General features: G+C 37.3%; 161 protein-coding genes, 2 tRNA genes and 4 pseudogenes. 109 read left to right on the forward strand and 58 right to left on the reverse strand.

The genetic code is table 11. The features are described from left to right. Window positions 1-44 precede the first annotated feature (44 nt). Entirely contained in the window at window positions 45-1,403 is a 1,359-nt protein-coding gene (gene hemN / locus ACJ5H0_RS20345) for an oxygen-independent coproporphyrinogen III oxidase (protein ID WP_411251829.1), read from the forward strand. A gap of 373 nt (window positions 1,404-1,776) precedes the next feature. After that, window positions 1,777-2,613: a hypothetical protein gene (locus ACJ5H0_RS20350; protein ID WP_411251830.1), complete on the forward strand. Its 837-nt coding sequence runs from the start codon at window positions 1,777-1,779 to the stop codon at window positions 2,611-2,613. A gap of 23 nt (window positions 2,614-2,636) precedes the next feature. Here ACJ5H0_RS20350 and ACJ5H0_RS20355 read toward each other — a convergent pair whose 3' ends face one another. Beyond that, window positions 2,637-4,001, reverse strand: coding sequence for a PQQ-dependent sugar dehydrogenase (locus ACJ5H0_RS20355; RefSeq protein WP_411251831.1), 1,365 nt, complete (start codon window positions 3,999-4,001; stop codon window positions 2,637-2,639). 217 nt (window positions 4,002-4,218) lie between these two features. Here ACJ5H0_RS20355 and secD point away from each other — a divergent pair, with 217 nt between their 5' ends. Both secD and ACJ5H0_RS20365 read left to right on the forward strand, forming a co-directional pair. Further along, the gene (secD, locus tag ACJ5H0_RS20360; protein ID WP_172277837.1) at window positions 4,219-7,113 is read left to right on the forward strand and encodes a protein translocase subunit SecD; all 2,895 of its coding nucleotides are present in this window, start codon (window positions 4,219-4,221) and stop codon (window positions 7,111-7,113) included. 209 nt (window positions 7,114-7,322) lie between these two features. Next, entirely contained in the window at window positions 7,323-8,549 is a 1,227-nt protein-coding gene (locus ACJ5H0_RS20365; RefSeq protein ID WP_172277839.1) for a TCR/Tet family MFS transporter, read from the forward strand. A gap of 65 nt (window positions 8,550-8,614) precedes the next feature. Here ACJ5H0_RS20365 and ACJ5H0_RS20370 read toward each other — a convergent pair whose 3' ends face one another. Next, complete coding sequence (locus ACJ5H0_RS20370; RefSeq protein WP_411251832.1) at window positions 8,615-9,556, reverse strand: hypothetical protein; 942 nt, start codon at window positions 9,554-9,556, stop codon at window positions 8,615-8,617. A 223-nt stretch (window positions 9,557-9,779) separates the two neighbouring features. Here ACJ5H0_RS20370 and ACJ5H0_RS20375 point away from each other — a divergent pair, with 223 nt between their 5' ends. The 3 genes from ACJ5H0_RS20375 to ACJ5H0_RS20385 are packed head-to-tail and all read left to right on the forward strand — an operon-like array spanning window position 9,780 to window position 11,491. After that, complete coding sequence (locus ACJ5H0_RS20375; RefSeq protein WP_172277843.1) at window positions 9,780-10,109, forward strand: Sec-independent protein translocase subunit TatA/TatB; 330 nt, start codon at window positions 9,780-9,782, stop codon at window positions 10,107-10,109. 3 nt (window positions 10,110-10,112) lie between these two features. Then, a complete protein-coding gene (locus tag ACJ5H0_RS20380; protein WP_172277845.1) occupies window positions 10,113-10,679 on the forward strand; it encodes a phosphatase PAP2 family protein in 567 nt (188 codons plus the stop codon). Continuing rightward, window positions 10,676-11,491, forward strand: a complete 816-nt coding sequence (locus tag ACJ5H0_RS20385) for a tetratricopeptide repeat protein (protein ID WP_273647548.1) — start codon at window positions 10,676-10,678, stop codon at window positions 11,489-11,491. The genes ACJ5H0_RS20380 and ACJ5H0_RS20385 overlap by 4 nt, the downstream gene beginning before the upstream one ends. A gap of 2 nt (window positions 11,492-11,493) precedes the next feature. Here the strand turns inward: ACJ5H0_RS20385 and ACJ5H0_RS20390 are convergent, their stop codons facing one another. Then, window positions 11,494-11,967 carry a 23S rRNA (pseudouridine(1915)-N(3))-methyltransferase RlmH gene (locus tag ACJ5H0_RS20390; protein ID WP_411251833.1) on the reverse strand — a complete coding sequence of 158 codons (474 nt, stop codon included), beginning with the start codon at window positions 11,965-11,967 and terminating at the stop codon, window positions 11,494-11,496. Between the two features lie 159 nt (window positions 11,968-12,126). On the opposite strand from ACJ5H0_RS20390, the gene ACJ5H0_RS20395 reads away from it, so the two are divergent. The 3 genes from ACJ5H0_RS20395 to ACJ5H0_RS20405 all read left to right on the forward strand — a co-directional run bounded on the left by ACJ5H0_RS20395 (window position 12,127) and on the right by ACJ5H0_RS20405 (window position 14,459). Further along, complete coding sequence (locus ACJ5H0_RS20395; protein ID WP_273647549.1) at window positions 12,127-13,149, forward strand: DUF4421 family protein; 1,023 nt, start codon at window positions 12,127-12,129, stop codon at window positions 13,147-13,149. A gap of 2 nt (window positions 13,150-13,151) precedes the next feature. Next, complete coding sequence (locus tag ACJ5H0_RS20400) at window positions 13,152-14,111, forward strand: YihY/virulence factor BrkB family protein (RefSeq protein ID WP_172277853.1); 960 nt, start codon at window positions 13,152-13,154, stop codon at window positions 14,109-14,111. 159 nt (window positions 14,112-14,270) lie between these two features. Then, the gene (locus ACJ5H0_RS20405; protein ID WP_411251834.1) at window positions 14,271-14,459 is read left to right on the forward strand and encodes a bacteriocin-like protein; all 189 of its coding nucleotides are present in this window, start codon (window positions 14,271-14,273) and stop codon (window positions 14,457-14,459) included. 7 nt (window positions 14,460-14,466) lie between these two features. On the opposite strand, the gene nhaA is transcribed toward ACJ5H0_RS20405, so the two are convergent. From nhaA to ACJ5H0_RS20420, 3 genes are all read right to left on the reverse strand, one after another. After that, on the reverse strand, window positions 14,467-15,654 hold the full coding sequence (gene nhaA, locus ACJ5H0_RS20410; RefSeq protein WP_306611571.1) for a Na+/H+ antiporter NhaA: 1,188 nt from the start codon (window positions 15,652-15,654) through the stop codon (window positions 14,467-14,469). A gap of 2 nt (window positions 15,655-15,656) precedes the next feature. Further along, the gene (locus tag ACJ5H0_RS20415; protein WP_172277859.1) at window positions 15,657-17,867 is read right to left on the reverse strand and encodes a RelA/SpoT family protein; all 2,211 of its coding nucleotides are present in this window, start codon (window positions 17,865-17,867) and stop codon (window positions 15,657-15,659) included. A 111-nt stretch (window positions 17,868-17,978) separates the two neighbouring features. Beyond that, entirely contained in the window at window positions 17,979-18,341 is a 363-nt protein-coding gene (locus ACJ5H0_RS20420) for a hypothetical protein (protein ID WP_172277860.1), read from the reverse strand. Window positions 18,342-18,588: 247 nt separating this feature from the next. On the opposite strand from ACJ5H0_RS20420, the gene ACJ5H0_RS20425 reads away from it, so the two are divergent. Then, window positions 18,589-19,851 (forward strand): photosystem II stability/assembly factor-like protein, encoded by a 1,263-nt coding sequence (locus tag ACJ5H0_RS20425; protein ID WP_411251835.1) that lies wholly within the window; start codon window positions 18,589-18,591, stop codon window positions 19,849-19,851. Window positions 19,852-19,912: 61 nt separating this feature from the next. Here the strand turns inward: ACJ5H0_RS20425 and acs are convergent, their stop codons facing one another. The 10 genes and pseudogenes from acs to ACJ5H0_RS23180 all read right to left on the reverse strand — a co-directional run bounded on the left by acs (window position 19,913) and on the right by ACJ5H0_RS23180 (window position 31,096). Next, window positions 19,913-21,823: an acetate--CoA ligase gene (gene acs, locus ACJ5H0_RS20430; RefSeq protein WP_172277864.1), complete on the reverse strand. Its 1,911-nt coding sequence runs from the start codon at window positions 21,821-21,823 to the stop codon at window positions 19,913-19,915. A 48-nt stretch (window positions 21,824-21,871) separates the two neighbouring features. After that, window positions 21,872-23,771 (reverse strand): annotated as a pseudogene (locus tag ACJ5H0_RS20435) (AMP-binding protein). Window positions 23,772-23,850: 79 nt separating this feature from the next. Next, window positions 23,851-24,217, reverse strand: a pseudogene (locus tag ACJ5H0_RS20440) (response regulator transcription factor). 9 nt (window positions 24,218-24,226) lie between these two features. Continuing rightward, complete coding sequence (locus ACJ5H0_RS20445) at window positions 24,227-26,920, reverse strand: ATP-binding protein (RefSeq protein ID WP_411251933.1); 2,694 nt, start codon at window positions 26,918-26,920, stop codon at window positions 24,227-24,229. Beyond that, window positions 26,913-27,107, reverse strand: a complete 195-nt coding sequence (locus ACJ5H0_RS20450; RefSeq protein ID WP_306611580.1) for a hypothetical protein — start codon at window positions 27,105-27,107, stop codon at window positions 26,913-26,915. The genes ACJ5H0_RS20445 and ACJ5H0_RS20450 overlap by 8 nt, the downstream gene beginning before the upstream one ends. Before the next feature lie 79 nt (window positions 27,108-27,186). Then, the gene (locus ACJ5H0_RS20455; protein WP_172277871.1) at window positions 27,187-27,414 is read right to left on the reverse strand and encodes a DUF6814 family protein; all 228 of its coding nucleotides are present in this window, start codon (window positions 27,412-27,414) and stop codon (window positions 27,187-27,189) included. 43 nt (window positions 27,415-27,457) lie between these two features. Next, entirely contained in the window at window positions 27,458-29,038 is a 1,581-nt protein-coding gene (locus ACJ5H0_RS20460; protein WP_345989416.1) for an MFS transporter, read from the reverse strand. 56 nt (window positions 29,039-29,094) lie between these two features. Beyond that, window positions 29,095-30,474 (reverse strand): porin, encoded by a 1,380-nt coding sequence (locus ACJ5H0_RS20465; RefSeq protein WP_411251836.1) that lies wholly within the window; start codon window positions 30,472-30,474, stop codon window positions 29,095-29,097. A 204-nt stretch (window positions 30,475-30,678) separates the two neighbouring features. Further along, window positions 30,679-30,981 (reverse strand): terminase gpP N-terminus-related DNA-binding protein, encoded by a 303-nt coding sequence (locus tag ACJ5H0_RS20470; RefSeq protein ID WP_411251934.1) that lies wholly within the window; start codon window positions 30,979-30,981, stop codon window positions 30,679-30,681. Next, entirely contained in the window at window positions 30,962-31,096 is a 135-nt protein-coding gene (locus tag ACJ5H0_RS23180) for an IS1/IS1595 family N-terminal zinc-binding domain-containing protein (RefSeq protein WP_458796247.1), read from the reverse strand. The genes ACJ5H0_RS20470 and ACJ5H0_RS23180 overlap by 20 nt, the downstream gene beginning before the upstream one ends. A gap of 158 nt (window positions 31,097-31,254) precedes the next feature. On the opposite strand from ACJ5H0_RS23180, the gene ACJ5H0_RS20475 reads away from it, so the two are divergent. The 8 genes from ACJ5H0_RS20475 to argH all read left to right on the forward strand — a co-directional run bounded on the left by ACJ5H0_RS20475 (window position 31,255) and on the right by argH (window position 39,839). Beyond that, a complete protein-coding gene (locus ACJ5H0_RS20475) occupies window positions 31,255-31,944 on the forward strand; it encodes a GNAT family N-acetyltransferase (protein ID WP_411251837.1) in 690 nt (229 codons plus the stop codon). Beyond that, complete coding sequence (gene argG / locus ACJ5H0_RS20480) at window positions 31,916-33,112, forward strand: argininosuccinate synthase (RefSeq protein WP_411251838.1); 1,197 nt, start codon at window positions 31,916-31,918, stop codon at window positions 33,110-33,112. Before ACJ5H0_RS20475 ends, argG begins: the two co-directional genes overlap by 29 nt. Continuing rightward, window positions 33,109-34,071 carry an N-acetyl-gamma-glutamyl-phosphate reductase gene (argC, locus tag ACJ5H0_RS20485; protein WP_411251839.1) on the forward strand — a complete coding sequence of 321 codons (963 nt, stop codon included), beginning with the start codon at window positions 33,109-33,111 and terminating at the stop codon, window positions 34,069-34,071. The genes argG and argC overlap by 4 nt, the downstream gene beginning before the upstream one ends. A 95-nt stretch (window positions 34,072-34,166) precedes the next feature. After that, window positions 34,167-35,306, forward strand: coding sequence for an aspartate aminotransferase family protein (locus tag ACJ5H0_RS20490; RefSeq protein WP_411251840.1), 1,140 nt, complete (start codon window positions 34,167-34,169; stop codon window positions 35,304-35,306). A 161-nt stretch (window positions 35,307-35,467) separates the two neighbouring features. Next, complete coding sequence (locus ACJ5H0_RS20495) at window positions 35,468-36,430, forward strand: N-acetylornithine carbamoyltransferase (protein ID WP_411251841.1); 963 nt, start codon at window positions 35,468-35,470, stop codon at window positions 36,428-36,430. 9 nt (window positions 36,431-36,439) lie between these two features. Beyond that, entirely contained in the window at window positions 36,440-37,231 is a 792-nt protein-coding gene (gene argB / locus ACJ5H0_RS20500; protein WP_411251842.1) for an acetylglutamate kinase, read from the forward strand. Beyond that, window positions 37,206-38,288: a M20 family metallo-hydrolase gene (locus ACJ5H0_RS20505; protein ID WP_411251843.1), complete on the forward strand. Its 1,083-nt coding sequence runs from the start codon at window positions 37,206-37,208 to the stop codon at window positions 38,286-38,288. Before argB ends, ACJ5H0_RS20505 begins: the two co-directional genes overlap by 26 nt. Before the next feature lie 246 nt (window positions 38,289-38,534). After that, window positions 38,535-39,839 carry an argininosuccinate lyase gene (gene argH, locus ACJ5H0_RS20510; protein WP_411251844.1) on the forward strand — a complete coding sequence of 435 codons (1,305 nt, stop codon included), beginning with the start codon at window positions 38,535-38,537 and terminating at the stop codon, window positions 39,837-39,839. A gap of 92 nt (window positions 39,840-39,931) precedes the next feature. On the opposite strand, the gene ACJ5H0_RS20515 is transcribed toward argH, so the two are convergent. Continuing rightward, window positions 39,932-40,393 (reverse strand): Lrp/AsnC family transcriptional regulator, encoded by a 462-nt coding sequence (locus tag ACJ5H0_RS20515; protein WP_172277890.1) that lies wholly within the window; start codon window positions 40,391-40,393, stop codon window positions 39,932-39,934. Window positions 40,394-40,636: 243 nt separating this feature from the next. Here ACJ5H0_RS20515 and ACJ5H0_RS20520 point away from each other — a divergent pair, with 243 nt between their 5' ends. The 7 genes from ACJ5H0_RS20520 to ACJ5H0_RS20550 all read left to right on the forward strand — a co-directional run bounded on the left by ACJ5H0_RS20520 (window position 40,637) and on the right by ACJ5H0_RS20550 (window position 48,482). Further along, window positions 40,637-41,527 carry an aspartate carbamoyltransferase catalytic subunit gene (locus ACJ5H0_RS20520; protein ID WP_172277892.1) on the forward strand — a complete coding sequence of 297 codons (891 nt, stop codon included), beginning with the start codon at window positions 40,637-40,639 and terminating at the stop codon, window positions 41,525-41,527. 86 nt (window positions 41,528-41,613) lie between these two features. Next, a complete protein-coding gene (locus ACJ5H0_RS20525) occupies window positions 41,614-42,687 on the forward strand; it encodes a carbamoyl phosphate synthase small subunit (RefSeq protein WP_345989393.1) in 1,074 nt (357 codons plus the stop codon). Window positions 42,688-42,740: 53 nt separating this feature from the next. After that, window positions 42,741-43,094 carry a four helix bundle protein gene (locus ACJ5H0_RS20530; protein WP_172277896.1) on the forward strand — a complete coding sequence of 118 codons (354 nt, stop codon included), beginning with the start codon at window positions 42,741-42,743 and terminating at the stop codon, window positions 43,092-43,094. A 59-nt stretch (window positions 43,095-43,153) separates the two neighbouring features. After that, on the forward strand, window positions 43,154-46,336 hold the full coding sequence (carB, locus tag ACJ5H0_RS20535; protein ID WP_345989389.1) for a carbamoyl-phosphate synthase large subunit: 3,183 nt from the start codon (window positions 43,154-43,156) through the stop codon (window positions 46,334-46,336). Between the two features lie 501 nt (window positions 46,337-46,837). Continuing rightward, the gene (locus tag ACJ5H0_RS20540; protein ID WP_411251845.1) at window positions 46,838-46,966 is read left to right on the forward strand and encodes a hypothetical protein; all 129 of its coding nucleotides are present in this window, start codon (window positions 46,838-46,840) and stop codon (window positions 46,964-46,966) included. A gap of 247 nt (window positions 46,967-47,213) precedes the next feature. Beyond that, window positions 47,214-47,798 (forward strand): hypothetical protein, encoded by a 585-nt coding sequence (locus ACJ5H0_RS20545; RefSeq protein ID WP_411251846.1) that lies wholly within the window; start codon window positions 47,214-47,216, stop codon window positions 47,796-47,798. Window positions 47,799-47,978: 180 nt separating this feature from the next. Beyond that, entirely contained in the window at window positions 47,979-48,482 is a 504-nt protein-coding gene (locus ACJ5H0_RS20550; RefSeq protein ID WP_273647567.1) for a hypothetical protein, read from the forward strand. A 35-nt stretch (window positions 48,483-48,517) separates the two neighbouring features. On the opposite strand, the gene ACJ5H0_RS20555 is transcribed toward ACJ5H0_RS20550, so the two are convergent. Then, window positions 48,518-49,369, reverse strand: coding sequence for a pepsin/retropepsin-like aspartic protease family protein (locus ACJ5H0_RS20555; protein WP_411251847.1), 852 nt, complete (start codon window positions 49,367-49,369; stop codon window positions 48,518-48,520). A gap of 124 nt (window positions 49,370-49,493) precedes the next feature. On the opposite strand from ACJ5H0_RS20555, the gene ACJ5H0_RS20560 reads away from it, so the two are divergent. The 7 genes from ACJ5H0_RS20560 to ACJ5H0_RS20590 all read left to right on the forward strand — a co-directional run bounded on the left by ACJ5H0_RS20560 (window position 49,494) and on the right by ACJ5H0_RS20590 (window position 54,080). Then, the gene (locus ACJ5H0_RS20560; RefSeq protein ID WP_411251848.1) at window positions 49,494-50,270 is read left to right on the forward strand and encodes an isocitrate lyase/PEP mutase family protein; all 777 of its coding nucleotides are present in this window, start codon (window positions 49,494-49,496) and stop codon (window positions 50,268-50,270) included. After that, window positions 50,270-51,313: a bifunctional transcriptional activator/DNA repair enzyme AdaA gene (locus ACJ5H0_RS20565; RefSeq protein ID WP_172277909.1), complete on the forward strand. Its 1,044-nt coding sequence runs from the start codon at window positions 50,270-50,272 to the stop codon at window positions 51,311-51,313. The genes ACJ5H0_RS20560 and ACJ5H0_RS20565 overlap by 1 nt, the downstream gene beginning before the upstream one ends. A gap of 48 nt (window positions 51,314-51,361) precedes the next feature. Beyond that, a complete protein-coding gene (locus tag ACJ5H0_RS20570; protein WP_411251849.1) occupies window positions 51,362-51,895 on the forward strand; it encodes a Crp/Fnr family transcriptional regulator in 534 nt (177 codons plus the stop codon). A gap of 54 nt (window positions 51,896-51,949) precedes the next feature. Further along, window positions 51,950-52,504, forward strand: coding sequence for a DinB family protein (locus tag ACJ5H0_RS20575; protein ID WP_411251850.1), 555 nt, complete (start codon window positions 51,950-51,952; stop codon window positions 52,502-52,504). A 78-nt stretch (window positions 52,505-52,582) separates the two neighbouring features. Further along, complete coding sequence (locus tag ACJ5H0_RS20580; RefSeq protein ID WP_172277915.1) at window positions 52,583-53,188, forward strand: DUF2911 domain-containing protein; 606 nt, start codon at window positions 52,583-52,585, stop codon at window positions 53,186-53,188. A 5-nt stretch (window positions 53,189-53,193) separates the two neighbouring features. Further along, window positions 53,194-53,724, forward strand: coding sequence for a GNAT family N-acetyltransferase (locus ACJ5H0_RS20585; RefSeq protein ID WP_172277917.1), 531 nt, complete (start codon window positions 53,194-53,196; stop codon window positions 53,722-53,724). After that, window positions 53,721-54,080 carry a cupin domain-containing protein gene (locus ACJ5H0_RS20590; protein WP_172277919.1) on the forward strand — a complete coding sequence of 120 codons (360 nt, stop codon included), beginning with the start codon at window positions 53,721-53,723 and terminating at the stop codon, window positions 54,078-54,080. The genes ACJ5H0_RS20585 and ACJ5H0_RS20590 overlap by 4 nt, the downstream gene beginning before the upstream one ends. An 84-nt stretch (window positions 54,081-54,164) precedes the next feature. On the opposite strand, the gene ACJ5H0_RS20595 is transcribed toward ACJ5H0_RS20590, so the two are convergent. The 3 genes from ACJ5H0_RS20595 to ACJ5H0_RS20605 all read right to left on the reverse strand — a co-directional run bounded on the left by ACJ5H0_RS20595 (window position 54,165) and on the right by ACJ5H0_RS20605 (window position 56,380). After that, the gene (locus ACJ5H0_RS20595) at window positions 54,165-54,908 is read right to left on the reverse strand and encodes a dienelactone hydrolase family protein (RefSeq protein ID WP_411251851.1); all 744 of its coding nucleotides are present in this window, start codon (window positions 54,906-54,908) and stop codon (window positions 54,165-54,167) included. 193 nt (window positions 54,909-55,101) lie between these two features. Continuing rightward, the gene (locus ACJ5H0_RS20600) at window positions 55,102-55,743 is read right to left on the reverse strand and encodes an HAD family hydrolase (protein ID WP_411251852.1); all 642 of its coding nucleotides are present in this window, start codon (window positions 55,741-55,743) and stop codon (window positions 55,102-55,104) included. Between the two features lie 202 nt (window positions 55,744-55,945). Beyond that, complete coding sequence (locus tag ACJ5H0_RS20605) at window positions 55,946-56,380, reverse strand: type I restriction enzyme HsdR N-terminal domain-containing protein (protein ID WP_172277923.1); 435 nt, start codon at window positions 56,378-56,380, stop codon at window positions 55,946-55,948. Window positions 56,381-56,386: 6 nt separating this feature from the next. Between ACJ5H0_RS20605 and holA the strand changes: the two genes are divergently transcribed. The 11 genes and pseudogenes from holA to ACJ5H0_RS20660 all read left to right on the forward strand — a co-directional run bounded on the left by holA (window position 56,387) and on the right by ACJ5H0_RS20660 (window position 65,358). Continuing rightward, window positions 56,387-57,424 carry a DNA polymerase III subunit delta gene (gene holA, locus ACJ5H0_RS20610; protein ID WP_411251853.1) on the forward strand — a complete coding sequence of 346 codons (1,038 nt, stop codon included), beginning with the start codon at window positions 56,387-56,389 and terminating at the stop codon, window positions 57,422-57,424. 267 nt (window positions 57,425-57,691) lie between these two features. Continuing rightward, the gene (gene trxB, locus ACJ5H0_RS20615; protein WP_172277927.1) at window positions 57,692-58,633 is read left to right on the forward strand and encodes a thioredoxin-disulfide reductase; all 942 of its coding nucleotides are present in this window, start codon (window positions 57,692-57,694) and stop codon (window positions 58,631-58,633) included. A 226-nt stretch (window positions 58,634-58,859) separates the two neighbouring features. Then, window positions 58,860-58,944, forward strand: a tRNA-Ser gene (locus ACJ5H0_RS20620). Between the two features lie 350 nt (window positions 58,945-59,294). After that, window positions 59,295-59,807 (forward strand): annotated as a pseudogene (locus tag ACJ5H0_RS20625) (recombinase family protein); the annotation flags it as partial. 53 nt (window positions 59,808-59,860) lie between these two features. Beyond that, on the forward strand, window positions 59,861-60,562 hold the full coding sequence (locus tag ACJ5H0_RS20630) for an SIR2 family protein (RefSeq protein ID WP_411251854.1): 702 nt from the start codon (window positions 59,861-59,863) through the stop codon (window positions 60,560-60,562). Window positions 60,563-60,851: 289 nt separating this feature from the next. Then, on the forward strand, window positions 60,852-61,757 hold the full coding sequence (locus ACJ5H0_RS20635) for a hypothetical protein (RefSeq protein ID WP_411251855.1): 906 nt from the start codon (window positions 60,852-60,854) through the stop codon (window positions 61,755-61,757). 185 nt (window positions 61,758-61,942) lie between these two features. Continuing rightward, window positions 61,943-62,962 (forward strand): annotated as a pseudogene (locus ACJ5H0_RS20640) (hypothetical protein); the annotation flags it as partial. Between the two features lie 256 nt (window positions 62,963-63,218). Next, window positions 63,219-63,782, forward strand: a complete 564-nt coding sequence (locus ACJ5H0_RS20645; protein WP_411251856.1) for a hypothetical protein — start codon at window positions 63,219-63,221, stop codon at window positions 63,780-63,782. A 67-nt stretch (window positions 63,783-63,849) separates the two neighbouring features. Further along, complete coding sequence (locus ACJ5H0_RS20650) at window positions 63,850-64,251, forward strand: hypothetical protein (protein WP_411251857.1); 402 nt, start codon at window positions 63,850-63,852, stop codon at window positions 64,249-64,251. A 16-nt stretch (window positions 64,252-64,267) separates the two neighbouring features. Next, entirely contained in the window at window positions 64,268-64,507 is a 240-nt protein-coding gene (locus ACJ5H0_RS20655; RefSeq protein WP_411251858.1) for a hypothetical protein, read from the forward strand. 296 nt (window positions 64,508-64,803) lie between these two features. Further along, window positions 64,804-65,358, forward strand: a complete 555-nt coding sequence (locus ACJ5H0_RS20660) for an SMI1/KNR4 family protein (protein ID WP_411251859.1) — start codon at window positions 64,804-64,806, stop codon at window positions 65,356-65,358. Window positions 65,359-65,872: 514 nt separating this feature from the next. Here ACJ5H0_RS20660 and ACJ5H0_RS20665 read toward each other — a convergent pair. Beyond that, on the reverse strand, window positions 65,873-67,369 hold the full coding sequence (locus ACJ5H0_RS20665; RefSeq protein ID WP_411251860.1) for a BspA family leucine-rich repeat surface protein: 1,497 nt from the start codon (window positions 67,367-67,369) through the stop codon (window positions 65,873-65,875). A gap of 441 nt (window positions 67,370-67,810) precedes the next feature. Between ACJ5H0_RS20665 and ACJ5H0_RS20670 the strand changes: the two genes are divergently transcribed. The 3 genes from ACJ5H0_RS20670 (at window position 67,811) to ACJ5H0_RS20680 (ending at window position 71,141) form a co-directional block, all read left to right on the forward strand. Beyond that, window positions 67,811-68,416 carry a DUF6134 family protein gene (locus tag ACJ5H0_RS20670; RefSeq protein WP_411251861.1) on the forward strand — a complete coding sequence of 202 codons (606 nt, stop codon included), beginning with the start codon at window positions 67,811-67,813 and terminating at the stop codon, window positions 68,414-68,416. Window positions 68,417-68,581: 165 nt separating this feature from the next. After that, entirely contained in the window at window positions 68,582-69,046 is a 465-nt protein-coding gene (locus tag ACJ5H0_RS20675) for a hypothetical protein (protein ID WP_411251862.1), read from the forward strand. 295 nt (window positions 69,047-69,341) lie between these two features. Further along, window positions 69,342-71,141, forward strand: a complete 1,800-nt coding sequence (locus ACJ5H0_RS20680; RefSeq protein WP_172277950.1) for a BamA/TamA family outer membrane protein — start codon at window positions 69,342-69,344, stop codon at window positions 71,139-71,141. Window positions 71,142-71,226: 85 nt separating this feature from the next. Here the strand turns inward: ACJ5H0_RS20680 and ACJ5H0_RS20685 are convergent, their stop codons facing one another. The 5 genes from ACJ5H0_RS20685 to ACJ5H0_RS20705 form a co-directional block, all read right to left on the reverse strand. Beyond that, a complete protein-coding gene (locus ACJ5H0_RS20685; RefSeq protein WP_411251863.1) occupies window positions 71,227-71,604 on the reverse strand; it encodes a hypothetical protein in 378 nt (125 codons plus the stop codon). Window positions 71,605-71,679: 75 nt separating this feature from the next. After that, window positions 71,680-72,210: a Crp/Fnr family transcriptional regulator gene (locus tag ACJ5H0_RS20690; RefSeq protein ID WP_411251864.1), complete on the reverse strand. Its 531-nt coding sequence runs from the start codon at window positions 72,208-72,210 to the stop codon at window positions 71,680-71,682. 58 nt (window positions 72,211-72,268) lie between these two features. After that, window positions 72,269-72,727, reverse strand: coding sequence for a MaoC family dehydratase (locus ACJ5H0_RS20695; protein ID WP_411251865.1), 459 nt, complete (start codon window positions 72,725-72,727; stop codon window positions 72,269-72,271). Between the two features lie 285 nt (window positions 72,728-73,012). Continuing rightward, window positions 73,013-73,408 carry a DUF3574 domain-containing protein gene (locus tag ACJ5H0_RS20700; protein ID WP_273647612.1) on the reverse strand — a complete coding sequence of 132 codons (396 nt, stop codon included), beginning with the start codon at window positions 73,406-73,408 and terminating at the stop codon, window positions 73,013-73,015. 226 nt (window positions 73,409-73,634) lie between these two features. Beyond that, on the reverse strand, window positions 73,635-74,663 hold the full coding sequence (locus ACJ5H0_RS20705; protein ID WP_172277960.1) for a rod shape-determining protein: 1,029 nt from the start codon (window positions 74,661-74,663) through the stop codon (window positions 73,635-73,637). A 253-nt stretch (window positions 74,664-74,916) separates the two neighbouring features. On the opposite strand from ACJ5H0_RS20705, the gene ACJ5H0_RS20710 reads away from it, so the two are divergent. Continuing rightward, on the forward strand, window positions 74,917-75,516 hold the full coding sequence (locus ACJ5H0_RS20710; RefSeq protein ID WP_411251866.1) for a DUF6624 domain-containing protein: 600 nt from the start codon (window positions 74,917-74,919) through the stop codon (window positions 75,514-75,516). Window positions 75,517-75,527: 11 nt separating this feature from the next. Here ACJ5H0_RS20710 and ACJ5H0_RS20715 read toward each other — a convergent pair whose 3' ends face one another. The 3 genes from ACJ5H0_RS20715 to ACJ5H0_RS20725 form a co-directional block, all read right to left on the reverse strand. After that, the gene (locus tag ACJ5H0_RS20715; RefSeq protein ID WP_273647614.1) at window positions 75,528-76,226 is read right to left on the reverse strand and encodes a LytR/AlgR family response regulator transcription factor; all 699 of its coding nucleotides are present in this window, start codon (window positions 76,224-76,226) and stop codon (window positions 75,528-75,530) included. Further along, window positions 76,223-77,890, reverse strand: a complete 1,668-nt coding sequence (locus tag ACJ5H0_RS20720; protein ID WP_273647615.1) for a histidine kinase — start codon at window positions 77,888-77,890, stop codon at window positions 76,223-76,225. Before ACJ5H0_RS20720 ends, ACJ5H0_RS20715 begins: the two co-directional genes overlap by 4 nt. A 113-nt stretch (window positions 77,891-78,003) precedes the next feature. Next, the gene (locus ACJ5H0_RS20725) at window positions 78,004-78,462 is read right to left on the reverse strand and encodes a MarR family winged helix-turn-helix transcriptional regulator (protein ID WP_172277968.1); all 459 of its coding nucleotides are present in this window, start codon (window positions 78,460-78,462) and stop codon (window positions 78,004-78,006) included. A 101-nt stretch (window positions 78,463-78,563) separates the two neighbouring features. On the opposite strand from ACJ5H0_RS20725, the gene ACJ5H0_RS20730 reads away from it, so the two are divergent. From ACJ5H0_RS20730 to ACJ5H0_RS20765, 8 genes are all read left to right on the forward strand, one after another. Continuing rightward, window positions 78,564-79,754 (forward strand): FAD-dependent oxidoreductase, encoded by a 1,191-nt coding sequence (locus tag ACJ5H0_RS20730; RefSeq protein ID WP_411251867.1) that lies wholly within the window; start codon window positions 78,564-78,566, stop codon window positions 79,752-79,754. 121 nt (window positions 79,755-79,875) lie between these two features. Then, window positions 79,876-82,005 (forward strand): TonB-dependent receptor domain-containing protein, encoded by a 2,130-nt coding sequence (locus tag ACJ5H0_RS20735; RefSeq protein WP_411251868.1) that lies wholly within the window; start codon window positions 79,876-79,878, stop codon window positions 82,003-82,005. Window positions 82,006-82,018: 13 nt separating this feature from the next. Continuing rightward, window positions 82,019-82,249, forward strand: coding sequence for an outer membrane beta-barrel protein (locus tag ACJ5H0_RS20740; protein WP_411251936.1), 231 nt, complete (start codon window positions 82,019-82,021; stop codon window positions 82,247-82,249). 86 nt (window positions 82,250-82,335) lie between these two features. After that, window positions 82,336-82,761: an HIT family protein gene (locus ACJ5H0_RS20745; RefSeq protein ID WP_172277974.1), complete on the forward strand. Its 426-nt coding sequence runs from the start codon at window positions 82,336-82,338 to the stop codon at window positions 82,759-82,761. 308 nt (window positions 82,762-83,069) lie between these two features. After that, complete coding sequence (locus tag ACJ5H0_RS20750) at window positions 83,070-83,780, forward strand: DUF2071 domain-containing protein (protein WP_411251869.1); 711 nt, start codon at window positions 83,070-83,072, stop codon at window positions 83,778-83,780. A gap of 114 nt (window positions 83,781-83,894) precedes the next feature. Further along, window positions 83,895-84,158: a TfoX/Sxy family protein gene (locus ACJ5H0_RS20755; RefSeq protein WP_411251870.1), complete on the forward strand. Its 264-nt coding sequence runs from the start codon at window positions 83,895-83,897 to the stop codon at window positions 84,156-84,158. A gap of 181 nt (window positions 84,159-84,339) precedes the next feature. Beyond that, a complete protein-coding gene (locus tag ACJ5H0_RS20760; RefSeq protein ID WP_411251871.1) occupies window positions 84,340-86,145 on the forward strand; it encodes a serine hydrolase in 1,806 nt (601 codons plus the stop codon). Between the two features lie 183 nt (window positions 86,146-86,328). After that, window positions 86,329-86,736: an ACT domain-containing protein gene (locus tag ACJ5H0_RS20765; RefSeq protein WP_306611640.1), complete on the forward strand. Its 408-nt coding sequence runs from the start codon at window positions 86,329-86,331 to the stop codon at window positions 86,734-86,736. A gap of 88 nt (window positions 86,737-86,824) precedes the next feature. Here ACJ5H0_RS20765 and ACJ5H0_RS20770 read toward each other — a convergent pair whose 3' ends face one another. From ACJ5H0_RS20770 to ACJ5H0_RS20785, 4 genes are all read right to left on the reverse strand, one after another. Continuing rightward, window positions 86,825-87,739 (reverse strand): helix-turn-helix domain-containing protein, encoded by a 915-nt coding sequence (locus ACJ5H0_RS20770; RefSeq protein ID WP_411251872.1) that lies wholly within the window; start codon window positions 87,737-87,739, stop codon window positions 86,825-86,827. An 82-nt stretch (window positions 87,740-87,821) separates the two neighbouring features. Then, entirely contained in the window at window positions 87,822-88,721 is a 900-nt protein-coding gene (locus ACJ5H0_RS20775; RefSeq protein WP_411251873.1) for an SDR family oxidoreductase, read from the reverse strand. A 1,054-nt stretch (window positions 88,722-89,775) separates the two neighbouring features. Next, window positions 89,776-90,684: a helix-turn-helix domain-containing protein gene (locus ACJ5H0_RS20780; RefSeq protein ID WP_172277988.1), complete on the reverse strand. Its 909-nt coding sequence runs from the start codon at window positions 90,682-90,684 to the stop codon at window positions 89,776-89,778. A gap of 82 nt (window positions 90,685-90,766) precedes the next feature. After that, window positions 90,767-91,750 carry an aldo/keto reductase gene (locus ACJ5H0_RS20785; protein WP_411251874.1) on the reverse strand — a complete coding sequence of 328 codons (984 nt, stop codon included), beginning with the start codon at window positions 91,748-91,750 and terminating at the stop codon, window positions 90,767-90,769. A gap of 260 nt (window positions 91,751-92,010) precedes the next feature. Here ACJ5H0_RS20785 and ACJ5H0_RS20790 point away from each other — a divergent pair, with 260 nt between their 5' ends. Beyond that, window positions 92,011-92,955, forward strand: coding sequence for an alpha/beta fold hydrolase (locus ACJ5H0_RS20790; protein WP_306611647.1), 945 nt, complete (start codon window positions 92,011-92,013; stop codon window positions 92,953-92,955). Window positions 92,956-92,997: 42 nt separating this feature from the next. On the opposite strand, the gene ACJ5H0_RS20795 is transcribed toward ACJ5H0_RS20790, so the two are convergent. The 3 genes from ACJ5H0_RS20795 to ACJ5H0_RS20805 form a co-directional block, all read right to left on the reverse strand. Next, window positions 92,998-93,291, reverse strand: a complete 294-nt coding sequence (locus ACJ5H0_RS20795) for a hypothetical protein (protein ID WP_411251875.1) — start codon at window positions 93,289-93,291, stop codon at window positions 92,998-93,000. Further along, window positions 93,257-94,513, reverse strand: coding sequence for a hypothetical protein (locus ACJ5H0_RS20800; RefSeq protein ID WP_411251876.1), 1,257 nt, complete (start codon window positions 94,511-94,513; stop codon window positions 93,257-93,259). Before ACJ5H0_RS20800 ends, ACJ5H0_RS20795 begins: the two co-directional genes overlap by 35 nt. A 686-nt stretch (window positions 94,514-95,199) precedes the next feature. Beyond that, entirely contained in the window at window positions 95,200-95,832 is a 633-nt protein-coding gene (locus ACJ5H0_RS20805; protein ID WP_411251877.1) for an NAD(P)H-dependent oxidoreductase, read from the reverse strand. Between the two features lie 179 nt (window positions 95,833-96,011). On the opposite strand from ACJ5H0_RS20805, the gene ACJ5H0_RS20810 reads away from it, so the two are divergent. The 7 genes from ACJ5H0_RS20810 (at window position 96,012) to ACJ5H0_RS20840 (ending at window position 99,268) form a co-directional block, all read left to right on the forward strand. Then, window positions 96,012-96,398, forward strand: coding sequence for a winged helix-turn-helix transcriptional regulator (locus ACJ5H0_RS20810; RefSeq protein ID WP_411251878.1), 387 nt, complete (start codon window positions 96,012-96,014; stop codon window positions 96,396-96,398). 130 nt (window positions 96,399-96,528) lie between these two features. Beyond that, window positions 96,529-96,657, forward strand: a complete 129-nt coding sequence (locus tag ACJ5H0_RS20815; protein ID WP_411251879.1) for a hypothetical protein — start codon at window positions 96,529-96,531, stop codon at window positions 96,655-96,657. Window positions 96,658-96,762: 105 nt separating this feature from the next. Next, window positions 96,763-97,437: a hypothetical protein gene (locus ACJ5H0_RS20820; protein WP_411251880.1), complete on the forward strand. Its 675-nt coding sequence runs from the start codon at window positions 96,763-96,765 to the stop codon at window positions 97,435-97,437. 292 nt (window positions 97,438-97,729) lie between these two features. After that, a complete protein-coding gene (locus tag ACJ5H0_RS20825; RefSeq protein WP_411251881.1) occupies window positions 97,730-97,972 on the forward strand; it encodes a hypothetical protein in 243 nt (80 codons plus the stop codon). Further along, entirely contained in the window at window positions 97,938-98,534 is a 597-nt protein-coding gene (locus tag ACJ5H0_RS20830; protein ID WP_411251882.1) for a trypsin-like peptidase domain-containing protein, read from the forward strand. The genes ACJ5H0_RS20825 and ACJ5H0_RS20830 overlap by 35 nt, the downstream gene beginning before the upstream one ends. 51 nt (window positions 98,535-98,585) lie before the next feature. Continuing rightward, a complete protein-coding gene (locus ACJ5H0_RS20835) occupies window positions 98,586-98,948 on the forward strand; it encodes a hypothetical protein (RefSeq protein WP_411251883.1) in 363 nt (120 codons plus the stop codon). 56 nt (window positions 98,949-99,004) lie between these two features. After that, the gene (locus tag ACJ5H0_RS20840; protein ID WP_411251884.1) at window positions 99,005-99,268 is read left to right on the forward strand and encodes a hypothetical protein; all 264 of its coding nucleotides are present in this window, start codon (window positions 99,005-99,007) and stop codon (window positions 99,266-99,268) included. 30 nt (window positions 99,269-99,298) lie between these two features. Here the strand turns inward: ACJ5H0_RS20840 and ACJ5H0_RS20845 are convergent, their stop codons facing one another. Then, complete coding sequence (locus ACJ5H0_RS20845) at window positions 99,299-99,526, reverse strand: hypothetical protein (RefSeq protein WP_411251885.1); 228 nt, start codon at window positions 99,524-99,526, stop codon at window positions 99,299-99,301. Window positions 99,527-100,222: 696 nt separating this feature from the next. Between ACJ5H0_RS20845 and ACJ5H0_RS20850 the strand changes: the two genes are divergently transcribed. Continuing rightward, the gene (locus ACJ5H0_RS20850; protein WP_411251886.1) at window positions 100,223-100,591 is read left to right on the forward strand and encodes a helix-turn-helix domain-containing protein; all 369 of its coding nucleotides are present in this window, start codon (window positions 100,223-100,225) and stop codon (window positions 100,589-100,591) included. Window positions 100,592-100,689: 98 nt separating this feature from the next. Here the strand turns inward: ACJ5H0_RS20850 and ACJ5H0_RS20855 are convergent, their stop codons facing one another. Next, on the reverse strand, window positions 100,690-101,130 hold the full coding sequence (locus tag ACJ5H0_RS20855; protein WP_411251887.1) for a hypothetical protein: 441 nt from the start codon (window positions 101,128-101,130) through the stop codon (window positions 100,690-100,692). 253 nt (window positions 101,131-101,383) lie between these two features. On the opposite strand from ACJ5H0_RS20855, the gene ACJ5H0_RS20860 reads away from it, so the two are divergent. Genes ACJ5H0_RS20860 through ACJ5H0_RS20870 form a run of 3 tightly spaced genes read left to right on the forward strand, consistent with a single transcriptional unit; the run spans window position 101,384 to window position 107,083 of the window. Next, window positions 101,384-102,640, forward strand: a complete 1,257-nt coding sequence (locus ACJ5H0_RS20860) for an alkaline phosphatase family protein (RefSeq protein WP_411251888.1) — start codon at window positions 101,384-101,386, stop codon at window positions 102,638-102,640. Window positions 102,641-102,651: 11 nt separating this feature from the next. Continuing rightward, window positions 102,652-105,609 carry a SusC/RagA family TonB-linked outer membrane protein gene (locus ACJ5H0_RS20865; protein ID WP_411251889.1) on the forward strand — a complete coding sequence of 986 codons (2,958 nt, stop codon included), beginning with the start codon at window positions 102,652-102,654 and terminating at the stop codon, window positions 105,607-105,609. Between the two features lie 19 nt (window positions 105,610-105,628). Further along, entirely contained in the window at window positions 105,629-107,083 is a 1,455-nt protein-coding gene (locus tag ACJ5H0_RS20870; RefSeq protein ID WP_411251890.1) for a SusD/RagB family nutrient-binding outer membrane lipoprotein, read from the forward strand. Window positions 107,084-107,189: 106 nt separating this feature from the next. Here the strand turns inward: ACJ5H0_RS20870 and ACJ5H0_RS20875 are convergent, their stop codons facing one another. The 3 genes from ACJ5H0_RS20875 to ACJ5H0_RS20885 all read right to left on the reverse strand — a co-directional run bounded on the left by ACJ5H0_RS20875 (window position 107,190) and on the right by ACJ5H0_RS20885 (window position 109,508). Next, window positions 107,190-107,585, reverse strand: coding sequence for a VOC family protein (locus ACJ5H0_RS20875; protein WP_172278012.1), 396 nt, complete (start codon window positions 107,583-107,585; stop codon window positions 107,190-107,192). 72 nt (window positions 107,586-107,657) lie between these two features. Next, a complete protein-coding gene (locus tag ACJ5H0_RS20880) occupies window positions 107,658-108,509 on the reverse strand; it encodes a helix-turn-helix domain-containing protein (protein ID WP_411251891.1) in 852 nt (283 codons plus the stop codon). An 18-nt stretch (window positions 108,510-108,527) separates the two neighbouring features. Beyond that, complete coding sequence (locus tag ACJ5H0_RS20885; RefSeq protein ID WP_411251892.1) at window positions 108,528-109,508, reverse strand: amidohydrolase family protein; 981 nt, start codon at window positions 109,506-109,508, stop codon at window positions 108,528-108,530. Between the two features lie 212 nt (window positions 109,509-109,720). On the opposite strand from ACJ5H0_RS20885, the gene ACJ5H0_RS20890 reads away from it, so the two are divergent. Both ACJ5H0_RS20890 and ACJ5H0_RS20895 read left to right on the forward strand, forming a co-directional pair. Next, window positions 109,721-110,296, forward strand: coding sequence for a Crp/Fnr family transcriptional regulator (locus ACJ5H0_RS20890; protein ID WP_411251893.1), 576 nt, complete (start codon window positions 109,721-109,723; stop codon window positions 110,294-110,296). Window positions 110,297-110,368: 72 nt separating this feature from the next. After that, a complete protein-coding gene (locus ACJ5H0_RS20895; RefSeq protein ID WP_411251894.1) occupies window positions 110,369-110,995 on the forward strand; it encodes an FMN-dependent NADH-azoreductase in 627 nt (208 codons plus the stop codon). 41 nt (window positions 110,996-111,036) lie between these two features. Here ACJ5H0_RS20895 and ACJ5H0_RS20900 read toward each other — a convergent pair whose 3' ends face one another. Next, window positions 111,037-112,233, reverse strand: coding sequence for a sensor histidine kinase (locus ACJ5H0_RS20900; protein WP_411251895.1), 1,197 nt, complete (start codon window positions 112,231-112,233; stop codon window positions 111,037-111,039). A gap of 200 nt (window positions 112,234-112,433) precedes the next feature. Continuing rightward, window positions 112,434-113,777 carry a sigma-54-dependent transcriptional regulator gene (locus ACJ5H0_RS20905; protein ID WP_411251896.1) on the reverse strand — a complete coding sequence of 448 codons (1,344 nt, stop codon included), beginning with the start codon at window positions 113,775-113,777 and terminating at the stop codon, window positions 112,434-112,436. 197 nt (window positions 113,778-113,974) lie between these two features. Between ACJ5H0_RS20905 and ACJ5H0_RS20910 the strand changes: the two genes are divergently transcribed. The 4 genes from ACJ5H0_RS20910 to ACJ5H0_RS20925 all read left to right on the forward strand — a co-directional run bounded on the left by ACJ5H0_RS20910 (window position 113,975) and on the right by ACJ5H0_RS20925 (window position 119,912). Continuing rightward, window positions 113,975-115,216: an efflux RND transporter periplasmic adaptor subunit gene (locus tag ACJ5H0_RS20910; protein WP_273647647.1), complete on the forward strand. Its 1,242-nt coding sequence runs from the start codon at window positions 113,975-113,977 to the stop codon at window positions 115,214-115,216. Between the two features lie 132 nt (window positions 115,217-115,348). Beyond that, on the forward strand, window positions 115,349-116,071 hold the full coding sequence (locus ACJ5H0_RS20915; protein WP_273647648.1) for an ABC transporter ATP-binding protein: 723 nt from the start codon (window positions 115,349-115,351) through the stop codon (window positions 116,069-116,071). A 96-nt stretch (window positions 116,072-116,167) separates the two neighbouring features. Further along, window positions 116,168-118,564, forward strand: coding sequence for an ABC transporter permease (locus tag ACJ5H0_RS20920; protein ID WP_411251897.1), 2,397 nt, complete (start codon window positions 116,168-116,170; stop codon window positions 118,562-118,564). 49 nt (window positions 118,565-118,613) lie between these two features. Continuing rightward, entirely contained in the window at window positions 118,614-119,912 is a 1,299-nt protein-coding gene (locus ACJ5H0_RS20925) for a TolC family protein (RefSeq protein WP_172278031.1), read from the forward strand. Between the two features lie 100 nt (window positions 119,913-120,012). On the opposite strand, the gene ACJ5H0_RS20930 is transcribed toward ACJ5H0_RS20925, so the two are convergent. Genes ACJ5H0_RS20930 through ACJ5H0_RS20940 form a run of 3 tightly spaced genes read right to left on the reverse strand, consistent with a single transcriptional unit; the run spans window position 120,013 to window position 123,040 of the window. Next, window positions 120,013-120,822, reverse strand: coding sequence for a DUF4249 domain-containing protein (locus ACJ5H0_RS20930; RefSeq protein WP_411251898.1), 810 nt, complete (start codon window positions 120,820-120,822; stop codon window positions 120,013-120,015). A gap of 3 nt (window positions 120,823-120,825) precedes the next feature. Further along, the gene (locus ACJ5H0_RS20935) at window positions 120,826-122,766 is read right to left on the reverse strand and encodes a TonB-dependent receptor plug domain-containing protein (protein ID WP_411251899.1); all 1,941 of its coding nucleotides are present in this window, start codon (window positions 122,764-122,766) and stop codon (window positions 120,826-120,828) included. Window positions 122,767-122,785: 19 nt separating this feature from the next. Continuing rightward, window positions 122,786-123,040 (reverse strand): carboxypeptidase-like regulatory domain-containing protein, encoded by a 255-nt coding sequence (locus tag ACJ5H0_RS20940; protein WP_411251900.1) that lies wholly within the window; start codon window positions 123,038-123,040, stop codon window positions 122,786-122,788. Window positions 123,041-123,726: 686 nt separating this feature from the next. On the opposite strand from ACJ5H0_RS20940, the gene ACJ5H0_RS20945 reads away from it, so the two are divergent. The 3 genes from ACJ5H0_RS20945 to putP all read left to right on the forward strand — a co-directional run bounded on the left by ACJ5H0_RS20945 (window position 123,727) and on the right by putP (window position 128,350). Further along, window positions 123,727-124,071, forward strand: a complete 345-nt coding sequence (locus ACJ5H0_RS20945) for a YciI family protein (protein ID WP_411251901.1) — start codon at window positions 123,727-123,729, stop codon at window positions 124,069-124,071. Window positions 124,072-124,195: 124 nt separating this feature from the next. Then, entirely contained in the window at window positions 124,196-126,760 is a 2,565-nt protein-coding gene (locus ACJ5H0_RS20950) for a M1 family metallopeptidase (RefSeq protein ID WP_411251902.1), read from the forward strand. Between the two features lie 93 nt (window positions 126,761-126,853). Continuing rightward, window positions 126,854-128,350: a sodium/proline symporter PutP gene (gene putP / locus ACJ5H0_RS20955; RefSeq protein WP_411251903.1), complete on the forward strand. Its 1,497-nt coding sequence runs from the start codon at window positions 126,854-126,856 to the stop codon at window positions 128,348-128,350. A gap of 119 nt (window positions 128,351-128,469) precedes the next feature. Here putP and ACJ5H0_RS20960 read toward each other — a convergent pair whose 3' ends face one another. From ACJ5H0_RS20960 to ACJ5H0_RS20975, 4 genes are all read right to left on the reverse strand, one after another. After that, window positions 128,470-128,817 carry a 4Fe-4S dicluster domain-containing protein gene (locus ACJ5H0_RS20960; protein WP_172278050.1) on the reverse strand — a complete coding sequence of 116 codons (348 nt, stop codon included), beginning with the start codon at window positions 128,815-128,817 and terminating at the stop codon, window positions 128,470-128,472. A 66-nt stretch (window positions 128,818-128,883) separates the two neighbouring features. Next, window positions 128,884-129,447, reverse strand: a complete 564-nt coding sequence (locus ACJ5H0_RS20965; RefSeq protein WP_172278052.1) for an NADPH-dependent FMN reductase — start codon at window positions 129,445-129,447, stop codon at window positions 128,884-128,886. A 5-nt stretch (window positions 129,448-129,452) separates the two neighbouring features. Beyond that, window positions 129,453-129,953, reverse strand: coding sequence for a DUF2480 family protein (locus ACJ5H0_RS20970; protein ID WP_345989259.1), 501 nt, complete (start codon window positions 129,951-129,953; stop codon window positions 129,453-129,455). Window positions 129,954-129,983: 30 nt separating this feature from the next. Next, window positions 129,984-130,610 carry a superoxide dismutase gene (locus ACJ5H0_RS20975; RefSeq protein ID WP_411251904.1) on the reverse strand — a complete coding sequence of 209 codons (627 nt, stop codon included), beginning with the start codon at window positions 130,608-130,610 and terminating at the stop codon, window positions 129,984-129,986. A 191-nt stretch (window positions 130,611-130,801) separates the two neighbouring features. On the opposite strand from ACJ5H0_RS20975, the gene ACJ5H0_RS20980 reads away from it, so the two are divergent. Beyond that, window positions 130,802-131,422 carry a helix-turn-helix transcriptional regulator gene (locus tag ACJ5H0_RS20980; protein WP_172278058.1) on the forward strand — a complete coding sequence of 207 codons (621 nt, stop codon included), beginning with the start codon at window positions 130,802-130,804 and terminating at the stop codon, window positions 131,420-131,422. Window positions 131,423-131,474: 52 nt separating this feature from the next. Here the strand turns inward: ACJ5H0_RS20980 and ACJ5H0_RS20985 are convergent, their stop codons facing one another. Continuing rightward, entirely contained in the window at window positions 131,475-131,981 is a 507-nt protein-coding gene (locus tag ACJ5H0_RS20985) for a DinB family protein (protein ID WP_172278060.1), read from the reverse strand. 538 nt (window positions 131,982-132,519) lie between these two features. Here ACJ5H0_RS20985 and ACJ5H0_RS20990 point away from each other — a divergent pair. From ACJ5H0_RS20990 to ACJ5H0_RS21000, 3 genes are all read left to right on the forward strand, one after another. After that, window positions 132,520-134,655: a S8 family peptidase gene (locus ACJ5H0_RS20990; RefSeq protein WP_411251905.1), complete on the forward strand. Its 2,136-nt coding sequence runs from the start codon at window positions 132,520-132,522 to the stop codon at window positions 134,653-134,655. A 131-nt stretch (window positions 134,656-134,786) separates the two neighbouring features. Next, complete coding sequence (locus ACJ5H0_RS20995) at window positions 134,787-135,329, forward strand: serine hydrolase domain-containing protein (protein WP_411251906.1); 543 nt, start codon at window positions 134,787-134,789, stop codon at window positions 135,327-135,329. Beyond that, on the forward strand, window positions 135,260-136,252 hold the full coding sequence (locus ACJ5H0_RS21000; RefSeq protein WP_411251907.1) for a serine hydrolase: 993 nt from the start codon (window positions 135,260-135,262) through the stop codon (window positions 136,250-136,252). Before ACJ5H0_RS20995 ends, ACJ5H0_RS21000 begins: the two co-directional genes overlap by 70 nt. Window positions 136,253-136,384: 132 nt before the next feature. Here ACJ5H0_RS21000 and ACJ5H0_RS21005 read toward each other — a convergent pair whose 3' ends face one another. Next, a complete protein-coding gene (locus tag ACJ5H0_RS21005; protein WP_172278067.1) occupies window positions 136,385-137,011 on the reverse strand; it encodes an RNA polymerase sigma factor in 627 nt (208 codons plus the stop codon). A gap of 270 nt (window positions 137,012-137,281) precedes the next feature. Between ACJ5H0_RS21005 and ACJ5H0_RS21010 the strand changes: the two genes are divergently transcribed. The 22 genes from ACJ5H0_RS21010 to ACJ5H0_RS21115 all read left to right on the forward strand — a co-directional run bounded on the left by ACJ5H0_RS21010 (window position 137,282) and on the right by ACJ5H0_RS21115 (window position 157,920). Next, entirely contained in the window at window positions 137,282-138,127 is an 846-nt protein-coding gene (locus ACJ5H0_RS21010; RefSeq protein WP_411251908.1) for a FecR family protein, read from the forward strand. A gap of 175 nt (window positions 138,128-138,302) precedes the next feature. Then, window positions 138,303-141,605 carry a TonB-dependent receptor gene (locus tag ACJ5H0_RS21015; RefSeq protein ID WP_172278070.1) on the forward strand — a complete coding sequence of 1,101 codons (3,303 nt, stop codon included), beginning with the start codon at window positions 138,303-138,305 and terminating at the stop codon, window positions 141,603-141,605. 315 nt (window positions 141,606-141,920) lie between these two features. Beyond that, window positions 141,921-143,237, forward strand: a complete 1,317-nt coding sequence (locus ACJ5H0_RS21020; RefSeq protein ID WP_411251909.1) for a hypothetical protein — start codon at window positions 141,921-141,923, stop codon at window positions 143,235-143,237. 64 nt (window positions 143,238-143,301) lie between these two features. After that, window positions 143,302-144,051 carry a choice-of-anchor J domain-containing protein gene (locus tag ACJ5H0_RS21025; protein WP_411251910.1) on the forward strand — a complete coding sequence of 250 codons (750 nt, stop codon included), beginning with the start codon at window positions 143,302-143,304 and terminating at the stop codon, window positions 144,049-144,051. Further along, complete coding sequence (locus tag ACJ5H0_RS21030) at window positions 144,038-144,226, forward strand: T9SS type A sorting domain-containing protein (RefSeq protein WP_411251911.1); 189 nt, start codon at window positions 144,038-144,040, stop codon at window positions 144,224-144,226. Before ACJ5H0_RS21025 ends, ACJ5H0_RS21030 begins: the two co-directional genes overlap by 14 nt. 180 nt (window positions 144,227-144,406) lie before the next feature. Further along, on the forward strand, window positions 144,407-145,144 hold the full coding sequence (locus ACJ5H0_RS21035; RefSeq protein ID WP_345989237.1) for a hypothetical protein: 738 nt from the start codon (window positions 144,407-144,409) through the stop codon (window positions 145,142-145,144). Window positions 145,145-145,169: 25 nt separating this feature from the next. After that, on the forward strand, window positions 145,170-146,069 hold the full coding sequence (locus ACJ5H0_RS21040; protein WP_411251912.1) for a S41 family peptidase: 900 nt from the start codon (window positions 145,170-145,172) through the stop codon (window positions 146,067-146,069). Between the two features lie 83 nt (window positions 146,070-146,152). Then, window positions 146,153-146,524 (forward strand): S41 family peptidase, encoded by a 372-nt coding sequence (locus tag ACJ5H0_RS21045; protein WP_411251937.1) that lies wholly within the window; start codon window positions 146,153-146,155, stop codon window positions 146,522-146,524. Window positions 146,525-146,579: 55 nt separating this feature from the next. Then, entirely contained in the window at window positions 146,580-146,855 is a 276-nt protein-coding gene (locus ACJ5H0_RS21050; RefSeq protein WP_172278081.1) for a hypothetical protein, read from the forward strand. Window positions 146,856-147,184: 329 nt separating this feature from the next. After that, the gene (locus ACJ5H0_RS21055; protein ID WP_273647665.1) at window positions 147,185-148,654 is read left to right on the forward strand and encodes a hybrid sensor histidine kinase/response regulator; all 1,470 of its coding nucleotides are present in this window, start codon (window positions 147,185-147,187) and stop codon (window positions 148,652-148,654) included. 6 nt (window positions 148,655-148,660) lie between these two features. Beyond that, window positions 148,661-151,444 carry an ATP-binding protein gene (locus ACJ5H0_RS21060; RefSeq protein WP_411251913.1) on the forward strand — a complete coding sequence of 928 codons (2,784 nt, stop codon included), beginning with the start codon at window positions 148,661-148,663 and terminating at the stop codon, window positions 151,442-151,444. Continuing rightward, window positions 151,425-152,267, forward strand: coding sequence for a response regulator (locus tag ACJ5H0_RS21065; RefSeq protein ID WP_411251914.1), 843 nt, complete (start codon window positions 151,425-151,427; stop codon window positions 152,265-152,267). The genes ACJ5H0_RS21060 and ACJ5H0_RS21065 overlap by 20 nt, the downstream gene beginning before the upstream one ends. Before the next feature lie 37 nt (window positions 152,268-152,304). Beyond that, window positions 152,305-152,649 carry a response regulator gene (locus ACJ5H0_RS21070; RefSeq protein WP_411251915.1) on the forward strand — a complete coding sequence of 115 codons (345 nt, stop codon included), beginning with the start codon at window positions 152,305-152,307 and terminating at the stop codon, window positions 152,647-152,649. Then, window positions 152,650-153,480, forward strand: a complete 831-nt coding sequence (locus ACJ5H0_RS21075; protein WP_172278089.1) for a CheR family methyltransferase — start codon at window positions 152,650-152,652, stop codon at window positions 153,478-153,480. Between the two features lie 8 nt (window positions 153,481-153,488). Then, window positions 153,489-154,070, forward strand: coding sequence for a chemotaxis protein CheB (locus ACJ5H0_RS21080; RefSeq protein ID WP_411251916.1), 582 nt, complete (start codon window positions 153,489-153,491; stop codon window positions 154,068-154,070). A 16-nt stretch (window positions 154,071-154,086) separates the two neighbouring features. After that, the gene (locus ACJ5H0_RS21085; RefSeq protein ID WP_172278092.1) at window positions 154,087-154,452 is read left to right on the forward strand and encodes a response regulator; all 366 of its coding nucleotides are present in this window, start codon (window positions 154,087-154,089) and stop codon (window positions 154,450-154,452) included. A 160-nt stretch (window positions 154,453-154,612) separates the two neighbouring features. Continuing rightward, the gene (locus tag ACJ5H0_RS21090) at window positions 154,613-154,900 is read left to right on the forward strand and encodes a hypothetical protein (RefSeq protein ID WP_411251917.1); all 288 of its coding nucleotides are present in this window, start codon (window positions 154,613-154,615) and stop codon (window positions 154,898-154,900) included. Then, window positions 154,863-155,117 carry a hypothetical protein gene (locus ACJ5H0_RS21095; protein WP_411251918.1) on the forward strand — a complete coding sequence of 85 codons (255 nt, stop codon included), beginning with the start codon at window positions 154,863-154,865 and terminating at the stop codon, window positions 155,115-155,117. Before ACJ5H0_RS21090 ends, ACJ5H0_RS21095 begins: the two co-directional genes overlap by 38 nt. Before the next feature lie 6 nt (window positions 155,118-155,123). Beyond that, a complete protein-coding gene (locus ACJ5H0_RS21100; protein ID WP_411251919.1) occupies window positions 155,124-155,882 on the forward strand; it encodes a hypothetical protein in 759 nt (252 codons plus the stop codon). Between the two features lie 206 nt (window positions 155,883-156,088). Next, the gene (locus ACJ5H0_RS21105) at window positions 156,089-156,787 is read left to right on the forward strand and encodes an SDR family NAD(P)-dependent oxidoreductase (protein ID WP_411251920.1); all 699 of its coding nucleotides are present in this window, start codon (window positions 156,089-156,091) and stop codon (window positions 156,785-156,787) included. Then, window positions 156,780-157,097, forward strand: a complete 318-nt coding sequence (locus tag ACJ5H0_RS21110) for a hypothetical protein (RefSeq protein ID WP_411251921.1) — start codon at window positions 156,780-156,782, stop codon at window positions 157,095-157,097. Before ACJ5H0_RS21105 ends, ACJ5H0_RS21110 begins: the two co-directional genes overlap by 8 nt. 82 nt (window positions 157,098-157,179) lie before the next feature. Beyond that, a complete protein-coding gene (locus ACJ5H0_RS21115) occupies window positions 157,180-157,920 on the forward strand; it encodes a sterol desaturase family protein (RefSeq protein ID WP_411251922.1) in 741 nt (246 codons plus the stop codon). Between the two features lie 20 nt (window positions 157,921-157,940). On the opposite strand, the gene ACJ5H0_RS21120 is transcribed toward ACJ5H0_RS21115, so the two are convergent. From ACJ5H0_RS21120 to ACJ5H0_RS21135, 4 genes are all read right to left on the reverse strand, one after another. After that, the gene (locus ACJ5H0_RS21120; protein WP_273647672.1) at window positions 157,941-158,804 is read right to left on the reverse strand and encodes an NAD(P)-dependent oxidoreductase; all 864 of its coding nucleotides are present in this window, start codon (window positions 158,802-158,804) and stop codon (window positions 157,941-157,943) included. Window positions 158,805-158,981: 177 nt separating this feature from the next. Then, window positions 158,982-159,338 (reverse strand): nuclear transport factor 2 family protein, encoded by a 357-nt coding sequence (locus tag ACJ5H0_RS21125; protein ID WP_172278104.1) that lies wholly within the window; start codon window positions 159,336-159,338, stop codon window positions 158,982-158,984. Then, window positions 159,301-159,933 carry an FMN-dependent NADH-azoreductase gene (locus tag ACJ5H0_RS21130; protein ID WP_411251923.1) on the reverse strand — a complete coding sequence of 211 codons (633 nt, stop codon included), beginning with the start codon at window positions 159,931-159,933 and terminating at the stop codon, window positions 159,301-159,303. Before ACJ5H0_RS21130 ends, ACJ5H0_RS21125 begins: the two co-directional genes overlap by 38 nt. Window positions 159,934-159,981: 48 nt before the next feature. Further along, window positions 159,982-160,815 (reverse strand): sigma-70 family RNA polymerase sigma factor, encoded by an 834-nt coding sequence (locus tag ACJ5H0_RS21135; RefSeq protein WP_411251924.1) that lies wholly within the window; start codon window positions 160,813-160,815, stop codon window positions 159,982-159,984. A 108-nt stretch (window positions 160,816-160,923) separates the two neighbouring features. On the opposite strand from ACJ5H0_RS21135, the gene ACJ5H0_RS21140 reads away from it, so the two are divergent. Continuing rightward, the gene (locus ACJ5H0_RS21140) at window positions 160,924-161,487 is read left to right on the forward strand and encodes a Crp/Fnr family transcriptional regulator (RefSeq protein ID WP_411251938.1); all 564 of its coding nucleotides are present in this window, start codon (window positions 160,924-160,926) and stop codon (window positions 161,485-161,487) included. 99 nt (window positions 161,488-161,586) lie between these two features. After that, window positions 161,587-161,976 (forward strand): RidA family protein, encoded by a 390-nt coding sequence (locus ACJ5H0_RS21145; protein ID WP_411251925.1) that lies wholly within the window; start codon window positions 161,587-161,589, stop codon window positions 161,974-161,976. 173 nt (window positions 161,977-162,149) lie between these two features. On the opposite strand, the gene ACJ5H0_RS21150 is transcribed toward ACJ5H0_RS21145, so the two are convergent. After that, a complete protein-coding gene (locus ACJ5H0_RS21150; RefSeq protein ID WP_273647677.1) occupies window positions 162,150-163,211 on the reverse strand; it encodes an NADH:flavin oxidoreductase in 1,062 nt (353 codons plus the stop codon). Window positions 163,212-163,395: 184 nt separating this feature from the next. Here ACJ5H0_RS21150 and ACJ5H0_RS21155 point away from each other — a divergent pair, with 184 nt between their 5' ends. The 4 genes from ACJ5H0_RS21155 to ACJ5H0_RS21170 all read left to right on the forward strand — a co-directional run. Further along, entirely contained in the window at window positions 163,396-163,689 is a 294-nt protein-coding gene (locus ACJ5H0_RS21155) for a winged helix-turn-helix transcriptional regulator (protein WP_228456933.1), read from the forward strand. Window positions 163,690-163,944: 255 nt separating this feature from the next. Then, window positions 163,945-165,003 carry a 3-oxoacyl-ACP synthase III family protein gene (locus tag ACJ5H0_RS21160; protein WP_172278118.1) on the forward strand — a complete coding sequence of 353 codons (1,059 nt, stop codon included), beginning with the start codon at window positions 163,945-163,947 and terminating at the stop codon, window positions 165,001-165,003. Window positions 165,004-165,096: 93 nt separating this feature from the next. Then, window positions 165,097-165,184: transfer RNA gene (locus ACJ5H0_RS21165), tRNA-Ser, on the forward strand. 251 nt (window positions 165,185-165,435) lie between these two features. Further along, on the forward strand, window positions 165,436-165,615 hold a 180-nt coding region (locus ACJ5H0_RS21170; RefSeq protein WP_411251926.1), incomplete at its 3' end, for an Arm DNA-binding domain-containing protein.

Here is a 165,615-nt window from a genome sequence, read left to right on the forward strand (position 1 = left end):
CTTATGTGAATTTTATTCAATTTATAAAAATTTAAAATTTTTAGATGAACTCTTTAATCGATAAATATAATATTCCCGGACCACGTTACACGTCTTATCCTACTGTTCCATATTGGGACGAAAGCACCTTTTCTCCTGAAAAATGGAAGGAGAGTGTGGTAAGATCTTTCCATGAAAGTAACTCAGGTGAGGGAATTTCTATTTATATCCATTTGCCGTTTTGTGAAGCATTATGTACTTTCTGTGCATGTCACAAACGTATTACAAAGCAGCATAGTGTTGAGACACCTTATCTTGAAAGTGTTTTAAAAGAGTGGAAGCTTTATCTTGAGCTTTTTGATGAAAAACCTAAATTAAAAGAACTTCATTTAGGAGGGGGAACGCCTACTTTTTTTTCTCCTAAGAATTTAAAGACATTGCTGGAAGGAATATTTGCTACGGTAGATATTGCAGAACATCCCGAGTTTTCATTTGAAGGACATCCCAATAATACAACAAGAGAGCATCTTCAGACTTTGTATGATCTTGGCTTTCGAAGAGTAAGTTTCGGCGTGCAGGATTACGATCCGAAAGTTCAGAAAGCAATCAACAGGATACAGCCTTTTGAAAAAGTAAAGGAAGTAACCGAATTAGCCCGTGAGATAGGATATGGAGGAATAAGCCACGATTTGGTTTTTGGACTGCCTCACCAGCATTGGGATGCAATGGAATACACGATCCGTAAAACACTGGAACTGAAGCCTGACAGACTGGCTTTTTATTCCTATGCGCATGTTCCGTGGGTAAAAGGAGTAGGACAGAGAGGTTTTGATGAAAATGACCTGCCAAGCGGAGAGGAAAAAAGAAAACTCTACGAAGATGGTAAAAGCTTATTGCAGGAACTGGGATATATAGAGGTTGGGATGGATCATTTTGCCCTGGAGCATGATGACCTTTATCAGTCTTTAATTCAGAAAAAGCTGCATAGGAATTTTATGGGATATACTTCAAGCAAAACGCAATTGATGGTGGGACTTGGAATGTCTTCAATTTCAGATTCCTGGTATGCTTTCGCTCAAAATGTAAAAACGGTTGAAGAATACCAGAAAATCGTTGAAGAGGGAGAGATTCCGGTGGTAAAAGGTCATATCCTTAATCATGAAGATTTAATTGTAAGAAGACATATTTTGAACCTTATGTGTCAGCTGGAAACGACATGGGATATCCAAAACTCTTTCCCGGAACTGGAAAATGCTTTGGAGATGCTTAAGGAAATGGAAAGAGATGAACTGGTTGAAATCAGAGATCATCAGATCAGGATTACAGAAAAGGGAAGAGCGTTTACAAGAAATGTAGCCATGGTGTTTGATCTTAGAATGATGCGAAATAAACCTGAAACCAGGATTTTCTCTATGACTATTTAGTAGATGAATAGAAAAGTTCTTTTCATTATTATCTATACATATGCACTTGTTTTTAGTGTCTTAAAAACGATAAGGTTTCCCAATCAATGGTCCGTTGCTCACTGGATGCTCGATTATAGATTCGGGTTTATAAAAAGAGGATTTGCCGGAGGTTTTTTGGGATTATTTGTAGAGAAAAATGAACAGAACATATTTGTTTTATCTGTTTTTATAATATTGTTGCTATATGGATTGTTGTTGTTTATGGCTAGTAAAGAAACAATCCGGAACAAAGGGGATGTTTACACTCTCGTATTTTATCTGACCTTTTTTTTTATCTCAATATATCATATTTACGGCCCATCTTATAGGGTACCTGGATCATATCATCTTTTTGCTAACCATTTTAGTTATATGGCTTCTAAGGAAGAAAAAGATTCTGCTGGCATCATTAGTTGCTTCTATTAGCGTTCTTATACATGAGGTTTCATTTTTCCTGATGCTCCCTATCTGTTGCTTTGCTTTGGTGGTGGATGGAGTAAGTGGAGAAAGAATTTCTTTTAAAGACACTTTAAATTCCCATTTAATAAAGAGAATAAGCTTCTTTCTTATATTACCGCTTGCTGTTACTTTTGGAGTGTCAGCCTACCAGGAAATGAGTGGGTCAAACTATCATAAAATGATTTTTAATTATCTGGATCATTTAAAATTTATAAACGTAAAAGTTGCCGATTCTGTAGCATCTGCTTATACTGTAAAATTTACAGACTATATACAAGATGAGAGTCCGCATTTCTTTCAAAGGGTATTTGTTTCCAAATGCTCAATATTTTTTGGGATTCCCATTCTCTTTATGATGTATGTTGTTTACAGGAAGTTTGAAAAGGCCAACAAGTATCTTTTGCTATTGTTTGCTATTGTTATTCTAATTCCCTTAGGACTTCATGCTATTGCCTATGACACTTACAGGATATGGTCATTTCCTTTCATGATTTTGTTTCTGGGTTATTGGATTCTCAGTTCCGGGTACAATGTTACAGTCGATGTTTCTAAAAAATTATCTTTATCTGAAATTTTGCTTGCTGCTCTTGCAATTGCATTGGTATCGTTAGTTCCAAGTCAATTACTGGATGATGAAGTGGAGCGTTTTTCTTTAGTTCAGAGGCTGCTGATTTTAATTCCACTTCTAGCTTTAGGAACTGCGTGTTTTTATAAGAAAGCCCCAATGTAGTAAAATTGAGGCTTTCGTTAACATTATTGAATAATTAGCTTTTGACTATAGGATTTTAATTCTCCTGACTTTAAATTGATGTAGTATACTCCCGGGCTAAAACCTGAAATATCAATACTGTTATCATTACCAATTTTTAGCTGATTCATTAGCCTGCCTTCAGAGTTAATGATCTCTACTGAAAGTTTCTGTTCTTTAATACCGTCAATGAATACTTTTTTAGAAGCAGGATTTGGATATACCCTTATTTTGGCTAAATTATTATTTTCCTGTGTTGAGAGTGTTCCGCTTGTAATTTTGTAAATCTTTCCGCTATTAACACCGGCAACATATAGACCATTCTGATTATCTTGTCCAAAAGTTGAGAAACCATTTCCAGAGTAGGATGTCGTCCAGGTTATGGAATTATCAGAGCTCAACATTCCGATCTGGTTGGAGCAATAATCTGCGAAAAAATATTTTCCTTGTAGTGCCGGATAAAGAGTTCCACGGTAAACATATCCACCGGTTATAGAACATTTTCCACCAGAGTGGTCATATACGGCAACCGGAAAAGTCATTGTTGAAGCGGCTGCGCATCCACCGGTATTATAGGCCGTATTTCCTTCATAACATCTCCATCCATAATTAATTCCGGCCTGGGTAAGCGGATTTTTGTTGATTTCTTCAATCTGTCCCTGACCGACATCTGCAATCATGGCATTTCCTGTGGTGAGATCAAAGGAAAACTTCCAGGCGTTCCGAAGTCCATATGCCCATATTTCATCTGCTCCGTCAATACCCACAAATGGATTGTCAGGAGGTATATTATAAGCATTGGTAGAGTTAATGTCAAGACGTAGCATTTTACCCAGCAGTGAGTTTTTGTTTTGTGCATTATTGTTGGGGTCTCCACCGCTACCTCCGTCTCCGGTTACCACCCATAATTTGCCGTCAGGCGCAAAATGAATGCTTCCTCCATTATGATTATCGAAAGGCTTTGGGATATTGAGTATTATTTTTTCAGAGCTTGCATCGGCTACATTCGGATCAGTGCTGCTTACTGTATATCTGGCAACAGTAATGTTTCCGTTGGTTGCATTGTTGTAATATACAAAGAAATAACCGTTTGTTGCATACTGGGGATGGAAAGCCAATCCTAAAAGTCCTCTTTCTCCACCATACAAAACTTTACTGCTAATGTTTAAGAAGTTAGTCGCATTAATAGTCCCGGAAGGTTGAATAATTTTAATGATTCCGTTCTGTTGTACTACGAAAAGCCTGCTATCATTGGCATTTGTAATTTCGACCGGACTCGTGAGCCCGGTGGCAAATTCTACCAGATTAATTGTCTGGGAATTAAGAAATAGGGAAGAAAAAATCCCTATCACAAAAAGTAAAATTTTCATAATATTTTGATATTTAGTGTATTGTATTCATAATGAAAATTTCATACCAATTAAACTTTATAAACTTCATTAAAATAAGCTTTTAAAATTGATAAATCTTAAATGGAAGTCATATTGTCGATATATCTGAAAATAAACCATTTCTGTTATTGAAAGTTCATAAAATATAAAGAAAATCATTATATTTGCCGACTTAATTTAACGTAGTTATAACAAAATGCAAGGAAAAGGACTTATTACAATTGTTGCTATTGTACTGGGGTTGATTTGCTTAAATGAGCTTATACCAACCTGGTACGCCAGCAAAATTGAATCGCAGATTGAAGCTGCGAACGGAAACGAGAAAGAGATCAAACGAATAAAGGAAGATACTCTTAATCTTGGTTATACGAAGCTTTATTATTCTAAAGCGAAAGACAAAGAAATGAAACTTGGTCTTGACTTGAAAGGAGGGATCAACGTTCTTTTGGAGATCAACCAAAGAGATTTGGTGAGTGATTTAACGAATTACTCTTCTAATCCTGTTCTAATCGAAGCTTTAAATAAAACTGATGAGGTTCAGAAGAATTCTACTAAATCTTATGTAGATAATTTTTTCGATCAGTTTGATGCTATAAACAAAGCAAAAGGAACCAATCTTAAACTTGCAGATCCGGAAATATTCGGAAACACTAATCTTACTGAGATTAAGTATAATACTACTGATGAGCAGGTAAAAAGTATCGTTAAAAGAAGAATTGATGCTTCTGTAGGTACTGCTTTTGAGGTTATCAGAACCAGAATTGATAAAATGGGGGCTGTACAGCCGAATGTTCAGAGAGTACCGGGAACAGCGAGAATTTCTGTTGAAATGCCTGGTATGAAAGACATCGATAAAGTAAAGAAAATGCTTCAGACTTCAGCAAAACTTCAGTTTTGGGAAGTACAGCAGGTTCCTGAAATTGCACCTTATTTTCAGACTTTAACAAGTGTGGTTGCAGCAAAAGGAGATTCTATGGGAGTTGCAAAGAATGTGAACTTCATGAACCTTTTACATTTAGACAAGTTAAGAACCAACGGAGTTGCTAACATTAAATTGTCTGATACTGCAGTTGTAAATAAAATTTTAAACAGCAAAGTGGCTCAGGCATTACGTCCGGCTAACATTAAATATACCCAATTCATGTGGGGGTACAAACCAGAAGCTACAGATGCTGAGAGCCTGGTATTGTATGCCATAAGAGGAAACATCAACCAAAAAGCACCAGTAGACGGAGCTGTTGAAACCGCTAACATCAGCTATGATGAGCTGGGAAGAGTAGTAGTTGATATGCAGATGGATTCTAAAGGGGCTAAAGAATGGAAAACATTAACAGAGAAAAACGTTAATAAACCGGTTGCTGTAACTCTTGATAACAGGGTATATACTGCACCGAACGTAGTAAATGCTATTCCTAACGGTAGAACTCAGATCTCCGGTAACTTCTCTCAGGAGGAAGCTAAAGAACTGGTAGACGTTTTAGGAGCAGGTAAATTACCGGCAGGAGCTAAAGTAGTTCAGGCTACACAGGTAGGACCGTCTCTAGGACAGGAATCTATTAATGCAGGGATGATCTCATTCGCTATTGCATTTTTAATCATCATCGTTTATATCATTTTCTATTATGGTGGTGCTGGAGTATACGCTGTAATCGCAATGGTTATTAACTTATTCTACATTTTCGGAATTATGGATTCCGGAGACTTTACGCTTACTCTTCCAGGTATTGCAGGTATCGTTCTTACAATGGCAATGGCTGTGGATACGAACGTAATTATCTACGAAAGAACAAAAGAAGAACTATTTGCCGGGAAAAGTATCTTGGAGGCTTACAAAGATGGTTTCAAACATGCATTGAATGCCATTATTGATGGTCACTCGACAACATTCCTAACGGCAGTAGTGTTATTCTTCTTCGGAACGGGACCTATTAAAGGATTTGCTTTAACACTAATGATTGGTATTGCAATGACTTTATTTACTTCTGTATTGCTTTCAAGAGTAATGATCTTCAACAGACTAAATAAAGGAAAACACCTTTCTGTATGGACAGCTCCGACGAAAAATCTGTTCAGAAATACGTGGATTGATTTTATTGGGAAAAGAAAATATGCGTATATTATTTCTGCTATATTAACTGTTATCTGCATCGGATCTATTGCAACTCAAGGATTTAAGTATGGAATTGATTTCACTGGTGGTAGAAACTACGTGGTAAGGTTTGATAAAGATGTAAATGCTGAAGATATCGAACAGAATCTGGTAAAAATGTTTAAAACGGAAGATGGTAAGAACTCTTCTGTTGAGGCTAAGACCTTTGGTAACTCTAAACAATTGAAAATCTCTACAGATTACCTTATTGATGATGAATCGCTTAAGGCTGACCAGACTGTTGAGCAAAAATTATATGAAGGATTAAAAGGGAATTTACCGGCTAATATTTCACTTCACGATTTTAAATCTGCGGATAAAGACCATGCCGGAATTATCTCTTCTGAGAAAGTAGGTCCTACTGTAGCAGATGACATCAAAACCCACGGTATTCTTGCAGTTGTTGCTGCTTTAGGAGGTATCTTTATCTATATCCTTATCAGATTTAGAAAATGGCAATTCTCTCTGGGTGCTGTTGCTGCATTATTCCACGATGCGATTATCATTCTGGGAGCTTATTCATTGCTGCATAAATTCATGCCTTTCAATATGGAGATCAACCAGGATTTCATTGCTGCAATCCTTACCGTACTAGGATACTCAATCAATGACACCGTGATTATCTTCGATAGAATCAGGGAATATCTGAGAGAGAAGAAATCTTTAACATTGGCAGGTTTATTTGATGATTCAATTTCAAGTACATTGGGTAGAACATTCAATACCTCATTTACAACGATCCTTGTAATTTTAGCAATCTTTATCTTTGGTGGAGATAATCTGAGAGGATTTATGTTTGCGATGCTAATTGGTATTGGTTTCGGTACCTACTCATCCATATTTGTTGCTTCGGCTATTGCTTATGACTTCCTTAAGTCAGGGAAAGAAGAAGGAGTACATGGAAAAACGACTTCGAATAAAGAAGTCCTTGCTTCAAAATAATTATACTACAATAAATAAAAAAATAGCCTTTCATTTCGAAAGCTATTTTTTATTTATTGGTTTAAATCTAAGGAAAGAAAATTGTTTGAATAATTAAATGTTAAGCTGTAAATCCGACCTACTATTCAATCCTTGATAATCAATTATCATTATTAATCTTCATAATTTAGATTCATTATACTTCTATATTTCATTAATTTTGCACAATTATGGAAAATTCAAGGAAAAAAGCCGCCATGAGCTTTATTTTTATAACGCTCCTGATTGATATCACCGGATGGGGGATCATTATTCCCGTTGTTCCTAAATTAATTGAGGAACTGATTCATGCAGACATCAGTGAGGCCGCAAAATATGGTGGCTGGCTTGGTTTCGCTTATGCGTTTACACAGTTTATATTTTCCCCGGTAGTAGGAAATCTCAGTGATAAATACGGAAGAAGACCCATTATCCTCATTTCGCTTTTTGGATTTTCGATAGATTATGTTTTACTGGCTTTAGCTCCAAGTATCTGGTGGTTATTCCTGGGAAGAATTATAGCCGGAATCACAGGAGCGAGCGTAACCACTGCAAGTGCATACATCGCTGATATCTCTACTGACGCGGACAGGGCTAAAAACTTTGGCCTAATCGGAGCAGCGTTTGGTTTGGGATTCATTATTGGACCTGTGCTGGGAGGTGTTCTGGGGCATTATGGCTCAAGAGTTCCATTCTACGCTGCGGCCGGTTTATGCCTGCTCAATTTTCTTTACGGATATTTTATTCTTCCAGAAAGTTTAGATAAAGATAAGAGAAGAGAATTCAGCTGGAAGCGTGCCAACCCTGTGGGATCATTTAAGTTTTTAGGTAAGCATCCTGAAATTTCAGGATTGATCGTGTCTTTAATTTTGATTTATATTGCAGGTCATGCTGTACAGAGCAACTGGAGTTTTTATACGATGTATAAATTCAGCTGGACGGAAAGGATGGTTGGATTATCTCTCGGAGCAGTAGGATTATTGGTCGGACTTGTACAGGGAGGTTTGATCCGTTGGACAACTCCAAGATTAGGAGAGCAGAAAAGTATTTATTACGGATTGGCCTTGTATGCCATCGGAATGTTATTGTTTGCATTTGCTACAGAAGGGTGGATGATGTTTGCATTCCTTATTCCTTATTGTTTAGGAGGAATTTGTGGTCCTGCACTTCAATCTGTGATTACAAAAAGTGTCCCTTCTAATGAACAAGGAGAATTGCAGGGCGCTTTAACAAGCCTGATGAGTGCTACGGCAATTGTAGGCCCTCCTATGATGACAAACCTGTTTTATTACTTTACCCATGATGAGGCGCCATTTAAGTTTTCAGGAGCACCTTTCTTTTTAGCTTTCCTTCTCATGGCTGTAAGTGTGGTTATTTCATATTATGCATTCGAGAAAAATAGAGAAATTAAAAAGTAAATTATTTAAAATAATGCAGGATATCAATAATGATGTCCTGCTTTATTTTTTTAGCTATGTATTGATTAAGGATAAAGGGACTTGGTTCCGTTACTTACGATATTACTTCCCAAACCGGAAAATGATACCGTAAAGTTACTTGAATTAAAGCTTAAAGAACCTGTCGGTGTACATAATCCAAGTGCATATCTGCATTGTCCGTAAGCTCCGGTTCTCTTTAATATTTTGCTTTCGCTTTTTGCTTTTCCTAAACTGATATTGCCCCAATCACTTACATCAGTATTAGATACGGTAGATCCATTATAATAAATCGTGATCTTATATCCGATTTCTCCTCTCTTGGATCCCCATAGCCATTTTGCCGTCCACCATTCTTTATACCACTTCGAAAGTACCTTTGCCTGATTGTCATTAGAGGCTTCTACGTTACTTCCTCTATCCATCATTACCAGGCCTCCTAACACATTATCCCAGATAATTCCGTTGGTATTGTAGAAACATAATGAAGTAAATTGCTCTCCCTTATGATTCCATGTAATTTCAAGTACTTCTGTATTTGGTTTTACCTCCTGACTAATGACATCCTTCAGGCTTTGTTGGACAACTGATAGTTCATCTCCTGAATTAAAATTTGTCATTTTGCCTATTTTTACTGATGCCGGGTCTGTAATATTACCAAACGCCACATAAGTATTTTTATCTGAAATGAGGTTTTGGGAAATGGAAATTCCATTTGCATCAGACAGCTTTCCTAAAACTGAAACTCCGGTAATCTGAAGATCATTTTTAAGGTATTGTTCCAGATTTTTCTTTGAATCATTCAATTGTGTTTGAACAATATCGGGAAGTGTTTGAGAAGAGGGAGTTAATACTTTTTTCAAATCGGAAACCGATTCTTTTTTTGCGGTATTTTCCTGAAGTACTTCAGTTGTTTCATTTTGGCAGCTTGTTAAAGACAGCACCATTGCCAAGGCAAAAACCTTGAAGGGAGTTACTAATTTTTTCATAAGTATATATTTAATGTTTGTGTAGAAATAAAAATAATGAAAAATTTCATATAATTCTTTAATGAGAGAATTAATTATTGATTAATTTAAAAAGACCGGAATATTAAGATGATTAATAAGCCTGAATTGAAAATATTTAAAGCTTTGAAATGGAAAATCTTAAAATTTGTTTAAATTTTATGTTTCTACATTATATATGTATAATCTTTTGTAATTTTACCTCATGGAATTAAGCATTGGAGAAATGGCATTGATTGCAGTCGCAATCGTTGTATTATTCGGTCCGGATAAACTCCCTCAGATAGCGCGTGACTTAGGAGCAGGCGTAAGAAAGATGCGTGGAGCGGTAGAAGACATTAAAACCGAGATCATGAAAGAGACGGATAACCCTGTTTCTGAAATCAAACGTGAGATCGAAAAGGTGAAAGATGCTGCTAAAGATTTTAACCCAATGAAGAATATTGAAAAAGATATTCTTACCGAACCTTCTTCTGAGCCTGCAAAGCCAAAGCCTTCTGAAGATGAAACCTATGAAGGACCTGTAAGCAGATAACTGATGGAAGAAATCATTCAGGAAGATAAAAATGTCTTTTTATTTCTCAATAATTTGGGGAGTTCTTCGTTTGATCAGTTTTGGATGCTTATCTCCAGTACATGGATCTGGGTTCCGCTTTATATTATTTTTCTGTATTTTCTTTATAAAAATTACCAGTTAAAATCCTTAGTTTTTATTCTTTTATTTATACTTATAGGAACAACCGTGTCCGATCAGGTCGCTGGCATCTTTAAGCATGGAGTACAAAGGTTAAGACCTTGCCATGATCCTTCTCTGGAACATTATATGAGGATCGTAAAATGTGGCGGACAATTTGGATTTTATTCTGCTCATGCATCGAATACTTTCTTTTTAGCTACATATCTGAGTGTTTTATTAGGAAAAAAACTCAGATGGTTTCCTTATGCTATATTTGTATGGGCTGCAGTGGTTTCTTACAGCCGTATATATTTAGGAGTGCATTTCCCGATAGATATTTTGGTGGGGGCGTTTGTTGGACTTTTATTGGGAGTGATATTTAGTGCACTCGCGAAAAAAGTCATCAACAAACAAACGATAACCTCATGAAAAAACATTTATTACTTGTAGTATTAGCATTTACATTTGCTAATCTTTATTCCCAGGACGCAAAAACAGCGGAAGAATGCTTTAAAAAAGCAGATTATAAGTGCGCCGAAGAGCAGTACGCTAAATTAGCCGAAAAAGAACAGATTCAGAAATACCAGTCGGAGTACTACAATAATCTGGGGACTTCCCAAAGGAGGTTGGGTAAAACAAGCCTTGCTCTTAAATCGTATGAAGCAGCTCTGCGGGCAAATCCAATGTCGGCACCAGTATATGCTAATCTGGCATCGGTAAACAGCCAAAAAGGAAATAAACAGAAAGCCCTTGAATATATTGATAAAGGATTACAGATCGATGCTGAAAATGTAGATATGTATTTGACAAGGTCTAAAATTTATGACAGCCAGGGAAAGAAAGAACTGGCTATTAAAGATCTGAACCAGATTTTATCTTTTGCTCCGGAAAATATCTTTGCAAGAACGGGATTGGCTAATTTAAAGAAGAATAATGGCGATCTTGACGGAGCATTAAAAGATTATAATCAGCTCATTTCTGAAAAACCAGAGTCTTTGTTATACAACGGACGTGCGGAAGTCTATTTAAAAATGAAAAAACAGAAGGAGGCTTTGACTGATATCAATAAAGCTATTTCCATAGATCCGAAATTTGCTCAGTCCTATGTAACAAAATCTCTGATTTTGTTTGACGGTGCCAAGCCGAAAGAAGCTTGTGTCAATCTGGAGAAAGCTGTTGCTTTGGGATACGAAAAAGCAATTCTTGCAGATCATTTTGCAAAATGTCCTCCTGCCAAGTAAACTTAATCGTTATGATAAGGTTTTCCCTGTAGAATCTGATCTGCACGATATAATTGTTCAACGATAAATAACCGGATCATCTGGTGGGTAAATGTCATTTTAGATAATGACATTTTTTCGTTGGCTCTGGTATATATTTCCTCAGAAAACCCGTAGGCTCCTCCGATTAGTATGTGGATCTTTTTTACCGACAAATTCATCCATGCATCTATTTTCTGAGAGAATTCCCTGCTGGTAAACTGTTTTCCTTTTTCATCGAGAATAATAACGAGATCATTTTTATCTATATAATTCATAAAAAGCTTTGCCTCTTCTTTTTTCAGAAGATCTGAAGAGAGATTTTTGGCATTCTTAACATCAGGGATTTCTGTTATTTCAAAATTCCAATGTTTAGGAAGGCGGGGAATATAATAATTGATCAAAGAATTAATTTCTTTATCATCTGTTTTACCGATACAAAGTAAACTTATTCGCATAGGATATAATCACATTTAGGATGACAAAGATATTCATAAATTAAGGAATTTTCCCGGGTTCTTATGATACATTTTACCTGTCGTTGCCTACCGGTGTAATTTTCCGGTTCATTATCAAGTCTAAAAAAATCTGTATTTTTACGGAGCCAATATCACACGATGAAAATAAAATCTATTCCTTACTTATTTTTATATTTTCCGTTAGCTTCTTATGGTCAGGAAGTTAATGAGTATAATAAGAAGTACAGGGAAGATAATAATACAATTTCTCTCGTTGCAGGCGTAAGCTACCTTAACAATTCCTTTGGACTTCGCTATGAAAGAGAAATTTTCAGGCTAAAACCAAATGATTCTTTTTACACTGAGCTTTTTCTGAGGTACAGATGGCTGGATACCAGTATTTCATTTACACCTAAACTGATTAAAATAAATAATGATGATGATATCAAGGGGAAAACGAAATATTTCAATGTGAATTTTGCTTTTTTCCTGAATCCAAAGCTACGACAAATGATAGGTTATAATCAGATCAAAGGGTTGTATTTCCGGGATACCAGGAAGTATATAGATCTTTTGTTAAATGGTTCAGACGAAAGTATCACGGATGCATATATTCAGTTTCCGGATGCTAATTACAGGTCTTTTAAAGGGGAGACAAGTTATTTATGGGTCGGAAATAAAGAGAACTACAGAAGCTATACTAATATGACTTATAAGCCTGCTAAAAATGATTTTGTCGTTATTACAGGTCTGTTTTATCAGTATAATATATTGAAAGATTCCGATAGGGCAATATATAAGGGAGAAGTGATAGGAAGCGGGGAAGAAGGTTCTGCCACGAAAGATATAAGGCTGGCATTAAGAACAGGTGCAGGAATACAAAGAGTGATCGATAGTAATTGGTATGCGGTGGTTGAATTTTATCCTCAGCTGTATTATTCAAAGCTGATTGATGAAGACTTTCATGAATTTAATATGGGAATGAATTCCAATGTAAGGATCGGATATGATAACGGAAAATGGTTTGTTGGAGCCGGTACTCAGCTTAACTGGGTAAATAGTTCAAATTCCAATTTGTATTCATCTACACAATGGCAATTCAGGGCTGGAATTGGTCTGAGGTTTAATGCGCCACAAATAGTCAACAGAAATTTTGATAAAATAGATAATATCCTGAAATAATTATGAATATAAAAACACCTAATTTTATCCTGAAGATTCAGGAATTCTTAGATGATATCCATATCCCGCTCCTGGGAATATCACTGTGGCAAATGTTTCAGATTTATATTTCGGGTATTTTTAAGGATAAGATAGGAAGAAAGGCAGCCGCTATTTCATGGAGTTTTACCATCAGTTTATTTCCGTTTCTCCTTTTCTTGCTTTCCGTTTTACCTTATATGCCGCATTATGATAAGCTTCATTTTTATATTTTTGAAGTGCTGATTCACAATGTTTTCCCTTCCAATATGGAAACTGATGTTAGAGGCTATATTGAGAAAAGTATCATTCCCAATATGAGGGGAATCAGTAATCTAACCATTATTCTTGCCCTTGTTTTTGCTACAAACGGGACTTTTTCCCTCATTAATGGATTCAATGAAAATTCAGAAGAAAAGCTGAGTGACGTAAAAGAGTTTATTCTTTCTTTTTTTATTACCATAGGCTTTATCACTATAGTTTTTTTAGCCCTTTTCGGAGTCTATTATGTAGAAGTAGTTTTAAAACTATTTACACCTATCCATAATGTTTCCTGGCTGGTGAATAACCTTTCTAAGATTATTGGATTTGTGTCTTTTCCTCTTTTTTACTTTATTTTATTAGCGATGTTTTACTGGTTGGGAACAGTGAAGATTGCCAGGTTCAGGCAAGCGGTTCCTGGGGCTATTTTAACGACTGTTCTTTTTGTTCTCACTACTTACATATTTGCAATTTATGTAAAAGATATCGCCCGTTATAATGTTCTGTACGGGTCCATTGGAAGTATGATTCTTTTAATGGTATGGGTAAATGTGAATGTTTATCTGCTATTATTTGGTAATGAACTTAATATGGCTATCAGAAAACTCAGGATAGAAAAATTACTGGCTGATGAACTCCGAAAAGAAGTGCAGGCAGATCATTCCCCGAACGAAAAAGATTAATCTGAATTCTCTTCAATCAATATTGTATTGATTCAGCTAATATTTTATTTATGGGTCAATTAAAAAATACCGGATTATATTTTTTCGTATTCATTTTTATGGTAATTTAGTTACTAGTAAGAATTTGAAATTCTTGTACAAAGACCAAATTAATTTATTATGAAAAACATCAAAAAATTAACGAGAAACGATTTGAAAATCGTAAAAGGAGGATTAGCATGCAGAACCGGGGATGATTATTGTCCGGGAACGACCTACTGCTGTAACGGATTATGTAAGATATCCACTTACATTTGCCCGACAACAATAAAAAAGAGCACTAAAAGGTGCTCTTTTTTATTTTTATAGTTAGCAATTATTCATCACTATCGTCGTCGATAAATTTATTCTTTTTAGCACTTAGGCTTAATATAATTACGCCTAAAATAGCTGATAAAAACGATGCAATCAGGATTGCAAATTTGGCTTCATCCTGGATTTCAAATTGCTCCTTAAAGGATAGTAATGCTATAAAAATAGACATCGTAAAACCAATTCCTGCAAGAAAGCCTACCCCCAGCATATGCGACCATGTGCTATTGTGTGGAAGTGAACTTATTCTAAGTTTAATGGCAATAAATGAAAATAAATTGATCCCGATTAGTTTTCCCAGGACTAAACCACCGATGATCCCTAATCCCAAAGTACTTATCAACCCTTCTGCCATTCCGCTGTGAAAGGCAATATTGGTATTTGTAAGGGCAAATATTGGCATGATTAGAAAGCTTACAGGTATATGAAGATGATGCTCTAATTTTTCCAAAGGAGAAATTTGAACATTGGATGCATTGGTAGGAATAGACAAAGCCAGTAATACTCCTGCGATGGTAGCATGAATTCCTGAATTGTGAAGGAAATACCACAAAAATAATCCAGGGATAATATAGAAAATAAGCCTCGTCACTTTTAAAAAGTTCAAAAGAAACAAGAAAGCGACAATTCCGAAAGAGATCAACAAATACATCCATTGAATCTGATCTGTATAAAATATAGCGATAACTAAAATCGCTCCCAGATCATCAACAATGGCCAGAGCAGCTAGGAAAATTTTAATGGAATTAGGAATTTTACTTCCTAGCATGGAAATCAATGCAAGCGAGAAGGCTATGTCTGTAGCCATCGGAATTCCCCATCCATTGCTGAATTCTGTTCCTGAGTTGAATAGGGTATAGATGGTTGCGGGAACAAGCATTCCTCCGACTGCCGCAAAAATCGGAAGAGAAGCATTTTTAAAAGATGATAGCTCACCTTCCACCAGTTCTCTTTTTATTTCCAGGCCTACCAAAAGGAAAAAAATAGCCATGAGACCATCATTGATCCAGATATGGATCGGATATTTCAAGTGAAAAAGATGAGTGCCTATTTCATAGTGGAGAAAATTTTGAAATCCTTCTCCTAAGCTCGAGTTAGCAATTAATAAAGAAATCGCTACACAAAAAATAAGGATGATACCCGAAGATTGACTGCTGTTGAAAAATTTTTTAAAATAAATAGATAAATTCATGCCTATGATTGTAATCGTCTCACCCTTGAAACTCCGTTAATATTTTTAAGTTTTTTAAAGGTTTCTTCCAACTGACCTTTATTTTTAACCTCAAGAATAATGTTACCCATAAAGACGCCATTATTGGATTCTATGGAAAGACTTTTCATATCCATCCCCATAGTGCCACTGATTACGGCGGTAATGTCGTTAATCATTCCCATCCGGTCTAAACCTTCAATTTCAATTTTAACCCTGTTTTTAAAGCTTTCAGCATTAACCCATTTGGCTGGAATAACCCGGTAATCATACTGTGCCCTCAGGTTAATAGCATTCGGACAATTATCACTATGCACTTTTATACCGTCTGAAATCGTAATGAATCCAAAAATTTTATCTCCCGGAATTACGGTACAGCATTTTGCATAACTATAGTTTAACTTTTCTTCGTCTTTTCCAAAGACGATCATGTCCAGGTTTTGCTCCTTTGGTTCTTCATAATGAACGTTTTTAGAAGGAGATTTCCTGAATCTTGAAAGTAAATTATTGAATACATTTTTACTTTCGATATATTTTCTAAGACTGCTTACATCCAGTTCATTGCTCTGGAATTTTAAAAACAGTTCCTGTGATGTTTTTAAGTTGAAAAACTTCTGAAGTTTATTGACTTCCTCATCATTAAAATTAATTTTAGCGTGACGAAGTTTTCTTTGTAAAATTTCTTTTCCTTCTTCTACCAGCTGATTTTTTTGTGAATTAAGATAACTCTTAATCTTGGATTTTGCCTTGGAAGTAACTACGAATTCGAGCCAGTCCGATTTAGGCTTTTGATTCTGGGAAGAAAGGATATCTACCTGGTCTCCGTTTTGAAGAACATATGAGATTGGAACCAGTTTTCCATTGATCTTGGCTCCTAGGCATTTCATACCCAAATCAGAGTGTACAGAGAATGCGAAGTCCAGTGCCGTAGCGTTGGTTGGCAGAATTTTGATTTCTCCTTTGGGAGTAAAAACGAAAACCTCTTTAGAATATAAATTGAGTTTGATGTTATCCAGAAGTTCGGAGGTAGAAAGGTTCTGTTGCTGTTCTAAAACATCCCGGATCTCTGTTACCCATCTTTCAAAATTTCTGTCCTCACTGCTTTGCTTGTATCCTTCTTTGTATTTATAATGTGCGGCTACCCCTTTTTCAGCAATTTCGTCCATCCTTTCTGAACGGATCTGTACTTCAATCCATTTTTTATCCGGTCCAAGGACAGTAAGGTGTAAACTTTCATATCCTGTAGAACGGGGCTGTGTGATCCAGTCACGCATTCTTGAAGGGTTACTGTGGTATACATCCGTTACGATTGAATAAATTTTCCAGGCCAGGAACTTTTCATTTTTTGCATCTGATTTGTAAATGATCCTGATGGCGTAATTATCAAATACCTCCTCAAAAGAAACTCCTTGTTTGAGCATTTTCCGGTAAATGGAAGAAACTGCTTTTGCACGGCCTTTTATACTGAAGTTTAATCCTTCCTCTTTGAGCCTTTCGGAAACTTCTTTTTTGAATTCTTCAATATATTTTTCCCGGTTTTCCTTGGCTAGTTCTAACTTTTCAGTGATCTCATTGAAAACTTCCGCATTATTATACTTTAATGAAAGATCTTCAAGCTCGGATTTAATGTTGTATAATCCCAGACGGTGAGCCATGGGAGCGTAGATGTACACGGTTTCAGAAGCAATTTTCTTTTGCTTATCCGGGGCCATGCTTTCCAGTGTCCGCATATTGTGAAGGCGGTCTGCGATTTTAATCAGTATAACCCTGAAATCTTCCGATAGTGTGAGCAATAACTTTCTGTAGTTTTCAGACTGTACGGAAATGTTCTGATGATTCATGATGGATATTTTGGTTAATCCATTCACGATATTGGCTATTTTTTCCCCAAAGATCTTCTTGATATCTTCGTAGGTATAGTCGGAATCTTCAATCACATCATGCAGCAGTGCGCAGGCTATTGATGTAGCTCCAAGACCTATTTCCGTTGCAACAATTTTAGCTACGGCAATAGGATGGTAGATATAGGGTTCTCCGGATTTTCTCCTTTGATCTTTATGAGCATCTAATGCAATATCAAATGCCTTTCGGATGAGTTTATTGTTTTCTTCATCCAAAGTCCTGTAAGTATTAGAAATCAGGTCTTTATATCTTGCCAGTATTTCTTTGTTCTCCCGTTCTAAGTCGTAGCTCATTTGTGTAAATCCCGTATAATTAAACGAAAATACGAAAATTTTCCCACTTGTCAATGACAAAAAATCCGCAGAAAGATCTGCGGATTTCCGGTTATTAGATTTTAGTTTTTATTAGAATTTTACTTCTGAATCCATGCCGTTGCTTGAACCCTTGATTTTAACGTCGGGACTGTTATGGATTTCAGCTTTATTTCGTGCGTCAATATATCTTTTTATGTTATGGTAGTCTGCTTGTTCTATTCCCATATTCTCAAATAAATAGGTTTTTACCACAGCATTTTTATTAAAAACGTTCCTGGCATTGTCTGCCTGATCTGTATCTTTTACTGCAACACTTGCAAGATATTGTGAATTTTGATGGTCGTTGAGATAAACAATATAATCTGAATCTCCGAAGCCTGAGCTTTCCAGGTCCGTTTCAAGCTTCTTATAATCACTGTGAGATTGAAATAATCCGGCTAATATTTTTGTCATGATCGTGTGTTTTAAATTTGTACTTAAAGGTAATAATTAAATTTCAAATTATTTGAATAAAATTCAATAAAATTTGATTTATATTGTTTTATCTATAATTAAATGTTAAAATATTTGATGATTTCTATCAATCAAATGTTTGAACTTAAAAGTCCGTTAGTCGTTGATAGACAGTATAATGAATTATTAAGAAGTTTATTGTATACTTATCTCAAAAACCTCAAATTTGTTTTTAAAATTAATACCTATGAAAAGAATTTTATTTACTCTTATTCTATCATCATTCCTTCTGCAGGCTCAGCAATATAACTGGACCGCATTCTCTTATCCTCCCGGAAATGGGGGAGGGCGGTATGATGATGTGTTCTTTCTCAATGAAAATTTAGGATGGGCGGCCCGGGGCGGCAACGGAGCTGTTTTTAAGACAACAAATGGTGGTACCAGCTGGACACAGCAAATTGTGAGCACGACACCCAATGAATACTATAGGAATATTGAATTTTTAAATGAAAATGTAGGTTTTCTAGGGACATTGAATAACAATTTTTATAAGACAACGGACGGCGGAGCTACATGGCAAAGAGTTAATAATATTTCGCCATACCCGCAAGGGATCTGTGGTCTGGATTGTGTGGGCACATCTACTGTGTACGGTTGCGGAGCATGGTTTTATCCTGCTTATATTATCAAATCAACAGATAGCGGTACTACATGGCAGTATATGGATATGTCCGCGTATGCTACCGCCCTGGTAGAAATTACTTTTATCAATGAGAACGTTGGTTTCGCATCCGGAAGTGATGATGACGGTGCGGTTATTCTTAAGACGACTGATGGAGGAGCAAGCTGGACAAAAATATATAACAGTAATATTCCTTTTGAGTACGTCTGGAAAATGCAGCTTCTGGATAATAATAAAATATTCTGCTCTATTGAAGCAGAATCTCCTAACACAGGAAGGTTATTGAAATCTTTAAATGGCGGACTTACCTGGGAAACAAAGGATTTTCCGGATACTTTTGTTCAGGCTGTGGGCTTTACTTCACCAGACCATGGGTGGATGGGTGGTCATAATACAGGATTTTATGAAACCTTTAATGGTGGTGAAACCTGGACGGACACAGGAGTAGGCGGTACTTTGAACAGGATATTTTTTGTTAACAGTAATGTGGCATATGCTGCTGGTACCGGTATTTATAAAATGACTGTCGGTAATCTTGCAACGCAGGAAACTACCAGAGAGAATCAGGAAAGGAAACTTCAGATCGATGTAGCTCCCAACCCTGTTAAAGACAAGCTGAATCTCAGTATTCATTTTTTACATTCCGATCATATCATTATCGGGCTGTATGACACATCAGGAAAGTTCATTACAGAAATTCTGAAAGATGATATCAGTGGGAAAGGGCTGAAAAAATATTCTTTGGATTTTCATTATCCTAAAGGGAATTATCTGCTTAGTGCACATTCCAACCTCGGTAGACAAGCTATAAAAATTATCAAAGAATAGAGTTGATAAAAAAAGGCGCAGGATTTACCTGCGCCTTCTTATTTCTTATTAATGATAAAGATTAGTCTATTCTTTCATTTTTAATTTCGTCCACAATTTCCGGATTTAATAACGTAGAAATATCTCCGAAGTTGCTGAAATCTCCTTCGGCAATTTTTCTAAGGATCCTACGCATAATTTTTCCTGAACGTGTTTTTGGCAATCCTGAAACGAATTGTATTTTATCAAGTTTAGCGATCGGTCCGATCTGATCGGCAATAAGCTGGTTGATCTCTTTTTTAAGGTTTTCCCTTTGTCTGCTTTCTCCGGTTTCTTTTAAAACAACATACCCGTACAAAGCATTTCCTTTGATATCATGAGGATATCCCACAATTGCAGATTCGGCAACGGCAGGATGCTGGTTGATGCTGTCCTCAATAGGAGCCGTACCTAAATTATGTCCGGAAACAATGATTACATCATCTACCCGGCCTGTAATTCTGTAATATCCAACTTCATCTCTTAAAGCACCGTCTCCAGTGAAATATTTTCCGGGAAAAGCGGTAAAATAAGTTTCTTTGTATCTCTGGTGGTCACCCCAGATGGTTCTTGCAATTCCAGGCCATGGAAAACGGATACAAAGATTTCCCGTTACCTGGTTTCCTGTGATTTCATTCCGTTTATCATCCATCAGCACCGGTTGAACGCCAGGTAAGGGAAGCGTTGCATAGGTAGGTTTGGTAGGCGTTATAAAAGGTAGGGGAGAGATCATAATTCCTCCTGTCTCGGTCTGCCACCAGGTATCCACAATAGGACACTTCTTTTTACCCACATGGTCATTGAACCAATGCCATGCCTCATCATTAATGGGTTCTCCTACCGACCCGATCACCTTTAACGAACTAAGGTCATGTTTATCTACCCATTCGGCACTTTCCTTGGCCAGGGAGCGAATAGCGGTTGGTGCTGTGTAAAACTGGGTGATTTTATGCTTCTCAATAACCTCCCAGAATCTATCCGGTTCAGGATATGTAGGAACACCTTCAAAAATAACTGTAGTGGCTCCGTTTAGCAAAGGCCCGTAAAGGATGTACGAATGTCCCGTGATCCAGCCGATATCTGCAGTACACCAATAGATATCATTTTCCTGGTAATTGAAAATATTTTTAAAAGTATACGCGGTATAGACCATATATCCTGCACAGGTATGGAGCATTCCTTTTGGTTTTCCGGTAGAACCTGAAGTATAAAGAATGAAAAGGGGATCTTCGGCATCCATGATTACCGTAACAAAATCAGGAGAAGCTTTTTCATACAATTCAGACATCCAGTGATCTCTGCCTTCCTTCATTTTGATCTCATTGTTTGTTCTTTTAACGACCAGGACATTCTCAACCGTAGTTGTTTTTTCAAGAGCTTCATCAACGATACTTTTAAGGTCTAGCACTTTATTTCCTCTGTAGCTGCCATCGGAGGTAATTACTAATTTCGCTTCACAGTCATTGATCCTTGAAGCTACTGCATTGGCTGAAAATCCTGCAAAGATTACTGAATGTACCGCTCCTAATTTTGCACAGGCGAGCATTGTGATTGCCAGTTCAGGGATCATAGGAAGGTAAATGCATACACGATCACCTTTTTCAATGCCCATATCCCTTAGGACGTTAGCCGTTTTGTTAACTCTTACGTACAATTCACTATAAGAAATATGCTCAGCTTTTTCTTTAGGATCGTTGGGTTCCCAGATAATAGCCGTCTTATCTCCTCTTTCATTCAGGTGCCTGTCGATGCAGTTTTTGGTAATATTTAATTTTGCGTTCTTAAACCAGGTGATTTTTGCCTCGTTCATATCATACTTAACTACCTTACTCCATCTCTGATACCACACAAAATTTTGATCGGCTATTTTATCCCAGAATTTTTTAGGATTTTTAATAGATTTTTTATACTCCTCAAAATAATGTGGTAAATCTTCTATTAAGTAATTTCTCATATCCCTTTTGTTTTTGAAATTTGAATTTTATTGATATTAAATGTATGTCTAATTTGTGAATTTTGCCCTGTAATTAACGATTTTTTCTTGTATTTCCTCAATGATCTGATCGTCGTCTATCGTCGAGGGAACCTGAAATTCTTTTCCATCCAGAAGAGTCCGGATAAGTTTTCGCAGGATTTTTCCTGAGCGTGTTTTGGGTAATCGTTTTACAACCATGGCATTCTTTAAAAGTGCGACTGCTCCTATTTTCTCCCGTACCATTCGTACAATGTCTTTTTCAAGATCTTCCTCTGAAATCGTGGAACCGTTTTTTAATACTACAGTGGCAAAAGGAACTTGTCCTTTCAGCTCATTATCGATTCCTACTACGGCACATTCAGCAACTTCCGGATGGGAAGCAACAATTTCCTCCATTTCCGAAGTGGAGAGCCTGTGTCCTGCAACGTTGATAACGTCATCCACTCTTCCGGTGATGAAAAAATACCCGTCCTCATCCTGTATGGCTCCGTCTCCGGAGAAGTAATATCCTTTATATTGTGATAAGTAGCTGTTCTGAAAACGTTCTTCATCTTTCCATATTCCGGAAAGTGCACCTGGAGGCAGGGGGAGTTTGATCACCAGATAGCCTTCCTGATGAGGATCGAGTTCAAAACCATTTTCATCGAATATTTTAATGTCATACCCCGGAATAGGCTTTCCTGCTGCTGCTCTTTTAATGGTATAATGATGATCAAAAGTCATCAGTCCCAGCATTGGCCAACCCGATTCCGTCTGCCACCAGTGATCAATGGCGGGTACTCCAATGTGTTTACTGAACCAATCCAGGGTAGCCACATCACACCGTTCGCCTGCCAAAAATTGCTTTTTAAAATGCGATAGATCGTACTTTTTGACGAGCTCCCCGTCCGGATCTTCTTTTTTTTATGGCCCTGATGGCTGTAGGAGCGGTAAACATGGCTGAAACCTTATATTCTGAAATGATGCGCCAGAAAGTTCCGGCATCCGGAGTCATAATTGGTTTGCCCTCAAAAATGATGGTCGTGTTTCTGTTTATTAAAGGTCCATAGACGGAAAAACTATGTCCCACCGCCCATCCGAAATCGGAAGCAGCCCAGTAGGTTTCTCCAGGCTCAATCCCATAAATATATTTCATTGAGAACTTCAGGGCTGTTGCGTAGCCTCCCGTATCTCTTGTTATTCCTTTGGGTTTTCCTGTTGTTCCTGAAGTATAAAGAAGATAGAGTGGGTGGGTAGACTCCACCGGAACAGGAGAAACCGGGGAAGACTTCTGAGTGAGTTCTTCATAATCGATCAGACCATCAAACATTTCATCTTTATTATCGACCAGCTTACGGTTATAAACAATGATGTGATCCACTTTGTCCTGAGCCAGCTCAATTGCTTTTTCTACCAATGGCAGATAAGGAATTCTTTTGGCAATTTCTATTCCTGCAGTAGCGGTAATCAAAGCTTTAGGCTTGCAATCATCAATTCTTACCACAAGTTCATGCGGGGCAAATCCTCCGAAAACAACATTGTGAATTACTCCAATCCGGGCACAGGCCAGCATTGCAAAAAGGGTTTGTGGGATCATCGGCATATAAATTACAGCGGTATCTCCTTTTTTTAATCCTAAAGAAGCAAGTCCGCCGGCAAATTTTGAAACCTCTTCCTGCAGTTGCCTGAATGTGTATGTTTTTTTCTGGTCTGTAACAGGAGAGTCATAAATGATAGCGATCTGATCTCCAAAACCATCTTCAATATGTTGATCTATACACAGATAAGACATATTAAGCTGCCCATCCGGATACCATTCCGGATAGCGGTCTGTATCTCCCGAAAGAATTTGTTGAGGAAATGTATACCAGTTTATTTCCCGGGCTTGTTCCTTCCAGAAATTTTCTTTGTCTTCGATACTTCTTTTAAATAAATCTTCTGCATTCATATTAATAATAGTATTTCGTGTTTTTTTTTGTTTTGTGATAGTCCGCAGTCTTGTATCTGGCTTCTCCAAGCTTTTATTCTCAGTTATCCAATAATTCCTCAATCTGCTGTATCAGCTTCTTGATAGAGTAGGGTTTCGTAACATAGGCATCAGCTCCCATTTCGAGGCCTTTTTCAATGTCTTTTGGATTGTTTTTGGCACTCAGGAAAATAACTTTTGTATGTTTCAGCTGTTCCTGTTCTTTAATGGCTTCCAGGGTGCTGTATCCGTCAAGATTCGGCATCATAATATCCAGAAGGATAACATCGGGAACCATAGTTTTAAGAAAATCCAATACCTCAGTACCGTCTCTGGCGATGAATACGTCATAGCCGTTTTTTTTTGAAACTATATTCCAGAGACATCAGTATTTTATGTTCATCATCTGCAATGATTATTTTTTTCATAATGTGTTTTTAGTACTGTTCGACTTCATCTTTATATATATTTTCCGGAAGGCTTATGGTAAATATTACTCCTGAGCTTTTGTTTTCAGCGTAGATTATACCTCCGTGGGCCTCAATAATCTGCTTTGAGATGGCAAGCCCAAGCCCGCTTCCTGTTGGTTTTAAAATATTCTGATTTTTAGACTGATAAAATTTATTAAAAATCATCTCCAGATCTTCTTCAGGAATAGGTTTACCCGTATTGAAGATAGTGATATTTAAGGCATTTTCATTTTTTAAAAAACGGGTTTGTATCTCTCCCTGCTGATCTGCAAATTTCAAAGCATTTCCAAGGATATTCTGAAACAATTGGATCATTCTTGCTTCATCGTATTCAAATACGCTTTCTGTGAGAAGATTGGTTTCACTAACCTGGATATCTTTCTGCTGGATCAGGTGGAGGATAGGATTTAATGCCTTCCTGTAGGTTTCTGTGATGTCGTTTTTCTTTATCGTAAGGGCAATTTCTCCATGTTCCAGCTTATCAAGATAAAGAATGTCATTAATGATCTCACTTAAACGATCGGATTCCGTAATAATATTGTTTAAAAATTCTCTTTTGATGTCCGCAGGGATATCATCGTCATCGGCTAGAATCTCTCCCGCAGAACGGATGGCCGTGATAGGAGTTCTCAGTTCGTGTGCGACGGAATCCAGGAAATCGTCCTTTTGACGGTCTTTAATTATTAAACTTTCATTAGCTACGGTAAGTTCTTCAGAAAGTTGTTTAAGTTCTTTGGATTTTTCAGTCAGTTTTTTGTTGAGTGTAATATTCTCTTTTGATTCTTCGAGGATGTTCAGGACTTCCTTTAAAGAAATTTTATCTTCTTTCGTTACACCTTCAATGAGAATCTTCGCAGAAGCGGTTCCTATTCTTCCTGCAAGAAGGTTTTCAGAGAATTTTATAAACCTGGAATCCGCTGTTTCGGTTTGAGAATCGATGTTGTATTTTAAATTAAATATCCGCAGTGCCTGTTCTGTTTTCTTTTTTCCTAAAAATCGTTCCAGGATGTTTTTTATATCCGAAACATAAGCCGTACCCCGCCAGATAAAGGCGTTTTCATGGTTTTGAATATATTTATCAACATCCACATACAGCTCGGCAAAGTTTCGTTCCCTGTAATTTCCTTTTACGCTGACTGAAATTGTAGTAAATAGCCCGGTGTTTACTAAGATTGACCAAAAGAAAATTTCCGGGATCTTACTTAAGTAAGGAATCCTGAAAAAATCAAAAACAGTATACATATCTCTCAATACTCCTTTGAATTCCTGATTGTAAGAAAAATAATACTGTGGGATAATCAGACCGAAATAACAAATGGCCAGCCCGGCAAGAAGCCCTATTACTGCACCTTTATAGGTTCCTCTTCTCCAGAATAAAGCTCCGAAAAAGGCAGGTGCCAGTTGGGCAATAACAACAAAAGAGATCAGGCCCACTGAATCCAGGGATGTTTTAAGGATAAAATACTTGTAAAAGGCAAAAGCCATTATGATGAGGGCAAAAATACTTATCTTCCTGATATTCGTTATGCTTCTTGTGTTTTGAATTTCATTTTCAGATTTAAATTTTCCCAGTAAACCGTAAGGAATGATGAGGTTATTGGAAAGCATGATGGATAATGTGATCGCGGATATAATGATCATTGAAATACAAGAACTCAGTCCTCCAAGGAAAACAAATACTGTGATTAAAGTGTTGTCAAAATATTGAGGGATCAGGATCGAATAGAATTCAGGGTTTACATTCTGTCCGTTAAATAAAAGCCTGCCTCCCCAGGCAATTGGAAAAATGAAAATGGTAAAAATTAAAAGATAGAGAGGGAAAAACCAAATGGCGGTTTTGATGTGTTTTTCCTGCCTGTTTTCTACGATGGCTGTATGAAACTGTCTTGGAAGGATACAAATAGCTGTTGCAGAGATCATACATAAGATCATCCAGTTCAAAGCACCTTCAATACCATTGAATGTATTCTTTTGTTTGAAATCTTCGAATTTGCTTGCCTTTTCATAAATATCTGAAAATCCGTCAAAGGCAAAATAAATCACAAATAATCCAAGGATGATAATGAAAAACAGCTTTAGAAAACTTTCCAAGGCAATAGCGGATATGATTCCAAGGCGCTTTTCTGAAGCATCCACATATCTTGTTCCGTAGTAGGAGGAAAATAAAGCAATCAAAACCACTACGAAGGTTGCATTATCGGTTAAAATATTTTGAGATACCGGAGTTTTCGTAACCAAATGGAAGGTTTCTGATATGGCTTTAATCTGTAAACCTATATAAGGGACGATTGCTAAAAGGCAAACGATGGTAATAACGGCACTAAAGCTTCTGCTGTTTCCGTAGCGCAGTGAAATAAAATCGGCGAGACTGCTTATTTTATTGATTCGTGAAATTCTTACGATTCGTGTGTTGATAAATATCCATGCAGGAATAATGACAATAGGTCCTACGTAGATGGGAAGATAGTTGAGTCCGCTAGTGGCAGCAACGCCAATACTCCCGTAATAGGTCCAAGCTGTACAGTATACTGCTAAGGATAACGCATAGATGTAAGGATTGTTGATCCATAACTTGCTTTTTTTCTTTTCTGCCAGGTGGGCGACCACAAATAGAAGGGCCAGGTAAAGCAGGACAACAACAAATAAAGCAAAACTACTCATCATATTTTTTCACGATTATAAACGATATGATGATCGAAATCATCCAGACGGCGAAGATGTAGATCAAAATCACGGGATAGCCAAAAGTATCTTTTTCACTGTTGAATAACAATGAAATAGGAATGCTGAAGAGAATGACTAATCCAATGCTTAGTATGATCAGTTTTTGTTCGTGTCTTTTTTTCATACATGATGATGGATAAAAGACAATTGATGAACAGATCCTTTGTACAGATTGTTCATCAATTATCATTCATCATTAATAATTATATTTTGTCGTCAGAATATTCTCCGGTTAAGGCGTAATATCCAAAGACTGCCAGTCCTCCGGAAATAATTGGCATCAAAACAAAAAGGATGATGATGCCAAAAACAAGGTCTTCCTGCTTTCCTGAAGTGATTTTTGGAATACCCAAAACGGTGATCCCGAAATATCCTACAACCAAAGCAATTAAAATCCAGAGGATACCTAATATTTTTTTTAGTCCGTTCATTTTAGTAGTTTTAAAATTAATAAAAATTTGACTGATTCAGTGGTTAATCGTGGATATTATTGTTCTTGCTCTTAAGATAAAATAATCCGATGAGTAAACACACGGCTGCAACACCGATAGGATACCACAGTCCCTGAAGATACCATGAAGGATGTCCTGCCTCTTTTCCGGTGGTTACGAGGTAAGTGGCTACTGCAGGTAATAGTCCTCCAAATACACCATTACCAATGTGGTAAGGCAATGACATGGAAGTGTAGCGTATTCTTACCGGGAACATTTCTACCAGGAATGCTGCGATAGGACCATACACCATCGTTACGAAGATCACCTGAATGAACACCAGGAATATCAGGTACCATTTGGTATCGTCACTGAGCTTTAAGGACTGTGACACCTTAGGTTCCTCGATCTTTCCGTCTTTTATAACGGGGCCGTTTGCCGACCAGTGTATGATACTGTCTTTTTTTATTAAAGTTCCATCCGTAAAGAGGGTTTCCTTATGGAAAGTGATCAGGCTGTCGCTGGCAATATCTTTATGGATTTTTGCTGTTCTCTTTTCACTGATGCCGTTGGAAGCTATGGTTTTGCTTTCGAGATTAACACTCTTGTACATGCTGTTGTAAATCGGGCGGTAAGCTAAAATGGCAACCAGCATCCCGGTCATCATAACGGCTTTTCTGCCCAGTTTATCCGAAAGCCATCCAAAAAATACGAAGAATGGTGTGCCTAAAAATAGTGCGGTGGCCATTAATGAATCAACCTGAGCAGATTCTACATTCATTACTTTTTGCAGAAAGCTCATGGCATAAAACTGTCCTGTATACCAGATGACACCTTGTCCCATTGCGGCTCCGAACAACGCCAGCAGGACGAATTTGAAGTTGTATTTATTTCCGAAACTTTCTTTTAATGGATTTTTTGATGTTTTACCTTCACTTTTGGCTTTAGCAAAAAGCGGTGATTCCTTCATGTTTTTTCTGATGATGTAAGAGACGCCCACCATTAAAATAGAAATCCAGAAAGGAACTCTCCATCCCCAGCCGTCGAATTCCTCTGCAGAAAGTGTGTTTTTTGTTATTAAAATAACAATCAATGAGATAAAAAGTCCGGCGGTAGCAGTGGTCTGGATCCATGAAGTCCAATAGCCTCTTCTGTGGGGTTGTGCGTATTCTGCAACGTAAGTTGCTGCACCTCCATATTCTCCTCCCAGGGCCAGTCCTTGTAATAATCTCAGGATCAGAACCAGAACCGGAGCCATAAATCCAATGGTTTCATAACTGGGAATACATCCGATAAGGAAAGTGGAAAATCCCATGATCAGCAGGGTGACCAGGAAGGTGTATTTTCGTCCGATAATATCTCCTAATCTTCCGAAGAACAGGGCTCCGAAAGGTCGTACAACAAATCCTGCGGCAAAAGTGGCCAGGGTAGATAAAAATGCTGCGGTAGGGTTGTCTGCCGGAAAGAATTTTGTTGCCAGCACAACAGCTAAACTTCCGAAAATATAGAAATCGTACCATTCTATCAGTGTACCGAGTGAAGATGCAGTAATAACGCTCCATATGGTTCTGTTCTTCTGCTTATCGGTCATATTTTCATAGCTTTCATGATGGTTTTCGCTCATATCACTTGATTTTGATGTTAGTTAATTTTTTTATGTGGGTTTAAACGAGTCTGTTATTATAAATAAATCTGAAACTGAACAATGAACTCGCCTTTGGATTTTGGACGCTCGGTAGGGTTGGTATAAACAGGTCTGGTGGAGTACTGGGTTGTTATTTTAGCGTGATGTCCGTCTATAAACCAGTTGGCTCCAACGTCAAACTGTGAAGACGACTTGTCGAAGGCTTCAAAGTTTTTATGGGTATATGCTGCAAACGGCTGAATTCTGATTTTAGGCTTTTCTGCTTCGTTGGGAAGTAATAATCCGGCTTGTGCATAGATAATATTACCTGTTCCAATTGTCGGTTGTAAGTTTCCAGGTCCGGCAATTACCTTTTGTCCTACAAAGTTAGGATCAGCTGCTGCGATATTCATAGTCCCCAGGTTTCGGATATAATTGGGGCCGAACTGATAATTATAATATCCTGCGTAGGCAGAAACTGCCATTTTATGTTTGGCATTTCCCAAAGGGATATCTGCAAAAGCATCAACAGCTAGAAGAGTGATGTCGTGCTTTTCGATATTTGAGTTTACGGAAGTTCTGGTTCCGTCCGCCTGATGATAAAAGCCGGCTCCTACATTAAACACTTTCTTTGTTCCCAGATATGATCCAACTTTGAAAGGAAGGGTATTGGACTCTTCGTCCAGAAACTGATATTCTACGTATCCGGCTTTTGAAAAGCTGGGATTTCCGTTATTATCTACCGCAACAGCTTTTGAGGGATCGGTTACATTTACAGGAACCAGATCTGTGGCGAAGGGCTTGTTTAAGCTGAGGCGGTATTCAAGTTTTCCATACTTTCCTTTGGCAAACATACCCAGTTGTCTTGCGAACTGATCAGAGCTATCGATTAACGGCCACGAAAATATAGGAGAATCGAGGGTTAAAAAATTGAGGGTGGAGGCCATAGTCATTCTGGAGAGTCCCATATAATAATGCAGCCCAGCTCCTAATGTTAAAGTAAATTTTCCTGCTTCTCCCGGCATCAGGACTGCATATTCATTCCATGCATCATGGAAAAAAAGCTGTGTTTTTTTGCCATTTCCGTTTCCTCCTGTTCCTGTTGTACCCGGCGCTCCTCCATTGATGAAGGTTTGGTTATTGATACCGAAGTGAAGGAGGATCATGTATCGCTTAGTAACCTGGGCGTACGTTAAAGCACGGAGTCTGCGGTTCCCTACATTCCAGGTATTGTCTGTGGGTTCTCCTCCGACCATACTTCCCGGGTTCATTTGTGAGTTCCTTAACCAGAACTGATCCCATAAAATAAATCTGACAAATTTATCTCCTTCAGGATTAAGGTTTATTTTTAATCCGTTTCCGTAGTCGGGAGATCCCTGGGAGTATAATGTATTGCTGATTAAAGCTAATCCAATAAAAGTGAGTATTTTCTTCATAAATTATCAATTTTTTGGCGTTAATTTTGTGAAAGCCAAATTGGAATTAATAATTTATTTAGAGAAATTTAATATATATTAATGGTAAGTATATAGTTTTATTATAAGTGCCTGTTTGTTAGTTCGAGCTGAAGGCTCGGAATAGAGAGTTTCATTTCCTGATTTTGCAAATAGGTAATTTTATGATTCCTTCTTTTTGTCTGTTTAATTTTTAAACCGTTCCCACTTGATCAACATGTATTTATCTGCGAACTGTGTGATGATCAATCCTGAGTTTTTAATATTGTCTTCATTGGACATGTATTCGATCAATTCGTTTTGCTTCAGGATTTTATATACGGGATGGAATTCGGAATGCGGTGGCCGGGTGATATTGTATTTCTTGATCCATGAGCTTATGGTTACATGAGAGACACCGATAATCCTTTCTATTTCGCGGAAGCTTAATCCTTCGAGGTAAAGCTGAAGGGCTTTGGTAACGTAGTAGTCATCGATCTGCTTGCCTATTTTTTTTTACGGTGAAATAATAATTGCAGGATTTGCAATGAAATCTTTGTTTCTGATTGATCACCCCACTTTTTACAAGGTGGGTGCTATTGCATTTAGGGCATTTATTTTCCATATATAATATTTTAGCAAATATATAATAATTTAGCAAAATTATATATTTCAAATAAGATATATTATCTTGTAATAATCATTTAAACAAAAAAAATATCTTTTTAATTTGGTTATTAAAGTTATTATGCTTTAAATTTGCCAAAAAATTCAGATAAATAAATGGAAATAGAAATTTCCTCATGCGAACATTTAATGTATGTGAGTGAAATACAGCAGGAAATGTATGATTCTGCACAACGGAGAGGAACGGGGATCGCAAAACGTTCCATAGAATATTTAAGTAAGAAGATTTCAGAAGGCAATGCCGTTGTTGCTACTGAAAACGGGGAATGGGTAGGTTTCTGCTATATAGAGACCTGGTCCCACGGTCAGTTTGTGGCCAATTCGGGGCTGATCGTTTCGCCAAAATACAGGAACAGGGGTGTTGCGACCCTGATTAAAAATAAAGTTTTCCAGTTATCAAGGGGTAAATTTCCTGCGGCTAAGGTTTTTGGATTAACAACCGGGTTGGCTGTCATGAAAATCAACAGCGATTTAGGTTATAAGCCCGTTATTTATTCTGAGCTTACGCAGGATGAGGAATTTTGGAATGGTTGTAAAAACTGTGTGAATTACGAAATTTTAATGAAAAAGGAAAGAAAGAACTGCTTATGTACAGCAATGCTTTTTATTCCTTCCAACAATGATATAAAGGAGGTGAAAAATAATGAACCTCAAAATAAGGATAATGATGAAGTAAATCAGGATGGGCTTTTGTCTTCGGGGCAGATTACATCCGGTGGATTACATTATACGAACAATAATACGAAAAAGAAGATCGATGAAAAAGAAAGTAATCTTAGCGTTTAGTGGTGGTTTGGATACCTCTTACTGTGCCAAATATCTTAGTGAAAGCCTGGGATATGAGGTGTATGCAGTAACTGTGAATACAGGAGGTTTTTCAAAAGAAGAAGAAAAAGAACTTGAAAACAGAGCCCTGAAATTAGGGGTAAAGGAATACAGGTGTATTGACGCTCAGGAAGATTACTATAATTCATGTGTGAAGTATCTGATCTTCGGAAATGTATTGAAAAATAATACTTATCCGCTTTCCGTAAGCGCTGAGCGTACCATTCAGGCTCAGGAAATTGCAAAATATGCACTGGAAAAAGGGGCGGATGCTATTGCTCATGGAAGCACAGGAGCGGGAAATGACCAGGTTCGTTTTGATCTGATTTTCCAGGTAATGGCTCCCCATGTTGAGATTATCACGCCGATCCGTGATATGGCACTTTCGAGAGAAGAGGAGATTGAATTCCTGAAAAGCCACGGATATGATATGGAGTTTCAAAAGGCTCAGTATTCTGTTAATAAGGGGTTGTGGGGGACTTCTGTGGGTGGAAAGGAGACGCTGACTTCCAGAAATAACCTTCCGGAAGAGGCCTTTCCGTCGCAGATCAAAGAAACCCAGTCATCTGAACTGGAAATCGAATTTAAAAACGGTGAAATTACAGCAGTAAATGGGGAGAACTTCAGCCATCCTGTGTATGCTATCCAGAAAATAGAACAATTGGCTTCTGCTTACGGTATCGGAAGGGATATTCACGTAGGGGATACTATTGTCGGAATTAAAGGAAGAGTAGGATTCGAGGCGGCTGCTGCATCTGTGATCATCAAGTCCCATCATTTATTGGAAAAACATACTTTATCGAAATACCAGCAAATGATGAAGTCGCAATTGTCCGACTGGTATGGGAACTGGCTGCATGAGGCATTGTTTTTAGATCCTGTGATGAGAAATATAGAATCTTTCCTTACTGACTCTCAGAAAATGGTAACAGGAAAAGTTTTCATCACTCTTTATCCTTACAGATTCGTTTTGAATGGCATTGAATCTGAACATGATCTGATGTCTGATCACTTTGGAAGTTACGGAGAGGCAAACAGAGCATGGAGCGGAGACGATGTAAAAGGGTACACAAAAATTGTAAGCAATTCCCTGAATATTTACCACCAGATTAACGGCGTAAAAATATGAAAACGGTAGGAATTGTAGGAGCTAACGGATATACCGGTAGTGAATTGGTGCGCCTGTTGGCTTTTCATCCCAATATTGAATTGAGTTTTTTATATAGTCGTTCTAATTCGGGTACAAAGATTTCTGATCTGTACCCGGATTTAGCGACGGTTTGTGAAATGGATTTAACGGACAAACCTTCGGCTGTAGATATTCTTTTTTTGTGTCTTCCTCATAAGGAAAGTCAGAATTGGCTGAATCAGAATGCTCTTACAGATGAGACGTTGGTGATTGATCTGGGAAATGATTTTCGTTTGGAAGGTGCTTTCGGAAACAGAAATTTTATCTACGGGCTTCCGGAAATCAATAAAAAAAATCTTTTAGGGGTAAAAAGTATTGCCAACCCGGGATGTTTTGCAACTGCTATCCAGCTGGCTCTATTGCCATTGGCTGAAAAAGGACTTTTGCATGATGTGTATACAACAGGAATTACCGGATCGACAGGAGCCGGGCAGTCTTTACAGGCAACCACTCATTTTACCTGGAGAAATGATAATATTTCTGCATATAAAACACTTACCCATCAGCATGTAGATGAGATTTTGCAGCAAGTGAATTCTTTTAACAATAAAGACGTTAGCCTGAATTTTGTTCCCTGGAGGGGAGATTTTACAAGAGGGATTTTTACCAGCTCAACGGTTAAATCAGACCTGGAGCTTTCGGATATTGAGACATTGTATAGGAAGTTTTATGAAGATGCACCTTTTGTAAAGGTAAGTGAGAAAGCAATTGATCTCAAACAGGTTATCAATACCAATCGCAGTGTGATTCATGTTGAAAAGAATAATAATGTTGTTGTTATTCACTCAGCGATTGATAATTTGTTAAAAGGAGCTTCCGGACAGGCTGTTCAGAATATGAATATTGCCATGGGATGGGAAGAAAACCTGGGACTGGATTTGAAACCAATAGGTTTTTAAATACATTCTTATAAAAGTAAAATGGGGAAGGATGGAATTGTAAAACAATAACCCGAAACCGGTAACTAAAAATTTTCAACTTCAATTAAAAAAAAATGAACTTATTTAACGTATATCCATTATTCAATATAAATCCTGTAAAAGCAAAGGGATCATTTCTTTGGGATGATAAGGGAGAAAAGTACCTTGATTTTTATGGAGGCCATGCAGTGATCTCTATAGGTCATAATCATCCTTATTATCAGGAGAAATTAAGGGATCAGTTAGAAAAAATTTCTTTTTACTCCAATTCAGTACAAAACGAATTGCAAACTGAACTGGCATCGAAACTTGGAGAGATATCAGGATACGAAGACTATGATCTTTTCCTGTGTAATTCCGGAGCTGAAGCTAATGAAAATGCGTTAAAACTTGCTTCTTTTCATAATGGAAAAAGTAAAGTACTTTATTTTTCCGGCTCTTTTCATGGAAGAACCTCTGCGGCAGTTTCCGTAACGGATAATCCGAAAATTGTAGCACCTGTCAATTATTCCGAACGTTTCATAAAGTCGGAGTGGAATAATGTAGAGCAATTAGAGGAAGTTTTCAGAACTCAGGGAGATTCAATTTCTTCGGTGATTATTGAAGGGATTCAGGGAGTGGGTGGAATTATGATTCCAACGCCGGAGTTTTTATCTAGAATTAAAGAGCTATGCGATCAATATAATGCTATTTTGATCTTAGATGAGGTTCAGTCAGGATATGGTAGAACGGGTTATTTCTTTGCTCACCAGGAGTTCGGTATCCAGCCTGATATAATTACAACCGCAAAAGGAATGGGAAATGGCTTTCCGATTGGTGGAGTCCTGATCCATCCTAAATTTGAAGCAAGCCATGGTTTGCTGGGAACTACTTTTGGAGGTAATCACCTGGCATGTGCTGCAGCGATTGCAGTGTTAGATGTTATCAGGGATGAAAGCCTTATTGATAATGCTGAGCATATGGGAAGCTATATCGAAAAAGAAATTGAAGATTTACCACATATCATCTCTATACGAAGGAAAGGCCTGATGATAGGGATAGAGCTGGACAGGGATTGTGCAGAGGTAAGGAAAAGCCTGCTTTACGATCATCATATTTTTACCGGAAATTCTAATGATAAAACGGTGCTGAGGATCCTTCCTGCACTCAATATCAGGAAAGAGGAAACAAATCTTTTCATTGATGCATTGAGGGAAGTACTGACGAAATTGTAAGAGTGAAAATTGCGGAATTGCAAAAACGAAAATGATAGATTGCTAAGCGTAAAATTGCAGGATCGTAAAAGGGTAAAACTATAGGATAGTCATAAGACGTCTCTAATGGTTTTAAAAATATAGAAATAAGAGTCTGTTGACCATTAAATAAAATTTATACAATGAAAAACTTTACTGCTGTAAGCGATATTGAAAACTTACAGGAAATTATAAAAAAAGCCTTATATATAAAAGAAAATTCCCATTCTGAAACCGAAAAAGGAAAGGGAAAAACCATTGGATTGGTATTTCTTAACTCAAGTCTGAGAACCCGTTTAAGCAGCCAGATCGCTGCACAGAACCTGGGACTTAATATCTTAACATTAAATGCTGCACAAGAAGCCTGGAATCTTGAATTTGCTGACGGAGCTGTAATGAACGGAGATACTGTAGAACATATTAAAGATGCGATAGAAGTATTGAATCAATACTGCGATATCATTGCGGTTCGTTGCTTTGCGGGAATGAAAAGTAAAGAAGATGATGTGAATGAAAGTATTCTAAGCCAGTTTCAGCAACACGCGAAGGTCCCTGTAATTTCTTTGGAGTCGGCAACACGTCATCCTCTGCAGAGTTTAGCGGATTGTATAACCATTAGTGAAAACTGGAAAGAAGAGCGTAAGCCTAAAGTAGTCCTTACTTGGGCTCCTCATATCAAGCCGATCGCTCAGGCAGTTGCGAATTCCTTTACGGAATGGATGCAGGAAATGGATGTGGATTTTGTTATCACCAATCCTGAAGGATATGATTTGGATCCAAACTTCACAAAACAGACGAAAATCATTCATAACCAGGATGAAGCTTTAAAAGATGCGGATTTTGTCTATGTTAAAAACTGGTCATCTTTTGATGAATATGCTGCGATACCAGAAGTGAAGGAAAACTGGATGTTGACAGCTGAGAAGTTAGCGCAAACCAATAACGGAAAAGTAATGCATTGTCTTCCGGTTCGCCGGAATGTAGAATTGAGTGACGAAGTGATGGATGGTGAAAACTCTATTATTTACCAACAGGCTAAAAACCGGATTTTTTCTGCTCAGGCAGTATTCAGTGAAATCCTGGATGAAATTAACCAAAGTAAATAACAGGAGATTATGGACAAGCTTTTTGTTGTAAAAATAGGAGGTGCCTTAATTGATGACGAAGAGTTATTGGATCAGTTTTTAGATCAGTTTTCTCAAATCAAAGAAAAGAAGATTCTTGTTCATGGTGGCGGAAAGCTAGCTACTGACCTGGCTGATAAATTGGGAGTTGAGCAGAAGCTCGTCAACGGGCGCAGAATTACAGATAAGGAGACTCTGGATATTGTGGCAATGGTGTATGCAGGTGGAATTAATAAAAATATTGTCGCAAAACTTCAGCAGAAAAAATGTAAGGCAATAGGGTTTTCGGGAGCTGATGCCAATTTGATTAAAGCCAAGAAAAGAGAACATGCAGAAATTGATTTTGGATTTGTAGGAGACATTGAGAAGAAAAGCGTCAATAATAAATTGATATCCAAATTAATTAAGCTTGAGCTTGTTCCTGTATTTTCGGCTATTACGCATGATAAAAAAGGAAATCTTTTCAATACCAATGCAGATACAATAGCTTCGGTGATTGCACAGGCCTTATCGAAGAAATACGATGTGGAATTGCTCTATTGTTTTGATAAAGAAGGAGTATTGGAAAATGTGAATGATCCTGATTCTGTAATTAAAAGTGTATCGTCCGAAGATTTTTCAACCCTGAAAGAAGAAGGAAAACTGCATAAAGGCATATTGCCAAAACTTGAAAATGCACTGGGTGCGATTAAAAACAATGTAAATAAGGTATTCTTAATAAAAGAAACTCAATTAAAAAACCATATAGAAAACCATCATGGAGGCACTGAAATCTGTTTATAGTCAAGAAGAACTGTTCGATAATGCTATTGAACTGCTGAAAAAACTGATTGAAATTCCTTCATTCAGCAAGGATGAGTACAATACATCTGTAGCTATTGAAAACTTTTTTCAGAAGCATCTGATCCCGGTAAAACGTTTTAAAAATAACATCTGGGCTGTCAATAAATATTTTGACGCATCCAAACCTTCTGTGTTATTGAACACCCATCATGATACGGTGAAACCTAATAAAGCGTATACACTGGATCCATTTACGGCGATTGAAAAAGATGGAAGACTGTATGGTTTGGGAAGCAATGACGCAGGAGCATCCTTGGTTTCTTTAGCACAAACCTTTTTACATTTTTATAATAGAGACGATTTAAAATATAATTTAATTATTGCCCTGACGGCAGAGGAGGAAATTTCAGGATTTGATGGAATTGAAGCTCTTTTTCCACAATTACCTAATGTGGAGCTGGCTATTGTGGGAGAACCTACACAGATGAATCTGGCGATAGCAGAAAAAGGACTTCTTGTCATTGACGGTGAAATGAAAGGCACTGCTTCCCATGCTGCCCATCCCAATGATGATAATGCCATTGTAAAATGTATGGAGGATCTGCAGCATATCACCCATTTTAAATTCCCAAAGGTATCTGATTATCTCGGAGAGGTTAAAATTACCCTATCCGGTATCCATGCAGGAGTTCAGCACAATGTAGTTCCCGAATCCTGCCAGTTTACATTGGATGTGAGGGTGACGGATGAGTATACGAATGAAGAGGCTTTTGATATCATTCAGTCCCAAATGAAATCCAACCTTACGGCAAGGTCTTTCAGGCTGAATTCTTCAAAAATAGAACCTGACCATCCTTTTGTACAGGCAGGACTGGCTATTGGAAGGTCGACTTACGGTTCCCCGACATCTTCGGATCAGGCAATTATCCCATGTACTTCTGTTAAGATCGGTCCCGGAGACAGTAGGCGCTCTCATACGGCTGATGAATTTATAGAACTCCATGAGATAAAAGAAGGGATTGATATTTATATCCGGATTTTAGAAAGGGTTTTGTAAAAGACAGCAGATATCAGAATTATTTGAAAGTATTGAATATCTGACATCTGAAATCTAAAGAAAATGTTTTGACACCCAGCATGATCATAATGAAGAGTATCGTTTTTAATAAGATTTATGCAAAATGACAATTAAAAATAAAAGACTTTGTTGAATGTGGAAGATGTTCAGTTCAGGAAGACGGAAAGAGCATGCTGGGTAAAAAAACAACCTAAAATCAATTAATACTATTTTAAACAAACAATTATGAAAAAGATATGGCAGAAAGATGATCTTGCCACCAATATATTAGTCAATAAGTTTACTGTCGGTAAAGACCTTGATTTTGATGAACGTCTGGCGAAATATGATGTTAAAGGTTCTTTGGCGCATTGTAAGATGCTTGCAGAGGTTGGAATTATTTCCCATGACGAAGCTGAACAGATGACCTCTGTTCTGTCGATGATATTAAAAGATATAGAAAACGGAGATTTCGAAATCGATACCCAGGCAGAAGATATCCACTCACAGGTTGAAGCCATCCTGATTGAAAAATTAGGAGATACCGGTAAAAAAATTCATACGGCAAGATCCCGTAATGATCAGGTTTTACTGGATATAAAACTATACCTTCTGGATGAGATCCGTGAAATAGCAGGTCTTACGGATGGGTTTTTCCAACTGCTTATCCAGCTGGCAGACCAACATAAAAATGTGTTGCTTCCCGGGTATACCCATTTACAGATTGCAATGCCATCTTCCTTCGGACTGTGGTTCGGAGCCTATGCAGAAGCTTTGTTAGACGACCTTGAAATGTTATTTTCAGTAAAAAACATCATTAATAAAAATCCGTTAGGGTCTGCTGCGGGTTATGGTTCCTCTTTTCCTATAGATCGTGAAAGTACCACCTATAATCTGGGTTTCCAGACGATGAATTACAATGCAGTATATGCACAGATGACCCGTGGTAAATCTGAAAAAATGCTTGCAATGGCAATGGCAACAATGGCTGGGACCCTTGGGAAATTTGCGTATGATGTATGCTTGTATTTAAGTCAGAATTTTGATTTCATAAGCTTTCCTAAAGAATTTACTACCGGAAGCAGTATCATGCCCCATAAAAAGAATCCTGATATCTTCGAACTGGTACGGGCACGATGCAACAGAATTCAATCGCTACCCAATGAGCTTATCTTATTAACGAATAATCTTCCGTCGGGATATCACAGAGATGTGCAGCTCACAAAAGAAATCTTATTTCCTGCGATTGACTCTTTGAAGGAATGTCTTGAAATCCTGAACTACACTTTACCACATATTAAAGTAAAGGATGGTATTCTTGAAGACGAGAAATATAAATATCTGTTCAGTGTAGAGAAGATCAATGAAGAGATTAAAAAAGGAAGTTCTTTCCGTGATGCATATATAAAGGTAGGACAGGAAATTGAGAATAATGAGTTTGATTATGAAATTACAGACCTCCATCATTCTCACCAGGGAAGTATCGGAAACCTTTGTCTGGATAAAGTAAGCTACCAGTTCAATAAATTAAAAAATAAGATAGTAGGGTAAATCAGTACATTGGATTTCCAATCCGGCAAAAAGGTAGAATAGCTGAATTGCCCAATCGTATAATGGCCATTATGCCTTTCTGCTAAAAGAAGTTAGTCCAGGTCAATTTTAAATTTGGTGGATTTTTTAACCTCATGCAGAACGATGGAGCTGTGGTACTGACCAATATTAGGAATGTTTGAAATCACGCTTACGGCAAAATCATTATAAGAGTTGATGTCTTTAGCGATGATCTTTAACATATAATCATATTCTCCGGAGAGACTTATGATTTCCTGAACCTCGTCATATTTGCTGATGTTTTTCTCAAAAGTCTCCAATACTTTCTTGGATTGCTCTTTGAGCCGGACATTACAATACACCACAATATTAAGGCCTAGTTTTTCACGATTCAGAAGGCCTACATATTTTTCAATGACACCCTGTTTCTCCAGCTGCTTGATACGCTCATAAGTAGGAGTAAAAGTAAGACCTATCTTCTCGGAGATTTCTTTTACTGATAAGGTAGAGTCTTCCTGGATAATACTGAGAATCATTTTGTCTTTGGCGTCCATATGAGCAATTTGAATTTTAACAAAAATATTAAGAAAAAATGAGAATAAGGTGTGATTAAAGTTTTTTAATTTTTTTAGAACTTTAGTTTTGTCAATTCGGTTAATTGTTATATCTTTGCACCTAATGAATAAAAGAGTATTTATATCATTAGATTTACCGGGCGAAAGCGCCCTTTACGATATTTATTGTTATTAAGCGAAGATTTTGTCTTCGCTTTTTTTATGTAAAAAAATTAAGATATTATGTTTACGATTGCAGAACTAAGTACAGAGAAAATCAACAGTATACTAACAGAAGCGCTGGCTTTTGCTGAAGGAAAAACAGCTAAAATTGACGGTGAGGTTTTTTGCTCAAATCTGTTTTTTGAAGACAGCACCAGAACAAAGACAAGCTTCGATGTGGCTGAAAGAAAACTGGGATTGCAAGTGGTTCCTTTTGATGCTTCTCACAGTTCAGTAAATAAAGGCGAAAGTTTATATGACACTGTGAAGACGATCGAAAGTATTGGAGTAAACTTAGTCGTAATAAGAGACAAAAAAGACGGGTTCTTCGAAGAATTGAAAAATATCAACATCCCTGTGATCAACGGGGGAGACGGAACCGGAAACCATCCATCACAATGTATGCTGGATCTCATGACCATCTACCAGGAGTTTGGGAAATTCGAAGGACTGAAAATAGGAATCGTAGGAGATGTGAAACACAGCAGGGTAGCCAACTCGAATGCTGAGGCATTAAGAAGGTTAGGTGCCAAAGTATATTTTTCTGGGCCTGAGCAATGGTTTGATGAGGGAGCCTTAATCAACGGAACATACCAATCGGTAGACGAGCTGATCCATGAAGTGGATGTCCTGATGCTGTTGAGAATTCAGCACGAAAGACACGATGCTAAAATGAGCTTTTCAGCATCCGAGTACCATAGAAAATACGGATTAACAAAAGAAAGGGAGCAGGCAATGAAGAAAGGAGCTATTATTATGCATCCGGCACCGATCAACAGAGGAGTGGAGATTGACACAGATCTTGTGGAATGTGAACGTTCAAGGATCTTCAAACAAATGCAGAACGGGGTTTTTGCAAGGATGGCCATACTGAAAAATGCATTGGAAGAAAAAGGATTTAAATTTAAATAATTATTGTAAAAAGTATTAATGTAAAAGGTATTCATGAAAATCGTTAATACGTTAATACATGAATACATTATACAACAAAAATAAAAATGAAAAAGAAATTAATATTAGAATCCGGAGAGGTTTTTTACGGAGAAGGTTTCGGAGCAGAATTGGAAACTGCAGGAGAAGTGGTTTTCAATACCGGAATGACGGGATATCAAGAATTGATTTCCGACCCATCTTATTGTGGTCAGATTGTATGTATGACGTATCCGCTGATCGGAAATTACGGGATCAACCGTGATGATTATGAAAGTATTGAGCCGGCTATTAAAGGTCTTATTGTAAAAGAAATTTGCGATTTACCATCAAATTTCCGTACGCAGATTACTTTAGATGAATTATTCAAAAAGAAAAACCTTTCAGGAATTTCAGGAATTGACACAAGAAGACTGACAAGGATTCTTCGTAATTCAGGAGTTGTAAAAGGGAAAATCGTGAACGCCGATGCAGATGAAAACACAATCGTACAGGAATTAAAATCAACAACTTTCCCTACCAACCAGGTAGAAACAGTTTCTACAAAAACACCATATGCTAATCCGGGAAGAGGGTTTAAAGTGGTGCTGGTAGATTTTGGTTCCAAACTGGGAATCATCAGAGAACTTTCCCAAAGAAACTGTGATATTATTGTTGTATCACACGATACTACAGCCGAAGAAATTTTATTAATGAATCCGGATGGAATTATGCTTTCAAACGGTCCTGGTGACCCTGAAGATAATCCTAAAGCTTTGGAAATGATCCGTGGTCTTTTAGGAAAAGTTCCCATCTTTGGAATCTGTCTCGGACACCAATTGATCGGATTAGCCTGCGGAGCTAAAACATTCAAATTGAAGTTCGGACACAGAGGAGGTAACCACCCGGTGTTAGATTTAGAGAAAAACAAAGTTTCAATCACTTCTCAGAACCACGGTTATGCAGTGGATCAGGAAAGCCTTAAAGGAACCGATCTTATCGAAACACACATCGCCCTGAACGACAGAACAAATGAAGGATTAAAACACAAAATCCACCCTTGTTTCTCTGTTCAGTATCACCCGGAAGCAAGCCCAGGCCCTGAAGATGCGAACTACTTGTTTGATGAGTTTATTGATTTAATGGAGAAATTTAAGAAGTAATAATATAGACATCAGATATCAGACACTAGACTTCAGACTTTAATAAAGTAAATATGCACAACTTTGAGAAATTACTTTTCTGGCAGAAATCAATTCAACTTGCAAAAAAAGTTTACCTTGTTTGTGTTGATTTACCGAAGGATGAGAAATTTGGCTTGATTTCTCAAATTAAAAGATCCGTAGTCTCAATTCCATCTAATATTGCGGAGGGAGCAGGAAGAAATAATGATAGAGAATTTTATCATTTTCTGGGTATTGCAAATGCCTCTTCTTTTGAGCTACAGACACAGCTAATATTAACAAGAGAATTGGAATTGCTAAGTGTGGAAAAAGTCGACAGTCTAATATCACAACTGAATGAAATTCAAAGAATGATTTATACATTCAAATCTAATTTAAAAAAGTAAAACACAATGTTGGAAGTCTGAAATCTGACATCTAACATCTTGTATCTAAAAAAAAGAAAATGGCAAAACGTACAGATATAAAAACAATTTTAGTAATTGGTTCCGGGCCTATCATCATTGGACAGGCTGCCGAATTCGATTACGCAGGAACGCAGGCTTGTTTGTCTTTGAGAGAAGAAGGCTACAGGGTAATTTTGATCAACTCAAATCCTGCAACGATTATGACGGATGTGGAGATCGCTGATAAAGTATATATCGAGCCGATATCCCTTCAGTTTGTAAGTCATATCATCAGAAAAGAGCGTCCGGATGCATTGCTTCCTACTTTGGGAGGACAAACCGGATTGAATATGGCGGTAGAATTAGAGAAATCAGGGATTCTTGAAGAATGTAAAGTTGAGGTACTTGGAACTAAGCTTTCAGCGATCAACAGAGCGGAGGACAGAGATCTGTTCCGTGAGTTGATGAGAGAGCTGAACGAGCCGGTTCCGGAATCTGATATTGTAAATACAGTGGAAGGAGCACTTAATTTTGCAGAAGAAATCGGATATCCGGTAATTGTTCGTCCTGCCTTTACGATGGGAGGAACAGGAGGTGGAATCGCTTCCAATGAGACTGAATTGAAGGAGATTGCTGAATTAGGATTGAAATACAGCCCGGTTACCCAGTGTCTTATCGAAAAATCAATTGCCGGTTTCAAGGAGATTGAATATGAGGTAATGCGTGATGCGAACGACAATGCCATTGTGGTTTGTAACATGGAGAATATCGATCCGGTAGGAGTTCACACGGGGGACTCAATTGTTGTGGCACCTTCACAGACACTTTCGGACAGAGAGTATCAACTATTGAGAAATGCATCACTGAAAATCATCAGAGCATTAGGAATTGAGGGGGGATGTAACGTGCAGCTGGCCCTGGATCCTCACTCATTCAATTATTATATCATCGAGGTAAACCCTAGGGTTTCCAGATCATCAGCTTTAGCAAGTAAGGCAACAGGATATCCGATCGCTAAGATTGCGGCTAAAATTGCAGTAGGACTTACACTGGATGAAATTATGAATCCGGTTACAGGAAAAACATATGCATGTTTTGAGCCAGCACTGGATTATGTGGTAACCAAATTCCCGAGATTCCCGTTCGATAAATTTGAAACTGCTGACAGAAGACTTTCTACTCAGATGAAAGCTACCGGAGAGGTTATGGCCATCGGAAGAAATTTTGAAGAGTCTTTACAAAAAGCGATCCGCTCTCTAGAAACAGGAATCAGACATCTCGGATTAAAGAAAAAACAGGCAGAAGCGCTTACAGCAGAAGAAATCGAAAGAAGAATCAGAGTTTGTGATGATGAGAGATTATTTATCATCGGGGATGCGTTGAGAAGAGGATATGACTGGGAACAGATCGTAGAATGGAGTAAGATCGACAAATTCTTCATCTGGAAGATCAAAAAGCTTATTGATTTCGAAAAAGTTATTGCAGATAATAAATTCAATAAAGAGACTTTAATTGAAGCTAAAAAATTAGGTTTCGCAGACCTTAATATCGCCCACCTTTGGGAGACGACACAGCGTGAAGTTTTCAACTTCAGAAAAGAAAACGGGGTGATGCCGGTTTATAAAATGGTGGATACCTGCGCAGCTGAATTTGAAAGTGAAACCCCATATTTCTACGGAACCTATGAGGAGGAAAATGAAAGTGTGGTTTCAGATAAGAAAAAGGTTATTGTTTTAGGTTCGGGACCTATCAGAATCGGACAAGGGGTAGAATTTGATTATGCAACGGTACATTCAGTATGGGCGATCAAAGAAATGGGATATGAAGCAATCATCATCAATAACAACCCTGAGACTGTTTCTACAGATTTCTCAATCTCAGATAAGCTGTATTTTGAACCTCTGACGGAAGAAGATGTAATGAACATCATCGAACTGGAAAAGCCAACAGGAGTAGTTGTACAGTTCGGAGGACAAACAGCGATTAACCTTGCAGATAAATTGGCCAGCCATGGAGTAAAGATCCTGGGAACTTCATTAGAAGATCTTGACAGAGCTGAAAACAGAGATAAATTCGAGAAAGCGCTTCAGGAACTTGGAATTCCTCAACCACTGGGAAAAACTTCAACTTCGAAAGAAGAGGCAATAAAGATTGCCAATGAAATCGGATATCCGGTGTTGGTAAGACCAAGTTATGTGTTGGGAGGAAGAGCCATGGAGATTGTATATACAGAAGCAGAACTGGCACACTATATGGAATTTGCGGTAGATGCAAGCCCGGAACATCCGGTACTGGTAGACCGTTACATCACCGGAAAAGAAGTGGAAGTGGATGCCATCTGTGACGGGGAAACTGTAATTATCCCTGGAATTATGGAGCACATTGAAAGAGCAGGGGTTCACTCTGGAGACTCTATCGCAGTGTATCCACCGCAGAATGTTTCTCAAAAAGAAATTGATACATTGGTAGATTACACACAAAGGCTGGCAAAAGGCCTTAATGTGATCGGATTAATGAATATCCAATATGTTCTTTTTGAAGGAAATGTATATGTGATCGAGGTAAATCCACGTTCATCAAGAACGGTTCCTTTCCTTTCAAAAATTACGGATGTGCCGATGGCTAATCTGGCAACAAAAGCAATATTAGGTCAGAAACTAAAAGACCTTGGATATGAAAACGGACTGGTACCTAATAAAGAAGGGGTGTTTGTAAAAGTTCCTGTGTTCTCTTTCTCCAAATTAACAAAAGTTGATATCTCCCTGGGACCTGAAATGAAATCTACAGGAGAAGTTATGGGAAAAGATACAACTCTGGAAAAAGCACTTTACAAAGGTTTGATCGCTGCAGGAAGAAAAGTTCCGATGCATGGCTCTATTCTCTTCACTGTGGCTGATAAGCATAAAGAAGAGGCTGCTGATCTTGCGGCAAGATTCCATGAAGTCGGATTCAGAATCTGGGCAACCGAGGGAACGGCTAAATTCTTTGAAGAGAAAGGAATTCCTTGTAAAATAGGATACAAGATCGGAGAAGAGGATGTCAACCTTATCGACCTGATCCAGAAAGGTAAAGTACAGTATGTAGTTAATACCATGACAAAAGGGAAGCAAGTTGAAAGAGATGGTTTCCAGATCAGAAGAATGAGTGTTGAAAACGGAGTACCATGTTTAACTTCCATGGATACTGTAGAAGCAATTCTAAAAGTAATTGAAAGCATGACTTTCAAAATGGAAGCGATGTAATTCCTGAAAAAATAAATGTAAAACGCACCCTAAGTAATTAGGGTGCGTTTTTTTGTAAAGAATAAATCTTATAGAGATAATAGAGATAATAGAGATAATGAAGAAATCATTGTCTAAATTTGAATGATTCACTATTTTATTTGAATCAATGTATGAAGAAATTTTTAAAATATTTTTCGGATTTTAATTTTCTCGGATCAATATATTATATGAAAAATAAAAGAATTTTCATTGTTGGAGTGTGTATAGTAGTTTTTTTTAACTGCATTTTTTTATGCTTTATTTGAAACCCCCTATAAGACCGTAACAATCAAAGTACTCGATTGTGAATATACTTACAGAGACTATTATTTTGATGATTGGAAACTAAGGGATTCCTATATAAAACCACAACCAACCACAGCATTTGGAAAACAGTTCGCTGAAAAAGAAATTGGGATGTGTTTGTATGGTAAATATTTTCAAACATTACATTCACAATATAAAATTGAACTTTTAAAATTGTTCAAAAACAGTGAAGAGGTAGTGATTACAGAAAAGAATTTTGTAATTGATAAGGAGTTTAAAAATAAGACGGGGTTAAATAAGCCAAAAGACTCTATTGATTTCAATCAATATTATCTTGAGTAAAGTTTTGGTTCTACAATATAAGGTTTACGATATTACAAGGCTTATCATAAAATGACTTCGGACATTTTTCTTACCATAGTTCTAAACGTACTTTAATGAATAATTTAAGGTGTGTTTTTATTTTTGGCAAATATTTTATTGGGTTTATTTTAATGTACGATAAACATTGGAAAAATTAAAGAGAGTAGGTAAAAGGAAATTGATAAATATGTAAATTAGCCCGTTAAAATTTATTAAATAAAATTGAATGAAATCAAAATTTAAAATTTTTGTTTTAGGTGTTTCGTTGACGTCTTTAACGAGTTGTGCATTATCTAATTCTGTTCAGCAAATTAATTATCAATCAGGGTTAAAAATTGATAATAAATTAGCTTCCAGTAAGACTGTTCAGATCGATCCTATGAAAGATACAAGGGGATATCAGGATAATAAAGTTATTTTCTATAAGAAAAACATGTACAACCAAACCATGTCCGGTGCTTATATGGCTGAAAAACCTGTTTCAGAAATCCTTACGGACGCTATAAAAAACGGGCTTAAAGAAAAGAATGTTAACTTAGGCAGCGATAATAAAAGTTTTACGTTAAAATCAGAATTACAAAAAATGGATTACGAAGCCATTTCCGGATTCTCTACTGTTCAGCTGATTCCTCAGATCACCGTAAAGTTTCAGTTGATTGACAATGAAGGAAAAGTGGTTTGGACTGATCTGATAACAGGAAAGGCAAACACAAAAGGAGCCAAATTTGAAAAATTCCTGCCACCGGCTATCGACAATCTTGTAGAGCAGTTGGTCAACAGCCAGGATTTCCTGAATACGATAAAAGAATAATCGATATTTTGATATAAAAAAACAGATAATTTTTTGCCCCGTAAATTTTTTACGGGGTTTTTAGTTGATGTAAACATATTAGTTTTTTTTTGCCGATTTATTTATAAATTAGAGCGTTAAAATTCAGGCTGTTAAAATTGTAAAAAAACTAATAGGAATTCCATCAAATCAAAAGTAACCATGGCAGAATATAACGCAAAATCAAATAATGCTTTATCTTTTGAAGTGACAAAAGATGAGAAATTAATTGGAAAACTTTCTTATAATAGCTGGTTTAAGTTCAATGCAGTCATTGACCTGGCGGATTATTCCCATTATGTAATAGAACCTAAAGGTTTTTGGGGAACAACGATTGAACTGAAATACCATGATCGTGTTCTACTGAAGTTCAGAATGAACTGGAACGGAGAAATCGTCATTCAGACCCATTTTAATGATTGTAAAAAAAGTTATGCCTTTAAGCACAGAGGGATTTTTAAAGAATCTTTCGTGCTGGTGGATGAAGAGGGTTCTGAATATGTAGTGATGAAACCTAATTTTAAGTGGAATAACCCCGATTATGAATACCAGATCGCTACCTCCGAAGCTTTTGAGGAAATTCCTGATAAAGAAATTATATTGATCACTTCATTGCATTGTGCCAATTATTACATGTCTATGATGAGTTCAGCCTCTGTAATATAACCATAGAATGCCCAACATCAGCTAGTTTTTTATTTTTAATTGATTTTATAATAAGGATCGGAGAAATACCGGCTGGGTTTAATATAAGCTGTCTTCCGGTCTGCATCAAATATCCATATGAACCTTTTGATCAGGTCAGCTGCAAAATAACTTACTTTTTGCGTTTTAAGATCTCCGGCAAAGAATCCTGCAGAAACATTTTTTAATGTTGTATTTCCGATTTTAAACTCAGGTAAGATTCCTTGTTTTGTGATCACACTTTTTCCGCTGGAATTCTTTAATGTTTTCTCGACCGTTATTTTTAATTTTTTATCCAGCAGGTTATCTTCTGCAAACTGATTATTGTAGAGCAGTCCACCGGAATATCCCGATTGTAACAGAAAGCGGCAGGTAATCGTTTTCCCATCGATTATATTTTCTGCTTCAATAAACAACTGATCCCTTTCCGGATATAATTTTATAGACTGAAATCCCTCCAGATCGGGTAGATGATCATAAATTACAAACTGATTCTGGTCATAATCGATCTTGAAGGCCTTTCCGGAGAAAGCTCCTGTTCCGAACTTTCCGTCAGCTTCATGTCCGGTCAGTTCATTATCAAAAAAACGCACATTTTTCCAGGTGATTTTTTCCAATTGTACTCTGTTGTTATCACTGATTTCATCTTTATTAAAAATAATATGATCTGCCTTCCGGGTTCGTTGAGGGGATATTGAAGCATCCTCCATGGCAATCTGAAACATCAGATCTAGTGAATCCTTGTCATTAACCAGTGCTTTCACAATAATATTATTGTGCTTGGTTAATCTGAAAGGAATTGTTTCCTGTGCGTGAAGAGTAGTGAGGCCAATAAAGAAAAAGAGTATGAATTTTATTTTTGTCAGCATGGATAAAAGATTTCGGTATAGAAATTAACCTTTATTTTTGAAATATAAAAGAATAAAAATACTTGTTCATTTTTCGGTTGCAAAATATACCCCACAGTACTTAATTTTATAAAAAAAAAGCGAAATGACAAATATTCAAATTTTCAGAGATCTGCATCATGGTAATGAACCTTTATTGGTGGGAAATGTTTGGAATGTACAAAGCGCGAAAGTATACGAAAAGCTGGGCTATAAAGCTTTAGCCACTTCAAGCTCTGCGGTAGCGCATAGTTTGGGGTACGAGGATGGAGAAGAGATGAGTTTTGATGAGTATTTCTATATGGCTGAAAGGATACTGAAATCTGTTCATATTCCTGTATCTGTGGACCTGGAAGCGGGTTATGGAAATACAACCGATGAGATCGTTTCCAATATTTCCAAACTGTCGGCTGCCGGAGCTGTAGGGATTAATATTGAAGACAGTATCGTGGTGGACGGAAAAAGGAGATTACTATCACAGGATGAGATTTATGAAAAATTCCGACCTGTTATTTCAAAACTGAAAGACAATGCTGTTGAGATTTTCATCAATTTCCGCACAGATCCCTTTTTGATGGGAATTGAAAATCCTGTTGAAGAAACTTTGCAAAGAATCCGGATCTTTGAAGAACTGGGAGTGGATGGGATCTTTGTACCGTGTATTACCGATGAAGAGGATATCAAAACCATTGTGAACGCCACGGAGACTCCTATCAATGTTATGTGTATGCCGGAATTACCCGATTTTGAAACTTTAAAAACGCTTAATGTTAAAAGAATTTCCTCCGGTAGTTTTTTAAACGGATACATTTATGATCGTTTGGAAGATGCGGGCCGCGAGGTTGTTGCAAAACAAAGCTTTTCACCTATTTTTATATCATAATGAGGCTTACAGAAGACAGAATGTATCAGGCTTCCCTGGAAAAGGATTCCACATTTGAAGGAACGTACTGGATGGCCGTAAAAACGACCGGAATATTCTGCCGCCCCACCTGCACTGCCAGAAAGCCCAAAAGAGAAAATGTGGAGTTTTTTTTAGACACGAAAGAGGCTATCGCACATGGTTACAGAGCATGCAAAGTATGCAGGCCGCTGGAAAAACTCAATGAAACACCATCCTACATCCGGGAATTGCTGAATGAATTAATGGGTGATGAATCGGTGAAAATTAAGGACTCCGACTTGATCGCGAGAAATATAGAGCCTGTAACAGTTCGCCGTTGGTTTTTGAAAAATCACGGGATCACTTTTCATGCTTTTCAAAGGAAACTGAAGGTAAATAAGGCTTTCAAAAGGATTAAAAACGGGGAAAGCATTCTCGATGCCGCAATGGCCTCGGGTTATGAAAGCCTGAGTGGTTTTAATGAACGCTTTAAAAATATAGTAGGAGTCTCCCCAAAACATACAGGAAGGCAGAAGATTATTGACCTTAAAAGGATTGAAACACCTTTAGGAACCATGTTTGCCTGTGCTGTTGATGAAGGAATCTGTCTTCTTGAATTTACAGACCGGAAAAATATGGACCGGCAGTTTGCTTCGTTGTCAAAATTCCTCAATGCAGAAATCGTTCAGGGAGAAAACAAACATTTCCAGCAGCTCGAAAGAGAATTACAGGAATATTTTGAGGGAAGGCGAAAGTCTTTTGATGTTCCGTTATACATAACGGGTACAGAGTTTCAGGAAAAAGTATGGCAGCTGCTACGTGAAATTCCAATGGGAGAGACCAGGACCTATAAGCAGCAATCTGAGGTTTTAGGAAACCCAAAGGCTATACGTGCTGTAGGAACCGCCAATGGGATTAATAAAATAGCTATATTGGTTCCTTGTCATAGGGTGATCGGGTCTAATGGTGACCTGGTTGGCTATGCCGGTGGCATCTGGAGAAAACAAAAATTACTGGAGCTGGAAAAAGCGATCTTATTCTGATTTTTTATTTAAATTTATAGAACACATCATAACAAATATCCGGAATTTATGAGTTCTGTAAATACCATCCAAACAATGATCGATGCCGGTTTATTTCAGGCTCAGAAAACCATTCAGCGATACCAGTTTTTAAAAGTAAAAGGAGAGACTGATACTCATATTTACTTTGTGCAAGAAGGAAGTGTAAGGATTTTTATCATGGATGAGAATGAAGAACGGATCGTCAGGTTTGGATATAAGGGGAACATTATTGTTTCACTTGATTCTTTTTTATCAGAAAAACCCTCTGATTTTTACATCCAGGCTATAAAAAGGACTACTGTAAAAATAGCCACCAAGAAAAATTTTTATGAGTTGATCCGGTCGGATGACCAGCATCTGAATTGGTGGACCCATGTTCTGGAAGATCTCGTTCTACAACAGATTGAAAGGGAAAAAGATCTCCTGATCTATTCTCCCCGTGAGCGTTTTGAGAGGGTTTTGAAAAGGAGTCCGAAGCTGTTTCAGGAGATTCCCAATAAATATATTGCCAATTATCTGCGCATGAGCCCCGAAACATTATCGAGGCTAAAGAAATCTTGAGTTCAATCAAGATTTCAGAATGGATTAATCCTGAAATTTGTAGAAAAAGGATCAATGAAAATTCTTACCGCTCAATTATTATCAGAATTAAAGGAAATTACGCAAAATAACACCCGGTACGTAGAAACTCTTCTCAATAGAACGGATCAGGAACTCAATTACAGAACCTCTGAAAACTCCTGGACTGTACTGGAATGTATAGCGCACCTTAATCGGTACGGTCAATTTTATATTCCGGAAATCCACCGAAGGATATTATCCTCAGAATTTCCACCCAAAGTTACTTTTTCACCTGGAATTTTAGGGGACTACTTCGCAAAGTCTATGCTTCCAAAAGAGAAGCTTAATCCAATGAAAACATTCAAAACAATGAATCCCATTCACAGTAAATTGGATAAGAACGTGTTGAAGGATTTTATTGAACAACAGCATCAATTACTCGGAATACTTGAGAAAGCTAAAGATATTAACCTTGAAAAGACCAGAACGAACATCAGTATTTCAAAGCTTATTAAACTGAAGCTCGGAGACACTTTACGTTTTGTGATCTATCATCATTTGAGGCATATTGAGCAGGCAAAAAAAGTATTGGAAAGTCTTAAAAATTAATAGTGCGAAAGCAAAAATTATTAAGAATGGGGAGGGCTGTTTTATTTTGATTTCGTAATTTTAGGCAAAAATTTACACGTGAAGAAATTACTATTCGCAGTTTGCCTGTCTGCTTCAGCTTTAAGTTTTGCACAGGATTATTCTGTACCGGCAGCAAGTCCACGTCAGAGAGTGGAACAACAATTTTCGATGTCTAAGATTACGATCGATTATGGAAGACCCGGAGTGAAAGGCCGTAAAATTTTCGGTGAATTGGTTCCTTATGGACAGGTTTGGAGAGCAGGAGCAAACTCTTCGACAAAAATTACTTTCGGACAGTCCGTTAACTTTGGAGGGAAAACAGTTCCTGCAGGAACTTATGGACTATTCATTATTCCAACAGAAAAAGAATGGAAAGTTATTTTAAATAAAGATTTCCAGCAGTGGGGTGCTTACACCTATGATCCAAAGCAGGATGTTGTAGACGTTACCGTACCCGTAAATAAATTAGCAGATAAGCAGGAATGGTTTGAAATTACATTAAACCCTACCGATGAAAATTCCGGAAATTTGGTTATTAAGTGGGATATGGCTCAGGCAGAAGTTGCTTTGAAGCCGGCAAAATTAGATGCGGTGATCAAAATTTCTGATAAGTTGAAAGAAATCAAGAAAATAGAAACCGACGCAGCTAAAACAAAAAGCTAAGACGTATGAATTTCTCTGTTCAACCTATTTTAGAAAATGATGAACTTCAATTAATCCCCTTGGTACAAGGGGATTTTGAATCTGTATACGAGGTAGCTTCAGATCCTAAGGTCTGGGAACAACACCCGAACAAAGACCGTTACAAGAGAGACGTTTTTGAAAGCTTTTTTCAGGGAGCGATGGAAAGTAAAGGAGCTTTTAAAATTATTGATAAAGCATCGGGAGACGTATTGGGAAGCACCCGTTATTATAATTACGACGAAGATGACAGCAGCATCTTTATCGGGTATACGTTTTATGGAACAAAATCCTGGGGAAAAGGCATCAATCCTAAAGTGAAAAAGCTGATGCTTGATTACATTTTTCAGTTCGTGGATAAAGTTCATTTCCATGTAGGAAAAGAAAATCTCCGCTCCCAGATTGCTATGGAACGATTGGGAGGTGTAAAAACAGGAGAAGAAGAGGTTGCTTATTTTGCAGAACCTACCCGGACCAACTTTGTGTACGAAATTAAAAAAGAAAGCTGGCTGAAATGAAAAAATATAAAATTCAGAAATCACCTTTTATCGTTCCCACTACAGATGGGAAACTTATTGAGGAACATTGGGGAAATTCTACGAATAATTCAGATATATCAATTGCTCATATGGTAGCACCTCCCGGTTGGAGCGAACCTCACCAGACTCCTCAGTTTGATGAATTTACCATTATTGTTTCCGGAAAAAAGCAGTTTGAAATTGACGGTGAAACGGTCATCCTTGAAAAGGGGCAAAGCATTCTTGTGGAAAAGGGAGCCAGAGTACGTTACAGTAATCCTTTTACTGAGCCCTGTGAATACATTGCGATCTGTCTTCCCGCCTTTTCCATTGAACTGGTGAACAGGGAAGAGTAGCCACTAATAAGAAACCGGACAGTATATTGATCTCGCAATATAACGTTGTTGTATCGCCAGATCAATACATTGTCCGGATAAAAGCTATTTCAGAATTTCTTTCAAAAACATCAGGGTATGGTTCCATGCTCTTTTAGCCATCACTTCATTGTAATCAGGAGATTTCGGATCAGTAAACGTATGCTTTGAATGAGCATAGGTGATGATCTGCCAGTCAGCAGCCCCGTCGTTCATTTCTTTCACCAGGTTATCATAATCCTGTTGGGTAACTCCTTTATCGTCTGCCGGATTTTCAATCAGCATTTTCGTTGAGATCGGACCGTTCTTTCTTGTCTGATCTTTACCAATGCTTCCATGAATCGATACAACACCGGCTACAGGCATATTGGCCCTGGCAACTTCCAAAGCTCCGGTTCCACCAAAACAATAGCCGATCACAGCTACTTTCCCAGTGGATGCACCGCTCTTTTTAAGCTGTTCTAACGCCAATGAAATCCGTTTTTGGTATTCCGTATAATTTTGTTTGTAATGTCCCGCTGCTTTTCCGGCTGCGTCATTGTCGGCAGGAATATTCCCTTCACCATAAATATCAGCAATAAACGCAATATAACCTTGTTTTTCAAGCTCTACAGCAGCTGTTTTGGCTTCGTCATCAATTCCTTTCCAGGCGGGTAAAATCAGTACTCCCGGAAGCTTTTTTCCGGCATTGGATGTTACAAGGCCATTGAGCTTCTGTGAGCCGTCCTGATAAGAAACGGGTTTTAAGTTTTGACTGAATAATGCTCCCGATGTCATAAAAAGGGTGGTTAATAAGATGGAACGTATCATATTTTGTTATTTTAATTACACTAATTATTCTTTAATAGCTGAAGGAATATGGATGAGATACGATCTTGAAACTGCATGTAAAGAGAGGGGATTTCTCCTCAATAAAGTAACAAAAATGTATCAAAATCCTCATCTAAGTTAATAAAAATAACTTATTAGAAGAACCATTAAAACATTGTTAAGCCGTTATTTATTAGAATTTCAATCCCAAACCGATCAGTTCTTTTTCCAGATCTGTTGTAGGATATACCTGTATGGTATGAAAACCTAAAGATTCTGCCATTTCAATATTCTTTGGATTGTCATCTATAAAAACAGATTCATGAGCATGGATATCGTAACGTTCCAGTAGGAGATGCCATATTTTGGGATCCGGTTTTATCAGTTTTTCGGTTCCTGAAACCACAATTTTTCCATCAAAAAGCTGAAAGAAATCATAATTTTCAAGAGCATAAGGAAATGTTTCTTCAGACCAGTTGGTGAGTCCGTAAAGATGATAATTGGTTTTGCTGAGTTTTCTTAAAACCTCCACATTCTGCGGGATATCACTTTTCAGCATAACGTGCCAGTTGTCATAATAGGCTCTAAGCTCTCTTTCCCAATCCGGAAATTTCTGAACCTGAATGTTGGTTCCTTCCATAAGGCTTCTTCCCCGGTCCTGTTCCTCATTCCATTCCGACTGTGCGATGTGGGTAAGGAAATATTCCATTTTATCATCGTCATTGAAATAGTCTCTGAAAAAATATCTTGGGTTCCAATCCATTAAAACGCCCCCGAAATCGAATATAATATTCCTGATGTTCATAGTAATACGCTCAATATTTACTAACCGCACAATAGCTTTATCATCTGAATTTTACATTCAACTGAATCTCTTAAGTGCTTTGTTATTTAATGATTTACAATTTTTGTAGCTTAAATGTAGGGAGATTTATACTCTTATGAACTATAGACTGTGTTTAAAAATTGTGAACTATTAGTTAACGGGAAGATTCATATACAATCGATTGCTGATGTGTTGAATGGCAAATGGAATTTTAATGATCCGCTTTATAAAACTGATACTGCTCATTCTCAAAATAAGCATTGATATGCTGAAGGCCGTTGGTAAGGACAATTTCTTTAGCTCCGATGATCGAATTATATCTTGCCGTTTGTTCAAAAGTTTTTTCCGTCAGTTTAATATGGGGAGCTTTGCATTCCACCAAAACAATAGGCTTGGCTTTTTCTGTGATCAGCAGGTCAACTCTTTTTGTGAGACCGTTTAAAACGATCTTTTTTTCCGTAACCAAAGCAGATACGGAGTAGGATTTTACAGTAAGATAATAATGTATCCAATGTTGTCTTACCCATTCTTCAGGGGTAAGCAAAAGGTAAGTTTTACGAACCAAGTCATAAATAAAAAACTTATCTTTGTCTTTCTTGAATTTAAAATCAAAAGTTTCCTGAAAATTCAGTTTTGGAAGTTCCATTAAAAGATGAAAGAATTAGATTTAATCCTCAAAAATATTAAAAATAAAGAAGTTTTACCGATTTATTTTTTCCACGGAGATGAACCTTATTTTATTGATGTTGCCGTAAAGGCTCTTGAACACGACTTTCTGGAAGAGGATGAAAAAGCTTTCAACCAGACCGTGAGCTATGGGAAAGATACTACCTATCAGGAAGTTCTTTCGCTGGCAAGACAATTTCCTATGATGGGGGACAAGCAGGTGATCATTGTAAAAGAAGCGCAGGATCTCAGGCTGAATGAAGAGGAAAGCAGAATCCTGGAAGCTTATGTTGAAAACCCTGTACCTTCCACCGTTCTTGTTTTTGCCCACAAGCATAAAAAGCTGGACAGCCGGAAAAAAGTAACAAAAGCATTGGACAAGGCAAAGGCTCTTTTCCTGAGCGAATCGATCCGGGAGAATAATCTTCCTAAATGGATTGCTGATGAATGCATCAAACTGAACATTAAGACAGCACCTAATATTTCCCATCTTTTAGCGGAATATCTTGGAAATGATCTTTCACGGATCGCCAATGAGCTTGGAAAATTAAAGATCATTCTAAAGGAAGGAGAAGTTCTGGACGGAACGATCGTTGAAAACCACATCGGGATCAGTAAAGAATTCAATGTTTTTGAACTTCAGAAGGCTTTAGGAACAAAGAATTCCAATGCAGCATTTAAAATTGCCCATTTTATGGGAAAGAATCCCAAGAATAATCCTTTTGTGATGATGCTGGCCAGTTTGTACAATTACTTTTCAAATGTAATTATTTACCAGACGATGGCAGGGCAGCCACCACAGGTTATCGCCTCTCAGATGGGAATTAACCCGTATTTTATCAAAGATTATGCGGAGACAGCCAGGCTATATCCTCTGAAACATGCCACAAGGGTCATTTCTATTTTAAGGGAATTCGATATGAAAGGAAAGGGGCTTGGTGCCGTGAATATGAGCGAAGCAGAATTGATCAAGGAACTGGTATATAAGATTATTAATGTGGATAAGTTTAAGATGAAGGTGTAGGTTGGTTGAGAGTTGAGAGTTACGGGGGTAAGATTTTTATAGAGCGTTGAGAAGTCGGAGATTGCTTATGTTGACATATAAAGCGATTTCGCGATTAAGCAATTTTGAAACTCTGATGAACCCGAAACCAGCGTCTCATAATCCATACCACATCCATCGACAATCGACATATTGATTATTGACAAGTATCATTAAAATTCCTTTAATAAAACATTAAAAATTACGAAATTAGCGAACTTTAATTTTAATCTTTTTGAAAAGTAAATTATGGAGCAAAACATTTTAGATTGTGTAATAGTTGGATCAGGGCCATCTGGGTTCACAGCGGCAATTTATGCAGCAAGAGCAGATCTTAAACCTGAATTGTTCACAGGTTTGGAACCGGGCGGACAATTAACAACAACAACGGAGGTTGATAACTTTCCCGGATATCCTGCAGGTATTACAGGTCCTGAAATGATGATGGATTTGCAGAAACAGGCAGAAAGATTTGACACCAAAGTTCATTATGAAATGATCACAAAGGCTGAATTTTCTAAGGAAGTGGGTGGTGTTCATAAATTGTATGCGGGAAACAAAGAAATCCTGGCAAGAACAGTAATTATCTCTACAGGAGCTACTGCAAAATATCTGGGGCTGGATGATGAGAAAAAATATAATGGAGGAGGAGTATCTGCCTGTGCAACCTGTGATGGATTTTTCTACAGAGGAAAAGACGTAGTGGTAGTAGGAGCGGGTGATACAGCTGCTGAGGAAGCTACTTATCTGGCAAAATTGGTGAATAAAGTAACCATGTTGGTAAGAAAGGATGAGTTCAGAGCTTCAAAAGCAATGGTTCACAGAGTTCAGAATACACCGAATATTGAAGTGAAGTTTCATCATGAATTAATCGGGATCGAAGGGGAGAATAACCTGGTAGAAAGAGCTGTGGTGATCAATAACCAGACTCAGGAAAAATCTACCGTGGATGTGCACGGGATCTTTATTGCCATCGGTCACAAACCTAATACAGATATTTTTGCCGGACAAATTGATCTGGATGAAAACGGGTATATTCAAACGGAGAAAGGATCAACAAGAACCAACCTTCCTGGTGTTTTTGCAGCAGGAGATGTTCAGGATCATATCTACAGACAGGCCATTACAGCTGCGGGAAGCGGATGTATGGCAGCCATGGATGCTGAAAAGTATCTAGCTGAACTGCATTAATAACTGAGTCAATACATTATACCATAAACGCATCATGAATTGGTGCGTTTATTTTTTATTCTGTTTGTTGATCAATAAACACAGAAAGACAATCCCAGAAAATTAATCCGGTTGATTTCTAGCTGATTATTTTATTTTGTTAAAATTTATCCGGGAATTATTTTGTCAGAATTAAAAAACGTTCTATATTTGCACCACTGAAAACGAAGGCATAGCCGGAGTTCAGGGAGAGTTGGCAGAGTGGTCGATTGCGGCAGTCTTGAAAACTGTTGACTGTAACAGGTCCGGGGGTTCGAATCCCTCACTCTCCGCAAGATGCGAAAACGAAAGTTTTCAAATGGCATTAAAAAATAGGTAAATCCTGCAAATCTTAGATTTGCAGGATTTTTTGTTTTTGGAAATTGCTGTATTTTAAGTTTTTCTGCAAATTATTCTCAATATTTGAATAGGTTTCTTGATGCCTTTAAACCGTAACATTTTTGGAAATATGGTCGGTTTCCTGTACATCTGTTAATATCTCGCTAGCATATCTATTTTGTTCTGTTTTTAGTTCATTTTCGTTGTACACGAAAACAAATTACAGTATATTTGAGATAAATGAGTAAAGTGAACTTATGTTAATTGGTTATGCAAGAGTAAGCAAGTTTGACAGAATCTTGATTTACAAACTGATGCTTTAAAGAGTTTAGGAATTGAAAAAATTTTTATTGACAAGGTTAGTGGTGTTAAATCAGAAAAGGCGCAACTTAACGATTTATTAAATTTCGTACGAAAAGGGGATACATTAACCGTGTGGAGATTAGACAGGATCGGGAGGACTACAGTTGGGCTAATTCAGTTTGTGACAGAACTGAACGAAAAAGGAATCCATTTTAAATCTATTTCGGAAAACATTGATACAAGTTCAGCAAGTGGAAAATTAATTTTCCAGATTTTCTGTGTTTTAGCTAAACACGAAAGAAATGTTTTGATTGAAAGAAAAAATGCTGGATTGCAGTCTGCGAGAGCAAGAGGTAAAAACGGAGGAAGACCAAAGGGTATGACTGAAAAATATAAAAAGATTGCTCCTTTAGTAAAGAGCTCTTATGAAAGTAAGAATGTTCCAATTGAGGAAATTATGAAAGCTTTTAATATTGGAAGTAAAGCAACTTTTTATAAAATAGTTAAAAGTTAGTATAGTAAGATCAAATAATCAATAATATAATATTTAGTGCAAAATAACTACTAATGCAGAAAACACCAAATTTAGAGAGGTTATTGGAATTAATTAGCAGAGAAGATGTGATTCTTTTTGCTGGAGCAGGTTTATCAAAATATGCCGGATATCCTATGGGAGCTCAACTTCAAAGTATTTTTTACAATAGTTTATCAGCTAGTGCAAGAGAATATATTGAACCGACACGTTCATTAGCAGATTTGACTGATGATATTTTTCACTTATATCAAAGCAATAATCAAGTTATAAAAATATTGAAAGATAATTATACAAAGCTGCCAGTGTCTACTTTTGTCCACGATATAATTTCATCAATTCCTCATTTTAAGACAATTATAACAACAAATTACGACGGACTTTTTGAAGGTGCTTACAAGGAAAATGGTGAAGTCTTATATAATAATAGTCATATTAGTTTAGCTGATCCTAAAAAAACACATATATATAAAATTCATGGACACTTAGCTGACAGTAATTCAATAATCATTAGAAAAACAGATTATACGAATTTCTTTAACCCTAATAGTCAAAATTCCATTTTTTGGAATGCGGTAAAAGATAAAATGGCATCAAACTGTATCCTATTTATAGGTTACTCTTTAGAAGATGCCAATATCGATTTTATTTTTACTGATATTTTAAAACAACTTGGTGACAATAAAAAAGAGGTATTTTTTATTGCTCCTTCGTTAACACAACCTAAAAAAAAATAAGCTAAGTAGCTACGGTATAAATTTTATTGAGGGAACTGGAGAAGAATTATTTCCTTTAATTTTTGAACATATAAATGAGAATATACTTTTAGACCTAAAAAGTAATAAAGTTTCAACTGATAGTACATACAAATTTACTAAAAAGCTAGGATATAATGTAACAGTAGGCACCAATACGGCCTCGAATTTTTTTATTGAAAAAATAGAAAAAGTTGATGGTGTCTTAAAACAGAAAATACATTTTACAACTAAAAATAACAAAGACTTTATTAGTAAATTAAAAAGTTTTATGGAAGGGAATACCACAGAAAAAAGTTTCAGAATTCCTAAAACTGAATTATCTGATTTTGTCATGCATGTAGATAATTTCAAACTTCAAGATTTATCAAACATGGAATTTTTATACATTATGAAACTTCCTTCGTATGAAGGTAAAATTGATATTATTTTTGAAGATGGCATGTCTGTAATAGATTTTAATGTAAAAGTATATAAAGATATAATAGAAGAGAAAGTTGTATTGTCCTTTGAAACAGATGTAGCCAAAGGGTCTATTGCATTTATGCCAAGAGCTAAGGGAGCTAATATAAATTATGAATCTGAAATAGTTGAAGTTATTAAAAATCCAAGAGTACTTTTGGAATATTATAAAGCTTTTGCTAAAATTATTGAAGGAGTTCGCTTTTCATTTTTGGTAAACGGAAAATCTGTGTTTACAAAAAAACTCATCGCAAATAAAATCCCAGAAGATTTAAAGTTCTATATTAACTATCTTGAAAAGTTATGCAAAGTTGAAACTTTGCACATGATAAGATTTAAGGACATAAGTAGAAACGACATTAACGAAAATAACTATCACACACTTGAATCTATAATAGCGAAGGCGGAAAATACTTTTGTTGAATTGCCACTACCACCACTAAGGGCTGTTCTTGATGAAAGTTTTGATAAAGGATTTTTAAATATTAATAAAGAAGAGCATATAATGTTTTTTGGAGCAAATACTGAAGTAAAAGTAAATGTGCATGATAAAGAATTTAATTTAGGTTATATGAGATCATATGTTTTTGATCCTTTTATATCAAACATGGAAGAAATCAAAAATAAAAAAGCAAAAGAAATTTTTATTACTAATAAATCAGGTAAGAGAAAAGTGGGATTCTATGATGTTTACGAAATTCCCAGAGATAATTGAATAATATTTTAATTTATATAAGCAATCTCAAAAAAAAAATTGATAAAAAATAACCATAATGTAAATGAAAAAAAATAATAATGAGGATGTACCTCAAAAAATAGATGACAAATCAACTCAGACAGAAAGTGTAGAAAATGAAGTGGAAAAAGTTTCTGATTTTATTAACTCCCTTATATTTATAGATACAAATGTTTTTCTAGATTTTTATAGGATTAGAAATTCTGATGTTTCAATAAAATTATTAGATGAAATACTGAAACACAAAGACTCTATAATTATTACAACTCAAATAGAAATGGAGTTTAAAAAAAACAGACAAATTGTTTTTGGACAAACTTATACTGAACTAATTAAAACTAGAAATTTTTCATTGAGCTTGCCACATATCTTAACAGTTGAAGAAGAAGTTAAGGATTTTAATGAGACAAAAAAAAAAATTAAACGATTACCAATCAAAGCTGGAGGACAAATTTGCAGCAATTTTGACAAATCCTTTGGAGCATGACCAAGTTTATAAAAAACTTGAAGAGATATTTGTTCATAAATCAGAATTTAATCTTAACCGCGATAATATAGCAAATACTGTTATAGCTGAAGCTGCCAGAAAACGATTTGATTTAGGATATCCCCCAAGAAAAGATAGCGATAACTCAATCGGTGATGCTATTAATTGGGAGTGGATAATACAGTGTGCTAAGACCTCGGGAAAATCTGTAATTATTATAACAAGAGATTCTGATTATGGATATATATTCAAACAGGAGCCACATTTAAATGACTGGTTGGCACAAGAGTTCAAAGATAGAGTTAACTCAGAAAATTCAATATTTTTAACTAATAAATTAACAAAAGCTTTTGAAATAGTCAAGATTGAAGTAACAAAAGAGATGGTCGAAGAAGAACAAAAAATCATTTCAAATAATGACGAATGGCAGTATCAAAGTGTAAGAGATAGGGAGTCTTCTTGGCAAACAAGCAAAAGATTAGGTGAGGAAATATACGGTTCTCAGAACAATCTTTTCAAAACTTGGGAATCTTTGGGAACAGTTCAAAAACCAAATATGGCTCAATTCCTTTCACCATCTTGGAAGACTGTGATGGAAGCTTCTCAACCGCAATCTTACATGAGGATGCTTAATAATATTAATTCATGGAATGATCAAAGTAAAAAGTGGCCATTTAATCCTACAAATTTGGGATTGTAGTTTAAAAACAATAATAAATATTTCCATAATATAAATTTTAAAATATATAAAAAAGTCTCACAAAACGATAAATAACCTTACTTTTCAAAAACTAATATTGCTCAAATAAATGGAATTGAAACATTACTCAACAACTACACCAGAGTTACTTGAAATTTATAAATCCTTATGTCGGAAAACAATGATTTCATTTAAATCAATCAATCACAATATGTATGTTGAGAACGACTGTAGAACTCATTTCTATAATTGTATGATCTCTGAAATTGAAACCGCAGTGCTTCTAGTTGATTTATTAGTTGAAAATTATCCAAACATCCCAGTTATCCAAACACTAAATTTTCGAACTGAAGAAGAAATGAATAATTTTTTAAATAATAAATTAAGCATCATTGCTAATAACATTAGAGAGAATCTATTTCACCGTATATATTTAAGATTTGAAAGCTTTGCGAGAATTATAGCAAAAGATCAAGGAAAAGAAGAATACTCACTACTCGAAACTCTTAAAAAATTAACTACACATTTAAATATTGATTCAAAGTATCAAGACTTTGCAACATTATTGATTTACACTAGAAACACAATTCACTTCGAGGGGTACCACACAAAAGCCAGTACTAATGTAGATTATAATGGTGTAGAATATCAATTTTTACAAGGCAAACCTCTAGCGTTTTTTAATATTAACTTTGTAGTCAACCTAATTGAAGAGATAGATCGTTTTGTATTAGCAATTATTAATTCCGATATAATTAGTAAGAAAGTTTTTATCGAGCACATTTCAACAGGAATAACCAATACCTTTATGGATTAGCGAAATAACTAATCTCAAAAAAAGATGCAAAACTTATCCAAGAAGTTAGAATATAAAATAAAAAGAGATGGCAATAAGTAAGAAAAATAAGAGCAAAGTTTCTGTTGATGGTAAGGAATATTTATGGTGGGTATTTGATGAGTACGATCAGACAGAGTTTGATGGGATACAAATTAAAGCTGTTAGCTCTGACCAAACTCATTTTATAAAATATGGATTGCAACAAAGCTTAAATAATAGCAAATTGGTGCTTGCATTGAAAAATTACACCAAATTGGTGCATCTTTCACTACCTCCAAAATTTGAAAATAACGAAGGAGTAATTACTAAAACAGGAATTAACAGAATGATAAAATGGTGTAAAAAAGATGTTCATCATATTGAATATGCTTTGGATGGAAGTAGGAATGACCTGACTGAAGCAGAAAAACAATTATTGCTTAAAGAGCTACAAAAAATAATAAGGTAATCTCAAAAAAGATAAAATGATGGAGAATTTGACACTAGAAAACTTAGATAGATTTCATGATGCTGTCTACGATTCAACTAATATTAATTTACCCAAAGATAGTTTAGTCGTTGCATTTAATTTTTTGCCAACTGAAATTAAAAATATAGCCGAAGAATGGGGGTATAATGACACTGAATTTGGTAACAAAGTTTATGAATTTTTTAAAGTTCCGGAAAACAAAGAACAAATTCAAAACTTAATAGATCAATTATAATCTCAAAAAACGATTTAATGAGATAAGCGTTAATAATGTGCAAACTTTTTCTTCATATTCTGAATTTGGAACTCGCTGCGTACTGAATTAAGCTGAACTCATTACAGAATTATTAACAGGATCAAGAATCGGTATATCATCCACAAAGAAACATAAACAGTTGTTATTTGGGCAGATTTACTAATATTTCCGAAAGCTGAATCAATTACTTTAATAATAACGTAGGCTTTTTGCTTCGATTTCTTCCCTAACGCAAAGCCCAAAACATTAGCAGAAATATTAAACGCAAACTCTTCATGAAATCAAAATTAGAAAAAGTTAAACAAAATCTTCAAAAATTAATTGAACTAAACCCTAAAGGTAATTTCAAAATTGGAAGATGTTTAACTTTAAAAGAAATAGAACTTTTCGAAATCAACCATAAAATTAAGCTGCCAGAAGAATATATTGATTTTGTAACAAATGTAGGTTGTTTTGGTTTTGGGCCTAATGAAGGACTTCTTCCTTTAAATCAATATAATGATTTACGTCACCGTATTTTAGAAAATGATTTACAAAAAGAATTTCCATTTACAGAAAAAAAAGAAGATGATGAACTAAACCATTTTGAATATGATTCTTTGTTAAATGGAGTTATATTGATTTCTGATTGCGGATGTGGAGATTTTGAAATATTGATTGTTAATGGAGAAGAATATGGGAATGTTTGGGGTGATTATCGAGTATCATGTAATGGAATGATGCCGCTAACAAATATAAAAAATGAAAAATTATCTTTTTTAGATTGGTATAACCAATTTTTAGAGAAACAAATAGATTATTATAAAAAAAATGACCCAAAAAAAAATTGAAAATATACTTACTGAAAAAGAGACAAATAGAAGATTAATTAAACCAAAGCACTCTTTCAGTTTAATGAATTTCTTTTCTAAAATATTCAAATAGCACTTCTGCTATCATTGTAATGGGAAAATACAGAATTGAAGTTTTAAATCATTGGTTTTATTTCTTGATGTACATAACCCAAAAGAATAAAATAGAATTCCATCATTTGGAAATTAAGAATTTATTTGTGGGGTGATCAGAATATTAAAAATGAAATGTAAATCTCAAAAAACGATGGAATGAAGAGAATTGTGATAGATTTTCTATAATTATTTTGAACACTTTTCTGGTAGTCTCTTTAGCTGCTTTCGCTGGCGCGCGGGTCACGCTCATTGCTCATCCACATCTTACAGATTTAAATCAACTTCGAAGGTTTCCTGATCGTCATTATAGTAATTCTTCTAACTTACACAAATATAATATTTAAAATGCTCCAAAGTACAATGACTTTGGAGCTGACTCTAATTGTTAACTAACCTACTATTGTTTGATTATCTTATTTAGAATCGTATCACCTTTTAAGAAATAGTCTCCCGACGGATATTCAGTAAGATCGATCGTGTTTTTCCCCTTTCTAAAGATTATATTTTTAATAAGATTACCGTTGATATCATATAAATGAACATTTTCGTCTGATGAGGATTCCACATTAATCACTCCTGTTGTTGGATTAGGATAAGCGGAGGTTTTAGTTTTTGGTGAAACTTCTCTTGTTGATAGAAAACAACCGGCAATATAGGAATCTCCGATAATATTAAAGCCTTTATTGATCAGCTGAGCTCTGGCCAGCATAGCCTGCGGTGTAGAATAAACAAGTCCTGTTGCATCTATAGTTCCGGATGTTATTGTTGAGTTCGCCCATGTAGGATTATTATTCAGAGCAATAAGAAACTTGCTGTAATTTGTACATGATAAGCCGGCATTTTTAAATCCGAAATAGATTGCATTCCAGCTGAAGTTTTGAAGCTTGATATTCCACGAAGAAATATCCTGGTCAAAATGGGAAGCACCCGAAAACATATTAAATCCGGCAATATAATCAACCTTACTTACATCCCAATTTCCAATGGGCTGATTGAATGATACTGCATTTTCAAACATATGCTCAAAATCTTTTACTTTACCTGTATTCCAGTTATTAAGAGGCTGATTAAATGCTTTCGCATTATAGAATGTATAACGGAAATTAGTAGCATTTTCCGTATTCCATGAATTTAATGGCTGATTAAAAGAAGTAGCATCCGAAAACATAGAAGAGAAGTCAGTTCCGGACATTGTATTCCAGGAAGAAATATCTTGATTGAAAGAAGAAGCAGAAGAAAACATGCCACTAAAATTGGTTACTTTTGCTGTATCCCAGTTTCCAATATTCTGATTAAACAGAGTAGCTCCGCTGAACATACCGCTCATATCCGTAATATTGTATGGATTCCAATAAGAAAATGAAGTGTGCCCTGTCAAAGATGAACAGTTTAGAAACATTTGTGACAAATTGTTTATATGTGTAAGGTCAGGAGTATCTGCTGCCGTTACATTAAGACTGGGACAGTTGGCGAATGCACTTTCGAATTGTTGAAGCCATGTAGTATTTCCCCACTGACTTACTTCTATGAGCTCCTGATTTCCCTCAGGAGGCATAATGCCGGTATTGGCCCTGAACCCATAAAATAATCCGTTACCGCCGGATACTTTCACTTCGTAGGTAGCCTGCAAAGGATCTGTATGTAATGAAGGTCCGAAATTTATGGTTATAGGATTGTTACTGTTAGAAGTGACAGAATTCATGATTCCGTTATGCTGAGGATATCCTACTTCTTCCCAATAAATGGTATAATCGGTTCCTGTGCCGCCAAACTTTATTGAATGATCAATAATGCCATTTGCATTTGGTTTCCAGAGCGTAGTAAATTCATTCTGCGCGTAGGAAATGAAAAAAGAAAGAAAAAAAATGATTATCAGTTGTTTTTTAAACATCATGTAAAAAAGTTGTTTTTAGGTTAAAATTTGGTTTAGTAAGACAATTAATTTCCCGGGATTCTTTATCTTATCTCTAATACAAAGGTACTTTTGTACAGCGACAGAACTCGTCGTATTAAAAATTATCATTTCTTTTTTTTAGTTTTTTTGATGAAAATTATCCTGTAAAATATTGGCAATAACAGAACATTTTTAAATTGGAAAGAATGTGAAGAAATATGTATCCTAAGTCAATTGTATCACAGCAATATGAATCAGTTACTAAGCTTAGTAAAATTACCTGAAAAACAAAGTTCAAGATTATAAATCAGAACGAAGATTTATATTCAAGTATCTTGTTTTCAATTGTTTAAATTATTTAAAAATAATAAGTTCACATTTATCCTCCGGAACATTTTAAGCTTTTTCCCGGACTAATTTTGCTTCATAAATATTTTTATTATGAAAGCACTCCTGATTTTTACGGTGATGGTGTACAATTATTTTCAACCTTTCATGGCACCACCTATTAACAAAGAATTGAACTATTCCATTATCAAGGATAATAAAATGATTGGCAAGATCCATGTGGAACGTTCTTTAAAGGATGATGTCACTGAATATCTTTTTGAATCCAGGGCCAAAGTAAAGCTTCTTTACAGTATTGAAGTTTACGACAAAATGGGGGTTACCTTTAAACAGAATATCCTTCAGCAAGCCAGACTTTACCGGACAATGAACGGGAAACTAAAGGTGAACAATACCGCTACCTGGAACGGAAGTTTTTATCATCTTTCTGATAAAGATGGAGCGAATGGTTCGCTGAAACAGTCAATTTTCAGTTCGACGGCAAGTCTGTATTTTAATGAACCGAGAAATATAAAATCCGTTTTTTCGGAGAAATTCCAAAAAATGATTCCTGTCCGGAAGATTACTTCGGGAAAGTACAGAATCGATCTCCCCAACGGAAACTCCACTACTTATACCTACAGCAATGGAATTTGTACTTTGGTGGAAGCCGATACGGATTTTGCGAACTTAAAATTTGTTCTTGATCAGAACCGATAATCAGGAGTAACAAATGACCTGAACCCTTTCTCCTAAAGGCCGAAATCAATACATTTAAAAACATGGAAATATTATTGTTGACAGTGTTTTTTGTTTTGGTAATAATATCACAGGATCTTTCAAAAGAAAATACTGATTTTTGCGTTTATTTCTTAAATTTGACTCATGCGAAAGAATTTTTATTGTATCCTCCTATCATTTTCTCTTGTGAGTTGCTATACTTATCAGGTAAAAAAACAGGCCAATCCCAAAGCCGACAATAAGCAGGCATCTAAAATGAGCTCTGGTAATAATGCTCCTGCGCAAACGAAAAATCCAAACGCTGATTCCCAAAATCTGAATCTGCAACAAGTATCCGCTCCTGTGAATGTTCAGGAGAAGCTCTCACCTAATAAAAATGTGAGGATTGAAGCAGACGGCAAAACCTACAAAGTAATAGTGGACAGATGGGAAAGTGATAGTCTGGTTGCGCATCCGGTCCATAATCCTAAGAAAATTCTAAAATTTCATAAGAATCAGATTAATGCCGAAAGAATTGCTGAAAAAAGATTTTCGCAGCCCATAGCTGACATCATTACGGTAGCGGCCTATGCCGGTGCGGGGGTTCTCATCTGGTCGCTTTTGAATTAGTTTTCGACAAAAGTTTTTTGCGCTATTACGGTTCAACACCCCAGCATTTTGCTTGCTGTTTACTTTGGTTCAAAGCGCAATAAATTGCCAGTTGATCTATAACAAAGTAATGGGTTGATTTTAAATTTGTTGAGTTCAACTTCTACCAAAAGATGATTTTTTCATTTGCTATCTGCAGATGCGTTCATCTTTCCTGGAGTGAAAGATGATATGATTTCAATAGAATTTAGTACGTTTTTAATTCTTATTGGCTTGTAAATTGATATTATCAAGCTTATTGAATTTTTGATGACTAATGACTAGATCTACTATATTTTTAATTTTGCTGTTTGGTGGTTTTTTCTTTTTAAATGCACAGGAAAAAAAAGATTCTCTTTATTACAAAATAGAAGAATTTTCGGATCATCATAAAGTGACCAAATTCTTTCACCGTCTCATATTCCGTAGAGAAGCGGATTCTACTTCTGTTAAGTCCAGAACTGAAAAGCTATCGCAGGAGAAATATAACAGGAAATACATCAGAAATATCCGTATAGAAACGATAGACCCCTTTGGATATGGTTCCAAGGATACCAAAGAGCAATCTAAATGGTACGACTGGATCACCAATCACCTTCATCCTAATACCAGGACTTCTACGGTTAATAATTACCTGCTTTTTCACGAGGGGGAAGAGTATAATGCGCAGAAACTCTATGAATCCGAACGTTTGTTGAGAAAGATGGCTTTTGTCAACAGGGTTCATATCGGTGTTGAGGAAAGTAATTCCAACAATGATTCTATTGATGTGGTGGTAAGGGTTCTCGACTCATGGAGTTTAAAACCCAGGCTAAGCTACTCGGGAAGTAAAATCGGCCTTGGAGTTACGGAAGAAAATGTTCTGGGATTAGGCCATACCTTCGATTTCCTTTACCGGAACGATTCTAAAGAAAAGCAAAACTACCTTTTGGGAAGTTACACGGCCTATAACCTTTTCGGGTCCTATGTTGATGCACAGATTCTGGGGGAGAGGGATTTTTTTAAAAATGAAAGAATCAACTTCAATGTCAGGAGAGACTTTTTCTCACCGCTCACCAAATGGGCCGGTGGTGTTAGTCTGGAATATTTCATGAGGCATGTTTTACTTCCTGTAGAGAATGATACAACATATCCGGAAGTCCAGATCAAGGTATATAGCCAGGATGTATGGGGTGGATATCAGATTCCTGTTTCATCCGATCCGAATGAAAAAGTCTCCAGTAATATTGCCATAATCGGGAGGTTTCAAAATTATCAATATAAAGACAGCCCGGGAATCGACCGGTATCAGTATTTTAATTCTTACAGCAGTTTCCTGATGTCTATCGGGTTTATCCAAAGGAATTTCTCGGTTCAGAAAAATATTTTTCAATATGATTTGCCGGAAGATATTGCTTATGGTAAATCATTGAATTTGACGGCTGGGGGATTGTCTAGAAATAACGACGTAAAACCATATGTGGGAGTTGCGGCATCTTATGGTAATTTTACCAGGCTGGGGTATTTTAATTTAAAAGCTGAGTTCGGAAGGTTTTTTAATGAAGACAATCAAAATCGCGAGTCCTTCCGGTTGGATGGAACTTATTTTACCCATCTTATGGATTGGAAATTTGCCAAGGTGAGACATTTTTTCTCTCCGACCCTGGCTTTGGGAAATCCACAGCATAACTATTCGTACAAAGACAGAATTAATCTTTCGGCTTCAGATGAATTTCCGGTTTATAACTCGGATTATATCGGGACTAAGAAACTGGTTCTGAGATATCAGCTTCAGTTGTTCGTTAATAAAACATGGAAGAATTTTCACTTCAGCCCGTATTTAACCGCCGCAGTGGGCTGGCTGGGTATGCCTGATGACAAATTACTGAAAACAACAGCCAACACAAAAATAGGAATTGGTGTTCTGATCAATAATCCTTTTCTGGTTTTCAACAGGATCCAGATCTCTTTTACTTATTATCCGCGTGTTCCGTTTGATAATAATTCGGTTTTTGATTTTAACAGCAACCGAAATAATCTTTTACCAATCAATAACTTTTCGACCGATATTCCGCATTTTGTGAATTTTGGAAATTAAAGAACAGTTTTTTATATTTTCGTTTAAAGAGCCTTCCTGAGAAGGCTCTTTTTGTTTTAGATTATAGCCTGAAATAGATCAAACTTCAGAACCTAATTTTTTTTTCAGATGAATCACCTTCTAAAAGGAAAGTTAGTTCGTCACAATGGACTATTTTGTCATTTTTGAATTTGAATTCTGCAAAGACTTTGTGTTTTACTATCTCTTCATTCTGAAGAATACTGGTCACATAGTGCTTTGTAATCACGCAATCTTCATCACTCATTATATTTTCAAACACTACCTTTTGCTCAACTACTTTTTCCTTTAATTTCCGGATATGATTTTTAAAAGAATTAAAATCCAGCGTTACGCCATCTACTTCCTGAATATAATCTTCACTGAAGTATTTGTTGATCAGGGATTCGTCATAATTTTTGTTTTCTATGACTTCTTTGAATACGGCTTGTATTAATTTTTCCATTGTTGATATAATTTTCAACAAATGTAGCCTGGAAGTAAGTAACCCGTCGTTAACAATTGTAAAGAAATGAAGCGTTCATCGATTTCTGATCCTGCTTAAGCTGACCGGCGTCATACCGAGGTAAGACGCGATCAAATGCTGAGGAATACGGAGGATGATTTCCGGATATTCTTCAAGAAGCTTTTTGTAGCGCATCTCCGGCTTTTCCCGGATCTGAGAGATCAATAACTGCTGGTAATCATTTACCCGGCTTATGAGATATTTATTAAAGAGATTCACGAAGGTAATGTCTTCGGATAATGTATCGATATCCGTTTTTTCTACTGATAAAAGGCTGCATGCTTCGATCGTTTCCACTGTATAAGAGCTTGGCTGATGATAAAAGAAGCTCTCCGAACAGCAAAAAATATGATTTTCAAAAAGGAATTGAAATGTGACTTCTTTACCGTCATAATCAGTCCAGCCTCTCAAAATTCCTTTTTTTAAATAATAGAACTTTCGCGAAACCGTTCCTTCTTCGATTATTACTCTTTTAGGCCCGTATTTTTCTTCTTTCCCGGATTTGAAAAGAAGATCAGTAAGCTGATGTAATTCATGGTCTTTCATAGATGCAACTAAACATTATTCATGTTTACGGAATCAAAATAATGAATTCTTCCTGTTTTTAAGCGAAGTGGTAAAGAAAAATAACATCACCGGTGTATGCGGGTTTCTCTTCACCTTTAATGATCAGCTTAGCCTGGATCACCGCTTTAACAGTTCCTCTGAGGTTGGATATCATTTTTGCGGTGGCTTGTAGCTGTACTTCGCTGTTAACACGTACAGCCTGCCCAAATTTGAAGCTTTCTATTTCGTAATTGATTTCCATTTTTACATTACGGACATCCGCTATCTGCTTCCATAAATAGGGGATAAGAGAAAGAGTAAGATACCCGTGGGCTATGGTTGATCCAAAAGGTCCTTCTTTTTTTGCCCTTTCCGGATCGACATGTATCCATTGCCGGTCTAAAGTTGCATCAGCAAATTTATCGATCTGTTCCTGATCTATCTGATGCCAGTTGGAAACACCTATGGTTTTTCCTTCAAAGGACTTATATTCTTTAAAATTGTTGATCGTTACCATTGTATTTCCGTTTATTTTTTAACCTGATTGGCTTTATTGTTTTACTTACCAAGTTTCCTGCCAAGTTAAGGCTATTGATCCGGAATTACATATTAAAAGTCATTTCACTTTTTGGTCATTCTTTTATGTGAATGATGATGAGGGTTTTGAACAAAAGAATTTCACTTTGAGCTTACTTGTAAAAAATATAAGTAAAATCAGTTACTAATGATTTTTCTAATGGAAAGGGTATACACGGAGTTTCCTGAAGGATGAAATGTAGGAAAAGAGTAATTTACAAACAGATTATGTCTTACTGATGAATTTTACTTTGGGCTTGCTATCTATTCTCAGTACACTTTGCTGGTGAAATTGACGAATATACTTTTGTGTAATACTGTCGAGGGAAGCATTTCTTTCTTTGGTGGGTTTACCGAGAAAGGTCACCACCTTGGTATTTTCGGAAATGGTTTGTTTGGTCTGGGTGTCCATCCATTTCCCGACAGCATCTACTTCTGTATATCCCTCAGGGAAGTAGTGGGTAATAACCCCGTCACAAAATTCCTTCCACTGCCGCTGGGTTACATTGCCTCCGGTCGGGATATTGGTTCCAAAATACAGATCGGTTCGCTGCATGGTAGCGCAGGAAGTAAGAACAAGACTGAAAATAGATACAGATAAGGCTGTTTTTAAAGTTTTCATGGCTTTTTGGGTGATGATATGTTGGAACACTTTTTCCTTTTTAGTATTGCTTTTCTTATAATCCGGATGCAAATTATGTACTCAGCAAATATAAAATTTTAATTAAAACAATTCAATTTCAGGTGATAAATATATTTTAACCATTTGTAATATTGTTGTTTTTTACCCAACACAAAAAGGCCTTAAATATGTATTCAAAGCCTTTTGCTATTTATTCCGGTCAATATTAGTTACTCATCAGAAAGCTAAACTTATTGATGTTTTTAAGCGCGATACCTGTACCACGTACAACGGCTCTCAAAGGATCTTCCGCCACACATACAGGTAATCCTGTTTTTTTGTGTATTCTGTCTGCAAGTCCATGAAGAAGGGCGCCACCTCCGGCGAGATAGATTCCCGTTTTATAGATGTCTGCTGCCAGTTCAGGCGGAGTGAGGGAAAGCGTTTCCATCACCGCATCTTCAATTCTCATCAGGGATTTATCCAGGGCTTTAAAAATCTCTTTGTAATTCACCATGATCTCTTTAGGTTTCCCGGTGATCATGTCTCTTCCCTGTACCGGAATGTCTTCCAAAGGATAGTCCAGCTCTTCCAGTGCAGATCCGATTTCGATTTTTATTCTTTCAGCTGTTCTCTCTCCAACATACAGATTGTAATAGGATCTCAGGAAGTAAGCAATATCATTGGTAAAGACATCTCCGGCTATTTTAAGCGATCTGTCGCAAACGATTCCACCCAGTGCAATGACTGCAATTTCAGTTGTTCCGCCGCCTATATCTACGATCATATTTCCTTCCGGATTCTGAACGTCAATACCCGCACCAATTGCAGCGGCCATTGGCTCATAGATCAGCTTAACTTCCTTTGCATTCACTTTCAATGCAGAATCTTTTACAGCCCTTTTTTCCACTTCCGTAATCCCTGAAGGAATGCAAATGACAATTCTAAGTGCTGGCTGTATAAATCTTCCCTTAATTCCCGGTATCTGTTTAATGAATTCTTTGATCATGTGTTCGGAAGCATGAAAATCAGCAATCACACCGTCTTTCAACGGACGTACTGCTTTAATATTTTCATGGGTCTTCCCCTGCATAAGCTTCGCCTGTTCTCCGACTGCTATTGGTTTTCCCGTTGTACGGTCAATAGAGACGATCGAGGGCTGATCAATGATGATTTTGTTATTATGTATAATTAGTGTGTTAGCGGTTCCAAGATCCATTGCGATCTCTTGTGTAAACATATCAAATAGCCCCATCTTTTTCGTTGTTTTTTAGGCTGCAAAGTACGGCTTTATGTATTAAAATCACAGCCTCCGAATTTAAGTAAAGGCGTTAAAGTTGTGTTAATTATCTTTCTCCCAAATCCGCATTCCGGAGTTTTGGAAAGTTTCACGGGAATGTCATTGTTCAATTAATTAGTTTAAAATATAGAGTATATTTATAAAGGCAGATCAAGATAGGTATTAAGCGATCAAAAATACCTGTAGTAAATATTATTAAAAACTTATTATGAGCCATAACCATTTTGCAGAAAGAATTATTGAACTAAAAAATGAAGATCTCGAATTGCGTGATCAGCTTATCAAAAGAGGGGAACTCGGGGAAGGATATCACAAAGAAATGGAACAATTGCATAGCAGGAATGCGAAAAAACTGAATGATATCATGGATATTATTGGTTATCCCGGTATTGACAAAGTGGGTAAAGAAGCCAGTGAAGCTGCCTGGCTGATTATACAGCATGCTATCGGCCAGCCTGAATTGATGAGAAAATGCGTCCGGTTATTAAAAGATGCAGTAGACGAACAAAAGGCCGATCCTAAAAATCTCGCCTATCTTAGTGACCGGATTGCCGTGTTTGAAGGAAAGCCGCAGCTATACGGAACCCAATTTGACTGGAATGAGAACGGAGAAATGGTCCCGAATTTTATTGACAATATCACAAAAGTTAATGAACGAAGAAAATCTGTTGGGCTGAATACACTCGAAGAGCAAACGGCCATAATCCGTGAGCAGGTAAAAAGAGAAAATCAATCGCCACCTGAAGATTTTAGCAAAAGAAAAAATGAGCTGGAAATCTGGAAGAAGAAAGTAGGATGGATAAAATAAAACGGTAACAATCAAATGGTCTTATTTCTGAGCTCTTTGTATTTTGAACGTCCAATCGGAAGGATTTCCCCGTTTTTAAGCAATAAGCCGTAACGGGAGCCGGAGCTGATGGTGATCTTTTCGGCTTGAGACAGATTGACAAGATAGGATTTGTGAATCCGCTCAAATTCTCCCGGAAGAAGCTGTTGTAAAAGCTCTAAAGATTTATCGTGCAGCTCCTGCCGGCCATCTTTTAAGTGAAGTTCGGTATAAATTCCGGCTCCTTTTATATAAATCAAATCCGAAATATTCACCAACCGTATTTGTCCGGATCTCTTCACAGCCAGGTATTGGATATCGTCACCGGATTTGATGGAAGGGCTGCTAAAACGGTTAAGAGCCTGAAAAAGCCTGTCCTCATCAAAAGGCTTGGGAACAAAGTCCAGTACTCCGTATGCAAAGGCAGTGATTGCTTTATCGGTATTGGCTGAAACAATGATGGTGTGAAAAGAAGAGGCTACCATATGTTCCAATACTTCAAAACCATTATCACCATTGAGGTTCAGATCGAGAAGCAGCAGATCAGGAAGATCGTGTTCTATTTGGGAAAGTCCTTTTTGCAGAGAATCGCAAACTGTAATCCGAACAGGTCTGTTTTCGAAGAATTTTGCTGTCATACGCTGCAGGCGATGTGCGATCCTTGATTCGTCCTCTATAATCAGTATATTCATGATCTTGTAATTTGAATGGTCGATAGCCAACCGTTTTCTGTTTGAACGGATTTGAATACCCAGTTTTGTCCGTAACTTTCTGTCAGACGGGCACGAATATATTTAAGTCCGTTGCCGCCACTCCGGCTTGTGAATACCTCACGGTTTTTTGCAATGGTTTCGAATACATATTTGTGATGATTTCCCGATAAGGAATAGCTCAGTTTAAATGTAATGATATTTCCGGGCAATGGTTCACTGTGGGTAATGCCATTTTCCAGTAAAGTATGAATAATGGCGGGTGGAATGAATTGCGTTTCATCTATTCCGTTTTGCTCCCATTTATAGTTTATCTCTTTCCGGAAACCCATGACTGAAAGATGCTGCCGGCAAAGTTCGAGCTCTTTTGTTATGGGAATCAGGGTCTGTTCGGAAATCTCGTTCATAATGTCAAACTCTGCGGCCAATGCCTGGATGAAGCGCGATCCTTCCCTGGGTGATTCTTCGACCCAGTCCATCATAGAGGTCAGGGTATTTCTCAGGAAATGAGGCTGGATATTTTTTTTCAGCAATTCCAGTTGCAGCCTTGAAGAAAGCAATACAGCCTGCTGGTGTTCGGCTTCAATAACACTGGTCCGGATCGAGTGCAGGTAAAGCATGCTTAAAACAATGATCGTGAAGCTGATAAAGAGTCCATAGTCGTAAAAAATAAATTTATGCATCAAGCCGCTGATCAAGAGTCCTGCCAGTACGATAAAACCTCCTTTTTCTTTTTGGATAATGCCGTTCAGAACGACAATGATAGCTGCTATCAGCATTGCCAGACTGTATAGTCTTGCGGTAAGGTCGTAGTGTCCGTAATTAAATCCATATAATAATAAGAGCGTTACCAGAAGGGCTGCCATGAGCCACTTTCCTCTTTTAAAATTAAACTGAATAATAAAATACCAGGGAACCAAAAGCGCATTGGCAAAGGTGAGCCATCCAATAATTTCCAGGCGGATAAAAAACTGAGAGTAGGGAATAACCACATGAAATTTAAGGTATTCCATGATCAGTAAAACAAAAAATAAAAGGCAGGTGGTTGCAAAAATAAGGATATCAAGAGGTCTTCGCCTGCTGTTCAGGTACAGGAAAAAATAATAGACTGCTGCAATAAGAAAAGCTCCTGCCATGAGATTCATGTACGACATGGTAACCAGGGGCTTGGTTAATAAGGTCGTGTATTTATTCATCTTAAATCCAATGTCACGATGTACATGAGGAAGTAATGATTGAGAAGTTCGCAATGCAACAATATGGGAACCCGGTGAAATCAGGCTGTCCGGAACTCTGTAATAACTGCTTTCGGAACCTGGGGTTTCAGGTTTTCCATTTTGAGGTAATTGTCCGTTGTTTCCGATAAAAACACCATCCCAATATACTTCAAATGCGCCAAAAGATTCAATCTGAAGTCCTAAAGGCGTAAGTTCAGGTTCTACTTGCCGGAGATCAAGACGGGTCCGTGACCAGAATATCTTATCAGAAGTATCTCCTCTTACCCGTGACCAGTTTTTGTCATTGTAGTTCTTAGCTGCCCAGGCCGGATCATCTCCTGTTTTATACAGCGATACAGGTTCATCATTCTGAATAACCGGGATATTCACCAGGTTCAGGAATACCAATAAAAGCAGGACCTTATGCATAATGTAAATATACAAGGTAATGGATAAATCCTGGTTGTCGTTTGAAAGTCTGTAGAGCTGTTTGCATGTTTTTAATTAGGTTGCAGATACATAGACTTATTTATCACATCATATTACAGATCCGATGTCATCTGGTTCAGATCATCACTGCTTATCTGAAGTATTTTTTCCATAAAACCGTTGATAATATCGAGTTCCTGGTCAGAATATGTTTTGAATAATTCTGTTGTAGCAGCTATTAAAGGAGCGTATAACGGGAATACCCTTTGTTGTATGGTATTTAAGTTGGGTTCAATAATTACTTTTCTTCGGTCAGATTTATCCAGGACCCTTTTTACAAAATCTGCTTTTTCAAGGCGATCGATCATTTTGGTAACGGCTCCTCCTGATATTCCTGTTTCGCTGGAAAGTGTGCCTGCAGTTGCTTTTCCGTTTCGTAACAGGACTTCCAAAGCTTCAAGATCGGTAGGATTGATTTTCAATTGAGCGGCGATAAGATTGCTCCTTCTAACAGCATGGGTACTTTGTTCTTTGAGTCTTTCACCGATTTGTTCTATTTTATTTCTGCTCATTGTTGTTGGTGTAAAATAATTTATTTTACTTTGTAAAATATTTCATAAGTAAAATAAAATCAAACTTAATTATATACAAAGTAAACAAAAACCGATCAGTTATGGAAGAGAATCGAAAAGCCATTATTTTAGGTGCCGGAATTGCTGGTACAGCCATGGCATTATTCCTTGAAAAAATTGGTATTTCCTCCGAAATCTTTGAGCTAAGATCACGAGAGGAAACTGCAGGTGGTGGCCTGAATATAGCACCAAACGGAATGAATGTACTGGCAGAGCTTGGCCTGGCAGAGGAAATTATTCAAAGCGGATGTCCCGTTCATGAAGGAATTTTTAGAAATGCCAAAGGAAAAAGGCTGGCAAAAATGCTGTTTACAGATCTGCAGAAGTTTCCGCAACCTGCAGTCAGTATGAAGAGGCAAACATTGGTAGATATCTTAAGAAAAACTGTCCAAACTAAGAATATCCCGCTTTATTTTGAAAAGAAAGTAAAAGATATTGTCCAGACTGACGATGGGAAAGTGATCGTTTCCTTTGATGATGATACTATTTCAATCGGGGACCTGTTGATTGGAGCAGATGGGATCAATAGTGTGGTAAGAAAGTCCGTTGCCGCTGAAATTCAACCGGAATTTACCGGGATTATTTCGCATGCCGGTTTTATTTCGAGAGATAAGCTGGCAGGTTTAACAGACAGGGAGTTCAGGAACATTAATTTTATTTATGGCAAAAACGGTTTCTTTGGCTTTAGCGGAGCAAACGATAAAGAATTAATGTGGTGGACCAATGTTATTTCCGAAATGCCCTGGTCTAAAGATCAATTGAAAAACATTCATGTGGATGAGGAAAAGGAAGTTTTGAATAAACAATATGGAAACTATAGTTTTCCGGTATCGGATATCATTAATAATGCAGATTCTTACCTACGCATTAATGTTTTTGATGTACGTTTTCTTCCTGTTTGGTCTCATCGAAAAATAATACTGATAGGAGATGCAGCCCATGCAGTAAGTCCAAACTCCGGACAGGGAGCGTCTATGGCCTTGGAAGACGCAATGTTGCTGGCTAAATTGCTCAGAGATCAAAAAGAATGTCTGTCCGCATTTTCACTATTTGAACAAGAGCGCAGACCTCGTGTAGAAAAAATTGTACTTGAAGGAAGAAGAAGGGGAGAGGATAAAGTAGTGGTAAACGGTTTTAAGCAATTCATCCGGGAAACTATGATTAGAATTTTCATCAATCTTTTTGGATCAAAAGGAAACGACTGGCTTTTCAGCTATAAGATTAAGTGGTAAAAGAGAGAAGTTTACAGGAGTAATAGTTGAGTCTAATCTTCCGGATTGCTGTTCGAAAGCCTCTGGAGCGTTTCACATGTTTTTACTTTAAACAGACATGAGCACGCTCTAATTTTACTTCATGAAACAATTAATAATCATCTTTCTGATCATGGTGGCGGCTCCGCTTTATTTTGCCCAGCAAGCCCTGATAACAGGTGTCATCAGCGAAAATTCCGGACAGCCAATATCCGACGTGACTGCTACCTTAAAGGACAGTAACGATAAATCTATTGCAGTGGCTATCTCAGATAGCAAAGGAGCATTCCGGCTGGACCAAATTCCCATGGGAAATTATAGCATTGTTTATCACCTGATTGGTTATCGGGAAAGCCATAAACAGATACAGGTAAACTCGGAGACAATACATGTCGGAACTGTTCTCCTGGAACCTGATGCAAAGCTTTTAGAAGAGGTTTCTTTAACAGGGAAACGGGGTCCAGTCAGTTTGAAGCTTGATAAAAAGATTTTTGAAGTAGGTAAGGATGTTCTGTCACAATCGGGAGCAGTTACCGATTTGTTAAACAGGGTCCCTTCCGTAAGTGTAAATCCGGGTGGCGGGATCAGTTTACGGGGGAACAACAATGTCCTCGTACTGATTAATGGACGGAGAACAGGGTTAACGCAAGGTAATGCGTTGGAGCAATTGCCGGCGGATCAGGTAGAACGGGTAGAAGTGATAACCAACCCTTCTTCAAGGTTTGACGCAGCCGGATCAGCCGGTATTATCAATATAATCCTTAAAAAGAATAAAAAAGCAGGTTTTAGTGGCCAGTTGCGTGTTGTTGGAGGTATTCCCAATGAAACCAGAATAAGTCCCAGTCTGAATTTTAAATCCAATAAACTCAATTTATTTGCTACGTACGGACTCAGGTTGTCTGATTATGTGGGGGTATACACCATGCAGCAGTCTTCAGGACTTTCCGATGCCTCTTATTTACTGGATCAGAGACAGGATGAAAACAGGCATGACGATGCCAAACTGTTATATTTTGGAGCAGATTTTCAAATTAATGATCAGAACAGCCTTACTGCTGCTTTTCTCCGGAACTCAACACGTGATCATGATAAAACCCGTATGAATTATCTGTACTCTGGGAGAAATAGTTTGGCAGACAGCAGTGTCACACGCAATGGAGAATCCTGGGAAAAGAGGAGCTACAATCAGCTGGAGTTTAATTATACTAAAAGCTTTGATAAGCCCGGAAAGAAATTTACTGTCGATATGCAGTATGATTTCTGGGACAGTGATAAAGAATGGAATCTTGAAACGCGAAGGGTTTTCCCGTTGGCGGCTGGCTTGCCTTTGATCAGAACAGGTTCAGTAGGAAGCAGTAAGGATTTTATGATCAAAACGGATATGATCCACCCGCTGGACAGTACTTCTACCATTGAATACGGATTGAAATTGGAGGATCGTAGGGTCAACAGTGATTTCATTGCTGAGCAGCAAAATATTTCAGGCTGGGAGATCATTGATCAGATTGATAATCACCTTTTATATAAAGAGCTGATCGGAAGTGGCTATGTTCAGTTTTCAGGTAAGAAAGGAGCCTTTAGTTATCAGGGAGGATTACGTGGTGAGCTTACCAAAATAGGAATTGAAGACCGTATGGGAACCTACACAAGCAATAAAAATTACACCCGTTTGTTTCCAACATTAAATCTAAGTTATCGTTTTAACGGAAACACGACTTTGCAGGGTAGCTATAGCAAGCGGATCAACAGGCCGTCCCTTACCATGATTTATCCTTTTAATGAATTGACAGATCTCAGCAGCCGTTATGTGGGAAATCCGGATCTTAATCCGTCATATGCACAGGTAGTGGAATTTTCTTTTCTAAAGAACACAAAGACGCTTACTTTTAATCCATCGGTTTACTACCAAAGAAACAAGGGGATAATTGAGGATTACACGTACAGGAATGCTGAAGGGCTTTTTATTACCATGCCTGTAAATATTCATAAAGAAACCCGGAGTGGAATAGAGCTGTCCGTATTATACAATCCGTTAAAATGGATTCAGCTGAATACAGAGCTCAACCTGTTTCATTATGCAAAGGAAGGATCTTATCGGGAACAGACTTTTGATTTTTCAGGAACTACACTGACTGCCCGTTTAAGTGCTCAGCTTAAACTGAAGGATAAACTTTCTTTCCAGACAATATATAATTTCAGGGGGGGGCAATGCAACAGCTCAAACCCATACTAATGCGGTACACAGTATCGACTTTGGATGCAGCAAAACTTTTTTAAAAGACAGGGCAACCGTCACATTTGATGTGAGCAATCTTTTTGAATTACGCAAACTAAGCAGCGTAACCACCGGAGCAGATTATGTGATCAACCAGACCAATATCCCTAATGCCGCCCGATATCGCCTGACGTTGGTCTACCGATTGAATATAAAAGATAACCAGGCTGTGCGGCAGGCCAAAACAGGAAACCGTAACTAGATTAATCTTTTTTTTGTTGAATAAACAATCCTGTATTTTATGATCATTTCCGTTTTACTATTTTTATAAAAAACTTTCCAGCCCTTATGAACAATTGTATTTTTTGTAAAATAATAAACAGAGAACTCCCTGCAAGCATCATCCACGAAGATGATCAGGTAATTGCTTTTATGGACATCCAGCCCGTTAATCCGGGACACATATTAGTAGTGCCGAAAATACACAGGGAATTCATTGCCGAACTGGACGAAGATCTTACTTCAGGAATGTTCAATGTTGCTGCTAAAATTAATAGGGCCCTTAGGAAATCGGATATAAGATCTGAGGGAATCAATTATTTTCTTGCCGATGGTGAAGCTGCCGGCCAGGAGGTTTTTCATACCCATCTGCATATTTTCCCGAGATTCCGTAATGATGGTTTTGGTTTGCGGTTTGGTGAAAGATATTCAGTCCTTCCGGATCGCAAAGAGCTTGATGAGGTATGTACATCTATTAAAAAGATGATGGAATAATGTAGAAAAAGTATTTTCCCAATATTCTGAGCATACAGTTCACGATCGGAATTTGAATTTCAGGATATGATTTGTTGAGGATTTATTATTTGGATAAAAGCAAAAGAAAAGGTGCAGATTAAAATTAATTTTTTCATAATACTGAAAGTAATTATAGCAGCAAATCTCATAAAAAAACAGCAAATAAAAATAGAACGAAATTAACATCTTTTCTGTGTAAAACATATTGAAATACTTTATCAGGTTGACCAAAAAATGAATTACATTTGTCTCTAAGACAGGGGATGGCCGCATCTTAACATATAAAAATGAAATTACCAGAAATACATGGATATATAGATCGAAGGATTTTGATCAATTTTACTGCTGATCCTGACGCAGTAGAAAAGATTCTCCCTTTTCCATTCAGACCAAAGCTTTATAAAAATAAAGCAATAGTAGGTATTTGCCTGATCAGGCTTAAAAATATTAAAGCGTTGGGGCTGCCGGATTTTATGGGGATCGATTCCGAGAACGGAGCACACAGAATTGCTGTTGAATGGGACGAAGGCGGAGAGGTAAGGACCGGGGTATATATTCCGAGAAGAGATACTTCATCGAAGATCAATACGCTTGTAGGCGGACGTGTATTTCCGGGTAAACATTATTATGCGAAATTTAATGTAAAGGAAAATAACAAGCATTACCATGTTGATTTTAAAAGCTCCGATCAGCTGATTACTTCAATTGATGCTAAGGAAATTGAAGTATTTGATAATCATTCCATATTTGAAACATTGCAGAAGGCTTCAGACTTTTTTCAGGAGGGATGTCTCGGGTATTCGCCTCATAAAGATAAGCTGGAAGGACTTCAGTTGAATACCTATACATGGGAAATAAGACCTCTTGAAGTGATGGATTTGAAATCAACTTTTTATGAAGATGAAACACTTTTCCCAAAAGGCTCTATAACGTTTGATAATGCTTTGCTGATGACCAATATCGAGCACACATGGAAATCGATGCCTGAAAAATGGTGATTCATTAAAGAGTATACCTGCAAGAATTAAAAAAAATAATCATGTACAACGAACAACTGGTAAACCGGATAAGAGAAACATTGATGCATGAGAATAATGTGGTTGAGAAAAAAAATGTTCCAGGGATTAAGCTTTATGGTAGATGATAAACTATGCATCGGAGTTCGTAATGAGGAGATCTTATGCAGGATTGATCCTCAACAAGCAGAGCTGGAGCTGGAAAAAGAGTATTGCCGCCCGATGATTCATGGGAAAAGGGTAGCAAAAGGGTATATTTTTGTGAGTAAAGAAGGATATCACAAAAACAAAGATTTTCAATACTATATAGACCTCTGTCTTGCTTATAATAAAGTGGTTCAAAAGGCAAAAAAGAAATGAGGAGCCCTTCTTTTCATTAGATTTTTTTCAGAAGAGATAGGAAAATAAAACACTACAGGAAGTGTATCAGCAATCTATGGGATGAATTTGACTGCCTTGAATATAATAATAGGTATCTTATAAAATTAATTCCGCTGATATTCGTAATACTTACTTATTTTTAGGCTATTAATTAAAAATTATGAAAACCGGAACTCGTTTTTATATTGTATTATTTATGGGGTTGATTTCCAGTTATTTATCTGCGCAGACAGATGCTCAGCTGAAAAATGAAATTGCCCGAATAGAATCAGGCTTATTACCTGCTGTTAGATTTGAGGGAGAATCTGCATGGAAACTGGAAGACCGAATGAAGTTTTATAGTATTCCAGCCGTCAGTATAGCAGTGATCAGAAATTACCAGGTGATATGGACCAAAGCATATGGACTCGCAGATGTGGAAAATAAAACTCCAGCTACCACCGCTACCTTATTTCAGGTTGCTTCTATGAGTAAACCTGTAACGGCATATGCTGCATTAAAGGAGGTAGAAGAAGGAAAAATAGATCCCGATGCTGATGTGAACAGATATCTGAAATCCTGGAAAATCCCTGAGAATGAGTGGACAAAACAGAAGCCGGTAACGCTTAAGAATATTCTTAGCCATACAGCCGGTTTCACCGTACATGGATTCCCCGGATACGAGGCAGGAAAACCTCTCCCTACAGTGATTCAGGTGTTGAACGGAGAAAAGCCTGCCAATACTGATGCTGTGAAGGTGGATAAGCTTCCCGGAAAATCTTTTCGTTACTCTGGCGGTGGATATACTGTGTTGCAGGAAATACTTACAGATATTGAAGGAAAGGATTTTGCAACTTTGATGAAGGAAAAAATCCTGATGCCTCTGGGAATGAAGAACAGCAGCTTCACTCAGCCTTTGCCAGAATCTCAATCCGCAATTGCCGCAACAGCATATTTAGAAAACGGAACTAAAGTCCAAGGCAGATATCATATCTATCCTGAACAGGCCGCCGCCGGTTTATGGTCCACAGCAGAAGACTATGCCCGTTTTGTGGTCGATATCCAGAATACGTTGAATGGTAAAAGTAATACCATTATTTCCAAAAAGATGGCGGAAGCATTTACCACTCCTTACATTGAAACTTTTGAGGGATTAGGTGTTGTGCTGGAGACCTATGGCAATCAGGTATATTTCTCCCACGGTGGCTGGAATGAAGGTTTTTCCAGCCTTTTTACGGCGAATAAAACAAGTGGGGATGGAATTGTAGTATTAACCAATACCAACAAACCTCAGTTTATCAATGAGGTCATACGTTCTGTGGCAACTGAATATCAGTGGCCGGAATTTATGGCTCCCACTCTTAAAATTTTACCTTTAAAACAAGAGGACTTCAGCAATACCGGTCGATATAAATTCAGTAAGTATGGTGTTTACAGGGTATATCAGGAAAAGGGAAAACTGATGATGAAGGTGAATATGGAAACACCGATTGAACTTCTTAAAATCGGGGAAAATAACTATGCATTAAGAAACTGGAATTTTAAAATAAGTTTTAGGACTAACCCAAAGACAGGAAAGCGTGAATTGGTGGAAACACTCCTGAATAAAACCATCCGTTCAGAAAACCCACAATGGGCGAAAGATGAGAAAGGACCATTGGAATTGATTCTTGAAGGACATTTTGAAAAAGGTCTGGAAGCTTATAAAAAAGCAAAAAAAGAAGATGCTGATAATGAAATGCTTTCCGAAGACTATATTAACGGTCTCGGTTATACCTTACTTCGCGAAAAGAAATATACCAATGCGATAGATTTTTTCCGTGTCAATACCCAATTGTATCCTCAAAGTGCGAATACTTATGACAGTCTTGGGGAAGCCTACCTTGAAGCAGGACAAAAAGATAAAGCTTTGGAAAATTACCGGAAAGTATTGAAAATCAATCCAGAGAATGAAAATGCAATTAAGATTTTAAAAACAATAAAATAAAAGTTTTTAATTAACGCCCCTGAATTCCAGGGGCGTTAATTTTGCCGTTCCTATTTCACGGTTTAATTCAATGAGTATTTTATGTATCGTGGTTCATAGTTCCATTAAATAACTATCACGAAGCATTTTTTATCAATTGATAAATAAATCCTAAGGCTTAACCTGTAGTTTTGTACAAAAAAGATGTCAGGAGAAACAGATTTAAAAATATTGCTGCAACATATGGAACCGGTGCTGAATTCAGGGGAATATGTTTTTTGCAAAGTAGGTCACTTACATGAGATTCCGGATATAGAAAAACTTGTATTTTTCTTTCGTGAAAAAGAAGCCATAACCGTTGTTCTGGAAAAGCCGGTCGCTGAAAAATGGAATTTGGAATACAATTATGTTTCTTCATGGATAACTTTGAGTATTCATTCCTCACTTGAAGCCGTAGGGCTTACGGCTGCATTCGCTAACGCACTCAAGCACGAAGGCATTAGCTGCAATGTGGTGGCTGCTTATTTTCATGATCATATTTTTGTTGCAAAAGATGATGCAGAAAAAGCAATGGAAGCTTTGAAAGCGATGAAGGTTGGGAACACCGTATGATTTTTCAGATAGAATAATGGATTATTGGATTGTTTATAAATGGGTCTGATAATAAATAGCAGAGCCTAACCTTGGCAAGGTATAATGGTTAGTTAAAAAGTTCCCTAAATCCAAGCGGAGTGGTATTCGTCATTTTCTTAAAGAATTTGCTGAAAGACTGTGGATGCTCAAATCCTAATTCATAAGCAATCTCACTTACGGTGCTGCCTGTCGTGCTGAGTTTTTCCTTTGCTTTTTCGGTCAGCTTCTGATGAATGAACTGTTGGGTACTTTGTCCGGTAAGGTTTTGGAGTAATGTTCTCAGATATCCTGTAGAAATACCCAGCTCTCTGGAAATATAATGAACACTTGGGATGCCATTATTTATGATCATTTCACTGTTGAAATATTGGTTGAGTAGGATTTCTAACCGTTCAAGGATTTCATGATGTGCCTTATCACGGGTAATGAATTGGCGCTGGTAAAATCGGTTTGAATAATTAAAAAGCGTTTCCAGTAATGAAACCATGATATCACTGCTGAACTTATCTGTATTAGTATTGTATTCCTTTCGGATATTATCTATCAGAAGCTGAAGGATCTGCTCTTCATCTTCAGAAAGAAAAAGGGCTTCATGCAGGGAATAATCGAAAAATTCATATTGGGTTATAGTTTTAGCCAGGGGTTTATTCCATAAAAAATCAGGGTGGATCATCAGCATCCAGCCTTCAGCGGGACGTGGCTGGTTGTCCATTTCAATCCGGAGTACCTGGTTCGGAGCCATAAAAAATAATATGCCTTCATCAAAATCATAGTCTTGCTGTCCATATTTGTATTTATGGTTCATATTTCTTTTTACTGAAAGGGAGTAAAAATCAAATACCAGGCTTTCACTTCCTTTATCGGGTTTTTGCATATCTCTAAAATCAATGATGCTGATCAGCGGATGTTTAGGCTTTGGTAAGCCACGCAAAGCATGAAATTGTGAAATCGTTTTGATCCTTATGGGTTCTTTTGCGGACATAATCTTTTAGGGTATAAAAAGAGAAGAATATGTAAATAGTTGTCACATACTCTTCCCTGATGTGGTATAGTAAATTTACAATTTATTGAGCAGGAAAATAAATTTCTCCCTGTAAATCCGATAGCAAATCGATTTCATTTGGCTCCCAATTTAATATTTCCCGTGTTGCAGCGCTTGAAGCAAGGACGTTAAATTCTGCAAAATGGGCAAACCAGGTAAAGTGATCTGCTACCTCACCTGTTGAAATGGAACGTGCTGGTATACCCAGTTTTGTACCTATCGTTTCGGCGATCTTTTTAAATTCGATGCCTTCTTCTGCAACTCCGTGGTAGCGTATTCCGTTAACAGAATGGTTTTCTACGGCCAGTCGAAAGAGTTTGGCCGCATCTTTACGGTGTACTGCAGGCCAGAAATTCTTACCGTTGTCAATGTATGCAGAAAAACCTTTTGCTTTTGCTATCCCAATCAACGAAGGAATAAAGCCAATTTTATCTCCCAGGTCATGCACCACAGGGGGAAGACGGACAACGGATACCTGAACTCCTTTAGCAGCTACTTTGTCGGCTGCATGTTCTGTAATAATCCTTGGGATGCTATTACCTTCCGGCATATCTTTTTCCGTAATCATACCTTGTTTTTTAAGCACACCGATTCCTGAAGTAATAACAAATGGCTTTTGTGTTCCTTCCAGTACAGAGCCGATTGTTTCAATGACCTTTCCGTCCAGGATACACATTTCTTTAAATTTGCTGAAATCATGGATAAATCCAAGATGAATTACTGCATCAGCTTTTTCAGCTGCTTCTATCAATGTCTCCGGTTGACTGAGATCTCCGTAATATACTTCTACACCGGACTTCCTTAGTTTTTCGGCGGATTCCTCAGAACGGGCTAATCCTATAACCTGATGTCCGCCGGATTGTAATTCTTTTACTGTTGCAGAGCCTATAAATCCTGTAGCTCCTGTTACAAATACTTTCATTTCCTGTTTGTTTTTAACACTACAAAGTTGGAAAGAACAGGATTTCTCTATGTAGCCAAAACACACTTTGTTGTAGCCGGAAAACGCATAATTGAAAACACTTGATAAATAAAATAGCTTCATATTTTTTAAACTGCATCATTATAAATCGACCCAGGAAGCTGTAGCGTAAAGAAAATGATTTCTGTGAACGTAAAGAAAATTCTACTGTTCGAAGTGCGACAACCATACCGAATCGGACAGCTCATATTGAACTCGCGCAAGTTTTAGAATTTTTAGAGAACAGAATTCATTTTTAGCGAAGATTCCAGTCTTGAACTTTGGTTCTTTTGCTTCAAGGTAAAAGAACATAATAAAAAGATTGCTTTGTTCCTCGCAATGACGGTAGGTTTATCTCCCACAGATTTTGCAGATTTAAAAAAAGACCTATATTTCAACTTTGAAGTCAATTCCTAACCGACCTAGGAAGCTGTAGCGTAAAGAAAATGTATTCTGTGAACGTAAAAAAATTCTACTGTCCGAAGCGCGACAACAATACCGAATCGAATAACTTATCCTGAATTCGCGCAAGTTTTAGAATTTTTAGAGAACAGAATTCATTTTTAGCGAAGATTCCAGTCTTGAATTTTTGTTTCTTTTGTTTCAAGACAAAAGAATATAATAAAAAGGTGGCTTTGTTTCTCCAAGGGACTATCGATTCCTCATTCTCAGATCATACTGATCACGCATATTAAAATGTCAAAAAATTAAAAATTGACAACAATTATAAACTGACCTAGGAAACTGTAGCGTAAAGAAAATGTATTCTGTGAACGTAAAGAAAATTCTATTGTCCGAAGCGCGACAACAATACCGATTCGAATAACTCATCCTGAATTCGCGCAAGTTTTAGAATTTTTAGAGAACAGAATACATTTTTAGCGAAAGTATCCAGTCTTGAATTTTGTTTCTTTTGTTTCAAGACAAAAGAATATAATAAAAAGGAGGCTTTGTTTCTCACAAAGAAAAATAGGTTTATCCTATCCCGATTTATGAGCATTTCTAAAAAAAATATTTAATTAAACGATTCTCTAAACCCAATCGGAGTTGTCTTCGTCATTTTTTTAAAAAATTTACTGAAAGACTGTGGATGCTCGAATCCAAGCTCATAAGCAATTTCACTGATTGATAATTGGGTGGTTGACAGTTTTTCCTTTGCAAGATTACTGAGTTTCTGATGAATATATTGTTGGGTATTCTGTCCGGTTAGCGACCGTAAAAGATCGCTCAGGTAACTGGGGGAAATACTCAGTTTTTCTGCTAGGGAATGAACTGTGGGAATTCCATGTTCCAATAGGCTTGAATTATTGAAGGATTGATCAAGAACTTCTTCAAATTTTTCAAGTATACTGTGGTTCACTGCTTTTCGGGTAATAAACTGTCGCTTATAAAACCGGTTGCTGTAGCTTAGCAGAAGCTCTATTTGTGCAATCATTACATCCTGGCTGAAATCATCGATCCGGTTATTGAGTTCTTCTTCAATGATTTTAAAAACCGATAAAATGGTTTCCTTTTCTTTTTCCGAGAGGAGTAAAGCTTCGTTGGCAGCGTAGGAAAAAAAGCCATATTCCTTTATTTTTTTTACCAGAGGATAAGACAATATAAAATCGGGATGAAAAAGCAGGATAAAGCCAGAATTCGTTTGATCATCCGGGCTCTCAAAGATCTGGTTGGGGGCCGTGAATACCAGTCCTCCTTCGCGGAAATCATAATAGTTTTGCCCGTACCGTGCGTGGCTGCATAGATCTGTTTTGCAGGCGATCTTATAAAAATTCAACATCATGGTTGGGGAAAGTTCATCCGGATTGATTCGGATGTCTCTGATATTGATAAAACTTACCAAAGGATGTACGGGCTTGGGAAGCCCGAACACCTTATGCAAGTCATATAAAGATTCAAATTTTTGTGGAATGTTTTTATCCATTTTATATAATTGTATCTGATCAGAAATTCTTTTACAATTTACAAATAAATTGCCTTAAAGAACCGACTCTTCTATTATCAGTTTAATCTTTTAATGTTCTTAATTTTGCCAGATCTTCATCTTTTCTGTCGCCATGAACCTGAATGGTAGCCAGTGCTGTTTCTATCTGCTTAAATTCATCTTCAGTAAGGACAATATCAGAAGATTCTATATTCTCGCGGATCCTTTTTAAATTTCTTGAACCCGGAATCGGTACGATAAAATCATTTTTATGGAGCATCCACGCCAGGGAGATCTGCGCGGGAGTTGCTTCTTTCGTAGTGGCAAACCCAAGCAAGAGATCCAGTAGAGGCTGATTTGCGAGAATGTTATCTTTTTGAAAGCGGGTGATTACTCTACGGGCATCAATTCCGGTAAATGATGTATCTGCGTTTACCTGACCGGATAGAAATCCATTAGCCAGAGGCGAGAAGGCTACAAAACCGATTCCCAGTTCTCCGCAGGTCGGTATCACATTTTTTTCAAACTGCCGGGCCATAATAGAGTATTCACTTTGAATTGCGGTAATGGGTGTTACAGCATGTGCTTTCCTGATCTCTTCTTCCGTGGCTTGTGATTGGCCCCAGCCCAGTATTTTTCCTTCCCTGATCAGCTCACCCATACACCAGGCTATATCTTCTACAGGAATATCTTTGTTTACACGGTGCTGGTAATAAAGTTCGATGTGGTCTGTTTTCAATCTTTTTAATGAGCCTTCTATTTTATTTCGGATCACTCCCATTAGTTTTTCTGCGGAATAATTTTCTATGCTATCCTGAATCCAGAATTTGGAGGCAATACTTACCTCATTCCTGAAACCGGCTAAAGCTTCACCCAGTAATTCTTCATTAGCTCCCATGGCGTAGGCTTCTGCAGTGTCAAAAAAAGTACAGCCCAGATCATAGGTATTGTGAAGTAACTCTATGGATTCTTTCCGTTCTGGTACTGATCCGTACCCTTGGCTGAGTCCCATACTGCCATAACCGATACTCGATACTTCGAGAGTTCTCAATTTTCTTGATTTCATTGTATTCTTATTTAAAGTTGATGTCGCAAAGTTCAGCTTATAGCATAAGGTTCATGTAGCCTGATTGAGGGATCACGTAGCCAGATTGCGGAAAATCGGCAGAAAGGCATTTCAAGGAAATAAACGGAAGGGAAGAAGCTTTTTTAAGTGAGGTAAATGTCTGATTAACCCCTGAAATTGTCCGTTTGGGGTACTTTGTAAGTGTTCCGCCTTTTTGTGCGCTTTATGTTTGCACCATAATCATACAAAAATAAACAACAATGAAAGCATTCAGAACCATTTCAGCAGCAAGTATTTTATGTGTAACGCTATTTTCAGTAGCAACTGTGTCATGCAGTGAAGAAAGTGAGATCATCACCCAGGAAGTCCAGATGGTGAACCACCGCAACGCCAAAACAAAATTTATAAAAGTAAAGGGGAATGACATCGCTTATCGTACCTGGGGAAAAGAAGGAGGGATACCGTTGGTATTATTACCGGGATTGGGAGGCTCCATGGACGACTGGGATCCGGCAGTCACAGACGGGCTGGCTCAGAAATATAAGATCATTATATTCGATAACCAGGGCGTGGCTTCTTCCCAGGGAACAACCCCTAATACCGTGCAGGGAATGGCCGATGATGCCATTGCCTTTATCAAGGCACTCAACCTGACGAAAGTAAATATTATGGGCTTTTCGATGGGAGGATTTGTGGCACAAAGAGTGGTTTTAACGCAACCTACACTCATCAATAAAGTTATTTTAACAGGTACCGGACCTAAAGGTGCAATCGGATTATCCAATTTGCCGAATATCATTGCCGGAACTGCAGGATTAAGTCCTGAAGAATCTTTCCTGAAATTTGGATTTACCCAATCTGCAGCGAGTATTGCGGCAGGAAAGCTATCTTATGAGAGGATTCAGCTTCGTACAACGGATCGGGATCCTGCATTAAGCGATGCGACTTCCAATGCTCAGTTTACGGCTGTTCTGAGTTGGGCGCAACCTGATGCCAACGCTCTTGAAGAAATAAAAATGATCAAAAATAAGGTGCTTATCGTTCACGGGGAAAATGACCTTCCCGTATCGGTTCAGAATGCACAGAATATGAAACAAAATTTGGAGCATGCGGAACTCGTGATTTTCCCGGATTCAGGACATGCGTCTTTCTTTCAGAATCATGATGCGTTTGTGGCGAAGGCTGTGGCGTTTTTGAGTGAGTAGTTTTTGTTTTTATGGTTAAGAGCTTACCATGTTGGTAGGCTCTTAGCTTTTATATAGTCTTAATTCAAAAATGTACTTACTAAGGGATAATTCAACAGATTTATTACCATTTTTCCATTTCACAGTAGCATTTTCTTTATCCTGATTGTTTAGAATAGGCTTTCCTAGTTTTTGCATTAGAAAAGCAAAGAGCCAGTCAAATTTTGATTTATATAATTTTTGTGTATCAATATTAGGAGTAGTTTGAGATTCTTCTACACTGTCAAAATGTGATTTAATACCCCATTGGAATTCTATCAGCTCAATTGATTTTTCTCTCGTTGTATAATAATACATCGTTATCAGATGAATAAATGGGCTTTCTTTTTTTTCGATAAATTCTAGGAGTTTCTATATCTTTTCCATCAAGTATATAATGAGAGATTTTGTGACTTTGGGTTAGGTCTCTTGCATTTTCCTTTTGCTCAATATCATCAATTTGATTTAAAGATAAAGTATTTAAATTAGAATAGAAGTAATCGAAATTTGTTTCAACCCACTCCTTTGTCTGGTCTTCACCCATAATAGGTTCCTTATAAGAATTTTTGAATGAAGTTACATTGATGTGATTTTTGTTAATTTCAATAATCCCAAAATTATTTTTACCCTTAATAGAAAACTGAATAGTTTGATATTGATTGTTTTGTATTGGGTTTCTTGTATCGTAATACCATTTGAAGGGACGTAGATCAGATTTAAGATCAAGAACTGGTGTTAACTTTTTATTCTCCACTATTCCGATTTTTGTTGAAATACCATCGTTAAATAAATGATAAAATTTATTGTTTGCTATAAAAGAGGTTGCTATCGAATATTTAGATTTAACATCAGTAGTATCAATATATATCATTTCACCTCCTTTCATTGAGTTGCTCCCTTCTCTGAAATAACGTTCTGCTAATACTGCTTTTTTGTAATCGTAAGCTTCTTTATTTATTTCTAATTTTTTAGGATCTGATATTTTAAGGATGAATTTACTTGTCGTTAAATAATAAGCATTATCAAATTTGTTGATCACGGGATTTGTTGCTGCTATTTCATATTGTTTATTAGTTAAATTATCTTTGAACCAAGTTACTCCACCCCATTCTCCGAAGTCGCGAGTATATACTGTATATTCTTTATCTTCATATACCAGATCAATTCCTTTTTTAGTTTCAATCCATTTTTTATTTTTTTCATCAAGATAAAAAGTATGGTGATTATAATATTCTGTGGTAAAGATGGAATCATTTTTTATATATAAATCATAATAATAGGTTTGGAGCTTTTCAGGAACACTTATTTTAGAATTAACTTTTCCTTCCTCATCTAAAATATAAAAGTTGTGATTCGAACCAGAACTGAATTTATCATTATCAGTCTGAAAATAGCAATAATACTTTGAATTATGTTTTAACCAGGGGCCAGGACTTCCAGGAATATCAATTTCTATTGTTTCGTAGTCAATTTTTAATTCTTGTGGATGACAAGATTGCATAAAAAATATGAAAATAAAAATTTGGAAAATGTTTTTCATAGATCTACTTGTAATGATGCTAACTTACAATAAATTTTGAAATTAATTTGTATTCTGCTTACCGAAAATATGTTATTTTCTAGTGTCTTGGCGATTAATCAGACTATATCATTTTATCAACATATTTACAATTGATCTCGATACATTTTTCTCCTGAACTACGTTCGCAGGATTACATCCTGTATTTCGAAAAACACTCAATTTGATGGTAGACTACTATTTGTAGAATATAAGGAAAAAGGCAACGTCACTTCGAGTAGATTTTGAAAAAATCGTATCGAGAAGTTGCTTTTTTTGTCGTAATAAAATTAATGGAGTTTTTGTTAAACGCGAAGGCACAATTATTTTACCATCTGTATGTTGTTAAAGTGCGAGAAACCCAGTATTTTATATGATTACTAATTACAATTCAATTGTATTCTACCCATTTATGTCATTCCGTAGGAATCTAAACCCTAGTTTTTATAAAGGTGTGCTGAGTTTCCTACGGAATGACAATATTGAGTATTAGTGTATATACGGTATAGCTTAGTAAATATGATTATTGAAGCCAAAAGAATTTCGTTCCATAAAATTCTAGGTAAACGTTATATCCTCTTTGCCGAAAATCTTTGATTTTCTTGCGCCTTAAAAACAGCAGCATATTAAAAAATCTTTGCGTCTTTGCGATTAACCAAATCCACTTATTAATGAATCTCAATAAATAACTCCTCATTGGATCTCCTTACTTTTTTCAGGTTCACCAGCCAGTCATTTTCTGTATCTCTGTATCCAAGCGCCAGGAGAACCGTACTTTTTAATCCCTGTTCACGAAGATTAAGAATCTCATCATAGGCTTCACTGTCGAATCCTTCCAGAGGAGTGGCATCTACTTTCAGATCGGCTGCGGCAAGAAGGCCAAATCCTAATGCGAGGTAAGCCTGATGGGCAGCACCCACAAAATGCTGGTCTTTACTTCTTTTTTCCAGAATGCCGAGAAGCTTTAAACGGTAGTCATCGGTGGCACTGGAAGGCAGGTTGCGTTCTTTATTACTAAATTCGAAAAAGGTGTTTACTCTTTCCGGAGTGTACTCATCCCATGCTGCAAAAACCAGCAAGTGAGAAGCCTGAAGAATCTGTTTCTGTTCCCATGAATAAGGATACAACTTTTTCTTCAATTCCTGATTGGTGATCACCAAAACCTTAAAAGGCTGTAGACCGGAACTTGAAGGCGACATTCGAATCGCTTCCAGGATCTGGTCGACCTTTTCATTTTCTACTGTTTTACCATTATAGCTTTTAGTGGCAAATCTCCATTGTAATGTTTCTTGTAATGACATAATGTTGAGTGTTTTTTATTAAAAATTGTTGAGGTTTTTATCTCATTTTGATGGAACAAAGTTAGGGCGTTTTGGTTTCCAAAACATACCTGTTACCCATTGGTAACCAGTTACAAAAAAGTAACCAGGTGACTTTTAATACAAATAATTCCGTAATTTTAAAGTCTAATTTTCAGGGTATGAAAAAAGATAAAATTGAGATCTCAATAAAATGCCAAAACCACATCCGTGGCGTACGTGATACGATGTATCTGCTGGATGGGAAATGGAAAACGCTCATCATAAGCCATTTGTACTATATAGGAAAAATGCGGTTTATGGATCTGAAAAGACAGGTAGAAGGCATCGCGTCAAAAACCCTTTCCAAGGAATTAAAAGAACTGGAAATGAATAACCTGATCAAAAGAACCCAGAATAATACCATGCCCGTTTCTGTAGATTATGAACTGACCTGTTTTGGAGAAAGTCTCCATACGATTATTGATACGATGGGTGAGTGGGGGATGAAGTATAGGAAGGATTTATTGCAGAAGGGGAGTAAGGTGGTTGCTGAGGTTGTAGATTAATCTGTAAAAGTTTGCTTTTCTTGAATATTATTTATGTTAAATAATTAAAGGATAGGCAACGAAGAAGATCATAAAAGGCTAATTATATTGTTTTTATTTGTAAGTTTATATAAACTAAAAATTACTAATCATGGCAAAAATTTACAGAGACGCGGGTAATGGTAGGTTTGTAAAAAAAGAAGAAGTTACAAAAAGACCTGGTACAACTGTGACCGAAACAGTAAAACCAAAACCCCAAAACCCACCAAAAAAGAAATAGTTAAAATTCCACTTGAAAAGTGGAATTTTTGTTTTTATGGGAAACCGTAATTTAAAGTACATTCCATTTGTTATTTTTGATATCAATTATTATAACATATTAACCATGAAAAAGATATCATTAAATAATATCATATTATTTAGACAAAAGTCGGATAAAGGAAGACAAACGCTTCTAAATAATTTAAAAAGAGAAGGGGAAGCCAAATCTGATGGAAGTGGAGGGAATTATTGGGTAAGAAGTTTAAGTGCTTTAAGTAATGGATTTAAGTTAAAAGATACGCAACCAATAAAAGAAAAAATTTCTGAAATATTGGAGCTTTTTACTCCTTCCTTAATAAAACAAACAAAAGACATGTATGAGCGAAATCTTAGTATTCTTCATAATTACGAAGATTTTGATTTTTCGAACTGGCTGCCAGAGAACTCTGAAATTTTGACTAAAACGAATAAAAAATCAATTATTTATATTAACACTATTCCTGTTCAAATTACTCCTAGCCAGATATATTCTTTTGAAAAAGAAGGGAAACAGTGTGTTGGTGCAGTTTGGTTTATTGCAAAATTAGAAGGGTACAAAACCGAGGAATTAGGAATGTTTGTTGAGGCACTTTACATTTATCTCTCTAGTAATTTTGATGAAAAATTTGAAATAAGTCCCGAAAATTGTTTAGTGGTTGATGTTCTCAGTAAGAAGGAAATAAATTATCAAATGTTGGTTGATGAGGATGTACCTTCAATTTTTAGTAATACCCTAGAATTAATAAAAATGACATTGTAATTAATTATAAAGTGATCCGGGAAATTTTACTTTCTCGGATCTTTCATAATATTTTCGTTTAAATTTATAAGGAATGGGCAACGAGCGTGACGCTCGCGCCAGCGAGGGGGCTTCACAAAACTTTGTAGTTATCCACCTGAAAACTTCCATTCCTGGATAAATGAAAATAAAGAAATGTTAGATCGTAGAAAGTTGCTTCCTGAATTCGTTCAAAGCAATAGGAAGTTTGTGAAATAGTTTATATTTTTATTGATTCAAATACTGAATAAATGTATTACATAAACTATAATATATGAATCATTTAACGAAATGCTCTATATACATTGAAATGTACTTAACAGATACTGCTGATCAGCCATTGGGTGTAGGAACTGGTTTTACTGTTAAAACAGATCAAGGACACAGTTTTCTAGTAACAAACTGGCATTGTGTAACTGGTATTAATCCTGAAACGAATCAAGCACTATCAACAAATGAACATAAAGACCCAGAATTTTTGGATGCTCATTTTTTTAAAAAAGAACAGTTTAAATGAATGGGCTGTTAAAAGGATAAAATTAATAGACGAGAAAGGGAAAAAGCTTTACATCCAACACCCTAGAGGGCAAGAAATAGATATTGTGGCAATTAAATTAGAAGACTATCCAGATGTTGAATTATATAATTTATGGGAAGGCAATATAGTAGATAATATAGATATTAATATCACAGAAAGTTGTAGTGTTGTTGGGTTTCCAAAAGGAATAAGCACTGGTGGAAAGTTTCCGATATGGAAAACAGGACATGTTGCGAGTGAATTTGAATTAAATCACGACGATAAACCAATGTTTCTGATTGATGCATCAACAAGAGAGGGTATGAGCGGTTCACCTGTATATTGTGTAAGAACAGGACATGCTCTTGTGGATGGTAAATTAATGTCAGGAGAGTCGACAATAGCTAGATTCTTAGGTATTTATGCGGGAAGAGTTGGTGATGACATCGAAATAGGCAGAGTATTTAAATCAAATTGTCTTAATGAATTAATGATAAATTACTACAACTTAGCTAATCCTTATAGGTTTATTCCAAGCAATTTGAATTATAACTTTACATAAAATTAATGTGAAACCAGAAGAATACAAAGAATACGATTGCCTAACTCATAAATGGAAATGCATTTTATTGCCCTTACTCCTTCCTTTATGGGGTACTGTGAAGTTATTATATTTGGTGACGACTTTCCAGGAATAAAGTATTATTGCTTTCACTTCTACAATGATAATTCCCTTTCTAATATTTACCAAAAGTTATCACACCATATCGAAAGACTTTACAAGCAAATAGATTCAAATCTCTATCCGGATTTATCGAACGGTTTTGCAAAACTTCTTATTTACTTAAAAGAAACAATAGCTAGAGAAAACGACCAGAAATACAGAGAAGAGAATTTCAAGCATTGGTATGAAGTTGTTATTCGTGATGAGGTGTTAATTCATAATGAAAGTTTTAAGAAGTATCTTGCTTTTTGATTTAACTTGACTTCATTATCTAGTTAAATTTCACTATATTAGAGTTAACCACTCTAATGTGGGATTTTATTATGTTCATAAAATTTACTACAGTTAACAAGAAGGCTCATCACTCTGATATTGAAAGGATGTTATGGGAGAAAACAGAAGAAGCAATCAAAAACCAAATAAGATCAAGGCTTAGGAGAGCAAAAGATGATTTGGAAGGTTTAAATTTACACGTTGAAATTGATATGCAGAACAGTAATGCAAAATTAATTGGAGAAGGGATACCAGAAAATAAGATAGAATTGGCTGAAAATGCTTTCAAAAAAATGTAATAAAACAGCCCCTTAATTGGGGCTTTATCATTACTTATATGGATATCCTGGTTTCTCAAGGTCTTTAATTAAGTTCTGAAGATAGTGCACAGTGAAGAATTTGTTTTGATTAGTAATATGCTCATAGCTTTTTTCATCAAAATTATTAGTACGTAAAAGATTAAATTCCTTAATTTCCCCGTCTTCTACAACAATTTTTAATACTTCTTGGTCGTTTACATCTTTGCTATATGTATTGATTTTTTCTTTTTTTTTCATCAAGCGTAACAAATCCTAGTTTAACCAACCATTCCTCCGATAATGGTATTGGCTGAAATGCATCCGTATCAATACGATCTATTTGTGTAATATCATACTCTGTAATAGTATAATTTTGATTACCATAATTATTTGCAAAATTACCTGCTTTAAAAAAGTGACTATTCATGATTGTTTTTCTCCAAATATAACTCTTTTCCTTTGAGTGTGAAGAAAAGGTTTTGTAATTCGTGGACCGTTTTCAAATCGATAGATTCACGATTGTTTAAATAAAGAAGTTAGGAAAAATCACCGTTTTATCCAACAATTGAAACCCATCTATTTCATAAGTATTCAGAGTGTATTAGCTTTCTGGCATAAGTATAAATCCAAATCTCTTAAGATTATTTTTAGTTAATTTTAAGCCTGAAATCCCTTGTATCAAGCATTTACGTGGTAATTTCCCTAAACCGTCCTCGTGACGATACATAATATCTTCTGCAGAAATTCCTAGAACTTCAGCTTCTGTTGTAGCGAAAAGAACGATATTACCAATTCTTAAATCTTTTATGTTTATTTAATAAATTTTTACAATTATACAATTTTTTTAAAATAATAGGTTTGCTAAAATAATCCCGACTTACTATTATTCAGCCGGGAAACATAATATATAAAACCAAATTTTCTCTATATTTGTACAAAGCACAACAAACCACTATGGAAAAGCTAAGAAGTCTAAGAAAGCAGAGAGGGTACACTCAAGAGTACATGTCAAAAATCTTATCAACGGATGTTTCCAACTATTCACGGAAGGAAAGTGGAGATGTCAAAATATTTGAGGATGAGTGGGAGAAATTAGCGAAAGCGTTAGAAGTTCCTGTAAACGAAATTAAAGAAGAAAGATCCGCCCGTGTCGTAAACAATGATAACCTTGTTTTTAACGATCAGTCAGCAAATAATAATTTTAATCAATATTATAATATTCCTGAGTATATCTTAGAAAACCAACAGGAATACATCAACCTTCTTAAAGAGCAGATCGAAGCTTTAAAAGAAGAAAATAAAAGATTAAAATCTGGGAAATAAATCAATTGCAAAAATAGATAAACAATATTTATACTGCCTCCATGAGGCGGTATTTTTTATATCTATAATAATGGTTTTGAAGAAAGAATGTAAATGAATTACGATAGTCTATTATCCATCCCATACAATATAGCAGCTCCTGATTTTTTAATTGTAATCTGATTGAGAGCTTTCCGAAATTCATCAATTGCATTGGGCTCTGCCAGTATTTCAAACTGGATTTTAGATTGAGCTTTTATTCTGAGTTCCGCTTCTGTTGCCATTTTTATTTGTATTCCAATATGAGAAAGTGAATGGGCTGGATAAAGGTTTATTGAAAAATAAGAATACTTTGAATCTTTAACACCTAATTCGAAAGAAATTGATTTTTCATTTTTTGGGAAATCAGTTAACTGTTCAGCAAATAGATTGATTGATTCAATATTTGCATATACATCTGTTGATCCTGAAAAACAGGTGTCTGACCCTTTAATTTTGAGTTCGATCAGTTCTTCATCAACATAAATTATTTTAAGTTCTAAATATGATTTTAAATTCAATTTAATAAAGGTGTATTTCAGTTTTTTAAGAATCCAAATATAAGAAATTAATCAAAGTATCTAGATTTTAACCATTTTATAGTCCCATAATTTATGTAGGGCTTTTAGAAACATTTTTAATAGATTTTTTCAAAGTACTGTTGTTAATATAAAAGATTTTAATGAAAGTTAATATATTATTTAAACTTGTTAACGGTTTGTTAAAAGATACTCTCTGTTTTTTATGGAATTTTGCCCCAATAAAAAATGTAGCATGAACCTTTTCAAAACTTCTCTTTTTATTCTTCTTTCTTTCACCGGTATTGCCGGGCACGCACAGAAACATTCGTCACAAAAAAAAGTAGTTTTTATTATCGTAGATGGTATCGCTGAAGATATGCTGGACAAGTCTGAAATTCCCAATCTTAAAAAGATTAAAAAAGACGGTGCACTCCTGAAAGCGTATGTAGGAGGAGAAAAAGGAGGGTACAGTGAAACGCCCACGATTTCAGCAGTAGGATACAATAGTTTGCTGACAGGAACCTGGGTGAATAAACATCATGTTTTTGATAACGATATTAAAGATCCTAATTATAGCTATCCAACCATTTTCAGGCTTTTTAAAGATCAGTATCCCGGCAAAAAGACAGCTGTATTTTCAACCTGGGAAGACAACCGCACGAAACTGATCGGTGAAGGCCTGGCGGCCACAGGAAAGATAAAAATGGATTTTTCTTATGATGGGTTGGAAAAGGATACCTTGAAATTTCCACACGATAAACAAAGCGGATATATCCGTAAGATCGATAGCCTGGTGGCAGGAAAAGCAGCAAGCTATATTAAAGAAAATGCCCCTGATTTGTCTTGGGTATACCTGGAATTTTCTGATGATATGGGACATCGCCACGGAGATGGAGATATTTTGTATAAGGCAATCTCCTTCGAGGACAGGTTGATCGGAAAAATATATGATGCCGTAAAAGAGCGTGAGGCAAAGCATGGAGAGGATTGGTTATTCATCGTTACAACGGATCATGGAAGATCTGCCAGTAACGGAAAAGGGCATGGCGGGCAAAGTGATAGAGAACGGGATACCTGGATTACAATCAATAAACCCAATATTAACGCATATGCCAAAAATAATCGTGTTGCCATTACAGATATTCTTCCTACGATGACTGATTTTCTCAGTATCAAAGTACCTGAGAATGTTCAACAGGAAATGGACGGAATCGATTTGCTTAAAAACAGAGCGGTAAGCCAGCTGAATGCCTCTTTGTTATCTGACAGAACATTGGAAGTAACATGGAAAGTGGTAACTCCCACGAAGGAATCTGCGGAGGTTTATGTAACCACTACCAATAATTTCAAAACCGGTGGTAAAGACTATTACCAGCTGTTGGGACAGGCAGATCTGAGTAGCGGTAAGTTTATCTCAAAACAAAGACTCGATCATTCCGATATCTACAAGATTGTTCTGAAAACCAAAGAAGGCTTTCTGAATACGTGGATCACTCAACAAAATAAATAAGGAATCTACTTATGAAATTACATCTTTTAATCGGCCTGGGCTTAGTCACAGGCCTGGAAGTCTATGGCCAGAACGTACAGAAAATAGATGGCGCCGATACCATAAAGACCCATGAGAAAAAGATCGATGAGGTTGTTATTACAGCACTTGGGATCAAGAAAGACAAAAAAACGTTGGGATATGCAGTACAGGAGGTGAAAGGCGATGTGTTTGAAAAAGCAAAGGAACCGAATTTCATCAATTCCCTTTCCGGAAGGGTAGCCGGATTGAATGTTAAGAACAGTACGGATCTTTTTCAGGATCCGGGAATCAGCCTGAGGGGTGCCAAGCCGCTTATTGTTATTGACGGTGTTCCAGACAGGACCGCTGATTTGTGGAGGATCAATGCGGATGATATCGATAATATCAGTGTATTGAAAGGACCTACAGCTTCTGCTTTGTACGGATCAGTGGGAAAGGACGGAGCAATCATGATTACCACTAAAAAAGGTAAGAAAGGAAGAATGAGTATTTCATTTAATAATTCCACCATGTTTCAGACTTCTTTTATACGTATTCCTAAAGTGCAGACAACATACGGGGGAGGAAATAACGGGAAATATGCCTATATAGACGGAAGTGGTTCCGGAAGTGAAGGTGGCGGATGGATCTGGGGTCCTAAGCTAGACCAGAAAGATCCTACAACACCCAGCGGATATTATGAAACTCCGCAATACAATAGTCCGATTGATCCTTCAACCGGAAAACCGATACCCTTACCATGGATTTCCCGTGGAAAGAATAATATTAAAAATTTCTTTGATACCGGCGTTATCCAGTCCAATAACCTGAGTGTGGACTGGGGAAGTGAAAAAGCAACTTTCAGACTTTCCCTTTCTAATATTTATCAGAAGGGAATCGTTCCGAATACCGATCTGAAAACTACGTCAATCAGTCTGGCAGGATCCGTAAATCCTATTGAAAAGCTTACGATTAATTCTACTTTAACCTATAATAAAGAATATACCTCCAACTTCCCGGAAGTAGGATACGGACCTACGAACTATCTTTATAATCTGGTATTATGGACCGGTGCCGATGTAGATGTAAGAGACCTGAGAAATTACTGGGTAGCCGGAAAAGAAGGATACCAGCAAAGGCATTACAATGTTTCTTACTACAACAATCCTTATTTTCAGGCGTATGAATACCTGAGACCTTACTATAAGGACAATGTAATGGGAAATGTAAACCTGGAATACCAGATCATTCCCAAATTATCAGCTAAAGCCCGAGTGGGGACAAATGTGTATGCCCTGAACCGCGAATATAGAGAGCCTAAAAGCTATATAGGGTATGGAAATAAGTCATTAGGAAACTATACGCAGATTAACGGAAATTATTTTGATATTACTTCAGAACTGGGACTTAAATACCAGAACCGCTTTTCAGAAAACTTCTCATTAACCGGTGAAGGATATGTGTCTAATTTCTACAGGGAACAGAAAAATAGTGAGATCCGTACTGATGGATTGGTAAGCCCGGGATGGTATAATCTTTTTAACAGTATAGGACCGCTATTTGCTCCAAAAGCAGGAAACCGGAAAGAATTTGAACAGATCAATAGCGTATACGGGTACGTAGATATGGAAATTTACAAAGCATTTTTCCTGAATATGACTGCCCGATATGACAAAGTATCCACACTTCCGAAAGGAAATAACGGGTATTTCTATCCGTCTGTTTCCGGATCAGTATTACTGAACCAACTGGTAACGCTTCCGGATTGGATCAGTTTTGCCAAACTTCGCGGATCATTGGCGCAGGTTTCCAACGGTAAGCTGGCCAACGATACGTATGGTTATATCTCTGCATTTGAAAAAAGTGATATCAGCTGGAACGGACAATCAACATTTGTTTTCGGGGATGTATTGATCGACAGTAATATAAAGCCTGAAACATCGAACTCCTGGGAGATAGGAACGAACATTTCATTTCTAAAAAACAGAATTAATTTAGACGTTGCTTATTACCAAACCCGGGATTATAATAATCTGGCGAGTATTCCTCTGTCTGAGGGAGTAGGATATAAAACGTACCTAACCAACGGAAATGTATTTCAAAGAAAAGGGGTAGAGTTTACCCTGAATGCGGATGTCATTAAGAAATCGGATTTCAGATGGAGTACACAGCTGAATTTGAGCCACTACCGGAAGTATTTAAAAGAAGCTTATGGTGGTAAAGATTATACAACAATCTATAACGCTGCCAACGGAAGGAACAATTTCATCCGGGTAGGAGAGAGAGCTGATAAACTGACTGCCATGCCTTATGAAACTTCACCGGACGGGCAATTGGTCCTTCAAAACGGATATCCCGTGAATTCCACAGCACCTTTTGAAAGCAATATGGGATATTCTGATCCGGACTGGACTTATGGTTTATCCAATAATTTCAGTTACAAGAACTTCTCACTTTCCTTATTATTTGATGGCCGACTTGGAGGAACCATGTATTCCACTACCAATCAGAAAATGTGGTGGGGAGGGATTGCTCCGGGAACAGTTAATCAGTATAGGGATGATGCCAATGCCGGAAACAATACTTACATAGCACCGGGTGTAAGAGTGGTAAGCGGCTCTATAACGTATGACCAGAATGGTAATATAAAATCCGATACCCGCGTTTTTGTTCCCAATGATGTTGCTGTAAACTACAATGCTTATATGCAGAGTACCAGCAATGCTTTTGAAAGCAATTACCATTATTATAAGCAAACCTTTATCAAATTGAGAGAGATCACGGTTACTTATAATTTTGAAAAATCTTTTGCTGAAAAATTAGGAGTATCATCAGCGAGTGTTTCGTTAATCGGTAGAAACCTTTGGCTGGCTTCAAAGATTAAAAATGTAGATCCCGATTCTGGTGTCGACCAGCTTCAGACTCCTGCAACAAGAAGTTTTGGAGTTAATCTCAATGTAAAATTCTAATGATAAAAATACGATAGAAATGAAAGTAGCTAAAATATATATAATGTTGCTGACTGCTTTAATAGGACTTACGGGCTGCAGCAGGGTAGATGATTTCCATGATGATCCCAACCGTCCTAAAAGTGTAGATGCGGAAAACATCCTTCCGGGAATCGAAGTGAATGCATTCAGTACGATTAAGGCGGAAGCAGCTCTTGCATCTAGACAACTTACCTATATCAACGGAGTTAATGCGCAGCAGTATTACAACTGGCAAAGAGGATCATTTGGTGTTTATGACAACATCAAGCAGGTGGAAAAGATGGTGGAGGAAGCCAATAAAAAAGGAGGAAAGGAATATATTGCACTGGCCCGCTTCTTTAAATCTTATTATTTTATCTCCTTAACCGAGACATTTGGTGATATTCCTTATAGTGAGGCGATAAACACGGCTAATTTTTATCCGAAATATGATGACCAGAAAAGCATTTATAAAAACGTCCTTAATGAGCTGGCATTAGCCAATACCGAGCTTTCCAATTTGAATACTCCAATCCGTGGGGACATTATCTATAATGGAGATTTGCTTAAGTGGAGAAAACTGATCAATTCCTACAGATTAAGGATCTTAATGGATCTTTCTAAAAAAGCGGATGATCCGGATCTGAATGTAAAACAGACTTTTGCCAATATTATCAATAATCCGGCCCAAAATCCTGTGATGGAATCCAGCAATGACAGTGGTGCATTACCGTTTTATAATCTTGTAAATAACCGGTATCCGTTTTTTAATAGTAATGATCTGCAGACGGCCTATTATATGGAGCAAAGTTTTGTAGATAAACTCAGGACTTCCAAAGATCCAAGGTTATTTAAAATGGCTGAAAAGAAAACAAGTACAGTTGGGACAAGTCCTTCAGATCCGTTTAGCTTTTATGACGGATTATATGGAAGTGGGGATCTGGGGCAGAATTCTACCAAAGCATCTAATGGTCTGGCATCAAGAATTAATCCGAGATATTTTAATGATCCGATCAATGAGCCTTCTTTATTAATGGGATATGCTGAACTCCAATTTGTTTTGGCCGAAGCGGCCGTAAGAGGCTGGATCAATGCAAACGCAAATACATACTACCTGAATGCCATTAATGCATCCATGACTTTCTATAAAATAAGTCCTACAGATGTAGCGGCTTATCTGGCTCAGCCAACCATTAATCTGCAGCCTGGAAAAGAGATCGAACAGATCATGGATCAGAAGCATACGGCCTTGTTTTTTAATACGGGATGGCAAATATTCTATGATCAGAGAAGAACAGGTTTTCCTCACTTCAATACTGATGGTCCCGGAATTCTGAACAACGGCAAGATTCCTAAAAGATGGATGTATCCTTCTTCTGAAATCAATAATAACAATACCAATCTTAACAATGCCATCACCAAGCAGTATCCGGCTGGTGATAATATTAATGAGACCATGTGGATGATTAAGTAAGCCGTACTGAATTTACACATCGGATCAATAAAAAACTCCTGCTTCGAAGAAGCAGGAGTTTGCTGTTAGTTAGAAAATGAAGGATATGATGATTCAATATAAATTTTTAGCTAAACTTTTTAATTGCTTCCGGAGAAACAGGTGTGAAAAAATTGATCAGATTTCCGTCCGGATCACAGAATAAAAGTGACCGGTTACCCCACGGCATGGTAGTGGGCTCCTGGACAATTTCACTTGTAATTCCTTTAATTCTCTCATATTCATCGTCTACATTGTCGACAATGAATTCTATGATGCTGCTTTTGCTTCCGGTAGATGCTGTGAGGTTTTCACTGAAGAGCGTCATGGTGCGTGTGCTTCCTATAGCTAAAGTGATAGAACTTGTAGAGAGCTCTGCAAAATCTTCTGTATACCATTGAGCTGTCAGCCCCATTGCATTCTCATAAAACTGCACGGATTGCTTAATGTCCTTTGTGATAATTCTTAATGATGTTAATTTCATGTTTGTTGAATTTAATAATATCCTGGAACAAAAGTAAGCTCAGGTTGTGACAAGAGTCTGTCAGTAGAAAAATTAATCTCTGAATTTTTTACGGAAATTAAGGGCTGTCATTCCCGTTTCTTTAGAGAAAAAGCGTGAGAAATAGGAATGATCTTCGAAACCCAGGTCATTTGCAATCTGTTTTACATTGAGGTCACTGAAGTATAAAAGCCGTTTAGCTTCAAGAATTATATTATACCTGATCCAGAATGAAACAGGGGAACCCGTATATTTTTTCAGGCATTCATTCAGGTATGACTCTGAAATATGGAGCATTTTTGCGTAATCAGAAGGACTTTTATATTTCCTGATATGTTTGTTAAGAAGATTTTTGAATTGAAAGGACAGTTCAGCGGTTCTTGAATTGGCTTCAGACTTCTCCCGGATACGAACAACATCTGCTGCCATTTCAAAAAAGGAACGCAGTAATGAGTAAGTTATATTTAAATTGAGTTTATCCCGGGAAGAATGATCTGTTTTTCTATGTAAAATATTCAATAGCTGATCCATATCTTCCGCATCTTCCGGACGAAGATCAATAGGTTCCTGAAAGCCCAGCCAGCTTTCAAAAGTATTCCGGCATGATGGGTCCACCAATGAAGGATCTACAGCGATATACCATCCTTCAGCTTTTCTCGACTGAATCCGGTAATGAACCTGTTCCGGTAAAATGTAGTACAGCTGTTTTTCACGGATAATTTTATTTTCAAAGTCTACAATTGTGGATCCGGAGCCTTTCAACATCATAAAAAATATATAATGATCGTCACGGTGCGCCCCAAGATCTCTGGAATGCTTCCGACTGATCCGCTCAGGGCCAAATCGTGAAATTAAAAAACTATGATCAGTTTTTTCCTGTAGTTGATGGATGGGAATATTTTGCATAGAGAATGTAATCAATTATTAAAGTCCCAGGATGCGGTCTGCATTTCCATGGGCAATCTTTGCGATCTGTTCAGCTGGAAGATTTATGCCGTGTAAGAAATCAATACCCATCTGATTATCACTGAAAGGATAATCTACCGATAGAATAATATGATCTATGCCTATCGTATCCAATGCTATCTGCAAAGGAGGTTGGGTGAAGAAACCACTCGTTGTTATATAAAGCTGCTCTCTGAATGTATCAGCCATTGTTCTTTGATTACGGCCTCCATTACCCGGCTGAAAAGCCTTATTGGACCTGTCCCACATGATCGGCAACATTTCGCCCATATGGCCTATGATTATTTTCAGTTTGGGATAATCATCAAAAACTCCGGCTATCAGAAGTCGCAGTACATGAATAGCTGTTTCTGAGTGCCATCCCCATCCCCAGCAGGCAAGGGCATCAAAAGAACCGAAGGTTGTGCCTATATTGCTGTAGTAAGCATCCAAGACAGGTTTTGGTGGGATTCCGGGGTGTATATATAGGGGAACTCCTAACTTTTCAGCTCTTTCAAAAACAGGTGCAAATTTAGGAGCGTCTAGGAATTCTCCACAGGTAAGTCCGCGGATCATAGCACCACGGAAACCATAAGTCTTTACGGTGCGTTCAAGCTCATCAGCCGCAGCAGAGGGAGCCACCATCGGAAGATGGGCAAATGCCGCAAACCTGTCAGGATGATCTTTTATTCTCTCCGCCAGCAAATCATTATATTGCGAAGCAAATGCAGGAGCAGATGACTGATCCAGTAAATTGACATCGGTATTTTCTACAGAAAGGACCTGCATGGATATACCCGATTGATCCATCGATTCCAATCGTTGTCCGGAAATATCCGACAACATAGGCATCAGTCTCATTGCCGGACCCGATGGCTGCTTTTTATCCGTTATACCGTCAGGAAGAAAGTGGGACATCTCAGGAAAGGATACGTGTTCCTCTATTGTTACTATTCTCATTGTAAAAGGATTTTATTGCCACAAAAATAGAATACTAAAGGGACGCAATCAATGAAGAACTTACAGGGATGATAGCACAATTCGCGGTAATTTTTTCTGGGATATATGAAATGGAGAGTGCTCATGCATTAACTCATTACCTGATCTTTTATAAACCATGAATAGATTGGAATATTCTGTACATTTGTTGATCATCTCATTAAAGATCGCTTATGAAGGAAAACCCTTTACTGAAAAATATTTCCAGATATGTTACTTTAACAGAGGAAGAGACTGAAATTTTTGAGAGTTTCTGGACAGAGAAAATTTTGGAAAAGGGAGATTATCTTTTGAGAAACGGGGATGTCTGCCGGTATGATAATTATGTGGTTTCAGGTCTCGTGAAAGCATTTTATATCAATTCCGAGAATGGTAATGAAGAAATTCTTTATTTCTCTATTGACGATTGGTGGGCCAGTGATATCGATAGCTTTTCTAAACAGAAGACTTCTATTTACAATATCCAGGCTCTTGAAAAAACCAAGGTCTTACAGATCAATTACCATTCATTTCAAAATCTGTTGCGGGCTATTCCACAACTTGAACGTTATTTCCGGCTTATCCTTGAAAGTTACCTGGGGGTCCTGCAAAAGAGGCTGATCTACCATAATGTATATGATGCAGAATACAGGTATTTTGATTTTCTTGAAAGATATCCTGATATCGCTTCCAGGGTTCCGCAGTATCTGATTGCTTCCTATCTGGGAGTGTCGGCAGAATTTATTAGCAGACTGCGAAAAAAAAAATAAATCCTCTTGAACTAGGTCAATTTTTCTCTCTTTTATAATCTGGAATTTTGCTTCATTATAATAACGAAGCATATGAAAAAAGTATTGATCATCAACGCAAGCGTAAGAAATGAAAGATCACACAGCCGAAAACTGTCAAAGCTTTTTGCAGACAACTGGACATCAAAATATCCTCAGGATCTATTTACCTACAGGGAAGTAGGAACAGAGGTGATTCCCGGAATTGATGAATCCTGGATTGCCGGGGCGTTTACCAAGCCTGCAGACAGGACAGAAGCAGATCATAAAGCCTTGGAGCTGAGTGATAAACTGGTGGATGAACTGAAAGAACATGATATTTATGTCATTGCCACACCAATGTATAATTGGTCGCTTCCCAGTGGTTTGAAAGCCTATATCGACCAGGTGATGAGATTCAATAAAACCTGGAAATTCCGATCAGGGGTTCCTGATGGGGATTATGTAGGCTTACTTGAAAATAAAAAGATATTTATACTGTCCAGCAGGGGAGATACAGGCTATGGAGCAGGAGAGAAAAATGCTCATATGAATTTTCAGACCACGTATCTGGAGTTTATATTCGGGATTATGGGAGTAAAAGATATAACCCTTTTTTCTCTGGACAATGAAGAGTTCGGCGGAGAGATATTTGAAAAGTCCAAAAGGCAAATCTTTGAGCAGATAAGCCTGGTTGAATAAAGCAGAGTATTTTAGGTTTTCCAATTACAATTGAAAAGCAGTTATACTAAAAACCATAATTCAAAACTGCTGCCCTCATTCAGTGCCTGGTAATTGAGATACCCTCCATGCGCTTCCATTATACTTTTGGTAAGTGTGAGCCCGATTCCGGAACCACTGGCTCTGGTTGTAAAGAAAGGAAGGAAGATCTTGTCTTTAATTTCAGGAGTAATGCCCGATCCGTTGTCGGTAATAGCGATAATGATGCGGTTATTTTGAGATCGGACAGTGGTTGTGATGGTTTTATTTGCTTTTTCAGAAACGGCAAATATCGCATTGAGATACAAATTGATAAGACTGCGTTCTATCATTTTCTCATCCGCCAGAACCCTGAAATCTTCAATTTCGCGGACGATTGAAATATTTTGCTTTTCAAATTCCGGTTTCAGGAAATTTAATGCAGATTCTACTATTTTTTTCAGGGAAACAGAAGCCAGAACAGGTTTGGGTAATTCTGCAACCTGGCGGTAATCATCAACAAAGCTTAGCAACTGTTTTGATTTGGAATTAATGATCATCAGGCTTTCTTTCATTTCCTGCTGGTCTTCTTTATCTACGGTTTCCTGATTACTGATGTATTCCAGGCTTTGGATCAGGCTGTTTACGGGGGTCAGTGTATTGAGGAGTTCGTGTGAAATCACCTTCATCAGGTTATTCCATGCGAGCTTCTCTTTTTGTTCTATGATCTTCTGAACGGATTCCAGGGTGATGATGTAAAAACGGTGTTGCGGATTTTTTACCTGTTTTGTTCTTAATGAAAAGGACTGCTTTGAATTTCCACGAATAGAAATATCAAAAAATTCCTGAGAATTGCTGTATCCTGTATCCTCAATAATTTTAAAAAATTCAGGGGCTTTAGATGCATACAGGCTCCAGCTGTTGTATCTTGGAACCTGGAGGCTTGTAAGAAAAGCTTCATTCACATAAAATACTTCCCAGTTTTTATTTTCCTCGGAAAGGATCATGAGTCCTGTTTCCATCTGATCCAGAATACTTTCGTACAGAAGCTTATAGGACGATAGGGAAAATTGTTCTTCCTTGCTTTGGTAGTACAAACGGATGCTGCTATCCAAAAGCGCTGTTCCTTCCTCTTTGGGAAATAATGAAAAATCTTTTTTTCTGATAGAAGATATAATCTTCTCTGTTTTTGATGCTAAAGCAATCTGCGATTGGTTGATCAAAATAACAAAGAGCACCATTATTCCGGCAAAAAGACTCGCATTAAACCATTTTTCCTGTAAAAAAAAAATGATAGGTAGTAATTCCGCTCATGATTGCCAGAAAGTGGTAAAGCAACCACCAATATTTATATTTATTCATAATTTTAATACATTGTCTAAAATATAAAATATAAAATCTACTTTCTAACCTCTAACCTCTAATTTCTAGTATCTACCATTCATATCCCAAATTTCTCCATTCTCCTGTAAAGTGCAGCCCGGGAAAGACCTAAATCTTCGGCTGCCAGAGAAATATTCCCGGTATGTTTTTTCAATGCCTTTTTGATCAGTACTTCTTCCATTTCCTCGATATTAAGATTGATAATGGTTTGCTCTTGCTCCTCCGGCTGAGGCATCAGCAATTGGAGATGATGATCGGTGGACAGGATAACACTTCTTTCAAGACAATGATCCAGCTCCCGGATATTTCCCGGCCAGGAATAAGTGGTAAGGATAAGCATTAAACCTTCCGTAAGTTCCAGGTTCGGTTTATGGTATTTCTGTTTATAGCGGTCCAGAAAATACTGAGCCAGAAGACCTATATCTTCCTGTCTTTCCCTTAAAGCAGGGATATGAATTTCCACGGTATTGATACGGTAGTAAAGATCCTGGCGAAAGCGGTTTTCAGCTACCGCTTTTTTAAGGTTTTCATTAGTGGCAAAAATAAAACGGACATCCAGTAAGCGTTCCTTGGTTTCACCTAATCTCGACAATTTCCGGTTCTGAATAAGGCTTAATAATTTTGTCTGCAACTGTAGCGGTAGATTTCCGATCTCGTCAAGAAAAACTGTTCCATTTTGTGCATTTTCTATTTTTCCGGCGTAATCCTGGTGGGCATCAGTAAATGCTCCTTTTTTATAACCGAATAATTCTGATTCAAAAAGGCTTTCGGAAATACTTCCAAGATCAATATGCACAAAAGGCTGATTTTTTCTCTCCGATTGTTCATGAATAGACTTGGCAAGGACATATTTTCCCGTTCCGTTTTCTCCCAGAAGCAGAACATTGGCATCCGTAGGGGCCACTTTTTCGATTTGTTCTAAGACTTCCTGCATTTTCGGAGAATGACTATCAAGCTGATACTGATGGTTTTTCTGATTTATATTTTCCCACTGACTCAGCTTTTTATTTTTTCTGGAAATATCTACAGCGAGATTCACAGAAGCATAGAGCTTTTCATTATTCCACGGCTTCAGGATGAAATCCGACGCACCGTTTTTTAAAGCTTCAACCGCAAGTTCTACTTCGCCGTAAGCGGTCATAAGAATAATGGGAAGCTGAGGTTCAAGTGTTTTAATCTCCTTCATCCAGTACAAACCATCCTGGCCGCTTTCAAAACCTTTTCTGAAGTTCATATCCAGTACTACTGTATCAACCTGGTTTTCAGTCATGAATTTCATGATCTGTACGGGCTTACTAAGACAGCTGACCTCTGTGAAAAATTTTTTAAGCCAGACTCTTGCAGAAAACAAAATGTCTTCGTCGTCATCTACAATGAGAATGTGCGCTTCTTTTTTTCGCATATCGGTATTTGTTGATTGTATTAAAACTTATTCTTTTCTATTAAAAATGTTCATTATCGGACAAGAAGTGTCCGATAATGAACACCTGATCAACTCCTCTTATTAATATTATTTCAGATTATCAGACACTTATAAAAGTATAATTTTCTGGCATCTGTGTTGTGTAATTTACTGTAACAAAAAGAGTTATCTTTATTATGGATACGAAAATAGTAAAAAAGAAATCGAAATTAAAATTTGTTTTAGGGGGATTGGGAGCTATAGCTGTTTTGTCGCTTTCCGGGATGTATTTCAGCAGTCAGAAAAAGACCTATAATGTTTCGGCTGAAGATATCCAGACCGATAAGGTTACGAGAGGGAAATTTGAAGATATGCTGATGGTGAATGCACAGACACAATCGCTTAAATCTTCATTTGTAAATGTTCTGGAAGGAGGAGCGGTTAAGGAAATATTTGCTGAAGACGGTCAGATGGTCACCAAAGGTCAGCCGATAGCAAGAGTCTACAATCCGAATACCGAATTCAGCTATATGAATCAGGAAACAGGGATCATGCAGCAAATCAGCCAGATGAGGAGTACACTTCTGGAACTGAAAAATCAGGAGCTGGCTCAGGATAAGGAATTGCTGCAGGCACAGAATGATTATAATACAGCCCTACAGAATTTTAACCTTCAAAAGCGTCTCTATGATGCAGAGATCGGGAAGAAAACAGATTATGACATCAGTGTGCAGAATCTTACGTACCAGAAACAAAGGAAATCAATTGTAGAAAAAGGCTATTCCAGTGAAAAAAATTCCAGAAGCGCTCAAATGTCGGCAATTAATACATCGATAAACCAGATGGATAAAAGCTTACAAATCCTACATTCTAACAAAAATAATTTCCTGATCATGGCTCCGGCTTCCGGAAGACTTTCATCTTTCACAATATCGGTAGGTGAGAACCTTACGAATGGCCAAAGCATTGGAAAAATAGATCTGATGGACGGCTATAAGCTGGTAGCTAAAGTAGACGAATATTACATCAACAAACTGCAAAACGGAATTAAGGGAGTTCTGGATAATAACGGACAGGAAGATGAGGTGGTGATTACCAAAATACTTCCTGAAGTAAAAGACGGGCAGTTTTCAGCAGAGCTTAATTTCACGGACAAAAAGCCTGAAAACCTCAAAATAGGGATGACATTCGGAGTAAAACTAAAACTTTCGGCAGATACACAGAGTACCATGATTCCAAAAGGGAATTTTTATAAAGATACCAATGGGAAATGGGTGTTTGTGGTTAAAGGAAATAAAGCCGAACGGAGAAACGTAAGCCTGGGTAGGGAAAACCCTTTATATTATGAAGTGAAATCGGGGCTCCATGAAGGAGAAACGGTAATCATATCAGATTATGCGGATCTTAAAAAATATGAGATACTCACCATAAAAAAGTAAAAATATGAATACTTTTAATTCATATTGTTACAGAGATGAAGCCGATTCAGCAATTTAGGTAAAAGCTTCTCTAATGAACCTGGTATCAGGGATTTATCAACAATACATAATACAATTAAATATCAAATTATCATGATCAATATTCATAACCTTTCAAAAATTTATATATCAGAAGATGTTCAGACCCATGCATTAAATAAGGTAAGCCTGGGCATTAAAGAAGGAGAATTCCTTGCTGTAATGGGACCTTCAGGCTGTGGAAAATCTACTTTTCTCAATATTCTCGGACTTCTGGATTCCGCTTCAGCCGGTTCCTATCAGTTTTCAGGAGTGGAAATGGTGGGACTTAGCGAAAAAGGTAAATCGGATGTCCGTAAAAAGAATATAGGTTTCATTTTTCAGAATTTTAATCTGATAGATGAGCTTACCGTCTATGAAAATATTGAACTGCCCTTGATCTATAATGGGGTTTCCTCCTCAGAAAGAAAAAAGAAGGTGGAAGAAATTATGGAAAAGATAAATATCAGCCACCGGGCCAAACATTATCCCCAACAGCTTTCGGGAGGGCAGCAGCAAAGAGCAGCCGTAGCCAGGGCCCTTGTCACCAAGCCAAAACTGATCCTTGCCGATGAGCCTACGGGGAATCTGGACAGTTCTAATGGAAACGAAGTGATGAACCTGTTGGCAGAACTTCACAGAGAAGGCTCTACCATTGTTATGGTAACACACTCTTCCTATGATGCCGGATATGCTTCCCGAATCATCACCATGAAAGATGGAGAGATTTTTAATGAGGAACATGCTTCTCAGAGAAAAGATGTATTCGCTAAGGCGGATGCTAAAGAATTCGGATAAATCAAAATCCTTCAGTGTACCCATGAAGATCATGGAAATGATCTGTACCATCCATTATTAATAACAACAGAATTATGTTCAAGAACTGGCTTAAAATTGCTTTCGTCAATTATAAAAAAAAATGCGCTGTCCACCATTATCAATATATTTGGACTTACGATAGGGCTTACAGGATTTATGCTGATCCTGATGCATTGGAATGATGAGGAATCCTATGAAAAATGGAATCCTAAAAAAGATGATATCTATGCCTTTCAAACCTATTCTAAGGCAGAGAACTCTTACCGCAGCAGTATTTCTTATCCTATGGCATTCAATGCCCTTAAGAAAATTCCCGAAGTTCAGGATTACGTTCTTTTCTTTGGTACCGGAATCGGTAATAAAATGACTACAAAATACCATACAGCATTTCAGCAGGACGGTCTTCTGGCATCTGAAAGCTTCTTTCATTTTTTTCCTTTTAAGATTATTTCAGGAGGAGCAAAAGATGCTTTAAAAACAGAAACCTCTATTGCTATTTCCAAACAGACGGCTATCAGGCTGTTCGGAAAGACAAATGTTGCGGGGGAATCTGTAAAGATTGAAAATAAAGACTATATCGTTACCGCGGTATACGAACTTCCGGAAGGAAATACGCAGATAAAACCGGAGTTTATCATTAATCCTGTGGAACAGTTCAGAAGTGACCGTGACCACTGGAACGACTATCGTTATGCATGTTTCTTCATGTTAAAAAAGGGAGTGGATCCGTCGGTTTTCAGTGAGAAATTTAAAAGAGACATCATTGAAGTAAGGGCAGCGGTAGACGCAAAAGATTCTGGAATCAGCACCCAGCAATTTCTCGAAAAATATGGCCCCAACACCGTTTTACTGACTCCACTTGATAAGATAAAACTCCATGCGAAATCTTCCCCGCTGGCTGCAGGAGATTTTAAAACTGTGCTGATCTTGTTTATTTTATCTGTACTGATCGTTGTTTTATCTGCTATTAATTTTATTAACCTAAAAACTGCAGAAGCATCTCAAAGAGGCAAAGAAGTAGGAGTGAGAAAGGCAATCGGAGGAACAAGGTCTTCACTGATGAGACAATTTCTTTTAGAGACTTTTATAATTTGCATGGTATCCTATTTTATTTCGCTGGTGCTTACGGAACTCCTGCTTCCGAGCTTTAATAAGTTTTTTGATAAAGAAATAAAGCTGAATGACTGGCATGTCTTTCTTTATTCCCTGATCATGGTACTTTTGGTTACTTTGCTGTCAGGACTTATTCCGGCTTTTTATCTCTCCAGCTTTAAAGCTATTGAAACACTGAAAGGGAATTTTTCACGAAGTAAGCACGGGATATGGTTAAGAAACGGAATTCTTACCCTTCAGTTGATGATCTCTTCGTTTTTTATCATCGGTGGGCTTATTGTAAACAGCCAGGTAAAATATATGATGAATAAAGATCTTGGTTTTAATGGAAAGCAAATCATGCTGATTACCTTCAATGAAAACGATCCTAAACCGTGGCTGAAGTATGAGCGTCTGAAGTCAGAAATTTCTAAAATTGATGGAGTAGAAGCGGTTTCCTTTGGAGATGCAGTTGCGGGAAGTAGCAGGAAGAAAAGTGCTAATATCGATTATATGCAGGAGACTATTAATACAAACTACAGCTCCATGGATTACAACTACCTGCAGTTTATGGAAGTGAAATTGTTAAAAGGACGCTGGCTAAACCCTAATCTTGCCTCAGATACAATTAACAGTCTGATCGTAAATGAAGCATTTGTTAAAAAATTTGGCTGGACCGATGAGGAAGCTTTGGCGCGAAATTTAAATCCGGGATTCGATGACAATAAAAAATATAGGATTGTTGGGATCGTTAAAGATTTTAATCTTAAAAGTTTAAAATTTAAAGTAGAGCCCATTGCATTTTTCCATTACAAAGAAACCGCCGCAAACAGGTATGCTCTGCAAAGTATCCAGGTAAAGGTAAAACCTGATGATATTGAAGGAACAGTAAACAAGGTAAAAAAATACTGGGAAAACTCAGCTGAGCCGGGATATCCGTTCCAATACTATTTTGTAAATCAGAAATTTGCGAAAACCTTTGTACAGTATCAGAAACAGCAGACCTTATTTACTATTCTCAATGCCATGGTGCTTATGGTGGCTCTGCTTGGGCTTTTTGCTCTCTCTTCCCTGATGATCGAACAAAAGCTAAAAGAAGTAGCGATCAGGAAAACTTTAGGTGCGTCTGACCGTATTTTGGTCTTCGGACTGACCAGACAGTTTCTTTGGATTGCCATAATTGCAGTATTGATCAGTGTACCTATATGTTACTACCTGATGAACGAATGGCTGAAAGACTTTGCTTACAGAATTGATATGCCGTTATGGCCATTTATCGTCAGTTTCTGTGTATTGCTTGCATTGACATTTGCCGTGGTAAGTATAAAAGCGTACAAAGCTACAAAAGTCAATCTTGTAAAGTACCTTAAATATGAATAAGTAGCGCAATCATACTATATTTTTAATCTACTTAAATCAGAACGAACTCATGAAAAATTTCATTTTCATATTTTTTATCAGCCTGTATCCGGGGCAGCAAACCTGGAACCTGCAACAGTGCCTGGATTATGCATCTACGCATCATCCGTCAATAAAACAGGCCGCTGTTGCAGTAGAAAAGAATGACAGGCTGATCACCGGATCAAAAGGAATGCTCTTGCCAACAATAGAAGCAGGGGTAAACCACACGTATAGTTTCGGATCTTCAATCAACCAGTCCAGTAATCAACGTGAAGCTCTTAATACACAATACGATCAATTCAATGCAAGGGCGGATTGGGAACTGTTCAACTGGAAAAATTTCCTGAATATCTCTCTTTCTAAATTGAATAAAGAAACCAGTACCTACAAGCTTGCGCAGGCTAAAAATGAAGTAAAGCTGAATGTTATACAGATGTTCTTCACTTACCAGAACAGCAAAAGCTGGCTGGAAGTGCTGGAAACCCAGATCTCAGGCATTGAAGAGCAGATTAAACGGACTGAAAAGGAGGTGGAGATTGGCAACAGGCCCAAAAGCGATATCTATGATATAAAAGCCAATTTAGGGACTTTACAGGAGCAATGGGTATCCGCCAAGAACCAGCGCGACCTGTCAAGGATTAACCTTCTCAATGCTATGGCGGTAACACAAGATTCGATAGATTTTGTCATGGATAATGAGAATCCTCTTTCAGAAAGTGAATTTCAGGATCCCGACTTTACAAAAAGGCTTTTAGAAAAGAATCCGGCTTACCAGTCGGTGATGGCGGAGATTAATGCACAGAAAAAAAAGGAAGAGGTAGCAAGAGCCGGATATTGGCCAACTTTGAACGGAACCTATAGCTGGTCAACTTTTTATAATAAGGTTTTGGGAAAAGATAATGCGTCGACCCTTAGTTTTTCTGATCAGTTCGGACAAAATAAGAATCAATCCCTTAGTTTCGGCCTCAGTATTCCCGTTTTCAATAAACTTCAGGTAAAAACAAATGTTGAGATCGCAAAACTGAATGCTATCAATTCCAACTATGACAAAGAACTGGTAATTAATAATCTCACACAAACCATCAATTCCATAAAAGCCCAGTTTCTGAATGCACAGGAAAAATACCATCTTCTGGATCTCAATTTTGAAAATCAGAAACTGTCATTTCAGAAATCGGAAGAAAAATACAAAGAGGGTTTAATGGATGCCTATACCTTCTTCGTTGTAAGGAACGGTTGGCTCCAGGCCAATTATAATCTCATCAGCAGTAAGAATGATCTTATTCAGCAGACTGAATTATTAAAAGTGCTGGAATCCGGTTTATAAAAACGGTTCAGCAGAAAAATAAAAACCTATTTAACACTGATTATATTGAAGGCTATCCCGGATTTTCGGAATAGCCTTTTTTTAATTCAATCGTTATAAATTATTGAATTACAGCATTTCTTTTACTCAGAGTGTGAGCAGAAAAATAACCTAAAGCACCATTGCTGATGTTACTCGGCGGATTGGATGGAGTTACTCCACCACCGGGGCCGCCTCCATCAATGATTTGAAGCAATGCACTGTAGTACGTGAATACATTATTATCAATAGATTGCATTTCGACATGGATGGTGTCACCAACTACAACCTTGTGGCTGTTTCCGTCTTCGTCATCATTGGGAAGAAACAAAGGGCGCTGATTCAGTAATCCGTTATTGATATTATCTGAAAATACTTCAAGCGTCTTTTTAGGCTTGCTGTTGATAGTAAAGCTAAAAAGATAACGGTTTCCCAAGGCTACAGGATCCGTGAAAAGAGGCAAAAGGGTATAAGTGGTCTCTCCTCCGAATACAAAGGAATCCTGAGTAAGGCCATCGAAATTTACAGCTGCAGGCATAGTGCTTTGAGCAGTATATTGTTGTCCCTCAGCCTGTATTTTTAAAGTATAGGTCCTTCCCGATACTCCGCTGAAGTTGGTCGTCTGATATTTTCCGTCTCCGATATATTGCAGGGTTTCTGTCTGTCCCGTGTTATCGCTTACAATCACCTGTGCATTGGTAACAGCAGGATACAAATTATTTTCGGTAACCGCTACTGATTTTGTTATTCTTACAATATAAGGACCAGGTTGATCTGTAATGTTTCCTTCAATGACGATCTTTCCACTCTGATCAGCCAGATCAAGGTCTATTTCTTTTTGACAAGAGGTCAATAAAAACAAGGATAATATGATAAAAAATATATTCTTCATGATTTAAAATTTGAAATTGTAAGTAATATTAGGTACCCAACGGAATAATGAAGTTTGCATAGCACGCGTAGTTCCCGGATTATTTGGATTGTCTTCAAAAGTAATAGTATAGGCGTTTTCTCTACCATATATATTATAAATACCAAATGACCAAGATCCGTGGAACCGTTTGTTGGAATTAGGCTCATAAGTAGCACTTAGGTCCATCCTGTGGTAAGCAGGCATTCTATCCGCATTCCTACTACTGTACTGGAAAACGGTTTGTCCGTTCAGCTCATATTTTCCGGTAGGAAAAGTTACCGCATTTCCGGTGCTGTAAACAAATAACCCGGAAAAGGACCATTTTTGGTTTAGCTGATAGGTAGCCACAACGGATAAGTCGTGGGTTTTATCCATTCTTGCATTGTACCATTCGTTATCATTGATCCCATTGATTTTTCTCTCTGTTTTAGACAATGTATATGAGATCCAGCCTGTTAATTTCCCGCTTTTCTTTTTTGCAATCAATTCCAGACCATAAGCCCTTCCTTTTCCGAATAATAACTCACTTTCTACATCTGCTGCAGTATCAAAGGTAATTTGCGCACCGTTTTTAAAGTCGATCTGATTTTTCATTGATTTGTAATACACCTCAGCATTAATCTCGTAATTGTTGTTATTGAAATTTCTGCTGTAGCCTACACTTACCTGATCTGCAATTTCGGGCTTTACCGTATAGCTGCTCCCGATCCACTGATCTGTAGGGTTTCCGCTGCTGCTATTGCTCAAAAGATGCAGATTCTGGGTGTTTCTGGAGTATCCTCCTTTTACACTGCTCACTTCATTGATCCTGTAATTGGCGGTAATACGCGGTTCCGGATTTACATATGTTTTCCCGAATTTTCCTTTTTCAAGATATCTGCTGTCTGTAAGAACACCGTTATCATAACTATTAAATGTATCTCCACCTAAAACACTGAATGTAGAGAGCCGCACACCATAATTAATGGTCAGCTTTTCGGTTGCTTTGAAATCATCATTGATATAAATGGCATTTTCCCACGAATACCGTGGATTTCTTGGAAAGCTGCTGACACTTGTTCCTGAGGCACTGCTCGGTGTCAGGGTATGGTAAATGGACTGTAGGCCAAAACGAACCGAATGCTTATTTCCGGCAAACCATGTGAAATCCTGTTTAAGGTTCCAATCCTGGATCTCTGAGTTCAGTCCGAATTTATTATCATTACTTTCCAGGCTTACTTTATAATTATAGTCGCTGTAGATGAGGGAAGTGTTGGAGAATAATTTACTGCTGATGATGCTGTTCCATCGCAAAGTAGCGGTTGTATTTCCCCAGTCTGTCGCAAAGGTCTTCCCGATTCCCAAAACGTCTCTTCCAAAATATCCGGATAAATACAGTCGGTTATTATCATTGATCTGATAATTGGCCTTTAAGTTCAGATCATAGAAATACAGCTTGCTGTCCTTAAAATCCTCACTTCCTTTTAGAAATAAATCTGCATACGTTCTTCTTCCGGAAACTATAAACGATGATTTTTCTTTTTGAATAGGACCTTCCACACTTAATCTGCTGCTGATCAAACCAATTCCTCCATTGATATTATAATCTTTATTATTTCCATCCTTCATTTTCACGTCCATGACAGAAGAAAGTCGACCACCGTATTGTGCGGGGCTGTTTCCTTTGATGATACTGGCATCCTTTAAGGCATCACTGTTAAATGTGCTGAAAAAGCCCAACAGGTGAGAAGCATTATAAACAGGAGCTTCATCCAATAAAATTAAGTTTTGATCGGTAGCTCCACCTCTAACACTGAATCCACTGCTTCCCTCACCATTACTTTTGATCCCCGGCAACAACTGAATGGTTTTCATAACATCCTTTTCACCGAATAAAACCGGAAGCTTCTCAATATTTTTAATACTTAAAGTCTCGGTACCCATTTGGGCAGTAGAAAGGTTTTTATCTTTTTTTTACTCCGGAGATGATCACTTCATCAATCTTTGCTGTTCTCTCTTCTTCCTCCTGGTTCAGCGGAAGGTCCAGCTTGATATTCTTATCTACCGTGATGCTCTGTTCAAAATCCCTGTATCCCGGATATGAAATGATCATGGTGTAATTTCCTTCCAGTAGCGATAAAGAGTAGAAGCCATATTCATTGGCAACCACATTTATCGAAGGATCTTCAGCTACTTTTACGGTAACCCCAATCAACAATTCTCCGTTTTTTTTTATCCTTGATCGTTCCGCTAACCGTGTATTTTTGTTGGGCTAAAACGACCGTACTGAAACAGAGTGCAGCTGAGGCAGCCGCAATTTTAAAAAAAGATGTTTGCATTCAGTTTATTATTTAAGTAGTAGATTTTTTAAATATAGTAGTAGGGTTTAATGGTGGATTGTTACAAGGATTGAAAAGGAAGTTTAATTTAACTCAGGAAGAGGTTTTGAGGAATAGGTAAGTCACAGTTTTATAGTTTTTAGTGAATATTTTTAACTTAGAAATACGTCCTTTGAAAATATGCATCGCGAAAATAGGTATTTTGATTTGTAAAATACATTTATCACTGTTAATTTTCAAACAATTGTGAGTTTTGCATCATGGTCTTAGGTTTACGGATCGGCCAGTTACCGGATTTGATTCATCTTGTTATAGGAATAATAGTTTATTATTCATGAAAATAACTGAGAAATGATAAAAATATTGGATGGCAGATTAAAAAAATTAATAATTTTAAAAACTTTTCAAATTATTAAACACTAAAACAATAAACATGAAAAAAGTAACAGGCATCGGAGGTATCTTTTTTAAATGTAAAGATCTTAATAGGTATTTGATACCAATCATTAAAAGCTAATTTTAAAAGTTATGCTATGATTCACTCATTCCATTTAAATATAAAACAATGAAAAAATTTATCGTATTATTTAGAGAGCCTGATGGAAGGACCATACAACATCCTAATGATGATATTAAAGCTCATCAGGAAAATTGGAAGAATTGGTTTTCGACTTGGGGACAAAAGGGAAAACTGGAAGGTGGGAGCGGCTTAACATTAGAAGGGAGAATGATAAAAGATAATGGAAATACAGTCACCAATGAAATCTATAAGAATCATCATGAAATCGTTGGAGGGTATTTGTTGTTGAAGTGTACTGATTTTGACGAAGCGGTAGAAATAATGAAAACCTGCCCAATTTATGAATTTGATGGCTATGCTGAAATAAGGGAACTGCAAAATCAGGATTAAAAAGCCTTTGATGAAATGAACAATATAATCTATATACTATCTTTGGCTTTGCCATCCACCCTTGTTATTTCTGCATTTATCTTTTAGCTGCATTTAATTTCCGATCAATTCTTATATTTGATCTATGAAAAAAGGATTATTGACGTTATTTATTGTTGCATTTGCTAGTTATTCTCAGGCACAAATGAAATCCCCGCCAAGGGTAGAACAAGGAGTTTCTTACGAATTGGCACAGTTCAGAAAAAATACATTAAGCGGCATCAGATATGAGCTTAGTTTAAACATCCCAGAAAGCAAATCCGAAAGGATAAAGGCAAATGAAATTCTGCATTTTACCTATAAAAAACAGGATGAAGCTCCGTTACAAATAGACTTTAAGGAAGAAGCCGCATCTTTAATTTCTGTATCTGTAAACGGTAAGGCAGTAAAACCGGTTCTGGAAAATGAACATATAATAATTGAATCCAGATTTCTTCAATCAGGAGCGAACGAGATTCATTTTACGTTTCTCGCAGGTAATGCAGCATTGAACAGACGTGATGGTTATCTATATACTCTTTTTGTTCCAGACCGGGCCAGGACTATGTTTCCCTGTTTCGATCAGCCCAATCTGAAAGCCAATTACACGTTATCTCTTACGATTCCTGAAAAATGGAATGCTTTAGCCAATGGAAAACTGAAAGAAACAAGTATCCGGAAAGGAACAAAAACATTGAATTTTGCAGCTTCAGACCAGCTTCCAACCTATTTATTTTCTTTTGCTGCCGGAGATTTTAAAGATTTTACAGCAAAAATCGGAAAGGAAGATTCTAAAATCCTATACCGTGAAACGGATTCTGTGAAAATTAAGAACAGTATGGACTCTGTATTCACACTCTACCGAAATTCCCTGGCTTACTATGAGAAATGGACTGACATTCCACATCCATTCCAAAAGCATGGAATGGTTGCGGTACCTGATTTTCAGTTTGGAGGTATGGAGCATCCCGGGGCTATACTATTTCAAAACTCAACCTTGTTTTTAGATAAAAATGCCACCCAAAATCAGCTAAACAGTCGTTCCAATCTTATTGCTCATGAAGTAGCCCATTTGTGGTTTGGAGATATGGTGACAATGGATTGGTTCAACGATGTCTGGATGAAAGAGGTATTTGCCAATTTTATGGCAGACAAAAGTACCGGAGCTGCATCAGATAAAAGTGTATATGATCTCAAGTTTTTAACGACACACTTTCCGGCTGCTTATTCAGTAGACAGGACTCTAGGAGCGAATCCGATCCGTCAGACTCTGGATAATCTGAAAAATGCAGGAATGATGTACGGTCCTATTATTTATAACAAAGCCCCCATTATGATGAGACAGCTGGAGCTGTTAACAGGAGAGGAGAATTTCAGGAAAGGAATTGATGAATACCTTAAGAAATATGCATACAGCAATGCAACCTGGCCGGATCTTATCAGGATTCTGGACCAATATACAGATGAGGATTTACAAAGCTGGAATAAAGTTTGGGTGAATGATCCCGGAAGACCGGTTTTTGATAATGAAGTACAATATAAAGGGAATACGATTGATCAATTTACGATCTTACAACATCCCGAGCATGGAAAAGAGCATAAATCCTGGCCACAGGAATTCCAGATTGCTTTATTTTATCCGGACAGGGTTGAAAAAACAGAAGTTAAAATTTCAGGAAGACAGCAGGAAATTACAGCATTAAAAGGAAAAATGAAACCTCTTTTCATTCTTCAGAACTCTTCCGGTATTGGATACGGCATATTCGGTATAGACAAAGGAATGCTGTCCAACTTTTCTCTGGTTAAAGATCCTGTCAACAGAGCGAGCGCCTATATTTCATTATATGAAAATATGCTGGGAGGAACGGGCATTAGTCCACAGGATTTGTTGTATTTTTTTACAGCACAACTTCAAAATGAAACTTCTGAGCTGAATCTACGCCTTATCATGGGATATATTTCGGGTATTTACTGGGAATTTTTACCGGAATCTCAGCGGATAAAAGAATCGGAAAATTTAGAAAATACCTTATGGAAAGGGTTACAGGTGCAAACCACAAAAAATAATAAAAAAATTCTTTTTGACGGATACCAGGTAATCTTTCAATCTAAAAAAGCGTATGATAATTTGTATGCCATCTGGAAATCACAAACTCCACCCGAAGGTGTGTCTTTGAATGATGAGGATTATACAGGACTTGCGCTTTCCTTATCATTAAGGAATAACAACAATAATGATCTCCTGCAGGAACAGTTAGCTCGTATTAAAAACCCGGACCGGATCAACCGTTTTAAGATCATTATGAAAGCGGCATCTTCAGATCAGAAAATCCGTGATGATTTTTTCAAAAGCTTATCCGAAAAACAAAACAGAACCAATGAATCTGCCGTGGGGGCTGCCGTAGGATATTTACATCACCCATTGAGACAGCAGACTTCTATCAGCTATCTTCCAAAAACTTTAGAATTGTTACAGGAAATACAAAAAACCGGAGACATATTTTTTCCTGATAACTGGCTTCGTTCTGCATTCGGAAATTATCAGGATCCAAAGGCACTTGAAATTGTCAATCAGTTCCTTTTGAACAATCCGGATTATAATAAAATCCTGAAGAATAAGATTTTGCAGGCCTCTGATAATCTGAGAAGGGCCCAAAAACTTGTAAAATAAACACTTTTCCTGCTTGTTCAGGAGGATTTGTATGAACAGGTATACATCTGTTTTTCAGAAAATGGTTATATTCGGTGTCGTAAAAAAAATGATATGCAAGTATATGAAGCAATTTCTGTCGGATTATACCTGTTGCTGATGATTGGCATAGGTATTTATTCTTACAGGAAATCAACCAGTAATTCAGAGGAATTTTTAATAGGAGGAAGAAAAATGGGAGCAGCTGTTACCGCGCTATCCGCCGGGGCTGCCGATATGAGTGGCTGGTTGCTGATGGGAGTTCCCGGGGCCATGTATTTTAGCGGAATCTCCAGTGCATGGATCGCGATAGGGCTCACGATAGGAGCTTATCTCAATTATATTATTGTCGCACCCAGACTCCGGGTATATACAGAGGTTGCCCAGAATTCCATTACACTTCCGGTATTTTTTGAAAACAGATTTAAAAACAAAAATCACCTTCTCAAAATAACTTCGTCTATTTTTATTCTTGTGTTTTTTACCCTCTATACTTCTGCAGGAATGGTTTCAGGGGGGAAATTATTCGAGTCCGCATTCAGGATGGACTATACTGCCGGTTTATTATTAACGAGTTTGGTTGTGGTATTATATACATTTTTAGGAGGATTTCTTGCGGTGAGTTTAACGGACTTTGTGCAGGGAACAATTATGGTACTGGCGCTTGTCATTGTACCGATTGTCGCTATTTCTGAGATAGGAAGTGTTCAGGAAACTTTTTCATTGATCGAAGCAAAAGACCCAAAGTACCTGGACCTGTTTAAGGGAACGACCACGGTGAGTATTGTTTCCCTTCTTGCGTGGGGATTAGGATACTGTGGGCAGCCACATATCCTGGTTCGTTTTATGGCAATTGATAAGCCGAAAGATCTGATCAAAGCAAGACGGATCGGAATCACATGGATGATCTTTACTGTTGCTGGCGCTTTAGCAATAGGGTTGGTAGGAATTGCTTATCTGCAAAAGTTTGATGTAAATACCATGATGAAATTTGATGCTTCAAAAACTGAGGCAGAGACTATTTTTATTTATTTCTCAAGGATACTATTCCATCCGTTTATTGCAGGATTTTTGCTTACAGCGATTCTCGCAGCAGTAATGAGTACCATTTCATCTCAGTTGCTGGTTACTTCGAGCTCATTAACAGAAGACATTTACAAAGCTTTTCTGAATAAAAAAGCAACCTCAAAACAATTACTGATCGCCAGCAGGCTTTCCGTTCTGTTAGTTGCTGTTGTTGCTATGTTATTATCATTGAATCCAAAGGATAGTATTCTTAATCTTGTGGGAAATGCATGGGCAGGTTTCGGGTCTGCATTCGGTCCTTTGATTTTACTATCTCTTTTATGGAAAAAGACAACGTGGCAGGGTGGTTTGGCAGGAATGCTGGCCGGAGGTATAACCATCCTATGCTGGGTGTATATTCAGCATCCACTGAAAGACTGGTATGAAATGATTCCCGGATTTACCCTTTCATTCATCACCAATGTTATTGTTTCATTGGCTACCTATAAACCTGATCCGGTTATTGAACGTGAATTTGATGAGGTAAGCCAGATCATTAAGGAATAAAATAGAGATGCATTAAGATGCTCATTATACTAAAAGCCAACTCTGTACAGTTGGCTTTTTATTTTACATTCAAATCTTTATGTAGGAAATAGCTGTTAAAGATTATGGTTTTGTTAATCTCAGGTATGCAAAAACCGCTGACGGCTAAATAAAACTTCTTCGCTTTCCCGATGTTCAGGATCATCAACACAACAGTCTACCGGACAAACCGCTTTGCATTGAGGCTCTTCATGGAAACCCTTACATTCTGTACATTTTCCCGGGACAATATAATAAACATCATCAGAAATAGCCTGGTTATAGGCATTGGCATCTACTTCCGTACCGTCAGGAAAAATAGTTTTCCCGGAAAGCTTTGTTTTATCCTGCCAACGCCAGTCGATGGCACCTTCATAAATTGCAGAGTTCGGGCATTCCGGCTCACAGGCTCCACAGTTGATGCACGCATCCGTTATTGTTATAGCCATGATATCAATCGTTTAGATTCTTTAATAAAGGTACGGGATTTTATATTATCAATCCCGATGTTTTCTTTATACTTTGGAATAAATTATTTTTTCTATCCTGTTTGTGGTTGCGATGCTGATCAATCTGTCCAGCTTATCTGAATAAAGGGGAGAGATTTTATTTTCCGCATCAAACAGGGACGTTCTGATCATAGGAACACTGTAAGGCAGCGGCCATGCCCGTAACGATTTAGCAATAGAATCCATTGCGTTGATTCCCTGCATGGCCTGTAAACCATCTGCCCAGCATACAAGGCCTACTGTCTTATCTGTAAGGTAAGGCTGTTCATTGTCAGCGGTTACCTCAAGCCAGTCCAGGCAGTTTTTCATTACACCCGGAATGCTTCCATGATAGAGAGGAGCGAGCCAGAAGTGAATATCTGCTCCCAGGAACAATTGGGTCATACGCTCTACAGCCAATGGTGTTTTGGTAAGGGTAATATCATAAAGTGGAATACCGGAATCAGCGAGGGCAAATGTTTCATGAATGATGCCCAGCTCTTCAAGTTTATCCGTAAAATATTTGGAAAGGATCCCTGAAGTGGATTTTGGTCTTCTCTCCAAAGCGCCGTTGAAGATAATTGCTTTCATTTTATTTAATTTTTTAATATGACTTTAGGAAGGCCTACTTCACCATACATCAGACTTTTGACAAATGGTTTCATAAGCTGGGTGATTAAAAGATAAAGAGCAGGAGAAGTTTCGGATCTTGCTTTAACAACAATTTTAAGATCCTTATACTGCTCCGGTTCTACATTTTGAAGTTCTTTTTTCCAAAGATCCAGAAGGATCTCTTCTGAACTGCGTATATCTGTGTAAACAGAATACCCGGATAATTTATCCATCAGTAACATATATGCCCACGGTGGAATGATGGCCTCTGTAGAGCAGATAACAGCGACGGCTTTTCCAGTGTACACCGAGAAATCAATAGATGACAGGGACTCTTTAAATTCTTTTTCTTTGAGGATCATTCCCATGAAGAGATGATCCTTAAGATCAAACTCAACAATCTCTATAGTGGGTTTATAATCCAAAAGATCAAATGGAATGATTCCCGAAGCCTCAGCTTTATTAATAAAAATATTCTGGTTCATAAGTAGGCAACCTGTTTTGTTCTAGGAATGTTATTTGATTTTTGAGAGAGCTTCTTCATATTTTTTCTCTACTGATGCCCAGTCAAGAACTGCCCAGAATGCATCCAGATAATCTGCTCTTTTATTTTGGTAGGCTAAATAATAAGCATGCTCCCAAACATCTATTCCCAATATGGGAAACCCTCTGTTGGTAGATTGAATATCCATCATAGGATTGTCCTGATTAGGGGTTGAGCTTACGGCAATAGAACCATTGAATTTTACATAGAGCCAAACCCATCCCGAACCAAATTGTCCCAGACCTGCTTTTTTTATCTCAGTTTTAAGGGTATCTAGGTTTCCAAAAGTGGAGTCGATTACCTCTGCAAGTTTTCCCTCAGGAAGAAGTTTAGGTTCAGGAGAGAGGATTTCCCAAAATAAAGAATGGTTAAAATGTCCACCGCCGTTATTTCTTACAGCAGGGCTGTACTCACTGATCCTCTGTAGAAGAGAATCCAGATCAGTCTCTTTTTCTTCGGCCTGTTCTAAGGCAGCATTTAGATTATCAACGTATGCCTGATGATGTTTTTGATGATGAATAGTCATTGTTGCTTTATCAATAAAAGGCTCTAATGCATCGTAAGCATACGGCAGCTGGGGTAGGGTAAATGCGTTCATTACTTTGATTTTTTATTAATGTGTTTCAAAGGTAAACATTTATTTCAATTAAACAACTTTTATGTTGTTTAATTGGTGATCCTATTGAGTCCTCCCATATATTATAAATGACTGATTTGTCGTTATAAAGCCGATATAATAGAAAATGACTATCTTTGTTGTAAGAAATAAAACAACCTATATATTGCCAAATGAAAAAACCGGCAGCAGATCGTATTCTGATGTTTTTAAAGATGAGAGGGGAAGCTACTTCGCTTTTGATCTCTGAAGAACTCTCCATAACAAAGGAAGGGGCGAGAAAGCACTTGCTAAATCTTGTTAAAGAAGGACTTATTGAGTCTGTTATCAGGAGTGAAGGAGTGGGGCGTCCTTCCACTTATTATATCCTTACCCGAAGGGGGCTTTCACAATTCCCGGATACCCACGCTGACGTTACCGTACAGCTTCTGAAGTCTGTAAAAGACCTATTGGGAGATAATGCACTGGATTTATTGATCAATGACAGGGAAAAAACGACGTATCAGAGGTACGAGAAAGCGCTTACCAAAGCAAAATCGTTGGAAGACCGACTGGAAATTCTATCAAAAATAAGGAATGACGAAGGATATATGGCAGAATGGACAAAGGAAGGAGCTGATTATTTTTTAATAGAAAACCATTGTCCGATCTGTGCAGCTGCAAGTGAATGCCAGGGGTTTTGCCGGGCAGAATTATCCAATTTTCAGAACCTGATAGGTTTGGACTATAAAGTAGAAAGGGTAAAGCATATCCTGTCCGGAGCTCAGAGATGTGTGTATAAGATCAGTGTATAATAGCCTGATCGGAGGAGAGGATAAGGGCAATATGCAATTAAGAAAAATATCTTTATTCTATTTTCACACTCATTTCCTGTACTTCTTCTGCCGAAAAGCCATAAATCTGAGGTGTTTTTACATCCAACAGGTTCAGGTAAATATAAAGTTCGCCTCTGTGGTGGATTTCATGTTCCAGCATTGCCCGCAGCCATTTCCATATTGTAATTTCCTGATTCGCGGGAGTAAGACACTTCTTATACAGGTCTTCATCCGATAGCCGGCTTATAATATCGATAGTCTGCCGGTGCATTTCATTAAAATATTTCAGGATGTTGTCATAACCATCTGCCAGCTCTTTTCCGCAGCCCTGATAAGCACTCCTTCTTCCTGCAATGGTTTCTCCGTACATATAACGTTCAATGGCTGCAATATGCCTGATCTGGTCGCCTACGGTAAACTTTCCCGGTTTATATGAAAAATCAAGGTGTTCCGGCTGGATAACTTCCAGCAGCCGAAGGGTTCGGGACCGTACTTTTTCGTAATAATCAATAAATGACTGTGCTGATCTTATCTCCATCGTATTAATTTTATTTCTGTCAGTTTAAACTTAAAAGATGTCTTTATAGGTCCAAACATTTTGTGAATATATGAAAATCTGAATTTACTGTTTTTATGATCTTTTAAGGCTGATCAAAAACAGAAGTACTTAACATAATAAAAAAAGTCTACTATTTTAGTAGACTAATTGAAAGTATATTTTATATTTGCAGCCATATTCAGATAATAAATTTACAAAATTGATGTTATGTGTTTAATTTATTCAACTTATTCTTATGTAATGTATAAATCATTTATAAGCCGGAAGAAGGGAAATTTTTTATTGAATATTAATTGCAACTTTGTTGCTTTTTAAAAATTTTTTATTATTATTGCAATTAAATTGCATTAATAAAACGTGATCCTTTCAAAAAAAATAAATAATTCATGGATTATTAGAAAATAAAGGATAATAATTAAATGCAGGATGGATTTTGGTGAAGTGCTTTTCTGAGCTGTAAAAGATGCTCTTTTTGGATTGATTTTTAACTTAAAAAACATATTTAAATTTACCACTAATGAAAAAACAATTACTTGTAATCAGCACCCTGATGGTTAGTCTTGCGAGTGCTCAATCCAATGATATCTTACAAAAAGAATTCGAAAAGCAAAACAGAGAAAACAACGACAGGTTTGATTCATATGTAGCCAAACAATATGGTTCCGCTAAAGGAGCAGCCAATCAAAAGGAAATTGAAGAGCAAAGAAGCAATCTGGCAGGATTTCTACCTGATGGAAAGCCTTACTTCTACAAACAGCAGGATATAAGACAAGTTCAGAATGCCAATGCTGACGCTCTGAACACAGCGGGTAGTGTAGCGGGACTTACCAATGCATACAAAGGAGAGAATATTAAATTTACGGTCTTTGACGGAGGAAGGGTTTATGCTGCTCATCCCGCATTTGACAATGCAGTTGGTAGAATTACCAATAGAGAAGCTTCAACTCAGATCTACAGTGCACATTCAACAGGAGTTGCCGGATTTATAGGAAGCAGGGCATTAACCATTTCAGGAACTTTAAATGGTGCGGCAGTTACTGGAAATATCCAGGGAGTTGCGGTAAATTCAACCATAGATTCATATAGATTTGCTCAAACAGTACTACCGGGAAATACAGCGGCAAGTAATGTATTTCAAAAAATATTAATTGCACAGCCTAAAATATCCAATCATTCTTACGGGGTTAATCCAGGTTGGGATGTAGTAAAAGATGCTAACGGAAGCAATGTCTGGCTATGGAATGGTGCTTATGATAGTCCTGATACCTCTTTTGATACTCAGGGATCTTATTTATCCAATGATCAGAATTATGATCAGATCGTATACAGTAATCCTTCTTATATTATAGTAAAATCAGCAGGGAATTCTTTCGGATATGGCCCTACAATGCCAGGAACCACAACATTTCCAAAGTATTACAGAGACAGCAATGGTAATCTGGTTCAGTTTGCTTCTACAGATACTTTACCTGCAAATAATTGTGCACAAGGCTATGACTGTATAGGTCAGGGCTCATTAGCCAAAAATATTATTGTGGTAGGCGCTACAGATGTGATCTCTACGAATAACTTTAAATATTCTGTTCCTTCGGATGTGGTGCATTCTGATTACAGCAGTGCAGGACCAAGAGATGACGGTGGAATAAAACCGGATATCACAACCACGGGTACAAATGTGTTTTCAGCTTCTACAGCAGAAGATACTACGGGAAGTGTGAAATATGATTATGGAAGTGGAACATCTTATTCCGCCCCGGTGGTAACCGGAGTAATCGGTTTATGGTCCCAGATTTACAAAGATCTATTTTCTGATCAGCTTCTTAATGCTGCCAGTGCTAAAACTTTAATGGTTCATTCTGCTTCTGAAGCAGGTAATGTAGGTCCTGATCCATGGTTTGGCTGGGGATATATCAATGCAAAAAAAGGCGCTGAGCTATTGGTTGGAAAAGCAAACAATACTGTAGTTTTCAATAATGAAACTCTCAATAACGGTGTTGCCAACACAAAAGTGATAAAAGCATCAGGAACTGAACCTCTAAAAGTAACCATATCCTGGATTGATCCTGCTTACAATGTTCCTGCGAACCTAACCTGGGGACAAGTCTATAACAACAGAAGCTCAAGATTGGTGAATGATCTGGATCTGAGAATCATTGATACGACGAATAATACGGTTTATACTCCATGGAAACTTGATGCTGCTAGTCCTATGACCCCGGCAACCAAAGGAGATAACACGGTGGATAACGTGGAACAGGTAGTCATTGATGCTCCGGTTGCAGGTAGAAATTACAGGATAGAAATCACAAATAAAGGGAATCTGGTGAATAGTGCCGGAGCAGGGGCCCCTCAGGATTATTCGATTATTGTTACAGGCTACAGTGAACAAGTTCTTGCAACAAGTGAGAGAGGAATTGCAAAAACCGAAAGTTTAATCATTGCTCCTACCATTACCAAAGATGTGGTTAAAGTACTGAAAGCACCTAAAAACTCAACCTTCAATGTGTATGATCTTTCAGGTAAAAAGATACAAAGCGGAACGATAAACACCAACGAAGCGAGTGTAGATTTGTCTTCGAATGCCAATGGTATTTACATTATTGAGGTAAAAACAGATAAAGAAACGATCTCTAAAAAAATTATTAAAGAATAAGCCGTAATTCTTTCTACTATTTTTTGTAATTAAAGGCACCGGTTGTGATTTTACTTTTATAATATCATATTCCGGTGCCTTTTTTTGTAATATATTGCAGGTTTATATTGTCTTATCACAAATGCCTCGAAATGAAAAGTTACTTTTTACTCATTCTTTGTATATTTTCTTCCTATGGATATGGCCAGGAAACAGCTTCAGCCATTGAAGCCATTATTAAAAGAGAAATGGCAGAACGCAAAATTCCCGGTCTACAAATCGCTGTAGTTAAGGAGGGTAAGGTGATAGTGAAAAGATCTTTCGGAGTTGCCAATGTACAGGATCAGGTTCCGGTTACAGATACGACTGTTTTTGCTATTAACTCCTGTACGAAAGTATTTACCGGTACCGCTATTATGCAGTTAGCTGAGCAAGGCAAAGTTGATTTGTCTGCACCCGTGTCCCGGTATCTGGATGATCTTCCGGAACAATGGCAGAAAGTGACCATAGAACAAATGATGACTCATATTTCAGGTTTTCCTGAGATACTCAAGTTATTTGATCCGGCTACCGGTGATACATCGAAAACTGAAAAGAAATCTGGGACGAACTTAAGGGATTGCCTATGGAATTCAAGACAGGTGAGCAGTTTAGCTACAATCAAACGAACTATTATCTACTGGGAAAGATTATAAACAAACTGAGTGGGAAGTCTTTTGATCAGTTTTTTAAAGAGGAACAGTTTCAAAAAGTTGGAATGCCGCATACATTATTTGGAGACTCCAGGGATGTTATTCCTCATTTTGCACCCACTTACCGTTACAGAAATATGACCGAAGGGGAAAATGGGAATCGGCAAAAGCTAGTCAACGACTATTTTATATTTCCTTCCTATAGCAGAACCGGAGCTGGGCTCAACAGTACGGCTGAGGATCTGGCCATGTGGATCATTGCGCTGCAGAGTGGAAAGCTTTTGAAGACAGAAGAATCTCTGCAGAGAATGTGGAAACCTACAAAAATGAACAATGGAAGTCAGACCATGTGGTCACCCGGTTGGGGATTGACGAAATTCAGGACAAAACACAAGGCTATTGGAATGTCAGGAGGAGGAAGATCTGCATTTTTGGTGTATCCTGATGATCATCTTGCCATTATTGTGCTTACAAATTTAGCAGGAAGTTATCCTGAAGAATTTCTGGAAGAGCTTGCCGGAGTATATTATCCGGAAATTATTAAATCCGATCCGGTTACTTATCTTAGACTTCATCTAAAAAAGAATGGTTTTGATAAGGCAATAGAACTGGTTAATTCGGAAAAGAAAAAGAATCCGGATTTCAAGCCTCAGGAAGCTGAACTTAATAATTGGGGGTACCGGATGATGTCTGAAAATGATATCAAAAATGCTTCCGAAATTTTTAAACTGAATGTTTATTTGTTTCCCAATAGCTGGAATGCGTACGATAGTTACGGAGAAGCATTATTAAAGTTAGGAAATAAAAGTCAGGCTGCCATAATGTACCGAAAATCAATAGACCTGAATCCTGATAATGAATATGGAAAAAAAGTCCTCAATGAGATCCTTACAGCAAATGGGTCCACAAATTCATCGGTTAAATAATGAGAATCGTAAAATGAAAAATGATTTCAGGTATTGATCTTGGATTTTTTTCAACAGGAAATAACAAGTAAGTATAACAAAATCCGGCCCCTGTGAAACAGGGCCGGATTTTTATATCAGATTTAAATGATTTTAAGAATACAGATTGGGCATCATTTCCATAAGAATCAGAAGGGAAACAAGTTTTTTGGAAGATTCATAATTGGGATTAAGCTTTTCCCGGATTTCATTCAGGGTTTTACTTAAATTATTACTCACCGTTTTATTGCTTAAATTAAGGGCTTCAGCAGTTTCTACCACAGACATGTTCTGGCGGATTCTAAGGTCATATACTTTTTGTTCAGTGGGAGTAAGTTGGGAAATCACTTCATCGATCATAGCAAACAGTTCCGTAATATCATTTTCCTCCAGTATTTCCGCATATTCCGCGTCTGTGATTTCGGCTAAGAAATCTTCGCTTTCATCTACATATACTTCCTGGATCTTCCTGATGCTTGCATAATAGTCCAAAATACGGTAATGGATGAAACGAAATAAATAACCTTTGGCACTTTCCTCCTCATCTGTCTGTACAAACTCCGGATTTTCCAGAATCCTGATCCACAGGTTCTGCAACAGCTCTTCAGTAGCATCCCTGTCCTTTGTCCGTGTGAAGATCATTGTATAGAAACTATCCCAATATCTTTCATACAATATCGCAAAAGCAGGCCGGTCGCCCGATTTTATTTTTTTTAATAAAGTATAGTCTGTAGGTTTCATAATGTCTGTTACAAATTTACCTAAACTAATATTAATGTTTTGTGAATTATATAACCTATAAGATTAAATATTTCTGAAAATATTTTCATTTTTCCACCTATAATGTATCGAATTGTTCATAAAGCAAGTGTTTTTGTTGAAAAAACAAACGCGATATTAAGGAAATGTTAAATAGGGTTTGGGAAGTTTGTCTTTTTGCCCAGTATTATAAGTGAGGGTATTGATTAGAATTAATACAAAAATATAAAACTAATACAACAACATTATACAGTGAAGAAATTGAAATACAGCAAGGCACAGACATTTGTTTTTAAGTTATGGAGCAGGGAAGTGTCTGGTGATGAGATCTCAGAGAAAGAATCGGTGATCCTTGAACTATGGAAAAATGAAGCTATTAAAGATTTGGATAAAAAACATATTCAGGAGTCTAAGCTAAAAGTATTGGCCGGTCTTGAGTCTTATTTTAAACAATCTCATAAGGCGAATATATTTTCTCTTAAGAAAAATATGTACAGGGCTGCCGCTGTATTGCTTCTGCTGTTTAGTCTTACAGGTTTCCTGGGGTATATGTTTTTTATAAAGCCGGATGTATATGTTGCGATCAATGACAATCAAACGATAAAACTTCAGGACGGATCTTTAGTAATGCTTTTACCGGGTGCAAAGCTTACTGTCGAAAAATCTTTTCCCGCTGATACCAGAGTGGTGGATTTGCAGGGTGATGCTGTATTTAAAGTAGCTAAATCTAAAAAACATCCATTCATAGTTCGTGCGGATGGCTTCAGCACAAGGGTAATGGGAACGGTATTTAAGGTAATGCAGCGGGGAGAACGCAAGACCGTGGAACTTTATGAAGGTAAAGTGGCTGTTTCTTCACCCGGAACTGCAGTTTCTTACCTGACTCCAAACCAAAGGTGGACAAATTTTGGAATGGCCCATACTGCTGCTGTGATAAATGAAAAAATAAATAAGCAATCGGGAAAAAAGACTTCAGTACTAATGACACTGACTTTCAATGATGTTTCGTTTAGGAGCATCATGGAAATACTATATAAAAATTATGGAATAAGTATCAGATATCCGGAAGAAATAGCAGAAAAAAAAAATTACTGCTGACCTTACCGGCAGCAACTGGGATGAAAATGTAGAAGCATTGGCATTTATCACAGGGCTTGAGGTACAAAAAGAAAACAATACCACTTACATATTAAAAAAATAGCAACCGGATTAATTTAGATAGAGTTTACGAAGAATTATGAGTCAGTCAATAATGAAAAGTGGTGTTAAAAACATGAGAAATTTGAAATGCAGTCTTACGGTAGCGGTGATCTTTTTTGCCACGACAGTAGACGCGCAGGAGTTAACGATGAAAGTGTCCTTTTCTGCCCCGACCGGAAAGCCTTTGATCAATACATTGGAAGAATTTGCAGATAAAACAAGAATGCGTCTGGTCTATTCAAAAGCGGACATAAATGATCTTAAAGTGAGAGAGGTAAAATGTGATAACCTTCCTGTGAATGATTGCCTGAAAAATATTACAGACAATCTTCCTGTTGCAGTACGGCAGAGGGGAGAACTGATCTCAGTAAAATATCAGGGCCAGAATACTTCCATATCCTCTGTCCGGGGAAACGGAAGGCTTACAGGAAAAATTGTAGATGAGGTAGGAAATCCCATTGTAAAAGCAGAAGTAAGTGTAGCAGGTAAAACGGCAGCAACGGATAACAACGGGGACTTTAGTATCAGCATTCCTGCCGGAGTTTATACCCTTAGTGTAAAGGCTTCGGGATTCAGCTCATTAAGGGTGGAGAAACTGCAAATCAGTAATGACGATATCAGTACTGTTTCTTTTGCCATGAAGCATATTTCTTCCGATAAAGAAATGAATATTAAGGAAGTGGTGCTTAAAGGAACACGTAAAGCGGATACCCAGGCAGGACTTCTGGCTCAGCAAAAGAAAGCCGCACAGATGAGTGACGGGATTTCTGCTGAACAGATTTCAAAAACACCCGACAATGATGTAGGAGGAACATTAAAAAGAGTAACCGGGGTAACCACGATTGATAATAAATATGTAGTGGTCCGCTCCATGGGGGAGCGTTGGAATACCGCTGCTATGGATGGAATCAATTTGCCTAGTACAGAAGCTTATAACCAGAATTTTTCATTTGATATCATCCCCACGGCCATGGTGGAAAGCGTGGTGATCAGCAAGACGGCCACTCCGGATATGAATGCAAGTTTTGCTGGAGGATATGTGGAGGTGAGAACGAAAGATATTCCGAACGAAAATTTTACCACGGTAAATCTGGGAACTTCATATAATGACGTTTCTACGTTCAAAGAGTTTTTATCAAAGAAAAGAGGAAAATATGATTATTGGGGATATGATGATGGAACCAGGGATTTCCCTAAAGGTTTAGAAGCCATGGATTGGAATAATCCGTTGTTTTTTGAACAATCCAAAAGGTTTACCAATGATAATTTTACCAATTATGCTACCAAAGCAGATCTGAATTCCAATATGCAGATTGCTTTGGGAAGAAATTACAGACTGAAAAATAATAATAAATGGGGATTTGCTGCTGCGATTACCACCAGAAATGAACAGAATAAACTGGATATTGAAAATACAGCCAGAGGTGGCTGGCTGGATAATGTAGGAGGAGTCAATAATAACTGGGAACAATTGGGAATAGCACCGGTCAATACCTTTAATTTCAGGAATCAAGGTGCCTCGTACAGCTATAACTCCACTATCGGTGCCATGTTGAATCTGGGATTACAGCTTGGGAAAAACAGGATTTCATTCCGCAACTCCTATACTCATATTTATGATCAGACTCTGACAAGGATTACGGGATGGAATGAATATACAGGCGGAAACGGGGATGCCTCGGATGCTTATAACTATTTTTACCATGGGATCGTTCCTCCTAACACAGACCTTAAATTTTTAGATAAGCCTATAACAGAAACTACGGATTATCCGGTTTATCAGACTTTATTACAGAACAAGCTGGAAGGGAACCATAAAATAGGAAATAAAGAAATCAGCTGGTTTGCAGCAAGAACTGGTGTCACTTCAGATACAAAAGATTATACACAGTATCAGACCAATTATAACTTTATCGGCAACGAAATTTTGAGTTATAACCAGATCTATAATTCCGGGAATAATTTCGCCAGGGGATATATTGCAAATAAAGAAACGGATTATAATTATGGAGCTGCCTTTAAATGGAGTATGGATGCCGGAAATTTTAAAAATGATATTAAGGTGGGGTATGCAGGGGCCTCAAAAAGCAATACCAACCAGCAACAGAAGTTTTTCCTGAGGGTAGATGAAAACCGCGATGTTCCGAATAGTGAAAAGAATATGCTGATCATGTATGGAGCACTTTCAGGATGGTTTGACGGATCTCATTATGTACCCGGAGGAATCGGGTGGCAAACCAAAGCATTGTATAAAAATGATAAATATGAAGGGAAAGTTTCCCAGCACGCCCCTTTCATCATGTTTGATAATCGTTGGAAAAATAAGCTGAGGCTGGTATGGGGAGTACGGGCAGAATATTTTAAGTATGATCTTATTTCTCAGCAACAGGATCCGAATGATCCTAAAAGCGTTACCAAAGAACCGATTGAAGAAAAGCCATGGCAGTGGATGCCATCAGCCAATTTTACGTACAGTCCTTCCAACAGTATCAATGTAAGGCTGGCTTATAACAGGTCTGTCATTCGTCCTCAGTTTAATGAAAGAACAGGGTTGCCTTATTTTGATCCTGTGGCGAACGGACTTATTTACAATACGGAAATGACATCAGCAGTCATTAATAATTACGATTTTAAGTTTGAATGGTTTCCAGGTCTTGGAGAAATTATATCTGCAGGTCTGTATTATAAAAATATCGACAGACCGATAGAGCGTGAAGGTTATATTTCCAGTGAGGGGAATCTCTTCCTTTACAACGGAAACTCTAAAAATGCAAAGCTGAAAGGATTTGAAGTAGAGGTAAGAAAGAGCCTTGGCTTTATCAGACCCGAAAGCTTCCTGAAAGATCTTTTTATCAGCGGAAATTTCACGTATAACGATACTAAGGTTATAGCTTTTAAAGACCGGTATAAAACTCAGGATACCGATGACACTTATGAAGTAGATCGTCCCCTTTACGGGCAGACACCGTATGCCTATAATCTGGGGCTGCTGTACAATGGAGATCGTTTAGGACTTAGTTTCCTGTACAATGCTAAAGGAGATCAGTACGTTACAGTGGGCTATGCTTACATTGGAGAAGAGATCCAGCGTCCTTATGCCGTAGCGGATGCACAGATTTCCTATAAGCTATTGAAAGATAAGAACCTGGAAATCAAATTGAATGTCAGAAACCTGTTCAACAGAGTAAGGGAGTATTATAATAATTTCAATTCTTACTCAGTATCCAAAGGAAACGGAAGTTCTTTTGATACCCAGAGAGAATCTTTAGGACTTTTACCGGGAGCAACGGATAAATATGATAAAGGAATTGATAAAATATTATTCCGGGCTTACAATGGTAGACAGTTCGGTTTATCAGTAAGTTATAGTTTTTAAATGTAAAAGAACTTTTAACAAAAGTATATATGAGATCTTATAAGCCATGTCACAGGTTCCCATAGCCTGAAATCTGAATCGATAGATCTGTTGATGCGCACATCAGTGAACTTTCAGTCAAAAAATGGAAATACCGGATTTCCCCGTCCGGTAGGATTTTAAGGGGAAGCTTTATTCACTTGCACCCTGGGTGAAATGGAGTTTTAAAAACAATGTGTAACCAAATCACGGAGATAAAGGTGAATATCCCGTAAACAGGAATCATCCGGACCAAAAAACAAAATAACCGGATCCATATTTCTAAATTTTACAACAATGAGAAAATTAACTTTAATCGCTGTAACAGCTTTATCTTTAACAGCTTGTCGTGAGAATGATTCTTTATCAGATTCTTCTAAATTTGAAATGCAATCTGCTTCTGCAGAATATTTAACTGCTTCTGCACTTCCTGTGACTACAGTAAGTGGTGCTATTACTACCAATACTACATGGAGTGGAGTGGTTGAAATTGATGGAATCGTAACTGTTAAAGGTGGAGCTACTTTGACTATCCAGCCAGGTACTTTCATTAAAGCTAAACCTAATACAACAAATACACCTACAGGAGTTTTGGTTATTGCTAAAACTGGGAAAATAAACGCTACAGGAACTGCTTCTCAGCCGATCATCTTTACAAGCTACAGATTATTGGACGGAGATGAAGATACTACAGCAACTCCAGGTGATTTCGGAGGAGTTATCATGTTGGGAGATGCTCCTACAAACAAGCCTACAACTACTGTTATCGAAGGGTTAACAGGTACTGATTACCAATATGGAGGTACGAATGCCGCTCATAATGGGGGAACTATTAAATATGCACGTATTGAATTCGGAGGATTCGATCTTTTCGCTCCTAACTCAGGAAACGAAATCAACGGATTAACATTAGGTGGAGTAGGTAACGGAACTACACTAGACCACATCCAGGTATCTTATGGTAAAGATGATTCTTTTGAATTCTTCGGAGGTACTGTAAACGCTTCAAACCTTGTATCTTTCGCTCCGGACGATGATAACTTCGATTTCGATTTCGGATATTCAGGAACAATTACTTGTGCATTAGCTTTAGCTGATTACAACTCAACGCACAGTCAAAGTGGTGGAGTTTCTGACACGAACGGTATCGAGCTTGATAACGATGGAACAGGTTCTACTGCTTCTCCATTTACCCGTCCTACAGTTAAAAATCTTACAATTGTTGGTGCTAGCAGCCCATTAAAAGGTGGATTATATGAAAATGCCATCCACGTAAGAAGAAACGGTAAATTGAATTTAGATAATGCTACTGTTACAGGTTATCCTATCGGAATTTTATTGGAAACTCAGAGCAGTGCTCCGGTAAATCTTGCAGACCTTAGCTTTACAGGAGTACAGGCACATGGATTTACATTCGCTACTGCTTCTAAGATCGGTACTACCACTGCTGCTCTTACTATTCCTGGAGTAACTACTTCTACAAGTAATCCTGCTAACCTTTGGGGAATGTCTCAGCCATTCTTTAACGAGGCTACAGCATGGAACGTTTCTCCAAGAAACTGTGGAGATTTCCAGGGTACATGGACAAAATATAATTTCTCAATTGTACAATAATTGATCAACATGGGGTGGCATTACCTGCCATCCCATTTTTTAATTCAACTTTAAAATTCATAGAATGAAAAAAGTAATTTTACTATCTGTTTTGGTTTTATCAAAATTAGTGTCTGCACAATATCCTGTATGGACTAATTCTTTTAATTCAACAAGTGATATGCAGGGATGGTCTTTCCATGATCTGAACGGAAACGGAAATGGATGGGTACAAGGACCGAACATCTACCATAACGGTACTTCTTTGGCTTATGGAGGGGCTGGTTCTCTTCGTTACTCAATCAGTAATGTTCCTTCCGGAAATGTGGCCGGTTTCGCTACAGAAAACGACTGGGCTATTTCTCCGGAGATTGACCTCACTTCATCTTCAGGAACGATTACATTAGCAGCATACATAGGACGTCAGAGAACAACACATCAGGTGGTAAAGAGATATCTGTACATCTATGTAAGTACTGCACAAAAGCCTGTTCCTGAATTATCGGATTTTCAGGCATTGGCAGTAGATGCAAACGGCAATAATGTTCCCAGCCCATATGTGATTGCGGCAGGAGGAACTGCTAATCCTTTCCCATCGGACCTCAATCAGTTTGTTGAAAGCCTTGTTAATCTCTCTGCTTTTGCAGGAAAAAAAATCTATATCGGATTATGGTCGAACAGATATGCGGCTGATGATACCAATGTACAGAATATCAACATCAACGAAATGGCGATTTATACTTCAGTTCTAAAAACACAGGATGTAAAAAAAAGCAAAAGATCTTACTATGGTGATGCAGAATCCCGTATCCTCATCACTGATGTTAAAACTTAATCCAGCCCTGAAAGAAAACAATGTTACTGTGACTGTTTTCAATATGGCCGGACAATCTGTTCTTACTACGCAGTACCGTAGAGAAATCAATGTTACGACTTTATCTTCCGGAAGCTATATCGCCGTGGTTTCGGATGGAGTGCTTTCTGAGAAAGTGAAATTTATCAAAAAATAATGTTTTAGATGCAGGAAGGCAGTCTCTTATTTTCAATTTTTACAAATGCAAAATAATAACCATATCAAAACCATCATCATAGGATATATGCCTTTCCTGCTTACTATAGAATTTAAAAGTATTGCCCTCTGCGTGCTAAGGGCAATATTTCTAAATCGAATTTTTATAATGAATCATACAATGAAAAAAATAATCGCCTTTGCTGTTCTTACAGGTCTGATATCGTGTACCGATGATGTGCTGCAACCTTATGATAAATCACAGAAACCTGCAGAAATCAGTGTCAAGGGATATTCAAAACCGGATGTACTGCAGCTCCGGCTTAACGGAAAACCGGTAAGCATTAATGGAAGTACATCTTATACCAATACTATAGAAACAAAGCTGAGCTTTGTCGTGGACGAAGGGGAAACAGATCAGATTGAGATCTTTAACCATGAAACCGGCAAACAGATCGCAAAATATAACATCGATTTTAATACAGTGGATCAGTATAAAAATCTGAATTTCTTCAATCTGCCCGGGATCTATCTTCAGACCTATGCAGTAAAGCCACAGGTTAACCTTGGGAAGGTAGGTTTCGAGCTTATTTTTCCGAATTTGGGACAATATTCCCATACTACATTACAAAGTGTGAAAGGAATACTTAAAAAAGAGAATGGAGATGTTCTCGCTGAATTTGAAAATATTGAAAAAAATAACTTCTCTTCACTTAAAATGTATAGCTTTTTCAGTGTTACTGCTCCCGTTTATCTGGAGTTGTACAAGCCTGGAAGTACTGACCCTTATTTTGGATCACAAACGATTAGAGTAAAAATAAAACAGGATATCGGAGCTAATATGATCGTGCTGCAGGAAAAAGCGGAAGGCGGTACTGTTCAGATTATTGGTGATATTGACATCGCAGACTACCTGTAAAATAAAAAATCATTCGGATAAGATCATGCATAAATTTTTAAAATCCTACCTACTTGTTTTATTATTTTTAAGCTCAGCAGTTATCGTTTCCTGCCGTTCCGAGGAAGAATCTGTTCCTGATTTTCCCGACGGAAGCGTAGAGTCTGTCAATGTCTGGGTTCATGAAAACATGAAACGTTATTATTTCTGGGAGGATCAGATGCCTGCAAAACCGGATTATCATCTTCCTGTAAAGAAATTTTTTGCAAGCCTCCTATCTCAGAATGACCGTTTTTCAAGCATTGTAAATACGGAAGATGCTTCTACTTACCTGCGGACGGTCCGCAACATGTATGGCTTTGATTATGCAGTATTGCAGCTTGCTAACGGTCAGATAACGGCTGTGATAAAATTGGTATTACAGGATTCTCCGGCTCAGAATGCAGGCCTGAAACGAGGGATGATCATTAAGAAGATCAATGGAAGTGAGATTACGGCATCGAATGCGGAAAGTCTTTTAAATTCTATTCCGGACAATACTACGCTGGACCTGAGCGTAGGTAATTGGGACAACGGAAACGTAATTGATGAAAAAGATATAAAAGTGTACTATGGATTTTCGCTCAGCCAGCCTGTTATATCTAAAATTTTTGAACAAAATGGAAAAAAGACAGGGTATTTATACATCTATGATTTTCCGGATGGCATGTCTCACAGTCTCAATCAGAAGTTTGCAGAATTTAAAGCTAACGGTGTACAGGATCTTATCGTGGACCTCAGGTATAATTATGGAGGATCAGTAGCTTCTGCGGCCGCATTATGTGCAATGATCCCTTCCGGAATAACGGGCAATTCTCCTTTTATAACCTATAAAGGAAATAAAAATGGGGGGGGAGGTGAAAAAAAACATTTGCCGAACAAATTGCCTATGACCCTGCCGCTCTGAATTTCACAACACTCCATGCTAATAATCTGCAGCTGACCAAAGTATATATACTTACCTCGGGAAGTACGGCCTCGGCCTCGGAAATCGTTATCAATAATCTAAAACCTTATATGCAGGTGATACAGATGGGAGGGAAAACACTAGGAAAAGATATGGCCGGTTTTGCCATTACGGATGATCGGAAACCTAAAAAGATTTCCTGGCAGCTTCACCCGGTCATCTATAAAGTATATAATGCTAACGGACAGGGAGAATACAGCAATGGAATTTCACCGCAGTTTCCTGTAGATGAATATGCATCTTTGCCTCTGAAGTCTTTAGGGCAGGCTGATGAAATCTTATTGCAATCGGCTTTAGGCAAGGTGTCGTCTAAATCCGCTTATTTCGAAACTTTAACGCATCAGGTAAAAATAATTACAGAAAGTGAAAAGCCTTTATCTATGGGTAAACACTAAATATTAAAAATAAAAAACCAAATCAAACTATATTTTTTTTAAAATTGAATTCACTATGCAGGGAATAGAGCCAAAAATACACCAGGAAGTAATCAAGAGAATTAATGATCTGGAGCAGCTTTTAAAGCAATCTCCCGATCAGGACAGGACCTATACAGATGAAATTGTTATGATGAACACGGAATTATCAGCGCTGTATGAAGAGTATCTTAGTATAAAAAAGAGATTAGAAACCTGCATTAAACTCTACAGGTCAAGACATATTGAGATCAGAAAGCACCTTACCCATAATATTAGAAAGATTAAACGGGAAAGGGTTAACCGAAAATAAATAAAGGGTACCTATTTAAAAATAGGGTCCCGCGACTCAACTTTTACGAATAAAAACCTGAGCCGGAAAATTAATTGATAAAAATGTGGTATCTATAATGGTTCAGTAAACAGGTTTTTTTTGATTTTATATTGAGTTAAATTCGGTTAAATAGCATTTAAATTAGGGAATAATTGGCATTTTATGATGAATGTGTGCTGATAATTGTATTATTGGTTGGTTTTTTAATGGATAATGGATTTTAAGAACATTATTAAGAAAATCAATCATTTTTTGGGATTTTGTGAGTACTTTTGAGGACTTAACTCCCATTAGATTATTTGTGCTTTATGATCTTAATTGTCGATGATAACCAAAACAATATTTACTCATTAAAGAAACTATTAGAATCCAAAGATTTTCAGGTAGATACTGCTAATTCCGGTGAAGAAGCATTAGGGAAAGCATTGAAAAATGATTATGCCCTAATTATTCTCGATGTTCAGATGCCGGGAATGGATGGTTTTGAGGTAGCTGAAATATTTGCAGGTTATAGCAAAACGAAAGAAATTCCTATTATATTTCTTTCAGCGGTAAATACAGAAAAGAGATTTATCACCAAAGGATATGCTTCCGGAGGTAAGGACTATGTCACCAAGCCGGTAGATCCCGAAATTCTTTTACTGAAAGTTAAAACATTTTATAATCTGCAGGAGCAGAATATTGAAATGAAAAAAACTCAGCAGAGTTTACAGCTTGAGGTAAAAGGAAGAAGAGAGTCACAGGTTACCATGAAGTCTCAGATTGATCACTTTCATCTGATGCTGGAGGGCTTGCCGCAGATTGCATTTACGTTGAATGATAAAGGGATCATCGATTTTGTCAACGGCAGATGGTATCAGTATTCAACATCTGATAAAAACTTCCCCGAAACTTTTCCTGATGATTTAGATATAAAGGAGCAATTTGAAATTTCAAGGAAAAATGGAAAATCACTTCAACTTGAGACGCGGATAAAAAATATTGAATCCGGAGAATACAGGTATCATTTATTGAGAATATCACCGGTTTATGAAGGTAACCATGTCAAAAACTGGGTAGGAACATTTACGGATATTGATGATCAGAAGAGGGTAGAAAATGAGAAAGATGAATTCCTGAGTATTGCCAGTCATGAACTGAAAACTCCTCTTACAAGCATTAAAGCGTATGTTCAGTTGTTGGAACGCAAGCTAAAACTTGACAAAGACAGTGCAGAAGCAGGATATGTAACCAAGGTCCAGGATCAGATCGAAAAATTGAACAGCCTTATCAGTGACTTACTGGATGTCTCTAAAATTGAGAACGGGAAGCTGAAGATCAACAGGAAACCTTCCAATCTTGAGAAGATAATTGAAAATGCTATCGAAACGATACTTCAGACTCATGATGAAAATAAGGTAAAAATCCAGCGTCACGGGGAAATACCGGATATCCTTATTCCGTTTGATGAAATTCGTATAGAGCAGGTATTGATCAATTTCCTGACCAATGCCATCAAATATTCACCACAAAATAACCAGGTTATTGTCACTACATTTGTAGATGATGACCAGGTAAAAGTAAGTGTTACCGATTTTGGAATCGGGATTCCTGATTTTAAACAAAAGGCAGTATTCCAGAAATTTTATCGTGTAGAAGAATCGTCACTACAATTTCAGGGAATGGGAATAGGCTTGTATATCTGTTCAGAGATCATCAAGCAGCACCATGGAACAATCGGATTATCAAGTATTGTCAATGAAGGTTCCACATTTTACTTCACTTTACCCTTAAACTAATTTTTTATGCCACAAAAAGTTATAAGAAATCTGCAATTTGGAGTCGGGCTTTCGCTGTTAATTTTAATAGCAAGTTCCGTAGCATCGTACTGGAGCATTCAGAAACAGATGGAAAACCGCGAAAGCCTTTCCCGTACAAGAAGATCCATTACTGCAGTAAAAGATATATTAATTTCCCTTCTGGATGCAGAAACTGCCAACAGAGGATACCAGCTTACCGGCAAGCAAAATTTTCTGGAACCCTATAACAGAAGCGTTGCAGCCTATCCTAAAGCAATTGCCTATGCTAAGTCCTTAGACATTAAAGATAAGGCACAGCTAAAGCGTTTGGCGGATCTGGAATATAATGTGAACACGAATATCGGTAATCTTAAGCAATTTGTTGAAAACAGGAGCAAAGGAATCGTAATGACGCAGGATCAGCTTATTTTAAGCAAATCCTATATGGACAAATGCAGAAAGATCGTTCGTGATTTTGTACGGTATGAAGAAATTCAGCTTGAAATAAAAAACAAAGATCTTAACCGCTCCTCAAACACCACTGTTATTTTTATCATTTTTTCAGCGCTTGCAGCCATAGTGGTAACTACTTTCTTTTATCTTAAATTAAGAAGTGACCTTCTCCGCAGAGATAAGCTTGAAAAAGAGCTGAAAGCAAAAGATCTGGAAATCACAAAACGGGTAAGTGCAATCCAGCAGATTGCCAATAGAGTTGCCAACGGAGACTATAGTCAAAGGGCTGTGGATAATGTACAGGATGATCTTGGAGATCTTGTGGAATCACTGAATAATATGACGGACTCCCTAAAGAAATCCTTTGATAAAATAAACAGAAGCGACTGGCACCAGAAAGGATTGGCTTTACTGAATGAATCTCTGGTTGGGAATAAGTCTGTTAAAGAGGTTGTTACCAATTCCCTGAATCATATTATCGAATACGGAGGAGGAACTAATGGTGCCATCTACCTGCTTGATGAAGGTAAATTATTCCTGAACAGTGCTGTAGCACTGGAAGATAATATGAAAAAATCTTTCGAACCGGGAGAAGGAATGGTAGGACAGGTCTTTCTTCAGAAGAAAACAAAGGTATATAACGACCTTAATGACGAAGATTTTGCGGCAACATTTGCCAGCAGCAAATTAAAGATTAATGGACTCGTAGTAATCCCTATTACTCTGGACAGGCAGAGTATCGGAGTTTTGGAAGTAGGCTCAACCACAAATTTCGATCAGGATAAAATCAATTATTTCGCAGATAGCTGCAGGAATATAGCAACTGCCATAAGTGCGGCAAAAGGTCGTGAAAAGGAACAGCGTTTATTGGAAGAGACGCAGGCACAATCAGAAGAACTTCAGGTACAGCATGCAGAACTTGAAAACCTGAATACTGAACTCGAGGCGCAGACACAAAAGCTTCAGGCTTCAGAAGAAGAACTGAAAGTTCAGCAGGAAGAGCTTATGCAGACGAATGCAGAACTGGAAGAGCGTTCAAAATTACTGGAAGAAAAAAATCACCTCATTGCAGAACGTAATATAGAGATCCAGAAAAAAGCGGAAGAACTGGCTTTAAGTACGCAGTACAAATCAGAATTCTTAGCCAATATGTCGCATGAATTGAGGACCCCTCTTAATTCTATCCTGCTTCTTTCCCGTTTAATGGTGGAGAACCCGGAAGAAAATCTGAATGAGGACCAGGTAGAGTCAGCGAAAGTAATCCAGAGTTCAGGAAGAAGTTTGCTAACATTGATCGATGAGATCCTGGATCTTGCTAAAATTGAATCCGGGAAAATGGTTCTGGAATATGATGACGTTGCCCTGGAAGATGTGGTGAATGACCTGCGAAACCTTTTCAATCCTTTGGTTAATGAAAAAGGGATCAGATTTGACCTTGAAATAGAAGAAGGCCTTCAAAAGTCTATAGAAACGGACCGGTTACGATTGGATCAGGTTTTACGTAACCTGCTTTCCAATGCTTTCAAATTTACACAGGAAGGAAGCGTGGGGCTGTATATTAAAAAAGATCCTAAAAATAAAGACTTTATTACCTTCAGCGTAAAAGATACGGGAATCGGAATTCCGGAAGATAAGCAAAGAATTATTTTTGAAGCATTCCAGCAGGCAGACGGATCTACCCAGCGTAAATTCGGTGGGACAGGTTTAGGATTATCCATAAGCCGTGAGATTGCCAAATTATTGGGTGGGGAATTATCGCTTACCAGTGCAGTTAACGAAGGAAGTGAATTTAGTTTAACGATTCCGGTAAAAGCGGTCTCTGAAACGGTCCAGGTATCACTTGATAAAGAATTGGTAGAGATCATAAAAGAAGATGTAGAGGAGATTAAGAACATTGCAGGATATGAAGAAGAACCGGAACAACCGCTTACGGTTTTGGAAATTCCTGAAGAAATAGAAGATGACCGGGATAATATTACGGAGGATGACAAAGTTATATTGATCGTCGAAGACGATACCAACTTTGCAAAGGCACTTCTGAAGTATGCCCACAGACAAAATTATAAAGGAGTAGTGGTTGTAAGAGGAGACCATGGGCTCTCTGCAGCATTACAATATCATCCTTTAGCTATCTTACTCGATATTCAGCTGCCGGTAAAAGATGGATGGCAGGTAATGCATGAGTTGAAATCCAATCCAAAAACCAAACCTATTCCGGTGCACATGATGTCTTCGTTGCATATTAAAAAGCAGGAAAGTATAATGAGAGGAGCCATTGACTTTATCAATAAGCCTGTGGCCCTTGAACAGATGACGGATGTATTTAAAAAAAATTGAAGAAGCCCTTCGAAAATCACCTCAAAAAGTTCTTATTGTAGAGGAGAATGCTAAACACGCCAGCGCATTGTCATATTTCTTAAGCAATTTTGATATTTCTCTGGCAGTGAAAGATAATGTGGAGGACAGTATAAAGGCGCTTACGGAAGCTGAGGTAGATTGTGTGATCCTGGATGTGGGACCGGCAAGAGGAAAAGGATATAAGATCATAGAATCAATCAAAAGCTATGAAGGCCTTGAAAATCTTCCGATCATTATTTTTACAGAAAACAACCTGTCTTCCTCTGATGAGTTGAAGATCAAACAATATGCTGACTCTATTGTTGTTAAAACGGCACATTCATATCAAAGGATATTGGATGAAGTCGGTTTATTCTTACATTTGGTTGAAGAGAAAAGTACCGAAGCACCGCGAAACAAAAATCTCGGATCACTTACTGAAGTATTAAGTGGAAAAAAGATTCTGATTACGGATGATGACGTACGGAATATATTTTCACTAACCAAAACGTTGGAAAAATACAAAGTAGAAGTCATCCTTGCGATGGATGGGAAGCAGGCTTTAGAACAGATTAAAGAACATCCGGATATTGATGCTGTTTTGATGGACATGATGATGCCGGAAATGGATGGCTATGAAACCATACAGGAAATAAGAAAAAAACAGGCGTTCAGCAGATTACCGATCATTGCCGTTACGGCAAAATCCATGATAGGCGACCGTGAAAAGTGCATTACCGCCGGGGCATCAGATTATATATCAAAGCCTGTGGATGTAGATCAGTTATTATCTTTGTTGCGTGTTTGGTTATATGAAAGTTAAAAAAACTCACTTCTGATGAAAAAAAAAGATTTTGATCGTGGATGACGATCCGCGAAACATATTTGCACTTAAACTTACTCTGAAAGCCAGAGGATATCAAATGGAGAGCTGTACAATGGCTCAGGAAGCCATTGAACTTTTACAGAAAGACGACCGGATCGGGGTTGTATTGATGGACATGATGATGCCGGAAATGGATGGTTATGAAGCCATCAGGATTATCCGCGAAACGCCTTCGATCAGTAAGGTTCCCATTATTGCCGTGACGGCACAAGCCATGAAGGAAGACCGCCAGAAATGTCTTGATGTTGGAGCACAGGATTATGTGAAAAAGCCTATCGATGTCGATCTTTTATTAACTGCCATTGAAAAACTGTCGTAGATGCTGGAACCAAGTATTGTAAAGGATGAAGAGGTAGAGCATCTGATAAAAGATGTTTATGAACTGTATGGTTATGACTTTTCCATGTACAGCAGGGCTTCATTTAAAAGAAGGGTAAACAGGATCTGCCTGATCGATAAGTTTACAAGTTTTGCAGAGTTAAGATATACTGTGCTTAATGATCCGGATTATCTGAAGCACTTCATCGAGGAAATTACGGTGAATGTGACGGAAATGTTTCGTGATCCCTATTTTTTCAAAGCATTACGGGAAAATATTTTACCCCAATTGGGAACCTATCCTTTAATCAGAATCTGGGTGGCAGGTTGTTCAACCGGGGAAGAGGCTTATTCCATGGCCATATTATTGAAGGAAGCCGGTCTTTATCAGAAATCACTGATTTATGCTACGGATATTAACCCTTCTGTGCTGGAAACAGCTCGTGCCGGAGTTTTTCCTCTGCAACAGATGAAATTGTATTCAGAGAATTATATACTTTCAGGAGGTAAAAAAGATTTTTCAGATTATTATACGGCCAATTATGACAGTGCAATGTTTGATTCAAGTCTCAAACAGAAATTGATTTTGTCTACCCATAATCTGGTGTCAGACAGCTCCTTTAACAGTTTTCAGCTGATTATATGTCGAAATGTGCTCATCTATTTTGATAAAGCTTTACAGGAGCGTGTTTTTCAGCTGTTTGACGATAGCCTTGAAAATCTGGGCTATCTTGCTTTAGGTTCGAAAGAAACTCTTAGATTTTCGAATCTGAACAGATATTATCATCAGGCCGATGATCAGCGGATCTGGAAGAAAGTAGACCATCATTAATATATTATATGAAAGAAATAGAAGAGAATATTGAACTCGTTGTTATAGGAGGTTCTGCGGGAAGCTTGGAGGTGATACTGGATATGGTGAAAAAGCTGGATCATAAGATCAGCTTTCCCATTATATTGGTTGTTCACCGTAAATCTCAATCCGTAAGTATTTTACCGACTTTGCTGCAGCAGTTTTCTTCTATAGAAGTAACGGAAATTGAAGATAAAACAGAAATAAATAAGAATCAGATCTATATTGTGCCGGCCGACTATCATCTTTTATTTGAAAGCAAAGAGCTGGTATCTCTTGATAGTTCGGAAAAAATGAATTATTCACGTCCATCGATTGATGTAACCTTTAAGTCAGCTGCAGAAATATATGGGAAAAGTCTTGTCGGAATATTGTTATCCGGTGCTAATGCCGATGGAGTAGAAGGTTTACAGTATATTAAAAAAAATCATGGAAGGGTGTGGATCCAGGATCCGGATACCGCGGAGGTTAACTATATGCCCAGACATGCAGTGGAAGGAGTGAGCTATGATCTCATCATTACTCCTGAAAATCTTGCAGAGTGCATTAATCAATTAAACCGGTTTTAAATTAAAGCTAATATATATGAGTAAGAAGAAAATTTTAATTTTTGATGATGACAAGACGATCCTGGACGTTGCAACCATCATTTTTGAAGAAAGTGGTTATGAAGTAGGGATTTCAGAAACGTCGCATGATATCATCGATAAGGTATCACAGTTTCAGCCGGATGTGATTCTGATGGATAACTGGATTCCCAATATCGGGGGAGTAGAAGCAACGAAACTTCTGAAAAACCATGAAGAGTTCAAAAAGATCCCTGTGATCTACATAACGGCTAACAATGATATCAATGCGTTGGCGGAAAGCGCTCAGGCTGATGATTATATTGCCAAGCCATTCAACCTGGATGATCTTGAAGAAAAGGTAGCTAAATACCTGAAAGGATAAACCGGATAAAAAAGCGTGTTTATCATACCGGATGTATAAAATCCTTACCTGACAAAGTAAGGATTTTTTATTTCTATTCATGGTCTTGTACTTTTTTTTTCAAAAAATATATAGGCGCCTATATAGGTGTATATATTTTTTATATATTTGAATGTCCAATATGTACAATTCCATGAACAATGATTTCATAAAAGAGCTTGGCTATAAGGCACTTGATTCCCGGTTTAAAAGGATCAGTGAAAAGATGGCTTACAGTGTGAAGAAACTTTATAAAGATCTTGATTACGACATAGAGCCCAACTGGTATCTGATATTTATGATCCTAAGGGATAAAGGAGAATTATCTCTGATAGATATTGCTGAAAGTCTGGGGTATTCCCATCCGTCTGTTGTGGTCACGGTAAAAAAAAATGGCGGCCAAAGATTATCTGGATGTAAAAAAAGATGATTCGGATAAAAGAAAACAGATCGTATCACTTTCTCCCAAAGCATTAAGATTAATGCCCGAATTTGAAATGCTCTGGAACAGCTGTGAGGCTGCCATTATCAAAGTATTGCAGGAAGATCTCACGATCTTAAAATACCTTGATACTATTGAAGCCTCTTTGGAGGAGACCTCCTTTTATTATCGCTTCAAACAGGAGTATAAAAACCAATTAAAATAAAAACCCATGAAAAAATACCTTATCATTCTTCTCTCGGTATTTTGCGTATTTTCCTTTGCAAAAGAGACCAGAATAACCATTAGAGCGAAAGCTAAAGATGCTAAATTCATCGGAAGTTCTCTGGGAGGAGCTTATGTGATTGTAAGGAATAAGATCAATAATACCATTTTGGCTGAAGGAAAAACCAGTGGCAGTACAGGAAATACGGATCTGATCATGAAAGCTCCAAAACATAGAGATAGTTCTATTGTTGATGATGCAACCGGTAAATTTCTGGCTACGGTTAATATTGATGAACCTACTTTTGTAAGTATAGAAGTGTTTTCACCATTCAATCATAAACAGGCACAGGCGAAAGTAAGCACGGAAATATGGCTTATTCCTGGAAAAGATATTCTGGGCGACGGGATCATCCTGGAAATACCCGGGTTTATTATTGATATTTTAAAGCCCCGAACGCATCAATATATCGGATTAAGCTCAATCAGTGGAAAGCCTTTTCAGATAGAGGCCAATATTGTTATGATGTGCGGTTGTGTGATCGATAAAGGTGGTGTATGGGATTCCGATAAGTTTGAAACTAAAGCCTTAGTTAATAAAGATGGAAAACGGGTAAGTGAAATCAATTTATCACTGGTCTCTACCAACCTCTTTGAAGGGAACACTTCTATTTCTGCACCGGGAAATTATGAGATCATCGTTTATGCTTTTGATCCCAAAACAGGAAACACCGGAGTGGATAAAATCAATTACGTAGTATATTAAAAGATACAGAGGTTTTACCTTCTTGTTTATATCCGCATACACTATAGTAAAGCTACTTTATTCGATCTCGATTTATAGTTGTAGTATAGTTGTTTTGAACTTTTTAATTATAAAAAACATATAAAAATTAGAATATTAATGGACTAGATTACCTTTTATGGCATGATAATAGGTTGATTATAAGCATTAACCAAATCAATTACAAAATGAAATCTGAGACTAAATTAAAAAAGAGTATAAGAGGGAAAACCGTAGTCATTACCGGAGGAAGTAGTGGAGTTGGTAAAGCTACTGCGGAAGCATTTGCACTGGAAAGATGTAATATTGTAGTTGCTGCCCGGGGTAAAGAAGCTCTGGATGAAACCGTGAGCCTTTGCAGGGATCTTGGAGTGGCGGTAATAGGGATACCTACAGATGTTTCAAAAGCTGAAGAAGTTGCTCATCTTGCTGAAACAGCCATTCAATTTAACGGAAGAATTGACATCTGGGTAAATAATGCCGGTGTCATGGCAAGCGGAAAATTTGAAGAAATACCCATGGAACTCAATGAGCAGGTCATCAAAACAAATTTATTCGGATATATGCATGGGGCTTACAGTGCACTCCCCATCTTCAAAAAGCAGCAGGAGGGAATCTTAATTAATAATGTTTCTATCGGTGGTTTTATGCCGGCTCCTTATAGTGCTGTTTATTCATCAACAAAATTCGGAATTCGCGGTATGATGGATTGTCTTCAGGGAGAGATTTCCGATTATCCGGATATTCATATTTGTAATATTTATCCTCAGATTCAAAGATCCACAGGAAATATGCATTCGGCAAAATATTCAGGACTGGATTTTAAAATTCCGCCGTTTGCAGCAGATCCCCGGGACACAGCCAAAAAAAATTGTAGAGTTGGCTAAAAACCCCAGAAAAGATCTGTTTCCCGATTTTACCTCCTTACTTCTTAAAAATATCTACGGATTATTTCCGAAACCGATCATTAATGTAGCTTCTGCAGGGATGAGAATGATGATGAAAGCTAAAAATGCTCCACCTGATTCGGGTAATATTTTAAAGCCTTCGTCAGAGCCTCACCGTATTTATGGGGAAACCATGCTGCCCGTCCCTTCCAAAAAGACAAAATTAGCCATTGCAGCGGGACTGGGTTTAGGTTTGGCTTACATGATCTTGAAAGCCGGTTCCGGAAATAAGCAAATAAAGAATTCTTAATATAAGAAGCGATATTTCAGCAGTAAAAATTACTACGCATTTCATTTCGTCCGTTGCCCTGAAATTCATACTTTTATACTTCATGATAGAGAACGGATTTTTGAATTTCAGCGGATCGGGATTTCCAGAATATATAAAAATATTGGAACGGTTGACCTGGTTGGATTGGGTAGGGGCTAGCCTGGCTGTAAATATCGCTTTGTATCTTTTTTCAATAGGTCTTTATCTGAGTATTGAAAAGACCTGTCCTAAAAATAAGCTACAGGAGTATAGTCATCCCGTAATGCGGTCGGATTATTATCTGAGCTTCGTAACCATTCTCTGTAATTGCTTAGTAATGCTCTGCGGTGTTTTCCTTTGGAAAAATAATTGGATTACGTTAGGAAATAGGTTTTCAGCGGTTTCCGTTTTTTTAGAGGTCCTGGTATTAATCCTATTAATGGATCTCTGTATGTACTTTTTTCATTTCATTGCCCATACACCTTACTTTTATAAAAGATTGCATGGAAGACATCATGAACATGTTAACACCAACTTCTTAAGCCTTTTTGTATTGCATCCGGCAGAAACAATAGGATTTGGATTGATGATATTGGTCGTACTGGTATGTTACGATTTTTCTGTTCTCTCCATTAGTCTGTATCTTCTTATCAATCTCATTTGGGGAACAATCGGTCATTTGAATAAAGAGTTTTTCCCACCTCAGTTTAACAAGTATTTTGTAGGAACAACACAATTCCATAACCAACATCATGTAGATGAAACTAAAAACTTTGGTTTCTACACTTCCATCTGGGACAGGATATTCGGGACGTATAAATAATAATGACAGCTGGTTGAATTTTATTTTAATTTTTTAAAACTCCTAAAAGCTTCTGTAACACCATCAAATTTTTCGTTTTTAAAAATACCGGATTCATCAACCCTTTCAAAAGTTTCAGCGGTACCGGCAGCAATTGTATTGGGAAGTCCTTCACTTCTGAGCATATCGGTCAGACCTTTCATTTCATCAATCCTTCTTGAAATATGCTGTGGGTAAGTAGGAGTTGTTTTAATCAGATCCTGATAGGTTCCCGGAAGAAATGCCTGAAGGCTTTCATTCAGTTCATCAAGAATGCCATAATGAGACGCAGCGATCATTGTTTCAAAAAACAAAGCGTTCATTCCTTTATTGACCATTGAAAACAGAAGCTTGTAAGCTGAAGCTGCTTCTGTTTTTTCACCGGCATCTTTTATTTTAAATATCCCGCCGAATTGTTCTGCAAATAAGTTTCTCCAGATACCGCTTACAACAAATGTTGCCTGGTCCGGAACATCTTTGGAAGCACCCATTACCGCTCCGTTTACAAATCTGATATTCCCCGTACTGCACATTTTTTCAATAGATAAAGCAATCTGAGGAGTATTGGAATTGAGATCTATAAAGACAGGTCGGTTATCCGTGTTTTTGAGATGGCCGATTATATTTTCTGCCACCTTCGGACTTGCTTCAGGATTTGCCAATGAAATAATAATATCTGCCTGTTCTGCTATGTTTTGTAGAGTATTCACATCATGGATTCCCGAATCTTTAATATTTTGGAGCGTCACTTGCGACCTTCCTTCACCTGCGGTGATAACCGTATATTTATTTTTGATTAAGGTTCTGGCGATTTGTGTTCCCATGTCTCCGGGAAAAAGAATGGCTATAACAGGTTGGGCAGTCATTATAATTTTAGTTTAACATTCAAATGATGAAGTAAATTATATTGCAAATCTCTTTAATTTTTTTTTAATTCCTAAACATATTGCCCCGGATAATTTCTATAGTTTAAAAACCATTATTATACTTACAGCCGGTATAGATATTTTCTATACCGGCTGTAAGTAAGGTTACGGTGAAATTTATTTCTTTTCAATCACCGGAATATTGGTAATGACCTGCCATTTTTCATCCTCCTGTACACATGTAATGGTAGATGAAAAGCGGAGCACATCGCTCTCCAGGCTGAGTTTTGCAATAGCAATATTCCCTTTTTGCTCAATTGAGTCAAAAGCAAGGGTTCTAGGTTTTCCGCCAAAGGTTTTATTGCTGATGTACTCAATGTATTGTTCTTTGGAAATAATAAAAATCCCTTTTTGTTCGAAAAATCCATCCTGAATATTCTGGTAATCTTTGTGAAGAACTTCGTCCATAAGATTCGTATCACTGGTGTCACCTGCTTTAATAAATTTTTCTATAGTCTGTTTTATCTGTTGCATAATCTGATTGATTTAAATGTTGATTAATCTGCTTTCTTTGTTGTTGGATTTTTATAGCTGCTTGCTCCGGATCTACCATTCCATCCATCGGAAAATAACTTATATCTAAGATACCCAGCTGATTTAATATGCTTGTGACCTGAATTTCAATAGCATTTTTTTCCTGAGAAGCAGGTTGAAGAATACCCAGTGCCGTAATGAGGTATGCTTTTTTACCGGTCAGCAGCCCTTTTATTCCATTGGTGCCATAGGCAAAGGTTTTTTTCGTCCGGACTATAAGGTCAAAATATGCTTTTAATGAAGAGGCAATTCCATAATTGTACATCGGAGAGGTAATAAGGATCTCATCGCAGGAATACAGCTCATCTATAAGCAGATCGGACAATCCGATGTGTCCTGAATGTAATGAGTCATCAAAAAATCCATTGAGTGTTTCCTGGGTCAGATGGGGAATAGGCTGTAAGGTTAGGTCTCTCCGGATAATCATTCCGTCATGATATTTTACTTTCCATTGTTCTGCAAAATAATCACCCATGGAACGGGAATAGGAATCATTTATCCTGAGGCTGCTGTCGAGGCGAAGTAGTGTTGTCATGTTCTGCTTTTTTCTTTAAAGACACACCGCTTCTCGGAAACGTGACGTTTATGTTAATCTTTTTAATTTTTCCGGATCTACTATGGAATAAATCTCCCGGATTCTGCCATCACGATCAACATCTAAAATATGGCAGTTGTATATCTGATTTTCCCTCCAGAAACATATGGCTGGCTGATGATTGAACCTGTGAAAAGTAAAAAGTTTGTGGTTAAGAAACTGCTGCTGGACATAGGCAAGAAGGGCAGCTGTAGCTGATTTTCCTACTTCCACTGCTTTTATCACCCGGACACGCTGTCCACCATCTGCAGAAAGCCTGATGTCGTTCAGCAAAAGCTCTTCAAGCATCGGGATGCTTCCTTCGCTTAATGCTTTTTGATATTGAGAAAGGGTTTCATGGGAAATCGAAGAGTTGATATGATCTGGCTTATACTCGATATTCTGAAGGTGTTTCGTTGCCCTGCTCAGTAATTTTCTTGAATTTTCAACAGAGATATCAAGGAGTTGTGCGATTTCCTGGTGGGAATAGTCAAAAGCTTCTTTTAATATATAGACAGCACGTTCTTTAACCGTTAGTTTTTCTAAAAGAACAAGCAAAGTATAACGGGCAGTCTGTTCCTGAATAAGTCTGTTTTCCGCATTATCGAAAGACAACGGTTCCGGAAGCCACTCTCCATATACCATCTTTTTTGTGTGCCTGTTTTTAAAATTTATAGCGTGATTGATGGTGCTTTTTATTAAAAAATTCTTCTCATTCCTGATTTCTGTTTTATCCAATGAAATGTATTTTTCCAGAACATCCTGCACGAGATCCTGTGAATCTTCATATGAACCTGTAATATTATAAGCGTAAGTCAATAGCTGACGATAATTTTCCTGCATGCCTTTTCTATTTAAGACCCATCAGAGGGGAAAAACGTGGCCATTCTGATCAAATTAAATGATAAAGAAAGTAAAAGTAGTATTTTTATACTTTCGAAGCTACTACAGATGCAGGATCCGTTAAGAATACATATTGAAAAAGTTGTTCCGGTAAGTGATGAGGAATTTACCATCATTTCCTCGTATTTCACGAGGAAGAAATATAAAAAGTACCAATTCCTGATTCAGGAAGGAGAGTCTGTATCCTGCAATTATTTTGTTCTAAAAGGGCTTTTAAAATTGGTATACACTGATGATACCGATAAAAGCCATATTGTAGGTTTTGCCATGGAAGACTGGTGGGAGAGTGATTTCAAAGCTTTTTACACAGGATCCAGAGCAACCATGTCTCTGGAATGCGTTGAAGATACGGAAGTTCTTTGTTTAACATTGGAGGGATATAAAAAACTATGCAGGGAGATTCCCAAAATGGAACATTTTTTTCTTGAGAAAGCTTATTTTGGTTTTATATCAGCCCAGCAACGTATACTTTCGATGATGACCTCCTCTACGAAAGAAAGGTATGATCAGCTGCTTAAACAATATCCGGCACTGGTTCAGCGTGTGCCTAAATCTCTTCTGGCTGCTTATCTTGGCGTTTCGAGGGAAACCTTAAGCCGCTTTTCTTTATAAAGAAGTGATCTTCATCACTTCATAATCGTGATCCATGTCAAGATTTGTTCCAGTGGATATATTGCAACTTTGCTACAACAATATAAACAACAAACAACAATGGAAAAGCGAACAATTAATCCCTGGAACTGGCAAAAAGAAAGAAGCTATTCCCAGGCTGTAGAAGTGAAAAATGCAGAAGCTACCTTATACTGTTCAGGGCAGGCGGCTATTGATCCTGACGGAACTTCGAGTACGCAGGATATGAAATCCCAGCTGGAACAGGCTATAGCCAATCTGGAGGAAGTAATTACTACTGCGGGTTATGAATGCAAAGGAATCGTCAGATTAAATATTTATACCACATCTACGAAAGAGCTGTGGCCTCATTTTCCTATCCTTCAGGAGTGGATCGCCAGGCATGGTATTGAACAGGCAGTTACCATGCTTGAGGTAACAGGATTGTTTGAAACTTTAACCGTGGAGCTGGAAGCGACCGTAGTGAAATAATGAACAACGTTATTAAAAAAACAAAACCTTCAAGTCTTAAACTTGAAGGTTTTTTATGCCAGTAATTTCCGAATACTTCTGAAATCCTTTTTGCACATTGGAAATCATCAGGAGATTAGATTTCCGGTTATTGAAGAAAACTTATATATAAACAAAGAAATTGTTGTAACGGTTTAATACAAAACTCCCATACTTTCTGCTGCAAAGCCTGAAAGTTCTTCTAATTTTCCCTCTTTTACTTTTTTCACCCACTGATAATCGTTCAGTAAAGCACGGCCTACAGCCACTAAGTCGAAATCCTGTCTTTCTAACCTTCTCAGTAATTCCGTAAGGTCAGATTTTTCTGAGCTTTCACCCGCAAATGCCGACATGAAATCACCTTTAAGTCCTACGGACCCTACGGTAATTGTTGGCTGGCCGGTTACTTTTTTGGCCCATCCGGCAAAGTTAAGATCCGAACCTTCAAACTCTGGTTCCCAGAAACGACGTTGTGAACAATGGAAGATATCTACTCCCGCTTCTTTTAAAGGAAGCAACCAATCTTCCATCTCAGAAGGGTTTGTGGCCAGCCTGCTTTTATAATCCTGCTGTTTCCACTGCGAAAGTCGGATGATAATTGTAAAATCTTCTCCTACAGCCGCTCTGATTGCTTTTACTACATCTACAGCAAAGCGGGTTCTTTCCTTTATTGTTTTACCACCATATTCATCAGTTCTTGTATTGGTAACCTCCCATAGAAACTGGTCGATAAGATAACCGTGAGCACCGTGGATCTCAATACAATCGAAACCTAAATCTTTAGCTGATTTCGCTGAAGCTGCAAATTGATTTATGGTGTCCTGAATATCTTCCAGAGACATAGTAGAAGCTTTTTCCATAGGAACCAAAGGATAGTCGTCAGATGAACGGGTATCACCTACGTGCCATATCTGTGGTCCCATTTTACCCCCGTTATGATGAACCTGGTCGATTACATTTTTCCAACCTGCCAATGCTTCAGTACCGTAGAAATCAGGAATATTCTGCATATTTTTAGAGGCAGGGCGATTGATTACAGTTCCTTCAGAAAGGATTAATCCAACTTCTGAGGCTGCTCTACGGCCATAATAATCTGCAATTTGTTGTGTAGGTACACCATTATCCGATTGTGCTCTTGTCATGGGAGCCATTACAATTCTGTTTTTAAGGTGTAGATTTTTATAGTTAAATGGAGTGAATAACGCGTCTGTACTCATTTTCTATTAATTTTTATTAATAATTTTTATTCTTTTGTTACACAAAGTAACTAATAATAATTCGTTTTTGTACCTATTAGAAAAAAAAATTGTGGTAACTTTGTCGTAACAAACGATAGTAACCGGCTTGTAACTTATGAAAGAAAATAAAATAACCCAGCACTGTTGTCCCCTGGTAAAGGCTATGTCTTCCCTGGGAAGTAAATGGAAACCTGTCATTGTTATGGTAATTAATGACAGAAAATTACGGTTTGGACAGATTGCAGCCCGCATTCATGTCATTTCGCGTAAGGTTCTTACCGACCAGCTAAGAGAAATGGTAGAGGATGGACTGCTAATCAGAGAGGAATTTAAAGAACTGCCACCCCGGGTTGAATATACCCTCACGGAAAAGGGACTTGCTCTTTTGCCCATTTTAAATTTATTGGAAGATTGGGAAAGAAATTATGAAACAAAAGAAGTGTTGGCTGAGGCATAACGTTCTTTGATTTTATAAGATTAAGAGTTTTGATGCCAGATTGATGATTGATTCCTACCCAGTTAAAGATTATTTTATTTTTTATAAGAGGGGCATTAGTGAATTAAAATTCAGTAAATGCTTATGACATGCATAACAGATTAAGTAAAAAAAGAAGACAATCTCTAATCTCAAATACTTTTTTTTATAATTAATCGTTATATTTATCGAATTAATTCTTAAATCAAAAATGGATTAATAGATCATAACTTTTAGATGACCAGTAAAATCATTGGTGTAGGAAACTACATCCCCCCGGAAACCATTACCAATTTATTCTTTGATAAACACAATTTTATAAACAAAAGCGGCGAGTCATTAAAAGAAAGTAATGCTATTATTGCCAGTAAACTCAAGGAGATTACGGGCATTGAAGAAAGAAGATATGCAAGCAATGATCAGGTTACATCCGATCTGGGCTTTATTGCTGCGAAAGCAGCTATCGAAGATGCAGGAATTGATCCTGAAACGTTGGATTATATTATATTTGCCCATAACTTTGGGGACGTCCGCTTTGGAACTGTTCAGTCCGATACGGTTCCGAGTCTTGCCTCAAGGGTGAAACACCTATTAAAAATCAAAAATAATTTTTGCGTCGCCTATGACGTATTATTCGGATGTCCCGGATGGATCGAAGGAATCATCCAGGCCAATGCATTCATTAAATCCGGTATTGCCAAAAGATGCCTGGTTATCGGAGCTGAGACCTTATCCAGGGTAGTGGATATCCACGACAGGGATAGTATGATCTATGCAGATGGGGCAGGGGCAGCCATTCTGGAGATCTCTGAGGAAGAAAACGGAATAAAATCTCATATCTCAGCCTCTTTTACCCTGACCGAAAAAGATTATTTATATTTCGGAAAATCATACAACAATGACAAATGCCCGGATACCAAATACATTAAAATGGACGGGCGTAAAATTTACGAATTTGCTCTTTCAAATGTTCCGGATGCAATGAAGAAATGTCTGGATGACAGTGGCTATGGAATTGATCAGTTGAATAAGATTATCATCCATCAGGCGAATGAGAAAATGGATGAAGCTATTGTTAAAAGATTTTATCAGTTGTACAATACACCAATGCCCGAAGATATTATGCCTATGGTTATCAAAAAACTAGGTAATAGCAGTGTGGCAACAATCCCTTCATTACTAAGCATGATCCTGAAAGATGAACTGGATTCTCATGATATTGATAAAGGAGATATAGTCTTGTTTGCTTCAGTAGGAGCGGGGATGAATATTAATGCATTTGTATATAAATTTTAATATTTTATTCACAGACTGCTAAAAATATTTTGCCAGAAATAAAAAACTCTCTATATTTGCACCACTGAAAACGAAGGCATAGCCGGAGTTCAGGGAGAGTTGGCAGAGTGGTCGATTGCGGCAGTCTTGAAAACTGTTGACTGTAACAGGTCCGGGGGTTCGAATCCCTCACTCTCCGCCAGTTGGGAAACCAAAATAAGTTAAAACGCTGTAAACATCAATGTTTACAGCGTTTTTTGTTTTAGCGCAGTATCAAAAAAAAACAAACTAGGTCACGATTTATATGTCCTATTTCGTGTCCCATTCGAAAAATAACAAAAATGGGTCACGAAAAATCACGGAAAGCCCTACCAATAAGCAGTCTAACGATTGTACATCTTGCAAAAAGTGGTAACAAAAAGTAAATTAGTAAATCATTAAAGTTATCACACAATGAACAAAACATTCAACCTGTTATTCTTTATCAAAAAGAATAAAATCAGAAACAACGGAACCGCTCCCATCTACTTACGAATTACGATAGACGGCAAGGCAGCAGACATTGCTGCTAAAAGGTATATCGATCCGAAGAAATGGGATGTTAAAGCACACAAAGCACTAAGCAATTCGCAA

Origin of the sequence: Chryseobacterium proteolyticum, assembly GCF_046591535.1 — a bacterium.
GTDB classification, from domain to species: domain Bacteria; phylum Bacteroidota; class Bacteroidia; order Flavobacteriales; family Weeksellaceae; genus Chryseobacterium; species Chryseobacterium proteolyticum.

What these genes read in the sequence shown, in the direction of transcription:
- hemN (WP_411251829.1), top strand. Translation starts at nt 45, where the DNA reads ATGAACTCTTTAATCGATAAATATAATATTCCCGGACCACGTTACACG.
- ACJ5H0_RS20355 (WP_411251831.1), bottom strand. Translation starts at nt 4,001, where the DNA reads ATGAAAATTTTACTTTTTGTGATAGGGATTTTTTCTTCCCTATTTCTT.
- secD (WP_172277837.1), top strand. Translation starts at nt 4,219, where the DNA reads ATGCAAGGAAAAGGACTTATTACAATTGTTGCTATTGTACTGGGGTTG.
- ACJ5H0_RS20365 (WP_172277839.1), top strand. Translation starts at nt 7,323, where the DNA reads ATGGAAAATTCAAGGAAAAAAGCCGCCATGAGCTTTATTTTTATAACG.
- ACJ5H0_RS20370 (WP_411251832.1), bottom strand. Translation starts at nt 9,556, where the DNA reads ATGAAAAAATTAGTAACTCCCTTCAAGGTTTTTGCCTTGGCAATGGTG.
- ACJ5H0_RS20375 (WP_172277843.1), top strand. Translation starts at nt 9,780, where the DNA reads ATGGAATTAAGCATTGGAGAAATGGCATTGATTGCAGTCGCAATCGTT.
- ACJ5H0_RS20380 (WP_172277845.1), top strand. Translation starts at nt 10,113, where the DNA reads ATGGAAGAAATCATTCAGGAAGATAAAAATGTCTTTTTATTTCTCAAT.
- ACJ5H0_RS20385 (WP_273647548.1), top strand. Translation starts at nt 10,676, where the DNA reads ATGAAAAAACATTTATTACTTGTAGTATTAGCATTTACATTTGCTAAT.
- ACJ5H0_RS20390 (WP_411251833.1), bottom strand. Translation starts at nt 11,967, where the DNA reads ATGCGAATAAGTTTACTTTGTATCGGTAAAACAGATGATAAAGAAATT.
- ACJ5H0_RS20395 (WP_273647549.1), top strand. Translation starts at nt 12,127, where the DNA reads ATGAAAATAAAATCTATTCCTTACTTATTTTTATATTTTCCGTTAGCT.
- ACJ5H0_RS20400 (WP_172277853.1), top strand. Translation starts at nt 13,152, where the DNA reads ATGAATATAAAAACACCTAATTTTATCCTGAAGATTCAGGAATTCTTA.
- ACJ5H0_RS20405 (WP_411251834.1), top strand. Translation starts at nt 14,271, where the DNA reads ATGAAAAACATCAAAAAATTAACGAGAAACGATTTGAAAATCGTAAAA.
- nhaA (WP_306611571.1), bottom strand. Translation starts at nt 15,654, where the DNA reads ATGAATTTATCTATTTATTTTAAAAAATTTTTCAACAGCAGTCAATCT.
- ACJ5H0_RS20415 (WP_172277859.1), bottom strand. Translation starts at nt 17,867, where the DNA reads ATGAGCTACGACTTAGAACGGGAGAACAAAGAAATACTGGCAAGATAT.
- ACJ5H0_RS20420 (WP_172277860.1), bottom strand. Translation starts at nt 18,341, where the DNA reads ATGACAAAAATATTAGCCGGATTATTTCAATCTCACAGTGATTATAAG.
- ACJ5H0_RS20425 (WP_411251835.1), top strand. Translation starts at nt 18,589, where the DNA reads ATGAAAAGAATTTTATTTACTCTTATTCTATCATCATTCCTTCTGCAG.
- acs (WP_172277864.1), bottom strand. Translation starts at nt 21,823, where the DNA reads ATGAGAAATTACTTAATAGAAGATTTACCACATTATTTTGAGGAGTAT.
- ACJ5H0_RS20445 (WP_411251933.1), bottom strand. Translation starts at nt 26,920, where the DNA reads ATGAGTAGTTTTGCTTTATTTGTTGTTGTCCTGCTTTACCTGGCCCTT.
- ACJ5H0_RS20450 (WP_306611580.1), bottom strand. Translation starts at nt 27,107, where the DNA reads ATGAAAAAAAGACACGAACAAAAACTGATCATACTAAGCATTGGATTA.
- ACJ5H0_RS20455 (WP_172277871.1), bottom strand. Translation starts at nt 27,414, where the DNA reads ATGAACGGACTAAAAAAAATATTAGGTATCCTCTGGATTTTAATTGCT.
- ACJ5H0_RS20460 (WP_345989416.1), bottom strand. Translation starts at nt 29,038, where the DNA reads ATGAGCGAAAACCATCATGAAAGCTATGAAAATATGACCGATAAGCAG.
- ACJ5H0_RS20465 (WP_411251836.1), bottom strand. Translation starts at nt 30,474, where the DNA reads ATGAAGAAAATACTCACTTTTATTGGATTAGCTTTAATCAGCAATACA.
- ACJ5H0_RS23180 (WP_458796247.1), bottom strand. Translation starts at nt 31,096, where the DNA reads ATGGAAAATAAATGCCCTAAATGCAATAGCACCCACCTTGTAAAAAGT.
- ACJ5H0_RS20475 (WP_411251837.1), top strand. Translation starts at nt 31,255, where the DNA reads ATGGAAATAGAAATTTCCTCATGCGAACATTTAATGTATGTGAGTGAA.
- argG (WP_411251838.1), top strand. Translation starts at nt 31,916, where the DNA reads ATGAAAAAGAAAGTAATCTTAGCGTTTAGTGGTGGTTTGGATACCTCT.
- argC (WP_411251839.1), top strand. Translation starts at nt 33,109, where the DNA reads ATGAAAACGGTAGGAATTGTAGGAGCTAACGGATATACCGGTAGTGAA.
- ACJ5H0_RS20490 (WP_411251840.1), top strand. Translation starts at nt 34,167, where the DNA reads ATGAACTTATTTAACGTATATCCATTATTCAATATAAATCCTGTAAAA.
- ACJ5H0_RS20495 (WP_411251841.1), top strand. Translation starts at nt 35,468, where the DNA reads ATGAAAAACTTTACTGCTGTAAGCGATATTGAAAACTTACAGGAAATT.
- argB (WP_411251842.1), top strand. Translation starts at nt 36,440, where the DNA reads ATGGACAAGCTTTTTGTTGTAAAAATAGGAGGTGCCTTAATTGATGAC.
- ACJ5H0_RS20505 (WP_411251843.1), top strand. Translation starts at nt 37,206, where the DNA reads ATGGAGGCACTGAAATCTGTTTATAGTCAAGAAGAACTGTTCGATAAT.
- argH (WP_411251844.1), top strand. Translation starts at nt 38,535, where the DNA reads ATGAAAAAGATATGGCAGAAAGATGATCTTGCCACCAATATATTAGTC.
- ACJ5H0_RS20515 (WP_172277890.1), bottom strand. Translation starts at nt 40,393, where the DNA reads ATGGACGCCAAAGACAAAATGATTCTCAGTATTATCCAGGAAGACTCT.
- ACJ5H0_RS20520 (WP_172277892.1), top strand. Translation starts at nt 40,637, where the DNA reads ATGTTTACGATTGCAGAACTAAGTACAGAGAAAATCAACAGTATACTA.
- ACJ5H0_RS20525 (WP_345989393.1), top strand. Translation starts at nt 41,614, where the DNA reads ATGAAAAAGAAATTAATATTAGAATCCGGAGAGGTTTTTTACGGAGAA.
- ACJ5H0_RS20530 (WP_172277896.1), top strand. Translation starts at nt 42,741, where the DNA reads ATGCACAACTTTGAGAAATTACTTTTCTGGCAGAAATCAATTCAACTT.
- carB (WP_345989389.1), top strand. Translation starts at nt 43,154, where the DNA reads ATGGCAAAACGTACAGATATAAAAACAATTTTAGTAATTGGTTCCGGG.
- ACJ5H0_RS20545 (WP_411251846.1), top strand. Translation starts at nt 47,214, where the DNA reads ATGAAATCAAAATTTAAAATTTTTGTTTTAGGTGTTTCGTTGACGTCT.
- ACJ5H0_RS20550 (WP_273647567.1), top strand. Translation starts at nt 47,979, where the DNA reads ATGGCAGAATATAACGCAAAATCAAATAATGCTTTATCTTTTGAAGTG.
- ACJ5H0_RS20555 (WP_411251847.1), bottom strand. Translation starts at nt 49,369, where the DNA reads ATGCTGACAAAAATAAAATTCATACTCTTTTTCTTTATTGGCCTCACT.
- ACJ5H0_RS20560 (WP_411251848.1), top strand. Translation starts at nt 49,494, where the DNA reads ATGACAAATATTCAAATTTTCAGAGATCTGCATCATGGTAATGAACCT.
- ACJ5H0_RS20565 (WP_172277909.1), top strand. Translation starts at nt 50,270, where the DNA reads ATGAGGCTTACAGAAGACAGAATGTATCAGGCTTCCCTGGAAAAGGAT.
- ACJ5H0_RS20570 (WP_411251849.1), top strand. Translation starts at nt 51,362, where the DNA reads ATGAGTTCTGTAAATACCATCCAAACAATGATCGATGCCGGTTTATTT.
- ACJ5H0_RS20575 (WP_411251850.1), top strand. Translation starts at nt 51,950, where the DNA reads ATGAAAATTCTTACCGCTCAATTATTATCAGAATTAAAGGAAATTACG.
- ACJ5H0_RS20585 (WP_172277917.1), top strand. Translation starts at nt 53,194, where the DNA reads ATGAATTTCTCTGTTCAACCTATTTTAGAAAATGATGAACTTCAATTA.
- ACJ5H0_RS20590 (WP_172277919.1), top strand. Translation starts at nt 53,721, where the DNA reads ATGAAAAAATATAAAATTCAGAAATCACCTTTTATCGTTCCCACTACA.
- ACJ5H0_RS20595 (WP_411251851.1), bottom strand. Translation starts at nt 54,908, where the DNA reads ATGATACGTTCCATCTTATTAACCACCCTTTTTATGACATCGGGAGCA.
- ACJ5H0_RS20605 (WP_172277923.1), bottom strand. Translation starts at nt 56,380, where the DNA reads ATGGAACTTCCAAAACTGAATTTTCAGGAAACTTTTGATTTTAAATTC.
- holA (WP_411251853.1), top strand. Translation starts at nt 56,387, where the DNA reads ATGAAAGAATTAGATTTAATCCTCAAAAATATTAAAAATAAAGAAGTT.
- trxB (WP_172277927.1), top strand. Translation starts at nt 57,692, where the DNA reads ATGGAGCAAAACATTTTAGATTGTGTAATAGTTGGATCAGGGCCATCT.
- ACJ5H0_RS20630 (WP_411251854.1), top strand. Translation starts at nt 59,861, where the DNA reads ATGCAGAAAACACCAAATTTAGAGAGGTTATTGGAATTAATTAGCAGA.
- ACJ5H0_RS20635 (WP_411251855.1), top strand. Translation starts at nt 60,852, where the DNA reads ATGGAAGGGAATACCACAGAAAAAAGTTTCAGAATTCCTAAAACTGAA.
- ACJ5H0_RS20645 (WP_411251856.1), top strand. Translation starts at nt 63,219, where the DNA reads ATGATCTCTGAAATTGAAACCGCAGTGCTTCTAGTTGATTTATTAGTT.
- ACJ5H0_RS20650 (WP_411251857.1), top strand. Translation starts at nt 63,850, where the DNA reads ATGGCAATAAGTAAGAAAAATAAGAGCAAAGTTTCTGTTGATGGTAAG.
- ACJ5H0_RS20655 (WP_411251858.1), top strand. Translation starts at nt 64,268, where the DNA reads ATGATGGAGAATTTGACACTAGAAAACTTAGATAGATTTCATGATGCT.
- ACJ5H0_RS20660 (WP_411251859.1), top strand. Translation starts at nt 64,804, where the DNA reads ATGAAATCAAAATTAGAAAAAGTTAAACAAAATCTTCAAAAATTAATT.
- ACJ5H0_RS20665 (WP_411251860.1), bottom strand. Translation starts at nt 67,369, where the DNA reads ATGATGTTTAAAAAACAACTGATAATCATTTTTTTTCTTTCTTTTTTC.
- ACJ5H0_RS20670 (WP_411251861.1), top strand. Translation starts at nt 67,811, where the DNA reads ATGAAAGCACTCCTGATTTTTACGGTGATGGTGTACAATTATTTTCAA.
- ACJ5H0_RS20675 (WP_411251862.1), top strand. Translation starts at nt 68,582, where the DNA reads ATGCGAAAGAATTTTTATTGTATCCTCCTATCATTTTCTCTTGTGAGT.
- ACJ5H0_RS20680 (WP_172277950.1), top strand. Translation starts at nt 69,342, where the DNA reads ATGACTAGATCTACTATATTTTTAATTTTGCTGTTTGGTGGTTTTTTC.
- ACJ5H0_RS20685 (WP_411251863.1), bottom strand. Translation starts at nt 71,604, where the DNA reads ATGGAAAAATTAATACAAGCCGTATTCAAAGAAGTCATAGAAAACAAA.
- ACJ5H0_RS20690 (WP_411251864.1), bottom strand. Translation starts at nt 72,210, where the DNA reads ATGAAAGACCATGAATTACATCAGCTTACTGATCTTCTTTTCAAATCC.
- ACJ5H0_RS20695 (WP_411251865.1), bottom strand. Translation starts at nt 72,727, where the DNA reads ATGGTAACGATCAACAATTTTAAAGAATATAAGTCCTTTGAAGGAAAA.
- ACJ5H0_RS20700 (WP_273647612.1), bottom strand. Translation starts at nt 73,408, where the DNA reads ATGAAAACTTTAAAAACAGCCTTATCTGTATCTATTTTCAGTCTTGTT.
- ACJ5H0_RS20705 (WP_172277960.1), bottom strand. Translation starts at nt 74,663, where the DNA reads ATGGGGCTATTTGATATGTTTACACAAGAGATCGCAATGGATCTTGGA.
- ACJ5H0_RS20710 (WP_411251866.1), top strand. Translation starts at nt 74,917, where the DNA reads ATGAGCCATAACCATTTTGCAGAAAGAATTATTGAACTAAAAAATGAA.
- ACJ5H0_RS20715 (WP_273647614.1), bottom strand. Translation starts at nt 76,226, where the DNA reads ATGAATATACTGATTATAGAGGACGAATCAAGGATCGCACATCGCCTG.
- ACJ5H0_RS20720 (WP_273647615.1), bottom strand. Translation starts at nt 77,890, where the DNA reads ATGCATAAGGTCCTGCTTTTATTGGTATTCCTGAACCTGGTGAATATC.
- ACJ5H0_RS20725 (WP_172277968.1), bottom strand. Translation starts at nt 78,462, where the DNA reads ATGAGCAGAAATAAAATAGAACAAATCGGTGAAAGACTCAAAGAACAA.
- ACJ5H0_RS20730 (WP_411251867.1), top strand. Translation starts at nt 78,564, where the DNA reads ATGGAAGAGAATCGAAAAGCCATTATTTTAGGTGCCGGAATTGCTGGT.
- ACJ5H0_RS20735 (WP_411251868.1), top strand. Translation starts at nt 79,876, where the DNA reads ATGAAACAATTAATAATCATCTTTCTGATCATGGTGGCGGCTCCGCTT.
- ACJ5H0_RS20745 (WP_172277974.1), top strand. Translation starts at nt 82,336, where the DNA reads ATGAACAATTGTATTTTTTGTAAAATAATAAACAGAGAACTCCCTGCA.
- ACJ5H0_RS20750 (WP_411251869.1), top strand. Translation starts at nt 83,070, where the DNA reads ATGAAATTACCAGAAATACATGGATATATAGATCGAAGGATTTTGATC.
- ACJ5H0_RS20755 (WP_411251870.1), top strand. Translation starts at nt 83,895, where the DNA reads ATGTTCCAGGGATTAAGCTTTATGGTAGATGATAAACTATGCATCGGA.
- ACJ5H0_RS20760 (WP_411251871.1), top strand. Translation starts at nt 84,340, where the DNA reads ATGAAAACCGGAACTCGTTTTTATATTGTATTATTTATGGGGTTGATT.
- ACJ5H0_RS20765 (WP_306611640.1), top strand. Translation starts at nt 86,329, where the DNA reads ATGTCAGGAGAAACAGATTTAAAAATATTGCTGCAACATATGGAACCG.
- ACJ5H0_RS20770 (WP_411251872.1), bottom strand. Translation starts at nt 87,739, where the DNA reads ATGTCCGCAAAAGAACCCATAAGGATCAAAACGATTTCACAATTTCAT.
- ACJ5H0_RS20775 (WP_411251873.1), bottom strand. Translation starts at nt 88,721, where the DNA reads ATGAAAGTATTTGTAACAGGAGCTACAGGATTTATAGGCTCTGCAACA.
- ACJ5H0_RS20780 (WP_172277988.1), bottom strand. Translation starts at nt 90,684, where the DNA reads ATGGATAAAAACATTCCACAAAAATTTGAATCTTTATATGACTTGCAT.
- ACJ5H0_RS20785 (WP_411251874.1), bottom strand. Translation starts at nt 91,750, where the DNA reads ATGAAATCAAGAAAATTGAGAACTCTCGAAGTATCGAGTATCGGTTAT.
- ACJ5H0_RS20790 (WP_306611647.1), top strand. Translation starts at nt 92,011, where the DNA reads ATGAAAGCATTCAGAACCATTTCAGCAGCAAGTATTTTATGTGTAACG.
- ACJ5H0_RS20795 (WP_411251875.1), bottom strand. Translation starts at nt 93,291, where the DNA reads ATGTATTATTATACAACGAGAGAAAAATCAATTGAGCTGATAGAATTC.
- ACJ5H0_RS20800 (WP_411251876.1), bottom strand. Translation starts at nt 94,513, where the DNA reads ATGAAAAACATTTTCCAAATTTTTATTTTCATATTTTTTATGCAATCT.
- ACJ5H0_RS20805 (WP_411251877.1), bottom strand. Translation starts at nt 95,832, where the DNA reads ATGTCATTACAAGAAACATTACAATGGAGATTTGCCACTAAAAGCTAT.
- ACJ5H0_RS20810 (WP_411251878.1), top strand. Translation starts at nt 96,012, where the DNA reads ATGAAAAAAGATAAAATTGAGATCTCAATAAAATGCCAAAACCACATC.
- ACJ5H0_RS20815 (WP_411251879.1), top strand. Translation starts at nt 96,529, where the DNA reads ATGGCAAAAATTTACAGAGACGCGGGTAATGGTAGGTTTGTAAAAAAA.
- ACJ5H0_RS20820 (WP_411251880.1), top strand. Translation starts at nt 96,763, where the DNA reads ATGAAAAAGATATCATTAAATAATATCATATTATTTAGACAAAAGTCG.
- ACJ5H0_RS20825 (WP_411251881.1), top strand. Translation starts at nt 97,730, where the DNA reads ATGAATCATTTAACGAAATGCTCTATATACATTGAAATGTACTTAACA.
- ACJ5H0_RS20830 (WP_411251882.1), top strand. Translation starts at nt 97,938, where the DNA reads ATGCTCATTTTTTTAAAAAAGAACAGTTTAAATGAATGGGCTGTTAAA.
- ACJ5H0_RS20835 (WP_411251883.1), top strand. Translation starts at nt 98,586, where the DNA reads ATGGAAATGCATTTTATTGCCCTTACTCCTTCCTTTATGGGGTACTGT.
- ACJ5H0_RS20840 (WP_411251884.1), top strand. Translation starts at nt 99,005, where the DNA reads ATGTGGGATTTTATTATGTTCATAAAATTTACTACAGTTAACAAGAAG.
- ACJ5H0_RS20845 (WP_411251885.1), bottom strand. Translation starts at nt 99,526, where the DNA reads ATGAAAAAAAAAGAAAAAATCAATACATATAGCAAAGATGTAAACGAC.
- ACJ5H0_RS20850 (WP_411251886.1), top strand. Translation starts at nt 100,223, where the DNA reads ATGGAAAAGCTAAGAAGTCTAAGAAAGCAGAGAGGGTACACTCAAGAG.
- ACJ5H0_RS20860 (WP_411251888.1), top strand. Translation starts at nt 101,384, where the DNA reads ATGAACCTTTTCAAAACTTCTCTTTTTATTCTTCTTTCTTTCACCGGT.
- ACJ5H0_RS20865 (WP_411251889.1), top strand. Translation starts at nt 102,652, where the DNA reads ATGAAATTACATCTTTTAATCGGCCTGGGCTTAGTCACAGGCCTGGAA.
- ACJ5H0_RS20870 (WP_411251890.1), top strand. Translation starts at nt 105,629, where the DNA reads ATGAAAGTAGCTAAAATATATATAATGTTGCTGACTGCTTTAATAGGA.
- ACJ5H0_RS20875 (WP_172278012.1), bottom strand. Translation starts at nt 107,585, where the DNA reads ATGAAATTAACATCATTAAGAATTATCACAAAGGACATTAAGCAATCC.
- ACJ5H0_RS20880 (WP_411251891.1), bottom strand. Translation starts at nt 108,509, where the DNA reads ATGCAAAATATTCCCATCCATCAACTACAGGAAAAAACTGATCATAGT.
- ACJ5H0_RS20885 (WP_411251892.1), bottom strand. Translation starts at nt 109,508, where the DNA reads ATGAGAATAGTAACAATAGAGGAACACGTATCCTTTCCTGAGATGTCC.
- ACJ5H0_RS20890 (WP_411251893.1), top strand. Translation starts at nt 109,721, where the DNA reads ATGAAGGAAAACCCTTTACTGAAAAATATTTCCAGATATGTTACTTTA.
- ACJ5H0_RS20895 (WP_411251894.1), top strand. Translation starts at nt 110,369, where the DNA reads ATGAAAAAAGTATTGATCATCAACGCAAGCGTAAGAAATGAAAGATCA.
- ACJ5H0_RS20900 (WP_411251895.1), bottom strand. Translation starts at nt 112,233, where the DNA reads ATGGTGCTCTTTGTTATTTTGATCAACCAATCGCAGATTGCTTTAGCA.
- ACJ5H0_RS20905 (WP_411251896.1), bottom strand. Translation starts at nt 113,777, where the DNA reads ATGCGAAAAAAAGAAGCGCACATTCTCATTGTAGATGACGACGAAGAC.
- ACJ5H0_RS20910 (WP_273647647.1), top strand. Translation starts at nt 113,975, where the DNA reads ATGGATACGAAAATAGTAAAAAAGAAATCGAAATTAAAATTTGTTTTA.
- ACJ5H0_RS20915 (WP_273647648.1), top strand. Translation starts at nt 115,349, where the DNA reads ATGATCAATATTCATAACCTTTCAAAAATTTATATATCAGAAGATGTT.
- ACJ5H0_RS20925 (WP_172278031.1), top strand. Translation starts at nt 118,614, where the DNA reads ATGAAAAATTTCATTTTCATATTTTTTATCAGCCTGTATCCGGGGCAG.
- ACJ5H0_RS20930 (WP_411251898.1), bottom strand. Translation starts at nt 120,822, where the DNA reads ATGAAGAATATATTTTTTATCATATTATCCTTGTTTTTATTGACCTCT.
- ACJ5H0_RS20935 (WP_411251899.1), bottom strand. Translation starts at nt 122,766, where the DNA reads ATGGGTACCGAGACTTTAAGTATTAAAAATATTGAGAAGCTTCCGGTT.
- ACJ5H0_RS20945 (WP_411251901.1), top strand. Translation starts at nt 123,727, where the DNA reads ATGAAAAAATTTATCGTATTATTTAGAGAGCCTGATGGAAGGACCATA.
- ACJ5H0_RS20950 (WP_411251902.1), top strand. Translation starts at nt 124,196, where the DNA reads ATGAAAAAAGGATTATTGACGTTATTTATTGTTGCATTTGCTAGTTAT.
- putP (WP_411251903.1), top strand. Translation starts at nt 126,854, where the DNA reads ATGCAAGTATATGAAGCAATTTCTGTCGGATTATACCTGTTGCTGATG.
- ACJ5H0_RS20960 (WP_172278050.1), bottom strand. Translation starts at nt 128,817, where the DNA reads ATGGCTATAACAATAACGGATGCGTGCATCAACTGTGGAGCCTGTGAG.
- ACJ5H0_RS20965 (WP_172278052.1), bottom strand. Translation starts at nt 129,447, where the DNA reads ATGAAAGCAATTATCTTCAACGGCGCTTTGGAGAGAAGACCAAAATCC.
- ACJ5H0_RS20970 (WP_345989259.1), bottom strand. Translation starts at nt 129,953, where the DNA reads ATGAACCAGAATATTTTTATTAATAAAGCTGAGGCTTCGGGAATCATT.
- ACJ5H0_RS20975 (WP_411251904.1), bottom strand. Translation starts at nt 130,610, where the DNA reads ATGAACGCATTTACCCTACCCCAGCTGCCGTATGCTTACGATGCATTA.
- ACJ5H0_RS20980 (WP_172278058.1), top strand. Translation starts at nt 130,802, where the DNA reads ATGAAAAAACCGGCAGCAGATCGTATTCTGATGTTTTTAAAGATGAGA.
- ACJ5H0_RS20985 (WP_172278060.1), bottom strand. Translation starts at nt 131,981, where the DNA reads ATGGAGATAAGATCAGCACAGTCATTTATTGATTATTACGAAAAAGTA.
- ACJ5H0_RS20990 (WP_411251905.1), top strand. Translation starts at nt 132,520, where the DNA reads ATGAAAAAACAATTACTTGTAATCAGCACCCTGATGGTTAGTCTTGCG.
- ACJ5H0_RS20995 (WP_411251906.1), top strand. Translation starts at nt 134,787, where the DNA reads ATGAAAAGTTACTTTTTACTCATTCTTTGTATATTTTCTTCCTATGGA.
- ACJ5H0_RS21000 (WP_411251907.1), top strand. Translation starts at nt 135,260, where the DNA reads ATGGAATTCAAGACAGGTGAGCAGTTTAGCTACAATCAAACGAACTAT.
- ACJ5H0_RS21005 (WP_172278067.1), bottom strand. Translation starts at nt 137,011, where the DNA reads ATGAAACCTACAGACTATACTTTATTAAAAAAAATAAAATCGGGCGAC.
- ACJ5H0_RS21015 (WP_172278070.1), top strand. Translation starts at nt 138,303, where the DNA reads ATGAGAAATTTGAAATGCAGTCTTACGGTAGCGGTGATCTTTTTTGCC.
- ACJ5H0_RS21020 (WP_411251909.1), top strand. Translation starts at nt 141,921, where the DNA reads ATGAGAAAATTAACTTTAATCGCTGTAACAGCTTTATCTTTAACAGCT.
- ACJ5H0_RS21025 (WP_411251910.1), top strand. Translation starts at nt 143,302, where the DNA reads ATGAAAAAAGTAATTTTACTATCTGTTTTGGTTTTATCAAAATTAGTG.
- ACJ5H0_RS21030 (WP_411251911.1), top strand. Translation starts at nt 144,038, where the DNA reads ATGTTAAAACTTAATCCAGCCCTGAAAGAAAACAATGTTACTGTGACT.
- ACJ5H0_RS21035 (WP_345989237.1), top strand. Translation starts at nt 144,407, where the DNA reads ATGAAAAAAATAATCGCCTTTGCTGTTCTTACAGGTCTGATATCGTGT.
- ACJ5H0_RS21040 (WP_411251912.1), top strand. Translation starts at nt 145,170, where the DNA reads ATGCATAAATTTTTAAAATCCTACCTACTTGTTTTATTATTTTTAAGC.
- ACJ5H0_RS21050 (WP_172278081.1), top strand. Translation starts at nt 146,580, where the DNA reads ATGCAGGGAATAGAGCCAAAAATACACCAGGAAGTAATCAAGAGAATT.
- ACJ5H0_RS21055 (WP_273647665.1), top strand. Translation starts at nt 147,185, where the DNA reads ATGATCTTAATTGTCGATGATAACCAAAACAATATTTACTCATTAAAG.
- ACJ5H0_RS21060 (WP_411251913.1), top strand. Translation starts at nt 148,661, where the DNA reads ATGCCACAAAAAGTTATAAGAAATCTGCAATTTGGAGTCGGGCTTTCG.
- ACJ5H0_RS21065 (WP_411251914.1), top strand. Translation starts at nt 151,425, where the DNA reads ATGTATTTAAAAAAAATTGAAGAAGCCCTTCGAAAATCACCTCAAAAA.
- ACJ5H0_RS21075 (WP_172278089.1), top strand. Translation starts at nt 152,650, where the DNA reads ATGCTGGAACCAAGTATTGTAAAGGATGAAGAGGTAGAGCATCTGATA.
- ACJ5H0_RS21080 (WP_411251916.1), top strand. Translation starts at nt 153,489, where the DNA reads ATGAAAGAAATAGAAGAGAATATTGAACTCGTTGTTATAGGAGGTTCT.
- ACJ5H0_RS21085 (WP_172278092.1), top strand. Translation starts at nt 154,087, where the DNA reads ATGAGTAAGAAGAAAATTTTAATTTTTGATGATGACAAGACGATCCTG.
- ACJ5H0_RS21090 (WP_411251917.1), top strand. Translation starts at nt 154,613, where the DNA reads ATGTACAATTCCATGAACAATGATTTCATAAAAGAGCTTGGCTATAAG.
- ACJ5H0_RS21095 (WP_411251918.1), top strand. Translation starts at nt 154,863, where the DNA reads ATGGCGGCCAAAGATTATCTGGATGTAAAAAAAGATGATTCGGATAAA.
- ACJ5H0_RS21100 (WP_411251919.1), top strand. Translation starts at nt 155,124, where the DNA reads ATGAAAAAATACCTTATCATTCTTCTCTCGGTATTTTGCGTATTTTCC.
- ACJ5H0_RS21105 (WP_411251920.1), top strand. Translation starts at nt 156,089, where the DNA reads ATGAAATCTGAGACTAAATTAAAAAAGAGTATAAGAGGGAAAACCGTA.
- ACJ5H0_RS21115 (WP_411251922.1), top strand. Translation starts at nt 157,180, where the DNA reads ATGATAGAGAACGGATTTTTGAATTTCAGCGGATCGGGATTTCCAGAA.
- ACJ5H0_RS21120 (WP_273647672.1), bottom strand. Translation starts at nt 158,804, where the DNA reads ATGACTGCCCAACCTGTTATAGCCATTCTTTTTCCCGGAGACATGGGA.
- ACJ5H0_RS21125 (WP_172278104.1), bottom strand. Translation starts at nt 159,338, where the DNA reads ATGCAACAGATAAAACAGACTATAGAAAAATTTATTAAAGCAGGTGAC.
- ACJ5H0_RS21130 (WP_411251923.1), bottom strand. Translation starts at nt 159,933, where the DNA reads ATGACAACACTACTTCGCCTCGACAGCAGCCTCAGGATAAATGATTCC.
- ACJ5H0_RS21135 (WP_411251924.1), bottom strand. Translation starts at nt 160,815, where the DNA reads ATGCAGGAAAATTATCGTCAGCTATTGACTTACGCTTATAATATTACA.
- ACJ5H0_RS21140 (WP_411251938.1), top strand. Translation starts at nt 160,924, where the DNA reads ATGCAGGATCCGTTAAGAATACATATTGAAAAAGTTGTTCCGGTAAGT.
- ACJ5H0_RS21145 (WP_411251925.1), top strand. Translation starts at nt 161,587, where the DNA reads ATGGAAAAGCGAACAATTAATCCCTGGAACTGGCAAAAAGAAAGAAGC.
- ACJ5H0_RS21150 (WP_273647677.1), bottom strand. Translation starts at nt 163,211, where the DNA reads ATGAGTACAGACGCGTTATTCACTCCATTTAACTATAAAAATCTACAC.
- ACJ5H0_RS21155 (WP_228456933.1), top strand. Translation starts at nt 163,396, where the DNA reads ATGTCTTCCCTGGGAAGTAAATGGAAACCTGTCATTGTTATGGTAATT.
- ACJ5H0_RS21160 (WP_172278118.1), top strand. Translation starts at nt 163,945, where the DNA reads ATGACCAGTAAAATCATTGGTGTAGGAAACTACATCCCCCCGGAAACC.